Here is a 228096-nt window from a genome sequence, read left to right as displayed (position 1 = left end):
TCCCTCCGCTTTTTCAGTCATCGTAGCCAAGACGGTATTCCATCGATTCCTCAGCATAATCGAGCTCATCTTCCAGATGCTCTATCTGGCGTTCTACCTCTTTGTAGTCCGTCCGGCTCAACGCGCCCTGCCTGAAATCCCATTCCGCCTGATCCTCCGCCGCGTCCATATCGCGTTCCAGCTGATTCATTTCCTGCTTGATCGTTCCGATATCCTGAAGCGTCGCAGTTCCCATTTTCGCCGTCAGTTCCGATACCCGTGTTTCAAAACCGCTGATTCCATACTCTCCAACCGTTTTTGACCCAGATTCCGCAGTTTGAGCGGGTGCCGCCGAGGCTGTCGGAGCAGGCTCAGCAGCCGGGCTCTGACTGCTTTGCGCCGCTTCCGTATTCCCCTGCTTCAGGCTGTCGAGCTCCCCGGCAATTTCATTCAGCTGACTTTGAACAGCCGCCAGCTCGGGCGAGGATGAAGCGCACCCCACCGCAATGCTTCCTGCCAATACGATACTGCAAATCAATACAAATACTTTCTTCATGTTTTTTCTCCTTATCTTAACCTTATAATTGCGCGGATGATTTTTGTTCCGCTCCCGATACTGCCATTTTATAGTCCAAAAATGAAACGCAGATGAAAGCCTCATAATTTTTTTGATTTTCGCATTTTCATTTTTATTTCATCTTATTATAATAGAGTAAACATTATCAAAACCGATAAAAACGGGGAAAGGAGCGGCATAGATGCGGATTCTTATTGTAGAGGATGAGCCGGACCTGAACGGCCTTTTAAAGAAGCTTTTGGAGGATGAGCATTACGCGGCAGACACTTGTTTTGACGGCGAGGAAGCGCTCGATTACGTCGAGGCGGCTGAATATGACGGGATCATTCTCGATATTATGCTGCCCTCCTTATCGGGGCTCGAGGTTCTGCGCAGGATACGCGCCGCCGGCAAGACAGTCCCGGTGCTCCTGCTGACCGCAAAGGGAAGCGTTGAAGACCGGGTACGCGGGCTTGACGCAGGCGCGGACGATTATTTGGTCAAGCCTTTCGCAGCCGAAGAGCTTCTTGCGCGCATGCGTGTACTGATGCGCGGAAAAAAGGGCGGGCAGACAACGCTCTCTCTTGCCGATCTTTCCCTTGATCCAGCCGCGCACCGCGTATTCCGTGCGGGCCGGGAGCTTTTCCTCTCTGGGCGCGAATTTGCTATCTTGGAATATTTGCTGCGCAATCAGGGAACGGTCCTCTCCCGTTCCCGAATCGAAGAACATATCTGGAGCTATGAATATGAGGGGAGCTCGAACGTGGTGGACGTATATATCCGTAAGCTCCGCAAGGCCGTCGATGCGCACGGCAGGCCGCTTATCCATACGGTCCGCGGCGTAGGATATGTCATGAGGGAAACGCCATGAGAAATTTTACCGTGCGCCAAAAGGTAGGCTTTTGGTATACGGCTATGCTCATACTCATGGCGGCCGCCGTATTCTTCATCCTGCAATTTGCAAATACCCGGCAGACAGAAGCCTATACACAGGAGGCACTTGAAAAAGCCGCAGCAGACGCACAAAGCGAAATCGATTACGACGACGGTGAAATCGAGATCGACCGTGATATCGAAAAGATCGATTCTGCGACTCTTATGGTGTACGATGCGGACGGACGCGCGCTTCTCTATGGTCCTATCCCTGATTTTGACCTTTCCCTGCAGGAGGGCCCCGTACGTCAGGTCACGGGAGATTCCGGGCGTGTATGGAGCGTTTATGACGTTTCTCTCCACCTTTCGGGTGGACCATCCGTATGGGTGCGCGCCTGTCTTACGCTCGATCCCGTTACGGCGATCGAGCAGCATGCCCTCCCGCTGTTCTGGTGGATGATCCTTCCCATTGTGCTTCTCGCCGCGCTGGGTGGGTTTTATATTACCTCGCGCGCATTCCGTCCTATGCTCCAAATCAGCCACACAGCCCGCAGCATTGCAGACGGCAGCGACCTCTCGCGCCGCATTGGCCTCTCCTCCCGCAAGGATGAATTCGGCGAGCTTTCCTCCACCTTTGACGATATGTTCGCGCGCCTGCAGGATTCTTTCGAGCGGGAAAAACAGTTTACCTCTGACGTTTCCCACGAGCTGCGAACACCGCTCAGCGTGATCCTCACCCAATGCGGCTACGCGCTTACCCACGAAAAGGAAAGCAGGAACGCCCTGCTCGCCATACAGCAACAGGCGCAGCGCATGTCCGGCTTAGTAAATCAGCTTCTCTTTCTGTCCCGCGCAGACCGCGGAACGCAGGCTTTGCATACCGAACCGGTCGATCTTTCTGAGCTTATGGAGGCAACCGCACAGGAAATGTCTGCAAAAGCCGAAAGCGCGGGGATCCGCGTTCTGACAGATATCGAACCCAGCATTTTTGTGACGGCGGACGAGCTTCTTTTGATGCGCATGCTCATCAATCTCGCTGAAAATGCGATCCGCTTCGGCCGGAGCGGCGGCTTTGTAAAATTTACGCTGCACACAGAAGATGGGCAGGTGCACGGTACGGTGGAGGATGATGGTATCGGCATCGCTCCTGCCGATCTGCCTCATATCTGGGAGCGTTTTTATCAGGCCGACCAGTCACGGCACAAGCGCCATTCTGACGGAAGCAGCGGGCTTGGACTCCCCATGGTGAAGTGGATCGTCGCGGCGCATCATGGAACCATCCATGCAGAAAGCATGCCCGGCAGAGGAAGCGTCTTTTCGTTCATCCTTCCTCTCCGCAGCGCCTAAAGACGGACATCAAAAATGCCGGAACAGCCGTTCCGGCATTTTGGGCATTTCTTTTTCAGCAAATAAATCCCCCGTCCACCGGGAGCAGTATCCCGGTGACATAATCTGATGCGCGTGAACAAAGGAACAGAAGCGCCCCCCTCAGGTCCTCCATCTCTCCAAAACGTCCGAGAGGCGTATGCGAGAGCAGCTGCCCGCCCGTTTCCGGATCGTTCATGGCAGCCGCCGTCATATCGGTCAGAATATATCCGGGGGCAAGACCGTTCACATTGATGTGATATTTGCCCCATTCCTTTGCCAACGCCCGCGTCATTTGCAGAAGCGCCGCCTTGCTTGCGCTGTACGCGGAGCTGCGCTCCCCCGCTATTACAGAACGTACAGAGCAAATATTGACGATCTTGCCGCTTCCCTGTGCTATCATTTCGCGTCCTGCAAGCTGGCATACGCGGAACGCAGATACCACATTTACCTGTATGATCTCCTCCCATTCGTCTGCGGGAAAATGCTCCGCATCGTCCCGTTTATGCAGGCCCGCCGCATTGACGAGGATATCGAGCCCGCCAAGCAGACGGACTGCTTCTCTGAAAGCGCGGCGTGTATCCCCGGCATCGAGCAGGTCGCACGGAACGGGCAGCAGCCCCTCTTCCCTCACTCTTGTCGTATGGAAGAACACCGCGACCTTTGCGCCCGCATCCCGCAGCATCCGTGCGAGCGCAAGGCCAATGCCCCGGCTCCCGCCCGTTACGAGCGCGCGTTTGCCCGCTATATCAAACAACTCCATTATGAAAGCTCCTTTACAAAATAGGCCATATCCGTAACAAGCATACCCTTTTCATAAACGGGCTCCGGATATTGGGAAAAGAAGCCTTTCACGGTATGTGTATACCGGAAGCCGAGCGTCCGGTAAAAATCCATACAGCCGCATGGAACGTCCGCCGTACCGACATGCATCCTGCAGCACGTTTTACGGTATAGGCCGCACAGATATTTCACCATTTTTCTTCCGTATCCCCGTTTGCGTACTGTTTCCGCGACCGCAAGGTTTTTCAGCTCGCATTCCTGTTCCCCGAGCATGACGACCACCGCCGCCGCCAAGAGACGCCCATCCTCTTCGAGTATAAAGAGCGCTCCGTCCGCGAGATATTGATCGATCATCTCTTCAGCCGGATCGGCTTCGAGCAAAAGCTCCATATACTCTTTTTTGTTTCTTCGTATTTTCCTGAACCGTTCCATCGTTACTCCGGCAATGCAAACAGATCGTTTAGGGCCTGCAGGCCCGCTTTGGTACGGAAAATACTTTTCCGCGCTTTCAGCACAGCCTCTTTTCCGCTTTTTTCCTCATATAGATTGACCAGAAAGTCTGCCTCTACCAAAATTTGATAATCGTCATCCTCTATGCCCTGATAGGTATGGTGCCGTCCGACCAAGAAGCATATCCTCCGAACCGCTTCCTCCGGGAATCCCAGCGCTTCAAGCAGCCTGCGCGCGACCGGAGGCCCCTCCAGCTCCTGAAACTTTCCTCCGGACGACTGATATTTTTCGAGGCTCGGACGTATCCCGCAATCATGCACGATCGCCGCCGCTTCCAATATCTCCTGCTTTTCCCGTGAAAGCCCTTCCTGCTCTCCGATAAGCTTTGCATAGGAATATACCTTTAAAAAATGATTGATCCTTCCGGCCGCACCACGTTCATATTTCATCATTTCCGCTATGAGCGGGCCCATCTTAAACTCCATTTTCCCTCCTTAAAACCGCAGTCTGCGCACACGTTCATTTTTATACCGGCCATTCGCAAACATCAGCATGACCAGAAACGTAAAGACCGCATAGCCCGCAGCGGCGATCCCCGGCCATGCGATCTGCGCAAGCCCCAGCATGACGCTTACCACAGGTATCTGTCCAAACAGCGCGACCGCCGCCATATAGCCGATATAGCCGCTCCAGCTCATCTTCCGCGTGACAACGATATACGTCGCAAGAAAGATAAAGCCGGCGCATACGATCGGGATGCCGAAATTGACCGACCAAAGCCCGCGCCCTGCATTCCAGTCGAATACGCACAGCATTACCATAACAAGAAGCGCCTGCAGAGACAGCTTCAGGCTGCCCTGCGCAGATGATTTTACCGTATGGAGCACAAGTACCCATAAATAAGCAAAGACTGCCGCGATATCAAGGCACCAATAGCCTCCTGTGCTGCCCCGCGTGGCCAGATTCACCCATGCGCAGGCGCCCACCACGCTAAGCGTCACAGCTGCCTGCCAAAATGGCAGTCTTTTGTTTTTCGCTTTCGGGGAATCCGCACTGCCGTCAGGATACATTTTTTCGGACCGCTGCGCCCGCACCTTCCTGCCGCACAGCGGACAAGCAGAGCTGCCCCGCACCGTAACGCCGCAATATTCACACTTTCCCATTCAAAATCCCCCAATCGTTTGTATAGACCGATATCTCTTCCCCTGTTTCCCGTGCAAGAAAGCGAAAGAAAAAGCGTATCGGTCCTGTTTCCTGAACCGTCCGGATAAATGACACCGTCATTTTCCCGCCTGCAGAACACAGGCAGCAGTTAATAGGACTGCGTTCCGTCGGATAGACGACCGATTCTGCGTGGTCTATATAAGGCAGCATGCCTTTCGGGAGATCGAACGCGCCTACGTTCGATATCGTCATTGTTTTCACATCCTCGCTGAAAAACGCAAAGACGAACCGCAGGCCCGCGTCTCTCATAAACTGCGGGACCGCGCGGACCACCGGATGCTCCATCGCTCCGCAGCTCTCCCTAAGCGCTTCCCGCAGCTTTTCCGGCCGTGTTTTTCCCCTCAATTCGCGTCTTACCGCATCGAGCGCCGCACGAAGCGAGCCCGCCTGTTCTGCGGATACCGTTATATTGACGATACTGAAAAAATTCCGGACCGTACAGGACGGAAAGACAGCGCGCAGATTGACGGGAATAGAAAGCACGATCGGCTCATCGTCCAGACCGTTTACGCATTCCCGGTAGATCGCAAATGCCATCAGCGCACACAAATATTCGGTGACCGTTGCTCCCTGCCTTTTAGCGGCCCGCTTCAGGCCGTCCAACCGAAAAACTCCATGTATCACGTTGCGGCCGCCGTCCGGAAGCGGTTCTCCCTTTATCTTGAATGCCGGCGGCAGCTTATGAACAGCCGTTTTCGTACCATCATAGTACCGAAGAAAGCTGTTCTCATATTCTTCTTCCTGCGGCGTTTCATCCGGCAGAAGAATTTTGCCCTCCGGATCGATCGTGCAGCCCAGTGTTCTAAAATAACAGTGGAGAAGTGTTTTTAAGAACATGACGCCGCCCGTTCCATCGGCAAGCGCATGAAATATCTCGACGGATATACGCCGCTTATACCATAGAATACGCAGCAAAAACTCCTCTTTTTCAGGCTCAAACAAAGCGCATGGCGTTTTTTCCTCCTGCACAACAGCGAAAGGCCTGCCGGTTTCCTCTAATTCATTTTTTCTGAGGCGCACCGCCATATAGGGGTAGCGGCGGAGCGTCTCTTCCGCCGCTTTCTGAAGCGCCTCCGGCCGCACCTCTTCCGTCAGTACGACCGAGAGCCGAAACACCGACGTATTCGTGGGCCGTGAGACGGACGGAAATAATTTTGCCGCGGTATCGAGCGGGTATCGTTTTCTTTCCCGTATCATTTTTCAAACCATTTCCCTCTTCCGCACAGGGCGTCGGCCCGCGGAGGCGTATTTTCCCCACCTATATATTCATTATATCAGATATTCCGCTCCGGATTTCTTAAGTAATTATGAAGCGCCGCCCAGCGCCATATAGAGAGAACCGGAAACTGTATCTACTTTGATTTTGGTGTGCCCGTCCGCATAAGTATCCTGTTTCATGGCAAAATCGTTATTCTCAGTTCCGGACACCGTATCAAAGCTGAGCGTGAAGCCGCTTTCCTCCGGGAGCGTGACCTGAACGCTGCCCGAGACCGAATCCACCGTTATTTTTTCCAGCGTCTGCGCATGCATACACCGTATAGCCGTTTCTCCGCTTGTCGTAGCCGTATCGATCTCGCGGGCTTCTTCCGTTTCGATCCAAATGCTTCCCGACGTGCTGTCTATGTTGACCTCGCTGAAGCTGCCCTGCGCTTCGATATCCCCGGACATCGTATCCGCCCTCAGCTTTTCGGACCGGGTGTTTTTTACACCCACACTTCCCGAAACGCTGTCTATGCGCAGCTCTCTATGTGTTCCTCCGCTGACCGAGATATCGCCGGATGTCGTTCCGTAAAGGGCGGACGCCGCATTCGTTTCCCCAATCTCCATAGGCCCCGATACCGTTTCGATATCGACCGTTCCCGCAAATGACCGCGGGATCATGACCCGCACGTCTATTCCATAGCTGCCCGTCCATCCGAATACGCGTCCTACGCGTCCGCTCTGCACCACAAGCTCTCCATTCTTTGTTCCGTAGTGCATGACATCCTCGTTTTTGATCGTGCGGCTGCTCGTTTCCTCCACGCGAATCACATCCCCGTCTGTCGGAACGATCGTGATGCTCTCGTCCACGAACCGCATGGAAATGCTTTCGATCTCCTCCGCTGCTTTTTCAAAATGCTCGCCTGTCTGCGCATCGTCGGGCAGCCGATCCACGAAATCATCTACCTTGAGGTTTTTGACCGTATCTGCAAAATTTCCCCATACTGCTCCGAAGGACGCTTTTCCGGCGAGCCCCCATATCAGGATGCCTGTCAGCACTGCTGCGACGACCGCCCATATAACGATTTTTCCTGTTTTACTCATTGCTTTCACCTCTTTTGGCTTATTCCTGTTTTATCGCGAGTTTTATAATCTGGTCTACAGCAGCTCCGATAATAAAAATAATCCATGTGATCCCCCATGCCCACGTTGTGAAGCTGATGACGAAATACAGCGCCACGATGACTGGCCACACGATTCCGGCATACGTTTTTTCTTTTTCCTTTTTCCGCTTATTTTCGGCCTGCCATTCCTTAAATTCCTCCACCATGGAATCGTCCAGCTTTTCGTAGTCAGGAGCCGCCTGCAGCGAGCTGCGGTAGACCAGCAGGCCCGTTGCAACCGCGATCAGTACGAACATGAAAACGAGCCCCATGATCTCCTGATGGATGCTCCCCAACGCGATGATGAACACCGGAGACAAAATATACAGCATCACCGCGACTGCCGTGAGCCGCGCACGCTGCTTCCGCTCCTCATCGGACGGTACGCGGGCCGTATGGGCTTCATTTGCGCTGCTGATCAGCTCGTTTACGTCTCCGACGCTTCCTTTCACGATGCGATACGCTTCTTCTTCCGATGCGCCTGCGGCAATAAGGTCGTTATATTTTTCCTTCAGATTCATAAAGATCTCTTCCCGCAGCTCCACCATCTTGCTGGTCTTCGGCGCATCCGCGAAAAGCTCCTCTACATATTTCCGCAATTTTTCTTCCATCTATAGTATCCTCCGTAAAGTATTTTATATCAGGCGGTCGATGAGTTTTTTGGTATATTCCCAATCCTCTCTGTTTTTCCGGTATATCTCCCGGCCGAGAGGCGTGATGCGGTAATAGCGTCTGCGCGCACCCGTGGTCTCATCTCCCCAATAGGACTCGATCAATTCTGCATTTTCCAGCCTGCGAAACGCGGAATAGAGAGTCGCTTCCTTTAATTCATACTCCCCGTGCGTCGTCTGCTGGATCGATTTATTGATCTCATAGCCATAGCTGTCCTTTTTTAAAAGCTGCGCAAGTATGATAGTCTCCGTATGCCCGCGGATCAGATCGGAGGTCAGCGACATAAGATATCTCCCCTTTTCAATTTATCTCATTTTCTTATTTACATTTTATATTTATATACATCGCCTGTCAATGTATATTTTTTAAAATGCATGATTGCATAGTATATGCTTATTCGGTACTATGATAAAGACAGGGAAGCTTGGAGGTGCAGTATGCGCGAAAATAAATATGACGAGAAAACTTTCTTTCAAAAATACAGCCGGATGGACCGTTCCACAAAAGGCCTCGCCGGTGCAGGAGAATGGCACGTCTTCCGGCGGCTGCTGCCCGCTTTTTCCGGAAAACGTGTACTCGACTTAGGCTGCGGCTTCGGCTGGCATTGCGCCTATGCTGCAAAAAACGGCGCTGCCTGCGTTACGGGGGTAGACCTTTCGGAGCAGATGCTGGAACGCGCCCGCAGGGAAAACGCCGCCGCCAATATAAACTATCTCCATACGGCGATCGAGGATGTTTCTTTTCCGGACGGCTCTTTCGATATCGTTATCAGCTCTCTGGCACTGCATTATGTAGCTTCTTTTCAGGATATTTGTGTGAAGGTATATCGTTATTTGACGGCCGGAGGCGATTTCGTTTTTTCTGTAGAGCATCCTGTTTTTACCGCGCAGGGACCGCAGGACTGGTGCTATGACGCCTCCGGCGTTATCCGGCATTGGCCTGTTGACCATTATTTTTCGGAGGGCAGGCGGAATGCGCGGTTTCTTGGCGAACCCGTAGTGAAATATCATAGGACGCTCACCTCCTATCTGATGTCTCTTCTCGGCGTAGGTTTCAGGATCACCGGAGTGACGGAGCCGCAGCCCGACCCGTCTATGCTCGGCATTCCCGGTATGCAGGACGAGCTGCGCCGTCCGATGATGCTGATCGTATCCGCAAAGAAGGAGTGAGGGCAGGATATTGATTTTTTCCGCCGTCCGGCAGGAGGCGCTATATCCCGGACGGCATTATTTTGCTAAGATACCCTGTCTGCATCCTTCCTCCATTTTCCCGGATTCGTATCGTCCGGCAATCTTTTCTCTAATATATCCAGATAATGCTCCGCTTTTCGTTCCATATAGGCAAGACATTGCTTGGCTTCTTCAAAATTCCTGCGTGCCGTTTCCCGCTGATCTAAAATGATTTGGCAACGCTCGCCGATCGTTTTATCGCCCTCGAGGCACAGACGTACATATTCCCGTATCGTTTCAATCGACATGCCGCATTGCTTCAGGTATTTGACCCCGGTCAGCCAGTTCATAGATTCCTCATCGAACAGCCTGTTATTATTTTTATCCCGCTTTACGCTTGGCACAAGTCCCTTATCCGTATAATACCGGACCGTATGTTCCGTAAGGCCGAGGAGCGCCGCGGCCTCTTTTACCGTATACATAAAAATTTCCCCTCCATTTGAAAAAGTTTAAAAAAGCGCTTGACTTCGTGTTACTCGAAGGTAGTAACATGATTATATAACTGGTAAGAAAAACCGGCAACCCTAAAATAAAGTTTCGAAAGGAGAATTTATACATGGAGTATACAGAACTGAACAACGGAGTAAAAATTCCGCTCCTCGGTTATGGCGTTTATCAGATCCCCGACCATGCTGAATGCGAGCGGTGTGTTCTCGACGCGCTTGATCTTGGCTACCGTTTGATCGACACGGCGCAGGCATATGGAAATGAAGAAGCGGTCGGCAGGGCCATTCACAGATCCGGTATCCCGCGCGAAACGCTCTTTATCACGACAAAGGTATGGATCACGAACGCCGGTCAGGATAAGGCCGCCGCCTCTATCGACCAGTCTTTAGAGAAGCTTGAAACGGACTATATCGACCTGCTTTTGATCCACCAGCCCTTCAGCGACTATTACGGCACCTACCGCGCCATGGAGGAAGCATATCGTGCAGGAAAGGTCCGCGCAATCGGAGTGAGCAACTTTTATCCGGACCGTCTTGTCGATCTATGCCTATTTGCAGACATTGTTCCCGCCGTCAATCAAGTGGAGACTCATATTTTCAACCAACAGGTGAACGCGCGTAAAACGATGGCTCAATATGGCGTAAAGGCGGAGGCTTGGGGGCCGTTCGCGGAAGGGAAAAACGGCTTCTTTACAAACCCCGTCCTTACCGGTATCGGCGGCAAATATGGAAAGACCGCCGCACAGGCCGCCCTTCGCTTTCTGGTCCAGCAGGGAGTAATCGTGATACCTAAATCCACACACAGGAGCAGAATGAAAGAAAACTTCGATATATTTGATTTCTCGCTGTCTTCCGAGGATATGCAGGCGCTTGCTGCACTCGATACCGGGAAAAGCTTGTTTCTCGACCATTATGAGCCCTCAACCGTTGAAATGCTCTCTCAGTTTCAACTATAATGCCCATAGAAAAAGGTATGCCCGCGGGCATACCTTTTTGCATTCTATCAGTCTTACCGGATAAAGTTCGTCATGACCTGCGCTTCATATTTCGGATTCGGTACGCCGCTTCTGCGGCCCGCCTCGATACAGCGCAGGAGCCACGCCATATTTTCGCCCAGTGTACGCATCGTCTGAAGCCCTTCCCTGTCCTGCATGACCTCTTCCGGCGTATTTCCATGCACCTGATTCCAATACTGTGATGTGACGATGGGCATACTGCTGATGTTGAAATATTTGTTCAGCCGGTCAAAGGCCGCCGTCGCCCCGCCCCTGCGGCAGGAAACGACCGCAGCGCCCGGCTTGCCTGCCATTCTGCCTTTTCCGGCATAGAACAGGCGGTCAAGAAACGCGGTGACCTGCCCGCTCGGTCCGGCGTAATAAACGGGTGAGCCAACGATCAGGGCATCGATGGTATCGAGCCTATCCAGTACCTCGTTTACCTTGTCTTGAAAAACGCAGCGCCCCGTTTCCGCACAGGCGGAGCAATCGATACAGCCTGCCACCGGCTTTTTCCCCAGACAGAGCGTCTCCGTTTCGATGCCGTAAGCATTCAGGGCCTTTTCTACCTCACGGAGCGCCGTATCGGTGCAGCCATGCGCTTTTGGACTTCCGTTTATCATCAATACTTTCATCAAAACCACCTCCCATATATTTCTTAATATACTATGCTTCGCCTCCAAAGCACCGTTCCGTTTTTATATAGAAAAAGAAGACAGACCTGCTGTCCTCTTTTTGAAATAAGAAGCCGTACACCGCGCATCGAACCCAACCCCACAAGAGGAATTTACGGCATCGGCTCAGAACAGGCGAACCTGCGGCACACACTGCAATTTGCTTACTGCTGCTTCCGTCAGGACCTGACAGGGTTCACAACGCAGTATTGCACAGGACCCATCCATCAACACCGATAGGCGTACTCCATACCCTGCCGGGAAAGCCCTCCGCGCGGGATTCAACCCCGCTATAGCGGCTTGCGGGTTACAGGACACCGCTAACTCCCCGTCTAGTACGGCAAACTGGAACACTATTTTATTTACAGGCCGCGGTAAATACACTCTTCACGGCCCGCGCCTACACCGATCATCACGGCCGGCACTCCGGTGTGCTGCTCGATAAATTCGATATAGGTCTTTGCCGCATCCGGAAGGTCTTCATACTTACGGATATGCGACAAATCGGACGGCCATCCCTCAAACTCTTTATAGACCGGCTTTGCCTTTGCAAGCGTCGTGAGAGAGGCCGGATAGGTATTTATTATTTTACCATCAATATCATAGCCGGTGCAAACATAAACTTTGTCGAAACCGCCGAGCGTATCCATGCGGGATATAGCAAATCCGGTAATACCGCTCGTTTTTACCGCAAAATCGACGATTACGAGGTCCAGCCACCCGCAACGGCGGGGGCGCCCTGTTGTCGCGCCGTATTCATGTCCTTTTTCGCGGATCGCTTCGCCCGTTGCGTCGAGCAGCTCGGTAACGAACGGCCCTTCGCCCACACGCGTCGTATAAGCCTTTACCACACCGATCACATCGGTGACCGCCTGCGGTCCCACGCCCGCGCCCGCGCATACGCCGCCCGTGTTCGGGTGGGACGACGTCACATACGGATAGGTCCCGAAATCGATATCGAGAAGCATGCCCTGTGCGCCTTCAAAGAGCAGTGTTTTGCCTGCTTCCCGGTATTCCTGTATCAGTGAGACGGTATCGCAGATGAACGGCTGGAGATATTTCGCATGTCCGCGATATTCCTCGAGCACCGCTTCATAATCGAGCGGCGTGCCGCCATATACCTTTGTGATGATCTCATTTTTATCTTCTATGCACTTTTTCAGCTTTTCCGGAAAAGTGTCTTCGTCCATAAGGTCGCACAGGCGGAGGCCGATACGCCCGACCTTGTCCATATAACAGGGACCGATGCCGTTGCCTGTGGTACCGATCTTGAAATCTCCCAGCTTTTTCTCATTCAGTGCGTCGAGCTCCCTGTGATAAGGCATGATCATATGCGCACGATCGCTTATATACAGATCATCCACCGCCACGCCGCGTTCCGCGAGATAACCGATCTCCCGCCGGAGAGCCGCAGGGTCCACGACTACGCCGTTTGCGATCACGCATGCCTTGCCTTTTGACAATATCCCCGATGGGATCAAATGAAGTTTATAGGTCACGCCGTCCGCAACGACGGTATGGCCCGCATTGTTTCCTCCTTGGTAACGCACTACCATATCTGCCTTGGAAGCCAGATAGTCTACAAATCTGCCCTTTCCCTCGTCACCCCACTGGGCGCCGAATACCACGATACCGGACATTTCGTTCACTCCTAACCTATTTCAATATTTCGGGCTTCCTATGCTCAAGCTGAACATAAAAAGCCGCGGAACATTCGCACATCCCACGGCAATATCCTATCTTATTTTAACAAATCGCGCTCCCACCGTCAACTTTTTTTCAGGATCTCTGCAGCCCAGCGCGCGGCATCCCCGACAAATTCATCTCCTAAGAGCGCCTGCACTGCCGGAAGCGCGGGCACAAAGCCCACGTTTGCAGCATAGATAGCGGCCTGCCCTAAGATGATGCGCCGCCGCCCATAGTTGGGGCCGACCAGCGCGCGTATCTCCCGGATATATTTTCCCGACAGCAGACCGATGATATCAAAGGAATACGCTTCTCCTTGTTCCGCTCTGTTTTGCGGGCATGCAAGCTGGCATCTTTCACATCCAAGCAGCTGGTAAATAAATCCCCTGTATTCTTCGGGGATATTGCGTTCATTTGAATGTGCACGGACGCAGCGTGAAACGTCCAGCCCCTCCGGCAGGATGGCGCGCGCCGGACAGGCTCCTGCACATGAACCGCACGCGGCGCATACCGTTTCCCCCTGCGCAGGAGCTTCCGTGCAAAAAACGTCCGTCTGTACGACATGTATACTTGTAAAAGACCCGTACCATTCATGATAGTACAGTGAATTTTTTCCGATAAAACCGCCGGTTCTGAGGGCAAGCTGCTTGACGCCGTTCCCTCTGAACTCCCTTGCGCGGATCCCCTTTTTTTCAAGTGCGGCGAGCAGTTTTTTCATACCCAGATATCCTTTTTGAGAGGCGATATAGTAATTGGAAAGGTTGATCTTTCCCGCCTCCGCCTGCCGTGCAGGGCGGTAGGGCTGAAACAAAAAAAACAGGGAGCCGCTTCCATCGGCACAGGCGCGGACATCCGGAAAGCCCGCCTCACGGGCGAGTTCTTTTATCGATTCCACCTTTTTCCGGTCACTCACGGTTGCAATTCTCTCCTTTTCGTACTATCATAAGAATAGTACGGCATTTCTGAAACGGATTCGGAGGTCCCATGAAAAAATTTATCGTTATTTTTTGCATGCTTCTCTGCCCTCTTATTCTTCTGTGCGCCTGCGCATCCGGAACGGTATTTCAGACGCAGGGGGCTCAGTATGAAGTGGCGGCGGTCGAAACAGGGCAGCAGATGTTGGAGCATACTGCTTCGGACGGCAATACGCTTCTTTCTATCACGCTCATGGCAGCGGACAGCAGCCTCGACGATGCGCAAGCCTCTTTCCTGCCTGTCGGCGGCGAGCCTTGTTATGTAGCAAGCAACGGCCGGCAATATCCCTGCACGGCTCTTGCATTCGAGTCAAACGGTTCTGAGGTACAGGCAGTCCTGCTGTTTGAGGTCCCCGCCGGTCTCTCCGGTGAATTTACCCTTGGCGGGAGCGCATTTTCGGCTGTTTCCCTGAAAAAATAACACGTTTTTCTGTATAGCCCGATCAAAAAAGCCCGAATGGGCTTTTTATTTTTCGCTTTTTTCCTCCTCGTAATCTATACACATGCGGTTGCACACGACCGGACGTACAAACATCTGTCCTACCCTTTTATGCTCGGGATGGATGATATAATCCGCAAGCGCCTGTGCGTCCCGAAATGCGCTTTTCAGCATAATGTCCGCATTGCAGGAGGGCAGCGGGTCTGTGACGACCTCCATTTCAAGCAAGCCGTCTATTTTCCCCATAAGCGCCTCGAGCTCACGCTTTATATTCTCTTTTGCCGTACCGGGCTCGCTTACCTCTTCCCGGATATTCCATAAAATGATATGCCGTACCATAGATCTCCTCCATTACATGTGAAACTTTTTCTGTATTTCTAATTTGATCTGCCGAAGCGCGAACCGCAGGATCCCCAGCACGGTGATCCCACTCGCAAAAGTAGACAACACAAGCGGCGCGAACGCGATCTGCACTCCGAAAAGATATAGGATGAGCGGAAGAAAGCCAAGCAAAAGCAAGAAAAACGCATAGAGCAGATTCTCCCGCCAATAGGACTTATGGTAATAGGAATAAAAATCCACATAGCCGATGCCCGCCGCCAAAAGCAGAGGCATGAGGACCTGATAGGACCAGCCGAGCCCGTTTCCGCCCACATAATCGAACGCCAAAAACATTGCGGTAAGCGTCACGACCTGCAAAAACGCCTTCAGTCCCGCCGACAGGTCTGACAAAATCGTAGCGCGGACAAGCACCCACGCATACAATACGGGGGCCGCAACGGCAAGAAACCACGGATGCCCGCTCCATGTCAGCAGGTTGACCGCAATGCACACACAGATCACAACAAACGTAGCGAAAGACAAATATTCCATTGTAAGGCTTTTTCGGTCTACAAATTTTTTCTTTGCGACATGCGGATATAGTTCATTTTCCGACGGGCTGTCTGTGAGCCGCTTCCCGCACAATGGGCAATCCTTCAGACAGCCGTCCACATATACCTTGCAGTCGCCGCAGTAGTTCATCATTGTCCGCTCCATTCATTTCCGCGTATTTCAACACGCATGCCAAGCTCTTTTGAAAAGTGTTCGAAAAAACGGCGGGGTATGCCCGTTTCACGGATGCCCCGCGCAAACGTAATGACCATTTTATCCTGATAGGAAACCACAACGCAGTTCATAGGATTCATGTCGCTTACCCCAAGCGCATAATAGACCTGTCTGATATGCGCCTGCATCGTTTTGGGAAACTGTGCGGTGCGCAGATTGGAAAGCACCATCGTATAGCCTCCCTCTCCAAAATGCTTATAGCTGCTCGACACTACGAGATTCTTTACGAACAGGGGCGTCATACGGATAAACGGATTTTTTTCAAAGCCGACGTTTTTATTGATATTCGCAGAAATACTTTCCTTGGAAAGCCCTGCCTTGAGCTGCGCGGACACATCCGCGAGAATACGGTCAAACTCTATCTTCCCCTCTATGACCGTTCCCACGTTTGCGAAAGAAATAAAATTCCGCAGCGTATGCGACGGAAACATGCCTCTGAGGTCCATCGGCACCGAAATGATGATAGGATGCTTGTCTTTTCTGTATTCAAGCCCCTGATCCTTGGCGGTGCATGCGATAAGCAGAGCCGCGATGTAGGCGGAGACAGTCACCCCTTTTTCTTTCACCTTTCCGAGGAATTCCTTCAGGCCAATCATGCCGTGCGTGAGGAAAATACCGCCGTCCGTATTGGGTGTGCCCATGATGTGAAACGCTTTCGGAACGCGCAGCTTATTCGATTCTCCTTTGGCATCATAATAGGCGTTGAAGCTGTTCTCAAGCTCTTCCGCCGGTACTTTTCCATCTGCGTCCAGCACCATGCCCTCTGCGTCCATATCATAGCCGCGCAGCTTGAAGTATTCATACAGCAGCGTTTTAAAAAACTCGATCGCGCCAGCACCGTCTGCAAGGCCGTGGAAGCATTCCATGATCACGTTCTTTTTATAATACATGATATTGAACAGAAAACCGTGATTGATAAAATCCTTCAGCCGCTTGCACGGAAAGCCGGATTCTTCCCGGACGACCGGTATCGCCGGATTCGGTTCCAAATAATACCAAAACATGCCCCGCCGCAGCGTGACCGCAAAGGTAGGGAAACGCGGCATGACCTTTACGAGCGCCTCCTGCAGGTTTTCCCTGCTGACGGGCTCGTCAAGCTCCAGCTCCAGCCGAAACGTCGTATTGTTATGCGTCTGGGAAATAGACGGATATATTTTTGCCGCCGTATCGAGGCGGTACCATTCCCGTTTATCGGGCATATCTGCTCCTTTTTATCTTTGGCTTTGTGAAAGGCGGCATATCCTATGCCGCCTTTTCTTTCCTTCATTGATCTATGACCGGAACGAATGAACGTCCGTCGAAACGCCTTTCCGGGTGGGCGCTATTTGGTGCCGAACAGTCTGTCGCCCGCGTCGCCGAGGCCCGGAACGATATAGGCATGGTCGTTGAGGCCCTCATCCACCGCCGCAACGTAAACATCGACATCCGGATGCGCCTTGCGTACCGCTTCGATCCCCTCCGGGGAAGCGATGATGTTGACCAGCTTGATATTATTGCAGCCGCGTTTTTTGATCAGCGAGATCGCATCTGCCGCGCTTCCTCCCGTCGCGAGCATCGGGTCGAGCACGATGAGCTCGCGTTCCTCTGCGTCTACGGGCAGCTTGCAGTAATATTCCACCGCCTGAAAGGTCTCCGGGTCGCGGTACAGGCCGATATGCCCCACCTTTGCGCCGGGTATCAGATTCAGCACGCCCTCCACCATTCCAAGACCTGCGCGCAGGACGGGAACGATACCTACCATTTTCCCGGCGATGACCTTCGTCCGCGCTGTCGTGATCGGCGTCTCTACCTCCACTTCTTTCAGGGGCATATCGCGCGTTACCTCATATACCATAAGCATGGCGATCTCTTTTACGAGTTCCCGGAACTCTTTCGTCCCTGTGTTTTTGTCCCGAATCATCGAGACCTTGTGCTGAAGCAGCGGGTGGTCCAGTATGTGTGCTGATGCCATTTTTCTCTCCTCCGAATTATTTTGAATATTTTTTCTCGATTGCCGTTATTTTGTCAATCCGTCTCTGGTGGCGCGCGTCTCCGGAGAAGGATGTGTTCAGGAAAGTCGCCACAATGTCGACCGCAAGTCCGGGGCCTATCGTCCTGCCCCCCAGCGCCATCATATTTGCGTCGTTATGCTCGCGCGTCGCGTGGGCGGAAAACGTATCCGACAAAAGCGCGCAGCGTATCCCCGGTACTTTGTTCGCGGCAATGGATATCCCGATGCCCGTTCCGCAGGCGATGATCCCGAAATCCGCTTCTCCTGCGCTCACGCATTCCGCAACGGGAACCCCGTAATCCGGATAATCGACCGACTTATTTTCGTCGATCCCAAAATCGATTATTTCATGTCCATTCTTCTTTAGATAGTCTATGATTTCGGCTTTCAGGACAAATCCGCCGTGGTCACAGCCAAAAGCGATCTTCATATTTCCCGGCTCCTCTTTTTTGATTGATAAAAGCGCGCAATGACAAGCGCTGTCTGAACTGCTTTTTATTATACAATATTTTCTGCATTTTTTCCATAAAAAAAGACAAAGCGTCACGCTTTGTCTTCATACTCTTTTTCAAGCCGGCGAACCAGCATCTCAACCGCATGCGCAAGCTGCTGTGCGCATTCCCGGTATTCTTCCATTCCCTCGTCGAACGGATCTATAATATCGTAGGCCGCTGTAGCCGGTTCTCCCTTTATGCCCTGCGCATATCCGAGGAGCGTATGCATCTTGCCGACTGCCTCCGGCGCGAGCACCTCCATGTGCTCAAGCTGTTCCTTTCCCATGGCCAGAATGATGTCGGCCCATTCCGCAAGCTCCGGTGTGAACTGCTGCGCGCCATGGTCCTCCAGCTCAAGGCCCATTTCTTCCATCGTGCGTACCGCCTCTTCCGTCGGATCAGCGTCCTCACAGGCAAACGTTCCTGCTGATTTCGTCTTCACTTCACCGTGAAGGATCCTACTTCGGTCTACCGCATCGTCCATCAGCGTTTCCGCCATGGGGCTTCTCGATGTGTTCCCCGTACAAACAAACAATACGTTCATAATGTTATTCTTTTTCCTCTCCGGCGGCCACGACTCTATGCCCTGCCGCCCTTATGATCCTGTTCATGACCGCAAGTCCCATTTTCTCTTCCTGCGCATGGAAATATGCGGTATCAAACCCTTGTTCGTCGATCTCACGCAGGGTACGGAACAAAGCCGCTTCCGCTTCCGCAGCGCCTGCGCCGAGCGCAAAGACCCGAAGCTGCGGATAAAACGCCGCGCACTCGTCAAGACACAGCACCGCCGCTTTTTTGCCCTGCATACTATCAATATGATACCTAAAATCGATCTGTTTCGCAACCTCTTTTTTATCGCCGGTAAATACAGTGACGGCCGCGCGCGGCGCATAGTGCTTATATTTCATGCCCGGAGATGCGCACACCTCCTCAGGCGCTGCTTCGCCCATGATCCCGTGATGTATCTTTACATCTCCCACCGCTTTCCGTATCATTTCCGGTGTGATATCGCCCGGACGCAGGATGACCGGCACTTCTCCCGTAGCGTCCACAACGGTGGATTCCACCCCCACTCTGCACGGTCCGCCGTCGATAATGAGCGGGACCTTCCCGCACAGATCCTCAAATGCGTGCCTTGCAAGCGTTGGGCTCGGTCTTCCCGATGTGTTCGCACTCGGTGCCGCGACCGGAAGCTCCGCACGCGCGATGATCTCCCGCGCCAGTTCGTTTTCCGGCATGCGCACCGCGACCGTTTCAAGCCCCGCGCTGACCGCATCCGGAATGCGGGCTGATTTCTTCACGATCACCGAAAGCGGCCCCGGCCAAAAGGTATCCATCAATATCCGCGCCGTATCGCCCACTTCTCCAGCGGCATCTGCAAGCTGCTGCATATCCGCAATATGCACGATCAGGGGATTATCCTGCGGGCGTCCCTTTGCCTCAAAAATATGCCGGACTGCTTCCGCATCGAATGCGTTCGCTCCAAGGCCGTACACCGTCTCGGTCGGGAATACGACAAGGCCGCCGCGCCTCAATTCCTCCGCCGCCTCTCGAACGGCATTTTCCCGGTCTTTCCAAGCAAATATCATCTTTGTTTTCATCATAAAAATGCCACCAAGATCCCTCCGCCTACGGCTCCCGCCGCAAGCCCGGCCCAAGTGGGCCATTCTTTTGAAAGCCCTGCCGCCTGCGGCAGCAGCTCGCTGAATGTCAGGCAGAGCATCGCCCCGCCGCCAAACGCCACGCTCCCGCCAAGCACTATAGGCGAGATATTGCCGACCAGAGCACCGGCAAGCGCTCCTGCCGCCATCGGGAGGGCCGCTAAGACCGCCGTAAGAAAAATACGGCTGTATTTCACGCCGCCCAGCTTGAGCGGGACCGCGAGTCCCATTCCCTCCGGAATATTGTGTATGAACAGCAGTACGGCAAGCCCGATGCCAAAGCCGCTTGCGGAAACGAGTCCGCTTCCAAGCGCCAGCCCCTCGGGCAGATTATGCACTGCGATGCCCACGGCAAGCAGGAGGCCCGACCGTACGAGCCGTTTTTGCTTGAGCTCCTGCACGAGCCTTTCCCCCTCCGGAGCCGCCACATCATGATGCGGCAGAAAACGGTTGACCAGAAAAAGCACCGCCGCGCCGACCAAAAACCAAATGAGAGCAAGCGGCCATCCTGCGCTCTCCACCGATTCCGGCAGCATATCGAACAGTACCACCGAAAGCATGATGCCTGCCGACAGTCCCATGAGCACGGCCGAAAGCCGTTTCCCCCGAATACGGATAAAAAAGACGATGACCGCGCCAAGCCCCGTACCGAGAGCGCCTACCGCCGCTCCCACAAGCGTTGCAAATAGAATCGAATCCATACCTTTTAACACCTTCCGCAGCTTCCGCTTTCATACGCCCTTATGCCTGTTCCTGCAGCTTTTTCTGCCGTTCGTCCAATATCAAGGCGTCGATCATTTCGTCCATTTCCCCGTCGAGGAACGCTTCCAGCTTATAGAGCGTAAGCCCGATACGGTGGTCTGTTACCCGCCCCTGCGGAAAATTGTAGGTGCGTATCCGCTCGCTTCGGTCGCCCGAACCGACTTGGCTGCGGCGGTTCTCCGACAGCTCGCTCATCGCTGCATCTTTGTAGAGGTCATAGAGCCGCGAGGCAAGCACCTTCATTGCTTTCGCCTTGTTTTTGATCTGTGATTTCTCGTCCTGACACGTTACGACCAGACCGGACGGCAAATGTGTGATACGCACGGCACTGTCCGTCGTGTTGACGCTCTGCCCGCCGTGCCCTCCGCTGCGGAACACATCGATGCGCAGGTCGTTCGGATCGATGTTCACCTCTACCTCCTCCGCTTCCGGCAACACCGCTACCGTAGCCGCCGAGGTATGGATGCGTCCCGACGATTCCGTATCCGGTACGCGCTGTACACGGTGCACGCCGCTTTCATATTTCAAGCGTGCATACGCGCCTTTGCCCGCGACCGAAACAATGATCTCCTTTACCCCGCCAAGCTCCGTCATGTTGGAGGACATCGTTTCGGCCGTATAGCCGCGGCGCTCCGCATAGCGCAGATACATGCGCAGGAGATCTCCTCCAAAAAGCGCGGCTTCCTCGCCGCCCGTACCGGCCCGTATCTCAAGGATGACATTCTTTTCATCGTTTTTATCTTTAGGGATCAAAAGCACCTTCAGTTCTTCCTCAAGCGCTTCCCGCTCCTGTTCGAGCGGAAAAAGCTCTTCCTTGGCAAGCGCGACGAGCTCCGCGTCCGTTTCTGTTTCCATCAGCTCCCGGTTCTGGGCGATATGGTCCAGAACAGTTGCATATTTATCGTAAGCTTCCACGATATCCGTGAGGGAGGCCTGCTCCTGCGCGAGCCTGCGGAACTTATCCTGATCCCGTATGATCTCCGGGTCGGAAAGCTCGCGGGACAGTGCATCATATTTATCTTTTATCGTTTTCAGTTTATCCAGCATAAATAACAAACCTTTCCTGCGGCTCAAAAGCCTGCGCTGCTGCGCGGGCTCCCTATTCGCCTTTCAGGCCCGACACCCACCGCGGTCTGCCGCCGAGGTCGCAGCCCCACCTGATTTTAACAAATCCATTTTCGTTTAGCAAGGAACACACACGGTCCGCCTGCCCGTCTCCGATCTCCAGCACGAGCGCTCCGTTTCCGCTTAAAACGCGCGGCGTTTCCCTCGCCAGCCGTTCATAAAACGCATAGCCGCCGTGATCCGCAAAAAGCGCTTCTCGCGGCTCATATTCCTTTACCTGCGGCTCGAGCGCAGCGTAATCCTCCGCGCTGATATAGGGCGGATTGCATACGAGCATATCGAACGGGCCGTCGATATTCTCTAAAAGATCGCTCTGCACAAACCGTGCCGGCTGTTCAGGCAGCAGGCGTCTCACGTTTTCCCGCGCTACTGTAAGCGCGCCGCCGGAAATATCCGCAAAGCAAAGGGTCCTGAATGCGCCCTCCGCTCCAAGCGTCGCACCAATCACGCCGCTTCCGCAGCACAGGTCGAGCGCGGTTTTATATCCATTTTCCCGTGCGAGGACGAGCGCATGCTCCACGACGCTCTCCGTATCATACCGCGGGATGAGCACCCGTTCGTCCACGCAGAACCGCCGTCCATAAAAATATTTTTCCCTCAGCACATAGGCAAGCGGTTTTCCGGACAGGCGGTCTTCCGTGATGCGCTCTACCTCCTGCTTCCTGTCGCATTCATCGAAAAAGCGCAGGCACAGCGAGGAAAAATCCCCGCCGTACACATGCGCCGTGATCACTTTCGCTTCGGCCTCCGCTTCCGGGAAACCCATCCCGGCCAGCGTACGCACCGTCTGTTTAAAAACCTCTGCCCAATTACTCATTGGCGCCCAGAACCGTTCCCTGTTCCTGCGCGGCTGCGGGACCTTCCTTTTTTTCGACGGGCGAGCCGTCTATCTTATGCCCATATCTTTCTGCGAGCGCATCTATTTCTTCATCTGTCAATTGATCCTCCGCTGCAAGGAAAGAAATGAGCGCTACCTCGAGCATCCCGTCGTCCGGCTCACGAGTCGTCAAATATTGCAGGGCCATACCCGGCTTTCTGAGGGCCATCGTTAATTTGTTATCATATTTTGCGACGAGCTTCAATATCTCATAGGAGACCCCTGCCACGACCGGCAGCATCGCAAGCCGCAGACCGATACGCACGGCCCAGCTTTCGCTCCAGCCAAGCAGCGTGAACAGCAGGATGGATATGATCATAACGATGAGCAGAAAGCTCGTTCCGCAGCGCGGGTGCAGCCGGCTGTTCTTCCGTGCATGCTCCACATCCATAGGCATGTCATGTTCGAAGCAATTGATAACCTTATGCTCCGCCCCATGATAACCGAACAGCCGCTTGATATCTTTCATATTAGAGATAGCAAACAGGTAGATGAGAAACATTCCCACACGAATCAGGCCGTCGATCAGATTCTTCCCGAACGCGGAATCCACATAGGGTGTGATCCAGCCCGTGATCAGGTTCGGGAGGATAAAGAACACCCCTACGGCGATGACTACAGCGATCACGACTGCAAAAAAAATCGCCACATCCATCGGATTCTTGCCTGTTTTTTCGGCGATTGCCGTTTCCGCTTTGGACGGCTCGAGCTCCTCGTCCTCCGGGTCATACATGCGCGCCGCATCCGTGATCGTTTTAACGCCCGAAACGAGCATCTCGACAAAGTTGACTACGCCGCGGATCACCGGTATCCCAAGTATTTTATAGCGGGCGGAAAGAGACTGCGTCGGTTGCTTCTGCGTGACGATCTCCCCGCATTCCCTCCTGACCGCGATCGCCGTCGTTTCAGGCGAGCGCATCATCACGCCCTCAAGAACGCCCTGACCGCCGATGCTTGTACGTTTCATTCAGTTCCTTTCTTCGTAAAGAAAAACAGACCGTATCTCAATAAAAGAACGGTCTGCAGCCTTTTTAACACATAGACAAGACAAGGCTTCTTATTTGAGGCCATATCTTTTCTTAAATCTATCCACACGACCGCCCGTATCAACAAGCTTCTGTCTTCCCGTGAAGAACGGATGGCACTTCGAGCAGATGTCTACCTTCATCTCGGACTTTACAGAACCAGTTTTAAAGGTCTCGCCACAGGCGCACGTTACTGTGCATTCGCCATACTTCGGATGAATTCCTTCTTTCATTGCGTTTCACCTCTTTTTCCACAAAGTAGCATTATTTATTATAGCACAAGCTTTTGAAAAAGCAACACCTTTTCCAAATTATTTTATAGTTTATTCATACATTTCTTTCCTCTGCCATTATATAATGATATAGACATGAAATATTTTAGGGCAAAACAAAAAAGGGGGATGCTTTTTCCGCTCCTATTTCTATTTCTCGCAGTCAACCTCTGCGCGTTTTTGTTCGGACAGAACGAGCTGCTGAACACTGTGGAGTTTGAGGTGCGGAGCGATAAGCTTTCTTCTCCTATAACGATCGTCCAGATCTCCGATCTGCACGAAAAATCGTTCGGGCCGGAAAACTCCGGGCTGCTGGAAGCGGTGCGCAGTGCAAAGCCGGATATGATCGCCGTTACGGGCGACATGATCTTCAATTCCTATACAGCTTCTCCAAATCTTTCCTATATAGAGGAGCTTGCGAAAGGCTGCGCGGAGATCGCGCCGACTTTTTTTGTAACAGGGAATCATGACCGCTATCATTCGCAGGCGGTGAAGAAAGCTTTTTCCCAAAACGGCGTTACGGTTTTGAGCGGCGAGACCATCCCCGTCATAATAGGCGGGAACCGGCTCATTATCGGCGGGATCGACGACCCGGATATCGATGCGGACAGTCTTGAGAGAATCGACTTTCCCGCCGGGAAAGATTTTTGCCTCCTGCTTGCGCACCGTCCCGGAGCATTTGAGCAATATGCTGCGGCGGGTGCGGAGCTTGTGCTCTGTGGCCATACGCATGGCGGACAGATACGCCTGCCGTGGACAAAGGCGATCTTTTATTCGGACGGCGGGTTTTTCCCGGAATATTCAGACGGACTTTATACGCTTGACGGTTCTTCTATGGTCATCAGTATGGGGCTCGGCTCTTCTGTCATCCCGTTCCGCCTGTTCGCGCTGCCCGAGGTCACGGTCGTCCATTTGCTGCCCGAACCAGCAGGCTAAACGGCCTTCCACTTTTTACAAACGAGGTAAACAGTATGTTTCGTACAACAGAATATACGATAGAAAGCGCAAAGGTTCTTACGCCTGTGCGAATCGTTCATATCTCCGATCTGCATGAAAAATCATACGGGAAGGGAAACGCAGAGCTGTTCGGAGCGGCGGAACGCCTACAGCCCGACCTGATCGCCATCACAGGCGATATGATCTATCATTCCCACACCAAATGTCCGAACCGCGCTTATATAGAAAATGTCGCCCGGTGGGCAGGTGCGTTTCCCTCTTTTTTTGTAACAGGAAACCACGAACGCGTCTGGACGCAATATACGAAAGATATTTTTGCAGAAAACGGTGTTACCGTGCTCAGCGGAACGACCGCTCCTTTTGCCGTCGGCAGTACGTCCTTATATATCGGCGGCGTGGACGACCCCACGATCGATGCGCACGGCGCGGATCGGCTGCGCTTTCCGGAGGGGCCGCAGTTCAATCTTTTGCTTGCGCACGACCCGCTCCCCTTTCGCGGCGGCTACGACAGAACGGGGGCGGAGCTTGTGCTCTGTGGGCATACGCACGGCGGGCAGATTCGTTTGCCGGGCGGCAAGGCGCTGATCGCACCGGGGAGCCATACCCTTTTCCCTCAATATTCGGACGGCGTTTACCGGAGCGGGAGCACCACTATGATCATCAGTATGGGGCTCGGCGTTTCTGTTATCCCGTTCCGCCTATTCGCACCCAGTGAGATATTGCTCATCCGGCTCGTTCCTATGCATGGATAGCCTGCGCGCATTTTTCCTTTTTCTGATTATTCTTTCCCCGTCTGGGTATATAAGGAGTACTCCGCCTGCCAGCTGGTCAGGCCGGGGCACATGCCTAAAGCAAAGGAAAGAAAAATGACAAATGCTTCTTCAGCCGAATATTATGCAAAGCATAAATGGTCTATTCTCGCCGTTCTGATCTTTATGCCGTTTATGGCGACGCTCGATGGCACCATCGTGAATGTTGCTCTGCCTGTTATGGTGAAGGATCTTCATACAGACATGGAGTCTATTCAGCTTGTGGTCATCGTATATCTCATCGCCGTCGTCGCGACGATACTCCTGTTTGGACGACTGGGGGATATCAAGGGAAAAGGCCGGCTTTTTCTGTTCGGTACCCTCCTGTTTACTGCCGGCTCCCTGCTGGCCGGGCTGTCTCACAGTCTTCCTGCGCTGATCGTTTCCCGCGCAGTCGAAGGGGTCGGCGGCGCCGCCGCACTGGCAAACAATCAAGGCATTATTACAGAGGTGTTTCCCGCGGGGCAGCGCGGACGTGCGCTCGGAATATCGGGGGTCGCGGTCGCGCTCGGAACGATGCTTGGCCCTCCTATCGGCGGTCTGATCGTTTCAGCACTCAACTGGAATTACATTTTCCTGATCAACGTACCGGTCGGTATAATAGGCTTTTTGCTCGGTCTGAGGCTTTTACCGCGCGGCAAAAAAATAAAGGAAGCAGTAGATTACCGGGGCGCTGCGTTTCTTGCCGCCGCAGTCATTCTGTTTTTCTATGCCCTGTTGACCGGCCAGTCCTCCGGTTATTCTCATCCCCGCGTCTTTCTTTCTTTTGCGGGAAGCGCCGTCCTGTTCCTTCTTTTTATTTTCCTCGAAAAAAGGAACCGCCAGCCGGTCGTCGAGCTATCTTTGTTCAAAAATCCTCTTTTTACGATCAGTATCGTTTGCGTACTGATCCAGTTTTTCGCCATGAGCGGTATCAGTATCATACAGCCCTTTTATATCGAAGACGTCCTGAAGATCAGCCCCGGGCAAACAGGACTCATCATGATGAGCTTTCCTATCGCAATGGGCATCATGTCTCCGTTGGCCGGATATATTTCAGATAAAGCCGGTGCCGCAAAGATCACGCTGATCGGTCTTATCATCATGACGCTCGGTCTGTATTTGCTTTCTACGATGACAGCATCGGAACCCGTCGGCAAGCTGATCCTGTTCCTGTGCATCGTAGGTCTCGGCGCGGGTATTTTCTCCGCCCCCAACACCTCGCTCATCATGTCTACCGCGCCCAAGGACAAGCTGGGGATCACCGGGAGCATCAATGCGTTTACACGCAATTTCGGGAGTGTGACCGGTATATCGCTTCTTACGACGCTTCTGTATGCACTGATGAGTTCTAAAGCCGGTTTCCAAGTGAAAGGCTTTGTGGCCGGAAGACCCGACCTGTTCGTATATGGTATGCAGAACGTTTACAGGCTCGGCACAGCCGTGCTTTGCATCAGCGTGGTCCTGACCGCCATCCGTCTGTTTCAGGACCGCAGGGAACGCGTTCTGAAAATACAAAAATAGCGCCGGAAGCCTTCAGGCTCGTGCATTCCTCATTCCCCTGCTTCAGGATATCTCTATTCATAATTTTGTTACTTTTCTTTCAAATATTGTTCAAACCCGGTTCAAGAATTCGTCACTTTCTCCGCTTATGATTAATTTGTGAAAACAAACAGGCGCTTGTTTTTAGGACTATTATTTGGAATCATAGATTTTGAGGAGGTATACAGAATATGAACGATAACAGATTTTACGGCAATGAAAGCAACGGGCCGTCAGATGTGCAGGGCGGCACGTTTTATGAAAACAACGGGTATCCTCACTCCCCGGCGGGCGGGCAGAACCGGATGGACAGCGAAAGCTTTTATTCCGGCGGACAGCAGACTCCTCCCGAACAAAACGGAGGAAAGAAGCCCAAAAAAGAAAGATCTCCCTTTCTTACAAAACGGGCAGCGGCAGTCGTTCTTGCAGTTTGCGTCGGCGCTGCCGCGATCGGCGGCTTCGGCGCAGGCAGGATGACCGCTCCGGCGTCTACGGCGGCAGAGGTTTCCGTACAGAACGATACCGGTACGATCCAGACCTCAGCGGATACGGCATCCGGCGATCTCTCGATCGCGGATATCGCGGCAAAAACACAGGATTCCGTCGTTGCGATCACGACTGAAGTTGTACAGGAGAGCCTGTTCGGTCAGGAAACGGTCGGCGAGGGAGCCGGAAGCGGCGTGATCATTTCGGAAGACGGCTATATCGTGACCAACAATCATGTTGTAGAGGGCGGCTCGAGCTATCAGGTGACGCTGAATAACGGCGACGTGTATGACGCGACGCTCGTCGGCAGAGACCCCGACACCGACCTCGCTGTTTTGAAAATCGAAGCGACTGGACTTTCACCCGCCGCGTTCGGTGATTCAGACGCCCTTGCAGTCGGCGATACGACAGTCGCCATCGGGAACCCGCTGGGTAAGCTGGGCGGTACGGTAACGGACGGTATTGTCAGCGCGACGAACCGCGAGATCAATCTTGGAAACGGTACGATGAACCTGATCCAGACGAACGCAGCCGTTAACCCCGGCAATTCAGGCGGCGGGCTGTTCAACGGGCAGGGTGAGCTGATCGGCATCGTCGTCGCAAAATCCGGCGGTACGAACGTAGAGGGACTTGGATATGCCATCCCGATCAACGGTGCGCAGGAAATCATAAATGAACTGATCGACAACGGTTATGTGACAGGCCGTATTTCCATCGGTATTTCGATCATCGACGTTGCCGACCTGCAGACCGCAATGAGTTACGGCCTGTCCGGCACGGGTGTTTATGTGGCGCAGGTGACGGAGGGCTCGACTGCCGCCGAGATCGGTATTCAGGCCGGCGACAGGATCGTATCCTTTGATGGAAAAGAAATCACGAGCGCTTCTGAGCTTAAAGAGATCATAGACAGCCATTCCGTCGGCGATACGGTAGAGATCACCATCGAACGCGACGGAAAGACCGCATCTACCAATATCACGCTGCAGGAATATGTTCCTTCGAATTCCTGAAATGTTCATCGGGACTTCATATAAAGTTCACATAGGAGCATTATCATAGAATCAAGAAAAAGTTTAGACCTCAAGCGGGGTCTTGAATACCAGTGCAAAGGGGGCGTGCCTATGGTATAAAAAGAAAAGAGAGACATAACCCACCCAAACAGAACCTACAATTGATATATAAGTCTTACAAAGCGTCCGCTTCCCCGGCGGGCGCTTTTCTTTGCTTCATTTCCGCGCGTCCGCAGCTGCAGGAGGCACAGCCTTTCCGGGTGCTCAAAAAGCCTGCGTCCTGCGCAGGAAAACGCGCTGCAGCCTGCTCTTCTTTTCTCCTGCGAATAGGAGGCCATTAACCTGTAATCTATCTTCCTGTTTACCGTCCTCTGCAGGCGCTTATCTATTGAAGGAAACGAATTTTCATGAATCTTCATTTACTATTCACAATCTGTTCACACGGATACGGTATACTTGGATTCATGAAAGACGAAAGGAGGACAACGGATGCTTGCAGAGTGAATATAAGACCACGATCTAACCAGACACATCGAATAGAAATCTAAAAAATTTATATAATATCTTGGTGAATGATAATATACTGTCAGTCCGTCGAAGCTTTGCCCTAACCCGAAGGAGCTTCCGCATTGCACCATGATTACGGCGCCCCTGCGCCGCGCTGAATAACGGGAGCTTTTTTGAAAAAGGCGAATGCCTCTCGGCGGACACGACAGACAAGCAATCATATATATCGAATAGAAACAACAAAAGGAGCTTCAGCAAAGCTCCTTTTATATTGAGCAATCTATATCAGCATCAGCCGAAAAATTTTACGGTCTCTTCCATTGGCCGGAGATTTTTCGGTCCCGGCTGCTCTGCCGCTTTGCCGAACGGCATCTGCGCGATCAGCGTCCAGCTTGTTGGAATATTCCACTCCCGCGCCGTTTCTGCATCGATCAGAGGATTATAATGCTGCAGAGATGCGGCAAGCCCCTCGCCCGTCAGCGCAAGCCACACCGCATATTGCAGGATCGCATTATTATGCTGCGCCCACTGGCCGAATTTATCTGCGTAAAGCGGGAAGCTCTGCTTTAATTTCCCGATTTCCGCACCGTCTTCATAAAACAATATCGTTCCATTTCCGCCGCGAAAGCCCTCCAGCTTTTTTTGCGTCCGGGAGAATGCGTCTTCCGCCGTCACCCCGCGCAGCGTGTTTTCCACGATATCCCAAAATTTCTGATTCTCTTTTTGCAGCAGGATCACGAGTCTGCTGGTTTGGGCGTTATATGCGCTCGGCGCCTGACGCGCAAGCGCAACGGCCCGTTCGATCTGTTCCCGTGTGACTCCGTCTGCTTGTTCCAGTCTGCGGACAGACCGTCTTTCCCGCATGACGTCCTCTAATGCCTTTTTCATTTTATTTATTCCTCATAGACCGCGTCTTCCCCGATCTCTTTCCATGCGCGGCATTGGCCGATCCGCAGGCCGCCGTCGCCGTAATCCTTATCCTTGGCAAATTTCACCAATTTTCTGCACGGAAAAGCATTGCATAGGCCGCAATGCTTCAGCTTCTTTTCTTCACAGCAGCTTTTGATGGGGCAGCGCGCCGCCCATACCGGTTTTTCCCGGTTTACACAGCCGCCGCATTTTTCAAAATAACCGCAGTTTGAGCATAGCCTTCCGCACCTTGCTTCTATCATATTATTACCCCTCTCAAGACCATTTATAGCACTTTTTTATCATTTTTAAAGCCATTCTTTTTGTCCGCGCTTCCAGAGCGCCGACGCATTTCCGTATCCGTTTCGTTCGATCGAACGCAGCGCTGCCCGGATATAGCCGTTTACGTCCTTTTCCTCATAGGGCAGATGATAGGCGATGATCCGCTTTGGGTTCAGTTCTCCGATCATTTTCCTGCCCCGCATGACCGTGACAAAAGGAAAATTATAGAGCGCAAGATCCGCACCTGCAAACAGAGGCGGAATGTTCTCCGGTCCGCTGTCTCCGAGCACAGTCACATGGAAGCCTTTGATGTCAAACCGGTAGCCATAGTTGGCAACATCCCGGTATTGCTCCCCTTCGTGGACAAGCTTCGCGCATTTTATGCCGATCCCATTCAGGAAATGTTCTTCCAACGGCTCCCGAAGAACCGTGATGCGTTCTCCCGAAAAATCGCTGATTGGCGAAATCATGCGGGTGTTCAGGTGGTTTTTCAGAAATTCCTCCGTCCATTCCCTGCTGTAATGGTCCGGATGGTCGTGCGTAAAGACGAGCAGGTCTATTTCCCTGAATTCGTCTTCCCCGTGTGCGATCTTGTAAAGCAGATCGTCCGGAACGCTGGAAAACACTTCCGTATATCGGTTATGCAATGCGTCGACTAAAATTTTCTTACCGCGTATTTGAATGAGCACTCCTGCATTTGCAATGAGCTGTATAAAATCTTCCGCCATGGTTCTCCCTTACCTACCGTCTTATTATAATGCATGGGCCGCCTGTTTTCAAACCCGTTTTCGCGCTGCAAACGCCGCGAGGATGAGGCCTCCTGCCGCAGCTGCGAGCCACCAGTCTCCTATCAGGACATAACCCGTTTGTCCCTGCAGAAGCTCCGCCGTTCCATACAGCACACCGTCTGCGTTCGCCTCAAGCGAGGCCGTGACTGTTCCATCCGGCGCGACGATCGCCGTCATTCCCGTATTCCCGGCCTGCACGAGCCATCGCCCCGTTTCCTGCGCGCGCAAAACCGACTGCGCTAAATGCCGTTTCAGCGGGAGCTCGCTTTTGAACCACGAATCGTTCGTAACGACGACAAGCAGTTCAGCTCCCTGTGCTGCCGTTTCCCGGGCGATATCTGAAAACAGGCTCTCAAAACAGATCATGACGCCAAGCTTTCCGTATTCTGTTTGGAGCACGCCGCGTTCTTTTCCGTCTTCCAGACTAAACTCCCTTTCATACCCATTCTCGAACAAAGGAACGAGCCGCTGCTTGTGATAAACGTCCTCAAGCTCGTTTTCGGGTGTTGTCAGAAATACCGAATTTCTGAACTGATAACCGTGCATGCCATATACGCCTGTGAGGATACAGCTTCCCGATGTTCGCGCCAACCGGAAGATGGGGCCGCTGATCGTGCTTTCGTCCGCAAAGGAACCGCCGGCTGAATTTTCAGGCAGCACAATGACGTCCGGCTTTTCCTCCGCAGCTCTTTCCGCCATGCCGAGCGCTTTTTCAAAGCGCCCCTCCCCGCCGTTTTGCCAGAAAGGAACATTCGGCTGTATGGCAGCGACCGAAACAGTCTTACCCGTTTCCCGTTCGGAAAGTGCAAGTATGCCTCCTGCAAAATTGATCAAAAAAACGATGCCCGCAACGGCAAAACAGCGCAGCCTCCGGTAAAGCGCCCCCTGCGCGAGCAGGGCGTTTGTCAGCAGCAGCAAAAAGCTGATGAATAAAACGCCAAGCAGTGATGAAGCCTGCGTCACGGGCAAAAGCTGCCATTGTGTGAGTCCAAGCCGCACGAAAGGGAGTCCAAGCACACCTGCGCCGATCAGCCATTCCGCTCCGGTAAAAAGAAGTGCTGTAAGCGGTGCGCGAAGCGCCTCCGGGCATCTCACCAGCATGCCTGCGGAGAGCGCCGCCCCGAATACTGTACCGTGCAGCAGCGAGAGCGCAAACCATGCAAGCACAAGCAGCGCCTGCGCGTCTTCGCCTGCGCGCGCAGTGATATCCAAGGATAAGACCGGCGCATAATAAAGAAAGCAGAGCGCATACGAAAAGGCGAGCGCGTAAAGCACCGTACACTTCCGGCCATCCGCCCGGCTTTTCATCAGAATAAAAAAAGCAGGAGAAAGCGCTGCCCATAAAAAGGGCGCAAGCGCCGCCACATCAAAGCAGGCCGCACAAAAGAACCCGCAGGCCGCGCAGATAAAGCAAAGCATCCATGAAAAACGTCGTTTCATTCCCTATTACCGATGAATCAAAAACAGAATGAGCCGCCCTCCTGCGCGATACGCAATAACGGAACGGCCCATTCCCTGTATGCTCCCACCTTTTCTTTTACGGAACGATGCTCCCGACGCCGTCCAAAACATATTTGGGGCGGTAGGGATATTCTTCGATCGTCGCCCGCGTACTGACGCCGGACAATACCAATACCGTGTCGAGGCCCGATTCAAGCCCCGCAACGACATCCGTATCCATTCGGTCCCCGACCATAGCGGCTTCCTGCGCATGCAGTCCCAGCAGCTTGATGCCCGTGCGCATCATGAGCGGGTTGGGCTTGCCAATGAAATAGGCCTTTCGCCCTGTTGCGACCTCGATCGGCGAGATCATCGCTCCGCAGGCGGGGAATATCCCGTTTTCTCCCGGCCCGGTGATATCCGGATTGGTTCCGATGAGCTTGGCGCCTGCGAGCACCAGCTGCACTGCTTTCGCGATATTGTCGAAATTATAATTGTGCGTTTCTCCGACGACCACATATTCCGGGTCCACATCGTTCATCGTGATGCCCGCTTCGTACAGCGCGTTGATGAGCCCCGCTTCTCCGATCACAAAGGCGCTTCTCCGGCGCGACTGCATCTTCAAAAATTTTGCAGTCGCAAGCGCGCTGGTATAAAAGTGGCTCTCGTCGATATCCAGCCCGAGCCGTTCCAGCTTTTGCTGAAGCTCACGCGGCGAACGTTCGCTGGAGTTTGTCAGAAACAGAAACGGCTTCTTTTCCCGGTACAGCCAGTCTACAAACTCCTTTACTCCGGGCAGCAGCCTGTTTCCGTGATAGATCACGCCGTCCATATCGCATATAAAGCCTTTTTTCTCGTGCAGTTCCTTTAAATCCATGTCGGTCTCTCCTTATCTGCTCTTATCATTATTATAAAGGCAACGTCTGTTCTCTGCAAATTTTTCTTATCTCTTCATACTTTCCGTCCGCTTGGGAGTTTACTTTGCGCAAAGTTGCGGTATAATAAAACCAAAGAGAAGAGGGAGGCTACGCTTCATGGCTAACATTATAGAAGACAGCATCAATTTCGGGATGGGACTGTTCGCTTATTCCCGTGAGAAGATCGAAGAGCTCGTAGAAAAAATGGTTGCGAAAGGCGAGGTCCAGCGCAAAGACGCGCAGAGCTTCGCGGCAGACCTGATCAAAAAGGGCGAAATACAGCGCGAGGAGCTGTCGCGCATGGTGAAGGACGAGGTTCGCAGAACGCTTCAGGACATTGGCCTTACGCAGGATGCACGGCTCACAAAGGATGATATCCGCGCGGTCATCCGGGAAGAACTCGCCGCAAAAAAGGACGCGGAATAACCCTTTTTGTTTTTAAGACCGGGCGGCCCGCGCGGCTGCTATAGTTTGTTTTGCTCAAGAGGAGGTAATTTACCATCGCTTCCAGAAATCTACAACGGTACCGCGAGATCTTGTCCGCCTTTAACCGGAACGGGCTTGGTTTTCTTTTTGTCAAATCCACGCTGTCCGGGAAACCGCAAAAGATTTTCGAGCAGGAGCAAAGACGCAATATGCCCTCCGTGGGTGAACGCATTCGCACGATGTGCGAAGAGCTTGGTCCTACTTTCGTAAAGTTAGGGCAGATCCTTTCCACCCGGACGGATATCGTAACAGAAAATGTGGCGCAGCAGCTTCAGAAGCTACAGGATTCCGTACAGCCGTTTTCCTATGAAGAGGCGCGCAGCGTGATAGAAAGCGAGCTCGGCGATTCCATTGAGCGTTTGTTCGAGCGCTTTGACCCCGTTCCGGTCGCTTCTGCATCGGTATCTCAGGTGTACCGGGCCAAAATGTTTTCCGGGCCGGACATTGCCGTCAAGGTACAGCGGCCTCATATTCGCGAAAACATCGAGACCGACCTCGGCATTCTGGAGAAGCTTGCACGTCTTGTAGATAAATATTCCAAATATGGCCAGTTATATGATTTTTCGGGAATGGTCGCCGAATTCCGCCGGGTGATGGAGCAGGAGATCGATTTTACCAAAGAGGGTGAAAATACAGACCTTTTCCGCGAGAGCATCGCAAAACAGCGCAATATCCGTGTTCCGAAGATACACTGGGTATATACGACGAAAAAGATTTTGACGATGGATTATGTGGACGGCGTGAAGATCAATGATATTCCCGCGCTGACAGCGCAGGGCGCAGATACCACGCAGCTTGCCTATGACTTCACCAATTCCCTTATCACCCAGATCCTTCAAAACGGTGTTTTCCATGCGGATCCGCACCCGGGCAACGTATTTGTTGCGGACGGACGTTATGTGGAATTTATCGATCTTGGCATGGTGGGCACGATCAACAGCCGCTTTCGCCGCTGTCTGAACGATTTTGTGCTCGGGATCGCCACGCGCAATACACAGAAAATCGCCCAAAGCATCACGGAGATGGACGCCGCGGATGCGGACGTCAATATGGACTCCTTTGGGAAGTCTCTCGAGGTGTTGCTGGACGAATATTTATATGTGCCCCTCCGCGACGTAAATATTGCAAAGGTGTTTTCCAGCGTGTTTTCCCTCGCCGGAAAATATAAGATGAAGATCCCCCGCGAATTTACCCTCGTCGCTAAATGTCTCGGTACTGCACAGGGTATCATAGAGGAGCTCGATCCCTCCACGAATATTTTAGGAATCGCGGAAAAAATGGTGCGAAGCATTCTTGCAAACCGCTATAAAACGGATGAATTCAAGAACGAGATGCAGTCTTATGCGCTCGACTGGCTTGAGGTTGGAAAAAAGGCTCCCTCCGCGCTTCTTGCACTTCTGCATAAGCTGAAAAAAAACGATTATGCCGTTGAACTGAAGATACATGATCTGCATCGCGTGGAAAAGAATATCGAACGCATGTTCAACCGCATCTCATTCGCAGTCGTTCTGCTCGCGGTATGCATCGTGATGGCGGGCGTTATTATCAGCGCCGGATATTCCAACTTCGGGAGGCCGGAGGCTGAGGTCATGAACCTGAGCACGGTAGCGATCGTAGCGGGCCTCCTCATTTCCGCCGTTATCGTGATCGGCATTTTGGTATCTATGGTGCGCTCCGGGCGCGAAAAGAAAAAATAGTATTCCGTATATTCAAAGCCGTCCGGGCTTCGGACGGCTTTTTATTGTTATTTTGCATTTTCCCTATAAAAAAGTATCCGCACAGGAGGCGGATACTTTTTTTATCGTATAAACCATGGAAAGGCTTAGGCTTTTGCTTTGCTCCATTTCTTTTTGCCGAGCATGATGACGACCATCGTAAGCACAAGGGCAACCACCAGCATGACTGCCGCGAGCAGCATGACCGCATTGTAGCCGAGCGCATCGGCCATGATGCCGTTGACCGCAGAAGCAAGCGAATTTGCGATCAGGCCGATCGTCAGTATCCAGCTTAAAATCTTTGCATATTCTTTCGGCCCCATCGTCTGGTCGACCAACAGCGGGGTGCCGATAGACATCAATGCGAAGCATCCGCCGAACAGGAAAGCTCCGATATAGACCTGAACGGGCGTAGTCTGGGAAGCCGTCAGGAACAGTGCGAATGCTACAACACCTACGACGATGCCGTAGATATAAGTCGCTTTTACGCCGAATTTATCATTCAGCGCGCCAAGAACCAGTTTTCCGACAATCAGACCGATCATAATCATGGAGGACATCAGCGCTGCATCTTCAATACTGAATCCGAGGCCCTGCTTTGCATAGGTGGTAAAGATCGTCTGGAACTGCGCAGCGAAATATACGAGGAACATCGCGACAGCAGCGATCCAGAAAATCGGGGATTTGACTGCCTGCTTCAGCGTGAAGCCATACTTCTGGGATTCGTCTATCTTTACGTCCGCTTTTGCGTTCCCTTCATAGCCGTAAGGCAGAAGCCCCTTATCCGCAGGTTCCTTGCGGATCACGAACAGCGCGAAAGGCAGTGAAATGACGAGCGCGATGATCGCCATGATCCACGCCGTACTCGCAACACCCATGCTGCCGAGCAGCTGGCCCGCTACTGCGCTCCATACCGCACCGCCCACTCCTGTGAAAGCGGAAGCGATCCCCATCATGGTTCCGGTCTTTTTCCGGAACCAGTTTGCGATCACGATAGAAATCAGCAGATAGCAGATGAACGAGTAAGAAATACCATAGAGCACGGGGGTGATATAAATCAGCGGAACCGTGTTCAATACGGAAAGAAGCGCAAGCCCGACACAGGCAAGAACAACGGAAATGCTGATGCACGCGCGGTAGTTCATTTTTGCGCCGATGATCTGAGCGATCGGGGTAAATACGACCATCACAATGTTTTGGATCGAAAAGAATAATTGCGACTGTGCGGTGGTGAAGCCGTACTCCGCCACAAACTGGGCCGTAAAGATACTCGTGCTGTTTGCAATGAGACCCATAGTACCGAACATGATCGCTGCGCACGCAACGACCTGCATCCAGTGCCATTTGGTATTCGTTTTTTGCTTGATACTACTGTCCAAAATGATACCTCCCTTTTTTAGGACGCATGGGCCCCTTTCCGCGGGGCCCGCTGCTTCCAATGAAATCGTTTCGTTAGTTCGCAAGACGTGCGTAGTGGTAGCCTTCGCTGACTGCCGTGATGATCTTACGGGGTGCGACTGCATCGCCGATCATACGGACGTCTTTTACCTTGCCCCAGAGCTGATCTTCCAGAGCATTGTTCGGACGGAATCCAGAAGCGATGACGATGTGATCCGCTTCAATAAAGTTCGTCTTTCCGTCTTTTTCATATTCAAGGCCTTTATCGGTGATCTTCGTTACTTTCGCGCTGCAGGTAACCTGCGCGCCGCATTCCGCCATCATCCTGCGGAGCGCCTGATCACAGTTGAAGAGGTGGTCTGCCGTCGCAAGGATATCATCCATCATTTCAACGACATATACCTTGTCTGCACTCTCCGTCGCATAAACGGCGGCTTCGCAGCCAACGAGGCCCGCGCCTACCACAACGACCCTGCCCTTCAGCGGAGCGCCTGTGAGCGCGTCGTTCGCCGTCATGACGATCGGGCTTTCCTTAACGCCCGGGATCGGCGGGATAAACGGACGGGAACCCGTCGCGATCACAACATAGTCATAGTTGCCGTCTATGATCTCCTGTGCTTCGCCCTCTTTCCCGAGGCGTACCGTCGCACCTGATTCATACAGCGCATGCTTCAGGTATTCCATTGATTTCTTAACGTCATGCTTGAAATCGGGGCCGCCGGCAGCGCGGAGATTACCGCCCAGCTCTTCCTCTTTCTCCCACAGCTCTACCTTGATGCCCTTATTGGCAGCTTCGATCGCCGCAGCCATTCCGCCCGGGCCGCCGCCTACCACGAGCATAGTCTTTTCGCCCTCGACCGGAACTTCGGGATAGTCGATCTCGTTCCCGCTGATCGGATTCATCGCACATGGCTTAAAACGTCCTTTTACGGCGCCGTACAGACATTCATTGCAGCCGCAGCAATATTTGATTTCGTCGATGCGGCCCTCGATGACCTTATGAGGCCATTCCGGATCGGCCAGCATCTGATGTCCGAGCGCTACGATGTCGAGGCAGCCGTCTTCAATGGCTTTTTCCGCGACCGCCGGATCGTTCAGCTTGCCGTGTCCGATGACCGGGATATGCACTGCATCTTTGACCGCCTTGTCCGCATACAGCTGGAAACCCGGCTTTTCATAAACAGTGGAGACCTGCAGATTGTAGCGTTCATAGCAGCCGGTATCTACGTGGATCGCATCTACGCCGCCCATCTGATCGAGTATCTTCGCGATCTCTACGCCTTCTTCCAGTCTTCTCATACCTTCCACTTCAGGCAGGCAGTGGTCCGCTGTGATTTTGACGACGCACAGGAAGTTCGGTCCACAGACCTTTTTTACTTCTTCGATGGAATCGAGCAGGAATTTCATTCTGCCCTTAAGGTCTCCGCCGTACTCATCCGTACGCTTGTTCCAGATCGGCGTCAGGAACTGGTCGAAAATATATCCGCCGTAAGCGTGGATCTCCACGCCGTCCGCACCCGCGTTTTTGGCAAGCATTGCGCCGCGTCCCATGCACTTTACGAGGTGCTCGATCTGCGCTTTCTCAAACGGCTTGCACATGAGGTCCGGGAAATTTTTGCATGGGACCGCACTCGCCGAATACGGCGGGTTCTCCGGGTCGGAATAGCCGACGCGTCCGAGGCCCGGTCCGATCTGAACCAACACCTTTGAGCCGTACTGATGGCACTTATCTACAAGCAGGCTCAAACGGTTGACATGATGGAAGCCCTCCAGCACGTTCGCCGCACGCGTTTCATATTCCGTGCACACCATGTTGAGGCCGGTGATGATGAGGCCTGCCCCGCCCTTTGCGCGCAGTCCGAAATATTCGATGCTTCTGTCGTCAAAACCGCCGTCCGGATCGGTTTTGCAACCCATCGGCGCCATCGCGATACGGTTGTTGATCGTGACGTTGCCGATCTTTACTCTCTCAAATAACTTCGTGTAGCTCATTTTAAATACCCCTCCAAATATTGATGACCCCTATAGGAATCGTTCAAGTTAATTCAGTGCGGAAGTAAGTCCGCCGTCCACCATGATGTTCTGGCCTGTCGTAAACGTATTTTCATCCGAAAGGAAATAGATAACGGCGCCGCTGAGTTCGCCGAAATCTCCTGCGCGCTTCAGCGGGCAACGGCCTTTCTTGTGCGTATCCGGATTGGACGCCACTTTAGAGCGGGAGGTCATTCCGCCATTGAGGAACGTTCCCGGGCCAACACCATTTACCAGAACGCCATATTTCGCATATTCAACCGCCTGTCCCTTGATGAGGCCAAGCACGCCGCCCTTTGCCGCGTGATAGCTTGGGCATCCGGCATCTGTGCCGAACATGCCTGCAACAGAGGAAATATTCACGATACGTCCGCCGCCGTTTTTCATCATGGACTGCTTTACCACTTCCTTGCTGACCAGCCACGGGCCCGTGAGGTCCGTATCGATGACCTGCATCCACTGCTCTTTCGAATAGGATTCGATCGGGCCGTACGTCAGGCGGCCTGCATTATTGACCAGCTTATCGATCTTGCCGAACTCCGCCACGACCTCCGAGACCATCTGTGCGACCTGCTCTTCGTCCGTGACGTCGCAGTGCCAGTATTTGATCTTCTTTCCCGTTTTTTCCGCAAGCTCTTTTTCCGTAGCCTTGCCTTTTTCATCCTGCACATCGCAGAAAGCAACGTCTGCGCCCTGCTCTGCCAGCGTCTGTACGAATTCTTTTCCAAGGCCTTCCGCCCCGCCCGTCACCAATGCGACTTTTCCTGTGAAATCAAACTTGAACATCGTTTCTCAACCTCTTTTTCTTTGTTTTTTGATTTCCTAACATTTGGAATGTCACTTTTGATGTTATTTTCACAAAGCGACACCCTCTCAAAACCCGTGTCAAATGAACCCCCACGGGAAGATTGTGATTATTTTAGCATACTCGCCCCTTTGTTCCCATCACCCGAAAGTATCATTTTAAAAGATAAAAAGAATAGCACTTTGGGGTGATAGGAAAATGCGGCAAATGCGGTTAGTATAGAAACAAGATTGTTACAAATTTCACGTAGCAAGGTCCATACTGATAAAATAGAGAAAGAGGGGTACATACAAAATGAAACATGTTGTGGACGGTAAGCTGTATACGATGAAAGACGCGCCGGCAACGACACTCGAGGAACGCATTCAGCGCCTCGAGGATATCGAAGCGATCAAATCCATTATGTATAACTACACGCGCTGCACCGATAACCTTGATGCGGAAGGGATCGCTGCGATGTTTACGGAAACGGGAACTTTCTGCAGCCCGGCTCTTGGGAATCCTACCGGAAGAAAGGCGATCGCAGAGCTGTATTCGAAGCTCCTCCCCGGAACGAAATCCAGTACGCATCTTATTGCTAACCAGCAGATTTGGTTCAAAACCAATGATAACGCGGTCATGCACTGCTATCTGCATGCATGGCAGACCTTTGAGGATTATCCGAAAAAGCCCGACTGCTTCACCTACGGCCGGTATGAGGTAGAGGTCGTTCGGGAGGGCGACGGCGAATGGCGCGTCCAGAATTTCAAGATCGTAATGGCCGGACAGCTCGGCGGCGGCAAATGCTGCGACCACTTTGCCCGTCCGTGGCCTCCGGCACCGGATCAGGAATCTTAAATGATATCGGTAGGGTGCGGACGGACAGGGCCGTCCGTATCCTGCTGCTTTGACTGAAGCAGCGTTATATGTACTCTTCCGGACATCTTCGGATATCAGCGGGGCTAAAACCATTTGATCGGTTTTCTTCAGTCCTGAGTTCATCTGCGTTTTGCTTCTTACCCAAAACAAATATCAGGAAAAAGAGGTAAGGGTCTTGAAAAAACAATCGGCATTCCGCATCGCTTTTCCGGTCTCTGCAGTCTGGTTTGGCGCGATCGTGGGACCTTCTATGATATCGGGGGTCTATGAGAGCGTTTATTTCGCTCCTTACGGCGCGTGGGGCATCATTCTCCCTATGATCGCCATGGGCATTGCGGCGGTCGTGATCGGCATGGGCGCAAATGTCGCACGGCGTTTCCGCGTATATGATTACAACAGCTACTCCAAAAAGCTATACGGTAAATTCTCTAAAATTCTAACGCCTGTTTTGGAGATTTATATGGTCATCGCCATGATCGTGGGCGGCAGCGCCGTGATCGCTATGAGCTCCACATTTTTAAACGACCTTTTAGGCATTCCTCAACTCGGCGGCGCACTTATCATGGCTGTGATCTGTATCGTTCTTGTGCTTTGGGGCGCGGGGCTGGTGCGTTCCGCTTCTTCGCTGATGTCTGTCGTTATGATTGCGGGGCTTGTCATTTTGGCTGTCCTCATTATTTCCGAACGCAGCAAGGAGCTGGGGACCATCATTTCCACATGGTATGCGCCCGAAAAAAACAGCTTCTGGATCGGGCTTCCCGGCGCAGTGGCGCTCGGCCTTTCCAATTGCTGCAACGCGCTCACCCTAAGCGCTGTAGAACAAAAGGTCAGCCGGACAAGGGACTGTGCGGCGATCGGTATCATAAGTTTCGTTATGAACAGCACCGCATTCATCGTCACGACCCTGATGCTGCTTCCCTACTGTCCGGAAGTCCTAACGAATACGATCCCGATCCTCAGTATTATCCATCAGCATCTGCTCACGGACGTTCCGTGGCTTCCGACAGTCTATACGGTCGTTATGCTGCTCGCGCTCGTCTCAAGCGGCGTTCCTCAGCTCCACGCGGTCGCTTCGCGCCTGCGGGCCGTTTATCCTGCGCGTATCAAGAGCCCGATCGTAAAAAATACGATCTCCGGTATCATTTATTTTACCGCATGTATCCTTATTTCATTTTTGGGGCTTTCCAATATCGTCAGTACGGGCTATTCCATTCTGGGCTATGCCGCGATCCCGCTTCTTGCCATTCCGATCTGCATCGTATGGCCGGCCATTTGGCACCGCCGTAAAAAGAAAGGACTTCCGCCCGAAGCCGGAAGCGTGGAACCTTAAGCATTTGAAATACAGTTTTGCTTCCGCCTGTGCGGAGGCAATGATCCTACATCCCCATGAAAGACCAGCGGACGAGTTCCGCTGGTTTTTACATGTTCCTCCCGCATTCGCCGTGTTTTTCTCTTTTCAGTCAAATTGTATCTTTTTGTCTGATATGTTAGAATAAGTTAAATTCGCTCATTTCTATCGGGCTTTCTTTAATAAAAATGAGGGTTAAAATGAAACATGAACATGCAAGGATACTGAGCCGCAGCAGGCTGAATGAAAAATTGGAGGATATCCTGCAATATCCTCTGACAGTCGTTACCGCCCCGATGGGTTTTGGGAAGACCACTGCCGTCCGTTCTTTCATCGACGAACGGACACTTCCCCACATCTGGCTCACCATGACGGAATCCGTCAAGATCGCGGCAAGCGAATATTTCTGGTTCTTATTGGAAAAAGGAGTGCGCGCAAAGGCACCGCGGCTCGCTCAGGCGCTGAGAGAAAGCGGCTTTCCGAGCGACAGCGTCCAAATTTCAAGAATGATCGACACATTGGAACAAAATTCATCCCTGCCCGAGACTGTCGTCATTATTGACGATTATTATCTGATTGAAAACTCTGAGATCAATGCGCTGATGAAACGGCTCGTATACGCACAGATCCCATGGCTTCACATCGTTATCATCAGCCGGAAAGTTCCCGCAATCGGAGTTGACGAGCTGATTGTAAAGGGATTTTGCCATACGATCGATACAGGAGATCTTTCTTTTACGGAGGAGGAGCTCGAAAGCTATCTCGATATGGTTTCCTTTCATGGCAGCGAAGAAAGCAGGCAGAAGATACGTTCCTATGCCGGCGGTTGGATCACCGCCATCTATTTGATGACGCTTGGTCTTTCCCAAAATAAAAATCTTGAATTTTACCGTTCTATCAACGCGATGCTGAAATCCTCCTTTTTCGACCGGTATCCCCCGGAGATCAAGGATTTCCTGTTCCGTCTTTCTTTCTTCGATATGCTGACGGCGGATCAGGCAGTTTATTTATTTGACGACCCGGTCGCTGCGCAAAGACTTGAACGGCTTTACGAGGACAATGCATTCATCACTCTCGATAGGGAGGGCCGCTATAGATTCCATCAGATCTTTCTTGATTTCCTGCGTGAAGAGCGTAAGGGGTGCAGCCTCGATAGGCGCAGTCTCATGCAGCGTGCGGGAGAGTGGTATTCCATGCAGGAGGACCACGCCCTCGCCTTTAAATACTGGATGGCTGCCGGAAATTATGAGGCGATCCTCGATGAACTGGAAAAAACCGATATCCGCAACATCAATTCGATCGACCGCAAGCTCATCTTTCAGGTGTTCAGCAATGTCCGCGACGAGCAGAAATATAAATATCCGATCGCTACGCTGCGGTATATTTGGCTGGTCATCTGCTTTATCGATAAGGACCGCGGCGCACAGATGCTGAACCGCATGGAAGCATATTTTATGCAGCATGAGCACAAAACCTATTCCCGTAACCAGATCCTCGCCGAAATCGCCATGGTCTCTACCACGCTCGCGTTCAACGATGCGGAGCAATTCATCAGCTGCACAAAAAAGGCGCTTCAGCTGCTGAACGGGAAAACGACGATCATACGCAACCGGAAAAGTGTTTTGCCATACGGCGTACCTCATTTCACATACGATTACTACCGCACGCCCGGGGAATACCGCAAGACCGTAGATATTCTGGTGAATGGCTTCAAGAGCCATATCGAGGCGACCGGAGGATGCGGCATGGGATGCATCAATCTTGCACGGGCAGAGTACGGGCTTGAGACCGGCGCCTTTGAAAATGTGGAGCTTGCCGCCCAGAAAGCCATTTATAAAGCAAGGATGCGGGAGCAGTCGACCGTCGAGGCCGGTGCATATATGACGCTCGCCCGGCTGTACTTATATCAAAACCGGACCGGAGAGCTTTGGCAGGTTTTAGACCATATCGATGAAATGGCGCATGCCGAACGGGATACGATCGTGCTCAATACGCTGGATAACTGCCGCGGATATATCAACGCATGTATGGGACGGCTCGAGGCCATCCCAAAATGGCTTCGTCAAGGCGATATGACCGTGTATACCTCTCAATATCAGGGCTCTGCGTTCAATTATATCATCTACGGAAAATCCATTCTGCTTTCCGAGGATTATATCAAACTGGAGGTCATGACAGAAGCATTCGAGGAATATTTTGCCGCATTTCACAATCAGCTCGGCTACATCCACAACTATATTCACAGTGCGGTCGCAAAATACCATATTTACGGAATGTTCGAGGGAGCCAAAACACTTCAGAAAGCTTTTGACATCGCACAGCAGGACGGCGTCGTCATGCCGTTTGCAGAAAATGCCGAATTCATTCTTCCCATGCTCAAAAGCAAGCTTTTGGAAGCAGATAAAACGTTTATGAAAAAGGTCCTCCAGCTATGCGAAAAAAATACGGACACCGGCAGCACCTCTATACTCTCTCCGCGGGAGATCGAGGTCATCATTCTGATGGAGGCCGGAAAAAGCCAAAAAGAGATCGCGGATTCCCTTTGTATTTCCCCCAACACAGTAAAACGGCATGTCCAGAACATTTATCAGAAGCTGGATACCAATAATAAAACGCTGGCAATCAAGCGGTTTCGTACCGCCTGCAGTTCTCAGCCCGCTGAAAAAAATCCATCGGATTTTTGATGATTAAAAACGGCGTCCCCGAAAGAAACGCCGTTTTTTCCGTTTTTATGAAAAGGCGCCCATAAAACCTGCAAACGGCTTGATGATATCTGTAAGCGCCTGAATGCTTTCATTGAGCACATCGAACCGTATGGAGGCGAGTCCTTCTACCACTTCATTGAGCGCGGCGATGTCAAACTCGTCCAGCCGCCCGATCTCTACCGCAGCGGTATCCGCAAGCCCCGATATCGACTCCAGCGCCGCCGGAAGCCCTGCTGCCGCCTGTGAAAGCGTAGCGCCGACTACACCTATCCCGATGGCAAGGAGCACCGCGAACAAAATCAAAAGGACCGTATGGATCCGGGAAGAATGCAGCGTTTTTCGCCCTATCTCGACCTGCTGTTCCAGCAGAGCTTCTATACGTTCCAGCCTGTCCGTCTCGTTCTTTCCTCCGTCCATAATACTCTGCTCCTCCCAAGCTTTGGCGCCGCGCCGCTAAGTCCGCAGAGCCTGATCGTTCCAATTTCAAATGGAAAAGATATAAAGAATTACAGGGTTATTGTATCATAAATTTCAGGCTTTGCAATGTTTTTCCTTTCCGCAAAAAAAGCAGCGGCCCTTTCCGCTGCCTTTTCCTGTTTTGTCCGCTCACTTCTACTTCTGCCCGGGCGCATCCCCGATATTCGCCACATGCGCGCACAGCGCGGCATATTTCATATAATCCGCGTCGCGTATGATCATTTCGAGCTCGTTGTCGCCAAACGACGTCGTTCGCCCTTCTGCGTATTGGCGGTCTACTTCGTCTTTTATTTTCTGGACGAGGCCGGATTTTTTATCGATCTTCTGCGCACCCTCAAGTTTAAAATGCGCATTGACCCAGTGCGCGATGCCTGCGAGGCCGGAATGCTCCCCGATCACGACCGTGACCGGGCGCCCCAATATCTTTTCCGTATTGAATATGTTATAGATTTGCTCGTCCTTCAGAAGTCCATCCGCATGGATACCCGCGCGGGTGGAATTGAAGTTCCGGCCTACGAACGGCGTCCGCGGATTGATGTCATATTTCAGCTCCTTTTCAAAGTAATCTGCAATCTCCGTGATGGCGCGCAGGTCCATACCGTCCTGCGTTCCTTTGAGCTGCACATATTCGATCGCCATCGCTTCGATCGGGCAATTTCCCGTGCGCTCTCCGATGCCCAGCATAGAGCAGTTGACAGAAGACGCGCCATACAGCCATGCCGTTGCCGCATTGCATACGACTTTATAGAAATCGTTGTGCCCGTGCCATTCCAGCAATCTTGACGGAACGTTCGCATAGAACCGCAGCCCATAAACGATGCCCTGCACGCTCCGCGGCAGGGATGCGCCCGGATAGGTCACACCATAACCAAGCGTATCGCACATGCGTATCTTGATCGGTATCCCGCTCTCCTCACGCAGCTTCATCAATTCGCGCGCAAACGGAACGACAAAGCCGTAAAAATCGGCGCGGGTGATATCTTCAAAATGACAGCGGGGAACGATACCCATATCGAGAGCGTCCTTTACGACGCCGAGATATTTATCGAGCGCCTGCCCGCGCGTCATTCCCATCTTATTGAAAATATGGTAGTCCGAGCAGGATACGAGGATACCCGTTTCCCGAATGCCCATATCTTTCGCAAGAGCAAAATCCTTTTTATTCGCGCGGATCCACGTTGTGATCTCCGGGAACTCGTAGCCGAGCGCCATACATTCCTCAAGCGCCCTGCGGTCCTTTTCCGTATAGACAAAAAATTCACTCTGCCGGATGATGCCTTTCGGTCCTGAGAGTTTATGCAGGAGCTTATAGAGGTCTACGACCTCCTTGACCGAAAAGGGGATACGCGCCTGCTGGCCGTCTCGGAACGTGGTATCTGTGATCCATATTTCGTCCGGGAAATGCATGGGCACCGTTCTGTGGTTAAAGGTGATCTTCGGGATCTGGTCATAATCAAACATATCCTCGAACAGATTCGCCTGTTCCACATCCTGCAGCGTATAATTGTAATCGTTTTCCTGCAGCAGGTTCGTCCTGCCGTATCTTTCGTTTGCCGAAGCCATAGCTTCCTCCATCTGATCAGCCGAGCATCTTCACAAATTCCGCGATGCGTCCGATCCCTTTTTCAATGTTTTCACGCGAGATGGCGTAGGACAGCCGTACAAAGTCATCCGCGCCGAAGGCTGCCCCCGGTATCACCGCCGTCAGTTTTTTCTCCAAAAGCTTTTCCGCGAAATCGACCGAGCCTTTGATCTCTTCTCCATCCAGTCTGCGTCCTTTGAGCTTGGAGATATTCATCATGACATAGAACGCCCCCATTGGCGTGACGCAGGAGACCCCGTCTATCTCATTGACGAGCTTTACCATCAGCTTGCGGCGTTCGTTGAATTCCTCGCGCATCTTTTCGATCTCGTCCTGCGGACCGGTAAGCGCTTCCACACCAGCGAACTGTGCGACGGAACAGGGATTCGAGGTCGCATGGCTCTGATAGCTCCCCATGACCTTTGCGATCTCCGCCGTGCTTGCCGTATAGCCGATACGCCAGCCTGTCATGGCATAGGTCTTGGAAAGCCCGTTTACCAAAATCGTGCGCGTATATGCGTCATCCGAAAGATTCGCAATGGAAAGATGCTTTTTCCCGTCATATACGAGCTCGCCATAGATTTCGTCGGAAACAATGAAGAAATCATGCCTTTTTGCGATCTCTGCGATATTCTCAAGCGTTTTCTGCGAATACATGCAGCCGCACGGATTAGACGGATTGTTGACGATGATCGCCTTGGTCCGCTCTGTCACGGCCGCCTCGATGTCCTCCGCAAGCGGTTCAAAATTATTGCTTTCTTTCGCTTCTACGAAAACAGGGATGCCGCCCGCCATTTTGACCAGCTCCGGATAGGTCAGCCAATAGGGCGATATGATAAGCACCTCGTCGCCCGGGTTTACGATTGCCTGGAACGCGTTGAACAGCGAATGCTTTGCGCCGTTGGAGATGACGATCTGATCCGGCCCATAGGAAAGGTCGTGATTCTTTTTCAGGTTTGCGCACACTGCCTTTTTCAGTTCGAGCGTACCCGACGCCGGCGTGTATTTCGTCATGCCGATACGAATCGCCTCTACGGCAGCGTCTTTGATGTGCTGCGGCGTATCGAAATCCGGTTCTCCGGCGCCGAAGCCGACTACATCGAGCCCGCGCGCCTTCATATCCTTCGCCATTGCCGTGATTTTCAAGGTCAGCGACGGCGAAATTGCAAGTGCTTTTTCGGAAAGTTGCATTTTCTACCTCCAACAAATCCCTCTTAAAATTTTATACGACCATGTGTTTTCACATGCATATCCCATCGTTAGCATATCTATTCTAATACAAACAAAGTGGAAACGCAAGACTTCCGCGCCTTACAAATGCAAATTCTTAAAAATAATTTTTCGTTTTACAGTGCCTTCGCTTTTTTTGCTCCCGTCTTGCTTTTTTGAGGCGTAAACGATATACTATAAATAGTTGTGTGTGCCCGTACAATACGTATTTCAGCGGGACGCAACCCGTTTTTCAGAGCCCCGTTTCCACGGGGCGGCCGGACACCAACACAATAAAATGATTGGAGAGTAATGTGATGGCTGATTATGTGCTTACCTGTAGTTCCACCGCCGATCTTCCGACTGCATTTGTAAAGGAGCGCGGCATTCCGGTTCTGTTCTACCAGTTCTTTATGGACGGTCATGAATATTATGACGATCAGGGAATATCCATCCCCACACACGATTTTTACGAAAAGGTCCGGGCTGGTTCCATGCCCACTACGTCTATGGTAAATACGGAGCGTTATACGGAATTTTTCACGCCTATCCTTGAGGAGGGCAAGGATATCCTGCATCTGGAGTTTTCTTCCGGATTGTCCGGTTCTTACAACAATGCGCTCATGACTGCTGAACAGCTGATGCAGAAATATCCGGACCGGAAGATCGTAATTGTGGATTCCCTTTCCGCTTCGCGCGGATACGGCCTGTTCGTGCATCTCGTCGATAACAAAAAACAGGAAGGCGCATCGATCGAAGAAGCGCGCGATTACGCAGAGCAGCTGAAATGGAAGATCACGCATTGGTTCGCCGTAGAAAGTCTCGAGCACCTGCGGCGGGGCGGGCGCGTATCCCGTGCGAGCGCATTTCTCGGAACGATGCTCAACATCAAGCCAGTGCTTGCCTTTAATAATGAGGGAAAGATCATTCCTGTCGAAAAGATCCGCGGGAGGAAAAAATCTCTGATTGCGCTCGTCGATAAAATGGAAGAGGACGTCGACAATCCGGACGGACAGATCGTATATGTCGGCCACGGCGACGCGCTCGAGGATGCGGAATATGTCGCAGGACTCATCAAGGAACGGTTCCCTGCCGTAAAGGAGACTCTGATCAATTATACAGGTCCGGTCATCGGCGCACATTCCGGCCCGGGTACTGTGAATATACATTATGTAGGAAAACAGCGCGTCGATACGAAGTTTAAATAAACGGAAGCCGTTTTCTCCCGCCGGGAAACCCGGCGGGCGGTTTTTTGCGGCTGTTTTACAGGAATTTAAGAAAGTCTTTATTTTTCCTACATGATATTTTACTTTCTTTCTGTTATACTGGAAACCGAGATCGAAATTTGGAGGAATTTGCCTTAGATGCTTTCGGAGGTATCTGCGGCCGCTGTGATACTGGCCGCGATCATATGTGTTGTTCTGGTGCTGGACCGCGTGATGACAAAGGCGGCCCCGCCGGCTGAAAAAACATGGCTGACTGATTACCAATATGCGCACAGGGGGCTGCACAACGAGCATTACCCCGAAAATTCGCTTCCTGCATTTGCAAACGCAATGAAAAATGGGTTTGGGATCGAATTGGACGTACACCGTACGTCCGACGGTGTGATCGTTGTGTTTCACGATTCCAATTTAAAGCGTATGACCGGGGTGGACGGCAAAATCAAGGACTATACGTTTGCGCAGCTGCGTAAGCTCCGCCTTGCCGGCACGGAATATACAATCCCGACTCTGCGCGAGACGCTTGCCCTGATTGGCGGGCGCGTTCCTCTTTTGATCGAGATCAAACGCAAGGGATTTGCAGGCGATCTGGAGCGCGAGCTTTATGATATGATGCAAGAATATGGCGGAAAATATGCCGTCCAATCCTTTTCACCCTTTTCGGTACGTTGGTTCAAAAAGCATGCGCCGGACGTATACCGCGGACAGCTTTCCTGTAATTTTTCTCTGTGCAAGGAAAATTTCCCCGCCGGTATGGACTGCGTTCTGCGGTTTATCCTTTCTAAACTGCTGATCGTCGTGCAGCGCTTGGGCGTCAATTTCATCTGCCGCCCGAATTTTATCAGCTACGAGTTCCGAAGGGTGGATTCGCGCCTGATACGCCGTCTGCGCCGGAGCGGTGCTCCCATTTTTGCATGGACGGTACGCAGCAGGGAGGATTACGAACGCGCAAAGCAATATACGGATTCCATTATTTTTGAAAACTTCACACCAAAAAAGCGGCCTGTTTTTTGGAATCAGCATAAAGCAAGCTAAAAGCAAAAAGAAAGAGTCTCCTTTTAAAAGGGAGGCCTTTTTTATCTTTCTGTGAGGACCGGCCAGACCACAATGAGATACATGAGCAGAAAGAAAGCCGTATGGCACAGCACGAAAACCATCAGTTCTTTTCCTTTGCCCGGCTGTCTGAAATGTTGTTTTAAGAGGCTGATAAAATGTTTTGGCTTCAGAATATCCCAGCTGTTGAAACGCAGATACCGCCCGATATAGATACCGAAGCTGATCAGCAGAAAGACCGCGGATATCATCAGCCAAAAAATCCGGTTATTGACTGCACCTAAATCAAACGCGTCGGCGGGATGAACGAATACGCCATAGATCAGCTGGAGCAGCATCACATTGAGCAGAGTATTCATGACGCCGGACATAGATAGGGCCAATACGGCAATGATGTCATACCACATAGGTACTTCCTTTTTATCCGCAGTCCTGTGATTCAAATTGAGTTCTGTGACCAGATAGCCGGCGTTCGGAAGAAGCAGCAGCCAGAGGACGACGCCGGCAAGCCCAATCGCAAGCCCTGCCGCCGGAGCGATACAGATCATAACGAGGAACATGAAAAGTATTGCTGCTGTCAATACAAAAAGCGGGAGCAGCGAAAGTCCCATATTTTTCAGCATCGGTTTATAAAGCTTCGTTCCGAAAAGCTTAGGGCGCAGTAGGATCAAAACGGCCGCGAACAGGTTCATTGCGGCAATTCCTAAAATCAATGTAAGCATCCCCGTCTTCCTTTCTCTTATACTATCATCATAAACGCATACCGTCTTTTTAAACGGTCATATCGTGCCGCGGGCCCCTGCCGCTTCGTATATCCGTTCTTTTGCAGCTTATTCAGCCGCTCCATATATAGCAAGGTATAGCAATATTCATTCATAAGATTTTTGATAGTTCTGATTTTTTATATTGACAAATCGGGAATAATCCACTAAAATTATTAGTGCTATCAATCAGATGGCCCCATGGTCAAGCGGTCAAGACGTAGCCCTCTCACGGCTGAAACTCGGGTTCGATTCCCGGTGGGGTCACCACGTCGGAGCAAAGTTCGCTTTGCTCCATTTTTCTTTTTCAAAGAAAAACATTCGCCCGCTCCCTTGCTCCTCCTCTTCCGCAAGAAAGCCCGCTCGGCTCACCTGCTCGGTTGTAAACGCCCTCGCGACGGTTCACTGTCGCTACCACTTTCCTGCGGGTATGCGCCTGCGGCGCGCTTGTTGCAAGTTGGAGTTCATATTTGGTAGGTGTACCCACATCGCGGCAAACTGTGCCGCACCTGAAAGCCCTGTTTTTTAGCGGTGCTTTTGTATATCGTTGCCACTTTGTTTTCCCATACCGCGCGGTATTGTTTTTTCGATTTTTGACCTGCCTCTATTCTATATTGTAGGCCCGCATATAAAGTCCGCGGAATATTCCGTCTTTTACATTTTCTCTTTTCTGCCCCTCTCCTGCAAAAATCACACCCGCCGCCTCACGATTCACGTTCTTTCACAGCTTGCCCTCTGCTGTCAGCTTTTAAAGTCTTAAGCGAGGTTTTGGCGACGGCTCTCTGTACTATCGCCGCACATCCCGTTCCTGTTTTTTGTACGCCCGGTTATCGTTCCATTTTTTCCTGCGCGTCTGAGCGAGCTTTCAAAAAAATATGCCGCTTTGCAAATGCAAGGCGGCATATTAGATTTTTTTAATATTTCGTCAGATAATGCTTCAGCTCCCATTCATGCACACGGGTGGAATAATCCGCCCATTCATGTTTTTTGCCCTTGAGGTATTTCTCGTAGGCGCCCTCGCCCAGCACTTCCTTCATCAAACCGTCCTCTTCAAAATCGCCGATCGCATCGAACAGATTCTGGGGAACACGCCGGATCATGTGCTTTTTCTTTTCCTCCTCAGACAGCGTATAAATATTTTTATTGACAGGCGGAGGCGGCGTCATTCCCTTCCGTATGCCCTCCAGTCCCGCCGCGAGCGCTCCCGCGTATGCGAGATACGGATTTGCCGTCGGGTCTGGATTGCGCATCTCTATCCGCGTCGCAGCGCCGCGTGCAAACGGTACGCGGATGAGCGGGCTCCTGTTTTTTGCCGACCATGCGATATAGCACGGCGCTTCAAAGCCGGGAACCAAACGTTTATAGGAATTGATAATCGGATTCGTCAGCAGGGAAAGACCGCGCGCGTGCTTCAATATCCCCGCCATAAAGCCGTAAGCTTCCTTAGACAGTCCAAGCTCGTCGGATTTATCGCAGAACGCGTTCCCCTGCTCAGTACAAAGCGACATATTGATATGCATCCCGCTTCCGGCGATCCCATAGATGGGCTTCGGCATGAACGTAGCATGGCGGTGATGATCCTGTGCGATGCGCTTTACTACGATCTTGAACGTCATGACGTCGTCGGCCATTTTCAGAGCATCCCCATACTTAAAATCGATTTCATGCTGCCCTGCCGCACATTCGTGATGAGAGGCTTCGATCTCAAAGCCCATCTCTTCGAGCGCAAGACAGATATCGCGCCGGGCAGAACCGCCCATATCGAGCGGAGCAAGGTCAAAATAACCGCCGTCATCGTTGGTCTCGATCGTCGCCTTATTATGCTCATCCTTATGGAACAGGAAAAATTCGCATTCGGGTCCGACGTTCATCGTGTAGCCCATTTCCTTTGCTTTCGCAAGCTGCCGCTTCAGAATATGGCGCGGGCAGCCGTCGTACGGCGTTCCGTCCGGCATATAGACGTCGCATATAAAACGTGCGGTGCGGCCTTTGGGGTTTGACCATGGAAATATTTCAAACGTATCCAGATCCGGTATGAGCATCATATCGGATTCTTCTATCCGTGCGAATCCGTCTATGGACGAACCGTCGAACATACATCCCTGCTCGATCACACTATCGAGCTTTGAGGTCGTTACCGTGATATTTTTCAATATCCCGAAAATATCCGTAAATTGCAGGCGCAGAAACTTAATATCATTTTCGTCGATAATTTTATGCAGTTCCGCCTTCGTATATTTGGGCATTCTTTTTTCCTCCCTATTCATACAATACTCTTATTATATATGAACCGCCGTCCTTTATGCAACAGACAAAAAAGGCTTTCCATTACAGCCGGAAAGCCTTTTTTCTTCACTTTCTTATTCCTGCTCTGCGGATAGCCTAAAGGTATCTTTCAGATCGTAATACAGCTTATCGTATATCTTCTTTACTTTTTGATATTTTTCGTGATTGCCCGGTATCGGCTCCACGACCTCGCTTACGGAATGAACCTTTTCCGCGTCCTCAAGGTTTTGATAGATGCCTTCGCCCACACCTGCGACGATCGCGCCGCCATATGCGCCACCCTCCGCCGCGCCCGCGAGGATTTTAACCGGCAGGTTGAAGATGTCCGCGACGATCTGCTTCCACAGTGCAGATTTCGCGCCGCCGCCCGAAAGGACGACTTCCTTGAACTTCAGATTGGGATTGGTATTCATGATGAGCTCATACATCTGATAGAGGCCGAACGTGACGCCTTCCATGACCGCGCGTGCCATATCCCCCTTATTCGAGAGCAGAGATAGCCCATAGAACACACCGCGTGCATCCGGATCGGGATACGGACAGCGTTCGCCCGAAAGATAAGGCAGGAACACGATCCCGTTTGCCCCTATACCGGACGCTTCCGCCCCCTCATTGATGTCCTTGAACGGCTCTGCGCTGTCCGCATAGAAAGTATTTTTATACCACTCCATCGAGCCTGCGCACGAGAGCTGGCAGCCGAACGCCATATATTTTCCGGCCGCGTTATTGCAGAAAAACTGCAGCTTGCCGCCTTCATTTTTTCCGAAGCTGTTCATCGCCGTCGCAACGACCCCGGACGTGCCCATAACGACGCCGAGCGTGCCCTCTTTTACAATGCCCATGCCCGTATTCTGGATGACCGCGTCCCCGCCGCCTCCGTAAACAGGCGTACCCTCCGGGAGGCCTGTTTCCGCTGCAGCCTGCGCCGAAATATGCCCCGTTATCTCGTCAGATTCGTATACTTTCGGGAAAATGGAGCGGTCAAAGCCAAGTTTTTCGATCAGCCCGTCTGCCCATTTGCGGTTTTTTACGTCGAAAAGCCCTGTACCCGACGCTTCCGAAGCGTCCGTCGCGATATCGCCCGTTAGGCAATAGCGGACGTAATCCTTAGGCATCACGAATTTTGCGATACGCGCATAGTTTTCCGGCTCGTTTTTCTTCACCCACAAGAGTTTCCCTCCCGTGAAGCCCGTGAGCATCGTGTTGTTCGTATAGCCGACGAGCCCGTCGATGCCGCCCGCCGCTTCGATGATCTCCTCGCATTCCTTTCCCGTGCGCTGGTCGTTCCAAAGAATCGCGTTGCGTATGACCTTATTGTCCTTATCGAGCGCTACAAGACCATGCATCTGTCCTGAAAAACCGACCGCCGCAATACAGTCCTTTTCAATGCCGTCCAGCATTTCGCGCAGCGCCGCCTTCGTTTCGTTCCACCAATCCGCCGGATCCTGCTCCGACCATGCCGGCTTCGGCGTATACAGCGGATAAGTCTTCGTAACAGACCGTACGACCTTTCCGTCCTCATCTATGATCAGGCACTTGACCCCGCTGGTTCCCGGGTCTATCCCTACTAAATACTTCATATCTGTTTCCTCCTTATTATTTGATTGCCGTATAGATATCATATACACTGTCTAAAATATAATCCGGCGCAACGTCGCCCTCTTCGATATCCTGATAGGATATTTCTCCGGAGAGCACCGCGATGCCGACGATCCCTCCGTTGACTGCGGTTTTCACGTCTGTATACAGGCGGTCGCCCACCATTGCCGTTTTCTCCCGCGGGGAGCCGGTTTTGGCCAAAATATAATCTACCGTTTCCTTGAACGGCTTCCCGACAAATTTCGGCTCTATCCCCGTCGCGTGTGTGATCATGCAGGCCATCGAGCCGCAGTCCGGGCAAAATTTTCCGTCCTCGAGCGGACAGACGCGGTCTATATTCGTCGCAAGGAAGGGAACTCCTGCCGTGATGAGGCGCGAGATCGTGTCCGCCTTTTCGAAATTGAACGTTTTATCGAACCCCAGCACCGCAAAATCAGCCGTTTGCGTATCGTGCGGCAAAAGCGTAAACCCCGCCTCCTGAAACTGCGCTTCCAGCTCCGGCGTGCCTGCAAGATAAATGCGCTGCCCCCCATGCGTCCTGAGATAATGGATCATCACATCGCCGGAAGTCATGATATTCCCACGTGTCATACCTGAAAATCCCAGCCGCTCCAGCTTTTTCACATAATCCTCCGGCGCTTTGGAGGAATTGTTTGTGAAAAAATAAAACGAAATGCCGTTTTTCTGCATATATTCGATATACTCTTTCGCGCCGGGGATCAGGTTCTCTCCCAGATTGATCGTGCCGTCCATATCGAGCACAAAGCATTCGATTTCCCGAAGCTCCGCTGCGGCGCGGTTCACCTTGCCGCGCTTTTCACTGCCTGTCATCTATGCCTCCGTAAACCGCATCGTAAATTTTTTTCAAATAAGCGTCGTCATAGGGGATCTCATCGAGGATCGTATACCTGTTTTTGCGCGTCGTGCGCGCCGTGCGCATGACCTGTGCGTAATCCTCATAGGTAAGCCCGATCTCCGCAAATGTCGTAGGAATCCCTACACTCTTCAGATAATTCCGTATGAAGCAATAATTTCCGCCATAGAGGTATTCCACAAGTATGCTCGCCATCGCAGTCTGTATCCCATGCAGCGTTCCTTTTCCTGTCGCGTCGATCGCATGGCTGATGAGGTGCTCCGCTCCGCTCGACGGCCGGGTATTGCCTGTGATGTTCATAGCAAGCCCGGACAGCACGACAGATTCCGCAAGCTGCGTCAAAAACGCGGTGTTTTTGATATCCGGCTTCGTATACTGAAGGATCGCGCGTACCGCGGTCCCCGAAATGATATAGGCAAAATCGTCCATTTTCGCCTTCCCTGCGTGCACCGCTTTTTCCCAGTCCCGCAGGGCTGTGATATTAGAGATAAGGTCTCCAAGGCCCGCAAGGATCAGGCGGTCCGGCGCCGTTTTGATGATATCAAGGTCCATGATGATATAGGATGGTATCTTGCAGTCGAGGCTGCGCACCGAATTGTGGTCGCACTTTAAGACCGCGATCGGCGATGCTACGCCGTCGTGTGAAATAGATGTCGGAATACTGATAAAAGGTCGCTTTGACATAGACGATGCATATTTGCCCACGTCAAGAACCTTGCCGCCGCCCATCGCGATCACTGCGTCAAAATCACGGTTGACGATGTAGTAGGATTTCAAAAACGCCTCGCGCAGGGAGCCTGCATGGACGAATTCGCGTTTTACCTCCCGGCAATGTCCCTCCAGAAACGTATAGACGTTCCGTCCGTAAAGCTCATCCACGATTTTATCTACGATCAGCATGACTCGGTCCGTGGGCCTGATAAATTCCCTCAGCCGCGGATACAGGATACCGCAGCCGATCTTCACGCTTTCCGGTACTGCAAACGTATTGATGGTCATCCACTCCTTCGATCAGATTCCTATTTTCCGGGCGCTTTCTCGGCTATAAAAAGCTCGAATAGTCAAAAAAGGCTTTCAACAAGCCTTTTTGATCCTTTCGCTGCATGCTTCGCTTACATATTTTCCGACATGATCTTAAATTCATCGTATAGGTCTTTCCGGAAAATCAGCTCCTTGCTGAGCGCTTCGTCGATATCCTCATCGATGATCTTATTGTCCCGGATGCCGACCACACGGTTTCCGATGCCCTTTTCAAGCAGCTGCACCGCACGCACGCCCATGCTCGTCGCGCGCATTCTGTCTGCCGCGGACGGCGTTCCGCCGCGCTGGATATAGCCAAGCACGATCGCTTTTGCGTCGAGCTTCGCCTTTGCCCTCATATAGTTTGCGACCGCTTCGCCCTTGCCCGCTCCTTCGGCAATCAGCACGATGCTTGTCATATTCCCCTTAATGCGGTTGCTGACGATCTTATCGCAGATAGAATCGATGTCGAATTCGACCTCAGGAATGATGATATGCTCCGCTCCGCCCGCGATGCCCGCGTAAAGCGCGATATCCCCGCATTTATTCCCCATGACTTCAATGACGCCCACGCGCTCATGGGAATTCATCGTATCGCGGATACGCGACATTTCCCCGATGACGCCGTTGACCGCCGTGTCGAAACCAATGGTGAAATCCGTATAGGCGAGGTCGTTGTCGATGGTTCCGGGAATGCCGATCGTCGGAACGCCGAGATGTGAAAGGACCTTCGCTCCCTGAAAAGAACCGTCCCCGCCGATGACGACGATACCGGAAATATCGAATGCCTTGATGACCTGAAGCGCCTTTTGCTGCCCTTCCGTCGTCTTGAATTCCTCGCAGCGCGCCGTTTTCAGGATCGTGCCGCCCTTTTCAACAATGCCCGCAACGTCTTCCGTTTTGATGCGGTCCACACGGCCTTCAATAAGCCCCGCATAGCCCTTTGTGATACCCATTACGGAGAAGCCTGCCGCATCGGCCGCCATGACGACCGACCGGATCCCTGCGTTCATACCCGGCGTATCTCCGCCGCTTGTAAGTATTCCGATTCTTTTTTTCATAGCACACTCACCATTTATTTAAACTTTCTTTTATAATATTTCCCGTTTTCGTGTGCGCGGGCACACGCCGATTTCCGCCCCGCCGCGGCGAAGCTTTGTCTGGGCGAAGCGCAGGAGCGTTCTTTTTTAGATACGATATCCGCGATTCATACGTATTCTAACAAAAAAATTCGGAAAAAACAATATGAAACGACCGAAAATACAAAATGTTACATTGGTTTTTTGTCCGTTTTTTTAAAAGAAAAGGTATGGGAGGCTTTTCTGCTCCCATACCCTCATACTACACAACCTCTATTCGAACATCTGCAGTTTTGAAAACACCTCTTTTTGCCCGTCATAGGCCAGTTCAAACAAAGCGCCCAGCCTCTCATAAAAATCTGTATACTTTATGTTCGGACACGTCTTCTCTGCCCGTGCATTAAACCGTTCTGCTGCTTCAAACCCCGATAGCTCACCCGTTCCAACACCCGCGATAACGGCTGCCCCGATCGATGTGGCCTCTTCGAGATGCCTCAGGCGTATAATATCCATTCCATAAATATCCGACAGAATCTTACGCTGGATCTTGCCCTGCGCAAAACCGCCGATCACTATCATTTCATCAATATCCACCGCATTTTTGAGAATGTCGAGAATCAGCTTCAGGTTCATGGCAATGCCTTCTACTACGCTGCGCATCATATCCCCAACGGTATGCTCCATCTTCAGCCCGACAAACGCCCCCCTCGCTTCACTGTTCCATCTCGGGCAGCGTTCTCCCAACAGGTAGGGCAGGAACAAAAGGGCGTTTGCACCCGGCACCGACCGTTCTATCATTCGGTTGAGTTCCTGATAGGAGATATCCGCACCGCACAGGCGTTCCTTAGCCCACGCAAAGGCTGCTCCCGCAGTCTGCATCGTTCCGGACGGGATCAACAGGCCCGGAACCACATGCGCCCATGTAACCGTCCGCATTTCTTCATCATAGCAGGCCTTTCGGGAACAAGTAGATATCCACGAAGAGGAACCGAGACAGTTATAGGTGATCCCTTCCGCAATAGACCCGGCCCCCACCGAGGCGCAGCTTCCATCTCCGCCGCCCAAAACGACTTTCGTGCCCGGCGCAAGCCCACATTCTGCACTGACCCGCTCCGTCACTGTTCCGGCGATCTCTGTAGACGGATACAATGCAGGCAAGATGCTTTTATCGATCCCCGCGGCATCCAATATCTCATCCGACCATTTCAGCGTATCCAGTTCCAGAGCATTTGTTCCCGATGCATCCGAATAATCTGTCATATATTCACCGGTCAGCTTAAATACGATATAATCTTTCGCATTCAGCATTTTATAGGTCTTTTCATAAATCTCCGGCCGGTTATCGCGGACCCACATCAATTTTTCCAGACTGTAAGAACGGCTGAGGCGATGTCCTGCCAGACGGTAAAGCCTTTTGGGATCGATATGCTCAGCCAGTTCCGCCTCCTGTTTCTCTGCGCGCATATCCGCCCATATAATAGAGTCCATCAGCGGTATTCCGTTCTTGTCTACGCACAGGCACCCCATCATTTGGCCCGAAAAGGAAACCGCTGTTACTGCTTCGGGGTCGATTCCGCTGAGCAATCTTCGTGTTGCTCCACAAACAGCCTTCCACCATTCATGCGGACTTTGTTCTGCCCAGCTGCCGTTGAAAAAATGAGCTTCATATCCTGCTACTTCGCTCTTTACGATATCGCCTTCCAGTGTAAACAGGGTCGCTTTATTTCCTGACGTTCCAAGGTCGTGCGCGATCACATATCTTTCCATCATTTTATACCGTTTCTTTATAGTATTTTCCGACCGCATTTCCCGCTTTTACAATATCGACGACCATGTCTTCCGTTACATGGAACGGCTGTGCCGACCAGAAAGAATTCAGCGATGCTTTTGCGATAACGCGGAGATTCTCTTCCGTTTCTTCAACAAACAGATCCTCCAGTGTGACCGGAAGCCCGACCCGCAGGCAGAAAGTTACGACCTCTTCTATCAGCTCTTCCGGCGCGTTTTCCGCGACCAGCTGGCAGATTACGCCGAACGCCACCTTTTCCCCGTGCAGGGTTTTCGCGCCTTCCGGCAGGGCTGTGATGCCGTCTCCTACGGAATGCGCGCCCGCGCATCCGGTGTTTTCAAACCCGAGCCCGCTCATGAGCGTGTTGGCCTCGATGACGTCTTCCAGCGCTTCCGTTACGATCCCTTTTTCCGCCGCCATTTTCGCGAGGAAGCCTTTTTCGATCACCGTTTCGTAGCACAGTTCTGACACTGCGAGCGCCGACTTACACCTGCGGAAACCGCCGTGGGTAAACCAGATATAGTTCGCCGTATCGGACGCTTGATTCGCGCGCGCCTCAAATACCGTCGAAAGAGCGTCGCCCATGCCGGACACGAGAAACCTGATCGGCGCTTTCGCGATGATCGCGCTGTCTACCAATACGAATTCCGGATTTTTATCATAAAATATCGCATGACTGTGCTCTCCGTTATCTTTATAAATAACGGACAGCGCAGAGGTCGGCGCGTCGGTAGAAGCGGAAGTCGGCACGATGGCCATGACTGCGTTCGCCCCCGCCGCCACCGCTTTTGCGGTATCCAGCGTTTTCCCGCCGCCGATCCCGATCACGACGTCCGGCGAAAGGCTGCGGCCTTTTTCCGCTATTTCCGCGATGTTCTTTTCCGTTACCTCCCCCGCAAACATAAGCGTTTCGATTTCCGCGCCGTTTTCCTCATACTGCCTTTTCAGTTTTGCGGAAAGGTCGTCAAAGAAAAACGGATCTATGACCGCCAGCGCTTTTTTCCCGTAAAGCGACGTATATTTCGCAAGGTTATCGATTTCTCCCGGCCCTTGGATATATCTGCTCGGCGATCCCCAGCCTCTTGTTGTTTTCATTACATAGCTCATTTTTCAATCCTCCTTTAATGATTCCCGTTTTCCGTGTGCCGTGTACGGACATGCTTAATATTTGATCACGATCTTTTTGACCGGTATTTTCTTTTCTACCATGTCAAATGCGTCCAGTATGTTTTCAAACGGTATGATGTGGGAGACGTAATCTTCCAGATTCAGGACTCCCATCCGCACCCACGTTATGATCTGATCGTGCGCCGCCGCTTCCTGTGCTTTTACAGGAAATTGCAGGAATTTGACGCTCCAGTTATAGGGCGCCGCAGCCCAAGCAAGGTTCATTTCAAGCTTCGGCGATATCCCGTAAACACAAATCTGCCCGTTATCTTTCACAAGATACATCGCCGTATTGATGAGGTCGTTGACGCCAACCGCATCCAGAACAAAGTCTGCGCCGTTCGGCAGAATATCCCGCACCGCTTCTACTACATCGTCTTTGCTGCTGTTTACAAAGTAGTCTGCACCCGCTTTTTCTGCCTCCGCGCGTTTTTCTTCCATAATGTCTACGGATACGACATTGGAAACGCCGAGCAGTTTGGCAAATTTTACAAACGTAAGCCCGACCGGCCCCGCCCCGAAAACGACCATGTCATGGCCTGTTCCAAATCCAAAATTTTTGCATGCTGCCAGCACTTCACGAAAGGTGTTCACCATCGCGCCATAGACCGGATCGATATCCACCGGCAGTACCTTTTGCGTATAATATCCGTCCCAGAAGCCCGGTGTGCCCGGTCCGCAGCCCATTTCAGCCATCGCCTGCCAGTCGCGGGCAACAGTATATTCCGAGTAGGCGCTCCACGCAGAATAATATTCCGTACCCGGATATTTTCCGTCTGCACCCATCTCAAGATAGGGAAGCGTGATCCTGTCGCCTACCCGCCATTGCTTTACTTTTTTTCCAACCTCTACCACTTCGCCGATCGCTTCATGTCCGAGCAGACACGGGTAGGTATCCAGCCCTTTAAATGAACCGTGCAGTATTTTTGTATCCGTTCCGTTGCACACACCGCAGCTCAGCGTTTTTGTCAATACACAGTCGTCCGCGATCTTTGGCATCGGCACCTCTACGACTTCCAGCTTATGCTTTGTTGTTACCGCTAATGTTTTCATTCCTCATATCTCCTTTTCCATCATTTACCACGTCACACTTTTTACCGCTTCCAGCATGGCCCGAATATTTTCTACCGGGATATCCGGCGTGACTGCGTGCGTCGGCGAAAACAGATAGCCTCCGCCTTCTCCAAGTATTTTGACTGTTTCCACAGATTTTTCATATACTTCTTCCGCCGTTTTATAGGGAAGAAACTGCTGCGTACTGACAGCGCCCCAGAAGACTATGTTTTTTCCATATTCCCGCTTGATCTTTCGGAGATCGTATATTTCCGGCTGAACGGTATTGTATACGTCTACCCCGATCTCGATCAGATCCGGAAAAATATCTTCGATATCGCCGCAGCTATGCAGCAGGACATACTTCCCTTTTTCCTTTACTTTGCGGAAAATTTCGGCGGCAAATGGCTTAATGAATTTCCGCCACATTTCCGGCCCCATGATGAGCCCCTTTTGCCTGCCATAGTCGTCCCCAAAATAAACGCCTTCAAATTCTTCCCCGAGAACTTCATCCAGCAGCCCCATTTGGTATTCGGCAATCCGTTCGAACAGCCGCATGACCTTCTTTTCTTCAAGCGCCATATTGACAAGCAATTCTTCCATGCCCATCAGCGCCCATGCACGCTCGTACAGGAAATAGGTCATACGAAACATGCGGAAGCGTTCCGTATCTTCGCGCATCGCATCCAGACCTTCCCTGAGGAGCGCCGTATCGACCGGCGGAAACGCGTAGTCTTCTATCCCGTCGATCCCAACCGGGGCGTTCACCGGAATCCCGATATCTCCCCCGTCGTTCCCGAGCTGCCACCGCACGCCGAAAGCATCTTCATAAAGCGTGGGTGTGAGCCACTTTATCTTTTTATATTTGCCGAACATGATATGCGAACCGAGGTCCTGTTCGACGTCCGCGCAAGGATATTTTTCCTTGTAGAGCCGTGCGAAATCCGAGGTGATTTCAAATGCCCACGGCGTATGCTCCGTCTCTTTATGTTTGATCGCTTCGATCACATTTTCCCTGTATGTCATCCTATCCTCCTGTTGTTATACCCGGCCGCGGTAGAATTCCGGCACCTTTACGCCCTCCGCACGATACCATTCCGGCGCGTCGATCGCCGGATAGAGCGTGATCGATCCGTAGGGCTGAAAAGAGCCTGTCCTTATGACCGCCTTTGCGCGTTCTGCGATTTCCCCTGCAAGTTTTTCGTGAGGAACAAACGTTTCCTGAACCTTCAGCCCCGCATATACTTCCCTATATTTCCGGAGCATGACCGGGTTGACTTCCCGTATTTCATCCGCAAGTGCATAGCGCTCGATGATCAGTTCTTCCCGCAAGAGCTCCAGAATGCGCAGTACCGTCGGGCAGTCTTTTTCAACCGCCAGTTCGATCCTTTTCGTTCCTTTTGGGATGGCGAACCCCGCGTCGCACACGACGATCACATCTCCGTGGCCAAGCTCTGCAATCAGCGCGCACAAATCTTTATGCAATATTCCCTTTTTCTTCATATCAGGCTCCTCATTCGTATCCGCCGCCGCGCGCAACGTCGAGCATGACCGCAATGACGAGTACGATGCCTTTTGCAATCGTCTGCCAAAAAGACATTACGTTCAGCAGCGTCAATCCATTTTGCAGGATCGCGAAGATCAGAACTCCCAACAGCGTGCCTACGATGCTTCCTTTGCCGCCGCTCATACTCGCGCCGCCCAAAACGACCGCGCCGATTACATCCATCTCAAGGCCTTCTCCAGCAGACGGGATCGCCGTTCCCGTCTGGGACGCCGTAACGATACCGGAAAGTCCTGCGAACAGGCCGCACAGCACATAGATGACAAACCGCACGCCTTTTACATTCATTCCCGCAAGGCGGCTTGCTTCTGGATTCCCGCCGATCGAATAGGTTTTCCTGCCGAAGGGCGTATTTTTCAAAACATAGCCGATGATGATAAACATCGCGATCATGATGATGACACAGTAGGGAACCACATCCAGCAGATAACCCCTGCCCAGCCATTTGAACGCGTCTGCCGATACGATCTGCGACTGTCCATTTGTCGTCAGCATTGCCATGCCCCTAAAAATAGACATCGTCGCCAGCGTTGCAATGATCGGTACGATCTTGAAGCGTGTTACCAGCAGTCCATTGAGCGCTCCGCAGCCCGCGCCTGTGAGCAGGGCAAGAAAGATACCAAGCGCAACGTTTCCCGTTCCCGCAATCACGAGGCCCGCCACCATGCCCGTCAGCCCTACGACCGAGCCGACTGAGATATCAAGCCCGCCCGAGATGATAACGAGCGTCATCCCCGTTGCACAAATACCCGTTACCGCCGAATACAGGAAAACGTTCATAACATTACTGAACGTAAGGAAATTCGGGGCGATCACCGAAAAAATGATGAATAGTCCGACGCATGCGACCAGCACCGTCATTTCCGTTGAAAGATCAATTCTTTTTTGCTTTTTTACCGCTTCCATTGTTTTAAACCTCCCCGATTGCGCCGTGCATCAATTTCTCCTGACTCATTTCACCGCGCGCAAATTCCGCCGTTACTTTTCCCTCACACATCACCATTACCTGATCTGCAAGCTGCAGGATCTCGGGCAGCTCCGATGAGATCATGACGACACCCAGCCCTCTTTCACAAAAATCTTCCATCAATTTATAGATCTCCGTTTTCGCGCCGACATCGATACCCCGAGTCGGTTCATTGAGGATCAGCACTTTTGGATCTGTCGCCAACCATTTCGCGAGTACGACCTTTTGCTGGTTGCCGCCGGAAAGCCCATTCACGACCGTATTGAGAGCCGGCGTTTTGATCGCAAATTTTTCCTTCCATTTCGCAGCGATCTCTTTTTCCTTTTTGTGATCGATTCTGAGCGGAGTTGAATATTTGTCCACGGATGCTGTCATGATGTTATCCCTTACGGACTGTATCAGAATCAGGCCGTCTTTTTTGCGCTCGGCCGTCACATAGGCGATGCCGCTTGCGATCGCATCCGCCGGCTTGCGCATTTTTTTCGGCGTTCCATCCACATAGATTTCTCCGCTGTGTATTTTATGCGTTCCAAAGATACATTGCGCCATTTCGGTCCGTCCTGAACCCATCAGTCCGAATATGCCGAGTATCTCCCCCGCTTTTACTTCAAAGGAAATATCTTTTAAATAATCGGTCGTAAGGCCCTTTACCTTAAGCACTGTCTGCTTTTTTTCGACTTCCCGCTTAGGGTAAAACATATTTACTTCACGTCCGACCATCATACGGATCAGTTCTTCGCGCTGTGCCTCTTTCATTTTTACAACGCCGATGCGTTCCCCGTCGCGCATGACCATGACCCGATCCGCAATTTGAAACAATTCATCAAGCCGATGGGATATGAAAATGATCCCTATTCCCTGATCTCTCAGTTTTGCCACCAGTTTCATCAGCTTTTCCGCTTCCTTTTCCGACAGTGCGGAAGTCGGCTCATCCATGACCAGTATTTTCATTTTTTGGGAAAGCGCCTTTGCAATCTCTACAAGCTGCTTTTCAGCTACTGAAAGATCGCGCATATATGCCCCCGTCGGAATATCCACTTCGAGCGTATCCAATATTTCCCGCGCGGCGTTCCTCAAGCCTTTCCAATCGACCCGCCCGCTTTTGCTCCGCGGCCACCGGTTCAAAAAAATATTTTCGGCGACCGTAAGATCGTTCAGGTAATTCAATTCCTGATAGATGATACTTACGCCCTGATCGTTCGCTTCACGCGGCGTATGATAGCTCTGCACTTCTCCATCAATCAGAATCTCTCCTTCATCTGCATTGTATGCACCGGAAAGAATCTTGATCAGCGTCGATTTTCCCGCGCCGTTTTCCCCCAACAGAGCCAGCACCTCGCCCGCATGCAGCTCGAGGTCTACACTGTTTAAGGCGAGAACGCCCGGAAAGCGTTTGGTCACACCCTTCATTTGCAACAAATATTTGTTACCTTCCATACCATTCTCCTCTGCTTGATTTGCGGCGCCCCGGACGGGCGCCGCAATGTAACCTCTATCTTATTCAGGATAGTATTCCCTGATATTTTCCTGAGTCAGGAAATAGTGCGTGACAAACGATTCTGCCGGCACTTCTTCTCCTTTGGCAAGAGAAATCGCGATCGGTACTGCAAGCGGGCCGTACTGCTCGGGTGAGAAGCTCGCGCTTCCGATCCAGAAGTTTGCTTCATCTTTATACAGATTGTCGAACGTACTGTTGAACGGTCCGTTTCCGGCCAGAATGACATGATCCTGACGGTTCGCAATCTCGACCGCCGCGAAGGCGCCTTGTGTTTCATCATCCTGCATACAGCCGATCAAAATATGCTCCGCGTCCTGATTTGCCGTAAGCGCATCTGTTACGACTTTTTGTGCCTGCGCCGTGGAGTCCTCCCCGTCGAGGATAACTACTTTATCGTCCGGCAGTTCTACTTTCGAACGGATCCCGTCCAGTATTCCGCCCATACGCTGTTCATTCGTTTCTCCCGTGGAAAGCGTTCCAACAGATAGGAACAGATCTACCTCACCGTTCCACTGGTCGATCGCGGCCTGTCCGAGGTTTTCTCCGCATATGAAGCCTGCTTCATAATTGTCGCCGCCTACATAGGGCGCGGCTCCTGCGTCGTTCGCTACCGGAATATCGATCGCCACGCTCGGGATCCCTGCTTCATCCAATATATCTTTGATTTGCGTATTGACGGTCGAATCGTTATAATATTCGATCACGCAGTCCACTCCGGCACTAATCAGGGTATCGATATTCTGCACTGCTGTCGCGCCGTCTCCCTGATTATCCACACAGATGATCTCAACTCCTGCTTCCGCTGCCGCTTCTTCCATTCCGCGTTTTACCCATGCAAAATAATCGCCGGAATCCGTTAGGTTCGCAAAGCCGATCTTGATCGCGTCATCCGAAGCCGCCTCCCCGCTTTCCTCCGCAGGCGCAGCCGTTTCCGGCGAGTCCGGCGCTTCGGAAACCGCCGGACTTTCAGCCGGCTGTGCTGAACAGCCTGCGAAAGCTGCCACCATCGATACTACTAATACCATTACTACGATCGTTCTTTTTAACATTCTTTTTCCTCCCACTTTCTTTTTTGTAACGTCTTTTCGACGTTAAAATATTTTATGTAAGCGCTTACAATTTTGTATGACAGATATATTGCAGGCAAAATATATACTCTTGCCATGTTTCAATGCCCTTTCCGATCGAAATCTGTTATGGAGAAAACAATTTCTGATAAGCCTTTTGTAAGCGCTTACACAATGTGCTGTATCAATAAAAATTGATTCTCATTTTATTTACATGAAAACGAATCCCGAAAAATATTCTAGAGAAATTTAACCACGCAAAATATACCCGCGCAGGCGCATAAGAACGATTGTATAACGGCGGTCATGAAAGTGGCTATAAAAGTCTACTTTCATCTCCACCCCTGTGTGACTGTTCATGCTATTGCAGGTATCTTCATGATTCAAATCGATTCAGGTGGAAAATCACAAGCACTTTTGTAAGCGCTTTCTTGTTTCTTTTATATTTATATATATCACAATCAATAATTTATGTCAATATATTTATTGCTATTATTTCATAAATTTGCTATAATTTGGGTAAATTATAGTAATATGAGGGAATTTATGGCAATTACAATCAACGATATCGCAAAAAAAGCGGGGGTTTCTTTGGCAACGGTTTCACGAGTGCTCAATAAATCTCCTCATGTCAGCGATACCGCGAGGCGGAAAGTCGAACAAGCCATACGGGAATTCAATTATATCCCAAGTGCATACGCCCGGGGATTATCCAGAAACCAGAGCAATATCATCGGCGTTATCGTTCCCGAAATCACAAATCCTTTTTTCAGTGAAGTGATCACCGGTATTACCGAAATCGGCGACAAGCACAATTTAAACGCCCTGTTTTTCAATACCGATGAAAGCATTGACAAGGAGCGGCGTGCGCTGCGTATTTTGCAGGAATATAGGGTCCGGGGGCTGATCATCACTCCCGTTACCGGAGAAAACCGCTATGACCGGGAATACATCCAACTGTTCGAAAACCTCAATATTCCTATTGTTCTCGTTGACCGCGATATCCGGAACAGCGATTTTACAGGCGTTTATTTTGATGATTATGCCGCCCTGTTCAAGCCGACCTCTCTACTGATCGAAAACGGGCACAAGGACATTGTCCTGTTTACCGGCAATCCAGACCATATCGTATCCAAGCGGCGGCTCGAGGGATACTGCGATGCATTTTCCGCCCACCAGATGGCTTACAATCCCAAAAATCTCATTCCCTGCGATTTTTCGATGGAAAGCTCCTATAATCTCACGCGGAAGCTGATACTCGACCACAATCTTCCTACTGCGTTTATCGGGATGACAAACATGCTTAGTCTCGGGTGCCTGAAAGCCCTGTATGAATTCGGGATCTCCATTCCCGACGAGGTCGCGTTCGTGGGTTATGACCGTCTGGACGTTCAGGACGTTTTCAACATGCACCTTACTCTTGTCGAAAAAGACGCAAAAGAGATGGGCCGCAAAGCCACTGAATTGCTGTATGACAAAATTATGGGGAAGAAAACTTCTACCCGTACGATCCTGACTCCTCAAATGTTTATACGGGGATCAGAGCGGTTCCCGTCTTCTGATCCGAATTTGCGTATTTTTTGACTGCGTATCAGAAAAGGCTGTCGGTTGACAGCCTTTTTTTATTTTACGACCACATTTTCCGGCCCGAGATACTGCTCCAGCTCGCTGATGAGCTCTGCCTGATAGGCCACGCTGCGCGCGCCGCACAGTTTATATTTCTGTCCGGTTTTTTCCACATAGACCACCGCGCTGCTTCCGCCCGGATAGCGCTTCATGATACGCATCAGTCCGTCGATATCGCAGTTTTTATCCTGCGCAAGCTTTACATACAGCTGTTTGCCCGCAAAAAACGCATCGTCGGGCACATACCGCGCAATGCGGCCTGCAAGAAGCTCAACACCGTTTTGCCCCACCGTCACCCTGCCGCTCACAGTTACGATCGCGTCCGTCTTCAGAAATGCCTCTGCGTCAGAATATACGTTTGGAAACGCGATCATGTTCATCTGCGCATACAGATCCTCCAGCACGAAATTCGCCATCATTTTTTTCTGCCGCGTCGGGCGCGTACGCACCGACGTCACGATCCCCAGCAATTCCACTTCTTTGCCGTCATATTCGTACATCGTCATCTCGTCGCCTGCCGTCTGCATGATATCTGCGATGGATACCGGCCGGTTTTTCAGCACGTCCGCAAATTCGTCGAGCGGGTGCCCGCTGATATAAAGACCGGTCATTTCCTTTTCATAGGACAGCTTTTCCGCTTCCCCATATTCCGGAATATCGGGCAGTTCCACTGCGAGCGGAGCGAAATCCCCCTCCATGTTGTCGAACAGAGACATCTGGCCCGTCGCCTGCCTTTTTTTGAGCTGCGCCGCATCGGCAAGGACCTGCTCATATACCGCCATGAGCTGAGAACGCTTCGCTCCGAAGCAATCAAAGCAGCCGGAAAGGATCATACTCTCAAGACGCTTTTTATTGAGCACATCCGTATTCTTTTCCACGAAATCGGTAAAATCCTGATAGCCCCTGCCGCGCCGCGTAATGACCTCGCCGACCGCCTCGCCCACATAGGAGATCGCAGAAAGCCCAAAACGGATGCATTCGTTTTCAGTCGTAAAATGCATGCCCGACTGATTGACATCCGGCGGCAGTATTTTGATCCCCTCGTTTTTGATCGTCTGGATATACTCGCCCAGCTTTTGTTTGTTTGCAATAAAGCTGTTGAGGAGCGCCGTCATGAACTCTACGGGATAATAGCACTTCAAATAGGCCGTCTGATAGGCGACGACCGCGTATGCGCAGGCATGAGATTTATTAAACGCATAATTGGCGAACGCCATCATCTGGTCGAACAGCTCGTTTGCCGTCTTTTCGTCCATTCCCCGGCGCACCGCGCCCTCTACCGTGATTTTACCGTCCTTTTCTTCCCCATGAATGAATATTTTCCGCTCCTTTTCCAGTACGCTCTGCTGCTTCTTGCTCATGGCGCGGCGCACGAGGTCGCTCCTTGCCATAGAATAGCCGGCCACGTCGCGCACGATACGCATGATCTGCTCCTGATAGACCATGCAGCCGTAGGTATCCCGCAGAATCGGCTCGAGCATCGGGTGCAGATAATGCACGCTTTTGGGATCGTGCTTGCTGCGCACATAGTCGGGGATGCTTTCCATCGGGCCCGGCCGAAACAACGCGTTCGCCGCCATGATATCGTCGAGGCATTCCGGCCGCAGGTCCTGCAAAAGCCGCCGCATGCCGCCGCTTTCAAACTGGAAGATACCCAGTGTGTTGCCGGAGGACATCAGCTCATAAACCTTTTTGTCGTTAAGATCGAGCCTTTCGATGTCAAGCTTCACTCCGTGGTTTTCTTCGATCATACGGACCGCGTCGCGAATGACCGTCAGCGTGCGAAGCCCGAGAAAGTCCATTTTTAAAAGCCCCATACTTTCGAGCTTCTTCATGGTATACTGCGTCATGACGCTTTCGTCCTTGGGGTTCTTTTGCAGGGGCACATAATCTGTGATCGGAGCGTCCGCAATGACGACGCCCGCCGCATGGGTGGACGCGTGCCGCGCCATGCCCTCCAGCCTGCGCGCAACGTCGATCACATTTTTTACGTCCGGATTATTTTCGTATTCCGCTTTCAGCTTAGGATTCCTGTCGAGCGCCTTATCAATGGTCATTTTCAGCTCGAACGGCACCATTTTGGCAATACGGTCCGCATCCGCGATGCTCATATTCATCACCCGCGCGACGTCCCGTATCACGAGCCGCGCGCCCATCGTACCGAACGTGATGATCTGCGCCACATGATCGCTCCCATATTTTTGCGTCACATAATCGATGACCTCCTGCCGGCGTTCGTAACAGAAATCGATATCGATATCCGGCATGCTGATGCGCTCGGGATTTAGGAACCGCTCAAAGAGCAGATTATATTGGATCGGATCGATGCTGGTGATACCGAGACTGTATGCAACGATACTCCCCGCTGCGCTTCCCCGCCCCGGGCCGACCATAATGCCGTTTTTCTTTGCAAAGCTGACAAAATCCCAAACGATGAGAAAATAGTCCGTAAAGCCCATGTTGTCGATGGTCGAAAGCTCATAGTCAAAGCGCTCCTGTATTTCGTCTGAAAGATCGGGATAGCGCTCCCGCAGGCCCGCTTCCGCAATGTGCCTCAGATATTCCCGGTTCGTGTAGCCCTCCGGCACTTTGAATTCAGGCAAATGATTGTTGCCGAACTCAAATTCCAGATTGCATTTTTCTGCGACCTCACGCGTATTGCTGACCGCCTCCGGCACATAGGAAAAAAGCCTGCTCATTTCTTTGGGGGATTTCAGATAGAATTCCTCCGTTTCGAATGCCATTTTGCTGGGCTGGTCGATGGTGGTGACGGTCTGGATGCACATCAGCACCTTTTGTGCGTATGCATCTTCCCTGTTTACATAATGTACGTCATTCGTTGCGACCGGTTTGACATCAAGCTCGTCCGCCAGCTTTAAAATGAGCGGATTGATGCGCTGCTGCTCCGGTATGCCGTGGTCTTGCAGCTCAAGGTAGAAATCCGGGCCAAACATATCCTTCAGGCGCTGCGCCATACGCTTTGCGCCTACATAATCGTTCTGCATAAGCAGCCGCTGCACATCTCCCGCAAGGCAGGCCGACAGGCATACGAGCCCCTCCGTATGCTGTTCAAGCAGTTCGTAATCAATACGCGGCTTATAGTAAAATCCCTCCAAAGAGCCTGCCGAAACGAGCTTCATCAGGTTCTTATAGCCTGTCATATCCTTACACAGCAGCACGAGATGCGCATATTCGCGCGAAAGCGAGTTTTTTTCAAACCGGCTGCCCGGAGCCACATAGACCTCGCAGCCGATGATGGGCTTGATCCCCTCTTTTTTCGCTGCCTCATAAAAATCGAGCGCGCCGTACATCACGCCGTGGTCCGTAATCGCAAGCGCGTCCATACCTTGTTTTTTTGCCCGCGCCACCAGATCGCCGATCCGCCCCGCGCCGTCGAGCAGGCTGTATTCCGTATGCACATGCAAATGCGTGAAATCCGTCATTTCCGTTTTTCCTCCGTCCTCAGGCTGCCGTTTCTTTCAGTATAGCATGCCCGCCCGCCGATTTGTGTAAATTTTTCTTGTTTCTTTTCTTTGGCGCGCAGCCGGCTCTGCATCTCTCCCCGGTATTTTACGCTTTCCAATCCTCCGCGGTTATTGTATAATGATACTGAATTATACAGCATGATTTTACTGGAGAAGGAAGGCAGAATTTTATGGCTTATAAGCTGATCGCACTGGACCTTGACGACACGCTGCTCGACTGCAGCAAAAATATTTCCCAGCGGAACAGGGATGCCATCGCAGCCGCCCGCGCGAAGGGCGTGCATGTGATACTCGCGTCCGGACGCGCTTATCCGGGCGTATGCGGATTCAATGAGCTGCTGTGCAACAGGGATTACACGATCGTATGCGGAGGCGGCCAAGTCGCCGACCCGGACGGAAAGGTGATCTATTCCGCGTATCTTTCCCCTCTTGCCACCAAGCAGGTGATGCGCTGGGCCGTGACGCATGGGGTATATTTTCAGGTCTATACGGACGACGGCTATTATTTTCTCCGCAGGACCGATTACTCCGATTATTATGAAAAGCTGTGCGGCTACGGCGGCATCGAGGCTCCGGACCTGATGGAAACGGAGATGATACTTGCGGCAAAGATACTGCTCATCGATACGCCGGAAAAGCTGGAGGAATACCGCAGCGAGCTGTCCGCAATGTTTCCGGAGCTGATCATCAAAAAATCACAGAGCGATTTTCTTGAGATCATGGACCCGGAAGCGACCAAAGGAAACGCACTTGCCTATTTAGCCAAGAAATTAGGACTCGACCGCCGGCAGGTCATCGCCATGGGCGACAGCGAGATCGACGAAAGCATGATCCGCTGGGCCGGTATGGGCATCGCTATGGAAAACGCATGCGAAGCCTGCAAAGAGGCGGCAAACGACGTGACCGGCCCGCATGATGCGGACGGCGTCGCCCAGTCGATCGAAAAATATATTCTGGGGGTGGATACGGAATGAAACGCACGATCAAGATCACGGACCTCGCGAAAGCGATCAGCTTGAATATCGTCTATATGGGAACACGCGATACGGCGGAGATCGATTCAAGCGACCTAAACCGTCCCGGGCTCCAGATGAGCGGGTTTTTTGAATATTTTGCGGTCAACCGCATCCAACTGTTCGGTATGGTGGAAATGACCTATCTCCAGACGCTCGACCCGCAGACGCGGATGGAACGGCTCGACCGGTTCTTTTCCCATCCGATCCCCTGCGTTCTCATCGGCCGCAATCTGACGCCGCCGGACGAGTTTCTCGAATGCGCGCGCAAATATGACATTCCTGTCCTGATGTCCGGCCTGACGACGACAAAGCTTTCCCATAAGACGGCGATCTATCTCGACGCGCTGCTCGCGCCCGTCATCTCGCGCCACGGCGGCCTGATGGATGTCTACGGCGTGGGAATGTATATCACCGGCGACAGCGGCGTCGGCAAAAGCGAGACTGCTCTTGAGCTCGTAAAACGGGGACACCGTTTCGTCGCTGACGACGTGGTGGAGATCCACAAGCTGTCTGACGACACGCTGATCGGTCAATCGCCGGATATCATTCGTCACATGATGGAAATACGCGGCCTCGGCATCATCGACGTTTCCGTCCTATATGGCATGGGCTCCATACGGAGGGAAAAATCGATCGAACTGGCGATCCACCTTGAGCCGGGCGATGTGCGGGATATCGACCGCCTCGGCACGGCGGACAACCATATCACGCTTCTTGGCGTGAAGATACCGCAGATCACGCTTCCGGTACGGCCGGGGCGCAACCTTGCCATCGTTATGGAGGTCGCGGCCATGAACTTCCGTCTGAAGAGCATCGGGCAGGGCGGCGGCGACTGGCTCGCCCAAAATATTATGGATGTGATCTCACAGGCATGAACCTAAAACACCTTACCGCCCGCCTTATCTCTTTACTCGGAGAAGCGGGCGTTCGTGAAAATGAATCCATGGCTGCCCATACGACGTTCAAAACGGGGGGGCCGGCCGATCTGATGCTTCTTCCGCATACGGAAGACGGTCTTATTTCCGTTCTGCGCGTCCTGCGTGAGGAAAGCGTTCCGTTTTCCGTCATCGGGCGCGGCTCTAATCTGCTCGTTTCCGACGAAGGGCTGCATGGCGCGGTCGTAAAGCTCGCGGAGCGGATGGATGGAATTTCCGTACGGGAAAACAGAGTAACCGCCCAAGCGGGCGCTTCCCTGCGCCCCATTTGTCTCGAGGCGATACGCGCCGGACTATCCGGTCTCGAATTCGCGGGCGGTATCCCCGGTTCCCTCGGCGGCGCGGTCGCGATGAACGCAGGGGCTTACGGCGGCGAGATCGGCGATTTTATCACCTCCGTACGCGTATTGGACCGCCGTTTTGAAACGCTCTGTCTTTCTGCAGCGGAGCTTGATTTTTCCTACCGGCGCAGCGCCGTGGCAGAGCAGGAATATATCGTACTCGATGCGGAATTCACGCTGCCCGAGGGGGATCCGCAGGCGTCTATGGATAAAATGAACGAGCTGAATGCACGCCGCAGGGACAAGCAGCCGCTCAATTATCCGAGCGCGGGCAGCACGTTCAAGCGTCCGGCAGGGCATTTTGCCGGTGCTTTGATCGAGCAGTGCGGTCTCAAAGGGTTTTCTATCGGCGGCGCGCAGGTTTCAGAGAAGCACGCCGGGTTTATTATTAATATGGGAGATGCTTTCTCCCGGGATATTTATGAGTTGATCCTTCATGTTCAGGATACCGTTCTGAAAGAGACGGGCGTATTCCTCGAACCGGAAGTAAAAATGCTTGGAGAATTCTGATGCTTAAAATCATTGCAGACACACACACCCACACCGTCCATAGCCATGGCACAGGTACGGTGGAGGACAATATAAAGGCAGCTGTTTCCCTCGGCCTGAAGCGTATCACGATCAGCGATCACGGCCCGCTCCACATGTGCTACAACATCAAGGATGTGGAGGCTTATCTGCGCGATATCGAGGAGATGCGGGAAAAATATGCAGGGAAAATAGAAGTGCTTGCGGGTGTGGAGATGAACCTGCTCTCTTCCGAGGGCGACGTGGATTTTCCGGAAAAATGGGCGGACCGCTTCGACGTGTTCCTCATGGGCTATCATAAGCTCGTCCGCTATAAAACGTTTGCCGACCGTCTGAATATGATGCTTGTAAAACGCGGCACGGAAAAGGCCGTCGCACGCAACACCAACGCCTACCGGAAAGCGCTTGAGCGCTATCCCATCGACATCATCGTGCATCCCGGCTATGGTCTGCCCGTCGATCTTTTAAGCCTTGCGGGATATGCCGCGGAAAAAGGAGCCGTCATGGAGATCAACGCAAAGCACCCGGAGTTCACGGCAGAAGAGCTGCGGGCCTGTGCGGAAACGGGCGTAAAATTTTCTATCGGCAGCGACGCGCATTCCCCCGGACGCGTGGGCGATTTCCTGCCCGCCTTGAAAAAGGCGGAGGAAGCAGGCATCACCGCCGGACAGATCATCAACGCGGAATAAGGAGAAATCATGAAATTTACGATCGTAACAGGACTTTCGGGCGCGGGACGTTCTTCCGCATTGAAGCGGCTTGAGGACCTCGGTTATTATTGTGTGGATAACCTGATGCCGGAGCTGATCCCCCAGTTTGCAAGATTATGCATGGAAAGCACGCACATACGCGATAAGGTCGCCGTCACGGTCGATACGCGCATGGGAGATTTTTTCGATTCTATTTATGCGACCATCGACGAGCTGAAAACGATGGACCTTGACCTCGATATCCTGTTTCTCGACGCTTCCGACGCCGTTTTGGTCAAACGCTTCAAGGAAGTACGCCGGAGCCACCCTGTTTCGGGCAGCGGCGAGATCCTTTCCGGCATCCACATGGAGCGCCGCAAGCTCCAGCAGCTGAAGGACATGGCAAACCATGTTGTGGACACCTCTTCCTACAACGTGATGAAGCTGAAAAAAATGATCGATACCATGTATTCGGGAGACCATGATACCCGTTTGCTGATCTCCATCATTTCGTTTGGATATAAGCGCGGGATCCCGCTCGATGCGGATATGGTCTTTGATATGCGCTTTATTGAGAATCCTTATTATATAGAGGGAATGCGCAGGCATTCCGGCCTTGACGAGGACGTGCGGGAGTTCGTCCTTTCATTCGACCAGACGCAATTTTTCCTCACGGAGCTGGTCAGGATCGTTGAAACGCTGTCCCCCTGCTTTGTCAGCGAGGATAAAAACCAGCTTGTGATCGGCATTGGCTGCACGGGCGGCATGCACCGGAGCGTTGCGGTCGCAGAAGAGCTGTATAAGCGGTTCTCGGAAAAAGGGATGCGCGTGACGCTTGAGCACAGGGATCTTACTTTGGAAAAAAACTGCTGACGGAGGGCATTATGTCGTTTGCAACAGCTGCCAAGGATGAAATTTGCTCACAGGCGGAGGAACGGGACTGCTGTATCATGGCGGAGCTTTGCGCCGTCACCCTGATATGCGGCAATCTTTCCATTTCCCGCGGCGGCGTACGCATCAAATATCATACGGAAAGCATGGCGGTCGCCAAACGCATTTATGATACGGTCACACGTATTTTAAAGCTCGATTCCGAGGTGGAGATCAAGGATAACCTCCTCAAAAAAAAGCACAGCTATACGATTGCGGTAGACGACGCGGCGCTGCTGCTCTCCATTCTTGGTCTTGAGGGAAATCTGCTGACGAACGCTACGCCTCCGCGCGAGCTTTTGGAAAAGGAGTGCTGCCGTTCCGCGATTCTGCGCGGCGCGTTCCTTGGCGGGGGAACGGTCTCTGATCCGAAAAAAAATTATCACGCGGAATTTGTGACGCATTCCGAGGCATTTGCAGGTATTTTGCTGGAGCTTCTCCAAAAAAATGAAATTCATGCAAAAATTATTCACCGCAGGCAGAATTTTGTGGTATACTTGAATGAAGGAGACGGGATCGCTGCTTTGCTTACGCTGATTGGCGCTTATTCTTCTATTCTGAATCTTGAAAATGTGCGCGTTTTAAAAGAAATGCGCAATAACGTCAACCGGGCTGTCAACTGCGAGACGGCCAATATCAATAAAACCGTTAATGCCGCTATGACGCAGGTTATGAATATCCATAAAATAGAACGCACCGTCGGGCTTGGCAGCCTGAGCGTTCCATTGCGTGAAGCGGCCGAATTAAGGCTCGCCAATCCGGAAGCGACTCTTACTGAATTGTGTGAGCTTGGCGGTACGACAAAATCGGGGATGAACCACCGGCTCCGTAAGATCAATGCCATTGCACAGGAGCTTCCCGGCACATCATCTCCGCGGCCAACCGACACTAAGCATTAAAAGGGAGGATTTGAAATGATCTACAAAGAACTCATCATCAAAAACAATGACGGTCTGAAAGCAAAGGCAGCCGCCAGCTTCGTGCAGGTTGCCAATCAGTTTGACTCGCAGATCCTGATCGAGTTTTCCAACAAGAAGATCAACGCGAAAAGTATTATGGGGCTTTTGTCTCTTGGTGTGAAAAAGGGTGAATCCATTTATGTATTTGCCAACGGCGGCGATGAAAAAGACGCCGTCGCCGCATTGGCGGAGCTTGTCGATCATAATTTTGGGGAGTGATCCTGCTATATAAAAAGCCGGCTTTGCCGGCTTTTTTTGTCATTTCGTTTTTTCGGGATGGAAATAGGCAAATACCGCCTCTGCAACACCTGCAGGAACGCCTTTTGCCGCTTTGAGCTCATCAAGCGGGGCCGCTTCTATATTCTTTACGCTGCCGAACGCTTTGAGAAGCGCGCGCTTGCGCACCTGCCCGACGCCTTCGATCTTATCGAGCTCTCCCGTATGATGCCGCTTTTCGCGCAGAGTCCGATGATAAGAGATCGCAAAGTGATGGGCTTCATCACGTATCCCCGTCACCAACCGAAATTCCGGACTCCCCACCGTAAGCAGAATGCTTTCATCCCGACCGGGCACGAATATCTCCTCTTGCTTTTTTGCGAGGCTCACGATCGGTATTTCCTCACACCCCAGTGAAAACAGCGCATCGCGCGCCGCGTTGAGCTGCCCCTTTCCGCCGTCGATAATAATAAGGTCCGGCATGGGCAGGAAGCTTTCGTCTCCCCTAAGGCCGCGCAGCAGCCGCCGCGTGAGCGCCTCATTCAGGGAAGCAAAATCATCCGCACCCTCAAAGGATTTGATTTTAAAATGACGATTCTTTTTGCGGTCCGGCTTTCCATCCGTGAATACTACCATGGATGCAACGTTATCCGTTCCCTGTGTGTTGGAGATATCATAGCATTCGATGCGGTGCAGGTCTGTATCGAGCCCCAATGCCCGCGCGAGATTCCCTGCCGCGGCTTCGCGCTGCGCCTGCATGCCCTCTTTGATCTTGATCGCATCTCCCGCATTTTTCTTTGCAAGCTCCGCGAGCTTTCTATTATCTCCGCGTGCCGCTTCCTTGATCTCCACCTTAGAACCGCGTTTCTTGCTGAGCCACTGCATAAGCAGTTCCGCATCATCCGGCCGCGGCAGCGTATAGATGTGTTTTGGTACACCGCTTTTTTCCGCGTAATACTGCTGCAGAAATTCGCTCATGATCTCGGACAGCGGTTCTCCCTCGTAGTCAAAATAATATTTCTGCGCGTAATTGAGCTTCCCGTCGCGGAACAGGAAAGCCTGCACCACCGCCGTCCTGACTCCTTTTTCTACGGCGAATACATCTTTATCGTCAAGATTCGGGAAACCTGCCCGCTGCTTCTCGCGAATGCGGTCTATGAGCGCGATCCGGTCACGCAAAAGAGCAGCCTGTTCATAGTTCAGAGCCTCGGCGGCTTCGTTCATCTTGCGCACGAGCTCTTTGCGCACCGCGAGGTTGCCTCCCGACACCACGCTGATCACTTCCTTCACCAGTTCGCCGTATTCCTCCCGGCTGACCTTTCCCGTACACGGCCCGATGCACCGCCCCATTTCATAATTGAGACACGGGCGTTCCCCCCGCGCGATCATACGGGAAATATCATTTTTACAGCTCCGCAGCGGATAGAGACGGTATACCTGATCGAGCACGTCTCGAATGACGTGCGCGGCGATAAACGGCCCGTAATATTTTGCGCCGTCGTCCTTTACCCGGCGCACCACCGTTACGCGCGGAAATTCTTCGTTCAGGTCCACGCGCACATAGGGAAAGTGCTTATCGTCCTTTAAAAGGATATTATAATATGGGCGGTATTTCTTGATGAGGTTGCATTCGAGTATCAGCGCCTCAAGCTCTGTATCTGTAATGATATACTCAAAATCCGCAATGTGGCTGACCATAGCCGCCACTTTCGCGTATTTCTGCGCTTCCTTGCGGAAATACTGGCTGACGCGGTTTTTCAAGACCCGCGCCTTGCCGACATATATGACCGTGCCGTCTGCCCCGCGCATGATATACACACCCGGGCTTTGAGGCAGGTTTTTGATTTTCTTTTTCAGGGTTTCCGTAAGCTCCATAGCTTTATTATACCTCAAAAATTTTTCAGGTAAAAGAAAAAGGAACCTGTGCGTTCCTTTTCTGTTTTCCGGTATCGTCCGCCGCGTCTTGACCCATAGCGGTCCGTGCGTCCCGCCGTTTGCAGGGACCGGAGCCTATAAACCGCTTTCCGTCAAAAGCATGGCAGGCCGGATGCTCTTCCTGCCCGCTCAGTATCCCATATCGATGGCATGCTCTAAGATCTTCCCTGCAAGCGGCGCGGCATACGCGGAGCCAAAGCCCTCGCCCTCGCCGATGACTGCGATGGCAAGCGGATGCGCCGCGTCCTGTACATAACCGACAAACCAAGAATGGTTCTTCGTTTCGCCGTCCTCCACATATTCCGCCGTGCCCGTCTTGCCGCATACGGTCGCGTTGCCGATATTTGCGCTCGTTGCCGTTCCGCTTTCCACCGTATTGCGCATATATCCTGCAATCTGCGCCGCCACGTCCTGCGGCATGATGCTCCGAAACGCCGTCGGCGTATAGGTATAGGAGCTTACTCCGCCGTACCGCACGTCCTTGAGGGTATTCGGCTGCATGACCGTTCCGCCGTTCGCAACGCCTGCCGCGATCAGCATATTGTGCATAGGCGTTACGAGGTCATTATACTGGCCGATGCCCGCCCATGCGAGGTCCCCCATATTGCCCGATACCTCGAACTGGCTGTTATACAGCGTGAGATTCGGAAATTGGAAATTATAATTATAGGCGAATTCATTCGCCGTTTCGAGCATGATATCATCTCCCAATTCCGCGGCCAGCCGTCCGAAATAGATATTACAGGATTTCTCAAACGCAGTTTCAAGGCCGACACGGCCGTGCACGGAGGTGCAGGTCACCCTTTGGCCCTCGATGATATCCTCGCCCGTGCATTCGAACTCCATATCCGTCACTCCGTTTTCGATCGCCGCCGCCGTGGTGAGTATCTTCATGGTGGAGCCGGGCGGATAGAGTCCCTGTGTGACGCGGTTGACGAATTTTGCGCCCGATTCTTCCGTATCGTCCTTCGCCGTGTTCGGATCAAACGTCGGCTTGGATACGCTGGCGAGTATCTCGCCCGTTTCGTAATTCATCAGCACGACCGCACCCGGGCCCACGCTCATATTGTCGTAAATATATTCGGACAGGTCCGAGTCGATGGTGAGATATACGTCCCCGCCCTTCTGCCCGCTTTGCGCGCTGTTGAACTTATCCACAACGTTCTGGTCGTAGCCGTACAGGTATTTGGCATACAGCGTTTCCGCTCCCAGCGATTTCCCATAGATATCGCCTACGATATGGCTGACCGCGCGGCGGACGTCCTCGCTTTCTGCGTATTTGCGCTCTCCGTTTTCCGTATAGGCAAGCGCGACGCCGTTCCTGTCGTAGATCGTTCCCGCGTTCTCGATATTTTTCGAGGCCGAGATGCGGGGGTTATACGGCGTCGTGAACCACTGATCGCCATATACTACCGTCGAATAGAGCAGATAGGTCCCGAGCAGGACGAACAGGCAGCAGAAAACGCCGAGCATCACGCGCATATTCTTTTTGAGGTTCGGTTTCTTCTTCATGCTACGCCGCCTCCCATCTCTTCCAGCTCCGCTTCTTCATATTCTCCGTTTTTAAGCGCCACACCCTCGATGATGCCAAGCTGCATCATCGCCGACAGCATCGAGCTCCCGCCCGAGCTGACAAAGGGCATCGTGATTCCCGTGAGCGGGATCAGCTTGATGACCCCGCCGATGATGATGAAGCTTTGCAGAGACAGCATTGCCGTTGCGCCGAACACGAGCAGCTTATCAAATTTTGTGCGGGCGTCCATTGCGATCAGGATACCCCGGATGATGAACACAAGATAAAGTGCGATAATGCCGATCGCCACGATGATACCGAATTCCTCGGCGATCGCCGCAAAGATATAATCGGATGTTCCTACCGGTATCACCTCCGGCATGCCGAGCCCGAGGCCCGTGCCAAGCAGCCCGCCGCTCGCGATCGCAAGGAGCCCCTGCACGATTTGATAGCCCTTGTCGTTATAAGTCGCCCAAGGGTCCTGCCACACCTCCACGCGCGTCCGCACATGGTCGAACATCTTATAGGAAAGAAGCGCGCCGCCCGCGAAAGCCGCCGTCGCGCCGAGCGTGATGCCCACGCTGCCCGTGCCCACATAGAACACGATAAGGAAGGTGCCCGCAAAAAGGAGCGCGGCGCCGAGGTCCCGCGAAAGCACAAGCAGGCCCACACATGCAATGGTAAACAAAAAATATGGCCACATATCCCGCTTTCTCTCCCGCGAGGACAGGAAATAGGCCGTTACGATCAGAAACAATATTTTAGCAAATTCGCTCGGCTGAAAAGAAAACGGGCCGATATTGATCCAGTTCTTCGCCCCGCCGATCCTGCTTGCAAAAAGCAGCGTCATACCGAGCATGCCGACCGCAAGGATCATAAAAAACCAGTTCGCTTTTCCGAAATCATGCGTCCTTTTGATCACCAGCATGGCGACGATCATGCATACGTTGCCGATCAGGATCCAAATCAGCTGTTTCTGCGCCGTTTCCGGATCGATCCGGTAGAGGATCACGATACTGATGACGCACAAAAAATCGGCAATCAGAAGCGCGAACCGCTCGAGATGCTTAAAAATGCTTTTCAGCACATTATACTGCACGATGAGAAACACAGCGAAAATAACGCCGAGCAATGCCGCTTCCATATTGAACGCCCCGCCCGCAAAGGAAAGCAGGAGCATTCCGGATAAAAGAAACAATATCATAAACGCAAGGACTATGCCTGCGCCAAACCGTTTAATGATCATTTTCTATCCTCGTCCTTTTAAAATACACGCGCATCTCTACGTCTCCGAAAGAAACGGCGTCTCCTGTTTTCAGCCTGTGGGCCGTCGTCGCGCGGCGGCCGTTGATCTTTGTAGGCGCTTTTTGCCCGGGCTGCAGATAGTAATCGTCTCCGTCTTGAAAAATAACTGCATGGTTCCGTTTTACCGTCCTGTCCGGCAGGACGATATCGCAGTCCGGTGCGCTGCCGATCGTATTATTTTCGCGCAATCCAAAGCGGTCGCCGACAAATTCCCTCGGCCCGCCGATGATCTTCATATAGCCCCCGAATTGGCTGATCTCCGTCATGACAAACTTTTTCTGCTGATATTCCTTATAGGAGATGTAAATCACCGCGATGAGCACAACGAGCACAGCCGCAATGAACCAGTAGCGCAGCGCATAGGCCGCGACTTCATAAGCCGATCCCATAAAAACCTCCTCTGTTTTTCGCCCGCAGCGAAAAGCAATGAAGCGCCGGGCGTAAATAAAGCCGCCTTACAGCGGTTTCCGCGAACGCATCTATGCCGCGTTCCTTTGTTTCAGAACTCGCCCGTATTCAGCAGCACATTACGCAGGCCGCCGTAATACCATTGGGTGATCTTCGTAAAGAGCCAATCATAGAATAGAAACACGAGCTCCCCTGCAATCACAAGGCCCCACCACGGAACCGCAAACGGGAGCTGCTCCGTCATGAAGCCGCCCGTCTGGAAATAAATCAATGCTGCGCCAATATTGAAATAGACCAGCTTTTTTACCAGAGCGGAGCCGCTTCCCCGCTGTGCGTCTGTAAAATATTTGAATATCCCGTAATGCCCGAAGAAAAAAAGATAGGGCAGCATGCCTGTTTTGACCGGAACGATCAAAAATCCGAGAAACAGCACGCACACAAAAGAAATGACGGCCGCCGCTGTCATACGTTCCACCATAATGCCCATAATGAACAGCGACGAAACGAAATACAGTGTGATGCGAAGTACGGGCAGTATGTTTGCAAGATAGAGCGTAAACAGCGTAAGCGCGGCAAACATGACGACCAAGCTTCCCCTGTTTGTTCTTTTCCCATAGTTTCTTACCATTCCATGCTCCTTAAATGCAGCAGAAAACCGGCCAGCGGAAGCACATTCCGCCCGCTACGCAGCCAAGGCACAGGCAGGTCGAGCAGATACTCCACATTTTACGGGAGCCGCTGTTTTCACCGCCATCCCCAAAATCCATATACATACCGGTCGCCTGTGTCATCGTGCGCATCGCCTGTTCGTATTCCGCGTTCCCCGGCTCCATCTGATAGGCGATGTTAAAATGCTCTGCGGCGCCGTCATACCAGCCCCGCCGGAACAAAATAACTCCCATCAGGTAGTGCCATTCCGCAGGGCGCTCGGACATACGGTTGAGCATCGCCTCCGCTCCGGCAAGATCGCCCCGCTGGATCGACATACGCACCGCAGCAAACTGCGGCGAGCCGCCTGCCTGCGTATAATTTCCCTGTTTCATTTTGGTGATCATATCGTAAGCCGCGTTGACCTGCTTCAGCTTTTCGCTGGCAGCCGCCTGCTTTTCCGGATCGTTTGCAAAACGGTCCGGGTGATATTTCTTGACCAGTCTACGGTAAGCCGCCTTGATCTCTTCATCTGTGGCGTTCTGCGAAACGCCGAGCACTTCGTATGGGTTCATTCCGCTCCTGTTACTATCCCTTACGGAATTTCAGATTGAAAGCATGCCCCGCGTGCAGGCATCTTTCATTCCGTATTCTTTCTTCAAATTCTTTTTTCCACGGGCACTGTGATCCGTTTACCCGTCTCTAAAACCGTCCTTGTCTGCTCCCTGCAGCCCAGATAGACGATATTTTCCAATAAATCCCTGTTTTGCTTCAGCTCCAGGCGTGAAAGCGCCTGTCCGGCCTGAGACAGCGTATAGTAGAGGCTCCGCCCGATTTTCTCGCGCGTGTTTACATCCGGCTGCCCATATTTGCAGGCGTAAACATTATAATCGCCCCGCTTCAGGTCTTCTTCCCAATCCTCCGCCGCATCAATGAGGTAGATCCACCGTCCGAGGCTATAGCCGATATCATACAGGATATGCGACTGCAATATATCCGCATCCATCATGACCGTTCCAAGCAGACGCGCGTAGGAATCCGCCGCGGCATCTGTATTCGGCGATTTTTCGCGTTCCAGCCGAATCAGCTCGGCGATCGTTTCGTCCGCCACCCGCACAACACTTTCGTGCCGTGCTTTTGCTTTGGAAAACGCCTTTTTCAGAAACGTCCGCGCAAGGCGCATGCCCGGCTTCCCATCGCGCACATGGTCTTCCGCGCTGTAGTAGGCCATCAGAATATTGATATCCGCCGCGAAACGCGCAGCCGGCGTTACCACTGCCGGACGCTTTTTCATTGGATTCACTGCGCACCGCACCGGCTCCGCCTCTCCGGCCTCTCCGCGCAGGCCGTCCGCAAGCAGGTATAAAAAAACGCTGTCGAAATTGAGCACCGCCGTTTTCCTGTACTCGCTCTTCAGCGCACGGCACAGTCCGCAGTAATACGCACGGTACACATTCAGCTCACGCACTTTCATCTCTCCGGTGAGAGGAACGACATATCCAAACATAGAGTTATTATATCATCAAAAAAATCTTGTTTCCATGATTCCGCGAAAAAATGCGCCTGAAATCCCCTTTTTTTTAGAATTTGTTCACAAATTTGCTTATGCCGCCTAATCACAGATTATTCCGCGTCTCTATACATTAACGATACATAGCATCCGGTATTTTTCTGTGTTATAATGATAAAAAGCGGAAAGGAACAGCGCATGGCACAAAATATTTTGGGTTCTTTTCACCCCATCGATAAAAGCACATGGAGCCGCGCGGCTTATTTTGATCACTACCAGAACGATACGGTGTGCACCTACAGCATTACAGCAAACCTCCAAATCACTCGTCTGCTTGATTTGCTGAAGCAAAGGGGCAAAAAGCTGTTTCCGGCGCTCATCTATATGACAGCAAAAGTATTTAATGCGCACCGCGAATTCAAAATGCACATGCTTTCGGACGGCACGGTCGGATATTTTGATGCGATCCACCCCTATTTTACGTATTTCCATAAGGACGACGAAACATTTTCCGATATTTGGCTTGCGTACTGCGAGGATTTTTCCGCCTTTCACGACGCTTATCTGCATGCTGTCTGCGAATACGGAAACAAAAAAGGCTTGTATTCCAAAGAAAACAAGCCTGTCAATTCTTTTCTGGTCTCCTGCCTGCCGTGGCTTTCCTTTACCAGCGTTGACCTCCAGATGACTTATCCGAAAAAAATCAATTTACTTCCACTCACTGTGTTTGGCAAATATTTTGCACAAGCCGGGGAAATCCTGATCCCGCTCTCCGTCCATGTGCACCACAGCGTATGCGACGGCTTCCATACAAGCCGTTTCTTCTGTGAAATGCAGCGGCTTGCGGATGAGCTTTCCTTTTAGTCCGGCTCACAGCCTCCGAGGCGCAAGGCCGATCTTGCGCTGCACCTTGGAAAGCGTTTTACGCGCAGCATAGGCCGCCTTTTCCGCATTTTCCGTCATGATCTTTTCCAAAAACGCCTTATCGCCGCGCACCTCATGGTAACGCTTTTGGAGCGGCTCAAGCTCTGCGATCACAGCGTCCGTCACGCCCTGCTTCAGCACGCCGTAGCCCTGCCCTGCAAATTCCTTTTCGCATTCGGGCATTGCTTTGCCCGTAATGGCCGAATAGATGGTGAGAAGATTGGAGACGCCCGGCTTTTCCTCCGCAAAGCGGATCTCGCCATCCGAATCCGTCACCGCCCGTTTCAGCTTCCGCGCGATCACATCCGGCGGGTCAAGAAGCGCAATAAACGCGTTTGTATTCTCGTCCGACTTCGACATCTTTTTTTCCGGCTCCTGCAGGCTCATGATTTTCGCACCTGCCCTCGGAATATACGGCTCCGGCACAGTAAACACGTCTCCATAGATATTATTAAAACGGATCGCGATATCCCGTGTGAGCTCAAGATGCTGCTTCTGGTCTACGCCCACAGGAACGAGATCCGCCTGATAAAGCAGGATATCCGCCGCCATCAGCACGGGGTAGGTGAACAGGCCCGCATTGATGTTGTCTCCCGCTTTCGCGCTCTTTTCCTTGAACTGCGTCATGCGGGAAAGCTCGCCCATATAGGTAAAGCAATTGAGGAGCCATGCCAACTCCGCGTGCGCGCTCACATGCGACTGCATATAGAGTACGTTCGCTTCCGGGTCGATACCGGAGGCAATGAGAATAGACATAACGTCCAGCGTGCGTTTCCGAAGCGCTGCCGGGTCCTGCCGCACTGTGATCGCGTGCAGGTCGACCACGCAGTAATAGCACTGATATTCATCTTGGAGCGCCGCCCAGTTTTTGACTGCGCCGAGATAGTTTCCGAGCGTCAGGTCTCCCGACGGCTGTATCCCGCTGAATATCGTCTTTTTCTGTTCTGTTTCCATCTGTCTTATTCTCCCATTCGTTCGATAAATACTTCTACCGCGCTCTTGAGCTCCGTGCGCCCTACGACGTCGGGGTGGAGCACCGGTTTTTCCTGAAGGTCCGCGATCTGCGGCGGGATCTCCGTTCCCGTCGCCTGCGCAAGCAGCTGCGCAGCGCGGAATGCATCGTCTTCATCCTGCCCGGATATGCAGCGCAGCACATCCTGCGTAAATTTATAGGGGTTCGCCGTAGACACGACGACGCATACCGCATCGTCTCCCGTTTCCCGCCTGTATTTTTCTTCTACGCACTTGGCGACAGCCGTGTGCGGATCGATCAGATAGCCGTGCGTTCCGAACGTTTCACGGATCGTCTGCGCGGTTTCCTCCTCGCTCGCAAAATCCGCCCAGAACGTTCCCTTAAGCTGCGCCTGCGTTTCCTGCGGTATCTCATATTTCCCGCTCGTCTTCAGCGCCTCCATCCACGCGCGTACCTGCGCGTCGTCTCGGCCTGTGACCTCAAACAGCAGCCGCTCAAGGTTGCTGGAGATGAGAATATCCATGGACGGCGACATCGTTTTGTGGAACGGACGGTTCGCGTCGTAAACGCTCTTGTTGAAAAAGTCCGTCAGCACGTTGTTTCCGTTCGAGGCGCATATCAGCTTTTTCACCGGGAGCCCCATGCGCTTTGCATAATAGCCGGCGAGAATGTTTCCGAAGTTCCCCGTCGGCACGACAAAATTGATCTCTTCCCCGTCCGCTATCTTTCCGTCCGCCGCAAGCTTGGCGTACGCATAGATATAATATGCCACCTGCGGAATGAGCCGCCCGAAGTTGATCGAATTCGCGGATGAGAACGTATAGCCCGCTTTTTTCAGGAATGCCTTCAACGTTTCATCTGCAAACAGCGCCTTTACGCCCGTCTGCGCATCGTCAAAATTCCCCTGTACGCCGCACACCGCGACATTGCCTCCCTCCTGCGTGACCATTTGCAGCTTTTGCATCGTTGCCACGCCGTCCGCCGGATAGAAAACCTCGATCGCCGTCCGCGGCACGTCCCGGAAGCCTTCGAGGGCCGCTTTTCCCGTATCTCCGGAGGTCGCAGTCAAAATCAGCACATTCTCCTCTTGTTTATGGATATCGAGCGCCCTGCGGATAAGCCGCGGCAGCACCTGAAGCGCCATATCTTTAAACGCAAGCGTAGGCCCGTGCGTCAGTTCCATCACGTATTCCGCCGGGGAAAGCTCCTTTATGGGAACGACCCGGGAATCGTCGAACGTTCCGTAAGCCTGCTGGGTGATTTCCGCAAGCGCGGCCTCATCCATATCAAAAAAATATTGAAGCACCCGTGCCGCAAGGATATCATACTCATGCGCCGCGTATGCCTTCATCTCCTCGAGGTCGATCTCGGGAAACGTTTCGGGAACGAAAAGCCCTCCATCTGCGGCGATGCCCTGAAGCACCGCCTGTGTGGCGGGAATGGCGTTCATTTTTCCGCGTGTGCTCAAAACCTGCATTTTTTCTTGTTCTCCTCCATAATAAAACGTGAAAAGCGGACAGCCGCAAGTCCATACGAAGCCTGTTTGCAGGCGGTGTGCCTGCAAGCCGCATTTACTCGGTACTGTCCGCCTTAAGCCTTGCGGCTTAACGCAATTCTCTCCTGTCAGCGCCGGGCGCGGCAAGCGCCCGCATCAAAAAACGCGTTTCCTCAGATGATGTACTCTTTGAGGAAGTCCGGGGCCTGCGCCGGATCCGCGCTGATGATAATGACCGCTTTGAAATCATTCTTTTCGGTCAGCGCCTGAATTTTTTCGATCAGGTCTTTCAGCTCCGTAACGTCCTTTTTTACGATCTTCAGAAATGCGTCGATGAATACCGCCTCTATGTCATAGTTTTGGGAAACCATACCGCACAGCATGCCGTAAAGGGCGTCTCCGGAATCGATCCCAAAATCCTTTACATCCACAAAACGCGCCTGATGCGCCACGTCATACATATAACGCTTGTCGTCATCGATAAAAACGACGTCTCCCTTTGTGGAATTCAGCTCCGCGTTCGCAAGATCGATCAGTCTTTTTGTTTTCCCACTGCCCTTTTTTGCATAAATCAATTGTATCATGGTAAAGACCCCCTTGTTTTTTGATAGGTTACGCTTAAACTCATTATAATATATATATCCGCTTTTATCCACAACAAAAAATTATTTTTGGCAAGAAAAACCGCGCCGAACGGATTTTTTCGTCCGGTGCGGGGGCTTCGTCTGTCATTCATATAGAAAGTGCCATTCCTGCACTTTTCGTATCACACAACCGAATCTATTTTGACAAAATCAAAAAAGCTGCCCCGGCAAATACCGGGGCAGCCTTCCGTTTACTTTTCAAGCAGGCTTTTTCCTTCCATCTCAACAGGCTGAGGAAGCCCCATCAGGTCGAGCATCGTCGGCGCAAGGTCCGCAAGAATGCCGCCCTGCCGCAGTTTAGCAAGCTGATGCTGCTTCGACACCAAAATGCAGGGAACCGGGTTCGTGCTGTGCGCCGTGAACGGGCCCCCTGTTTCCGGGTCTACCATGATCTCTGCGTTGCCATGGTCGGCCGTGATGAGCACCTCGCCGCCCACCTTAAGGACCGCATCAACGACCTTTCCGACGCATTCGTCCACTGCTTTTACTGCTTTCACTGCCGCTTCGAACACGCCCGTATGTCCCACCATATCGCAGTTCGCAAAATTGAGGATCATAACGTCGTATTTCTGCAATTCGATCAGCTCCACCGCCTTTGCGCATACCTCCGGCGCGCTCATTTCCGGCTGGAGGTCGTACGTTGCGACCTTCGGCGACGGGATGAGCACTCTGTCCTCTCCCTCGTTCGGCTGTTCTACGCCGCCGTTAAAAAAGAAGGTCACATGCGCATACTTCTCTGTTTCCGCGATGCGGAACTGCTTTTTGCCCTTTTTCGCAAGATATTCCCCCAACGTATTCCGGAGCACCTGCGGCTTATAGGCCACATGCACGTTCTCGAACGTCTTATCGTACTGTGTCATACATACGAAAAAGGTGGGGAAATAGGTGTGCGCAAAGCCGTCGAAATCCGTCTGTGTGATGCTGCGCGTCAGTTCGCGCGCACGGTCCGGGCGGAAATTAAAAAAGATGACCGAATCGTTTGCCTTAAGCTTTGCGACCGGTTCGCCGTTTTCCGTGATGACTACGGGCTTTACGAACTCGTCGTACTCCTTTTTGTCGTAGGAGGCCTGCATTGCCTCGGCTGCGTCCGCCGCGTTCACGCCCTCTCCTTTTACGATCGCGTCATAGGCAAGCTCCACACGCTCCCAGCGGTTATCCCGGTCCATTGCATAGTAACGGCCCATGACCGTCGCGATCCTGCCCACACCGATCTCTTTGATTTTTGCCTCGAGCTGTTCAATGAAACACTTTCCGCTGTCCGGCGGTACGTCGCGGCCATCCATCAGGCAATGTATGTATGTCCTGTCCCCGACGCCGTTTTCTTTCGCCAGCTTCAGGAGCGCATATAAATGCTCCTGATGGCTGTGCACGCCGCCGTCCGAGATCAGCCCGATGAGGTGAAGCGCGCTGCCGTTTTTCTTTACGTTCCCGACTGCATCCAGAAACTCCTGCTTGCTGAAGAAGTCTCCGTCTGCAATCGACTTTGTGATGCGGGTAAGCTCCTGATAGACGATGCGCCCCGCGCCGATATTGAGATGTCCGACTTCAGAATTGCCCATTTGTCCGTCGGGAAGACCCACGGACATACCGCTCGCGCCGAGCTGCGTGCTCGGATATTCCTCCGTCAGCCTTTTGATATTCGGTATTCCCTCTGCATAGATGGCGTTCCCCTCCGTTTGTGCGGTGAGGCCGAAGCCGTCCATAATAATCAGTGCTGTAAATGCCATTTTTTATCCACCTTACCATTTCCGCCGCTCTCCGCTGTCTGCGGCGCGGCCGCCACACACGGGGCTACGGCCCCGTATATCAATAATTTACTACTTTGGAAAAATCTTCCGCTTTGAGGGAAGCGCCGCCGATGAGTCCGCCGTCGATATCGCTCATGGCCATAAGCTCAGACGCATTTTTAGGGTTCATGCTTCCGCCATACTGTATTCTTACCTCGTCCGCGGCTCCTCCAAACACTTCTCTGATCGCCGCGCGGATCTCTTTGATCGTATCGTTTGCATCGTCCGCCGTCGCGGTCTTGCCCGTACCGATTGCCCAGATCGGTTCGTATGCGATGACGACCTTGGCTACTTCACTTTCCGCTAAGCCGAGGAGCGCCAGCTTCGTCTGCTTGCGTACGACCTCCGCCGTTACGCCGCTTTCGCGTTCTTCAAGCTTCTCGCCCACGCACACGATTGGGATAAGGCCCTTTTCCAGCGCCTTTTTCACTTTCAGATTCACAGTTTCGTCCGTTTCCGCATAATATTCACGGCGCTCGGAATGCCCGATGATGACATACTGTACGCCGAGGTCGAGCAGCATATCCGCCGAGACCTCACCTGTAAACGCACCGGAATCGTGATAATCAAGATTTTGCGCGCCGAGGCCGATATTCGAGCCCTTCAGTGCCTGTGCAGCAGCGGCAAGGTCCGCCGCGGGCGGGCAGACGACAACGTCCGCGTCCGCGTCCGCAACGAGCGGCTTTAGCTCGTTTATCAGGCTGACTGCCTCGCTTGCCGTTTTATTCATTTTCCAATTTCCCGCGATGATCGGTTTTCTCATAATATAAAATCGCTCCTTTTAAATTATTGATCTTTTTGAAAAGGACGGAGAGCCTCCGTCCTTTCACCATCGTTCTTCCCAGTACGCGCAGGGAATGCGGCGCAGAAATCTGCCGCGTCCGCACGCGCCTTATTTGTCGTTCAGAGCCGCTACGCCCGGCAGTTCTTTGCCCTCCAAAAATTCCAGAGACGCGCCGCCGCCCGTAGAAATGTGGGACATCTTGTCTGCAAAGCCAAGCTTTTTTACCGCCGCCGCGCTGTCGCCGCCGCCAATGATCGTGATTGCCGATGAGTCTGCCAGCGCTTCCGCGATGGCTTTCGTGCCGCCTGCGAACGCGGACATTTCCGCAACGCCCATCGGCCCGTTCCAAATGACCGTCTTGGCGCGTTTGATCTCATTTGCAAAGATGATACGCGTGGACGGCCCGATATCGAGCGCCATCGCATCCGCCGGGATATTCTCCGCCGCTACGATCTGCGTTTCCGCGTCCGCCTTGAACTCCTTTGCCACGACGAAATCGGATGGAAGCATGATTTTGATGCCTTTCTTCTTTGCCTGATCCATCAAGTCGCGCGCAAGGTCGAGCCTTTCGTCATCCACAAGGGATTTGCCCATTTCATAGCCCTGCGCCTTAACGAACGTATTCGCCATGCCGCCGCCGATAATCAGGCAGTCCACCTTTTTCAGCAGGTTCTCGATCACGCCGATCTTATCCGAAACCTTTGCGCCGCCGAGAATTGCGATAAACGGCCGCGCCGGGTCTTCAAGCGCTTTGCCCATGACGGAAAGCTCTTTTCCGATGAGGAAGCCTGCGACAGCCGGAAGATAATCCGCTACGCCCGCCGTAGAAGCGTGCGCGCGGTGAGCCGTTCCGAACGCATCCAGAACAAAAATATCGCCGAGGCTTGCAAGCTGTTTCGCAAACTCTGCGTCGTTTGCCGTTTCTTCCTTATGGAACCGGAGGTTCTCAAGCAGAACGACCTGCCCTGCCTCCATAGAGTCTACTGCTTCCTGCGCTTCTTTGCCTACGCAGTCCTTCGCAAAAATGACCTTGGTATCCAAAAGCTCGCCCAAACGCTTTGCGACGGGAGCGAGGGAAAACTCCGGCTTGACCTCGCCCTTCGGACGTCCGAGGTGAGACATCAGTATTACCTTAGCGCCGTTGTCGAGCAGGTACTGGATCGTCGGGAGAGCCGCCTGAATGCGCGTCTCGTCTGTGATCTCCCCGTTTTCATTCAGCGGCACGTTGAAATCAACGCGCACAAGCACCTTTTTTCCCTGTACGTCAATATCTTCAATCGTTTTTTTCATGACCTTTACTCCTTTTTCAATCGTTATTCACATACCCTTTTATTTTAATCAATAAAACGCCAATAATCAAGCCCGGAATCCGCCGGGCCGCATGCGCCGGCAGAGCGCTACTGAAGCTCTCCGCGCAGATAGATCTGCGCAATATTCGCCACATGGTCGGCAACGCGCTCGCACATGGTTATCACATCCGTAAAAACGGTGCTGGCCTGCGCGCTGCATTCTCCTTTCTTAAGGCGCTTGACATGGTTCTTTTTGATCTTCATTTCATAGCGGTCTACCTCGTCTTCGATCTCGATCACCCGCTGGGCGCTCTCGAGCTTTCCTTCCTTGAGCGCTTCGCGCAGGAGGCGGAACGATTCGGCGATCTTATCCGCCATGAACTGTATCTCGACGGCGCCCTTTTTGGATATCTTGATTTTCTTATCCAGACGGATCGCCGCGATATCTGCGATATTCTGTGCAATATCCGAAATACGCTCGATGTCCATAATCGCATGCAGAAGCCCTGTTACCGTGCGGGAATCCGTTTCTGAAAGTCCCGCCTGGCTGGCGTTCGCGAGCGCGTCTGTGATCTCATGGTTCAGATAATTAACGACCTTTTCGTTTTCCCCTACCTGATCGATCATCTTTTCGTCCCGCTCAAGAAAGCTTTTGACCGCCAATTCGAAGTTTTCGCCGGAAAGCCGCTCCATCCGCGCCACTTCTGCGATCGACTGCCCGACTACGACCGGTGCGCTGTCCGCATTTTTATCGATATACTTCAGTTTCTTTCCTTCCAGCTGCTTATCCTCGCCCCGCACAAAGAAGCAGGCTATTTTCGTCAATATCTGCGGGAAACCGATGAAGAGGAACGCGCATACCACATTAAAGAAGGTATGGAAGTTTGCCATCTGCTTGACCGGCTCGCCCGGCGTCCACGATTTCACCCAATCCACAAGAGGCGTGAACTGCATGACCGCCATAAAGATGAACGCGCCGATAATGTTGAAGAACAGCAGAGCGATCGCCGTACGCTTTGCCGTCTTGGTTCCGGAGATGCTTGCGAGGATCGCTGTGACGCACGTTCCGATGTTGAGGCCGAGAATGACATAGACCGCCGCATCGAGCCCCATGATCCCCTGCATGGCAAAGGCCTGAATGATCCCCATCGTGGCGGACGAGCTTTGGATGACAGCCGTCACCGCAAGCCCTGCGAGAAGCCCGAGCCACGGGTTTTGGAAAGAGGCCAGCATATCGACGAAAGGCTGGTAATCCCTCAGGGGGGCGACTGCCTCCGACATCAGCTCCATGCCGAACAGCAGTATCCCGAGCCCCCCGATGATCTCCCCGATTCTCCGGACCGAGCGTTTTTTGACAAACAGCATGATGAGGACGCCGGCAAAGAGCACAATCGGCGCAAATTCCGTGATCTTGAGCGCAACGATCTGCGCCGTTACCGTCGTTCCGATATTGGCGCCGATCCCCACATTGATCGCCTGTGTAAGCGACATAAGGCCCGCATTCACGAACCCGACGACCATGACTGTTGTCGCAGACGAGCTTTGAATGACAGCCGTCACGCCCGTTCCGAGCCCCAGCGCGGCAAAACGGTTCTTGGTCATAAGTTCAAGCCCGGTCCGCAGCTTATCGCCCGCAGCTGCTTCAAGACCGTCCGACATCAGCTTCATTCCATACAGGAACAGCCCGAGCCCCCCGACCAGCATCAAAATACTCGCTAAATCCATATAAAGTTCCCCCATTGAGAAATTTTCATTTCAAAGAAAAATAATCGTTCTGCCGGAGCGCCTCATATACGCCCACGCATACCGCGTTGGAAAGGTTCAGGCACCTCTGCCCGCCGCGCATCGGGATGCGCACGGAGCGGCTCTCATTTTGTTCGAGCAGCTCTTTTGGCAGGCCGGCCGTTTCTTTTCCAAAAACCAGAAAACAATCTCTTGAATAATCTGCTTCATGGAAGCTTCTGGGCACCTTAGAAGAAAAATACCAAAAATCCCCATTCGGGTATTTTTGGTATAGTTCTTCTATGCATTCGTATGTATATAAAGTAAGATCTTTCCAATAATCAAGCCCGGCCCGGCGGACATGCTTTTCATCGAGCGAAAAGCCCATCGGGCCAACGATATGAAGCACGCTCCCCGTGACGACACAAGTGCGCGCTATATTCCCCGTATTCTGCGGGATCTCGGGTTCCACCAAAACAACTTGAATCGCCATTTTAACCCAGCCTTCTCCATAAGCTCAAAATCAATCCATGATAATTATAAAGTAAAACGCAGGTGGGCGCAATGTAAAAATCCCGTAAAATAAAAATTTAAGTTTTTCGCTTGGCAATGCCATTTTTCGCCTCTTTTCCGCAGTTTTCCAAAGTATTTTTACTTTTCTGTTGACATTCTCTCTTATATGATTATACTTATAATCATAAGCTTGCTTTTATAGTCACAGGACTGTGTTTTGACTACTTTCATTTAAAAAAGGAGAATAAGCAGATGACGGAAACTTTGACTTACAGTGAATGGATGGTAATGAACGCACTTTGGGGCAAAGATCCGCAGCCTCTTTCCGGCGTGATCGAGGCTATGGGAGAAACGGTAGATTGGAGTTACCGTACCTATGCCTCCTATCTGAAAAAATTATGCGATAAGGGCTTCGTCGGGTTCGAGGCAAAGGGACGCGATAAATTCTATTATCCGCTCGTGCCCCGCGAAGACTGTATCCGCGCGGAAAGCCGCAGCCTTCTGAAAAAGGTCAGCGCCCGCAGCAAAAAAGACCTGCTCGTATGTATGATCGAAGAGAGCGGCCTCTCAAGCTCCGACCAGGCCGAGCTGCGGTCTCTGATCGAGCATCTGGGGGATTCAAAATGAACATCTTTTCCGCTTTGCTTGAAGTCACCGTTTATTCAGCCGTTTTATTCGCGCTGGTCCTTCTTTTGAAGCGTATATTCCAAAAACGGTTTTCCCCTTCTCTGCAATATTTCGTATGGTTCCTGCTCCTTGCGCGGCCGGCGGTTCCTTTTACCGTGGAAAGCGGGATAGGCTTTTTTACGCTTCCGCAAAGCACTTTCTCCGCGGCGGCTGCATCCGCCTCCGGCGATGAGCTTTCCGGCTCCACCGCCTCCGCGAGGCCCGAAAGGATGGAAAGTATGCAGGCGCCGCAGACTGAAACAATCTCGCACACCGCCCCGGCTTCCGCTGCAGCTGCGGCGACTGAGTCCGCAGACGCGGGCGAGCCGAGCGGCGATGCCGAAGCGCCGTCAACACAGACGGCACCCAGTTCGGCGGCGGCCCCCCCGGTTCGGCCCGGCGTCATTCTGTTTACCGTATGGCTGTCCGGCATCGCCGTACTCACTATAAAAACGGTAAAGGATCATATTTCCCTCTCCCTCCGGCTGAAGCATGCTTCCGTACTGCCGCCGCCCGAGGTGAGGCGTATGGTCGATCAGGTGCGGCGTGAGCTTGGCATCAAGCGCAGGCTTCGTGTTTTGATGCAGGACTCCTTTCCCTCTCCAGCGCTTACCACATCACTGAATCCGACGCTCCTTTTGCCGCTTTCTCTTCTAAACGCTCCTGCACAGATGTATTTTTCCATACGGCATGAGCTGGTCCATTTCAAGCGCTGCGACTATCTCGTATGCTTGCTGATGCTTGTCCTGCGCGCCGTTTATTGGTTCAATCCGGTCGTCTGGCTGATGCAGCGGCCCATAAAAACAGATATGGAGGCCGCCTGCGACAATATCGCGACCGCCGCGCTTTCACAGGAAAAAAAGAAAGCCTATGCGCATACCATACTCAAAATGTTTGCCGGGCATGACCGTCCTCAGCCCGTACTTGGAATGTCTGTTCCCGCCAACCGTAAAACCGCCGAGAGGAGGATCCGCAGCATTTTCGCCGGGCGGAGGACCGGACGGGGCAGTAAGGTCTTATGTATCGCTGCCGCCGTTCTGTTTGCCGCCGTATGCTTCACGACCGCCTGCCAGCCTGCGGCAGAGGTCTATCCCGGCATCACAGACAGAGACCGCTTTGCAGAAGGGACACTCGTCGCCGGCGTGAACGTAGGGGGTATGACGTTTGATGAGGGTAAAAATGCCGTTCATCCCGTCGCCGAAGGGCTGCTTGAGCATAACATCGAGTATACCGTAAAAGGGATCGATACCCCTTATACGCATTCTCTTGCCAGCCTCGGCGTTTCTCTCGATCTTGACAGCGCGCTTGCACACGCGATGAAAAACGGAGGGGATGGCAGAAACTTTCCTATAGAGACATCTGTAGACGACGGTATGCTGGAGGCTGCGGTCGCACGCGACAGCGCCGGCTGGAATCAGCCTGAAGCTTCTTACTCCGTCGAAACCGCGCGCAGCGAGGAGGCGCTCACAACTTCCGGAAAGATCGTCGCCAATACACCGGAAACTTTTTTCCGTGTGGATCAGGAGGCGCTCGTTGAACAGATCAGAAAACAGATAGAACGCGGAGCGTATGAACCGTTTTCTGCACCCGGGAGGACGCAGCAGGCCGCCCCCGCAGCAGGGCAGGAGCCTGTATTGATGGGAACATTCAGCACGGCTTACCGTTCATCAGATTACGGCAGGCGGTATAATATCTGGAAGATGGCGGATATCATCAACGGTGTAGAGATTTTGCCGGGTGAAACGTGGTCCATCAATGAAGAGGCAGGCCCGCGCACCTACAGCCGCGGCTGGAAAGGTGCGCCGGGCATTTCGAACGGCGAATATAAGGAGGAAGCGGGCGGCGGTATTTGTCAGGTATCCTCTACCTTATACGGTGCGGTGCTGCGCAGTGAAATAGAAGTTGTGGACCGTTCGCATCATTCATGGCCGCTCGAATATGTACCGGGCGGACTCGATGCGACGATCTCAACTGATGCACCTGATTTTATCATCCGCAACAATTATGACGTACCCGTTTATATCGTCGCGACCTGTGACGGGCAAAACGAGGCTACGATACAGGTAGATATTTATGGTCCCGGATTTGAGGACGGCCTGCGGCGGGAGTTTACCTCCGAGCTGATCGGTACGTTCGGGGGCGGCAAGGTGCAGTATATCGACGATCCGAGCCTGCCCGCCGGAACGGAGCAGATGATCATCAAGGAGCATACCGGGAAAAAGTACCAGACCTATGAGCACTATTATGATGCGGAGGGGAATCTCGTCAAAACGGAGAAATTCAGCATAGAGACGTACGACAACAAGCCCGCGAAGATCAGGCGGGGAACGGGAGCCGCAGCGCCGACGCCTGCCCCAACGCCCGAAATGCCGATGACTCCTGAGCCAACGCCCGCCCCGTCCGCTACTCACGGAACACAAGCTTCTGAAGAGCAGACCCCCGTTCCCGCACCCGTCCTGCCTCCTTCTCCGTCTGTTTCCGAATAAAAAACGGAGCCTTCTAAAATTTTTGCATACACCGGATAAAAAAGGGTATATAATGGATAGAAGAACGATTGGGAGGTGGTTTCGATGGCAACGGAAAACAAAGTGATCTGCAACTGCAAACAGGTAACGCTTGCAGATATCGAAAGCGCTCTGCGCAGCTCAAAAAGCATGACGGACGTTACTTCCGCTTTCGACGATGTCCAGCGGGTGACGCATTGTTCTACCGGCTGCGGCCAGTGTCATGATAAGATCATGGACATCATTTCGGATATGATGTATACCATTATCTAAAGCGAAGCAATCAAAAAAAGCATCCCGCAATGGATGCTTTTTTTGATTGTCTATTTTCCAAAAACGAACCTGTCTATCGCCTGTGCGACGCCGCAATCCGCAGCGCTGCCGGTCATATAGTCCGCAGCCTCTTTTGCTTCTTCCATCGCGTTTGCCATTGCCACTCCAATTCCTGCACACCGCAGCATTTCCACGTCGTTTCCGCCGTCTCCTATGGCCATCGTCTGCTCCATCGGTATATGAAGGAGCTCCGCCAGCCGCTTGAGCCCCGAGCCCTTGGAAACGCCGAGCTTATTGAATTCCACGTTGCGCGCCTCGCCGCGCACAACGTTATAGCTTCCGGAAAAGCCCTGCGCGATTTGATTCAGCTCCGGCGCAAGCTCGCCGCGCGGCGCCCATACCAGCACTTTTTCCGCATATTCCGGCATGGCCGCGTACATTTCTTCTTCCGTATCGCAGATCACGACGGGAAAATGTCCTTCCTCGCCCTGCTCCCATTTATCGAACAGCATTTGATAGTAATCGTCTTTCGTACAATAAATTTGATTATCGCTGAAAATATAACGTTTTTGTTCTGTTCCATAGTAGGCAGCCATGATTTTTTTCGCTTCTTCCTTTGGCATGCTGTCCCTGAACCACGATTTTTCGCCGTCCCGGATATCCGCGCCATTGCATAAAATGACCGGGCCGTCGATCGAGAGCGTATGGACCCACCGCCGGGCCGTCTCGAAAATACGGCCTGTCGCGATCGTGACATATACGCCCGCCTGCTGCGCGCGCTCGATGGCATCCTTATCGCGCGGAGAGACCGGAAGCCCCAAATCTGCGATCAGCGTTCCGTCGATATCAAGTGTCAATAATTTTATTTCCTGCATTCGTCTATAAACTCCGCGATCCTTTTCAATGCTTCTTTCAGATTTTCCATAGAGGAGGCATACGAGCAGCGCATGAAGCCCTCTCCCGCTTCGCCGAACGCCGTTCCCGGCACGCATGCCACATGCTTTTCGTCGATCAGTCTATAGCAAAATTCTTCGGACGTCATGCCCATTCCTGAAATATTGGGAAACACATAGAACGCGCCCCGCGGCTCGAAGCACGAGAGCCCCATCTTTTTAAAGGAATTATAGACGAATGTGCGGCGGCGGTTATAGTCCGATACCATCTTATTCACCTGTGCAAAGCCCGTATCGAGTTCGTGCCGCAGCGCTTCCTCTCCTGCATGCTGGCTGGCCGTCGGCGCACACAGCATAAAATATTGGTGTATTTTGAGCATTGCCGCAATGACGTCCTCCGGGCCGGCCGCATATCCGAGTCGGAAGCCCGTCATGGCGAATGCCTTGGAAAAGCCGTTGATAACGACTGTCCGCGGATACATCCCGGGAAAAGATGCGATCGAGCAATGGTTCCCGCCGTAGGTCAGCTCCGAATAAATTTCATCTGAAATCACAAACAGGTCATATTTTTCAATCACGGGGGCAATCGCCGCGAGCTGGCTCTGCGTCATGACCGCGCCCGTCGGGTTATTGGGATACGGCAGGATCAGCGCCTTTGTTTTGGATGTTATCGCCGCTTCAAGCGCTTCCGGCGTAACGGTGAAGTCGTCGCACTCTTTCGTTTCGATCGGCACAGCCGTACCGCCTGCAAACGCGACGCCCGGCATATAGGAAACATAGGACGGCGCAGGCACAAGGATGTCGTCCCCCGGCTCGATCACCGCGCGGAATGCAAGGTCGAGCGCCTCGCTGGCTCCGACTGTCACGAGGATCTGCGTTTTCCAGTCATACTCTGTTTGATACCGTTCCCTTAGGTAACGCGTGATTAGCCTGCGCAGAGACGGATTGCCGTGATTGGACGTATAGTGCGTATATCCGCGCTCGATAGACGCGATCGCAGCTTCCCGCACGTTCCATGGCGTTACGAAATCCGGCTCGCCCACCGAAAGGGAGATGATATCCTTCATCTCGCTCGCAATATCGAAAAACTTCCGTATTCCCGAGGGCGGCATATTTGCTACTGTTTTGGTAATAAAGCTTCTCACGGGGTGACCACCAATCTTTCATCTGTTTCTTCGCCGACCAGTACCACGCCCTGTTCTTTATATTTGCGCATGATGAATACCGTTACCGTGTTCGTGACTCCGTCGATGACTGCGAGCTTTTCAAACACAAATTTTGAGATATCCTTCATGCTGCGGCTCTTGATGCGCACACACAGGTCGTACGTTCCCGCCATAAGGTAAACCGCCCGCACCTCCTCAAAGCGGTAAATACACTTTGCAAGGTCGTCGTAGCCGTAATCGCGCTGCGGCGTGATCTGCACCTCGATCAGCGCTTCCGCGTCGCCGTCTTCGTCGATGACCTCACGGTTCACGAGCGCGCTGTATTTGATGATCGCCTTTTCATCCTCCAGCTCTTTTACCGTTTTTTCGATCGTTCCGGCATCCACATTCAGCATGAGCGACATTTCCTCCGGCGTTGTTTTGGCGTTGTCTTCCAATATATCGAGAATCTCCAGCTTTAAACTTTTTTCCATAACAGCCTCCTGTCAGCGTTCGCGCCCGTGCGCGTATTCTTCCACAATTAAATGTCATTATAGCATGTTTCTGCGGCTTTCTTCAACCTTACCGCGAAGAAATATCTCTTCTCTGCATAGAAAAACAGACGCTTTCACGCCTGTCTTTCATCAGCTTTTGGATATGCAGCCTCTTTCAGCGACACCGCTGTCATTTTCTGCCGTCTTGACCGCCCGTTTCCATGCCGACCTGTTTGATAAATTCTGCCGTCGCACGGGCAAGCTGCTCCTGCGCGTCACACGCCGCCCGAAGCGGACCGCCGATGAGCGCGTCCATATCGAGGCCGTCGAACTGGCCGCCTATTGCGCCACCCGCCGCTTTGTCAAGCTCCGCATTGGTCAGCTCTTTCCGTACCTCCTTATTTTCTTCCATGAAACGTCCCTCCTGTTTTTTCCTGTTATTCCTAAATACGAATGGCCCGGCAAAACATCTCATATTTTTCAGAACAAACAACGTTCAAATACGTTTTTGTATCCATGCGAACAAATCGTCAAAAATTTCATTTCGGCCGATTTCGTTCAGAAGCTCATGCCGCGCACCGGCGTAAAGCTTCAGTTCCACATCGAGTCCTGCCTTTTCCATCCATTCGTATACCTCTTTTACGCCCGCTCCGTAATTTCCCACCGGGTCCATATCCCCGGAAACGAGCAGATAGGGCTTTCCCTTAGGCAGACGCGCCGCCCACCGTGCGCCCGACACCTCGTCTACAAGGTTTGCAAAATCGTAGGCCGCGCGGTCGGTAAACAAAAAGGTGCATCGCGGGTCTGCATCATATTTTGCCACACGCTCCCTGTCGCGCGTGAGCCAGTCGTTTTTGGAACGCACGTCGTCATACCGGTCGTTATATTTTGAGAACGCAAGATGGGAAAGCAGCTTCGCGGGTTTTTTCGCCCGTCCAAACAGCATGCCTATATTGGCAAGAAAACGGATCATGCCCGTAAGCTTATTTGCTCCCGACGTACCCATGAAAACGGCACACACAGGCTCTTCCCCGTGCTTTGCCATATAGCTCCGCGCCGCCATGCTTCCCATGCTGTGCCCCATCAGCACGACCGGAAGCCCCGGCCAGCGCGCGCCCGCCAGCTTCGTCAGGGAATAGGCGTCTTCTACGATCAATTTCTCCCCGTCTTTCTCCGCGAAATAGCCGTAAACGCCGTCCGCATTTTGTTCCTTGGTACGCCCGTGCCCCAAATGGTCGTTGCCGCACACGACGCCCCCATGCGTGCAGATATATTCCGCAAATTCCGCATAGCGGTCGATATATTCGCACATTCCATGGCAGATCTGCAGGATAAACGCCGGCCGAACCGTATCGTCTTGCCATACGCGCGCAAACACTTCGCTTTTTCCGTCCGCAGACGGATAAGTCAGCTCCTCACTTAAAAAAGCCATACCTTCCTCCTTACCGAAGCGCCGAAAACTGCGTTCCGTCTGTCTTTTATTCCCCGACGCTTTTCGTCGCAATAAAATCTACGCCCGTGCCGAGTATGTTTTTTACGATTACTGCTCCGCTTTCCACGGGCGCCTGCACCGTCACATCATTGAGCAGCTCCGCTGCCCGCAGCATCATTTCTTTTGGGATAGGCGCGCTCGTCTTGACGGGCAGCCGCGGAAGCTGTGAGCCAGCGAGCCGCACCGTTGATGTGACCATGCGGGTCGGATTCTCCATTTCCGACCGGACATACTCGAGGCCGCGGCCGCAGCCCGCTCCTGTGAGCGTATCTCCGTCCGCAAAAATGCGGCAGCCCTTCGGGCATACGATGCACGTAAATTCTTTCATTCCCGGTCGCCTCCTTTCAGGGAAACCTCTATTTCATTCCCGGTCAGCAGCTTTTTGGGTATCCGTATTTTCTCCATTTCCCCCGGGGCCGCATAGTCGCGCCGGAAACGCGCGATCTCTCCTCCGTTCGACTTCACGACGATACTGACGTCCTCGTAAATATCATTTACACGGAAAAATACGTCCAGAAAATCCCCGATGCGGTTCATACGTGCGCGCTGAGGCAGGATATATCCCAGTCCTTTACTTGCAAACAGCTCAAAACAGGGCGACGGCTCCTCCCCATGCGCCGCGTATTCCGCGGCCGCTTTCCCGGCCCGTATGCTTTCCATCGTTACAAAATCCACAAGATCGTGCACCTGCGCTACATTGCCGCATGCGAAAATTCCCGGTACGCTCGTTTCCATGTTTTCATAGACCACCGGCCCTTTGGTGCGCATATCGAGCTCTATGCCCGCGTTTTTGGACAGCTCGTTTTCGGGTATCAGGCCGACCGACAGCAGAACCGTATCGCATTCGATCTCCTTTTCCGTGCCCGGTATGGGCTTTCTGTCCTTGTCCACCTGCGAGATCACTACGCTTTCCACGCGGCGGCGGCCCCGAATCTCCGTGATCGTGCTGGAAAGATAGAGCGGGATATCGAAATCATCGAGGCACTGCACGATATTGCGCCGCAGCCCCGCCGAATAGGGCATCAGCTCCACACAAGCCATGACCTGCGCTCCCTCGAGCACCATACGCCGCGCCATGATAAGGCCGATATCGCCGGAACCGAGGATCACGACCTTTTTTCCCACCATACAGCCCTCCATATTCACATAGCGCTGCGCCGTACCCGCCGTAAAAATACCCGCCGGGCGCGTGCCCGGAATGCCGAGCGAGCCGCGCGGACGTTCACGGCAGCCCATCGCAAGGATGACCGCACCCGCGTCGATGCCGAGCACGCCCTCCTGCGGATTGACCGCTATGATATGCCTGTTCTGCGAAACGCTGAGCACCATCGTATTGAGCTTCAGCTCGATATCCGTTTCCCGCAGCTCCCGGATAAAGCGCTCCGCATATTCAGGCCCCGTCAGCTCTTCCTTGAAATAATGCAGTCCAAAGCCGTTGTGGATACATTGGTTCAATATCCCGCCTGCTTCAAAGTCACGTTCCAGAACTGCGACCCGTTCCGCACCGTTTTTTCTTGCCTCGAGCGCCGCCGCAAGCCCTGCCGGGCCCGCACCGATCACCGCTACATCGTACTCATATTTTTTCATCGTTTCCTCCAGCCCGAAAAACGCCGGCCGCGCTTTCCGCTCAGTCCTCCTTTGTTTCTCCGGTCACAATATAGCTCCCCTCCGTATCCTGCAGGATATCTTTCATGGGAACGCCGAGCTCCCGCGCCATGATGTCGTGGATACGCGGCTCACAGAAGCCTCCCTGACACCGCCCCATTCCGGCGGCACAGCGCCGCTTGATACCGTCTATGCTGCGCGGTACGACCGGACGGTGCAGTATATCGATGATCTCTCCCTCCGTGATCGTCTGGCAGCGGCACACGACGCGCCCGTACGACGGGTTCTCCCGAATCAGCGCATCCTGTTCTTCAAAGGATATTTCGTTCATGCGCAGCACCCTGCGTTCACCCCGAAATGTTTCCTTTCGGCGCAGGGCAAGCCCGCACCTTCCGAGTATCTGCACGATATCCTCCGCGATCGCCGGCGCAGAAGAAAGCCCGGGAGATTTAATGCCCGCGGCATTGATAAAATTTTCGACCGCCGATTCCCCGACGACGAAATCCTCCCCCGCTACGGCGCGCAGCCCCGCGAAATTGCGGATATTCTGGGAAAAATCGATCGTCGGAACAGACTTCACGGCCATTTCCCGGATATATTCGAGCTCGTTCCTGTGTGTAGACGTATCGTCCCGCGCGTCCGCCGTTTTGCTGTCCGGCCCCGCGTACAGATTCCCATGCACTGTGGGAGCGACAACGACACCCTTGCCGAGCTTCGTCGGGCATTGGAACACAACGGTGGAAACAAGGCCGCCCATCGTTTTATCGAACAGAAAATACTCTCCGCGCACCGGCGTGATATGCAGGCCCTGTCCGCCCGCCATTTCATATACTTTGTCCGCATACAGGCCCGCCGCGTTTACGATATATTTCGCGCGGTATTTTTCGCCGCCCGCAGTTACCTCAAACAGGCCGTCCTGCCGGTTGATCCGTTTGACCGGGCTCATAAGCCGGCATTCCACACTGTTGCGTACCGCCGTTTCGATCAGTGCCGCTGCAAATTCCCACGGGCTGATGATGGCTCCCGTCGGCGCCCAAAGAGCGCACTTTACCTGTTTGGAAATATTCGGCTCGCGCCGCAGGACCTCTGCGCCCGGAATGATCTCCACCGGCACTCCGTTCCGTACGCCGTTTTCAAACAGCCGGCGCACCTCCCGCACCTCTTCCTCTGAAAATGCCAGCACGAGCGACCCTGTCTCCCGGAATGGGATATCCAGCTTTTTTGCCAGCCGGTGCGCGAGTTCGTTTCCGCGCGCATTATATTTTGCCATCAGCGTTCCCGGCTCCGGATCGTAGCCTGCGTGTATGATCGCGCTGTTCGCTTTGGTGCTTCCGCAGGCAATGTCGTTCTCCTTTTCCAAAAGCACCGTTTTAAAATCGTATTTGGAGCATTCGTAAGCTGCCGCGCAGCCTGTGATGCCTCCGCCAATGATGATCACGTCGTAAGCCTGTTTCATACGTTCCCTTTCCTGCCTTTATTCAGCGTCCTGCCAGCCCTTTGCCCGTCCTACGGCTTTATACCAATTCCCGATCAGATGTTCCCGCTTTTCCGGCGGCATTGCGGGAGTAAAGCGCCTGTCCAGCGTCCATTTTTCGGCGATCTCCTCCGTGCTTTCCCATACGCCGGTCGCAAGCCCTGCAAGGTAAGCCGCGCCGAGCGCTGTCGTCTCGCGCACCTGCGGCCGCATGACGGGCGTATCCGTGATATCCGCCTGAAACTGCATCAGAAAATCATTTGCCGACGCGCCGCCGTCCACCTTCAGCCGTCCGAGCCTCATTTTTGTATCCGCCTGCATCGCGTCCAGCACGTCCTTTGTTTGGTAGGCGATCGACTCGAGCGCCGCGCGGATGATGTGCTCCGCCCGGGCGCCGCGCGTCAGCCCGATGATCGTGCCGCGCGCATACATATCCCAGTAGGGCGCTCCCAGCCCGGTGAACGCAGGAACCAGATAGACGCCCCCATTGTCCGGAACCTTCTGCGCGAAATATTCGCTGTCTGCGCTGCTCGGCAAAAGGCGCATCTCGTCCCGCAGCCACTGGATGACCGCGCCGCCCATAAATACGCTTCCTTCGATCGCATAGTGCACCGTTCCTTTGGGTGCGGCGGCGATCGTCGTGAGGAGCCCGTTTTTGCTGCAGCATAGCTTTTCGCCTGTGTTCATCAGCATAAAGCAGCCTGTTCCGTAGGTATTCTTCGCCTGTCCTGCTCCAAAGCAGGCCTGCCCGAACAGGGCGGACTGCTGGTCTCCGGCGATGCCTGCAACAGGTATCCTCTTCCCGTAGACCTCCGCATAGCCGTAAAGCTCGCTCGAGCTTTTCACCTCGGGCAGCATTTGGCGCGGAATTTCGAGCGCCTTTAAAATCGTCTCGTCCCACTCCAGCGTTTTGATATTGAACATCATGGTGCGCGATGCGTTGGTATAATCCGTCACGTGGACCTTTCCTTTTGTAAGGTTCCAAAGCAGCCACGTATCCACCGTTCCGAACAGCAATTCTCCTTTTTCCGCCCGCTCACGCGCACCCTCCACATGGTCGAGGATCCATTTCACCTTTGTCGCGGAAAAATAGGCGTCTATCACCAGACCCGTCGTTTCCCTCACATAGCTCTCGAGCCCGTCCTTCTTGAGCTGCTCGCAGATCGCCGCCGTTCTCCGGCATTGCCAGACAATGGCGTTGTATATGGGTTTTCCCGTTTCCTTTTCCCAAACGACCGTTGTTTCCCGCTGATTCGTGATGCCGATCCCCGCCGCGTCATCAAGGGATATCCCCGCCGCGTCCACTGCTTCTTCAAGCACGCCCAGCTGGGAGGATACGATCTCCATCGGATCGTGCTCCACCCAGCCGTCACGCGGGAAATGCTGCGCAAACTCACGCTGTTTTACACATATAATGTTGCATTCCTGGTCAAAAATGATACACCGGGAACTGGTCGTTCCCTGGTCAAGGGCAATCACATAACGTTTCATATCCGTACACCCTCCCGATTATACACTTTATTGTATTCGCTTCCCCCCCGCCTGACAATACAAAGCCTGCAAAGCGGCAAATTTTTTTTTGGACCGCGTTATGCTCGCCACCTTCTACGGAAGAGTGCAAATACCCCTGTCTGTATTTAAAAGATGTTCTCAAATGGTTTTTGTAATATATCGTGCAATTCCAAAAAATTACAATACTTTTCCGCAAGCTGTTCCGTTTGATCCTTTCTCGGAAGATATTCCTTGCTCACCTGCATAACGAACTCTGCCGCTTCACTAAGATTTCCGAACAGACCTGCTTCTACACTTCCCAAAAGGGCTGCGCCCATAGCCTCGCATTCTTCTTCCTTCAATGTATATACCGGTCTATTGTAAATATCTGCGCGAATCTGGTTCCATATGTCGCTTTTAGCTCCGCCACAAATTGCATAGATACTCTCCACCTCATAACCCTGTCCGGTAAAAATATCAAGTATGCGCTTATTATCAAATACTTGTCCTTCCATCACCGCGCGCAGCATTTGCCCCGGGGTCGTTGTCAGAGTCATCCCAATAAAGCAGCCTTTTCCTTTGGAGCTTCCCATCGTTCGTTCTCCCAAAAGATAAGGAAGAAAGAAAAGTTTATCGTTCCCTGCTGTTTTCTGTTCCGCAAGCATATTTACTTTCTTATATTCTAATGCCCCTGTTCCGCAGGCCGTCAGAATATTTCCCAGCCAGCGCAGCGCGATTCCGGATGAATCATTTTCTCCGAAAGAAACCCATCCCGGCATAATACTGCGCAAATTCATAACACGTTGATCCAAAACCGGCTTTGCATTAAATGCACACAGAACTGATCCAGTTCCTGTAGATTCAACTGCTCTCTTTTTCTTGCTTAATCCTGATACATAGAGGGCGCATAGCATATCACCAGCGCCACACAAGACCTTTGCCTTTCTTCCGATCCCCGTTTCTGCCGCAGCTTTAGGATGAATCGTCCCGAGTACTTCTGCCGACTGCCGAATAGGTGGAAGTTTCTCCTTTTCAATTCCTAGCGCTCCTATCAATTCTTCAGACCATTCATCTTTTGTGCTATCCATTAAAAAAGATCCTGATGCATCCGAAGGGTCTATCGAGTATTCGCCGGTCAGTAAGTATGCTAAATAGCCGCTTGGTGTTAAAAAACATTCTGTTTTATCGTAAATCTCCGGTTGGTTTTCTTTGATCCACTTTATTTTTATTCCAAACCAATTGGGTACCGGAATATTTCCGGCAATTTTGTACCACCTTTCTGCATCCGGCGCACGGCGAAGTGTATCCGCGATATTCATCGTTCGCTTATCACTATATATTTGTATATCTTTCTGCAGCAAATTTCCTTCTCGTCCGATCGGCACTACTCCATGCATATGTGCAGCGCATCCTACCGAAAAAACATCTTCTCCCGAAATGCCTGCCTTATACAGTAGTTCCTTAATGCTTTTTTTGACAATCGGCCACCATGCGGATGCATTTTGTGTTGCCCACAATGGTTGGGGGGAATCTATTTTTTGGGAAACAGATATCCCCCCCACATTCTTGAATCGTTCATCATATAACTGCACCCGTATACTTTGCGATCCTATATTGACTCCTAATAAATACTTCATTATCCTTCCTGCCTTCTTAGTTGATTCCCGAAAAAAGTATTCCTGTCGCTCCTGCCGCCAGTAATCTTTCTGCGGTATTCCCGCATAAATCCTTGCATACCGCAATGATTTCAAGCGCTCCTTTACAGCATTCGGCCACTTTACGCACCGTTTCGGGGGTAGCTTCCGGAAGATCATATTTGTCAAAGCCGCTTTCCACAACAATTCCTTGCACTTGATTCTCCATAGCAAATTTATAATACTGCTCAATTTGTTCCGTTGTAAGACTGGCTGCTTCCAGCATAAGGTATAACTTTTTCCCTTGCGCTGCTTCTGAGAGCATTTTAATCTCTTTACCGCACTCTTCAACTTTTCCGCTTAAATAATACCCCATGGCCGGAACAACATAGAAAGCATCGATCCATGGAAACCGTTCTATTATCGTTTTTATCTCATATACCTTATTTTTCGGATAGCAAGCGCCTGCCGGATAGGAGATCGCAACTCCCGTCCTTCCCGGATATACTTCCAGAGGTTCTTCTGCTGTACAAAGCGATGCCGGTGATAATATGATTTCCGGTATCCCCTTAATTTTGGCCTCATAAATCAATCGTTTGCAGTCTCCGTCTGAAACTCTATAATCCATGATATTCGTATATATGATTTTTGTATAGTCTTTCATGTCAGTTTTAACCTCATATATCTCTGATATGTTTTTCTTATGTAAGCATCCAATATTTCCAGCGCCTTAATGGAATGTACAACATGACATCCAAGTTCAAAAAAGCGCTCCGCTTCAGCGAGTGTACGAATGCCTCCTGCCGGATGAACATCGAATCTGTCCGGAAAATTACGCTGTATCAGTGCAACCTCTTCATAAGAAACATGCAGATTAACGCCCGGATTTACTTTGATGGATTGTACTCCAGCATCATCCAACGCTTCACAGGTGTTTAAGATTGATTTTGTCCCCATCAATGATGCCGGAATCACCAATGCAAATTTATGAAATTTGTTTCCATAATCCTGCATCAAAACATCCGCTTCTTTGCGTATATCTTCGTAACGCTCAGAGAAGATGGCCTGCCAGTCTAAACATACACATACGTCCTGGACTCCCATTTCATACAGGGTATCGATATCATACTGCTTTTGCTGCAGTAGCATCCTTCCCATGGGATAAGATACCGCTACATGGATATCAATTCTATTTCCCAATATTTTTTTTACAAACGGGACATGCACCATCTCCACATCAAATGTCATTGAATCATAACCTGTTTCAAATAACTGATTCATCGTCTCTACTACTTGTTCTTGGGTACTGAGCGGTCCTTGGATCCCCCAGTGCAATTTCTTCATAAAACGCCGGGCTTCCCGCTGCACCTTTTCGATCAGAGCTGGTTCTGTCCCTTCCGGAAATTTGAACATAAGCTTTCTCCTCTTCTAGTTGGCTTGTTTTTTGTTGCGGAATTGATCCAGTACAACAGCAATTGTAATCAATACCCCCGAGCTTATTTCCATAATAAACGGATCAATTCCGATTTGTATTCCACCGTTATCTACCAGCATCATAAGCACAGTACCAAGTACCGTTCCCCAGACAGATCCCTTAGCTCCGGAAAGGCTCGCCCCTCCGATAACAGTTGCCGCGATTGCATTCATTTCATACCCTTCCCCTGCCGTTGGGACCGAGCTGTTTGATCTCGACGTGAGAAGCACGCCAGCAAGCCCGCATAATAGTCCGGCAACTATATAAACTGCATACGTATTTGATCTTAAGTTAATACCACTGAGGCGCGCCACTTCCTGTCCGCTTCCAATCACATAAAGATTTCTTCCGAACCTCGTAAATTTTAAAATAAAAAAGCCAAGGATAATTACTGCGACCCACACCCATGTAAGGTTTGGGATTCCCAAAAACGAAGAACTGGAAAAATCCGAAAATTCTTCCGGAAGTCCGGCAATTGTTTTGGCTTCACTGATTACTTTAATCAATCCTCTTATGATCGTCATGCTGCCAAGAGTTGCAATAAACGGCGGAACTTTAAATTCATGAATAATAAAACCATTATATAGTCCGCAAACGCCTCCAACTAAAATCGCTAGTATAGCAGCCATCGGGATGGAAAACTCAAATTGTGTCATACATAATGCAGCAGTCAGTGAGCTCATCCCTACGACAGAACCACAGCTTAAATCTATTCCACCCGTTATAATGACAAAGGTCGCGCATATTGCAATAACACCAATGATCGAGCACTGTTTTAGAAGATTCATCATGTTATATTCCGTTAGAAATGAATCTGAAAAAGCTGCAAATATAATAAACAGCGCAATGATAATCAATATTAAAGAAAACTCAGTATGCTTTGTAATACGCGTCCCTCTAAGTCCTTTCTCTTTCATCTTTCTCCTCCTTAACTGGCCGCAACGGCCATAACATCTTTTTCTGTCGCCTGCTTCAGCTCTTCGTTATCCATTTCTCCAACAATCTTGCCTTCAGACATGATTATGAGTCGGTCTGACAGGCCCATTACCTCGGGAAGATAGGAAGAAATCAATATAACGGCTTTTCCGTTCCGGGTGAGCTTTTCAATGATAGCGTAAATTTCCTGTTTTGCACCGACGTCTACTCCAACTGTTGGCTCGTCAAATATGAAAATTTCCGGGTCGCGGCACAATAGCTTACTGACGACAACTTTTTGTTGGTTGCCCCCTGATAAATTTTTTACAAGCTGCCCGACACTCGGTGTCTTGACCCCTACTCGTTTCACGAAATCGTTTGCCCTCTCCGTCTCTTTTGCAATATTGATAATTCCGGCCCGGCTGATCATGTCATATGACGACATATTGATGTTCATTTTGACCGAGAGTTCCAAGGCCAATCCTTCAACCTGTCTGTCTTCCGGTATTAATCCAATCCGATTTTTCATTGCATCCTTTGGCGACTTAATTACCGTTTCTTTCCCGTCAACATATATCTTTCCGCTATCCGGCAACTCGATTCCAAAAAGACATTTCATCACTTCGGATCGTCCCGCTCCGATCAACCCGAAAAAGCCCAATATTTCTCCTTCCCGCACATGAAAGGAAATGTCCTGAAACTCCTTTTTCCTAGTCAATCCTTCAATGCGAATCAGCTCTTTTCCCGGCTCGAAATGTTTGATATTGTATATATTTTCTACCGTTCTTCCAACCATCATCTCTACCAGAGAATTTTTATCAACTTCTTCGATTCGCTTTGTTCCTACAAATTTTCCGTCTTTTAATACAGTGACACTATCGCATATCTCAAATATCTCTTCTAGCCTATGGGAGATATAGATAATACTTACATTCTGTTTTTTCAGTTCACGTATATATTGATAAAGAATCTCTACTTTATCATTTTCAAGCAGCGCTGTTGGTTCATCAAAGATAACAACGCGAATATTATCATTCAAAGAGATTTTGCTGATTGTAACCATTTCTTGCAAAGCAGCAGGAAGACTGCGAATCGGTTGCCTTGGGTCGATCTCGTCAATCTCAAATTTTTCAAGTACTTTTTCTGAGTCGGAATATACCTTCTTCCAGTCAATCACCCCTGCCTTATTCTTGGGTAATTTTCCCATGAAATAGTTTTCCGCCACGCTTAGCTCACGCGCAATGTTGACATGCTGATAATTGGCATACAGTCCCAACTCTTTTGCATCTATTGCATTTTTGGGCTGTTTCCATTCTCCTGTGCCGCTGTTTACTAAAATTTCGCCTTCGTCTGCCTTTTCTACCCCCATCACACATTTGATCAAGGTGGATTTTCCCGCTCCGTTTTCTCCCAGCAGCGCTCTGACTTCCCCTCTTTTTAATTCTATATTGATACGATCCAGTGCCTTTACCCCCGGATATATCTTCGATACATTCTGAATTTTCAGTACTATATTATTATCCATATTCGTTTCTCCTAAAATTATCTAATCAGGGCTTTCGGCTTAATGCCGAAAGCCCCGGAGAAATTTAGCTTCGTTCATTCAGCAGCGGATTCAGCAGCGCTTTGATGGCATCTTCCTCCATGTTTTCTTTGGTGACGATTGTGCAAGGAATATTGACCACTTTCTGCATCTCTTTTCCTTCTATCAGAACATTGTAAACATCCATTGTAGCATCATATGCTGTTTTATATGGATCTTGGACAATAATTGCATCTAAATTCCCAAGTTCAAGCGCTTCAATTTCCAAATCGTCGGAATCAATTGCAGCCGACACAATCCGCTCTGATATATTTGCATTTTTAACTGCAAGTGCAATACCATCACCCGAAATATTGTTTGCGCCGTAGAATCCTATTATTTCATCGCCGTAAGTTGATATTTGATTTTCAACATTTGCCTGTGCGTTATTTGCGTCATTTTCGTTATATAAGGTATCTAAGCATTCAATTTCCGGAGCATTTTCTGCCAAATAATTTTTGAATGCTTCAATGCGCAGCTCAAGCGATGGGGTGACAACCGACATGTGTATACCGATCTTTCCTTTTGGCTCAATTCCTTTTTCTTCCATCTTTGCAAGCATGGCTTCTGCAGCACTTTCTCCAAGCGCACTCTGGTCTGACCGGAAATCTGTCCCGTAGTATTCCTGATAAGCATCATCTACCGCCATACCCAGGAAATTTACAAGTATCCCTTGATTAAAGGCTTCCTCAACTAACGGTACTGTTGCATCCGGAGTTGTCGTTGCAGTAATAATCGCATCGGGCTGCTTTGCGATAACGTTTTCAAACGCTTTTATATAAGCATCCGTTTCGGATTCCTGCGCTGGTCCTGCTGTTGAAAAATTGATCGTGATTCCGTATTCATCTTGAATATCCTGTACGGCATTTTCTACGCCGATCAATGTATATTCTCCCCAGTATTGGGACTCAGTAGAGGGCATAAGATATACAACATCCAGCGCTTCCGCCGCAGCTTCACTGCTTTGCTCACTGCTTTCCGCTTGTTCCGGCGCAGCTGATTCCGTCCCACTTGATGATCCTCCGTCCTCTGCGGGTGCACATGCTGTAAACGTAAATGCCAATAACAATACCGCTGCTAGGACGAATAAGAGCCTTGTTTTTTTCATTTCATAAAACCTCCTGATATATTTCTTCTTGACATACAGTTATGCCAAATTTTTGATCCTATTATAGATTCTATGTAGTTATGTTATTATGTTACTATATATAGTGATAAAAAAATATCTGCATATTTAGATATGCAATTCGACAGTAAAGATATTTCGATCGCCACGGAAACGAACGATCGCATACTCAATTGGAATTCCAAATTGATTATAACTGATCGATTTTGACAGTTGAATAGGTTCTCCTATCTTCATGTTCAAAAGTTTTGCATCTTCCTCATTGGCTGCTACCGCGCTGAGTGTGCGCACGGATTTTGTAATACGCGTCTTATCATCACGATCCAAAAATTCAAATAGTCCGCACTTTTCCATATCAACATCTAATATTTTTTTTGCAAAAATAGAAAGATAGTTCTCTGTGTAGAGAATCGGCTCTTCATTTGCAAAGCGCAGGCGCATCATTTTCACAATCGGTGAACCTGTCTCGATTTTCAGTTCTTCCGCAACTTCCTCATCCGCCGTATCCTCATGAAGCTCAAGAATCTTTGTCCTCGGTACCATATTTTGCTGCCGAATATGCTCATGCGAGGCTCTGACGCTCCTGATATATTCCTGCCGGATCGGCGGCCTTTGAACAAACGTTCCTTTGCTCTTTACACGGGTAAGATACCCCTCCATGACCAATTCTGTAATTGCCTGCCGTATCGTCGTTCTGCTGATATCGAATATCTGCGCCAATTCCATCTCCGTAGGGATCGAGTCACCGGGTTTTAAATTCCCCTCATTGATATATTTTAAAATGATATTTTTTAATTGAAAGTATAGTGGAATCGGAGTTCCCTTATCTATTTTTTCTTTTTCAAACATTTTTTAGACCTTTATCGTTATGTAGTAACATAGTGACTTTATTTAAAAATATCACACTGCTGCTTCTTTGTCAAGCCACCTTCTGCAATTTTTTTAGATTACGTGCAAAATTTTCCACGGCACAAAAAAAGACGGATCCCTTCCGCCTTTTTTCCTGATGTTTCAGATCCGCGCGAACGCCGCTTCCATGTCCTCTAAAATATCGTCTATGTGCTCAAGCCCAATGGAAAGCCGTACCTGATCGGGCGTCACACCCGCCGCGCGCTGCTGCTCGGGGGAAAGCTGCTGATGCGTGGAGGATGCCGGATGTACGACGAGCGATTTTGCATCCGCTACGTTGGCAAGATTGGAGAACAGCTCCAGACGGTCGATAAACTGCCTTGCCTTTTCTGCGCCGCCTTTGACGCCGAATGTAAAAATGGAACCCGCACCCTTTGGAAAATATTTCCGGGCCAGCGCGTGATACCGGTCGCCTGCGAGCGACGGATAATGGACCCACGCTACCTTTTCATGCCCGCTCAGGTATTCCGCTGCGCGTTTTGCATTTTCAACATGCCGCTCCACGCGCAGGGAAAGCGTTTCCAGCCCCTGCAGGAACAGGAAGGAATTGAACGGAGACAGGCACGCGCCGGTGTCACGCATGAGCTGCACGCGTATTTTGGTCACAAACGCCGCCGCTCCAAGGTCCGCAAACCGTATACCGTGGTAGCTTTCGTCCGGCTGTGTGAACCACGGAAATTTTCCGCCCGCCCAGTCGAAGGTTCCTCCGTCGACGATCACGCCGCCGATCGACGTTCCGTGCCCGCCGATGAACTTGGTTGCAGAGTGCACGACGACGTCTGCACCAAACTCAAAGGGGCGGATAAGATAGGGAGTCCCGAACGTATTATCTACGATAAGCGGTAACTTATTTTCGTGTGCGATCTCCGCTACCCGTTCTATATCGATCACGTTGATACCCGGGTTCCCGAGGGATTCGATATAGAGCGCCTTTGTGTTTTCACGGACTGCCGCTGCAAAATTTTCGGGATCATCCGGCTGTACGAACGTCGTTTCGATGCCAAAACGCGGCAGCGTCGTATGCAGAAGATTATAGGTCCCTCCGTAAAGTGTGGCCGCAGCGACGATGTGGTCGCCCGCGCCCGCAATATTCAGAATGGAATATGTGATCGCCGCCGACCCGGACGACGTTGCCAGAGCGGCAGAGCCTCCCTCAAGCGCCGCCATGCGCTGTTCAAAGACATCGCTCGTCGGGTTCATCAGCCGGGTATAAATATTGCCCGGTTTTCTGAGGGCAAAAAGGTCTTCCCCCTCCTGTGTGTCGTCAAACACGTACGACGTCGTCTGATAGATGGGAACTGCACGCGATTTTGTCGTAGGGTCCACAGTCTGTCCTGCGTGAAGCTGTTTTGTTTCGAACCTGAATTCCCTCGTCATCTCTGCTATCTCCTTACTTATAATTTATAATTCCTATTTGTTTAATAATCTTTATGGCGGAAGTATAGCATTAAAATATTAGTAAGTCAATAGGAAAAATAATCTTTTATTGATTTTTTGGCAAAAAAACCTTACAATAAAATTATTATAGAAAGGATTTTATTCTATGAAGCTTTCGACAAAAAGCAGGTATGCGCTTGAGGCGCTGCTTTATATGGCTCTGTATTCCGGCGGCCGGCCGATGCGTATCGCGGAGATCGCTGCGGGAACCGGAATATCGGAGGGATATTTGGAACAGATCTTTTTCCGTCTGCGCAAAGCCGGACTGCTGTCGGCCGTCCGCGGGAAAGGCGGCGGTTTCCTGTTTTCCTCTCCTGAAAAAACCAGTGTGGGAAGTCTTGTGCGTACGCTCGAGGGAACGCTTGTTCCCGTCGCCTGCGCGGAAGACCTTTCTGCCTGCAAAAGTCCGATGCGCGACCGGTGCGTGTCGCGGGCCCTGTGGGTCCGTCTTTCTCATGAGATCGGCGGTGTTCTGGATGGTATCACACTGGCCTCCCTTGCGGAGGCATTTCGGGCCAAGGAGGGAACGTCATGAAAATATCGACCCGCGGAAGATATGGCCTGCGTGCCATGATAGATCTTTGTATGCATGCGCAGGGGGAATATATTTCCCTGCGCAGCATCGCAAAGCGTCAATACCTGTCTTCCGGTTATTTGGAGGGGATTTTTGCGGCGCTCAAAAAAGCTGGTCTCGTTCACGGTTCGGCAGGCTCCTGCGGCGGTTATCTTCCTGCTCTTCCGGCCGACCAGATCACGATACGTATGATCCTCGAACCGCTCGAGAGCAGTATGTCGCTTCTCGACGGGCCGGAAAACGGCGCCTCTTCCCTGCGTTCTTTTCTGAACCGGGAGGTTTGGAGCAAGGTAGACCGGGCTGTTGCCTGCCTTTTGGATGCAACCACCGTCGCGGATCTGATGCGGGAATTTGAGAACCGCGACCATGCAGTGGATTCAAGCAGTCTTTAATGTTCTGTGATTTATGTTATAATAGTTATAATAGATTCATTTTATAAAAGAACAGGGATCAATTTATGGAAAACGAAACAGATAAAAGAATTGCTGTCCTGATCGACGCGGACAACGTATCGGACAAATATATCTCATTTATTTTCGATGAGATTTCCAACTATGGTACGCCCACCTATAAGCGTATCTACGGCGACTGGACAACGACGCACAACACCGCATGGAAAAAGGTGCTGCTCAATTATTCGATCGCTCCGATCCAGCAATACAGTTATACCAAAGGAAAAAACGCGACGGATTCCGCTCTTATCATCGACGCGATGGATATCCTCTATTCCGGAAATGTGGACGGATTCTGTATCGTATCTTCGGACAGCGACTTCACCCGGCTGGCCGCGCGTCTGCGGGAGGCCGGAATGTTTGTGATCGGCATGGGTGAGCAAAAAACGCCTGCTCCGTTTATCGCAGCCTGCGAGAAATTCAAATATCTTGAGGTGCTCGCTTCCAGTACGGAGAACGTTCAGGAGCCTTCCTCCGAGTCCGCTCCCGAAGAAAAAACGGGACGCAGGACCTCGATGGCGACCCGTTTTCAGGTGACACGCGCCATCAAGGCAATCGTGAACGATATCTCGGACGACGACGGCTGGGCCTTTCTCGGCGCCGTCGGCAATGTGCTCAACAAACGTTATCCGGATTTTGATTCCCGCAACTACGGATATTCCAAGCTGTCTCAGTTCATCGGCTCACTGAATCAGTTCGACATCGACATCAGGCCGTCCGGAAATCCGCACGTCAAGCATACCTACATTCGTCTGCGGGCCGGCCGGAAAAAATAATGGCCGGAAGCGATCGGTATTACATCGGCAGCAGAATATGCGGCGGCCCGCGTTGCCGATTTTAAACATGACACCGGTCCGCATGATTTTCTCCGATTCTCAGCAGACTTGACAATGTGAATAGGAAAGCACCGGGAAAATCATCTTCCCCGGTGCTTTTCTTTTTTCTTCTGCCGATGCAGATAAAACCTGCGTTCCTTTTCCTGCGCCGTCCGCTGCATACGTTTGGGATTCCGTGCTGCCCGCCGCGGATATCTTTCCATTTCCACCAGTGGGCTGAAAGCAAGCCCGTTCCAATGCGCAAGCCATACCGCGTATACCTCGCAGTCTTTCGGTTCCGCCCCAAACGTGAGCTTACATACGGACATTCCGTCCGCACAGCGCCGCTCAAACACGCCTACCCTACCCAAAACTGCGCCTCAAAAAACACCGTCAGGCTGAACGCCACGCCATCCATAACGGTTCCCCTCTTTCCAGTTTGCTGCGCAAAGAAAGAAGAACCAAGGAGGCAGGTTACTGACGGCCTATACCGCGCCCGGACTACCGGCCGGGACTGTGTTTTTATCTCTGCCTTTTCATTACAGGCATGCGGCGCAGACGTGTCAATCCCGTTCTTCCCGCTTTTTTCTGTCCTCTAAATAGGGCACCAGATAGCCATAGCCTTGCTTTTTCAGCTCCTGCTGTGGAATAAAACGCAAGGCAGCGCCGTTGATGCAATATCGTTTTCCGCCCGTTTCCGCCGGTCCATCCTCGAATACGTGTCCAAGATGAAAATCCCCCTCCGTGCTCCGCACTTCCGTGCGGACCATGCCGTTGGAATCGTCCCGCCGCATTATGATGTGCTCCTTGCACAGCGGCTTAGAAAAGCTGGGCCATCCTCAGGAGGATACCAGCTTATCGCGCGAGGAAAAAAGCGGTTCTCCCGTTATGGCATCTACATAGACTCCCTCGCCGCCGAAATCCCAGTATTTGTTCGAAAATGGATATTCCGTTCCGTTTTCTACCATAATATGATAACGCTCCGGTGCAAGCTCCCGCTTCAGCGTATCGTTATCCGGCCGCTTATACCGGTGTATACGTCCCTGCATATTGAAAGTCCTCCTTTTTGATGTGGCAATATCCTCCCGGGTTCTTTTCCAGATAATGCTGGTGATATGCTTCGGCGGTATAGTAATTCCTGAGGCGTTCGATCTCCGTGACGATCTTTCGGGGATAGTTCGGCTGTATCGCCGCAATATAGCTCCGTATTTTGAATTCGTCCGCAGGGTCAACATAGTAGATGCCTGTCCGGTATTGTGTTCCTACGTCGTTTCCCTGACGATCGCGCGCCGTAGGGTCGATGATGCGAAAAAACAACGTAAGTATGTCTTCAAGGCTTATCTTATTTTCATCATAACGCACCCATACCGTTTCGGCAAAATCCGAATCTCCGCGGCACACATCTTCATAGGTCGGGCCAACGGTCCTCCCATTGGCATAGCCGACCTGCGTACCGATCACGCCGGCAATCTGATCATAATACCTTTGCACGCCCCAGAAGCAGCCGCCTGCCAGAAAAATTTCTTTCATTCTTTTCCTCCTATTCCTGCGGGCGGGGCATATCCGCCCTTTACCGGGTTACTGTTCCGGTCATATATTTACCCTGTTTTTTATGCCGTATAATCACTTTTTTATATATTTCCTGCATATTATTAACTTTTTTGAAACGTTTCCGCAAACGATTGACACTTTTTTGGATTCCCGTTAGAATATTATGTATTAGTTAGGAGAGTTTTATGAAGAAATTTGTTATTTTTCTGATCGTCATAGTACTTACGCTCGCATTTGCGTCGCCTGCGTTTGCCTATACGGTCACAGTCACCGCAGAACCAGCTGACGGCGGCGACGTGACTGTCAACGATATGCCCGGAGGCGGCGATATTTCCGAGGGTACGAATGCGGTCGTGAAAGCAGTTCCAAAAGACGGCTATATCTTTGCCGGTTGGTTCCGCGAGGATGGAAGCGCCGTCGATGAATCCGGTTCTGAATTCACCTACACGCTTGAAGAAGACCGGACTTATGTGGCAAGATTCGAAAAAAAATATACGTTTGCGCTCAATGCTTCCCCGCAGGAGGGCGGCACCGTTTCACAGAGCGGTACAGAATATATGCTGAACGACAACGTTACCGTAACGGCGGCTCCGGCGGAAAACTATAATTTTATCGGCTGGTTTGCGGATCCGTCTTCGGAGGAGCCTATTAGTACGGAGCTTGAGTATACGTTCACCGTTTCTGCCGATACGCCTGCCACGCTGACGGCTAAATTCGCCGCGACCTATCAGCTTGACGTTTCAGTCAGCCCTGAGGGAACGGGAACGGTTGTGGGAACAGGTGCATATCCGGGCGGAAGCGTAGTGACAGTCGGCGCTTCTCCGGCTCAGGACTGGCGTTTCTCCGGCTGGTATGATGCAGATCTTCCGGGCAAGATCATCAGTTCCGATCCGGAATACAGTTTCAATCTTGATGAAAACCGGGCGTTAGTAGCTCTTTTCGAGCGGAGCTATACTTACATTTTGATGTGGGTTCTCATCTGGATCGGAATATGCTTCGCAGTATTTGTCGTCGTCATGCGAACGATACGTCATTTCCGAATCGTCCGCCGCAGGCGCAGGAGACGGCCGAGAAGATATTGATCGATAGAAGTTAACAGAGCAAGCCAGTATTTTCGAATGCTGGCTTTTCTTTTTGTTCCTTTCCGCCATTCCGCAGCCAGCGCGAACCCGTTCAAAAGCCAAGCGCGGATATCATTGTACCGTGTCTGTACCTGCCGCAAAAAAAGCATTCCGCAGGGGAATGCTTTTCGCTCCATGAATGCTATATCATCTGCCGGATCATATACGGCAAGGCTTTTAGTCCGTACCGACACGGTAAATGACCGCGCGGCTGTCCTCATAAACCAGCGTCAGCGTTCCTGCAAAGTGCTCCGTTGGAATATCGGTTTCCGGCGATGTGCAGATGTAGTCTACGCCCAAAGTAAACAAATCGTTGGGATTCAGCCTCAATGTAAACGTATCTACAGCCGCTCCGCTTTCAAACGCCGTCTCTTCCTCCGTGAAGGATAGGACAATGTGGGCATAGCGGTTATAGATCTCTTCGCTTTTTCCGTCGGGGTCAAGCAGCTCCCACCGCTCGAGCGCAGGGAAGATATTCGTTGAAGTAATGGTAGGCGCGCCATTTGCGATCAGAAAATTGGAGTATTGATCTGTTGCGATCCATGTTCCCGGCTCTTCCTGTTGGAGCTCCTGCACCGCTTCGGCCAGCGGTTTATCGTAGATCGCATCTGCCGTCCGCATGATCGGATTGACGAATGCACCGGACAAAAAGGCGAGAGCACAGACACAGATAATAAACAGCTTCTTCAGCAGCCCTTTTCTATGCAGGAAGAAATAGGCCATGAACGCACTCATGATCGCGGCAAATCCGATCCAATAGGCTTTTGGCACCCCGTGCTCCGGAAGCAAGATCGGGTCGATGCTGCGCGCGGCCGCCCACACGGCGAAACAGGAAAGCAATATCCCGAGCACGATGAATACCGCTCTGCTCCATTTTTTCGCTGCCAATGGCTCGTCGGTCGCCGACAATATTTTTAGATATAGGATGATCTCGATCAAACAGATGATGGGAAGGATCCGTGCAGTCGTATTCGAGAGCAGCGTAGCCTTTGCCAGCCATTCCGGTGCGCCGAATATTGCAAATGCCAGAAATGCGGCATCCAGCAGAAGCAGCAGAACGACTAACAGGTCTTTCCCCTTCTTTTTGATCAGATAGGTCAGTGCAATGATTTCCGTCAACGGGAAAAAGCCATACATCATGGCCCCTTCGCACGGATTGGGTGTGCTGAGGTATGGCGTGATAAGGTTGCTCGTATAGGCAAACAGCATTCCGCGCACATCGCCGCCCGTATAGACGCGTTTTCCCGGATATGCCGTGTTCATGGTGAGTGCAAATGCCTCTTCCGACCGCAGATACCAGAAGCCCGCGATACCGCCGATCAGAAGCAATGCGCCGATCACATAGAACCATTCCGCCTTTCTCCGTTTTCCGTTTTTGAAGTTCGAGGCTATTACCCATATTGCGAGAACGGCGAACACATAGAGAAGCGGTATCATCCAAGCCGGATACAGCGCAAAAATATAAGCCAATCCGCACAGCGCGAACACAAATGCGTAAATCGCTTTTTTCAGCAAATGATCTGTATTCATAAAATGATAGATCATCAAAATCGCAAGCTGCCCTGCCACCAGCATCTCCACAAAAAAATTGATGGCAAACCACCATTGCACGACCGGCGCGAATGCGATCAGGAAAGCCGCCATAACGGAATATCCTTTTTTCCCTTTGGTCAGCAGCATAAACAGCTCAAAGGTGACGAGGAACAGCGCGATCAGCCGGCCTGCCCAAAACCATGACAGCCCGTACGACGGGCCGAGCAAAAGATAGCCCCAGTAAAAGGGCTTTGCGATCAGCGTGATATCCCACACCGGCTGATTATAGATCGTCAGCATATCCGTCGGCCATGCGCGGGATATCGGGTTCATGATCCCATAGTCATTGAACTCCTGCGACAGAGCAAGAGGCGTAAATACATTCCATTCATCCGAACGGATCCCCCGGTATCTCCCGAAAATAGGCTCCTGAAAACGGCTCGGCTCGTCGCCGGGCTCCAGATAGACATTCCATACGCTCATAGACGAGCCATGGAACTGCATCGCCACGCAAAACACGAAAACCGCGAGTGCGAGCGCGAAACGGTATCGGTAAATAAATTGATAAATGCGTTCCGGCCTGATAACAAAATGCAGAAAGATAAAATAGGCAAACGCAAAAAAACCGGCAATGCGCTCCGGGCTCTGTGCCGGTTGTCCGGATATCAGCTTTTCCCATAATATTTTATAGCCGGCTTCTATCCCAAACGCAGCCAATGCGCAGACCCCGAGCCCAAGGAGCAGCCATAAAGCGGGCCGCGATACCCGATAGGGCTTGTTCAGCATAACATCCATAGTTTCCGTCCTTTTATGTTCTGAATGAGCGCGCCCCATGAAGCGCGGCTTTTCTACAGTGTGATCAGCAAAGCGCCGATCAAGATCCCAACCGTTCCGATTATTTTTTTTGCGGTGATCTTCTCCTTTAAAATAAGATAGGATAATATCATCGTCCAAATATAGGTAATCGAGGTAAGCGGCAATACCACAGAATAATCGAGGAACCGCAAAATATAAATATTGAGCAAGGCTGCAGCAAGATAAAGCACGCCGCCAATGTAAAGATTCCGGTTGCACAGAAGCTCTCTGAGGTTCTGAAAGGACGAAGCCTTTTTCAGAAACAGCGCGGCGACCGAGCCCAATATCGTCATAATGAGCAGAATCAGAATATACAGCGGGTTAACGGTCTCCACCTCCAATCAATACGACGCTCACCGTAATGACCAGAATCCCGGCAAGCTTAGTTGGTGTGATGACCTCGCCCAATACAAAAGCGGCAAGAAAAATCGTAAAAATATAGTTTAAGCTCAGCATGGGCTGAAGTACAGAAAGGCTTCCGTACTTATAGGCGACAAGCATAATAAGAGCGCCCAGCGCATAAAAAACAAAGCCGACTATCATGAAAGAGAGTCCTTCCGTTGCGGAAAGCTTCCAGAAAAGCTGCCCGATACAGACACATACGGAGGACAATATCATTAAAAGGATACCCTTTCTGTTTTTTGCAAAGGAGGACTCCATGCTCACTGTTCCTTTTCCTTTCCAAACCGTGCCTGCATATCATTCAGGCGCATTTCGAAATCGTGCCGGTCCTTTTGGCGCAAAACATCGAGGGTCAGCCCAACGAATACCGATTGGAGCGCCGCAAGCACAAAGAACCCGCTTGCAATGAAGGAAGGGAACTGCGGAACAAGTCCTGTTTCAATATAGGTGGCCAGAACAGGCAGGAAAAAGCATACGCCTATTACAAACAAAATGAGCCCAATAATGGAGAAAAACGCCAGCGGCTTATAATTCTTATAGAACTTGAAGATCGTTTTGAGTACCTTGAGGCCGTCTGAATAGGTATTGAGCTTTGATTCGCTTCCCTCCGGCCGGTCCCGGTAATCGATGATCACGTTTGTAACGCGCATATTTTTATCTACTGCATGTATCGTCATTTCTGTTTCTATCTCGAAACCCTTTGACAGCACGGGAAAGGTTTTCACAAACAGATAACTGAATGCGCGGTAGCCTGTCATGACATCCTTGATATCACTTTTAAAAAGTGCATTGATCGATTTGCGCACCAATGAATTCCCCATATTGTGGAACGGGCGCTTATTTTCCGTGAAATAGGTGGAGGAAAGCCTGTCGCCCACCACCATATCGGCCTGCTTTTCAAGCACCTCCGTCACCATCTGCCGCGCATATTCCGCCGGATAGGTATCGTCTCCGTCTATCATCAGGTAACATTCCGCTTCAATTTCGCGGAACATTCTTCTGATCACATTCCCCTTACCCTGCTGCCGCTCATACCGGACGACTGCGCCTGCCTCCCGCGCGATCTCGTCCGTATGGTCAACAGAATTATTGTCATAAACATAAATCGTTGCCTCCGGCAAGGCCGCTTTGTAGTCACTGACTACCTTACCGATCGTTCTGCTTTCGTTATAGCATGGGATCAATACTGCAATTTTATCCATTGGTTTTCCTTCCATATATGCTATGCTTCGGCAGCGGAAAGTCCAGTATGCCCGTCATTCTCCGGACAGGGCCCATCTGCTTCCCACAAGCTGCCTACACCTCGACTCTTAAAAGTTTAGCATATCTGCATGCCCCGGTCAATGCAGACAAAAGAAAGACAGGCTGAGCAAAAAACAGAAAAGTAAAAAGCCCTTAAGCACTTGGCAAAAGGACCCTCTACATAGGATATTGAAAATAGAATCCGGCAGCTACCTATCCTCCCGGGCCGTCTCCAGCCAAGTACTTTGGGCGTATAAGGGCTTAACTTCTGTGTTCGGAATGGGAACAGGTGGATCCCCTTAGCTATCGCCACCGGAAATTTCAAAACTATTTAATTATTGGAAGTATTCTATCTTCCGTTTTCATCAGTGAAACACACTGAAAACTGAATAGTAGTAAGGAAAGAGATAAGTCTTAAAGTTGTTAGTTAGACTGTTGAATCAACTTTCGTTGATCAAGCCCTCGACCTATTAGTACTGGTCAGCTGAATACATTGCTGTACTTACACCTCCAGCCTATCAACCTTGTAGTCTTCAAGGGGTCTTACTCCATAAAGGATGGGAAGTCTTATCTTGTGGGGGGCTTCACGCTTAGATGCCTTCAGCGTTTATCCCGTCCGTACGTAGCTACCCAGCCATGCCGTTGGCACGACAACTGGTGCACCATTGGTACGTCCATCCCGGTCCTCTCGTACTAAGGACAGCTCCACTCAAACTTCCTGCGCCCACGATGGATAGGGACCGAACTGTCTCACGACGTTCTGAACCCAGCTCGCGTGCCGCTTTAATTGGCGAACAGCCAAACCCTTGGGACCTGCTTCAGCCCCAGGATGCGACGAGCCGACATCGAGGTGCCAAACCTCCCCGTCGATGTGGACTCTTGGGGGAGATAAGCCTGTTATCCCCGAGGTAGCTTTTATCCGTTGAGCGACGGCAATTCCACTCTCATACCGCCGGATCACTAATCCCGACTTTCGTCCCTGCTCGAGATGTCTCTCTCGCAGTCAAGCTCCCTTATGCATTTGCACTCTAATGAATGATTTCCGACCATTCTGAGGAAACCTTTGGGCGCCTCCGTTACTCTTTCGGAGGCGACCGCCCCAGTCAAACTGCCCACCTGGTACTGTCCATGAGCCGGATCACGGCCTCATGTTAGAACCCTAGTATTAGAAGGGTGGTATCCCAACAGCGGCTCTGCGTCAACTGGCGTCAACGCTTCTCAGCCTCCCACCTATCCTGTACATCCAATACCAAAATCCAATGCCAAGTTGCAGTAAAGCTCTACGGGGTCTTTCCGTCCTATCGCGGGTAATGAGCATCTTCACTCATACTACAATTTCGCCGGGTACATTGTTGAGACAGTGCCCAAGTCGTTACGCCATTCGTGCGGGTCGGAACTTACCCGACAAGGAATTTCGCTACCTTAGGACCGTTATAGTTACGGCCGCCGTTCACTGGGGCTTAAGTTCCCTGCTTCGCTTGCGCTAACAGTTCCCCTTAACCTTCCAGCACTGGGCAGGCGTCAGCCCGTATACTTCATCTCTCGATTTCGCACAGACCTGTGTTTTTGCTAAACAGTCGCTTGGGCCTATTCACTGCGACCTATTGCTAGGCACTCCTTATCCCGAAGTTACGGAGTCATTTTGCCGAGTTCCTTAACAATGCTTCTCCCGATCGTCTTAGGATTCTCTCCTCGCCTACCTGTGTCGGTTTGCGGTACGGGTACCTGTCATTCTCCTTAGCAGCTTTTCTCGCCAGTGTGGATTCACAGACTTCCATACTTATTTTCTGTCCCCATCACACCTCAGGCTTTATGGAAACCGTACTTCACTAATTTCCACCCTCAGTGCTTAGACGCCCTCTACCATCAAGGCGCTTCTGCTATCCTCCTGTGTCACTGCTTCAGTCAAACGAATGACCGGTAGTACAGGAATATCAACCTGTTGTCCATCGCCTACGACTATACTGTCCTCGGCTTAGGTCCCGACTTACCCTGGGCGGACGAGCCTTCCCCAGGAAACCTTAGGCTTTCGACGGTGAGGATTCTCACCTCACTCTCGCTACTTATGCCAGCATTCTCTCTCGTATCCGGTCCACCACTCCTCTCGGTATGGCTTCGATCCAAATACGATGCTCCTCTACCGCGCAACGTTTTCAACAATACCGCCTGATTCTTCAGGTTCTATCCTGTTGGATTTGACGCAAACCTCCTTTTTCCCGGTTTGCTACGTGTCCTTTTCCCGACACCTTCTTCAGCATTGTTGAAAACGCTGCACCCATAACTTCGGTGGTAAGTTTTAGCCCCGGACATTTTCGGCGCACAATCACTCGACTAGTGAGCTGTTACGCACTCTTTAAATGAGTGGCTGCTTCTGAGCCAACATCCTAGTTGTCTCTGCAATTCCACATCCTTTTCCACTTAACTTACACTTTGGGACCTTAGTTGATGATCTGGGCTCTTTCCCTTTTGACAATGAAACTTATCTCACACTGTCTGACTCCCAAGCAGGTAATATATGGTATTCGGAGTTTGATAAGATTCGGTAAGCCGTGAAGCCCCCTAGTCCATTCAGTGCTCTACCCCCATATATCTTCACTTGAGGCTAGCCCTAAAGCTATTTCGAGGAGAACCAGCTATCTCCGAGCTCGATTGGAATTTCTCCGCTACCCACAAGTCATCCCCGCATTTTTCAACATACGTGTGGTTCGGTCCTCCACGGTGTTTTACCACCGCTTCAACCTGCTCATGGGTAGGTCGCCCGGTTTCGGGTCTACAGCATGCAACTTAACGCCCTATTCAGACTCGGTCTCCCTTCGGCTCCGTGACTCCAGTCACTTAACCTCGCTACATACCGTAACTCGCTGGCCCGTTCTACAAAAAGTACATGGTCACACTTTCTAATAGTGCCCCCACTGCTTGTAAGCACAAGGTTTCAGGTTCTCTTTCACTCCCCTCCCGGGGTGCTTTTCACCTTTCCCTCACGGTACTATTTCTCTATCGGTCATCAAGGAATATTTAGGCTTGGAAGGTGGTCCTCCCGGCTTCCCACTGGGTTTCACGTGCCCCGTGGTACTCTGGTGCCCATCTCGCTGACTCGTATTTCGCTTACGGGGCTTTTACCCTCTTTGGCTGCACTTTCCAATGCTATTCAGCTATATTCGTCAGATCGATTATATGGGTCCGCAACCCCGGATGTCCGAAGACTTCCGGTTTGGCCTCTTCCCATTTCGCTCGCCGCTACTTTGAGAATCACGGTTGTTTTCCTTTCCTCCGGCTACTTAGATGTTTCAGTTCACCGGGTTCCCCCCATATACCTATGGATTCAGTATATGGTAACACACTATTACATGTGCTGAGTTCCCTCATTCGGATATCTGCGGATCAATGTTTGCTTGCAACTCCCCGCAGCTTTTCGCAGCTTGACACGTCCTTCTTCGGTTCTTGATGCCAAGGCATTCACCCTGTGCTCTTCATAGCTTGATCTTTTCGTCTACTTCTCTCTCCCTAAGACTTTCGCAAAATTATATCTTACCCTTTTTCATCTTTGCAGATTAGTTCTTTCTAGATATCGTTTCGCTTTTCTCTTTCGGTTTACTATTCAGTTTTCAATGTGCTTCGGCACTCTGCTCTAACGCATTTGCCATGGTGGGCTTTAGTGGACTCGAACCACCGACCTCACGCTTATCAGGCGTGTGCTCTAACCTGCTGAGCTAAAAGCCCATCTTCAGTTAGCTGCTTCGGTGTCTCCCGCTTTCCCCCACTTGGTGGAGATGAGCGGAATCGAACCGCTGACCCCCTGCTTGCAAGGCAGGTGCTCTCCCAGCTGAGCTACACCCCCATTTTAAATCACATACATCCCTGTATGTGCTCTAAAAGGCTTCCTATGCAGTTTGCTGCTCTTCAATCTCTACAGTACCGAAAAGAAAATCCTCTACTCGCTTCTCCTTAGTCTTCTCTTTTCTACACCCTAGAAAGGAGGTGATCCAGCCGCACCTTCCGATACGGCTACCTTGTTACGACTTCACCCCAGTCATTGATCTCACCTTCGACAGCTCTCTCCTTGCGGTTAAGCCACTGGCTTCGGGTGCTCCCAACTTCCGTGGTGTGACGGGCGGTGTGTACAAGGCCCGGGAACGCATTCACCGCGACATGCTGATTCGCGATTACTAGCAACTCCGACTTCATGTGGGCGGGTTGCAGCCCACAATCCGAACTGGGACCGGCTTTTTGAGATTCGCTCTGCCTTACGACGTCGCTGCCCTTTGTACCGGCCATTGTAGCACGTGTGTAGCCCAAGACATAAGGGGCATGATGATTTGACGTCGTCCCCACCTTCCTCCGAGTTGTCCCCGGCAGTCTCACTAGAGTTCCCACCATGACGTGCTGGCAACTAGCAATAAGGGTTGCGCTCGTTGCGGGACTTAACCCAACATCTCACGACACGAGCTGACGACAACCATGCACCACCTGTCTCTCTGCCCCGAAGGGAAGCTGTATCTCTACAGCCGTCAGAGGATGTCAAGCCTTGGTAAGGTTCTTCGCGTTGCTTCGAATTAAACCACATGCTCCGCTGCTTGTGCGGGCCCCCGTCAATTCCTTTGAGTTTCAACCTTGCGATCGTACTCCCCAGGCGGGATACTTAATGCGTTTGCTTCGGCACGGAACCCTATCGGGCCCCACACCTAGTATCCATCGTTTACGGCGTGGACTACCAGGGTATCTAATCCTGTTTGCTCCCCACGCTTTCGTGCCTCAGTGTCAGTTGCAGTCCAGAAAGTCGCCTTCGCCACTGGTGTTCCTCCTAATATCTACGCATTTCACCGCTACACTAGGAATTCCACTTCCCTCTCCTGTACTCAAGTCAAACAGTTTCAAATGCAATCCCGGGGTTAAGCCCCGGTCTTTCACATCTGACTTACTTGACCACCTACGCACCCTTTACGCCCAGTAATTCCGGACAACGCTCGCTCCCTACGTATTACCGCGGCTGCTGGCACGTAGTTAGCCGGAGCTTCCTCCTATGGTACCGTCACTTTCTTCGTCCCATAGGACAAAGGTTTACAATCCGAAGACCTTCTTCCCTCACGCGGCGTTGCTGGGTCAGGGTTTCCCCCATTGCCCAATATTCCCCACTGCTGCCTCCCGTAGGAGTCTGGACCGTGTCTCAGTTCCAGTGTGGCCGATCACCCTCTCAGGTCGGCTACCCATCGTTGACTTGGTGGGCCGTTACCTCACCAACTATCTAATGGGACGCGAGCCCATCCTGCATCGAATAAATCCTTTTACCTCAAAACCATGCGGTTTCGTGGTCTTATGCGGTATTAGCAGTCGTTTCCAACTGTTGTCCCCCTTTGCAGGGCAGGTTGCTCACGCGTTACTCACCCGTCCGCCACTAAGTATATCCAATCTTCCACCCGAAGGCTTCTGTCTGGATAACTTCGTTCGACTTGCATGTGTTAAGCACGCCGCCAGCGTTCGTCCTGAGCCAGGATCAAACTCTTAATTAAAATCTTAACATCTTCTCAGATGTCTTTAACTAATCTCTTGACCTAGGCTCCGCTTTCAAGCATTTCCTTTTCGTTCTTGGTACTGTATTGATTTTTCAAGGTCCGCCGCTTTTTTTGCGGCTCATTTATAATACCAAACTCCATTCCCCATGTCAACTACTTTTTTTACTTTTTTTCTCTTTTTTTCGCAGACCCCTTAATTGCGCCAAAAATGCGCTGTTTATATACAAAAACGGGCGCTCTCCTGTGAAGGGAAACGCCCTTTCATTATAAAAAATCTATACCTATTCCTGATTTTCTGTCCGGAAGCTTTTTGCGAGCCGCGTTACGATCTCTTTCATTTCACCGGTATCCTTTTTATGGGAAGATACCGTAAAGGTATAATTATAATCGTCCGCCATAAAAAATGCCTGTACGGAATCTGTCATTTCCGCGGAACCCTCTTCCTGCAGACGAACCTCAAGCAGTGCATTATCATAGGAGAGCCCTTCAATGCTGCCGCTTTCCGTAACGATATTCCCCTGCTCTTCCAGCGTTTTTTCATAAACAGGAAGCGCCTCATCGAGCGTGATGTCCTGCCCGCTCAAATTGATGCGCGTTATATTCAGCACGCAGTCTCCATCCGGAAGCAGAAAGGATTTCAGTGTCTCCGTATCAGTGAGGATCTCTGTCTCCTCCGGATAGCGGAAAGAATATCCGTCCCCTTCGTACCTCTCGCTGTAAATAAGAGGTTTTGCTTCTTCCGGCTGAGCAGAGGGGGCCGCTATTTCCATTTCGCCTGTCGCAGCCGTACTGTCCGCCTCCGCATTCCCGCTCTTTTCAGTTTTTGTTTCAAGGACCGCAGATGGCTCCGCCGCACTTTCCCGCACAGTATTTTCCGCCGCCGCAGACATCACCGCAGACGTACCGTTGGTATCCGCCGCACACCCCCAAAAAGCAAATGCCGCGGCAAGGATGCATGCCAGACAGCACAATTTCCGTTTCATAGAACGCTTCTCCTTTTGCGCGCACCGGCCGTTCCGTGCGCTGTTTTTCCGGCAATCCCGTTTCTTTTCATATATGCGTTATCATACCGTTCCGGCCGCTGTGTGTCAAGCTTTCCCGCCGCGCCTTCCTGTGCTTTCGCCCACCTGTATCGTTTTTTCTATTGCCGCGGAGCGAACAAAAAAAGGCTGGCTCCAAACGGCGGCCAGCCTTTTCTGATGCTCTATGCTCTGATTATTCTTTTTCGAAAGCGGATTTATCCGCACCGCAGAGGGGGCATACCCACTCTTCCGAAACATCTTCCCATTTCGTGCCCGGTGCGATCCCGTTATCCGGATCGCCCGCTTCCGGGTCATAAACATAACCGCAAATCGTGCATACGTACTTTTCCATTCCCTTTACTCCTTTGTTTGTAATATCGAGCGGAATCGTTCCGCCGTTTTTTTATTTTGCTTCCAGATAGGCGTTCAGCTTTGCTTCCAGCGCATCTGCGTCGATCCCGTGTACTGCGCAGGCTTGCTCCAGATTCTCAAAATGCGCCGCTGCGCATCCAAGGCAGCCCATGCCTGCTTCCATAAAGATCGGTGCAAGCCCTTCATCGATCTGCAGAATGTCCATGATATTCATGTCCTTTGAAACTTTCTGTGCCATTACTTTTACCTCTTTTCCCTCAATCATTTATCCATAATAGAAGATAGCTACTGTCTATCATGATATTCTTCCTATAAATAACCACAATTTCCGGCGAATAAACTGTTTTTTATGCGCCGAATGTAACGATTAGCTCCGGCGAACCGTTTTCTTTATAATATTGTATAAAATCTCCCGCGCTTTCTATGCCGTCCGGCAACATCACGCCGCCCCGTCCGATATCCTCCTCGCCGTGCGCGTCGCTGCCGCCGATGACCCACAGGCCATGCTCCGTCGCAAATTTCGCCGCTAAAGCATTGTGCGACAAATGCCGCGGATGCGTATTGACCATCTCTATCCCATCATAACAGATGGGTTCGACCGGATGGAGGCCATAGCGGTAGGGATGCGCCTGAAACACTAAGAAGCCATTCTCGTGCATCTTCTGATAAAAATCCTGATAACCAAGCCTATACAGATAGGGCTCGCTTTTCAAAAATTCCTTGCTTGCCCCGTAAATAAGGAAGTCATCGCCCAAGCCGTTCGGCTGGATATTGAGCGCGACCTCCATTGCAGGCAGGACGAGCAGCCCGCTGCCCTCCGCCGCCTTGCGTGCCGCTTCATAGCCGCTCCAGAAAAAATCGATGCGTTCCTCCCATGTTTTGCCGTCCAGCGACGGGTGCTCCAGCACCACAGGATGATAGTGATCGGTCACAAACATATAACGGTAGCCTGCATCTAAATATCCCTCTACCAGATAGTGTGCCGGGATACGCGAACACGGGCTTACCTCGCTTGTATGACAATGCGTCTCCGCCTGATAACATTTCACGCTGTTTTCCGTCCTTTCTTTCTTATCATAATATAAAGCCGGGCCGGACGCAACGGCAAGCTTGCGCGATATTCACTTTTTTTCTATAATTATATTATAGGGAACAAAAAAAGGAGAGCTTTATGCAAAACAAGCAATATTTTTATGTATCGGACAGCAACGACCCGCACCGCACACTTGCCGTAGAGGAATATATCCTTTCGCACATCAAGCCGGAGGAGGTCGTACTTTATTTATATACGCATTCCGACTCCGTCATTATCGGGAAAAACCAAAATGCTTGGGGAGAATGCAGGCATGAAAAGCTGGAGCGGGACGGCGGGAAGCTTTCGCGGCGCATTTCGGGCGGCGGCGCTGTCTTTCACGATCTTGGGAATCTCAATTTTTCATTCATCGCTTCTAAGGAACGCTATGACCTTCACCGCCAGCTGAAGGTGATGCTGGATGCTGCGCGTATGTTCGGTATAGACGCCGCATTTTCCGGCAGGAATGATATTCTGGCGGATGGGCGGAAATTTTCGGGCAACGCATTCTGCATGCGCAAAAACGGCGCGTTCCACCATGGAACCATCCTGATCGATTCCGATATGGGAAAGCTTTCGGGATATCTTGCCGTACCTAAGGACAAAATAGAATCCAAGGGCATCGCATCTGTCCGCTCCCGGGTGGTGAATCTTGCGGAGCTGAATCCGGAGATCACACCCGCCAAAATGACGGAGGCCCTGAAAAAAGCCTTTTCCGCCGAATACGGACAAACGCAGGATTATCCGTTTACACAGGAGGCATGGAGCGAGATCGCGGCCATCGAAAAACGCAACGCAAGCTGGGAATGGATCTTTGGGGAATCCCCGAAATTTGACATCACGATCAAAACGCGTTTCCCGTGGGGGGGCGTCGAACTGCTTCTCTCTACAAAGGACGGCAGGATCACGGACGCAAAGCTCTATTCCGATGCGATGGATGCGGACTTCATCGCAGAGATCGCTCCTGCACTCCCGGGCTGTATATTCCGCAGCGCAGAGCTTGCAGAGCGGCTGCGTACACTGCCGCAAACAGAAGAGCATCAAAAAATAATCGAAGATATCGCACAATATATCGAACAGCAGGGATATTGACGGCAGACTATCATCTAAAAAAAGAGGCGGCTGCCTCTTTTTTTATTCCGTTTCGTCCGGCCCCAGCAATTCCCCGAGCATACGCTGCGGCTGGTCTAAAAAACGTTTGGTGATAAAATAGTGTTCCGTTTGCTCATAGGGCGTTTTATGGACGCCCGATCCGTCGAACACGAAAATGTCCGCATTCGGGTAGGCCATCAAAATCGGCGAATGTGTCGCGATGATGAACTGAGAATTTTGCCGTACCAGACTGTGGAGCAGGGAAAGCAGAGCCATCTGGCGCGCGGGCGAAAGCGCCGCCTCCGGCTCGTCGAGGAGGTAAAGGCCGTTTCCCCGAAACCGGTTTTGTATAAGCGCAATAAAGCTTTCCCCGTGCGACTGGGCGTGGAGGGAAGCGCCGCCATAGGAAGCATAGAGCGAAGACCGGCAGATGCGATTCTCTTCCGCCTCTTCCATTTTATCCACATTGGAGGCAACGTTATAAAAGCTCTCCGCGCGCAGGAAAAAACCATCTTTTGCAAAGGGGATCCCCCGTGCGATGCGCAGATATTCGTGCAGCTTCGAATGCGTATCGCGCGACGAAAAATTGAAGTTTTTCGAGCCGCCCTCCGCATTGAAGCCGCTCGCCACCGCCACTCCTTCCAGAAACGTTGATTTTCCGGAGCCGTTTTCTCCTACCAGGAAAGTGACCGGCTTTGACAATTCGATCGTTTTTAATCTGCGGATCGCCGGGATAGACCACAGGTAGGAGCGCTTTATTTCTTCTTTTTTATCTGCGCGCAGTGAGACCTGCCTGATGTACGCCGTCATAGTCTCATGAACGCTACAATAACAGTCAATGCCCATGAGGCGGCAGAAAGCACGATGGCAATGATCCCAAGAATAAACCCTGCCGTTGCCATGCCGCCTGCCGGAGAACACCTCCCTTTCATTCCGCTCAGAATCGCGATCACACCGCATACGATGCCGGCGATCGGAATCAATAACCCCAGCAAGCCGACGAGGCCCATAACCAGCGCCAGTACAGCGCTTCCCTGCGTACTATGCACGATGACCGGAACCGGCTGCTGCGGCTCCGGGCCTGCCGCCTGTATCTTGCCGCAGGAGGGAGCGGCCTGTTCTCCGCATGACATCTGCGGCTGCATGTGCGGAGGCTGCTGCGTACCGTTTACCATTTGCGGCTGCTGAAGCAGACCGATAAGCTGCTGTACCGTTCCGCGGAACAGCTCTTTTACCGCAAAGCCCCATGCGCCCGTAAGGTCCATCTCTTTGCCATATACGCCCGGCAGCCAAACGGTCCGCAGCCATGCTTCGAGATGGACCCTTCCGTCTTTGAATTCCAGCTTCATGAACCGCGGAGCTGCAAGCGCGCCCATTCCTTTTCTCCAGACATTTTCTCCTTTAAAGCTTACATATTGAAAGCCTTCCTTTTGAAAGAAATCCTGTGCTACAAAAGCAATAAACCGGTCCGCATCCGGACGCGTCACTATAAAATCCGCTGTAAATCTCGCCATTTGCTTTTTCCTCATTCCATTGTGCCGATCATACCTTTACGCATTCCTGCATACGCAGAAAATACAAATATCTTTCTTTGACGGGTATCCCCGTTATTTCAGCAAGAGCGCGCGCATAGAGCGCAAGCTGTACTGCATAACCCTGTGCAGTCTGTGCCAGCGTCTCCTTTGTCACACGGTCTGTTTTATAGTCCACGAGCACCCACCCGTCTTCCAAAAACGCCAGATCTAAAATCCCCTGTACCAGCATCGTTCCGCTGCCCTCATAGCCGATACTGTCCGCCTCTACCTCCAAATTGAAGGGCTGCTCGCGCAGCACCCGCTTTGCATTCCGCAGGCGGGCATACAACGGCGTTTTCAGAAAGCCGTCGATCCATTCCCTGTTTTTGAGCACAGCGCTGTGCTCCTGCTTTGTAAGAAGCTTGTTCCCAAGCATGCGTTCCGCCGCCTGCACGGCGTCTCCTCCGGTACAGACAACGTGCTCCATCACGCTGTGTATGAGCGTACCGAGGCGTGCACCTGTGATCTCCTCCCCATCGTCCGGAAGCACGGGCCGCAAAAAGCGCCGTATGTTTTGCGCCTGCTTTACCGCACTCACCGATACCTTTGCCGGAACGGCAGCCGTCTTTTCCGCGCTCAAAAGCTCCGCACGGGCGGACAGCCCGCGCAGCCGTTCAAGCTCTTTTTGCATATCGGGCAGAACCTGCTCTTCCGTCTGCTCCGTTCCTCCGCATACTTTCACCGGTATCAGCCCGTCCTGATTGGCGGCGGCGATCCAATCCAGCATCGACCGTGCCTCCTCATAATTTCCCACATCGTGTATCAGCTGCCACCGCGCACGCGCACGCTCCAGATCGCTTACACTGCCTGCAAGGACCAGCTTTTCCCGCGCGCGCGTCATTGCCACATAGAGGACACGCAGCTCCTCGGACAGATATTCACGCCGGATCTGCCGTTTTGCAAGTTCCAGCTCCGCAGTCTCTTTCCGCACGAATGCTTCTTCGTCGATATATTGCGTGACCAAGCCAAAATCTGCATGGATGAGCATCCTGTTCCGGAAATCCTGCACGGTAAGCGCGCGTTCCAGCCCCGCGATATAAACGATTGGATATTCCAGCCCCTTCGACGCGTGTATCGTCGTGATATGCACGCAGTCCGCATCGCCCGTGTGCACCGCTGCTTTCAGATATGCGCCGTTTTTCCGTTTGATCTCCCGCAGCGCCTGCAGCAACAGGTACAGGCTGTTTTCCTGTGCCGCGAGCTCCGACGCCATTGCGATAAATTGTGCGAATACGCCCTGCTTCATGCCTCCGCCCGGCACACAGGCAAGATAGGTCTCAAAATCCGTCTCCTGTACGGCCCGCGCAAGAAATTCCGGCAGAGAAAGCGCCACCGCGCAGGTGCGCAGGAATTTCATTTTCGCATAGAACGTACGCAGCCTGCGCGCCGTTTCGTCCTTTTCCTCTCTGGCGTAACGGTCCGCGCTTCGATAGAACGGTTCCCTTTCCTTGCCGCACGCGATCCGTATCCGTGCGAAATCTTCTTCGTCCATCCCTCCGATGTATGAACGCAGAACCGAAAGCAGGGGAACATCCTGACAGGGATTATCCGTCAGACGAAGCACATTCATAAAAAGCTCTATCTCCCGGATATCCCGCGCCTGTTCCACATCCACCGCGCAGGGGATCCCCCTCTGGTCGAGCTCGGATTTCAGCTGGTAAATAAGCTCGCTGCGCGAGCGGAGCAGCACCGCGATATCGCCGCAGGCCACGGCCCTTTGTTTGCCCGTTTGTTTATCTGCGACCGTTCCGGAAAGCTCGCGTGCAATTTCCGCAGCAAGTATCCCTGCCTGTTTGCTATGCCGGTTCCCGGCACGTTCTCCGTCTGTTCCCGCGCACAGCAAAAGACGCGCCTCCCCGCCTGCCGTACTGCCGCGCAGACGCTCGTTCTCATCGTAGCAGACCTCGCCAAGCTCCTCGCACATGACCCGCTCCATAATGCCGTTTACCGCGTCGATCACGCCCCTCCGGCTGCGGAAATTATCGTTCATCAGGATAAGCTCGCCGCTCGCCGCGCCCGTACGGAATTCCTGCGCCTTTTCCCGGAAGATCATAGGATCGGCCAGACGGAATTTATAGATGCTCTGCTTGATATCTCCCACCATGAACAGACTGCCGCCGCCTGAAACAGCGCGCACGATCTCTTCCTGAACGGGATTCGTGTCCTGATATTCGTCTACAAAAACATGCCGGTAGGTATCCGTATACATGCCCCGTACCGCGCCGTCGGAAAGCGCGCGGAGGGCAAAATGCTCCATATCAGCATAATCAAGCACATTCGTTTCCTCTTTATTCCGTGCATACCGTTCGTGGAACGCACGAACGAGCCTCATCATGGCGCGTACGTCCGGCTGCGTATGCGTGAGCTCCTGCTCTGCCCGCTGCAAAAACGGCTGCCGCGCTTTTTCGAGGGCCTCCTTCAGCTTTTTTCGCGCTTCCTTATACATGCCTTGAATGCGTTCTTTTCGTTCCTCCGCCATTCCCCGCACGATATTCGGCAGCTTGGCATCTCCGTAGCGCGCAAAAAAATCCTGCGCGCCGCATCGCCTTGCATATTCCCGCATTTCCCGCAGCATAGCGGCGCATGCCTCGTCCTGTGCAAACTGTTTTTCTTCCGTGCCGCGCGAGACTGCCGCTGCGGCCGCGATCCACCGTTCAGCCTGAGCGATACAGTCCGTTATGCTTTCCTTGTGTCTTTCTTCCAGCCATGCAATATAGGCCGGGCCATTCTTGTTCTCGGACCATTCCGCCCATCCGAACGGATCCGGCCTGCTCATCAGATAATCATAGATGCGGAACAGATAATCTGCAAGGGTCCGGTCGTCGCTCCTTCGCGTATACCGCGCGAGCAGCCGCAGAAAATCTGCATTTTCTTCTTCATACAGGTCGTCAAACAGTGCGCGGGCGGCCTCAGACTTCATGCGGTTCATCCCGCCCTCATCCAGAATGCGCATACCCGGCGAAAGGCCGAGAAGCGCATAATTCTGCCGCACCACCTTTCCGCAGAAGCTGTGGAATGTGGAAATATCCGCCGCCGCGACGAATTCCGCCTGCATGTAAAGCCGTCCGTTCCCTGTCCTGACGGCTTTTCCCCGCAGCTCCCGCGCGATGCGCTGGCGCATCTCCGCCGCTGCCGCATTCGTAAAAGTCATGACGAGCATCGCCCGTATGTCTTCTCCGCTTTCAACAAGGCGCGCCACGCGCTTTGCCAGAACGCTCGTTTTTCCGCTTCCCGCCGCAGCGGACACCAATACGTTCTCCGTTTGCGTCTCAACGGCCCGCGCCTGTGTTTCCGTCAGCTTCAAGAGCTCCTGCCCTCCTTTCTCTTTCTGAAACGGACCCGTCCGTTTTTTCTGTCTGCGGACACCGCGTTTCGCCATTCAACAGCTCTTCCCGCTCTACCGGCTCTATCCCGCGCGGACGGTTCCCCGGATACGCTTCATCAAACATGCATATCCCCGAAAACTCGCAGTAGTCACAGCCGGTCTTTCCGTCCAGACGGTAGGGGCTGATCTGCGTATTGCCCGCTTTCATCTCCTGCACGGCCTCCTCGGCCAGCCGTTCCGAAAACGCGAGAAGCTTTTCTATTTCCTCCTGTGAGAACATCCTGTCCTTGCCCGCTCCCTTGATGCCGCCGTCTTTTTTTCTGGCGAGTGCGATCGTAAGCACGACGTCTCCCGAGCCGCCGTACAGCTTCTGTGCGGTCTCAAAATCCACGCCGCATACGCCCTCCATTTCGAAATCCTCCTCCGGCGTTTTTTCCGCTTCTTCAAAAGCCGGAAGATGAATCCTGAAATAATTGGCTCCGGCGAACTCCGCGTCTGCGCCGAACAGCTCTGCCGCCGCCATGATATAGACCATCAGCTGCAGAGACAGGCCGCCGGCAAGCTCCCGCATGGAGAAATGAGGCGTTCCCGTTTTATAATCCACGATCTCGTAATATGTCTTGCCATCGAGCTGTGCCGTATCGATCCGGTCGATCTTCCCGGTGAGCGTAAGCCCGTCCGAAAGCTTCTTTTCGAATCTGCATTCCGTTTCGTACGGCTGCAGGGCAGACCGGCCCGCCTGCAGGCGGATCGCCCGCGCAGCGAGGCGCGTCTCCCGCTCGATCGCGCGGAGCACATTTTCGTTATGCTTGTTCAGCGTATACTTCTCCTGCTCTGCGCGCGCCTGCTTTGTGCTCTGTACGATATATTCCTCAAATCGTTCCTCCGGGAGCTCGTTCCAGCGCTTTCCGCTCTCTTTGATCCTGTTTGTCAAAAGCTCAAGCAGCCTGTGCGCGTAATTTCCTACGTCAAGCGGATCGATCGTATATTCCCGCGGCGGCGTCACTCCGAGCCCATAGCCGATAAAATGCTTATATGGGCATTCGTAATACTGCTCCAGCCTGCTGGCGCTTCCTTTGATCTCGCGGTACAGCGCAGACGCCGTTTCCGGCGAAAGCCGTTTCGCAGCGTTCGCGTTCTGGGTTCCCCAAAGGATCGCGCGCAGCCGCGCGGGGAATTCTTTGTCGTTCAATACCGTGGAAACCGTTTCTTCCGGGCAGGAAAGCCCCTGCCCGCTTCCGAGGGAGCGCAGGGCCTGCGCCGTTTTAAGATAAGCATTCTGCTTCAGCCGCAGCGCCCATCGGCCCGCTTCCGTCTCGCCTATTTCCGCAAACAGACTGTGCAGTTTATCTACGAGCGGCGATGGTTTTTCTTTTCCGTCGTCTACATAGCTTAAAAAAAGCTTCTCCTCCGGGCGGGTAAAAATTTTCAAAACTGCCAGCTTCTGTTTCTCCACATTGCCTGTAAACAGGAGCCCCGCAGTCTGCGACAGCAAAAGCTCGCGTTCATGGTCCGCAAGGATATCCGAGCTTTGCCCGTAGTCCGGCAGAATGCCGTCGTTAAGACCGAGGACAAATACGGCCTTGACGTCCCCCAGCCGGATATAGGAGACCTCCCCTGCCGCGATCTCGTCCGCACCCGGCGGGATCACGCCGATCCTCCGCGCTTTGAGCCCCGTTCTGATCAGTCCTAAAAGCTGCGTTTTTTTCATGGGGCGTTCCCCCAATATTTCTTTTGCCTGTGCAAGAATGCGCAGCGTTTTTTCCAGCACCTGCGCGCTGTATTCCGCACTTTCCGAAAGCCCCGCAGCCTCCGCGGCCCTTATCTGCTGCGTCAGCTTTTCCGCCGTGTTCCGTTCTTCCATGTAGGCAAGCAGGCAGTCGATCATGCCGCCCGCTGTTTCTTCCCTCCGCGCGGCCTCCCTCATTCTCAGAATAGGCTCCATCAGCACGGCGCGTGCGCGCTCCGCGGCCTCATCCCGGAATGGGAATGTGAACGCAAAGCCGTCCCGCACATTGGAAAATACATAATTTTCAAGAGCGTACATTTCTCGCTCCGCAATGCCGCACAGCCCGGTCTTGGCGTGGGCGAGCAGCGTGTCTTTTTTCAGCCTGCCCTGCATGAGCTCGATCGCCGTCAGAAGAAAGGTGCTCATCGCGCATTGGTCGAGCGTCCTCCTTTCCCCGGCAAAGCAGGGAATCCCCGCCTGACCGAACACTCGTGCCACCGCAGACCTGTAACGCTCCGCGCTTCCATATACGACCGCCATATCACGGTAATCATAACCGCATTTTTGTTTCAGCCATACCGCCTGTGCGCATACCGCGCGCACCTCCTCTTCTATGCCCGGGGCGCGCATCAGGCGCACATCTTTTGCCCGTCCTCTTTTTTCGGCCGGATAGGCGTAAAGATTCTTTTCGATGTGCAGGATATCCGGCGATGCCGCTTTGTCCTCCGTCACGATTTCTGTTTCAAGCCCCAGCTTCATCGCATCCACAAGAAATTTTTCCCGGTTTTCCGTGCAGATATCATACACCTCGCCGTCCGGGCCGCTGGGCGCATAGTAAAAAGACATGACCGTATCCTGCGCCGTGTGCATCAGCGCCTTCATGAACCGCACGGTCTGCGCATTATAGATATCAAAGCCGTGTATCACAAGATGCGCGCGCCGGATGAAATCCGCCTGCGGGATATGGCCGATCACAAGGTCTATCTTATCCTCCGTATCGAAAAGCCCGGCTGCCGCCGCATTGAAGCGTTCATACAAATGTGCGATATCCTGCATCTTTTCCCGCGTGCCCCGATATTCCGTCTCGATGCCGCGCAGCATCTCCGGCGTGATATCGAGCGTCTTTAATTCTGCAATCAGCTCCGCAAGCTGCATGGGAAAATCACTCTTGCCCGCACACCGCGAAAGCGCCGACAGATCGGCCGCCTCCTCATCCAATATCGCGCGCAGCAGCATGCTTTTGCCCGCTGAATCGATCGAAGGCACCGTTCTTCCATACACGCTTTCGAGGACGCGGTCGCAGAGCTTCGCCGGGCTTTGGACACATACGCCCATCAGCCCCTTGACCCCAAGCGCTTTCATCAGCTGCTTTTCCGCAATATAGGTAGCCTGCGGCGGCACGACGACAAGCACCTCCGCAAGCGGGTCATTCCCCGCAATATCTTTTATTCTTTCCATCACCCGTTCGTCCCGCCGCGATGCGGTCCGTCCGAGAATAAAGGTCACGCTCATAAACGGTTTCCCCTGCCGCTGTCTTTTTTCTTTATTATATCATGCGTCTGCCCCAAATTTTGTATGAATCCGAAAAATTCAGGCAACAAAAAAGGCTACCGCCTTTTGAGGCAATAGCCTTGATGTTTCGTAAGGGGGTTAACCTCTTACCAGATAGTTCAGCAAGAGATTAAGATCCTCGGGCTCAGATACGATCAGATCCAGTTCGTCGATCTGCGCATCCTTGAACATCTGCGTCAGCGCAATATACTGGCACAGCGTCGATTTCAGGTTCAGCCTGTCGCCTTCCGACGTAACGAGCTCTACCTTGCCCTTGCAGTCCTTGAGAAGCTCAAAGAATTTCTGCGGTTCACTGATGTTTTTGATTTTCACTCCGTTTGTCCTCCTGACACATTTTATTTGTGGGTAACGGGGAGTTTTGGAGCTCACCCTATGTGTTCATATTAACACACAGCCCTACACACTGTCAATATAACCACATGCGGGGCGTGCGAAACATTTTTATAAAAATTTTTTTGTTTTTTACAGAAAAAAGCGGAACAAAAGAAGCAGCGCCACCGTTACGCCGCCAAAAACAGCGGTGAGCGCAAGCGCCGCGCGCATACCTGAACGGAGCTTTTTCTGTTCCTCCGCCCGTTTCTTTTCAAACCGCTCCCAAAATGCGTTCCGCTCGCTCTGCTCTTTGCGGACGGCTTCTTCCTGTCCGCGCGCCGCAGAGTCGAGCCGCCGGACGGTCTCTTCCGAATAGAGGTCGAGCCTCTTTTTCAGTTCGCCTGTTTTTTCAAGCAGAGAATAGCGCATCTGCATCTGCTCCCGCTGCATGGATTCCAGCACAACGACCATGCCGTTTATCAGACGCGCAGCGTTTTTCACCGTATCGCGCATCCTGTTCTCCGCCTCCGCCATGTTGACTCCCTGCTGCTCAAGGTCTTTTAAGAGCGCGGGAAGCGCCTCCAGCTTTTCCGTCTGGCGCCGGAGCTCTTCCAGTTTCCATTCAAAATTTCGTTCTTCCATTGCTTTCCACCCAATCATAATTCCGTTACAGTCCCCATTTTTGTGCCAGCGCAAGCGTAGTCCCATCCGCTTCAAACTGGTCGATCACACGGTTGAATTCCGTTTCCACCGCCCCCTGCCCTGTTGGGAGCATGATGCTATAGCCTATTTCCCATGCGGGCTCTGCAAGGATCCGGTAGCCTGCGTCTTCGAACTGCCGGGAAAGCGCGCGCGGCATCGCGACTGCAGAAACACGTCCCGCATCGAGGTCAAGCGTCGCACTTTCATAATCCGAATAACGCAGCACCTCGAACGTGAGCCCCATGCTTTCCAAATGATCCGCAAAGCCGGAGGATGGAACGGCGGTCGAAAGCAGGCCGATCTCTTCACTTTCGACATCGGCGAGCCCCTGCGCACGGGAATCCGCCCGTGTCACCACGACTACGTCGTCCACATAATAGGGCTTTGTGAGCGTAAAGCCCTTTGTTTTATCCGTTCCCTCCGTGAGAAGCCCAAGCGCGATATCCACCGTTCCATATTTGATGGCGCCGCCCGCGTCCTGTGAGGTGAGCGGATAATATTCATAGATCTTTGTCTGCCCGCCAAGAAGCTCGGTGAGGATCGCGTCGATGTAATCCCGGTCAAAGCCCACGAGGTTTCCTTCCTCGTCCACGCTGCCAAAGCCTGCCACATCCGTACGCAGGCCGACCTTGACCGTATCCCGCGTCATAAGAAAACTCGATTCAAAGCCCTGCCGCGTTGCAAGGCCCATAAAAATCACAGCCGCAGCGATCACGCATGCCGCGGCGATAAAAAGCGCCGTAAGCTTCTTTTTATGCTTCCGTATGAAGCTGCGCGCCGGCGTATCCCGGCGTTTTTCTTTGCTGTATTTTCTCAAACTAACTCTCCCGTTTTGCGTACCGGACAGAATGCGTATGCATGCCTTATGGAATGATTATAATGATTTCCCGTCTTTTTTTCAACAAATGCGCGTCCGGGAAATTTTAAATTCTTTTTGAACATTCCCGTTTTACAGGGATTTTTTACAGGTTTTCCCTTGTAAAAATATTTTTAAAATGATACATTTTGATTAGCAGAAACCGATAAACGGCAGGTAAACAGTATGAATCAGAAATTTGTTCAATCAATTCTCGTGATAGGCGATTCGGTCGCTAAGGGCGTCGTATTCCAGCCTGAGAAGAAGCGGTATGTTTTTTCTAAAGACGGATTTATCCGAAAGCTGAAATCCATCATCCGCCCGAGCGTGCACGACTGCTCCAAATTCGGAACAACCTCCGCGCACGGAAGGCAGCTCCTTGCAGAAAAGCTGACCGACGTCAATCCCGATCTCGTCCTCATCGAATACGGCGGGAACGATTGCGACTATAAATGGGACGAGGTGGCGCAGAACCCGACTGCGGTCCATTTGCCCAATACGCCCGTTTCGGCGTTTGAGACCAACATGCTGCGTATGGTGGAAGCGTTAAAAAAGCTCGGTAAGATACCTGTGCTGATGAACTTGCCGCCGCTCAACGCGCCCGCCTATTTCCGTTGGTTCACAAAAAACGACCCGCAGCGCGCCCACAATATTTTAAAGTGGCTGCACGACGTATCCAAAATTTATTGGTGGCAGGAAAAATATTCCTATACCATCGAAAAGGTCGCGCAGTTCGCGGACGCACACCTTATCAACGTGCGCGGCGCATTCCTGCGCCGGCCGGAATACCGCTCTCTCATCTGCGAGGACGGCATTCACCCGAACGAAGCGGGACAGGCGCTGATAGAACGCACCTTTGTTGAATATATCGAAAAGTATGCTTCCTATATGATGGCGTAAGCGCGTGATACACACAAGCCAAAAGGGTGCGGCTGAAGAAGCCGCGCCCTTTTTGATCATTTCAGCGGCAATATGGCATACTGCCCCTGCCGTATGGGCTTTCCGAATGTATGCGGCACGGGCGTCTCATACAGCGGGCCGTCCGAAACGAACGTGTGGTATTCCCCGTTTTCCCCGCAGATGTCCGCACCCTCCGCGCGGATTGCCTCCGCTACCTCCCGTGTGAGCTTTTCTCCCAAGAAGCGCCCGCTCAGCCGTTCCCTATCGATCACTGTGATGTGTGCAGTAAAGCCGCTGTCGATAAATTCATATACGAGCGATTCCCGCGTTTCCTGCCACAGGGGAAAAACACCTTCTATCCCTGCGTTTTCGCAGCGCTCCGTGCACCATGCAAGATGCTCTGCAAGATCGATATCCCCAAAAACGCATGCTGCGGCACCCTCCGCCCTTTGCAGGCGCAGCTCTTCCTCCAGCCGCTCCGCATACCGCTCCCCCGGCGTACGCAATATCCTCACCGGAATGCCAAGCGCCTGCTGCGCCCGGCGCACAACATCCTCCGGCACGCCGTGGAACCATGTGCGCCCCGCGTCCTCATTATAGGTCATAAAAACTGCCTGCGGCTCCCCTCCCGCAAGCACCGCGCGGTAAAGCGCGAGGGTACTGTCTTTGCCGCCGCTGTACGAACAGATGAACCGTTTCCCCGCCAACGCCGCGCGCGTCCGCTCCATATTTTCTTCCCGTTTGTTCATTCCGTCTCCTCCATGGATGCCCTGTCCGTATCGGCCGCCCGCGCACAGAACGGATATCGTTCCGCAAACGCTGCGAACGCCTTTGCCTCTTTTTCCGCATCGGAGAACACGGCAAATACACAGCTTCCGCTTCCCGTCATCATGGAAAAATCCGCGCCGTATGCTTTCATTTCCCGCAGGATAGCTCCCACCTGCGGACAAAGAGCCTTTCCGGCGGGCAGCAGCGAATTCCCGGCAGCCGCAAAATAGGCCGCGCGGTCGCCGCGCGCAAGGGCCTTTGCGGCCTTGCCGACATCGGGCATGATGGCCGGGAGCTCATGATATTTCGCGTATGCCGGGCCTGTGGGGACCCCGCCCTCCGGCTTCACAAGCAGATAGGAGAATTTGCATTCATTTTGCACCGGGGCAAGGCGTTCGCCGATCCCCTGTGCGCGCATACACCCGCCGTGCAGGAAAAAGGGCACGTCCGCGCCGATTCGCACGGCAAGCGCCGTCATCGTTTCCATGGAAAGAGGCATGCCGTACAGCCTGTTGAGCGCGGAAAGCACCGCGCCTGCGTCGCTGCTCCCGCCGCCGAGCCCCGCCTGCGCGGGGATATGCTTTTTCAGCGTGATCTCTGCGCCTCCCTTGCGCCCCGCCGCTTCAAAGAACAGCCGCGCGGCGCGCAGCGCCGTATTGCTCTCGTCCGCCGCCATTCCGCCGCAGCGGAGAACCGTCCGCTCCGCCGGCCGGATGGTGAGCTCGTCCGCAAGGGAGATGCTCTGCATCAGCATATCGAGCTCGTGCATGCCGTCCGGTCTCGTTCCAGTGATCGCAAGGGACAGGTTCAGCTTTGCGTATGCTTTCAGTTTCATGGCTTCCTCCGGTCGTTATTTTCGTTCCTCCCATTATAGCATACGGGATAGTATCCGCACCTCTGTTTGTGGTAAAATGATAGAGATAAAAAGAGAAACGGAGTAGGAAGCATGTTTTTGACAGACGGCTGGCAGGACTATACCATACTCGACGCCGGGGATGGCATGAAGCTCGAAAAATGGGGAGACGTTATCCTCTCCCGCCCCGATCCGCAGGTCATCTGGGCCAAGCAGGCTCCGGCCCTGTGGAATACGGCGCACGCGGAATATCTGCGCAGCGACCGCGGCGGCGGTTCGTGGAAATTTTTCAAACAGCTTCCCGAACGCTGGACCGTCTCTTACGGCGGCCTGAAGTTTTATGTGCGGCCTACCGGCTTCAAGCACACCGGATTATTCCCCGAGCAGGCGGCGAACTGGGATTTTATGGCGGACATGATCCGCAGGGCCTCTTTCAAGCCGCGCGTTCTGAACCTGTTTGCCTACACGGGAGGCGCGACGCTTGCCTGTGCGCAGGCGGGCGCGCAGGTCACGCATATCGACGCGGCGCGCAGTATGAACGGTTGGGCGAAAGAAAACCTGACGCTCTCCGGCCTTGCGGACCGTCCGGTGCGCATCCTTGCGGACGACTGCCTGAAATTCGTCCTGCGCGAGCAGCGGCGGGGAAACCGCTACGACGGCATCGTCATGGACCCGCCGAGCTACGGCCGGGGCGCGGACGGAAAAGTGTTCCGTACGGAGGACGACCTCTTTCATCTGGTCGGCGAGACGGCGAAGCTCCTGTCGGATACGCCGCTTTTCTTCCTCGTCAACTCCTATACCACCGGCCTTTCCTCCGTCGTATGCCAAAATCTTCTTAGAATATGCCTCGCGGGGCGGGGCGGAACGATCGATGCGGGGGACCTGTGCCTGCCCGTTCAGGGGCAGGAGGTGCTCCTTCCCTGCGGCACGACGACGAGGTGGCATACATGACGCCGGATATCCTGTATGAGGATAATCATATCCTCGTTGCGGTGAAGCCGCAGAACATGCCTTCACAGGCGGATTCATCGCGCGATTTGGATTTTCTCACCCTTTTGAAGGCGTATATCAAGGAAAAATATCAAAAGCCCGGAGCCGTCTATCTGGGCCTTGTGCACCGCCTCGACCGTCCGGCGGGCGGCGTGATGGTGTTCGCACGCACCTCCAAGGCGGCTGCACGGCTGTCCGCGCAGGTACAGGACCGTTCCCTTTCCAAGCGGTATTACGCTGTGACCGCGGGCAGTCTCCCGGACAGCGGCGTGCTTGCGGACGAGCTTCTGAAGGACGGCAGGACGAATATCTCGTGCGTCGTTCCCGCGGGAACGCCCGGCGCGAAGCATGCGGAGCTTTCCTACCGCGTCGCCGGCCGCTGCGGTGGGTTTTCCCTCGCTGATATTTCCCTGAAAACGGGACGGCCGCACCAGATCCGCGTACAGCTTGCCCACGCGGGCGCTCCTCTTGCGGGCGACGTCAAATACGGCGGTGCGCAATCCCCCCGGCTGTGCCTGTGGGCATACGGCCTTTCCTTTCTTCACCCAACAAAAAAAGAGCGGCTGACGTTTACTTGTCCTCCGCCCCAATGCTTCCCGTGGAGCTTATTTGAAATTCCTGCCGAATAACGTTTTCCGCTCATTCAAAATTCACGAGCGGAAAATCGATATCCTCCGTTTCTATGGTTTTCCCGTTCAGGTATTCGAGCATATTGTTCACGCCCGTGTTGAACCGGATCCTGTTCGCCCATAGCGCCTGATATTTGATACCCAGCTTTTTATTGGCCCGTGCGTCTCCGTACAGGCGGTCGCCGAGGATCGGATAACCGGCCGCTTCCATATGCGCGCGCTCCTGATTTAGGTACTGCGTCACCGGCTCTATTTCCACGACGCTGAATATCCCGTTGCTTTCGAGTACCCGGTAGCGCGTGTAGATCGGCACGCTGCCCCGCATCTTTTTTGCGGACACCCGGTATTTGTCGTCCCCGTCCTTCACATAAAAATGCTGGAACTCGCCCCGCTCATATTCCGGACAGCCCTTGACGATGGCCCGAAACGTCCGCGCGAGCCTGCGCTGGCGCACGGCCTCCCGCAGCGCCTCGAAATATTCCGCGTTTTTGGCGAACAGCACAAGCCCGCCCGTATAAACGTCAAGCTTAAAGCAGGCGAACGGGATACAGCCCGATTCTTCGGAATATTCCCCCGCATCGCGCATATAGTTGATGACCATCGACATCAGCTCAGGCGTATTGCGGTCCACCCGTCCTACCACCACCGTTCCCGGCTGCTTGTTGAGCACAATGAGGTTTTTATCCTCATACACGATATCGAGCAACGGAAAACGCTGAAATTCTATGGGCACATAGACCTCGATGATATCCCCCGGCTCTACTTCAAAATCTTTTTTGATCAGGCAGCCGTTCAGCTTGATGTCCCCTGCCTTGATCATCTTTTTCAAATTCAGGGATTGAAGCTCCGGCAAAAACTCCGACACGCACTGTGTGATGCGAAGCCCCTGATGTTCCTGCGTGATTTCAAGCTTGATCATGATCGGTTCCCCTTATACTCCTTGTAGTGGAGCATTCTTCTTTTCTACTACATATTGTATTATAGCCTCCCGGTTTAAAATTTGCAAATCGTGCCTATATAAGATATAGTAAAATTATTCTATCAATTTTGAGCAGGAAGAGGAGGCTGATCGAATGGAACGATTGACTTGTGTTTTAGGGCGCAGGAGCGTCCGGAAATATACGGACGAGCCCGTGTCGAAAGAGCAGGAGGAGCTGCTCTTATCAGCAGGGTTCAGCGCCCCCAGCGCCCGGAATGCCCGGCCGTGGGAATTTATCGTCGTGCGTGACCGCGGGCGCCTTGCGGAGCTTTCCACCGTCCGGCAATATTGGGGCATGCTGAAAAACGCCGCTCTTTCCATTGTCGTATGCGCGAACCTCCGGGATTATCCCGGTACGCATAAGGACTTTTTTATTCAGGACTGCGCGGCGGCGACCCAGAACATTCTTGTCGCTGCCGAGGGAATAGGGCTCGGTGCGGTATGGCTCGGCTGCTATCCTACCGAGGAGGGGCCGGCGGGCGTTCGCCGTATCCTCGGTGTTCCGGAGGATATCATCCCGTTCAGCGTGATCTCGATAGGGCATCCTGCCGAGCATGCGAAGCCGCATCCCGAGATCGCAGTGGACCGCGTTCATCACGAACAATACTGATCGCCTGAAAGCGCTTGACATACCTTGGATATCTATGTATAATTCAAGCATAGATATCCAAGGTATTTTTTTGTACAAGTCACGGAAAGAAATGATATTCGATGAAATTTGATAAAAGTATGACCTCAGTGGGTACATCCCTTCTGATCCTGCATCTGCTGGAAGTCCGGGATATGTATGGATATCAGATCATCAGCGAGCTTTCGGCCCAGTCGTGCAATGTATTCGAATTTCAGGAGGGCACCCTCTATCCGGTGCTGCATTCCATGCAGAAGGACGGCTATATCGATTCCTATGCTGTCAAGGCGGAAAACGGCCGCATGCGCAAATATTATAAGATCACGGAGCGCGGCAAAAGGCAGCTGCACACGAAAAAAAAGGAATGGCGGGCCTTTTCCGCGGCAATGGAACAGATGATAGGAGGCAGGGCGTGATGAAGCTGCAAAAGACCGCCTGCGATTACATCGACTCCGTATGCCGGAATATCCGTTCCCGGCGGGAACGCGAGCTGTTCCGCGCGGAGCTTTCGGATCACATCGAACAAAAAACGGCGGAGCTTATGCGCGGCGGGCGGGCGCAGGAGGAAGCTGAACGCGCGGCCGTCGAGAGCCTCGGCCCGGCGAAAACGATCTCGAAGGGCATGAATGCAGTCTACCGGCCGGCAGCGGTAAAGTATATCTTTCTTGCGACCACTCTGTTTCTCGCCTTTCTGAACGCCGCCCCGTGGCTTGCCTTTCTGTTCAATATCCCGAATATGCCGCTCGCGGTTTTTCCCGCTGAAGGCGATACTGCGGTCATCGGCGGTGCGGACGGCCCAACGCGGATTTTCGTTTCCTCCGGAAGCTGGAGCATGATCTCTTTTATTCTTCCGCTCCTACTCGCCGTTTTCGCCTGCATCACAGTCTGGCTTTTCCTTCGTCCAAAATTCGGCGGCAAAAACAACGATATGCATCCGCGCACCTGACGGAAAGAAAAAAACGATCATATGAAAAAATTTCTTTTTCTACTTTGCTGTATCATTTGCGCCGTATTTCTTACAGCCGGCTGCGCGCCGTCTGTTTCCGCGACGCAGGCTTTGCCCGATATCACGCGGGAGACAATCGGCGCATGGCCGGAAAACGAATATACGGAAAGTATTCCCCGGCCCGAGTACGGTACGCCTGATTTTATTCTTTCCGGGGAGTCGGACGGCTGCGATTACTATTCCGTTTTTCTTTCCGGTATCACGCGGGAACAGGGAGAGCAGTATGTCAGCGCGCTCAAAGAGGCCGGGTTCCGCGAGATCGCGGCAGACAGCAATCCCGCTTCGGCCGGTATTGTCTTGCGCAGGGATAACCTCCAGCTCGGCGTATCCATATCAGACGGAACGCTTGGACTTTATTTCGCATTCACATCCTGAAGTTTTATGCATGCCGGCATCGGCAAGAATGATGACGGTTAAAAAAACCGGGCGCTTCTCTGAACCGTCCGGTTTTTCATTCTTTCTTGTCCGCTTCCGAACTATTTTATCCCTTTTCCGGGAATATTTCCTTGAAATGCATTTCTTTTCCGCAGCCGCTTTTAAAAACGAGCGTCTCCTTTGTGACGCACATGGGGATATGCGGCACGCCATGATCGTCCGTCCGTTCCCCATCCTGCCGGAAACCAAAATTTTCATAGAACGCTTTGGCCTGCTCCTGTGCGTCGATACGCACCTGTGACGGCTCGAATTCGAACGCCTTGACGAGCAGGACGCGCATCATGAGGTCGCCTATCCCCTGTTTCCGTTCTTCTTTCAGCACACAGATGCGGCCGATGCGGAACGTCTTTCCGTCGTGATACACGCGCCCCGTTCCGACGGGCTTTTCCCCGTCGTAGATGACGACGTGCATCGATTGACTGTCGAATACGTCAAATTCGTCCTCCGGCGGAAATCCCTGTTCCTCCACGAACACCTTTTCGCGTATCGTTTTTGCATCGTCCGAAAGCCCGCAAAACCATTGGTTGGTGATCAATATTCCGGCGCCTCCTCTTCGTCGTGGACATAATCCACTTCCATATATTTCGTGTATTCACCCTGCCACTGCATAGAGATCGCCCCCGTTGGACCGCTTCTCTGCTTGGCGATGATGATACGCGCTTTCCCCATATTTTCCGGTATCTTGTCCTCCGGATAATAGTCCTCCCGGTGGAGGAAGATGACCACATCGGCATCCTGTTCGATCGCACCCGATTCACGCAGGTCGGAAAGCATCGGATAGCGCGACTTTTTATCCCGCTTTTCCGAGGCACGGGAAAGCTGGGACAGCAGCAAAATCGGAACATTGAGCTCCTTTGCCATGATCTTGAGCGTCCGCGTGATCTGCGCGACCTCCTGCTGACGGCTTTCCGCGCGTCCGCCTGCCTGCATCAGCTGCAGATAGTCGATCGCAATGAGGCCGAGCCCTTTGCTCTTCTTGAGGCTCTGCGCCTTGGCGAGCATTTCCGTCGGCGTGATGGACGCGGAATCGTCGATATAGATCTCCGTTCCCGAAAGCTCCTTCATTGCCTCCGCAAATTTATTGATCTCTACAGTACCGATCTTTCCGGTGCGCGCGTCCTGACTATCCACCCGCGCCTGCGAGCAAAGCATACGCGTTGCGAGCTGATCAGCCGACATTTCGAGTGAGAACACAAGACAAACCGCCTTTTGCGTAAGGCCGATATACTCCACCATATTCATGGCAAAGCTCGTTTTTCCCATGCCCGGGCGTCCGGCGATCACGATGAGCTGCCCGCCCTGCAGACCGGACAGCATCTTATCCATCAGCGGGAAGCCCGCGGGCAGGCCCATGAGGCCGTCCTTGTTTTTCATCGCCTCGCTGATGATGACATAGCTTTGCTGCAGCGCCGCGGAAAGATGCTGCAGCGAACTGCGCTCATCCTGAAGTGCGAGCCGCAGGATCGCCGTCGCAGCCGCGTTGGCGATCTCCCGCGCGTCCTGCTCTCCCCGGTAACAATCGTCCGTGATCTTCATGCACACGTCGATCATCTCCCGGAGCGACGCCTTTTCCTTTACGATACGAATGTAATGCTTGAGGTTAGCGACCGACGGAACGGTCATCGTGAGCCCGGAAAGATATTCCATGCCGCCCATCGGCATATTGCCCTCCTGCTCAAGCTTTTGGCTGACCGTGACCATATCCACAGAAACGCCCGCGCGAACCAGTTCGTCCATTGCGCGGAAGATATTCCGGTGCTGCTGCTGGTAAAAATCCGTTTCGCGCAGGCTCTCCATTGCCTCAAACACGCACTTTTCGTTCAGGAGCATGCTGCCGAGGATCGACTGCTCTGCTTCCAGATTATTCGGCGCGATCCGCCCCTGCGGGACGCGCGCGGCTCCGTCAGCCATCTACTACCTCTACCTTGAATGCGGTGCTCACCTCCGCATAGACCTTGACGCTCACATCATATTCTCCCAGCTCCTTGATGTTCGGAACAGAGAATTTCTTTTTATCGATCATAACGCCCAGCTTTTTTTCCATTTCGGCGGCGATCTCTTTTGCGGTGATCGCCCCGAACAGCTTACCGTTTTCCCCATGCTTGGCGGGGATCACGAGCGTCATGCCCGAAATGCGGTCGGCAAGCTCCCGCGCGTCCTGCTTTTCCACATCTTTCCTGTGTTTTTCCGCCGCATGTGCGATCGTCGCAGCGTTCAGATTCTGCGCATTGGCCTGTTTCGCCAGTTTTTTCGGAAACAGGAAATTGCGCGCATATCCATCGCTCACGTTTACGATATCTCCCGCTTTTCCTTTGCCCTTTACGTCTTCCGTCAAAATTACTTTCATCTGCTTTAGCTCTCCTTCTTATATTCTTCAATGGCCCGCCGCAGCTCTTTTTCCGCGGCGTCCCCGTCTATTCCTTTCAGCTGTGCTCCCGCGATCGTCGCGTGTCCGCCGCCGCCGAGCTTTTCCAGAATACGCTGGACGTTGATGCCGCCGATCGACCGGCCGGACACGATCACCGTATCTCCCTGCCGGCACAGCACGAACGAGGCCTTTATCCCCCGTATCCCGATCAGCGAATCGGCTGCCTGCGCCGCCAAAAGCTGCGGATTCTTCGCCCCCTCCGGACACCACGAGACCGCGACGCCGTCCTGTACCTTTGCATTCTGTACGACGCTTGCACGGGTCGAAAACGTCTCAAGATCATCCTGAAACAAATGCCGGATCGTCGTTGTATCCGCACCCAGCTTACGCAGGTAGGAGGCCGCTTCAAAGGTACGCACCCCCGTTTTGAACGAGAAGCCCTTGGTGTCGATCGTGATTCCTGCAAGAAGCGCCTCGACCTCAAGCGGCTTGATATAAATCTTATCCGAAAAATATTCGATGATCTCCGTTACCATTTCGGCCGTGGAGGACGCATACGGCTCATACAGTGAGAGCGTCGGGGATTCAATGTGCGTCGTTCCCCGCACATGATGGTCGATCACCACCAGCGTGCCCGCCTGCCCCACGAGCTGCGGCGCGATGGTATAATCCTCCATCTGCGTATCCACGACCACCAGCATCGACTGGCCCTCCAGCAGATGCTCTGCCTCGGCAGGCGTCACCAGAACGTCCCTGTAGTCCGGATCCCGCTTCATCTCGTCGACGAGGCCCTGAACGGCCGCATTCGGCTTATCGAGGACGATATAGCTCCGCTTGCCCGCCTGCCGGGCGCATGCGTGGATGCCGAGCGCCGCCCCCATACAGTCGAGGTCCGGAACCGAATGCCCCATAGTCACCACCGTATCGCATTGTTCCATCAGGTTTTTCATCGCGTGCGAGAACATTCTCGCCTTAACGCGCGTGCGCTTCTCGATCGCCTGCTGGCCGCCGCCGTAAAATTTATAGCCGCCCTCGTCCTTTAAGACCGCCTGATCGCCGCCGCGGCCAAGCGCCAGCTCCAGCGCCGCGACCGCATTGCGGTTCGCCTCCTCCGGATTGTTCCCTACACCCGCGCCGATACTGAGCGTCGGAACAAACGCGGCGTTTCCCGTCTCGATCCCCTTTACATCGTTCAATATGGAAAATTTGCTCTGCATCAGCGAGGACAGATATCGCCGTTCAAAGAACATCAGGTATTTATCCCGGTCATATTTCTGATAAACGCCCCGCACATTCGCCGTTTGCCTTGCAATGATACGGTCGACCTCTGCGTCGAGCTTAGCGTGCCCCTCCTGCGCCGTTCCGCGCAGGAGATCGCCGTATGCGTCCACCTGAATATGACAGACCGCCGCTGTTACGATACGGTACAGGTCGGACGCTTCGTAGGTGTTATTGACGTCGATCAGCCGGTAAATGGTATATTCTTTGCCGCCGAACCGTGCCGGGATCACCTCCTTGACATAGGTGACGTTGCCGATACGTACCTTGCGGTCTTTCGCCGGTTTATGCAGCTCCGGAAAAATGCGGAAAATATTCCTGCCCTCACAGCGCATGCCAGCCAGCATGGAAAAAGCAGGATTATGCCAGCCGATCACGCCGTTCTTTTTCGTAATAGCGGTGGGCATCGTCACCGCGTTCACATATTTGTCGATCTCATCCGAGCAATCTGTAAGGATCTGCCCCGCGATTGCAAACCACCGCTCCTTGCGCAGCGTGGATACGATAAAATAAATCACGACGACTACAAAGATCGCGCTGATCATCACCGTGCGTATTTCATGGGGCTCCATCAGCATCGTGATCAGGACCGCCGCTGCAAGAAGCACCAGAATAAGGACCAATTCTGTCGAAATATAAATGCTGCGTTTTTTCTTGTCCATTTTCCTTACCGGGGCCGCTGCGCGGCGCTATTCTCCCATAATAAATCTTCTATTTTACCATCTTATAGCTTTTCCCCGGTTTCGTCAACTTTTCCATCTGAAAAAATAAAACGGAAACGCTGGCCGTTTTGGCGGATGCGCCCCGCATAAAAAAGGCATTCCCTCAGGAATGCCTTTTTTGCATCTTGATTCAGTTCGCGTAAACGCTGACCTGTTTTTTGTCTCTGCCCTTGCGCTCAAACTTTACGATGCCGCTTTCAAGAGCGAACAGCGTATCGTCGCCGCCGCGGCCGACATTGACGCCGGGATGGATCTTCGTACCCCTCTGGCGAACCAGAATGTTGCCTGCGAGTACATATTGTCCGTCCGAACGCTTGATGCCGAGGCGTTTGGATTCAGAATCGCGTCCGTTTCTCGAACTGCCTACACCTTTCTTATGTGCCATAGAAATAACACCTCGCTTCTACATAAATTCCGGGATCACTCTGCCGGTTTCTCAGCAGGCTTTTCAGCTGTTTTCTTTGCAGCGGGCTTCTTTTCCGCAGCAGGCTTTTCAGCTGTTTTCTTTGCAGCGGGCTTCTTCTCCGCAGCAGGCTTTTCAGCCGTCTTTTTTGCAGCGGGCTTCTTCTCCGCAGCAGGCTTTTCAGCCGTCTTTTTTGCAGCGGGCTTCTTTTCCGCAGCAGATTTTTCAGCCGTCTTTGCAGCGCTGTCTTTTTTCGCAGCGGCCGGCTTTGCTTTCGCAGTCTCTGTGCCGACCTGTACGATCTCTATTTTTGTATACGGCTGTCTGTGTCCCTGCTTCTTGCGGTAATCCTTCTTCGGCTTATACTTGAACACGATGACTTTCTTTGCCTTATCCTGTGCAAGCACTTTGCCCTTGACGACCAATTCCGCAAGAACCGGGTCTCCGATCTGGACCGTTTTTCCGTCCGACGCCATCAGCGCTTCAAACGTGACCTCAGAGCCTACCTCCGCGTCCAGCTTTTCAACCTTGACTACCGTTCCGGGCTCCACTTTATACTGCTTACCGCCGGATCTGATGATTGCATACATGACCTTTACCTCCCTTACCCAGTCTCGCCGCAGTCGGCCCGCACCGCTGTGGTGCGCGTTCATGCCTATGCGAGCGGCTCAGTTAATTATGATACCATAACGGGGGGCTGCTGTCAACAGAAAACCTGTGTGTCGGAAAGAGCATTCTTATCCGTTACCCGCGTAATGATAATCTGTTCAGGATGCGCATTCCGCGTGCTCCTGATGAAAAAATGCGCGTTTTCAAAATGCGGCAGGATCGCCTGATTTTGGTTGTTGCGTGAAATGATATAATCTGCAAGCGTATCCGATACATCCACGATGAACATACCCTGTTCGTCCGGCTCGACCGACCGGATGATCTCCCGCCGGACGCGCATCGCCATATTTTCAAGGTTATACACACGCCCCGAACCGTTGCAGCACGGGCATACCGCCTGCGTGAGGGCCGAAAGCTTGCGCCGCGTCTTTTTGCGCGTCATCTCCACAAGGCCGAGCTCGGTCATGCCCAGCACATTGGATTTGGTGCGGTCGTTTTTCAGCGCCTCTTTGAGCGCGTCTACCACCTTGTGCTTATTTTCGTCGGATTCCATATCGATGAAATCGATGACGATGATCCCGCTTATATCCCGCAGGCGAAGCTGCCGCGCGATCTCCTGCGCCGCTTCGATGTTCGCGTTCAGGATCGTATCCTGAAGATTGTCCTCGCCGATATACTTTCCGGTGTTCACATCCACGACCGTCAGCGCTTCCGTCTCATCGATCACAAGATAGCAGCCGTTTTTCATCCATACCTTGCGCTGGAGCGCCTTGCCGATCTTATCCTCGATCTCGTAGTAATCGAAAATATTACCCTCGTGCTCAAATAGCTTCAGCCGCTTTTCCATCCCCGGCGAAACGATACTCACGACAGCAAGCACTTTTTCATAATAGTCCTTATCGTTGATGATAAATTCGTCCACATCCGGCGTGAACATATCGCGCACGGTACGGAACAAAAGCGTTTCTTCCGCATGGATCAGGCGCGGCGCAGTCACAAAGTCGGCTTTCTCCTGCACCTTCTGCCACAGGCGCACAAGGAACTTCAGCTCCGCTTCGATCTCTTCGTCCGTTGCCTGCTCTGCAAGCGTACGGACGATCACACCCATATTCTTCGGCTTCAGGCGCGTCAAAAGCTCTTTCAGCTCTTCCCGCTTCTTCTCGTCCTCTATCCTGCGGGAAACGCCCACATGATCTACCGTCGGCATCAGAACGAGCAGCCTGTTCGGCAGGGTGATGTGCGTTGTGACGCGCGCCCCCTTCGTTCCGCCCGGCTGCTTTAAGACCTGCACCATGATCTCCTGATTCGGCTTCAATAGCTCTTTGATATTGGGAACTTCCAGTTTCTTTTTGATGTGCGCTTCATCTGCGCCCGCTTCAAAAACAAAATCCGACTCGTCGCACAGGATATCCCCGGCATATAAAAATGCGTTTTTATCGAGGCCTACATCAATGAAAGCGGCCTGCATCCCCGGAAGGATATTGGCTACCCTCCCTTTGTAAATGTTGCCGACAAGACGCTCTTTTCCGCGCGTTTCGACCTGTATTTCCACCAGTTCCCTGCCCTCCATAAGGGCTACGCGGGCTTCATGCGCATTGGCGTCGGCGATGATCCTTTTTAACATCGTTGGCTCCTTCAATTTTTAAAAAACATATTCATAAAACGGGATCCGCTTCCCGTTCTCCATCGTGTAGCATTCCGTGCGGCATACGCTCCAGCCGGCCTGCAAGCCCGCCTCCTGCAAAAGCGCTTCTGCCACGACCGCCGGATTGAGCGCCGCGCCGCTTGCATTTTTCAAAAGCAGACGCACCTCATCCTCCTGCACCTCCGCTTCGAGAAGCAGCGGGCGAATATCGATCTCCCTGTTTTTCCTATCCCGGGCAATATATCGCTCTGCTGCACAAAGCCGCCCCGCCGCCTCTTTTATTTTATCACAATCCTCATCGTTTTGAAAATGAAATTTCACCCTGTAGGCGGCGCTTTCGCTTTGCGCCATCAGTTTTTTGGTCCCGGACACGGCATGCACATGAAGCACCCGAAGCTCAGTTGGCAATACGGCGTTCAGCGCCCGCTTCACCTCTTCCGGCCTCATATCCTGTGCAAGAGACAGCTCGAGATAGTCTCCCTCCGTCTCGTAGCCTACCGACAGCGGCGCGGCGAACGACATCACGATGTGGGGATTGAAGCCATGAGAATATTCCGCGGGCAGGTTTGCCCTGCGCACCGCTCGTCCGAATGCGCGCTGCATATCGAGATGGGATATGTATTTGACTGCTCCGTGGCGGCTGTATTTGATAATTACTTTCATAGTTCTCTTTTCTTTCGTTTTTAGAGGATGTTCTTTTTCGGTCCCGCTCCGCTTCACCTGCAAAAGAACCGCTGAACTATCTCTCTTTGCCTGTCGCTTGCGCTCCGTCAAATCGGATATTTCATGCGTGCTCCGTGGCGGTTGTATTTGATAATTACTTTCATAGTTCTCTTTTCTTTCGTTTTTAGAGGTTGTTCTTTTTCGGTCCCGCTCCGCTTCACCTGCAAAAGAACCGCTGAACTATCTCTCTTTGCCTGTCGCTTGTGCTCCGTCAAATCGGATATTTCATGCGTGCTCCGTGGCGGCTGTATTTGATAATTACTTTCATCTCTCTCTTTTCTTTCGTGTTCCTCATGCGTCCACATGCCGCTTTTGCTTTGCGAGGGCGCAATATTTCTGTATCCCGCACGCATGGCACTGCTTCCGGCACTCCTGCGTCGTGACGCCTTCATAGGCTTTTTCGCGTTCCTGCCATAAAAACGCTTTGCTGATCCGGCAGTCAAGATGCTCGAACGGCATGACCTCATCTGCGTTCCTCTCCCGGTTCGCATAAAACGCCGGGTCGATCCCGCAGGCGCGGAATGCTTCCATATAGCGCTCCAAAGAGAAAAATTCGTACCACGCGTCCATGACCGCTCCGCTCCGGTAGGCCGCAAGCAGCGCGGGCGCAAGCCGCCGGTCGCCGCGCGCGAGCACCGCCTCCAGAAAAGAAGTCGACGCGTCGTGATAATTGAATTTTACGCCCTTCATTTTCAGCTTCCCGCACAGATACTGCTGCTTCTGCGCCAGCATTTCAACCGTATCCTGCGCCTCCCACATAAACGGCGTGCACGCCTTGGGTACAAAGCAGGACGCAGACACCGTGATATTCAGAAAACCGTTCCGTCTGTCTTTGGGCACGCTGTAAAACGCCTCGCGGATACTCTTCACCATATCCGCGATACCGTCAAGGTCCTCGGTAGTCTCGGTCGGCAGCCCAATCATAAAATATAACTTAACGGTGGAAACACCGCTTTCAAAGGCCCGTGTGACCGCGCCGATGATCTCCTCCTGCGTGATATTTTTATTGATGACATCGCGCAGACGCTGTGTACCTGCTTCCGGCGCAAAGGTAAGCCCTGTTTTCCGCACCTGCTGAAGCCCGGAGGCCAGATCCGCCTCAAAGCTGTCGATGCGCAGGGAGGGCAGAGAGACCGAAACGCGCTTTTCCCGGAATTCCTCCACCAAACCGTTTACCAGACCGTCAATTTCAGAATAGTCTCCGGAGGAAAGCGAGGAAAGGGATATTTCGTCATAGCCGGTCGCAGCTATCACACTGCGCGCTGTCTCGCGTACTGTTTCCGCCCGGCGTTCGCGCACCGGGCGCATGGCGAACCCCGCCTGACAAAAGCGGCAGCCGCGCGGACAGCCGCGCATGATCTCGAGCGTGCAGCGGTCGTGCACCGTGCCGATATAAGGCAGAACAGGCTTTCTGACCGTTTGCTCCGCATCAAAATTTTCCACAATACGTTTTTTGACGACGGCAGGCGCGCCGTTCTGCTTCACCGCGATCTCCCGTATCGTTCCGTTTTCATGATAGACCGGCTCATAAAAGGCGGGAACATAGACTCCCTCCAGCCCTGCCGCATCCCGCAGGAACGCGGCGCGCGAAAACCCCTCTTTTTTATGCCGCGCATACAGCGCGCAAAGCTCACGAGAGACCTCTTCCCCTTCGCCCAGCACAAAAAGGTCGAAAAACGCCGCGACCGGCTCCGGATTTACAGTGCACGCACCTCCGCCGACCACGACCGGATCACCGTCGCCCCTGTCTTCAGCAAGCATCGGAAGCTTCCCCATATCCAGCATGGCAAGCACATTGGAATAGCACATTTCATAGGAAAGGTTGATGCCCACAAGATCAAAATCGCAGAGCGGCATACCGCCCTCAAGTGAACGGAGCGGCTCTCCGCACATGCGCAGCGCCTCCAGCATATCCGTCCACGGGCAGAACACGCGCTGCGCCCATACGTTTGGAAGCGCATTGAGCACTTCATATAAAATATTGATGCCGAGATGGCTCATGCCTACTTCATAAACGTCTGCAAAACAAAGCGCAAAATTGACCTCTGCTTCCCCCGGCTCTTTTATGACGCTGTTCAGTTCTCCGCCGACATACCGCGCCGGCTTCTCCACGTTTTTCAGCAAGCGCTCAAAACCGGCAGCGCCGCACAACGTTCTGCTCTCTTCCATCGATTCTCCATATCCCTCACCGTGCCCGCAGGCACCGAATATCTATAACGCTGCTCATTATAACATATCTTCCCGCATGGCTCAATATGGCAGGAGCGGGCCGGGCACTATGCGAAAACAGATACGGCGCCGTTTGCAAGCGGCGCCGTATCTTCAGCTTTCTTTTGTATTTTAAGCCCTCCGGCCGTTATTGGCCCTGCCAGCGCTGGCGGCGCATATCCACGCTGATCACCATGCCCATGGCGATACAGTTCATCACCATACTCGAACCGCCGGCCGAAAAAAACGGAAGCGGTATGCCTGTTACGGGCAATATCCCGACATTCATGCCAATATTCTCTACGACATGGAACAGGATCATGGCTGCCACGCCGATGATGATGTATGCGCCGAAATCATCCCGTGCACGCAGAGAAAGCATGAACGTACGCCCGATCAGCAGGAAATAAAGAATGATCAGGATAATGCCGCCTAAAAAGCCGAATGCCTCCACTGTAACGGCAAAAATAAAGTCGTTCTGACTCTCCGGCACATAGCCGAGCTGCGAAAGGGCGCCCGGCGTAAAGAGGCCTTTCCCGAAAAACTGGCCGGAGCCGATCGCCATCTTTGCCTGATCCATCTGCATGGTCGCGTCCGCCTCCTGCACGACCTCCGCCTCGGGATTGAAAAAGGCAAGGACGCGCCGCCAGACGTAATTGTTCTCCTGCGCGCTGTAAATCAGGTAGGCCGCAATGATGACGCCTACGATCGCGAGCAGGCAGAGCACTACCTTGAGGCTCGGCTTTGCCATGAACAGTATCACGACAAAAATGACGATGTATACGGTCGCTGTTCCGAGATCCGGCTGCGCAGCGATGAGCACGACAGGAATCAGGATGCGCCACAGCAGAGGGAACAGGTCTCCGAGCGTCTGTATGCCGTCCTCATTGCCCTCTGTTTTATCCGCAAACGTTTTTGCCAATACGATAATGATCAGTATCTTGCACAGCTCTCCCGGCTGAAAGCCCCTGTTCCCGATCATGAACCAGCCCGACGTTCCGTTTTGGGTGCTTCCGAAAAACAGCACCGCCACCAAAAGAGCGATGGATATCCAGTATATCCAGTCCGTAAAGTGAGCCAAGCTGTGATAATCGATCAGCATGACGACAAACATGCAGCCAAGACCAATGAGGAAAAAAATGAATTGCATGCCTACCGTCGAAAGGTCGAGATTTGCGATAAATTCCGCAAATGTCGTTTCGTCTCCCGTAAACGGGCTCGCCGTGGCGTTCAGTATGGAAAGCAGACTGTAGCCCACCAAGATCACGATGATCACGACGAGGAACCAGTCCACATACTTCCACATATTCCGATTGATGAGTTTTCCCTTCATATACGCTCCATTCTTACTGATGAAAAAACCATGCGCGCAAGGCTGCCCGTCCCGCCGTATGGACGCGCAGCACAGCGGACACGCCGCCGTTTCCCCTGTTAGGCATGGTTTATTTCTGTTCCGGTTCCGGTCATTTACGCAGACAGAGCGGGCTTAAGCTGCAGACAGACGGCCGCCGCGGGTCACCGACCCGCATTTTTCACCATCTGCTTGATCTTCTTGATCGGAATGTTCATCGCGATCTGGGAGGAAACGCCCTCTTCCTCCTGATTCTGCACATTTTTGAAGTCGATCTCAAATTCCGATTCGTCGATCTCTACGTACTTTGAAATGACCGCCATGATATCTTTTTTGATCATATTGATCATATCATCGTTGGACGTCGTTCCCGCGCGGTCGTAGATCAGTACGAGCTTCAGCCGGTCTTTTGCCACCTGACTGCTCTTCTTCCTGTTAAAAAACCATCCCATGTCAATTCCCCCCGCTTATTTTGAAAACAGCCGCTTGATGCGCCCAAAGAAGCCCGTTTTCTGCTCAAGGTCAAGCATGGGAACGTCTTCTCCCATAATGCGCCTCGTAACGTTCCGGTAGGCCTCTCCTGCAAGGGAAGCCTTATCCGTCACGGCCGGTTCTCCCAAATTCGATGAGCGGAAGATCATCTCGTCCTCCGGAATGACGCCGATGAGGTCTATCCCAAGGATCTCCAGCGTATCGTCGATCGCAAGCATATCCCCTTTACGAACGAGGTCCGGACGCAGGCGATTGATGAGGAGCCGCACATCCTCGATGCCGCTTGCCGACAGCAGGCCGATGATGCGGTCCGCGTCGCGCACAGACGATACCTCAGGAACCGTCACGACGATTGCAGATTTCGCACCCGCCACCGCGTTTTTAAAGCCGCGTTCAATGCCGGCCGGGCAGTCTATCAGCACGTAATCAAATTCCTGCTCCAGCTCTGCGATCAGCTCTTTCATCTGCTCCGGCGCGACTGCCATTTTATTTCTCGTCTGTGCTGCGGGAAGCAGATACAGTCCCTCATAGCGTTTATCCTTGATGAGCGCCTGCTTTAATTTACAGGTGCCCTCCACTACGTCTACAAGGTCGTAAACGATGCGGTTTTCAAGCCCAAGCACTACATCCAAATTGCGCAGTCCGATATCCGTATCGACCAGCACGACCTTTTTGCCCTGCATGGCAAGGCCTGTTCCGAGGTTCGCCGTAGAAGTCGTTTTGCCGACCCCGCCTTTTCCGGATGTGATCACAATTACATTTTCCATATACTCTTCCTCTCACCTATATAAATTACTTCCGCTGCCGGCGCCGCGCAAAATATACGGACGCCGTATCTTTATTTCACGCTGACCGGCCGTATCACGACTTTTCCGTCCCGCATCTCCGCGACCTCCGGTCCGCCGGTCTCTTCCCGGTCCGGGAACGTCACTACCCGGCCCGAAAGGCGCAGCTGCTTCGGGCACATATTGACCGCCGCGACGCACACGTCCTTCCGGCCCGAGCAGCCCGCGTGTGCAAGGCCGCGCAGCCGGCCGAACACCGCGATGCTGCCTCCGGCGATGACTTCACCGCCCGGATTGACGTCGCCGAGGACGACGATATCCCCCTCGCACTCGATGCGCTGCCCGCTGCGCACCGTATGGTTTATAAAAATCGACTGCGCGTCGAAATACGCACCCGACACAAGCTCTACCTCTTCCCTGTACTCATCGGGCTCCGGCTTTTTGACCGGCGGCTTTTCGATCTTCAGCTCTGCCTCGCGCATGAGGTCCGCTTCGTCTCCATAAATAACGTCGCGGATGCCGAAATCCATAGAAAACACCCGCCGCAGCTCTTTTCGCTGGGCTTCCGAAAGCTTTTTCCCGCGAATCACCACCCGCGTATCGCTGTCGCGGAAAAAATCCTGATTCTTTTTCAGCTTTTCCATCAATTCTTCACGCAGGACGGGATAAGTAGACCGCTCATCCAAATAGATCTCCAGTCCCTTTTCTTTTCCCTTGAACGTAATGATGCCTTGCATGATAAACCCTCCTGCATGTTCCTTTTCCGTGCGCAAAACTGCATACGGCCACAAAATACATTATACAGGATTCCGTGGCCGTACGCAAATTCCAATTTACCGCTCCCCTACGGGATTAGCGTATTTGTGGACGGAAGCTCCGTTCCCGTTTCTTCCGTTTTTCCGTCGAGATAATATTCGATGATGTCCTTTGCCGCCGGGATGGCGTGCGAGCCGCCGATCCCGTTCGGGATATAAATGACCACTGCGATCTCCGGATCATCCTTCGGCGCGCAGGCTACGAACCACGCGTTGTTTTCAAGGTCGATCGCCGAGACGGTGCCCGTGCCGGTTTTCCCGATGATCTCATCCTGATATTTCCAACCGTCGAATGCCGTGCTCGCCGTGCTCGCTTCCTCCGCGACCACCTTGGTCATGCCCTCCTTGATCGCGTCGAAATATTCCTGCGGCGCGTCTATGTGGTTGAACACCACCGGTTCCTGCTGTTCGATGATGTTTCCGTCGTTATCCACGATGCTGTCCACGATGTGCGTTTCATAGACGTCTCCGCCGTTCACCAGCGCCGCGATATAGCGGGCTACCGCAATGGGGGTGACTGCCGTCGTGCCCGAGCCGATACCCGTTTCCACCGTACGGCGGGTGTTCCACCGCAGCTCGGAAAGGCGGCTGTTGATATCGATGACCCAACCGTTCCTGTCGGCTACCGCGCTTGTGATCTGAAGCTCTTCATATAGGATATCTCTTATCTCCGGGCCGATCTCATAGTCCGTCAGGTCCTTGCCCGCCGCCTCGATGAGCCGCTCCGCCGTTTTCCTCAGCTGCTCGTCCGTATATTCGATATTCATAGACTGCCCATAGCCGCGCAGGTCATTCATCAGGGTATTGCGCACGAGCAAAGGCAGAGACGTTTTCTGCGCCGTGACCTCCACGCCCTCTGAATTGGTCGTAGAAATAGGCAGGGTCGGGTCGTACAGCACACTCTGGTTCCCGACCTGACCGATCACCTCGCCCGTCAGCTCGATGCCCGTAGAGGTGGTGAGACCGAACTGCTCGCCCCACTTGGAAAGCGTATCCGTGCTGCCCGTCGTCTGCACAAGCCTGTTCGCCACTTCATAGAAGAAATAGTTGCAGCTGTTCTCGAGGCCTTCCACGATCGTCTGATCCACGTGGGTCTGCCAGCCGCCGTCCGGGTAGGCCCAGCAGGCCGGGATATGCCCGACGATCTGCTCGCCCTCCCGCTTTTTCTCGTCCAGCGGATATTCGCCCTCGTCGTCGATCGTCGTTCCAGTCGTGATCGCCCCTTCCTCAAGGCCCGCCATGCCCGTGACCATTTTGAAGATGGAGCCGGGGATCGCCTTGGAGGAGATGGCGTTGTTGAAGAGCGGCCGGGCGGGGTCATCGTTCAGCTTCTGCATATTTTCCTCCGATATGCCGCCCGTAAAAATGTTCGCGTCATAGGACGGATAGCTCGCCATCGCGAGCACCCGGCCCGTATCCACATCGAGCACCACCGCCGCGCCGGATTTCGCAAGGTTCATTTTCTCCAGCGTAGAATTCCCTTCGCGGCTCTCGAGCACAGCCTGTACGTCCTCGTTTTGGTCGTAGTCCTCCGGCTTTGCGGTATTATATTGCTCCACCTGCTCCTGATAGACCTGATCGATATTATTTTTGAGCGCTTCCTCCGCGATCTGCTGAAGCTGCAGATCGATCGTAAGGCGCACGTTGTAGCCGTCCGTCGGTTCCGTATACGACCGCTCGCTGATGACCTTGCCGCTGCTGTTGACCTCCACCACCCGCTGGCCCTGCTTTTCCGTGGAGTTGCCCGTGAGGTACTGCTCCATCGTGCTCTCGATGCCGGCTGCGCCGATCAGGTCATCCCGCGAATAGCCCTTGTCTTCATACTCTTCCAGCGTATCTTCATCGGTCATCTTGCCGAGATAACCGACGATATGCGCCGCCACGTCGTCCTTGGGATAGACGCGCACAGAGCTTTCTCCCACCTGTATACCGTCGAGCGTATCCGACTGGCCCTCGATGAGCGCGACCGTATCCATACTCACATCCTCGCTGATTGTGACCGGAACATAGGCAAGATAGGAGGAAAGCTGCACCTCCTGCCAGATGGAAAGGAGCTTGCGTGCCTGCTCGTAGGTATATTCCTCGGGAATACGGTAACGCGTGCGCAGATCGCGGTACAACACATCCGGCGGCGAAGTCGCGGACACATACATATTCTTGCGCCAGTTTTCCTCGCGCGCTTTGACTGCCTCCGGATCTGTCACGCCAAAGTCAAACGAAAACGTTCCGTCCTCGTTGCGCACGATATTAAAGGTATCGATGGTCGTGCCGCCGCTCTCCTCGATGAGCGCGATCGCCCGGGAGAGCACCTCCGTATAATGCGCTTTATCCGTCGTGCTGTTGCGCGACGGATCGCGCAGAAATTCAATATCATAGCTGCTCTCGTCGTACGCCAGCGGTATCCCCGTCACGTCGGTGATCTGTCCGCGCGTTCCCTTGAGCGTCAGCTCTCTTACCTTTCTGTCTTCAGACAGCGTGGAAAGCTCGCCGCCCTGCGTCAGCGTAAGGTTTCCAAGCCCCGCTCCAAGCGCGATAAAGGCGACGAGCACGACCGCCATCAAAACAAAAAATCTGTTTTTTAACTTTTTAAACATCCTGTCTTTTCCTCATTCAAAGCTCGTCCATAAAATGAGCCGCTGCGCGCGGACGCATCCACGCGTTCCGATATAGAAGCGAAATCAGTAAATAGACTAAAAGAAGCAGGGCGCCGCATACCGCAGCCGACGGCAGCGTATCTTTCAGGAGGATCGTCCCCATCTCAAACTGCCGCGCCCCCTGTGCGAACACGATCAGCGCCATCATGAGCTCTTTCACAATATATCCACCCATGCCCACTGCAAAGATATGCAGAAAATTGAATTTTTCAAGCCGGTGCACCGCCACGCTTGCCGCCGCCGCTGCGACCGTATAGGAAAGCGCATAGATCCCGAGCGTCGTAGAAAACAGGATATCCATCAGCAGCCCGGTGAGCGCGGCAAAAACGATAGGCGCGATATTCTTTTCTACCAGAACGAGCCCGAGCGTAAAGAGCATAACAAGGTCGATCTGTATGCCGAGCCCCGCGACGTCAAAGGACGTACTGAATGCCGTGCCGGACAAAAGCGCGCTCAATATCCCCATTACGATCAAAACGACATATCTCATGGCCTACTCCTGCGTCCCGGCGGGCTGCGAGGACGGCGACGGCTGCGCCGCCTCTCCTACCGTAGCGGAATCCCCGATCACTTCGTTTGCCGCGGATACCGTTCCCGTTTCCTCTCCGCCGACGGATTTGACTACAAACACTTCCTCCAGCCTGCGGAAATCGACCGCCGGTTCGATCTGGACATTCTTTCCCTCCGTCTCCGTATTGGAAGATTCTGCGACCTCCCCGATCAGGAAGCCTTTGGGATAGATACCGTCGTACCCGGAGGTGATGATCTTATCTCCCACCGTGATATCTGCGTTGAGCGGCAGGAAAGAGATATACAGGGAATCGTCCAGTGAATTGCTGGAAACGGCTCCCTTTACGACCGCTTCCTCCCGGGACCGCTCCATGATGGACGAAACGCTGCTGCGCGAATCAATGATCGCCATGACCTTCGAGGAATAAAGCCCTACCTCTTCGATGCGACCCACGAGGCCGTCCGCCGTAATGACGGGCATATTTTCCTTGATCCCGTCCGCACGGCCGAGATCGATGGTAAACACATCGAACCAGTTCCCCGGATTTTTTCCGGTAATACGCGCAAGGGCGAGCTCTTGATCTGTATTTTCCTGTTTATACTCCAGAAGCTCTGCAAGCCGTTCATTTTCTTTTTTCAGTTCTTCATATTCACGGGATTTGCTTTTGAACACTTCCAGCTCGTTCTGGAGCTCCTCATTCTCCTGCGCCCGCTCATCCTGATTTACGAGCCCATCGAAAAAGCCGCCGATGTTCGACGATATCTGATAGAAAAAATTCTGCACCGGCGCAAAAACAGTGCCTGCCTGTCCTGCGCTCTGCGAAAGCGTTCCGCTGCCGTTTCCCGCTACGAGCAGGAAAATAAGGACGATGATGATGACGACCGTTACGATCAGCGGTTTGTTCCTGAATATGTTCACGACCAGTCTGCCTTTCTCGCTGCCGGGCGCGGCCGCGATTCCGCCGCAGACGCGTCCGCACACAGATAATTTGTTCAATTATATCATAGATCTGGCCTGTTTGTCATATTGGCAGGTAAACTTTTTGTAACAATTCCGAAATATAAGTGCGCGCCGTTCAACGCTCCTCCCCGCTTTGCCGCGCCCATTTAAAAAAGGTGTTGTGCGTAACGCCCAGACGCCGTGCGGCTTCCCTGCCGCTGATCTTTTCTTTTCGCCACAGCATGAATACTTCTCCAAAGCCCTCCGGTATCGCCTTGCTCGGCCGTCCGAACCGTACGCCGCGCAGCTTTGCAGCCGCGATCCCCTCCGCCTGCCGCTGATGGATGTTCTCACGCTCTTTTTGCGCAACATAGGAAAGAAGCTGCAGGACGATATCCGCGATCAGCGTTCCGGTGAGGTCCCGTCCCTGCCGCGTATCGAGAAGCGGCATATCCAGCACAACGACCTGCGCCTTTTTTTCCTTGGTGATGATGCGCCATTGAGCGATGATCTCATCATAATTCCTGCCCAGCCTGTCGATCGAATGGACGACCAGCAGGTCGCCCTCTTTCAGCCTGCGCAGCATCCGTCTGTATTGCGGGCGATTGAAATCCTTGCCGCTCAGTTTGTCGAGAAAGATGTTCTTCCTTGCCACCGGGAAACCGGAAAGCGCGATCAGCTGCCTGTCTTCATTCTGCTCGCGCGTCGATACCCGCGCGTATCCATACGTTTTCATAAACAACCTCCTGTAAGAACTTTTATCTTTGCAGGATATCATTTTTCGGTAAAAAAAGTCATCAAAAGTACAGGCCGGGCCTCGTTCCTGAAAAGAAAAAAGCCGCAGAGCTGTATACACTGCGGCTTTGCCGTTCTCTTATTTTTTTGACTGCCATTCGCTTTTTCGGCGGCCCGACAAAAACAGGCTGACAGGAAACGCCTGTGCGCAGCATGCGAACAGACGTTCTATTTCCACTCTTATACTATCCTTCAAGCTCCTGCAGCATTCCATACAGGCCCGATACGGGCAGACCGACCACGTTGAAAAAGCAGCCGTCTATCCCCTCCACAAATTTTGCAGCAGGGCCTTGGATCGCATACGCGCCCGCCTTGTCCGTCACGTCTTCCTGCTTCAGGTACAAATCGATCTCCCCGTCCGCAAGCTTCCGGAACCGGACCTTTGTCGTAAACGTTTTTGCAAGGTGCTTTTCCCCGCGCACGACGCACACGCCCGTATGTACAAAATGTGTGCAGCCTGACAGCCTGCCGAGCATCCGCCGGGCGTCCGCTTCGTCCTTTGGCTTGCCGAACACTTCTCCGTCCGCTTCCACGACCGTATCCGCACCGATCACTGTTTCTCCGGGATATTTCTCTGCAACGCTGTACGCCTTCCTTTCCGCAAGAAGGCGCACCAGACTGCGCGGGTCCTTTACAGCACATGTTTCGTCCGTGCCCGATATCACGACCCGAAAATCCGCAGTGATCAGCGAAAGCAGCTCTTTCCGGCGCGGTGAAGCTGAGGCGAGTATCATGACTTCGGCACCATCGTGATGGCGCCCAGCTTGCAGGCTTCCTCGCAAAGGCCGCAGCCCCGGCAGATATCTGTGATTTTATGCGTCATCTTGAGTTCGCCCTCAATTGCCCCGAACGGACATGCCTTTGCGCACAGATGACACCCGACGCATTTCTGCGGGTTGATTTTTGCCCGCATATCGGATTTTGTCGTCAGGATACATTTCCGCGGGCATTGCTCCACGCACAGCCAACAGCTGCGGCATTTTTCAGGATCGATCACCGGGAGATTGTTTTCCATCGTGATCGCGCCAAACGGGCAGAGATTCGCACATTTTCCGCACCCGATGCAGCCCGCGCTGCAGTTTTCCATTACTTCCCGGCCGCGCCCCGTATTGGTACAGCCCACATATACATCCACGTTTTTGGGCAGCACGGCAATAGAGCTTTGCGGACATTGCTCCACACACCGCCCGCAGCCCGTGCATTTATTTTCGTCGATGAAGGCGATGCCGTCCGGCCCCATCGTGATCGCATCGAATTTACATACCTTCGCGCAGGTGCCGAGCCCGAGGCAGGCAAACTTACAGGCGCGGAAGCCGCCCGCGATCGCGTAGGCTGCGCGGCAGTCAAGCGCGCCGTCGTATTCAAATTTATTTTTACAGTGCCCCTCGCTTCCAAGGCACATGATGCGCGCTACCTTGGGAACGAGCTCTCCTACCGATATCCCAAGGATCTCGCCGATCTTTTTCGCATTTTCCTGCGATACGACCGCGCAGGCAGACACCTCCGCTTTTCCCGCCACGAGTGCGTCTGCAAGCCCGTCGCAGCCGGGATATCCACAGCCGCCGCAGTTCGCACCCGGAAGATTCTCCCGTACCGCGACCGCGCGTTCATCCTTTTTGACTGCAAATTTTTTGGCCGCTACGCCCAGCATGACGCCAAACGCCGCTCCAAGACCTCCTAATACGATAACAGACCAGATAATTGGTTCAAACATAATAGATTTTCCTCTTGATCTTTTATTAGCGCCGCCGCTGCCTCCGCGCCCGGATACGTCCATACGGCGCACGCAGAGCTCCAAGCCGTTTTACGGCATTCTATATCCTTACACCAGCCCGGAAAAGCCCATGAACGCTACGCTCATCAGCGATGCTGTTATAAGAGCGATCGGGAAGCCCTGAAAGGGCTTTGGGATGGCTGAGAGCTCAAGCCGTTCACGTATGCCCGCAAACAGCACGATGGCGAGCGTAAAGCCGAGCGCACCGCCTACACCGTTCACGAGGGATTCCACAAGGTTATATTGCTCCGTGATGTTCAGAATGGCAACGCCGAGCACCGCGCAGTTTGTGGTGATAAGGGGCAGATAAACGCCAAGGCTCTGATACAGCCCGGGGCTCGTCTTTTGCAGCATCATTTCCACAAGCTGCACGAGCGCTGCAATCACAAGGATAAAAGCGATCGTCTGCATATATTCCACGCCCAGCGGCACCAGAATAAAATACTGTACCAGCCATGTGATAAGCGATGCCATCGCCATGACAAACGTGACCGCCATGCCCATGCCGACGGCCGTTTCCACCTTTTTGGAAACACCGAGGAACGGACAGATGCCGAGTATCCGGGAAAGTACGAAGTTATTGACCAGAATCGAGCTCAGCAGAATCGTGAGGATGCGAATAAAAGTATCCATTATTCATGCACCTCCTCTGCCTGTACAGGCTCTTTTCTGGCTTTTTCCTCTTTATTCTTTTCCCGCTGCAGCACTATCTTATTGATGAGCGCAAGCAGGAGCGCAAGCACAAGAAAGCCGCCCGGCGCCAGAATGAACATAAGGGCCGGCGGATAATCCGCGCCAAACACCGGAAGTCCGAACAGTGTACCGTTCCCAAGCAGCTCGCGGACAACAGCGATCATCGTGAGCGCCGCCGTGAAACCGACGCCGATGCCTATGCCGTCCATCATGGAGGGAAGCACGCTGTTTTTCGCGGCAAACGCCTCCGCGCGCGCTAAAATGATGCAGTTCACAACGATCAACGGAAGGAACAATCCCAATGATTCATAGAGGGACGGTATGAACGCCTGAAGCACCATCTGCACCACCGTTACGAACATTGCGATCACTACGACATAGCACGGTATCCTCACCTTGTCCGGAATAAAATTCCGCAGCAGGGAAATGAGCACATTCGAGCAGGTCAGCACAAAAATGACCGCCGCGCCCATGCCGACCGCATTCGTAGCCGAAGTCGTGACCGCGATCGTCGGGCACATGCCGAGCACCAGCCGGAACGTTGGGTTTTCGTTAAAGACGCCGTTCAAAAACACGCCTTTCATCATCTTCTTATCCATTCCCGTCACGCTCCTTCCCCAAGATATTGTTCGCCGAACGAACGCGCCAGATTCACCGCGTTCGTCACAGCGCGGCTCGTAATCGTCGCGCCGGTCAGGGCCTGTATTTCATTTTCCGCCCCGGCAGACGATTTGGACACCGTCAGTTCCCCTGTCGTTCCTGCAAACTGGCTCAGCCACTCCGGATCGTCCGCATTCGCGCCGAGCCCCGGCGTTTCATCGTGCGCGGTGATCTCCACGCCCGTTACGCTGCCATCCGTCGCGATGCCGATCGTGAGCGTAAGCCCAGCCTTATATCCCTTTGTAACGACGGAATAGGTGTACCCTACCGCTTGTCCGCCGGCGGTCCCTTCATAGACCTCCTGAATATCCGCATATTTTTCACGGTCGTAATCGATGCCGTCGAGCGCTACCTGCGTAAACTCCTCCGCAGCTGCAAGAACGCCCTGCCGCGCCTCCGTCGCTTTTGCGGCTTCATTTTCTTCGATTGGCCCTTTTGTGACCGCATAGACCACACCGAGAATCAGCCCCGCACATACGGTGATGATCGCAAGGCGCAGCACAAGATTCAGTATGCTGTCCTGATTTACCTTATTCATGGGCCTGCTTCACCTCCCCAAACACTTTCGGGCGAAGCGCCTTATCCAGCAGAGGCGTCAACAGATTCATGAAAAGGATCGAGAACGATACGCCCTCCGGATAGCCGCCCCATAGGCGTACGACCATCGTGACTACGCCGCAGCCGATGCCAAACACCAGCTGCGCCTTTGGCGCGGATGGTGAAGAAACATAATCCGTCGCCATGAAAAACGCGCCGAGCATCAGCCCGCCCGCAAAAAGCTCAAACAAAATCATACCCGGCTGTCCCGTGAGGAGCGTGATAAGCGCGACCGTTCCAAGATACGCGCACGGGATACGCCACGAGATTACCCGGCGTATGAGCAGATAGGCTCCGCCGATCAAAAGTGCAAGCACGCTCGTTTCCCCTATACTGCCTCCCACATTGCCGATAAACATGTCCCACAGGCCGGGGAGCGCGTCGCCCCCCTCTTTTAAAACGCCGAGCGGTGTCGCCGACGCGACCGCGTCCACGCCCGCGAACGGCGCGACAAACGTCGTCATGGCCACCGGCCATGAAATGAGCAAAAAACACCGCCCTGCAAGCGCCGGATTCATGAAATTGTGCCCGAGGCCTCCGAAGCACTGCTTGACGATAATAATAGCGAACGCACTGCCGCACACCGGAAGATACCACGGTACGTTCGGCGGAAGGTTGAGCGCAAGCAGCAGGCCCGTCACCACGGCGGACAGATCGCTTACCGTAACTTCTTTTTTTGTGAAAAACTGCACCGCAGCTTCACAGCCGACCGCGCTTCCGATGCACAGCGCGATCGTCATGAGGCAGCCCGCGCCGAAAAAATATACAGCGGCAATACACGCGGGGATCAGTGCGATGATGACATCGAGCATGATGCGCGAGGTGCTTTGCTGTGATTTTATGTGCGGCGACCCGGACAGAATCAACTCTCGTTGCATAAGCCTTTCCTCTCTATTCTTCCTTCTTTTGTTCCGCTTCCCTTGCGGCCTGCGCCGCCCGTTCGGCCATTCTCTTTGCCGCGATCATATCCTTTGCGAATTTGATATTCTGGGCAATCGGCTTCTTGGCCGGACAGATATAACTGCAGCAGCCGCAGCTCATGCAGTCCATGGCATGATATTCCTGTGCGCGTTCAAAATCCTCATGTGCAGCCGATGCCGATATCATCATCGGCATCAGATGCATGGGACACACCTCCGCGCATTTTCCGCATTTGATGCAATTGGTCTCCTTTTGCTTCTTCGTATACTCGCCGTCCAGAACAATGAGGCCGGAAAAGCCTTTGGTTACCACGCATTCCAGCGTCGGAAGGGGCAGCCCCATCATCGGTCCGCCGGATATGATCTTAAGAGGCTCTGTCGAAAAGCCTCCCACATAATCGAGCACCTCCTGTGCGCTTACGCCAAAGCGGACGAGTAGGTTTTTGGGCTGCGCTACCGCGCCCGAAACAGTAACAACACGCCGGATCAGCGGCTCTCCCGCAAAGAATGCGTCGGCGATCGCCTTAGCGGACGCAATGTTCACCACGACCACGCCCGCATCCATCGGCAGGCCGCCTGCGGGAACGACGCGCCCTGTGATCGCGTTGATGAGCTGTTTTTCCGAACCCTGCGGATATTTCGTCTGCACCGGCACTACACGTATGGCATGCGTATCGATCGCTGCCGTCATCTTTTCGATCGCCTCCGGCTTGTTATCCTCAATGCCGATGATCGCTTTTTTTACGTCCAGCGCACGCATGAGCAGCTTGACGCCCGCAAGCACACGCTTGGGGCATTCGACCATCAGCCGATAATCGGACGTTAAAAACGGTTCGCATTCCGCGCCGTTCAGGAGCAGCAAATTGATATTTTTTCCCTCCGGCGGCGAAAGCTTCACATGCGTCGGGAATGTTGCGCCGCCCATGCCTACGTTGCCCGCGTCCCGGATGCATTCGATGATCTCCTCCCGCGAAAGCGCTTCGATATTCTGAGGCGCTTCATAGGCGCTCTCGTCTTTCCCGTCATTCTCGATCACCACCGCCTGCACCGGATGTCCGCTTATGCCCGGTATTTCAGTGATCGCCGTGACCACACCAGATACGCTCGCATGTACGGGAACGCTCACAAAACCCTGTGCTTCCGCGATCTTCTGCCCCATGAGCACACGGTCCCCCGTTTTTACGATCGGCTTCGCGGGTGCACCGATATGCTGCGAAAGCGGGATCTTCACGACATGCCCTGCCGGCATTTCCTCGATCGCACATTTTTCCGTCAGTTTTTTTCCTTCATATAAATGGCGGAGCGGGTGGATCCCGCCCGCAAATGTCAGGCTCATAGCTTACCCTCCGAATGCCCTGATACGCGGTTTTTTCCGCGTTTTACCAACAAGCTTTATTATAGCACAATGATTTTTTCTGCAAAAGCATAAATATTTTTTTCACAAAATTACACATCTGCCGGTCAAAAACGCCGCTTCTTAACATTTTATTACGTTTCATCTGCTGATTTGCATTTGTTCTGTTCCACGTCTATAATTATAATAATGAGAAAAAATCCTGTAAGGAGAGCGTTATGTCCGGAATCATTCCCATCATCATACTTCTTGTTATGCTCATATTGGGTATCCTGTATTGCTTCTGGGGCTATAAATATCTGAAAGTCATCTTATTTTTGTATGCATTCTTCATGGGCGCATATTATTCCTATACCTATCTCGGCACCTACGTTCCTGCAGTCGCGGACTGGCTGTGGCTCGTGAGCCTCATTATCGGCATCGTATTTGCGCTGCTCGCGTTCTTCTTCGTAAAGTTTGCGATCTTTATCGTGGGCGGCCTCATCGGCCTGATGATCTTCGATTTTCTCAAGGCGGCGTCCCCGGCTACCTTTGCCGGCATGGAGCCCGTTACTCTGTTTATCATCGGTCTCGGCCTGTTCGTCGTGCTCGGCGTGATCACGCTCGCGTCCCGCAGGCATTTCATCATTATTTTTTCCGCGATTTACGGCGCATACACCCTTGTGAGCACGGTCGGCATCATCATCGGGCTGCTTTCCAACAGCAGCGTACTTTCCATTGTGACGCTCGGTAATTATAAACAGACACTTGATTCAGCGAGCGTATTCCATCAGACTCCGGCATGGGTCATGATCCTGCCCGTAGTCGTCTTTGCGATCGCAGGCATGATCGCACAGTATAAATTCACCGCACCGGGAACACGGCGGGGAAAGCATACGGCATAAAAAACAGCAGCAGGCTGCTCCTGAAACCGGAGCAGCTTTTTATTTTACAGACAAAGAGGCCCCGGCAGCATGATCAAAAAAAGCCGCCCCGGGTACTCCCGGCGGCAGCTCTTTAAATTCTGCAGTTCGCGTCGCGCATGTCCGCTTCCTCTTTTGGCCGCTCTTTCCTGTGCACGAGAGGCGCTTTTTTATACAGCCGCTTGAAAGGCTTGCGCTCCTCCTGCGGCACGATGGCCTTTCCATGAAAGGAAACGTTATAAAATTCGCTCTGAAGCTGAGTGATATCCGCGCGGCCTTCGAAAAAAGCCTCCACGAGCTCGATGCGGCGCACCGCCCATTCCACCGCCGTATCGATGAGGCCGAAATAAAAATCGTAATCGTAAAGCCCCTCATAGGTTTCGATCGGCTGATACAGCATTGTTTTGAGCTTCAGCTGGGAAATCACGTTGAGCAGCCTGAGCTTCCAAAGCTCCGCCCGTCCCGGCTGCGACACAAGGCCGTTATAATATACATAATAGTTTGCCGCCTTGGTATACGGCGCGTCGTCCACCTTAAGGCCGGGGAACAGGTAAGACATCTTTTTATAGAAAACATCTATTTCCCCGCCGGGTACGACCGTATCGCGCGCAAAGCCCTGCTTATCGAACGTGTAAGCGTCGAGCCCGTTTTTCTTTGCGTAAAGGATATCGAGCGCGCACTCAAGCGTATTATGACTGGACATTGGCTTTGTTTCCGCGTTGATGTGCGGATGCAGGAACATATCGAGGCAATAGTGCGTGATATAGCCGTAAAAATAGCTTTTCAGCGTATCGCTCCCCTGTTCCTTGATATATTCCGCGCCCTCGCAGAAAAAGCGCTGCGGCCGCGTATAGTGCAAAGCCCAGCCGAGCATCTTCATTTTCGCGCCGCACAGGAAGAAATAGAATTTATAGAGCAGAAAAATATCCCCGCCCTGCGAGCCAGAATAGTACGCGGGCAGGTTTTCCGTAATGATCTTTTTTGCCTGCGGATCCGTGAGCTTTTCAAGGATATTGTCCGCGGCGATCTTGTGCGTCAGCGTTGTAGGCATATTTTAGCTATCCTTCCAGAGGCGAGGTATATAAAAAACACCCCGGCTCGTGCGCTTCCAGTATTCCGACGCTCTGCATAAAGGCCTCCGTCATCGTAGGGCCTACAAAGACGTAGCCGTAGCTTTTGAGTGACCGGAGCAATGCTTCCGGTTTTTTGAAGGAATAAATATATTTAAAGAAGCTTCCAAATTCTTCTATTACCCGCAGCGTTGCTTTCGCGTTTTCCCGCACCGCGAAAATCTTCCTGCGGTTGCGGATGATCCGCTCGTCGTTCATAAGGGTTTCGAGATACGCATCCTCAAGCGCCGCGCATTGTTCAATATCAAAGCCGGAAAACGCTTCGCGGAAAGCCTCCCGCTTCGCAAGCACCGTGCGCCACGATAAACCGGCCTGAAAGCTTTCGAGGCACAGCTTTTCAAACAGAGCGGCGTCATCTGTTTTCAGCCTGCCGTATTCATTATCATGATAATCCTGCAGCAGCCGATCCACTGCCCAGCTGCACCGTCTTTTTTCCTCTTCAACGCTTGTTCGTTTTTCCATAGAACATATATTAACACATTTTGCGGCGGTTATGGTAGAATTATATTGAATTTACATAAATTTAAGAAAAGGTCGTTTTGCAATGAAAGAATTTTGGAGTAAAAAGGCGAAGAGCCTTACGCCCTATACTGCGGGCGAGCAGCCGAAAGAGCGGCTCGTCAAGCTGAACACGAACGAGAACGCTTATCCGCCGAGCCCGGCGGTGGCTGCGGCCGTCTCGCAGGCCGCCGGACGTCTGCGCCTGTATCCGGATCCGGACGCTTCCCGCCTGTGTGAGGCGATCGCGGAGTATCACGGCGTTCGGCCGCAGCAGGTATTCTGTGCGAACGGGTCCGACGAGGCGCTTGCGCTTTGCTTCTCCGCATTTTTCCAAAACGGAGCGGAGGAGGCAGGAAGCTGGTTCCCGGGCGTTTCCGCTTCCCGCAGGGTAAAGACGCCGGATGTGGGCTACAGCTTTTATCCCGTATGGGCGGAGCTTTTCGACGTTCCGCTCGAGATGGTCCCGCTGAAAGAGGATTATTCTGTGGATGCAGAAAAAATGTGCGGCGGAAGCGGCGCCGTTTTTGCGAACCCCAATGCTCCCACCGGGATCGCGCTGCCCCTTTCCGGCGTTGAAGAAATCATCCGGGAAACAAACGGCGTCACCGTGGTCGACGAGGCATACGCCGCTTTCGGGAATGTGACCGCCATCCCTCTTGTGGACCGGTATCCTAACCTTGCGGTCGTGCGGACGTTTTCCAAATCCCACAGTCTTGCGGGTCTGCGCGTGGGCTATGTGATCGCAGACGAAAACCTGACCGCCGCGCTGCGGACGGTAAAGGACAGCTTCAACTCCTATCCGCTCGACGCGCTTGCACAGGCAGGCGCCGCTGCGGCGATCCGCGACGTGGAATATTGCCGCGAGGTGACCGGAAAAATCATAGAAACGCGCGCCTATACGGCGGACAAGCTGCAAAAGCTCGGCGTCGCCGTGCTGCCCTCCTCCGCGAATTTCCTCTTTGCGCGGTTTGATTCCCCCTCTGCTGAAGATGTCTTCGCGGCCTTGCGCAAACGCGGCGTGCTCGTCCGCTGGTTCTCCGGGAAGCGCACCCGTGATTTTCTGCGTATCACCATCGGCACACGGGAAGAAATGGATACGCTTCTTTCTGCTTTGGAGGATATTTTATGAAGATCGGCATCGCGGGCCTTGGGCTCATCGGCGGTTCTCTCGCCCGGTCCATTAAAAAATATACGGCGCACTCCGTTTGCGGCATGGACCGCAATCAGGAAGTCCTTGCGGCGGCATACGCCGCAGGCGCCATCGACAGCGACACCGACGTTTCGGACTGCGATGTCGTTTTCGTATGTCTTTATCCGCGGGATTGCGTCTCCTTCATGCTGAATACGGATTTTAAGAGCCATGCAGTGATCGCGGATATTTCGGGCGTCAAGCGTTTCATCGCACGCAAGGTCTCCGCGCCCCTTAAGGAACGCGGACTGCGCTATGTGGGAACGCACCCCATGGCCGGAAAGGAAACGAGCGGCTTTTCGAGCAGCGACGCCGATCTTTTCTGCGGCGCGAGCTTCATTATCACGGAGGACGAGACGACGGATATGGACGCCGTGCGCCTGCTGTCCGGGCTCGCAAAGGAGCTTGGGTTTGCGCGCGTCACCCGGTGCAGCGCAAAGAAGCACGACGAGGTGATCGCCTATACGTCGCAGCTTGCCCACGTAGTTTCCAACGCATACGTCAAAAGCGAAGCTTCCCAGAATTTCAGCGGATTTTCAGCCGGGAGCTTTATGGACCTTACGCGCGTGGCGAGGCTCGACGCCAACATGTGGGCGGAGCTTTTCGTCCTCAACGGCGACGAGCTCGTAAAGGAGATCGACGAGCTTCAGCGCAACATCGGCGCGCTGCGGGAGGCGATCGCAGCAAAAGACGAAGCCGCTTTGCGCAGTCTGCTGCGGGAGGGCAGCGAGAAAAAGAAACGGCTGAACCGTGAATATCATTCAGGGAGCGACAAAAATGAAAAATAAAAAATGGCTGGCCGCGGTGCTCGCGGCCGTTTTCTGCCTGTCGGGCTGCGGCGCAGCCGTCCATTTCGACGAGCAGGCCCTAATGGAAAAAAGCGAGGCTTATACGCAGGCGCTCATAGACGGCGACTATGCCTCGGCAGCGTCCGGCATTTCCCCCTCTGTGGCTTCCGTGCTGAATGCCGACGTTCTGAAGCAGGGCTGGGAAAGCACCGCGCCTTCGCTCGGCGCATTTGAAAGCATGGAAGCGTCTTCCTTTTCGGCAAGCGGCGCCGCTGCCCTCGTGGACGTTTCGTGTAGCTTTGAGAACAGGGGGCTTCTCCTGCGCTATACCTATAATGGAAAAAATGAGCTGACCGGGTTATGGATGACGTATGTTCCCAAAAAAGCACAGCCCCAGAATACGGACGCTTATGAGGAGCGCGTCGTATCGGTCGGCAGTGAGGACGCTCCTCTCGAAGGGATCCTAACGCTGCCCAAAGGTGCGGAAAAATCACCTGCCGTCCTTCTCATCGCGGGCTCCGGGCAGCAGGATATGGACGAAACGACAGGAGCAGCCGCAAACAAGCCGCTTGCGGACATCGCGCGCGGCCTTGCACAGCAGGGTGTCGCTTCCCTGCGCTATAACAAACGGACGGCGCAGTACCCGGACCAGCCCGCCGACCTTGCGCAGCTTACCATACAATACGAGGTGCTGGATGACGCTGCTGCTGCGGCAGAGCTTTTGAAGCAAACAGCGGAGATCGATACGGAGCATATCTATGTGCTTGGACACAGTCTCGGCGGTATGCTTGCTCCTAAGATCGTACAGGATTCCGGCCTTGCCGGGCTGATTTCACTCGCAGGCTCGCCGCGCAGCCTCGAAGACATCATGCTCGATCAAAACAAGGCGGCTCTCGCTTCTCTTGACGGCGTATCGGAAGAGGATAAGCAGGCTTCCCTTGAAAACGTTGAAAAGCTGATCGATCAGGCGCGCAGCGCAAAAGAGGGCGGAACGGATATCGTGCTCAATGCGACGGAAAATTATTGGTATACACTGAACCAGATCGACACGCCCGGTATCGCTCAGGCTCTTGATGTTCCTATGCTTTTCCTGCAGGGAGAAGAGGATTTTCAGGTGTTCCCGGAGAAGGACTTCACAGCATGGCGGGAGCTGCTGGGCGGACGTGAAAACGTACAGTTCAAGCTCTATCCCGGCCTGAACCATCTGTTTATGCCGGCAGGCGGAACGGGTACGGCCGGGGACTATGACGCGCCCGCTTCCGTAGACTCTCAGGTGATCGGCGATATCGCCTCTTGGATCCACGGGCAGGCGCACGCTTAACCGCTTGCGGTGGAAAACGTAATTTGGAAAAGGAGGTTTTGTGATGACGGAAAAATCAACGATGGAGAAATTCGGAGGATTTCTCGGCAAGGCCAAGGACAGCATCGTGTCTTTCGGCGAAACGGTGGCGTCGAAATCAAAGGAAATGGTGGATGTGACCAAATTGAGCGCGAAGAGGACGCAGGTCAGCAATGAGCTTGACGGATATTACCGCGAGCTGGGTATGGTCATATATCAAAAGCGCGCGATCGACGCAGATATAGAAGCGCTGTTTGCCCGTATCGCGGAAGCGCAGCAAACGGTGCGTGAGCTTGCGGAACAGATCGAAGCCGCAAAAGCGGAAAAGCCGGAGCACGAATAACGCACAGCGGCAACGGGCCGTGCCTCAGGAGGGCGCGGCCCGTTTTTTTATACGGTCTGACACAGCTTCACGAGCTTCTCGTGAATGCGGAAGGAATCCTCTTCATTGCACAGTACGATCAGGAGATCGCCCGGGCGAACCCGTACCGTCCCCTTGGGGATGATCTCCCGGTTGCCCCGGCGCACCGCTACGATCAGGCTTCTTTCCGGCCACTCGATCTGACTGATCTTCTTCATGCAGATCGGCGTACCGAAATGGACCGGTATCTCGAGCAATATTTTCGTATCCGTCTCCGCTGTTTCCTCTTGTTTCCTGCCCGCGGTCATCCGTTCCAAAAGCTGTTCATAGACCGGCTTCGATCTCATAAGGTCCGCAACGACATAGGCGGTCAGCGAAACGAGCGTAAGCGATAAAAACTGTGTGAAGGAGCCCGTCATCTCGCAGATGAGAATGATACCCGTGACCGGAGCGCGGACGATCGCCGCAAAAAAACCCGCCATTGCCAAAACGATAAAATTCTGCAAAAGCGCCTGCGGTACGCCGAGCCCCTGCACAAGCAGCGTGCCCACCGCGCCGCCGAGCAGCGCGCCCAGCACTAAGAGCGGCAGGAAGATGCCTCCCGGCGCGCCCGAACCAAAGCTCACCATGGAAAAAACAAATTTGAGCGCGAATACTGCCGCGATCATTGCGAGTGCAAATTCACCGCCCGCAAGCATGGGGATCAGCTTATGCCCGCCGCCGAGCACAGACGGGAATGTAAAACCTAAAAAACCGGCGCACAGAAACGGTATCAGCAGACGAACCTCTTTCCGCCTGACCTTTCCATACAATTCCTGTGACTTTCTGATGCAAAAATTATAAAACACGCCCGCTGCACCGAGTATGAGTCCGAGCAGGAGCACCGCCCAATACAGCTCGAGCGGGATATTCATCGAAATATCAAAGCTGAATACCGGCGCGAGCCCGAATACATTTCGTGAAATAAAGTCCGCAGTCACAGAGGCTGCCATCGTAGACAGCAGCACCTCTACGGAAAAGTTTTTATGCAGCTCCTCCAGAGAAAACAGGACGCCCGCAAACGGCGCGTTGAACGCCGCGGCAAGCCCTGCGGATGCGCCGCAGGTCATGAGCAGCTTCTCCTCCACCTTAATACGCTTCAGGATACGGGAAAAGCCTTTTCCCGCCATAGCGCCCAGCTGTACCGAGGGGCCTTCTCTTCCGAGCGAGAGGCCCGCGCCGATGGAGAGCACGCCGCCCGCGAATTTTGCAAGCAGCACCCGCCACCATTTCTGGCTGAACACTCCGTGCAGCTCTCCCTCCACCTGCGGGATACCGCTCCCGCTGATCATAGGCTCCCATTTTACTAACCGTGCCACAAGGAGCGCGAGGACTGCAAGCGCGGCAAACCACGCTGCTTTGAAAACGGCCTGCCTGTTGCCCGCGTCCAGTATGAAAACCAAAAACTCATCCGCATACTCGATCGCAAGGCGAAACAGCACAGAGACCAGCCCCGCCGCAGCACCGACGGCCACCCCCTGCAAAATCAGGCCGTATCTGAAATTTTGAAACCGTCTGAGGACGGTATGCGTGTCGTTATGCGGCTCCATGCGCTCCCCCGTCTGTGCTGCCTCCCGGAATCGATGCGTTCTTCCTTTTTATTGTAGCAAAAAATCGCCTCCTGTCCAGTTTTCGTTCGAAGCGCTGTTTTTTTCTTGACTTGGAGTATACTCTAAGTGGTACTATGAAAGAGCCGGAAGCGTACAGCGGCAGATAGGGCTGTATGCGCTGTTTTTCGGAAATAAAATATTATGGTGAAAAGGCAAAGGAGATTTTTACGATGACGATCGCGGAAGTCAGCAAAAAATATGAAATATCCGCCGATACGCTGCGCTATTATGAACGCATCGGCCTCATTCCCAGCGTGCGCCGGAAAGAAAATGGTATTCGGGATTATTCCGATACGGACTGCGGCTGGGTGGAATTTATCAAATGCATGCGCGGCGCGGGCATACAGGTCGAGGCTCTGATCGAGTATGTTTCCCTGTTCCAGCAGGGCGACGGCACGCAGGAGGCCCGCAAGCAGATCCTCCTCGAGCAGCGCGAACAGCTCGCCGCCCGCATGGAGGACATGAAACAAACGCTCGCGCGGCTGGATAAAAAAATCGCTCATTATGACGAATGCCTGCGTTTCGCGGAAAACAAGCTGCGCGGCGGCAGGGAATAAAAGATACCTTATGAATGACGCGCTGTTTCTTCCTGTCAAATGGCGCGGCGGCAGGCCTTGGATGTATTGCGGCAGGGTACGTCCGGAGCGTTCTGTTTGTTTTGCCGTCGATTCACCGTACAAGGCCGGAAAACCAAAAGAATATCCCTCACTGCTGCATCATAAAAGACCCGCCATTATAAGCAAGCCTTTTTTTGTTCTTATAAATGATATACTGCGTGCTTTGTTTTCACATACGGCTTCAAACGCTTTACCAGCTTCCTGCTGCAGGCTGCGTTCGTTTTCCTGTCTGATAACACGATATAAGCAAGCCCGGCCGCCGCGTCTATATCTTCATAGCCGATGACCGCCCCGCGCAGCACCTGCGTTTCTATGCGTTTTCTCGGCGCCGACCCGATCACCGCCCCGGCAAGCCCAAATAATGCTCCTCCTATCAGGCCGCCCGTAAGGCTTCCCTCGCTGTATACCCGGCGGTCGATATCCTTGCTCAATTCTATACTGCGCAGCTTCGAGGCATCAAGATGATACTGCGCCCCGCCCGCGGCGATCACAAGGGTGATCCCGTCAAAAGAAGCAATGCACGACGCTCCCTCCGGAACCGGCAGGCCGCCCACCACCTTGAGCCCTCTGTATGTCTTGCGCCTGCGGCGCTTTCCCGCCTGTTCCGCCTTTTTCTTTGGCGGCATTTTTATCTTTGCCATCATCCATGCGCCCAAAGCAGCAAAAAGAACCGCCGGGAGCAGCGAATACGCGATGCTGTAATGTTCAGCGTTCCTCATCGACTCAGCTGCCATACCGGCCAGCATGACCCCTGCGAGCGCAAAGAAAACGATCCCTAAAATCAAAAATTTATTCTTTTTCATGTCAAAGCCGCCCCCGTCATGATGATTTCATTCTATCAAACGGGAGCGGCTTTTTCCACCTTCTTCTATTTCCGGAGCCTTTTTATTCTGTTCTTCGCATTCGCCTCACAGCTTGTCCTGCCGGACTGCCTCAATGAGTCCGCCGGACGCAATGATGTCCTGAATGAATTCCGGAAAAGGCTGCGCCTTGAAGCTTTTTCCGGTCGTGAGATCGTGGATATCGCCCGTGGAAAAATCCACCTCGACCTCATCCCCGTTCGAGATCGCTTCCGCCGCGTCCGCGCATTCAAGGATGGGCAGGCCGATGTTGATGGCGTTGCGGTAAAAGATACGCGCAAAGCTCGACGCGATCACACAGCTGATGCCCGACGCTTTGATGGCGATGGGTGCGTGCTCGCGCGAGGAACCGCATCCAAAATTCTTCGTGCCCACCATGATGTCGCCCTTTTTCACGTTTTTGACAAACTCCGTATCGATATCCTCCATACAATGGGCCGCGAGCTCACCCGGGTCCGATGTATTGAGGTAACGCGCCGGTATGATCACATCCGTATCGATATTATCTCCGTATTTAAACACTCTGCCTTTTGCTTTCATATCCTATCCTCCTTAAATATCCATCGGCGATGCGATCTTTCCCGCGACCGCGCTTGCGGCGGCGACCTCCGGGCTTGCCAGATAGACCTCCGACTTCACATGGCCCATCCGCCCTACGAAATTCCGGTTCGTGGTTGCAACGGCGCGCTCTCCCTCCGCGAGGATCCCGCAATGTCCGCCGAGGCATGGTCCGCACGTCGGCGTGGATACCGCGCACCCCGCCTCAATGAATATTTTTAGGAGGCCCTCCTGCATGGCCTGCAGATAGACCGCCTGCGTCGCCGGGAAAATGATTGCGCGGACATTCGGCGCGACCTTGCGCCCCACAAGGATCTCCGCGGCGGCACGCAGGTCGCTGATGCGTCCGTTCGTGCACGAGCCGATCACGACCTGATCGATTTTTACATCGCCGACTTCGTCGATCGTTTTCGTATTCTCCGGGAGGTGCGGGAACGCGACCGTCGATTTGATTTCCGAAAGATCGATGTCGATGACACGTTCATAGGCCGCATCCGGGTCAGGTGCGTAAACCTGAAACTCACGCTCGGAATGGGAGCGGATATATTCTATCGTTTGGTCGTCCACCTCGAATATCCCGTTCTTTCCGCCCGCCTCGATCGCCATATTCGCAATGCACAAACGGTCGTCCATGGAAAGGGACGCGAGCCCCTCCCCGCCGAACTCCATCGACCGGTAGAGCGCGCCGTCAACACCGATCATGCCGATGATGTGCAAAATCACGTCCTTACCGCTGACATGCTTTTTCAGCTCGCCGCGCAGATTGAAGCGGATTGTTCCCGGAACCTTGAGCCATACCTTGCCCGTCGCCATAGCAGCCGCCATATCCGTCGAACCGACGCCCGTCGAGAACGCGCCGAGCGCGCCGTAGGTGCAGGTGTGGGAATCCGCGCCGATCACCGCATCGCCTGCGACAACGAGTCCTTTTTCCGGCAGCAGGGCGTGTTCGATGCCCATCTGTCCCACATCATAGAAATTCACGATGCCGTGCTTGTGTGCAAATTCGCGCACCAGCTTGCACTGCTCCGCCGCCTTGATGTCCTTATTCGGTGTAAAGTGGTCCATCACAAGGGCGATCTTGTTTTGATCGAAAACCTCTTTTCCGGTTTTGTTAAATTCCCGGATCGCGACCGGGGAGGTGATATCGTTCCCGAGCACCATGTCGAGGTTCACGGAAATGAGCTGCCCTGTCACGACGCTCGGGAGCCCCGCATGCGCCGCCAATATCTTCTGCGTCATTGTCATGCCCATAAATACTGATCTCCTTCTATAGATAAAATATTGATTTCTTTTCTATGGCCGAGAGGGTGCCTGCGCCTCATCCAGCGTGAGCTTATATTCAATGGAATCCGTAAGGGCAAGAAAGCTTGCCTCAATGATATCGGTCGATACGCCTACCGTATTCCATGTGTGCTTCCCGTCCGTGGATTCGATAAGCACGCGCACCTTTGCCGCTGTCGTCGCCGAGCTTTCAAGCACGCGCACCTTATAATCGGCGAGGCTCATGTCCTCCAGCGACGGATAGAAGCCCTTAAGGGCGTTCCGCAGCGCGAGGTCGAGCGCGTGTACCGGGCCGTCGCCCTCCGCGCCTGTGATGCGCGACTCATCACCCACCCTGACCTTAATGATGGCAGAGGACGGGTATTCCTGTGCGCGGAGCGGCTGTTCACCGATGATCTTGAAATACTCCAGCTCGAAATATTCCTTGTATTTTCCAAGCAAGCGCCGGATGACCAGCTCGAAGCTCTGCTCCGCCGCCTCGAATTGATAGCCCTCGAATTCAAGCTGCTTGAGCTTATCCACAAGCTGCCCTACCACCGGATCCTTTACCGTCACAGCAGGGTCGACCTTTTGTATTTTTTTGATCAGTGTCGCTTTCCCAGACACCTCGCTCATCAGGAACCGGCGGTCGTTCCCAACTTTATGCGGGTCCACATGCTCGAAACTCTCCCGCACCTTTTTTACGCCGTCGATATGCATGCCGCCCTTATGCGCGAACGCGCTGCCGCCGACATACGGGCTTGAGGAAGGCAGCCAAATGTTCGAAATATCGGCGATACGCCGCGCCGTTGCCGTCAGGTCTTTCAGCTTTTCCTTTCCCAGCACCTCATAGCCGCGCTTCAGCTCCAGATCAGGAATGACTGTGGAAAGATTCGCGTTCCCGCACCGCTCCCCATAGCCGATGAATGTTCCCTGCACCTGCCGCGCACCAGCATCTACCGCGAACAGCGTTTGCGCCACCGCCATGCCCGTATCATTGTGGCAATGGACGCCCACTTTTTTCCCGGGAAACTGCTGCACGGCACGCTGTGTCATTTTATGGATGTCCGTCGGATATGTTCCGCCATTCGTATCGCACAGGCAAAGCACGTCCGCACCGCCGCGTTCCGCTGCGCCAAGCGCTTCCATCGCATAATCTTCATTCGCCCGGCAGCCGTCGAAAAAGTGCTCCGCGTCGAACACGACATATTTTCCGCGCTCCTTCAGGTATGCGACCGTGCTTTCGATCATTTCCAGATTTTCCCGCAAGGTCGTTCCCAATACTTTCAGCACATGCAGGTCCCAGCATTTCCCGAAAATGGAAACGGCCGGAGTCTCTGCTTCGAGCAGGCTCTCCACATTGGCGTCCTCGTCCGGACGGATGTTTTTCCGCCGCGTGCTCCCGAATGCGCACAGCTTTGCGTGCTTTGGCTGCTCGTCGCGTATTCTTCGGAAAAATTCCAGATCCTTTGGATTCGAGGCCGGATTCCCCGCCTCAATGAAATCGATCCCAATATCATCGAGTGCACGCACGATATTCAGCTTGTCTTCCACCGAGAACGCGATACCCTCTCCCTGCATACCGTCGCGCAGGGTGGAATCGAAAATACTTATTTTCTGCTTCATAATCCTCCATTCCCGCGGCCTGCCGGGCGCGCTTCCATCAGGCTCCCAGCAGCTTATTGACTGCGTTGATATAAGCCAGCATCGAGGCCTCTATGATGTCTGTAGAAAGCCCGCGGCCCGTGACCGTCCTGTTCTCGGACGACACCTTGACCACGACCTCGCCCAGAGCGTCCTCGCCGTGCGACACTGCATTGATCTTATAGTTGTTGAGGTGCAGCGGCATCTGCACGATCTTCTCGATCGCCTGATAGGCTGCGTCGATCGGGCCGTCGCCCAGCGCGACCTGCTCCTGTGTGGCCCCGCTCATATCCTCGAGCGTAACGTTTGCCGTCGCCTGAATGGTATTGCCGCTGTTCACGACAAACTGCTTCAGCCGGAAATGCTCCACGACCTTTGCCGCTTTCTGAGCGACCAGCGCTTCCACGTCATATTCGGTCACTTCCTTCTTTTTATCGCACAATTCCTTGAACTGTGCGAATGCCGCATCAAGCTCCTCCGGCATCAGTTGATAGCCGAGCTCCTTCAGAAAATCATCGAATGCATGGCGGCCGGAATGTTTTCCGAGCACCATTTTATTCGTCGTGAGCCCAATCGATTCCGGCGTCATGATCTCGTAGGTCTCGCGCTTTGCCAGTACGCCGTGCTGATGGATGCCGCTTTCGTGCGCGAATGCATTCGCGCCGACGACCGCCTTATTCGGCGGGATCGATACGCCGATAATCTTGGACAGCAGCCTCGACGTACGGTACAGCTGCTTTGTGTTGATATTCGTATCCGCGTCCATCAGTGCCCGGCGCGTGTGGATCGCCATGACGATCTCCTCCAGCGACGCGTTGCCCGCGCGCTCGCCGATACCGTTCACCGTACATTCCACCTGCGTCGCTCCCGCGCCCACGGACGCCAGAGAATTCGCAACCGCCATACCGAGGTCGTTATGGCAATGGACGGAGATATCTACATTTTCGATCCCGTCCACATGCTGCCGGACGTATTCGATCATAGCCTGCATCTCCTGCGGCAGTACATAGCCGACCGTATCGGGCAGGTTGATGGTCCCGGCCCCTGCATCCACCGCTGTCTGCACCGCCCGTGCGAGGAATGCGTAGTCGCTTCTCGACGCATCCTCCGCGGAAAATTCCACATCGGGTACCAAGCTCCGCGCGTATGCTACCGATTCCCTGATGTGCTCCAGAACCTGCTCTTCCGTCATTTTCAGTTTATACTGCATGTGCAGCGGCGAGGTCGCCAAAAACACATGGATACGCGGCGCGGCTGCCTGCCGGAGCGCCTCGTAGGAAGCGTCGATGTCTTTTTTCACCGACCGGGAAAGGGAAGCGACACTGCAGTCCTTGATTGCCTTTGCAATCGTCTCCACGCTCTTGAAATCTCCGGGGGAGGAAACGGCAAAGCCCGCCTCGATCACGTCCACCTTCAGCAGTTCCAGCTGCTTTGCGACCTCGATTTTTTCCGATAAATTCATACTGCACCCGGGAGACTGCTCTCCGTCGCGCAGCGTCGTATCAAATATTTTGATGGTTTTCATAGCAAATGCTCCTTTTCGTCTCAACATTCTTTTCACAGGGCTCCGCCGGGGCGGGGCCTGCGGGGCATGCCGCCCGCTTACTTCAGCACAGCGCCCGTATCTGCGCTCTGCACCATTCTTGCATATCTCGCAAGCCATCCCGTCTGTACCTTCGGCGGCATAAGCTGCGAGCCCGTAAGTCGTCTGTTAAGTTCATTCTCATCTACTTTGAGATGGATGGAGTATTTGTCGATGTCTATCTCGATGATATCGCCGTCCTGAACATAGGCGATCGGTCCGCCCGCCGCCGCTTCAGGGGAGACATGCCCTACCGCTGCCCCGCGTGACGCGCCCGAAAAACGTCCGTCTGTAATCAGCGCGACTTCCTTATCCAGCCCCATTCCGGCCAGATTGGAGGTCGGCGCCAGCATCTCGCGCATGCCCGGACCGCCCTTCGGGCCCTCGTAGCGAATGACGACGACGTCCCCTTTTTTAATCTTTCCGCCGAGGATCGCGTCGTTCGCCTCTTCCTCGCTGTTGAATACCCGGGCAGTACATGTGCTCTTCATCATTTCCGGCGCGACTGCCGCACGTTTTACCACGCAGCCATCCGGCGCAAGGTTCCCATACAGGACTGCAATACCGCCGGTTTTGGAATATGGATCGTCTATCGGCCGTATCACATCGCCTGTGCGTTTGGCGTTCCGTATTCTGTCCATGACCGTTCCGTCTATAGTCCTGTTGTCTTCGAGCAGTCCTTTTTTGCTGAGCTCCGCCATGACCGCCGGAATCCCGCCGCATTCGTTCAGTTCTTCAATATAGTGCCGTCCCGCCGGAGCCAAATGGCAGAGATTCGGCGTTCTTTCGCTGATTCGATTGACCTCGTGCAGATCGATCCTGATGCCGCGCTCGTGTGCGATTGCCGGAAGATGCAGCATGCTGTTTGTGCTGCAGCCGAGCGCCATATCCATCGTGATCGCATTGCGGAACGCCTTTTCGTTCATGATATCACGCGGGCGGATGTTTTCCTCCACCAGCTTCATGACCTGCATGCCCGCATGCTTCGCAAGCGCCGTCCGTGCCGAATAGACCGCCGGGATCGTTCCGTTCCCGGGAAGCGCCATGCCCAGCACCTCCGCAAGACAATTCATGGAATTCGCCGTATACATACCGGAGCAGCTTCCGCAGCCCGGACATGCCTTTTGCTCGAAAGTCTCCAGCTCCTCATCCGTCATCGTTCCTTTTGCATGCTGTCCGACCGCCTCAAACAGGCTCGACAGGCTCGTCCGTTTCTCATGGAACCGCCCTGCCAGCATGGGGCCGCCCGAGCATACGACCGCCGGGATATCCACCCGCGCCGCTGCCATCAGCATGCCGGGAACGATCTTATCGCAGTTCGGCACCAGTACCGCTCCGTCGAACGCATGCGCGATCAGCAGCGTTTCCACGCTGTCTGCGATCAGCTCGCGCGAGGGCAAGGAATAATGCATGCCCGTGTGGTTCATTGCGATGCCGTCGCAAACGCCGATAGCCGGTACCTTGATGGGCGTTCCGCCCGCCATGCGCACGCCGTCGCATACAGCCTGCGCCACCTTGTCGAGATGCAGATGGCCCGGTATCACTTCGCTTTGCGCGCTTACCACCGCGATCAGCGGGCGTTCCAATTCTTCCTTCGTCAGCCCCAGCGCGTAAAGCAGGGAACGGTGCGGCGCGCGCTGCGCGCCCTTTTTGATATTATCACTGTTCACTTCTGTGCCCTTTCCTGTTCCAATGTCTTATCCTACCTGCGCGGACAGACGCCGGAGCCTGTTCCGCTCCGGCGCCGATGCCGTTTCGCGCACCCATCTTATTTTTCCTTGTGCCAGCTCATTTTTCCTCTGAGCTCCGCACCCGTCTTTTCCAGCTGAGATTCTTTTCCGATATTCCGCATAGCGATAAAGTGCGGCCGCTTTACCTGATTTTCAAGCATCCAGTCGCGCGCGAACGTTCCGTCCTGTATTTCAGACAGGACCTGCTTCATCTCCTTGCGGGTATCCTCCGTGATGATGCGCTTGCCCGTTACATAATCGCCATATTCCGCCGTATCGGAAATGGAGTAGCGCATTCTGGAAAGTCCGCCCTCGTTGATCAGGTCGACGATCAGCTTCATTTCATGGCAGCATTCGAAATAGGCCATCTCCGGCGCGTACCCTGCTTCTACCAGCGTGTCGAACCCAGCCTTGATCAGCTCGGAGACGCCGCCGCACAATACTGCCTGCTCGCCGAACAAATCCGTTTCCGTTTCTTCGCGAAAGCTCGTTTCAAAGATGCCCGCACGGCCGCCGCCGATCCCGCTCGCATACGCAAGCGCAAGGTCGCGCGCTTTTCCGGTCGCGTCCTGATGGATCGCAATCAGGCAGGGAACGCCTTTGCCCTCCAAAAACTGGCTTCTTACCGTGTGGCCCGGCCCTTTCGGAGCGACCATCCAAACGTCGACGTCCTTCGGCGGAACGATCTGTCCAAAGTGGATATTGAAGCCATGTGCGAACACGAGGGATTTCCCCTCCGTCATATAGGGCGCGATACCCTCATAGATCTTGCCCTGCTTTTCGTCCGGTACCAGAATCATGACGATATCCGCGGCCTTTGCAGCCTCCTCCGCCGTCATGACGCGAAGGCCTGCTTCCTCGGCGGACTTCCACGACCGGCTTCCCTCATACAGCCCAACAACTACGTCTACGCCGCTGTCTTTGAGGTTCTGGGCATGTGCGTGTCCCTGACTTCCATAGCCGATGACCGCAACAGTCTTGCCCTTTAAAAGAGAGAGGTTGCAATCCCTGTCGTAATACATCTTCATTTTCATTTGATTTGCCTCCAAATTCATATAGAATATTTTCAGGCGCCAAAGGCGTCACTTTTCACACGTATCTTCGTGGATCGATACCGCGCCCCGCTGCAGGGCTGTGATACCCGTGCGGGACAGCTCGATGATCCCATACTCGTCGAGCAGCTTTAAAAGCGCGTCGTTTTTTTCAGGCGTGCCTGCCATTTCTATGATCATCGATTCCGCGCAGATATCTACGATCTTCGTGCGGAAGATATCACACAGCTCTATGATACTGGCGCGTTTTTTTGCGTTCGATTTCACTTTCACGAGCACAAGCTCTTTATAGACCGAGCTTTTGGAGCGCAGGCCCGTGATCTTGATTACTTCGATCAGCTTGCCGAGCTGCTTTTGGATCTGCTCTAAAACCGCCTCGTCGCCCACCAGCTCGATCGTGATGCGGGAAATCTTCGGGTCGTGCGTTTCCCCCACGGACAGGGAACGGATATTATATCCTCTCCGGGAAAACAGTCCTGTTACTTTGGAAAGGACGCCGGATGTATTTTTGACCAGTATGGACAGTACATATCTTCTAATCATCGCTTTTTCTCCTTCGCTCCTGTTTCCCGCCTGCATGATAAAGCGGCGTTGTTTTCAGGATCATTTTTCGAGGTCCAGTATAATATCGTCAAGCGGTTTCCCGCCCGGCACCATCGGGAGCACCGTCTCGTCCTCGTGGATATCGCATTTCACGATCACCGGCCCTTTGTGGGCGAATGCTTTTTTAAAGGCTGCGCGCAGATCCCGTTCGTTTGAGATATCCATCCCATACGCACCGAACGCCTCCGCGAGCTTCACATAATCCGTCGGATTGTTGAGCGTCGTTTGGGAATACCGCTTATCATAAAACAGCTTCTGCCATTGACGTACCATGCCGAGCACATTATTGTTCAGAACCAGTATCATGACGGGCAGCTTATGCTTGACCGCCGTTACGATCTCCTGCAGGTTCATGTGGAAGCTGCCGTCGCCCGCGATATTGACGACCTGCTTTCCGGTACCGACCGCCGCGCCGATCGCCGCGCCCATGCCGAACCCCATCGTGCCGAGACCGCCCGAAGAAATGAACTGGCGGGGATGCTCGATACGCAGGAACTGCGCGGACCACATCTGGTGCTGCCCTACCTCCGTCGTAAACACAGTTCCCTCCGGCGCTTCCTCCTGCATCGCCTGAAGCACCTTCTTCGGGAAGCGCGCGTTCCGCGTTGCCCGGTCGAGCGGATAGCTGCGCTTCCAATGCCTGATCTGTTCCATCCATTCGCCGCTTTCTTTCCGCTTGATGCCGGGCAGCATCGCTTTCAGGACATCCTTTGCATTTCCCATCACCTCGTGGTCCGCACGGATGTTTTTATTGATCTCCGCAGGATCGACGTCGATATGCAGCACCTTTGCCTGCTTCGCGAACTGGGTCCTGTCTGACGTCACGCGTTCTGAAAAGCGTGCGCCTACCGCGATCAGCAAATCACAGTGGCTTGTGCACAGGGCGGAAGTCTTCGTTCCGTGCATACCGATCATACCCGTATAGCGCTCCTCGCTTGCCGGAAACGCCCCGAGCCCCATCAGCGTCATGGTGACGGGCGCGTTCAGCTTGCCCGCCAGCTCGCGCAGTTCCTTTTCCGCTCCTGCCGCGATCACGCCGCCGCCCGCAACAATAAAGGGCTTTTTACTTTCGTTGACCGCGCGGACCGCTGCGGCGATCTCGTCTTTCCCGAACGCATTTTTATGCGCGATCTCCCGCGGTTTCTGAGGCTCGTAATCCCACTCCATCATGGTGATATCTTTCGGCACGTCCACCAGCACCGGGCCCGGGCGGCCGCTCTGTGCGATATAGAATGCGTCGCGCACCGCATCTGCCAGCTCGGATATTTCTTTTACGATCACATTGTGCTTCGTGATCGGGATCGTTACGCCGGTGATGTCGATTTCCTGAAAGCTGTCTTTCCCGAGATTTTTCTTTTCCACGTTTCCGGTGATCGCTACCATCGGTATCGAGTCCATATACGCCGTCGCAATCCCCGTCACAAGATTCGTCGCGCCCGGGCCGCTCGTCGCAAATACGACGCCCGGTTTTCCCGTCGCCCGTGCGTAGCCGTCCGCCGCATGTGCGGCGTGCTGCTCGTGGCAGGTCAGGACATGGTTGATTTCGGGGTAATCATAAAGCGCGTTGTAAAGAGCGATGACCGTTCCGCCCGGAAATCCGAATACGGTGTCGACATCCTGCTCCTTGAGGCACTCCATGATGATCTGCGCTCCTGTTAATTTCACTGTTTTTTCCCTCTTTCTTCCAGCTTTTCCCCGTTCCCTAACAAAAAAGGCCTGCGCTTATCGCGCAGGCCCTCAAATCACTTCCTGATCTCAAGTCCTTATCATGCCCTTTCGGCACAACCGCAATAAGCCTTATTCGCTTCGCCAATAATGACTAGGCTAATAAGGTTAATAAGGACTACGATAAAGTTGTGGGAATACTGCTTGCTCATCTTTTCCGTTTCCTTCACTTTACTGGTATTTATCATAATGCCATTTTTCTGCGATGTCAATCTTTTTTTAAAAAATTTTCGCGGCATTTTATCCTCGGCGGAGCTCTCCCGGTCTGTAAGAACGTCTTATTTCATTCCTGCTGCACAGCGCTGTGCGGGATTTTCCATGCGAACAGGCTGTTGGCCGTGAGCATAAAACGGCCCAAAGCCTTTTGGTAAATGTGCATTGGTACCATTTGGAATTTGAGCGAATGTTTTTGTCTTTCCAATACGCCGCGCAGCGGCATAAACCCGCAAAAAGCCAGCGACCGAATCAGCGTTGAGAGGATACTGCAAGCCTTTAACCGATGGAAGCGTGTTTTTTTGCAGAAGAGGAACGAATTTCAAAGCCTTCGGCAAAATGCCGGGGGCTTTGCTTTGTGCTCAGACGTGTTTACCATTGACGATATAGATATATTCGCTTGCTGCGGCGTGGTGAAGTCTGCCAAAATGAATATTTATTTGCGGGCAATAAAAATATCGCAACCCGCCAAGGTGAATTGCGATATCGAGTGCGGCAACTTGCCGCTGGCGTTCCCGGCGCGATTCGAACGCGCGGCCTTTCGCTTAGGAGGCGAACGCTCTATCCTGCTGAGCTACGGGAACATGCACAATATTGACCGAGCGCCTATTCAAGATAGAGTGGGCGCCGTACGGCTGCGCCGCCCTCCTGTACGATAGGCGCATCATGCATTTTATTCTAATATAAACGCCCCTGTTTTGCAATTACTTTTATGAGAAAACCAAAAATTTCCGGAACGGATATCCTCACTCTTTCTGCCGTTTTGCGCCTTACCGCGCTTATTCAGGGCAGATACCGCGCCATCACAGCCCGTATTTCATTGAGATCGACCGGCTTTGCGATGTGTTCGTTCATTCCTGCGTCTTTCGCACGCCCGACATCCTCAGCGAATGCGTTCGCCGTCATCGCGACGATCGGCATATCCCTGACGTCTTTCCGTTCGAGCTTTCTTATTTCTCTTGCAGCGTCATAACCATTCAGAACCGGCATCTGGATATCCATAAAGACCATATCGTAGTATCCCTCCGGCGAATCTTCCACCATACGGACAGCCTCTTTTCCGTTCCCGGCCCATTCCGTCCGTACGCCCTCCATGCGCAGAAGCTCACACGCTATTTCCGCATTCAAATCATTGTCTTCCACCAGCAAAACACGTTTGTCGGAATAATCCGGCGGGTCTGCCGGTCCGGCTGCTTCTTTTTCCCGTTCCGTTCTGCGCATAATCTCCCGGAGGCACTGGACGAGCCTGCTTTTTGGCAGCGGCTTTGCAATAAAATATTCTATGTCGAGAGCGCGCGCTTCCTCTTCGATCTTAGACCAATCATAAGCCGATACGATGATGACAGGAAGGTCCTTTCCAAGCTGTCTGCACATTTCCTTTGCTGCAGCAGGCCCGCTGATCCCCGGCATTTTCCAGTTCAAAACAGCGGCAAAATAGCTGTCCCCTGCCCTGCTGCATGCTTTCACGCGCTCCACCGCCTGCTCTCCGGATACACAGAATTCCGTTGACAGTCCGATCTCTTCCAGCATAGCGCAGGTCTTTTTTCCTGCGGCAATATCATCGTCCGCCACCAATACACGCTTCCCTTTCAGCTCATCGATCTTTTCTCCCTGCCCGCCGGGCAGCTTCAGATGGATCGTTACCGTAAACCGTGAGCCCTTATTGATACTGGAATCCACTCTGATCTCTCCGTCCATCATCCGAATCAAATTGCGGGTGATCGTCATTCCAAGGCCTGTGCCGTTGATTTTTGCGACCCTGCTGTCCTCTGCCCGCGCGAACGGCTCGAACAATTCCTTTTGGAACTCTTTCGTCATGCCGATCCCATTATCTTCAAATATAAATTCGTATTCTCCATATCCCGGGTTCTTCAGTGCTCTCTCCCTGATGCGGATACTGATCTTCCCGCCATCCGGCGTATATTTTGCCGCGTTACTGACCAAATTGACAAAAGCCTGCTGAATGCGGAGTCTGTCTCCTATGGCCCGTTCATGCTGTAATTCTCCGATTTGGACTTCAAAACAGTGCCGCCGCTGGCTCATTTGCGGCTGCACCATTGCTACCATATCGTCGATCAGGCCTGAAAGGTTGAACTCTTCCTCCTGCAGTTCCATTTTTCCCGATTCGATCTTGCTCATATCCAGTACCTCGTTGATGAGAGAAAGCAGATGTTCTGAGGCCGTCGTTATCTTCGCGAGACATTTTTTTACTTGCTCATGGTCTTCTATATTTGCTTCAGCAATTGCGGTAAATCCAACGATCGCATTCATCGGCGTACGGATGTCGTGGCTCATGCGGGATAAAAACTCTGATTTTGCTGTGTTTGCCGCTTCCGCATAATTATAAGCCTCCTGCATGGCCTGCTGCTGCATCAGCTTTTCCACTTTGATCTTATCGATATCGAGCTGATACATGATCGCCTTCGACGGTCTTTCGCCGATGCGCTCAGCTACCTGATAGACCGTTCGCCGCCATCTGTTGTTCAGACTGTTTGTACGATATTCCAGCTCGATCCGCCGCTCCTCCGCGAGTACCCGGCGCAGACGCTCTATATCCGTAAACTCCCGGAACATCCCGATATATTCCGGCGCTGTCAGCTGCTTTGCCACCATCTCCATCACTTCACTATAGCATCCGCTTTCCGGAATATCCGGGACGAACGCCTTTTTGTCATAGGAAAGTACGGAATAGGCATCTTTTTCCAGATCTATCTCGAAAATACCGATATATTCATCTTTCAGGCTCTGCAAAATATGCTCCAGCTTGCGGTGGGACAGCTCCTGCTGCTTGATATCCGTGATATCCGCTACCGTTCCCGCCACGCTCTTTTGCCCATCCCCGCAGCATACGACGGCCCCTGTAACGGCATACCACCGCTTTTTCCCCGTTTTCACACCATATAGCTGCACCTGAACAGGTTTTTTCGCACCATTCTGCAGCAGGTCCTGCAAAATGGGGATATCGCTTTCCGGGCAGATCTTCCCCGACTGCAGTTTTTGAGTATACTCCTCAATAAGATACCCTTTTTCTCCGCCCTTAGCGGCATTATAATGGGCGGGGAAAACCGTCAGGCTGTCTTTTCCTCCATCGTATTGGAACGTATACCGTTCTGATGAATAAATGATCTGCCGGTAACGTTCATGCTCCATATCCTTTAGATAGCGTTCTGTAATATCACGGTACACCCCGACGGCAGTTCCTGTAGAATCTCCCTCTTCGTTCAGGATGGCACGGAATTTCAAATCATAAACGATCTCTTTTCCCACGGCAGGAATGAGCTTCACGATCCCGCCTGCGTCCTTCGCGCCGTTTATCATGGCTTCGTGTATCCGGATATATTCCTCCTGCGTATCTTCCGATATGATACCGCGCCGTGCCATTTCATACGGAACGCCGGTCTGGACCGTTTCAACTCCAAAGGCCTCCGCGGTTTTTTCATCCACAAGGATCATCTGTTTTTTGGTATCGTAGGAAAAAACAAGACTTCCGCATTCTTCCGCGGCGATCTGGAACGCTTTCATGCTGTTGTACAGTTTTTCATTCGATTCACGCAGAAGCGCATAGGCTTTGCGCAGCTCTCCGATGTCTTTTCCATCCATGCTCATTTTTCCTTTCCCTTATCCGTTTCGGACTGCTCCAATATGTCTGCGAGCCTTTCAATGCTGATCGGCTTGGCAATATGATCATCCATACCGGAATCGAGCGCCGCCTTGATATCTTCTGCAAATGCGTTCGCCGTCATCGCGACGATGATCACAGCCTTCGCATCCGCACGTTCCAAAGCCCGAAGCGCCTTCGTTGCCTCATATCCGTTCATCACCGGCATCATGACGTCCATAAAGACAGCGTCGAAATATCCTTCCCGGTGCGCCGCAAACAACTCTACCGCCTTTTGTCCATTATTTACCCGCACGGCTTCCGCGCCCCGCATTTTCAGCAGCTCCATCATGATCTCTGCATTGATATCATTATCTTCTGCCAAAAGATATCGTTTCCCTCCGAAATTGTAGCCCGAACTGTCTTTGCTCTTTTCGCTTTTTTCTTCTCTGCTGTGATCGATACGAAACTCCAGTATAACGGTGAAGGTGCTTCCTTCTCCCTGACGGCTGTCTGTTGAGATCGTTCCTCCCATCGCGTCGACTAGTGCCTTGACGATCGACATACCGAGGCCTGTTCCCTGTATTTTGGACAGCTCCGCTTTCTCGCTGCGTGAAAACGGCTCAAACAGCCTCCCCATAAATTCAGGGGGTATGCCCATTCCGTTGTCTTCCACCTTGAACTGCATCTTGGCATAGTTTGCATTGCTCTGCTCAAGCTCTTCCACAGAGAAACGAACCTTCCCGCCCTCCTGCGTATATTTCACGGCATTGGAAAGCAGATTGATGAGTATTTTATTGATGCGCAATTCGTCGCATGTAAACAAACGGTGTGAAATATTCAAAAGCTCTACCTGAAGCTCCTGCGCTTTGGCGCTGGCCTGCGGCTGGATGACTGTTACGACCTCGTCGACGATCTGGCCGATCTCGCAGTTGCTCTCCTGCAGGGAAACGACACCGCTCTCGATCTTGGACATATCCAATACATCATTGACCAATCCCAGCAATTGCTTAGACGAGACCAGCACTTTGTCGAGGCAATCTTCCACCTTTTCCGGCTCTGATGTATGCCGCTTCGCGATCTCTGTCATGCCGATGACCGCGCTGATTGGGGTACGTATGTCGTGAGACATATGAGCCAGAAAACTGCTTTTCGCTTCGTTGGACGATTCCGCAATGCTCATGGCATGCTGAAGCACACGGTGTGCGTGTCTTTCCTCCGTGCGGTCTGCCATTACTAAAATAAATTTATCGGTATTTTCTATCGATACGTGATATAAGGTCTCCTGATACCACCGCCGTTCGCCCGTTTTCTGATGAAGGCGTTCCCTTTCCTGCCGTCTGAATTCGCCCAGCCTGATCCCGCGCAGATCCGCCGCAGTTATTTCATGCTCCGGATCGAGTGCCGTCGTTCCCAGAGCACGGATATTATTTTTCATATTTGCCTGCGTGATCCCTAACAGCCGCTCGATATTGGGACTTACATACTCTACAGTGTAATCCTGCGGTGCAAACATAATAAAAATATCGTCTACATTGCTCGCAAGCACTCCGAACAGCTGTTCCCGGTATTTGATCTCAATATCCTTGCTGCGTATATTGGCTTTGTGCCATTTCCGGAAAAATAAAAGCCCTGCTATGCCGATCACGGTGCATGCGGCTAAAAATATCGTAACTATGGGGATCCGCCTTCCTGCAATGGACGCGTAAGAGGCCTCCGTACGTTTCGGAGCGGCCGTTAACAGCCGTTCCCGGCTGCCGGCCGGGCGCGAGAACAGCAGATCGTCTATTTTTCCGATCTGATATCGTTTCTCTTCATTCAAAAAAGCATTTATGGTTTCCGCACAAAAAGAATGAGCCTTTCCGCTGCCTGCATTTCCGGCACCATTATGCTCCGCAGAGATTTCGGTCGATCCTATCCTGCCGCTTTGCAGAGCAGCGTCTTTCTGCGTAGCCAAAATTGTTCCGCAGCCGCTCCCCACCAAAACTAAGAAAAGGACGCCGGCAAGCATTGCGCAAATCTTTCTCATATCCTATTCTCCGCTGTTTCCTGTATCCCCACGTGCCGCATGGTGTATGCCGCGTTTTGTGCAGACATCGCATAGTATATCTATTTTATTATTGTAAACATTTTATATTATTTATACACTATTTTTTGAAAAAATGAAATAGACATTGTGTATATTCTTTATTCCGATTTTAGTCACCCGGTATTTTTGTGCCTCTCTTGTGCGTAAATAGGTCTTCCGGCTTTCCCGATCTAAAGGACTTCCATTGCCGCGCGGCACTTTTCAGAACCTCTCATGCGAGCCTTGACCTTGCACCATTTAATAGTCTGCAACGGAATACCGGAAAACATCGCATGCTCCGGCTATCAGACGATCCGGAGCTGCTTTTCGCCTCAAATGCATCTTTAGATATAAAAAAACCCGCCAACCATACGGTTTGCGGGTTTTTAAGTGCTTTTCTTTTAACGCTTGGAGAACTGCGGCGCTCTTCTTGCTGCCTTGAGGCCGTATTTCTTTCTTTCCTTCATTCTCGGGTCGCGCGTCAGGAACCCTGCGGATTTCAGCGCCGGACGAAGCTCCGGTTCTGCCTTGATGAGCGCGCGGGCGATGCCGTGGCGAATCGCGCCTGCCTGACCGGTATAGCCGCCGCCCTTTACAGATACGAACACATCATATTTCCCTGTGGTCTCTGTTACGACAAAGGGAGAACGCACGAGCATCTTCAGCGTTTCATAGCCAAAAAATTCTTCTACGTCTCTCTTATTGACTGTGATATTGCCGGTGCCCGCCATAATGCGCACCCGTGCAATGGATTTTTTTCTTCTGCCTGTTCCAAGGAACTGTTCTTTCTTTGCCATTTAAACCTTCCCTCCCTTTTACAGCTCTATTGCTTCGGGCTTCTGGGCCGCGTGGTCGTGCTCCGCGCCTCTGTATATGCGCAGCTTCTTGAGCATCTTGCGCCCCAGCTTGTTTTTAGGAAGCATTCTTCTGACTGCTTCATACAGGGCAAATTCCGGCTTGTTTTCCATCAGGTCCCTGTATTTCGTCATCTTCAGGCCGCCCGGATATCCCGAGTGTCTGTAATGGATCTTCTGATCCAATTTTTTCCCCGTAAAAACGAGCTTTTCCGCATTGATCACAATGACATAATCTCCGGTATCTACATGCGGCGTATATTCCGGCTTATTTTTTCCGTGAAGAATGTTGGCTACCTTGCTTGCCAGACGTCCGAACACCTGTCCGTCCGCATCGACAACATACCATTTCTTCTCCACTTCGCCGGGTTTCGCCATATATGTTTTCATTAGGCTTTCCTCCCTATGCTATCTTCGATTTTTATGTTCCGTGCGCAGCGTTTTTCTTTCCCGGGAGGTCCCAATTCCCAGTGCGGAAGCCCGCCGCTTTCGCGCGTGCACAGGGCTAATTGTGCATACAGGCGCATGGAATAGTTTACTGAAAATCCGCACGGTTGTCAAGCTTTTTCATGAAAAAAGCAGCGGCCGCCCGGTGTTTGCGTTTCTTACAGGTCTTGTATATTCATTTTATCTATTTCGTCCTGCTTTCTCTTCTTCCGGTAAATGACGATGGAAGTGATGAACTGGATCGCCGCGCCAATGAGAAATACAATATTGAGAAATGCCAGAGCACAGGATACAATGGGTATCACAAGCCCCCACAGTCCGAATTTACGCGTGATAAAGCCCTCCGCCACACACATGGCGGCAATGACAGCCACAAATATAGTCAGAAAAAGCACCATCGAACCTACCATTGTCATTTCTTTTCACCTCTTTTGCTTTTTTTATATTCCGAGATCAGAATTTTTGCCGTATCGAAGTCAAGCCTGTCGTTTACCGCCATCCGTTTTATGAGTGCCACATAAGGCTCCTCCGCATAGTCATCGCTGATATTGATCTTCTGTATCAGCTTATCCAACCGCAGGCGTACCGTCGGATAGGTAACGCCGTAGTGCTTTGCCATTTCCTTTAAGGAGCCGGATGCAAGAACAAAATTTTTGATAAAGGATATGTCTTCTTCCTCGAGTGCCGCCATCCATTCCGGGATAATTTCGATTGCCATGATTTTTCCTCCTTTAATAATATTAAATATATCATTTAATATTATTAAAGTCAATATGCAAATTATTCTTTTATATTATTTGAAATAAGTATAGAAAAAGCCGCAGGACCATTCCATTTTAAACAATTGATATATGGCGCCGCACGGCAAATGGAAAACAAGAAATAAAGATCATATTTCAGGGATGAACAGCTACAGCTTGGGCGTTTGCAAAAATACAGCGGCAAGATGTAAAGCCTGCCTCTCGGACACTTCGGTATGAATTGATAAAAAACAAAAGTTGCGAGGCGCTTGTCTGAAAACTGCCGTTTGGGTACGCAAATTGCGAAAGATGAAAAAGCATTTTAGCCCGTCAAAATAAAAAGCCTCCCCCGTAGGAAGCTTTTTTTCTTTACAGATCGCTGTAATACAGCAGAATATCTTTATATTCACCATTTTTGGCCTGAAAGCCCTCGCACACCCGTCCGATCTGATGGAAGCCTATCTTTTCATACAGATGGATGGCGCCGATATTATCTTCCACGACCGCATTGAACTGCAGGATGCGGAATCCAAGCTCCCGCGCCTGCTCCATGCAGTCTCGCACAAGCTTTTCGCCGATCCCCTGCCCGCGGCAATCTGCCCGTACCGCAAACGATGCGTTCGCGATATGCCCGCAGCGTCCGACATTGTTTGGATGCAGGATATAGAGCCCTACCTCTTTTCCGTTCTCATCCTCCGCTACGCCGCAGTAGGATTGCGCATCAAAGAAACCTTGCGCTTCTGCCTCGCTCAGCATATCCGCCTGCGGGAATGCCTCTCCCTCGTCTACCACTGCGTTCCATATCTCCGTCATGACCGGGATATCTTCCTGTGTATACTTTCTGACCGTAACGCCCATTTTCCGTTTCCTCGCTCTTCGGCTCATTTTTTAACGGGATTGTTTTTTCCCGTACCGTATCATCATACAATACTTTGCACTCTGTTTTCAACATAAATTGATAAAAATTTATCAATAATATACTTCCATCAGAAAAAGCCCCTGCGCCTGTGCCGTCGCTCCGGCAAGGGTGCGGTCTTTCGCCTCGATCGCGGCGCGTACAGCCTCCGGCGCGAGCTTTCCTTTTCCCACGGCGATAAGCGTGCCCGCAATGATACGGACCATATTATACAAAAAACCGTTTCCTTTTACGTCTATCGTGATATAGCCGCCCTCTTTTACGGCATCCACAGAGTATACCGTGCGCACCGTCGTTCCCTTGAGGTCCGAGCCTGCCGCGCAGAATGCCGCAAAATCGTGTTCCCCCTCGATATATGCCGCTGCTTCCCGTATTTTTCCGATATCGAGCGGCACCGGCACGAACATGGTGTACAGCCGGTCTACCGCGCCCTTTTCCCGCGTATTTCGTATCCGGTACTGATAGTGCTTTCCCTTTGCGGAAAACCGTGCGTGGAAGCCCTCAGGCGCCGCAAAAGACCTTTTGATGCGAATATCATCCGGCAGCAGCGTATTCAGCACATAAAAGAATTTATCCGGCGGGATATCGGTATCCGCATCGAAATGCGCAACTTGCCCGAGCGCATGCACACGCGCATCCGTACGTCCTGCGCCCACGACCGGTGTTTTCACCTTAAGCGCTTTTTCAAGCGCTTCCTCCAGCCTTTGCTGTACACTGATACCGTTTTTTTGTATCTGCCATCCGCAGTAATTCGTTCCGTCATATTCCACAATGAGCGCGATCCTATCCATATCCCTTTTCCTCCCGCTCACAGGAACACCATGAACAAAACGCTGGCCGCGATCATAAGGACCAGCGCCCAAACATCCATTCTTTTCAGCCGCAGCACTTTCATGCGCGTCCTGCCCTCGTCTCCGTGATAGCAGCGGCTTTCCATCGCGAGGGCAAGCTCGTCCGCCCGCTTGAATGCGCCTACGAAAAGCGGCACGAGGAGCGGGATCATATTTTTCGCTTTCTTGAGCAGGTTCCCGCTGTCAAACTCTGCACCGCGGGCGGTCTGCGCTTTCATGATGCGATCCGTTTCTTCGATCAGCGTCGGGATGAACCGCATGGCGATGCTCATCATCATGGACATCTCGTGCACCGGAAATTTGATTTTCTTCAGCGGCGAGAGAAGGCTTTCCAGCCCGTCTGTAAGCTGCATGGGCGAGGTCGTGAGCGTAAGCAGGCTCGTCGCCACGATGAGGAGCACAAGGCGGATCGCGATAAAGACCGCTTTTTCGATCCCTTCTTTGGAAATCGTTAAAAAGCCCCACTGCCAATAAACCGTCTGACCGCTGTAAAACAGGATATTGAGGATAAATGTAAATATGATAATAAACAGAAGCGGCCGGATACTCCGCAGGATCGTGACCGGCCCGAGCTTTGCAAGCGCGATAATAACGGCAAACAGCACGGTAAGGGCAAGGAAGCCCCACATCGTGCGGACGACAAAAACAGCGACCAAAAAAAGAAGCGCCACTAATATTTTGATGCGCGGGTCCAGTCTGTGGATGACCGTATCACCCGGAAAGTACTGGCCCAATGTGATGTTTTTCAGCATGTACCGTCCTCATTCCTTTTCAGGATCGCCGCAACGAGCTCATCCTTTTTGATGATATCGTCCGGGATGTTCCAGCCGCGTTCCCGGAGCATCGCGGCAGCCTCCCGCGATTCGCTTGCCCCCAGCCCGGCCCGTTTCAGCTTGGGAAGGTCTGCGAATACTTCCTTCGGTGTTCCGTCCATATAGACCGTACCGTGGTCCATCGCGACGATCCGTGAAGCATGATCTGCAAGACCGTCCATATTATGTGAGATCATGATGATCGTGACGCCGCAGTCGTTGAGCTTTTTCACAAGCTGCATAAACTGCTCCCGCCCCAGCGGATCAAGCCCCGCGATCGGCTCGTCGAGGATCAATATCTGCGGGTCCATGGCAAGTACGCCTGCAATCGCGACCTTACGCTTCTGTCCGCCGGACAGGTCGAACGGTGAAAGCTGCTTGATCTTCGCAGGCTCGAAACCTACGAGCTCAAGCGCAGTATCCACGTTTTTTTCCGCCTCCTGCTCTGTCATGCCCGCTTTGACCGGGCCGAACGCGACGTCTTTTCCTACTGTTTCCTCAAAAAGCTGATATTCCGGATATTGGAATACCACGCCTACCGTCCGGCGCAGGCGCCTGCGGTCATAGCCGGAGGCATTGATGTCCTCCCCGTTCACAAGGACCGTGCCGGAGGCAGGCTTCAGCAGTCCTGCCATCAGTTGGATCAGCGTCGATTTCCCACAGCCCGTATGTCCGATAATACCCACGAATTCTCCATCCTCAATCGTAAGGCAGACATCCTTTAGGGCCTGCACCTCAAAGGGCGTTCCCGTCATATAGAAATAATTCAGGTCATTTACGCTCAGCGGCATAGTTCGTCCACCAGCTCCTTCAGTGTTACGGGGCATTTGCCGAGAACAAGCCCTTTTTCCTTGAGGTCATAATAGACCTGTGTTGCGAGCGGGGGCATCAGGCCTGCCTCTTCCAGCTTTTCCTTATGGGAAAACACTTCCCGCGGCGTTCCCTCGTCCGTCACAACACCGTCCGACATCACAAACACGCGGTCCGCTTCCGCGGCTTCCTCCATATAATGCGTAATGAGCACGATGGTTTTACCCGCCTCCTTGTTTAGATAGCGGATCGTCTCCATGACCTCCGCGCGGCCCTTTGGGTCGAGCATGGCGGTCGGCTCGTCAAATACGATGATATCCGGGTGCATGGCAAGAACCCCCGCAATAGCAATACGCTGCTTCTGCCCGCCGGAGAGCATGTGCGGCGCCCGTTTCTCAAAGCCCTCCATACCGACGGCCCGAAGCGCTTCCGTAACGCGGCCCCGCAGCTGCTCCTGCGGTACGCCGAGATTCTCCGGGCCGAATGCCACGTCTTCCTCTACTACTGTGGAAACGAGCTGATTATCCGGATTCTGGAACACCATTCCCGCGTGGCTGCGGATCGTCCACAAATTGGCCTCATCCGCCGTATCAAGCCCTACCACCGTAAGCGTTCCCTCCTGTGCGCGCAAAAGCACATTGATGTGCTTGGCAAAGGTCGACTTCCCGCTTCCGTTATGTCCCAACACGGCGACAAATTCGCCTTTTTCCACCTGAAGCGTCACGCCGCGCAGCGCAAGCTCCGGTTCCGCGTCCTCAAGTGTCGGATAAGCATATTTTATTTTTTGTGCGTCGATCACATATTCCATAAGACTCCCCTTCTTTTTTCTTTAGAAAAAAGAAGCAAAAAAGAAGCCGGTCTTTATTACCGTATCTCCACAGTGTGCAGCCGCCCTTCCAGCTTATAACCGATTCCCGCTTCTTCCTGCAAAAAGAAAGAAGAAAATTTCTATTGCCGCACGTATAGCCGGCAGCTTGCAGACAGTTCATGCCGCCGCGCTCAAAAGCTTTCCAATGCCCCCGGTCGGAAAAACAGATCAAACGAAGCCGTCTTGCTCTGCTCCGCCGTTAGAGCAGCCCGCTCTCCTCCGAGAACCGAAACGTACTGCATTTCGCGGTCACGCAGCGTCTTTCCTATGAGCAAAAGGAGGAAACTTAAACCGATATTAAGTTTCCTCCCCAGATTCAATATAATGTTTCTCTCCTGTCTTATACCAGTTCGAGAATTACGACCTCTGCTGCATCGCCGCGGCGCGGTCCTTTCTTGATGATGCGGGAATATCCGCCGCCCTGTCCTTTGTCTTTCGCGCGCTGCGCATATTTCGGCGCGATATCGCGGAACAGTTTTTCCACAACGGGCATGTTGACGTCGCCCGTGCGCTTTTTATAGTCGTATTTGCTTTCCTTTTCCAGCTTTGCTTCCGGAACGTTATACAAATAGGAAATGATCATGCGGCGCGCAGCAAGCTTTGCTGGCGAATCATTCGTGACTTTCGTCTTGGTCCCGTCGATCGTTTTTTCGACCTCGACCGTATTATCATACTGCTTGATTGCCTTTGTGATGAGCTTTTCCGCAATTTTCTGCGTCTCTTTCGCGCGCATCATCGTCGTTTCTATTTTGCCGTTCCAGAGCAGCGACGTCACGAGGCCGCGAAGCATCGCTTTTCTCTGGTCGGAAGGCCTGCCTAATTTTCTCATAGCGTTTCTCCTCCGTACTTTCCGTTACTGCAATCAGTCGTCCTTACGCAGCGAAAGCCCCAGCGCTTCCAGTTTCTGCTGGACTTCTTCGAGCGACTTTTTGCCCAAGTTGCGCACCTTCATCATTTCTTCTTCGTCGCGCATGATGAGCTCTTCTACTGTGTTGATCCCCGCGCGCTTCAGGCAGTTGTACGAACGCACCGAAAGATCCAGCTCCTCGATCGTGATTTCCAGTATCTTCTCTTTTTTATCCTCTTCTTTTTCGACCATGATCTCAACGTCGCTTACGTGGTCCGTCAGGTTGATGAACTGCGCAAGGTATTCGCTCATGATCTTGGCGGCAAGCGAGGTCGCCTCGTCGGCGTTTACGCTGCCGTTTGTCCACACTTCAAGCGTCAGCTTATCAAAGTCCGTAATCTGGCCGACACGGGTGTTTTCCACCGCAAAGTTGACTTTTGTTACGGGAGTGAACAGCGAATCCATCGGGATCACGCCGATCGGCATGTTCGGATCCTTGTTTTTATCCGCAAGCACATAGCCTCTGCCCTTTTCGAGCATGATCTCCATATAGAGATTCGCGTCTTTATTGAGCGTTGCGATGTGCAGGTCCGGATTGATGATCTCAACTTCCGAATCCGTCTCGATATCCGCCGCCGTTACATCCTTAGGCCCTTTGGCGCTTATGATAAGCTTCTTCGGCTCGTCCGTATGCATCTTTGCGCACAAGCCTTTCAGATTCAGCACGATGTTGGTCACGTCCTCATGAACGCCTTCGATGGTTGAAAATTCGTGCAGAACGCCGTCGATCTTTACGCTTGTTACTGCCACGCCGGGCAGGGAAGACATCAGTATCCGCCTGAGCGAATTGCCGAGCGTCGTGCCAAAGCCGCGCTCAAGCGGCTCCATGACGAACTTGGCATATTTCTTATCTTCGCTCATGCTGACACATTCTATATTCGGTCTTTCGATTTCAAGCATATTTAACCTCCCTTATGGTAATGTTTACGCACATGCCGTATGCATACGCGCAACTGAAGGAGTCCTTATTATTTGGAATACAACTCGACGATGAGGTGCTCCTCGATCGTAAGGTCGATATCGTCCCTCTCAGGAAGCGCGGCGACCTTGCCCGTAAGCTCGGCAACATCGAATTCCAGCCATTTCGGAATGCCTTTCCCGCCTTCTTCCTTAAGCGTTTTGAAGTATTCCTGAGAAGCGGAGCGCTGCGCGACCGTGATCACGTCGCCTGCATTCACAATATAGGAAGGAATATCGACCTTGTGGCCGTTCACCAGAACGTGACCGTGCATCACGAGCTGGCGCGCCTGCGCGCGGCTGTCGCCGATGCCGAGGCGGAAGCACACGTTGTCAAGACGCCGTTCCAAAAGCTGGAGCAGGTTCTCACCCGCTTTACCCTTCATTTTTTCAGCAATATCAAAGTATTTTCTGAACTGGCTTTCCAGAATACCATATGCGCGTTTTACTTTCTGTTTCTCACGGAGCTGCGTGCCGTATTCAGACATCTTTCCGTGACGGCCTGCTCCATGCTGCCCCGGAGCGTTGGGGCGCAGCGTGAAAGCACACTTCTGAGAATAGCAGCGGTCGCCCTTCAAAAAGAGCTTCGCGCCTTCCCGGCGGCACAAGCGGCAAACCGGTCCTGTATATCTTGCCATAATTTACGTACCTCCTTATACCCTTCTGCGTTTCGGCGGACGGCATCCGTTGTGCGGGATGGGCGTCACATCCTTGATGAGCGTTACTTCAAGACCTGCGGTCTGCAGCGCGCGGATCGCGGCTTCCCGTCCGGAGCCGGGGCCTTTTACAAATACTTCCACATATTTGAGGCCATGTTCCATTGCTGCCCGCGCAGCCGTTTCAGAAGCAACCTGCGCAGCAAAGGGCGTGCTCTTCCGCGAGCCGCGGAAGCCCATTGCTCCGGAGCTCGATTGGGAAAGAGCGTTTCCCTGCATATCGGTCATCGTTACGATCGTATTGTTGAAGGAAGAACGAATATGCGCTTGGCCTTTTTCAATGTTCTTCTTTTCTCTGCGTCTTCTGGACACTTTTTTCTTAGGTGCAGCCATTATTTATTCCTCCTTATTTCTTTTTACCCGCAACAGTCCGCTTCGGGCCTTTGCGCGTACGCGCATTCTGTTTTGTGCTCTGCCCGCGGACAGGCAGTCCTTTTCTATGACGGATGCCGCGATAGCAGCCGATCTCCATCAGGCGCTTGATATTGAGGGATACTTCCCGTCTTTTATCACCCTCTACCTGAAGATTTTTGTCGATATAATCCCTGATCTTGGAAAGGTCGTTTTCGTCGAGGTCTTTCACTCTGATGTCAGGGTTCACATTTGTCGCGGACAAAATTTGCTGAGACGTCTTAAGGCCAATACCGTAAATGTAGGTGAGCCCGATCTCAACGCGTTTGTCTCTTGGCAAGTCTACGCCAGCAATACGTGCCATACTTCTCTTTCCACCTCCGTGAATTTTAAGCGGTGTCTCCGCCGGTATCTTTGTTCCCAAAAGGATGACATTCTGTTTATTATACCATATCATCCGCATTATATAAAGCTTATACGTAATATTTGCGCTCCCCGCAGGGCAGGCGCAAACCAGCCGCCCGTATAAACGTTATTTTCTCAGCCCTGTTTCTGCTTATGCTTTACATTGGGGCAGATTACCATTACTTTCCCTTTTCTTTTAATGATCTTGCATTTTTCGCAAATGGGTTTTACCGATGGTCTTACTTTCATCTTAAAAGCCTCCTCTTATTCGTTCGTATCTATCGCCGCACGTCACGCTTTGCCGCGCCACGTGATCCTGCCTCTGGTGAGGTCGTAGGGTGAGAGTTCCACCGTCACCTTATCACCGGGCAGTATGCGGATATAGTGCATGCGCAGCTTGCCGGAGATATGGGCCAGTACCTTGTGTCCGTTTTCAAGCTCTACCTCAAATGAAGCGTTCGGGTACGTTTCCGTGACCGTTCCTTCCACTTCGATTACGTCGCTCTTAGACAAATCTACTCCTCCTTTGCCTGCATCGTGTTCTTAAGCGCGCTCCGCAGCTCCGCATCGAACACCTTTGTTCCCTCTGTGAGCTTATCCCGAATGCCATATAAAACAGTCTCCTGAAGCTCCAGATGTTTCACCTTTTTCCTTTTCGGCTTTGAAAGCCGGCGGAGCGCCCCGTCCGCGATCAGCACATAGGGCTCTTCCAGCACTTCTACGATCAGGAACGTACGTCCCTTATCTCGTCCGGATCTGCTGACGCAGACCCTGCCTTTTTCTATGGGGTAATTCTTCAATGTCTTTTCCCCTTTATGGCGCCGTCAGTATCTCCGGCCCGTTTTCCGTGATCGCCACGGTATTCTCGTAGTGGGCCGCTGCGCTTCCATCCGCCGTTTTGACGAGCCAGCCGTCTTCCATCCAGCGTACCGCATCTCCTCCGAGCGTCACCATTGGCTCGATGGCAAGGACCATCCCAACATCGAGCCGCGGATTCGGACCGCGGAATGTAAAGTTCGGTATCTCCGGAGACTCGTGCATCTCCCGTCCGATCCCATGGCCGACAAGCTCGCGCACAATGCCCATATCATTACGAAGGATCACTTCCTCGATCGCCCGGCTGATATCCTTTAAGCGGTTGCCCTCGCGCGCCTCACGCATTCCTGCGAAAAAGCTTTCGCGGGTCACGTCTATGAGAAGCTGCTCTGTCGGCGTGATATCCCCTACCGGAACAGTACGCGCCATATCGGACTGCCATCCGTTCAGGATCGCGCCCATATCGATACTGAGGATATCTCCGTCCCGCAGGACCTTGCGCTCGGAGGGTATCCCGTGCACCACACCGTCGTTTACAGAGGTGCAGATACTGCCCGGGAAGCCATTATAGCCCTTGAACGACGGGACCGCACCCGCGTCTCCCAAATATTGCTCGACGATACGGTCGAGCTGCATCGTCGTCACACCCGGTTTTACGTGAGTGAGGACCTCCTGCATGCAATTGTATAGCAGCCGTCCCGATTCGCGCATCAGCCCGATCTCATGCGGCGTTTTGATATTGATCATACCTTTTTCAGCACTTCCACAATGTAAGCGGCTTCTTCCTCGATCGGCATCGTACCATCTACATTTTCGACAAGGCCGCGCTTCGAATAGAATTCGATCAGCGGAGCTGTCTGTTCCTCATAGACGCGGAAGCGTTCGCGCACGGTCTCCTCGTTGTCGTCTGCCCGCGTAATGAGGCTGCCTCCGCACTTTCCGCACTGATCCCCCGAATGTGTCTTTGTGCTGTGCACCTCGCCGCACTCTTCGCACACACGGCGTGCGAGCACACGGTCAACGATAACCTGCACATCCACTTCGAGATTGATGACTGCGTCGATCGAAGCGATCGCATCGAGCGCTTCCGCCTGCGCGACCGTCCGCGGAAAACCGTCGAGCAGTACGCCGCCCTTTGCGTCATCCGCTTTCATCCGTTCCCCCATCATGTCGATGATGACCTGATCCGGAACGAGTGCTCCTTTATCGATATAGGATTTGGCCAGTTTCCCCAGTTCGCTGCCCGCTTTCATTTCCGCACGCAGCATATCGCCTGTGGAGATATGTGCCAGATTCATTTCTTTTCCCACCCTGACTGCCATCGTGCCTTTGCCTGAGCCGGGAGGGCCTAAAAAAATCACGTTCATTTCATTCCTCCATCTATGGAATGTCGTGGAAGAGCGGCCGTGAAAGATTTACAAGCGCCCCGCTGCCGGGAAGCGCCGGTCCTCACAGCCGGCTCTCATATCTTAATTCAAGAATCCCTTATAGTGCCTCATCATCATCTGCGCTTCCAGCTGCTTCGTCGTTTCGAGCGCTACGCTGACCATAATGAGCAGGCTCGTCGCGCCGAACACGCTCGTGACGCCCGTCACATATGTGAAGAACGTCGGCACCGCCGCAACGATCGCGAGGAACAATGCTCCGAACAGCGTGATCCGCGAGAGGATCTTCGCGAGATAATCGGAAGTGGGCTTGCCCGGCCGAATACCCGGGATAAATCCGCCGTTCTGCTGCAGGTTCTTCGATACGTCGATCGGATTGAATGCAATCTGCGAATAGAAGTATGAGAAGAACAGGATGAGCAGCGCATAGATAATAACATAGAGCGCCGTACCCGGTCCGGCATACTGCTGGTACCAGATATAGAAACCGCTCTCCGGCCAGAATTGTCCGATCATGCCCGGAAGCATGAGGATCGTGATCGCAAAAATCAGAGGCATAACGCCGCTCTGATTGACCTTCATCGGGATATGCGTGGACTGGCCACCGTACATCTTGCGGCCGACAACGCGCTTTGCGTACTGCACCGGGATCCTCCGCTCACCGAGGTCTACGAAAGTGATGCCGAGGATAATGATGAACGCGAGGCCTGCCACGATGACGACAGACCAGAAGCTCGTCGTTCCGGCCTCTACTGCCTGACCGATGCTCCGCAGCATTCCCGGAACACCGGAAATGATCGAGATGAAGATCAGCAGGGAGATGCCGTTGCCGATGCCCTTTTCCGTGATGCGTTCGCCGATCCACATGATGAGCGCCGTACCTGCCGTGAGACATACGATGATCGTAACATAGTCGAACGGATTATCCGGATTCTGCACCGCCTGCGAACCGAGGCCGAACAGGATGCCGATCGCCTGCACAAGACCGAGGATGACACCGAGATATCTTGTGATGGAAGCGATCTTTTTCCGGCCATCATCTCCCTCCTTTGCCATGCGCTCCAGCTTCGGGATCGCAACGGTAAGCAGGTTCATGATGATGGAAGCGTTGATATACGGTACGATACCAAGCGCAAAAATCGTCATATTGCCGAGTGCGCCGCCGGAAAACAGGTTCATAAACTCGAGAACATCATAGTTTGCGACCTGCTGCTGGATAAAATCGATATTTGTGCCTGGAACCGGAATGAACGCACCGATGCGGTAAATGAGGAGCATCAGCAGCGTGAACAGGATCTTTTGCCTGATATCCGGTATCTTCCACGCGTTCGCAATGGTCTTAAACATTATACCACCTCAATGCTGCCGCCGGCGGCTGTGATCTTCTCCTCCGCCGTTTTGGTGAATTTCGCAGCTTTTACAGTCACTTTCTTCTTGAGTTCGCCGTTTCCGAGGACTTTCAGGCCGTCCATCGCTTTTTTGATGACGCCCGCGTCGATCAACGACTGAATGTCGATGCTTGCGCCGTCTTCAAACTGCTCGAGCGCGGAAACATTGACCGTTGCATACTGTTTTGCAAATATATTGGTAAATCCCCTTTTCGGCAGACGCCGTGCAAGCGGCATCTGACCGCCTTCGAAGCCGGGGCGGACGCCGCCGCCGCTGCGGGACTTCTGACCTTTCTGGCCTCTTGCGGAAGTTTTACCTACGCCGGAGCCGCACCCTCTGCCTACGCGTTTCGACGTTTGCTTCGCGCCCTCCGCAGGACCAAGTTCATGAAGTTTCATAAGCTCTCTCCTTTATTTCGTCTCTTCAACCGATACCAGATGTTTTACTTTGAAAACCATCCCACGGATCGCCGGATTGTCCGGCCGTTTCACTACCTGACCGATCTTGCGCAGGCCGAGTGCCTTTACGGTGTCTTTCTGATCCTGCGCGTAACCAATGGGGCTTTTGACAAGTTTGATATTCAGTTCCATGAGCCTCAAGCCTCCCTTTATTGTAATTGGTCTACGCTGATCCCGCGCAGGCGTGCCACCTGCTCCGCGCTCCGCAGCTCGCGGAGGCCTTCGAGCGTAGCCTTTACGCAGTTGATCGGGTTGTTGGACCCCTGCGATTTTGTCCTGATATCTTTGATGCCCGCGAGCTCAAGGACCGCACGCGCCGGGCCGCCGGCAATCACGCCGGTACCTTCTGCTGCAGGAAGCAGCAGCACTCTGCCGCGTCCGAATTTACCAATGACCTCATGCGGAATGGACGTTCCCTTCAGCGCTACCGTTACGATATCGTGCTTGGCAGCCTGCACCGCCTTGCGGATCGCCTCCGGAATTTCGGCAGCCTTGCCCATGCCGACGCCCACATGGCCGTTTTCATCTCCTACTACGACAAGCGCCGAAAAACGCATATTGCGGCCGCCCTTTACGGTTTTCGCAACACGGTTGATCGAAACGAGTTTTTCCTTGTATTCAACTCCGCCTGCATCATTTGCTCTATCTCTCTGCACTGTCTCCGTACCTCCTTATCAAATCTTGAGGCCGGCAGCTCTGGCGCCTTCCGCAACCTGTGCTACTCTGCCCGTATAGAGATAACCACCGCGGTCAAAAACGGCTTCGCTGATACCGGCCTTTGCCGCGCGCTGCGCAGCAAGCTCGCCGACCATTTTGGCAGCCTCCGTTTTTGTTGCCTCCTCGCATTTCGCTTTGATCTCAGCATCCATAGAGGAAGCGCAGCAAAGCGTATTTCCCGCAACGTCATCGATAAACTGAACGTAGATGTTGTTGAGGCTCCGATAGACATTCATCCGCGGACGGCTCGCCGTTCCGGAGATCTTATTGCGGATCCTCTGATGACGCTTTTTTCTGATCTCATTTCTGTCTTTTCTGTTAATCATAAATAACGTCCTCCATTACATGCCGGTCTTGCCGACTTTACGGCGGATATATTCGCCCTCATACTTGATGCCCTTGCCCTTATAGGGTTCCGGCGGACGGAGGGAACGAATGTTGGCCGCACACTGGCCGACTGCCTGCTTGTCGATGCCCTTGATGATCACGCTGTTCGGGTTCGGAGACTCAAACGTGATGCCTTCCGGCGGCTCGACCTCGACCGGATGGGAATATCCGAGGCTGAATACCAGCTTCTTGCCCTGAAGCTGTACCCTGTAACCGACGCCGACGATCTCCAGATTCTTCTGGAAGCCTTCCGAAACGCCCTGCACCATGTTGGCGAGGAGCGCGCGCGTAAGGCCGTGCAGCGCCCTTGATTCCTTTTGTTCGCTGTCACGCGTAAGGATGAGCTGCTCGCCTTCCTGCGTGATCGTGATCTTATCGCTGAACTTTGATTTCAGTTCACCGTTCTTGCCCTTTACCGTTACGATGCCGCCATCCTGCGTAACTGTCACGCCGGAGGGTAAATCGATGGGCAGTTTTCCAATTCTCGACATAATATTTAACCTCCAACTACCAGATATAGGCGAGCACTTCTCCACCCACGCCGTCGCGGCGCGCCTGTGCATCGGTCACGATGCCCTTGGACGTGGAGATGATCGCGATGCCAAGGCCATTGAGAACGCGGGGCAGCTTATCGTGCCGTGCGTATACCCGCAGGCCGGGCTTCGAGATCTTCTTGAGACCCGAAATAACTTTTTCGCCGTTCGGACCATATTTCAGCTTGATCCTCAGCGTGCCCTGCACGCCGTCATCTATAAATTCGCAGCCTTTGATATAGCCCTCTTGGAGCAATATCTGACCAATTGCCTTTTTCATGTTGGACGCAGGTACTTCCACAACTTCATGCTTTGCAGTAAGACCGTTGCGGATGCGTGTCAGCATATCTGCGACAGAATCTGTAACCGGCATATTGTTTCCTCCTTGTTTTATCCTTATGGTGAGACGCCGCGGTTCGGAATGCTCCGCCTTCCGGCGCCCGCCCCTGTCCGTTCCGTCCGCGCGGGCGGTGGTCACAAGGGCTTGCTTCTGTATTACCAGCTTGCTTTTCTGACACCCGGTATCTGCCCGCGATACGCGAGTTCCCGGAAGCAAACGCGGCAGATCCCATATTTTCTAAGGACGGCGTGCGGCCTTCCGCAAATACGGCAGCGCGTATAATTGCGGGTAGAAAATTTGGAGCCTCTCTGCTGCTTTATGATCATGCTTTTCTTTGCCATTGTTCTCCTCCTTAGTGTGCGAACGGCATACCCATCTGGGTCAGGAGCTCTCTTGCCTCTTCATCGGTCTGCGCCGTAGTGACGACGATGATGTCCATCCCGCGTATCGCGTCGACCTTATCATACTCGATCTCCGGGAACACGAGCTGCTCCTTAAAGCCCATAGCAAAGTTGCCTCTGCCGTCAAACGACTTCGGGGAAAGTCCGCGGAAGTCGCGCACACGCGGGATCGCGATGCTGATCATCTTATCGATGAATTCATACATCCTGTCTCCGCGAAGCGTTACCTTCGCGCCTATTTTCATTCCCTCACGCACTTTGAAGTTCGCAACGGATTTTTTCGCTGTCGTTACGACCGGCTTTTGTCCTGCGATGACCGTGAGGTCCTCCACTGCGGAGTCAAGGGCCTTCGGGTTATCTTTCGCTTCTCCAAGACCCATATTGATCACGATCTTTTCGAGCCTCGGAACCTGATTAATGTTCTTATAGGAGAACTTCTGCATCATCGCCGGAACGATTTCCGTCTTGTATGTATCTTTTAATCTCGGCATATCAGATAATTACCTCCCTTCACTCACAGCGCCGCGCCGCATTTTTTGCAGATGCGGGACTTTTCGCCGTTTTCGATTTTATGTCCGACCCTCGTGGCCTTATTGCATTTGGGACAAACCACCATGACATTGGAGGCATCGAGCGCGCCTTCCTGCTTGATGATCCCGCCCGGGGTCGTCTGGTTCTTCGGTTTTTTATGCTTTGTGAGCATGTTCGTGCCCTCGAGCACTACTTTGTTCTTCGCAGGCTCTACGCGGAGCACCTTTGCCTGTTTTCCTTTTTCTTTACCGGAGATCACTACTGCAGTATCGCCTTTTTTGATATTGAGTGTATTCATATCCGTGCCTCCTCCTTAAAGAACTTCAGGGGCGAGCGACACGATCTTCATATAATCACGGTCGCGGAGCTCCCTTGCAACAGGCCCGAAAATACGGGTGCCTCTCGGCTGTTTATTGTTATCAATAATCACTGCTGCGTTTTCATCAAATTTAATGTGCGAGCCGTCGGGCCGCCGCACTCCGGAAACGGAGCGTACGACAACGGCTTTCACCACGTCTTTTTTCTTCACTACGCCGCCGGGCGTCGCCGTCTTCACGGACGCAATAATCACATCGCCGATGTTCGCCGTCTTTTTGACGCTGCCGCCCATCACGCGGATACACTGGATCACTTTAGCGCCTGAATTGTCTGCAACCTTGAGGCGTGTTTCTGGCTGTATCATCCTGACTCCTCCTTTACGCATAGGCCCTTATGCAAGGCCTGTGCATCATCTTATCGTCCTTATTTCGCCTTTTCGACGATCTCGACCAGTCTCCATCTTTTATCCTTGGAGAGGGGCCGCGTTTCCATCAACCGTACCGTATCTCCCACGCCTGCTTCGTTGTTCTCGTCATGCGCTTTCAGCTTGTTGGTATAGTTGATCGTCTTTCCGTACAAGGGATGCGTCTTTCTGCTTTTGATCGCAACGACGATCGTCTTGTCCATTTTATCGCTTACTACCGTTCCGACTCTCTCTTTCCGGTAACCTCTTGCCTGTTCACTCATTCGAAGACGTCCTCCTTATCCTTACTCGGCAACCTTCTGGCCTAGTTCCATTTCCCTTAAAATCGTCTTCACCCGTGCAATATCCTTTTTCACGTTTTTGATGCTGGAAGGATTATTGAGCTGGCCTGTTGCGAGCTGAAAACGCAGGTTGAAAAACTCGGTCTTGAGATCGCCCAGCTTGGCGACCAATTCGTCTTTGGAAAGTTCACGTATTTCTTTAGCCTTCATCCTGCTCACCACCTGCTTCGTTATTTTGCTCTTTGATCGCAAATTTGCATTTGATCGGCAATTTATGCGCTGCACGCGTGAGGGCCGCCCTCGCGACTTCCTCAGATACGCCCGCAAGCTCGAACATCACTCTGCCCGGCTTGACGACCGCTACCCAGTATTCCGGCGAGCCCTTACCGGAACCCATGCGGGTCTCGGCCGGCTTCTCCGTTACCGGCTTGTGGGGGAAGATCTTGATCCAAACCTTACCGCCCCTTTTGATATATCTCGTCATGGCAACACGGGCCGCCTCGATCTGGTTCGATTTGATCCAGCCGGGCTCCGTTGCCACAAGACCGTAATCGCCGTAGCTGATCGTGTTTCCGCGAAGCGCTTTGCCCTTCATACGGCCCCTGAATTGTCTTCTGCGCTTAACCCTTTTTGGCATTAACATTTTTTCTGCCTCCTTCCACAGCTGAAGGTTTTGCTCTTTCCGCTAAAGGATTTCCGAGGATCTCGCCTTTATAGATCCAAACCTTGACCCCGATCTTTCCATATGTCGTGTTCGCTTCCGCAAAACCATAGTCGATATCCGCACGAATCGTCTGCAGCGGGATCGAGCCTTCATGATACTGCTCGACCCGCGCGATCTCCGCGCCGCCGAGACGCCCGGAACACATGATCTTGATTCCCTTGGCGCCCGCTTTCATCGTCCTGCCGATAGACTGCTTCATCGCCCGGCGGAACGAGATACGCTTTTCAAGCTGCTGCGCGACGTTTTCCGCAACGAGCTGTGCGTCTACGTCCACGCGCTTCACTTCGATGATGTTGACGGCTACCGCGGCGCCCGTAAGCTTCGCAAGGTCTTTTTTCAGGAGCTCTACGCCCGTGCCGCCCTTGCCAATAACGATACCCGGCTTGCCGGTAAAGATATTGACGGAAATCTTCTGCGCCGCACGCTCGATCTCGATTTTCGAAATGCCCGCGGCAAAGAGTTTCTTCTTCAAAAATTTTCTGATCTTATCGTCTTCAACGATGTAATCGGCAAATTTGGACTTTTTAGCTGTCCACCTGGCATCCCAGTCTTTGATGACTCCAACCCGAAAACCATGCGGATGTACTTTCTGACCCATCGTATTCCTCCTTACTTAACCTGATCCAAGATAATTGTAATGTGGCTCGTACGCTTACGGATGCGGGACGCCCTGCCCTGCGCGCGCGGCCGGAACCGCTTGAGCGTGGGGCCCTGATCCGCAAATACTTCAGCGACGAACAGCGTATCCGCCGAAAGGTTCATGTTGTTCTCCGCATTCGCGATCGCAGAATCGAGAACCTTGGAAACAGGCTCTGTCGCGCCGTTCGGCGTATTCATCAGGACCGCCTTGGCGTCCTGTACCCGAAGACCCCTGATGAGGTCGATGACAGCCTTTACCTTGCGGGAGGAAATGCGAACATATTTCGCGATGGCTTTCGGTCTTTTATCTCTTTCTTCCTGACGCTTCGCAGCTTTTTCTCTTTCTCTTGTAGCCATTTAACTTGCCCTCCTTTCAGGTTATTTGGACGACTTTTCGCCCGCGTGGCCGCGGAACGTTCTCGTCGGGGCGAATTCGCCCAGCTTGTGCCCGACCATATCTTCTGTGATATAGACCGGAACGAATTTTCTGCCGTCGTGCACGCCGATCGTGTGACCAACCATATCCGGGAAGATCGTCGACGGACGCGACCATGTCTTCAGCACTTTCTTTTCGTTCTTCTCATTCATCTCCTGAACGCGTGCCAGAAGCTTTTCATTTATAAATGGTCCCTTTTTTACTGACCTACTCATATCTGCAAATTCACTCCTTCGATTATTTAGCGTTTCTGCGTTTTACGATAAATTTATCCGTCGGGTTCTTCTTCTTGCGCGTCTTATAGCCAAGAGCAGGCTTGCCCCACGGGGTGACAGGACCCGGGCGTCCAACAGGAGACTTGCCCTCGCCGCCGCCGTGCGGATGGTCGTTCGGGTTCATGACCGAACCGCGCACCGTCGGGCGGATCCCCATGTGGCGCTTGCGGCCCGCTTTGCCGATGTTGATGTTTTCCTGATCGACATTGCCCACCTGCCCGATCGTCGCTTTCGCGCCGATGAGGATCATTCTCACTTCACCGGAGGGGAGACGCACCTGCGCGTACCGGCCCTCTTTTGCCATCAGCTGCGCCGCATTGCCTGCGCTTCTGACGAGCTGAGCGCCCTTGCCCGGCTTCACTTCCACGTTGTGGATCATCGTACCAACCGGAATAGAGGCCAGCGGAAGCGCGTTTCCGGGCTTGATGTCTGCTTCCGGCCCGGAGACGACCTCGTCTCCTACCTTAAGCCCCAAAGGAGCGATGATATATCTCTTTTCGCCGTCTGCATAATGGAGCAGAGCGATATTCGCACTGCGGTTCGGATCATATTCGACCGTCGCCACCTTAGCCGGCACACCGTCTTTGTCGCGCTTGAAATCGATGATCCTGTATTTTCTCTTTGCGCCGCCGCCGATGTGACGCACCGTGATGCGGCCGTGCACATTGCGCCCGCCGGATTTCTTCAGCGAGACGAGCAGCGATTTTTCGGGCGATTTTGTCGTGACCTCTTCAAAAGCCGAAACCGACATGAACCTTCTGCCCGGAGAAGTCGGGTTATATTTTTTGATTGCCATAGCTTAAAGAACCTCCCTTACGCGCTTACTGTGCCATGCTCTCGAAGAATTCGATCGCCTTAGATTCTTCGGTGAGCGTCACATAAGCCTTTTTCGTTTCGGACCGTCTGCCCTCCGTGCGTCCCTGTCTTTTCAGCTTGCCCTCCCTGCGGGAAGTGGTGACCTGCTTTACTTTCACCTCAAAGATCTCTTCCACCGCAGCCTTGATCTGCGTTTTGTTGGCGCCTTTGTCCACTAAAAACGTGTAGGTCTTTTTGGGGATCAGGTCGTAGCTTTTTTCTGAAAGAATGGGCTTTATGATGATATCATGTATATCTTTCATTATGCGTAAACCTCCTCGATTGCTTTTACGGCGTCCTTCGTTACGATGAACTTATCGTATTTCAGGATGTCATATACGGAGAGCGTTGCAGCCGGCGTCGTCTTGACTCCCTGAATGTTCGCGGCGGCACGGACAACATCCTCGTCTTTGCCGTTCGTAACGATCAGCGCTTTTTCCGCTTTCAGGTTTTTCAGGATCGCAGCCATCTCTTTCGTTTTAGGAGCCGTCATTTTGAGGTCCTCCATTACGATGAGGCTTTCATCCTGTACTTTCTGGGAAAGCGCGGAGCACATCGCGAGGGCGCGCACTTTCTTATTGAGCTTCATGGAATAATCCCGCGGCTTAGGCGCGAACACGATGCCGCCGTGCGTCATCTGAGGAGCACGGATCGTGCCCTGACGTGCCCGGCCCGTTCCTTTCTGCCGGAAAGGCTTGATGCCGCCGCCGCGCACTTCGCTGCGCGTGAGCGCGGACTGCGTTCCCTGACGTTTTGCCGCCAGATGTGCGACGATTGCGTCGTGCATTGCCGATTTGTTTATCTCTACACCGAAGACTTCATCTTTCAGCTCGATCGTGCCTGCCGTTTTGCCGTCGGTCTTATATACTGATACGTTTGGCATAATTACTTCCTCCTTTTCAAGCGGTCTTACAGCGACTTAACGCTTTTTTTGATGGTCACAAGGCCGCCCTTGGCACCGGGAACCGCGCCTTTGATGAGAAGCAGGTTCTTGTCGGTGTCAACCTTGACAACTTCGAGATTCTGTACGGTCACTTTATCGAAACCGCCGCGTCCCGGGAGGCGTTTGCCTTTCATGACTTTCGCCGGCGATGCGCAAGCGCCCATCGAGCCGGGGCGTCTGTGGTAACGCGAGCCGTGGCTCATCGGCCCTCTGTGCTGGCCCCAGCGCGCGATCACGCCGAGGAAGCCTTTTCCCTTGGAGATGCCTGAAACATCGACTTTTTCACCCGCTTCAAACACATCCACCTTGACTTCCGCTCCCGCCTCGAGCTCTGCCGCTTCATCCGTACGGAACTCGCGCAGGTAACGCGCCGGTGCTGCCTTCACTTTTGCAAAGTGGCCCTTTTTCGGCTTGTTCACGTTCTTTTCCTTGATCGTTCCGAAGCCCAGCTGCACCGCGTTATATCCGTCGGTCTCCACCGTTTTCTTCTGAACGATAACGCAAGGCCCGGCTTTTACTACTGTTACGGGAACGACTCTGCCGTCTTCTGCGAAGATCTGAGTCATACCGATCTTTTCACCCAGTATAGCTTTCATGTTCTCTCCTCCGTCTTATCGTTATGTTTACAGTTTGATCTCAATATCCACGCCGGCGGGCAGATCGAGGCGCATAAGAGCGTCCGTCGTCTTTGCGTTCGCTTCGAGGATATCGATCAAGCGTTTGTGCGTTTTGATCTCAAATTGTTCTCTGGAATCCTTATACTTATGTGTCGCGCGCAGGATAGTCACGACCTCCTTGCTCGTCGGGAGCGGAACCGGGCCGGAAATCTTCGCGCCCGTGCGCTTTGCCGTGTCCACAATCCTCTGAGCGCTCTGGTCGATCAGATTGTGGTCATAAGCTTTCAATTTGATCCTGATTCTTTGGCTTGCCATTTGTTTTTCCTCCTTCAAGTCTCGCTTTCGCCGACACACATAGCCGGGTGTGTCGCTTTGCTTTTTTTGGACAGAACACTTTCGTCCTGCCCTTTTGGAGCCGTCCGGATCGCTGTCCGGACCTTTGTCGGCGGGAACTATCCGCTGGCCAACGGTAACCTCTCGCCTCATCCCAAAATACGCATATAGCGCAACGTATTAAATTATACATGACGAAACCCGCAATTTCAAGGTCTTTTTTTGAACTTTTTCGTGCTTTTTCCAAAAAAACAAAAATAGTAGCTCCGCAAAAAAATGCCACAATATATTGTGCTTCATTTTTTTATAAATGGTATGTCGTTTTGGGATGTCGCAAGAATTATTGACATATTCCCAAAATATTATTGACATATTCCAATAATGTGATATATTTGGAGATAGAGGAACCGTGCAATGCGTTCCCAAACCATGATCAAAGGAGAGTTGCGATATGAAAATTGCAGTTGCAAGCGAAGGGGCATACGTATCCGGCCATTTCGGCCATTGCTCAGATTTCAACATTTTTACGGCGGAGGACGGGAAGATCACAGAGGAAGAGAGGCTGGTAAGCCCCGGGCACGATCATAACCTCATCGAATTTTTGAATGACCGCGGCGTGAACGTCATCATTTCCGGCGGTATGGGCGCGGGTGCGCGGGAAAAATTTGATGCGAAGGGCATCCGCATCATAACGGGCGCGGAGGGGCTTGCAAAGGACGCTGCTCTCGGCTGCCTCGACGGTTCCCTCGTTTCCGACGATACTGTGTGCTGCAGACACGAACATGCCGGAGAATGCCATTGATCTATCATCAGCGAAAAAGCCGCCTCGTACTTTTCGTACCGCGGCTTTTTTTGTTTCTTATTGTATAGATGGCAGGGGAATGTTAAAATATTTGCAAGACAAAGTTCCGCGGGCCCGCTCCAAGCAGGCGGCTCTGCACTATTTTTCCGCGTGCCGTGTTTCCCGCGGTGCAGAATGGCTTATTAACAGAATAAAATTATTTTTAGAGGAGCACCCGTTATGAATCCGATTTTGCTTGCCCTTGCAGGCTCCGGCATGATGTTTGCCGCAACCTCACTGGGCTCCGCATCCGTTTTCTTTTTCCGCGGCGCGGTCAATCCTAAGATACAGCGCATTTTTCTCGGCTTTGCGGCCGGGATCATGATCGCGGCTTCCGTGTGGTCCCTGCTGATCCCGGCCATCGAGATGGCGGAAGAGCAGGGTGTGACCGGTTGGATCCCCGCTGCCGGCGGCTTTGCACTCGGCGGCCTGTTTCTATTTCTGCTCGACCATCTTCTTCCTCATCAGCATGTCGGCAGCGACAAGCCTGAGGGCATCCGCGCGCATCTTGGAAAAAGCACGATGCTGGTGTTCGCGGTGACGCTCCACAATATCCCGGAGGGGCTTGCGGTCGGGCTTTCGTTCGCCGTTGCGGCAAATTCCGGCGGCGACACGGTAACGCTCGCTTCCGCATTTGCGCTCGCCCTCGGTATGGCGCTGCAGAATGTTCCGGAGGGCGCTGCGATCTCCCTGCCCTTAAAGCAGGAGGGACTGCGCAACGGAAAGGCATTTCTGTGGGGCGCGATGTCCGGCGCGGTAGAGCCCGTCGCGGCCGTGGCCGGCGTATTGCTCATCGGTTCGATCACCGGCCTGATGCCGTGGCTGCTTGCCTTTGCCGCAGGCGCGATGATCTACGTCGTCGTGGAGGAGCTGATCCCGGAAGCGCACCTCGGCGAGCATTCTCATTCCGGCACGGCGGGCGTGATGGCCGGGTTTATTCTTATGATGATCCTCGACGTTGCGCTCGGATAAACAAGGAGGAGGAATCTATGCCCGAAAACACGCCTACACTCAAAACGGAGCGTCTCATTTTAAGGAAGTTCTCCGAAGCGGATCTGCCCGCCCTTTTCGATTTGCTCTGCGATGCGGAAGTCAATACCTTTCTTCCTTGGTTTCCCATGCGCTCCTTAAAAGAAACAGAGGCGTTTTTCAGAGAGCGTTATCTTTCCGTTTACACGCGGCCGCGTGGTTATCAATACGCGGTCTGTCTGAAAAAGGATGATATTCCCATCGGTTATATCCATGCGGCCACGGGAGAAAGCCACGATTTCGGGTATGCCCTCGCCAAAAGCCATTGGCATCAGGACATCACGACAGAAGCGGGGCATGCACTGATCGGACAGCTCCGCCATGACGGGGTTCCTTATATCACAGCTACACATGACAAAAGCAATCCCCGCAGCGGTATGGTCATGCAGCGTCTTGGCATGCGGTATGAATATACCTACGAAGAGCTGTGGCAGCCCAAAAATAAGCGTGTATTTTTCCGTATGTATCAGCTCAATCTTGACAGACAGAAAAAACGTGTCTACCGGGGCTATTGGAACGCGTCAGCCGTTCGTTTTGTGGAGACGGAGCTTTCATATCAGCCGCTGGCCGTTCGTTCATGATCCGAACGTAAAAAAGGGAGCGCGGTGCGCTCCCTTTTTTCTGTTCAGCTCTTTTCTGCCGGTCCTCTTAGTCCTCAATGATCCCCGTTACGACGCCGGATCCTACCGTGCGGCCGCCTTCACGAATCGCGAACCGAAGTCCTTCCTCGATCGCGATCGGCGTGATCAGCTTGATCTCCATCTCTACGTTATCTCCCGGCATTACCATTTCCGTTCCCGTCGGAAGCTCGATCACTCCCGTTACGTCCGTCGTACGGAAATAGAACTGCGGACGGTATCCGTTGAAGAACGGCGTGTGTCTCCCGCCCTCTTCCTTCTTCAGCACGTATACGCTGCTGTTGAAGTGCGTGTGCGGATGGATCGAGCCCGGCTTCGCCAGTACCTGGCCTCTTTCGATCTCGTCTCTCTGTACCCCTCTCAGAAGCACTCCGATGTTATCTCCCGTGATCGCCTCGTCAAGCAGCTTCCGGAACATCTCCACGCCCGTTACCACGACGCTTCTCTTCTCCTCCGTCAGCCCTACGATCTCTACCGTATCCTGTACTTTGACCGTTCCTCTCTCCACTCGGCCCGTCGCTACCGTCCCGCGCCCTGTGATCGAGAATACGTCCTCTACCGGCATCAGGAACGGCTTGTCTACGTCTCTCTGCGGCTCCGGAATATAGCTGTCTACTGCATCCATCAGTTCGAAGATGCTCTGGCAGTCCGGATTGTCCGCGATGTCGTCCGACGCCTGCGCCGCTTCCAGCGCCTTCAGCGCGCTTCCCTTGATGATCGGCGTGTCGTCGCCCGGGAAGTCGTATTCCGAAAGCAGCTCCCGGATCTCCATCTCGACCAGCTCCAGAAGCTCCGGGTCGTCTACCTGGTCCGTCTTGTTCATATATACGATGATGTACGGTACTCCTACCTGTCTCGCCAGCAGGATGTGCTCTCTCGTCTGCGGCATCGGGCCGTCTGCCGCCGATACCACAAGGATCGCTCCGTCCATCTGCGCCGCCCCCGTGATCATGTTCTTTACATAGTCCGCGTGCCCCGGGCAGTCTACGTGCGCGTAGTGTCTCTTTTCCGTCTCATACTCTACGTGCGCCGTGTTGATCGTGATCCCGCGCTCTTTTTCCTCCGGCGCCTTATCGATCTCGTCATATTTCGTCGCTTCCGCCTGGCCCTTCTTTGCCAGCACCATCGTGATCGCCGCTGTCAGCGTCGTTTTCCCGTGGTCTACGTGCCCGATCGTTCCGATGTTTACATGCGGCTTCGTTCTTTCAAACTTACCCTTTGCCATTGCTCTTTTCTCCTCCCGAAAAATCTTTTTGTTGAATGAAGTTTCCACTTCAAATTAGATTTCTGCTTATCTAATACGCTATATTACACTATTTTAAGGGCTTACGGGGCGTTTGTCAAGCAGTTTGGCCCGTTCTGTACGGGGTTTACCCTGCCTGCACATCGCCGCCCGCATTTTCGGCCGGGGCAGTCGTCTCCGCCGGCGGGGATGGAGATGAACTGGGCTGCGCGTTGGGGTCCTGCGATGGCTGCGGGTCCTGCGACGGCTGCGGATTGTTTGCCGCTTCCTCCGCTGCCTTGAGCTCCGCCGCCTGCGCCTGCACCTCTTCAAGCGGCGTCCCATCCGCCGGAATGGGTATCCCGCTCCCAAGCTCTACGACCGGAGCGATCGCGCGGTAGGTCGAGGTCGTTACCTCATACCAGTCGCCGACCGGCTCGTCCGTCTCTTTATCAACCTTACGTGCATAAATCGTATATTGCGTACCCTCTTGTCCTACTTTCGTTTTTTCAATCCCGTATTTATCGAGCTCCGGGTTCGTCTTATATTCGATCGCCGGCAGCGGCTCCTCGCTTGTGAGCTTCTGGTCGAACTCCAGATAATAATCCCGGTCCTCCGGTCCCCAAATCTCCACCGTTATTTTGGAATCCGGGATATTGCATTTGATGATCATGACCATATCGGATTCATACGGATTTCTTACCTTGAAATCCGGCCCGCCCGTGGAGATCGTCGCGTCCATTCCGTCCGGCACATAGTGCGCCATGATGGTATGCGGGATACGCGCCACGATATCCATTTCCGCTTTGAGCGCCGCGTTATACATGGTGGACGATACCTGACA

At 52.8% G+C, this 228096-nt stretch carries 232 protein-coding genes, 4 tRNA genes, 3 rRNA genes, 1 other RNA gene and 3 pseudogenes (1 of these 243 cut by a window edge); 50 read left to right on the top strand and 193 right to left on the bottom strand.

Features of this window, described 5'->3' with window-relative positions:
* Nucleotides 1-13 precede the first annotated feature (13 nt).
* Nucleotides 14-535, bottom strand: coding sequence for a hypothetical protein (locus PUP29_RS10995; RefSeq protein ID WP_079545807.1), 522 nt, complete (start codon nt 533-535; stop codon nt 14-16).
* A 202-nt stretch (nt 536-737) separates the two neighbouring features.
* Between PUP29_RS10995 and PUP29_RS10990 the strand changes: the two genes are divergently transcribed.
* The gene (locus PUP29_RS10990) at nt 738-1406 is read left to right on the top strand and encodes a response regulator transcription factor (RefSeq protein WP_079545808.1); all 669 of its coding nucleotides are present in this window, start codon (nt 738-740) and stop codon (nt 1404-1406) included.
* Entirely contained in the window at nt 1403-2755 is a 1353-nt protein-coding gene (locus PUP29_RS10985; RefSeq protein WP_079545810.1) for a sensor histidine kinase, read from the top strand. The genes PUP29_RS10990 and PUP29_RS10985 overlap by 4 nt, the downstream gene beginning before the upstream one ends.
* A 55-nt stretch (nt 2756-2810) precedes the next feature.
* On the opposite strand, the gene PUP29_RS10980 is transcribed toward PUP29_RS10985, so the two are convergent.
* The 8 genes from PUP29_RS10980 to PUP29_RS10945 form a co-directional block, all read right to left on the bottom strand.
* Entirely contained in the window at nt 2811-3536 is a 726-nt protein-coding gene (locus PUP29_RS10980) for an SDR family oxidoreductase (RefSeq protein WP_079545811.1), read from the bottom strand.
* Nucleotides 3536-3988 (bottom strand): GNAT family N-acetyltransferase, encoded by a 453-nt coding sequence (locus PUP29_RS10975; RefSeq protein ID WP_079545813.1) that lies wholly within the window; start codon nt 3986-3988, stop codon nt 3536-3538. The genes PUP29_RS10980 and PUP29_RS10975 overlap by 1 nt, the downstream gene beginning before the upstream one ends.
* 2 nt (nt 3989-3990) lie before the next feature.
* Complete coding sequence (locus tag PUP29_RS10970) at nt 3991-4491, bottom strand: HD domain-containing protein (RefSeq protein WP_079545815.1); 501 nt, start codon at nt 4489-4491, stop codon at nt 3991-3993.
* 9 nt (nt 4492-4500) lie between these two features.
* Nucleotides 4501-5169, bottom strand: coding sequence for a DUF6320 domain-containing protein (locus PUP29_RS10965; protein WP_079545816.1), 669 nt, complete (start codon nt 5167-5169; stop codon nt 4501-4503).
* A complete protein-coding gene (locus PUP29_RS10960) occupies nt 5156-6427 on the bottom strand; it encodes an alcohol acetyltransferase (protein WP_353423326.1) in 1272 nt (423 codons plus the stop codon). Before PUP29_RS10960 ends, PUP29_RS10965 begins: the two co-directional genes overlap by 14 nt.
* Nucleotides 6428-6535: 108 nt before the next feature.
* Complete coding sequence (locus PUP29_RS10955) at nt 6536-7534, bottom strand: DUF4097 family beta strand repeat-containing protein (protein ID WP_079545820.1); 999 nt, start codon at nt 7532-7534, stop codon at nt 6536-6538.
* Between the two features lie 19 nt (nt 7535-7553).
* Nucleotides 7554-8204 carry a permease prefix domain 1-containing protein gene (locus PUP29_RS10950; protein WP_079545821.1) on the bottom strand — a complete coding sequence of 217 codons (651 nt, stop codon included), beginning with the start codon at nt 8202-8204 and terminating at the stop codon, nt 7554-7556.
* Nucleotides 8205-8228: 24 nt separating this feature from the next.
* Nucleotides 8229-8549 carry a PadR family transcriptional regulator gene (locus PUP29_RS10945; protein WP_079545823.1) on the bottom strand — a complete coding sequence of 107 codons (321 nt, stop codon included), beginning with the start codon at nt 8547-8549 and terminating at the stop codon, nt 8229-8231.
* A 153-nt stretch (nt 8550-8702) separates the two neighbouring features.
* On the opposite strand from PUP29_RS10945, the gene PUP29_RS10940 reads away from it, so the two are divergent.
* A complete protein-coding gene (locus PUP29_RS10940) occupies nt 8703-9434 on the top strand; it encodes a class I SAM-dependent methyltransferase (RefSeq protein ID WP_079545824.1) in 732 nt (243 codons plus the stop codon).
* A 65-nt stretch (nt 9435-9499) separates the two neighbouring features.
* On the opposite strand, the gene PUP29_RS10935 is transcribed toward PUP29_RS10940, so the two are convergent.
* The gene (locus tag PUP29_RS10935) at nt 9500-9916 is read right to left on the bottom strand and encodes a MerR family transcriptional regulator (protein WP_079545826.1); all 417 of its coding nucleotides are present in this window, start codon (nt 9914-9916) and stop codon (nt 9500-9502) included.
* A gap of 134 nt (nt 9917-10050) precedes the next feature.
* On the opposite strand from PUP29_RS10935, the gene PUP29_RS10930 reads away from it, so the two are divergent.
* A complete protein-coding gene (locus tag PUP29_RS10930) occupies nt 10051-10896 on the top strand; it encodes an aldo/keto reductase (RefSeq protein ID WP_079545828.1) in 846 nt (281 codons plus the stop codon).
* A gap of 53 nt (nt 10897-10949) precedes the next feature.
* On the opposite strand, the gene PUP29_RS10925 is transcribed toward PUP29_RS10930, so the two are convergent.
* From PUP29_RS10925 to PUP29_RS10910, 4 genes are all read right to left on the bottom strand, one after another.
* A complete protein-coding gene (locus PUP29_RS10925; protein WP_353423323.1) occupies nt 10950-11570 on the bottom strand; it encodes a flavodoxin family protein in 621 nt (206 codons plus the stop codon).
* A gap of 113 nt (nt 11571-11683) precedes the next feature.
* Nucleotides 11684-11950, bottom strand: an RNA gene (gene ffs / locus PUP29_RS10920) — signal recognition particle sRNA large type.
* A gap of 21 nt (nt 11951-11971) precedes the next feature.
* A complete protein-coding gene (locus tag PUP29_RS10915) occupies nt 11972-13249 on the bottom strand; it encodes an adenylosuccinate synthase (protein ID WP_079545831.1) in 1278 nt (425 codons plus the stop codon).
* A 128-nt stretch (nt 13250-13377) separates the two neighbouring features.
* Nucleotides 13378-14208: a 4Fe-4S double cluster binding domain-containing protein gene (locus PUP29_RS10910; RefSeq protein ID WP_079545832.1), complete on the bottom strand. Its 831-nt coding sequence runs from the start codon at nt 14206-14208 to the stop codon at nt 13378-13380.
* A 71-nt stretch (nt 14209-14279) separates the two neighbouring features.
* Between PUP29_RS10910 and PUP29_RS10905 the strand changes: the two genes are divergently transcribed.
* Complete coding sequence (locus PUP29_RS10905) at nt 14280-14690, top strand: hypothetical protein (protein ID WP_079545834.1); 411 nt, start codon at nt 14280-14282, stop codon at nt 14688-14690.
* Between the two features lie 45 nt (nt 14691-14735).
* Here PUP29_RS10905 and PUP29_RS10900 read toward each other — a convergent pair whose 3' ends face one another.
* The 12 genes from PUP29_RS10900 to rpmE form a co-directional block, all read right to left on the bottom strand.
* Nucleotides 14736-15047: a Dabb family protein gene (locus PUP29_RS10900; RefSeq protein WP_079545836.1), complete on the bottom strand. Its 312-nt coding sequence runs from the start codon at nt 15045-15047 to the stop codon at nt 14736-14738.
* A 12-nt stretch (nt 15048-15059) separates the two neighbouring features.
* On the bottom strand, nt 15060-15746 hold the full coding sequence (locus tag PUP29_RS10895) for a DUF6320 domain-containing protein (RefSeq protein WP_353423321.1): 687 nt from the start codon (nt 15744-15746) through the stop codon (nt 15060-15062).
* Nucleotides 15731-17014 carry a hypothetical protein gene (locus PUP29_RS10890; RefSeq protein ID WP_079545839.1) on the bottom strand — a complete coding sequence of 428 codons (1284 nt, stop codon included), beginning with the start codon at nt 17012-17014 and terminating at the stop codon, nt 15731-15733. The genes PUP29_RS10895 and PUP29_RS10890 overlap by 16 nt, the downstream gene beginning before the upstream one ends.
* Before the next feature lie 122 nt (nt 17015-17136).
* A complete protein-coding gene (gene upp, locus PUP29_RS10885) occupies nt 17137-17766 on the bottom strand; it encodes a uracil phosphoribosyltransferase (RefSeq protein WP_079545841.1) in 630 nt (209 codons plus the stop codon).
* 16 nt (nt 17767-17782) lie between these two features.
* Nucleotides 17783-18235, bottom strand: a complete 453-nt coding sequence (gene rpiB / locus PUP29_RS10880; protein ID WP_079547778.1) for a ribose 5-phosphate isomerase B — start codon at nt 18233-18235, stop codon at nt 17783-17785.
* A 113-nt stretch (nt 18236-18348) separates the two neighbouring features.
* Nucleotides 18349-18843, bottom strand: coding sequence for a hypothetical protein (locus PUP29_RS10875; protein ID WP_079545843.1), 495 nt, complete (start codon nt 18841-18843; stop codon nt 18349-18351).
* A gap of 4 nt (nt 18844-18847) precedes the next feature.
* Complete coding sequence (locus tag PUP29_RS10870; RefSeq protein ID WP_353423320.1) at nt 18848-19903, bottom strand: L-threonylcarbamoyladenylate synthase; 1056 nt, start codon at nt 19901-19903, stop codon at nt 18848-18850.
* Nucleotides 19900-20661 carry a ZIP family metal transporter gene (locus tag PUP29_RS10865; protein WP_079545844.1) on the bottom strand — a complete coding sequence of 254 codons (762 nt, stop codon included), beginning with the start codon at nt 20659-20661 and terminating at the stop codon, nt 19900-19902. The genes PUP29_RS10870 and PUP29_RS10865 overlap by 4 nt, the downstream gene beginning before the upstream one ends.
* A 40-nt stretch (nt 20662-20701) precedes the next feature.
* Complete coding sequence (gene prfA, locus PUP29_RS10860; RefSeq protein ID WP_079545846.1) at nt 20702-21769, bottom strand: peptide chain release factor 1; 1068 nt, start codon at nt 21767-21769, stop codon at nt 20702-20704.
* 52 nt (nt 21770-21821) lie between these two features.
* The gene (gene prmC / locus PUP29_RS10855; RefSeq protein WP_353423318.1) at nt 21822-22664 is read right to left on the bottom strand and encodes a peptide chain release factor N(5)-glutamine methyltransferase; all 843 of its coding nucleotides are present in this window, start codon (nt 22662-22664) and stop codon (nt 21822-21824) included.
* Nucleotides 22657-23691, bottom strand: coding sequence for a DUF1385 domain-containing protein (locus tag PUP29_RS10850; RefSeq protein ID WP_079545849.1), 1035 nt, complete (start codon nt 23689-23691; stop codon nt 22657-22659). Before PUP29_RS10850 ends, prmC begins: the two co-directional genes overlap by 8 nt.
* Nucleotides 23692-23781: 90 nt before the next feature.
* The gene (gene rpmE, locus PUP29_RS10845; RefSeq protein ID WP_079545851.1) at nt 23782-23982 is read right to left on the bottom strand and encodes a 50S ribosomal protein L31; all 201 of its coding nucleotides are present in this window, start codon (nt 23980-23982) and stop codon (nt 23782-23784) included.
* Between the two features lie 168 nt (nt 23983-24150).
* Here rpmE and PUP29_RS10840 point away from each other — a divergent pair, with 168 nt between their 5' ends.
* From PUP29_RS10840 to PUP29_RS10825, 4 genes are all read left to right on the top strand, one after another.
* The gene (locus PUP29_RS10840) at nt 24151-24957 is read left to right on the top strand and encodes a metallophosphoesterase (RefSeq protein ID WP_353423315.1); all 807 of its coding nucleotides are present in this window, start codon (nt 24151-24153) and stop codon (nt 24955-24957) included.
* A gap of 35 nt (nt 24958-24992) precedes the next feature.
* Nucleotides 24993-25730, top strand: a complete 738-nt coding sequence (locus tag PUP29_RS10835) for a metallophosphoesterase (RefSeq protein ID WP_079545854.1) — start codon at nt 24993-24995, stop codon at nt 25728-25730.
* Between the two features lie 114 nt (nt 25731-25844).
* Nucleotides 25845-27290 (top strand): MFS transporter, encoded by a 1446-nt coding sequence (locus PUP29_RS10830; RefSeq protein ID WP_353423314.1) that lies wholly within the window; start codon nt 25845-25847, stop codon nt 27288-27290.
* 209 nt (nt 27291-27499) lie between these two features.
* The gene (locus tag PUP29_RS10825) at nt 27500-28804 is read left to right on the top strand and encodes a S1C family serine protease (RefSeq protein ID WP_353423313.1); all 1305 of its coding nucleotides are present in this window, start codon (nt 27500-27502) and stop codon (nt 28802-28804) included.
* 798 nt (nt 28805-29602) lie between these two features.
* Here the strand turns inward: PUP29_RS10825 and PUP29_RS10820 are convergent.
* From PUP29_RS10820 to PUP29_RS10800, 5 genes are all read right to left on the bottom strand, one after another.
* The gene (locus PUP29_RS10820; RefSeq protein ID WP_353423311.1) at nt 29603-30199 is read right to left on the bottom strand and encodes a nitroreductase family protein; all 597 of its coding nucleotides are present in this window, start codon (nt 30197-30199) and stop codon (nt 29603-29605) included.
* A gap of 5 nt (nt 30200-30204) precedes the next feature.
* A complete protein-coding gene (locus PUP29_RS10815) occupies nt 30205-30483 on the bottom strand; it encodes a DUF3795 domain-containing protein (RefSeq protein WP_079545859.1) in 279 nt (92 codons plus the stop codon).
* A 45-nt stretch (nt 30484-30528) separates the two neighbouring features.
* A complete protein-coding gene (locus PUP29_RS10810; protein WP_353423310.1) occupies nt 30529-31230 on the bottom strand; it encodes an MBL fold metallo-hydrolase in 702 nt (233 codons plus the stop codon).
* Between the two features lie 48 nt (nt 31231-31278).
* Complete coding sequence (gene lnt, locus PUP29_RS10805; protein WP_353423308.1) at nt 31279-32730, bottom strand: apolipoprotein N-acyltransferase; 1452 nt, start codon at nt 32728-32730, stop codon at nt 31279-31281.
* Between the two features lie 97 nt (nt 32731-32827).
* Nucleotides 32828-33607, bottom strand: coding sequence for an HAD-IIA family hydrolase (locus tag PUP29_RS10800; RefSeq protein WP_353423306.1), 780 nt, complete (start codon nt 33605-33607; stop codon nt 32828-32830).
* 157 nt (nt 33608-33764) lie between these two features.
* On the opposite strand from PUP29_RS10800, the gene PUP29_RS10795 reads away from it, so the two are divergent.
* The gene (locus PUP29_RS10795; protein ID WP_353423305.1) at nt 33765-34073 is read left to right on the top strand and encodes a phasin family protein; all 309 of its coding nucleotides are present in this window, start codon (nt 33765-33767) and stop codon (nt 34071-34073) included.
* Nucleotides 34074-34282: 209 nt separating this feature from the next.
* On the top strand, nt 34283-35830 hold the full coding sequence (locus tag PUP29_RS10790) for an ABC1 kinase family protein (protein WP_079545868.1): 1548 nt from the start codon (nt 34283-34285) through the stop codon (nt 35828-35830).
* A gap of 125 nt (nt 35831-35955) precedes the next feature.
* Here the strand turns inward: PUP29_RS10790 and PUP29_RS10785 are convergent, their stop codons facing one another.
* The 3 genes from PUP29_RS10785 to PUP29_RS10775 all read right to left on the bottom strand — a co-directional run bounded on the left by PUP29_RS10785 (nt 35956) and on the right by PUP29_RS10775 (nt 40063).
* Nucleotides 35956-37227 (bottom strand): MFS transporter, encoded by a 1272-nt coding sequence (locus PUP29_RS10785; protein ID WP_353423303.1) that lies wholly within the window; start codon nt 37225-37227, stop codon nt 35956-35958.
* 73 nt (nt 37228-37300) lie between these two features.
* On the bottom strand, nt 37301-39238 hold the full coding sequence (locus PUP29_RS10780; RefSeq protein WP_079545871.1) for an FAD-dependent oxidoreductase: 1938 nt from the start codon (nt 39236-39238) through the stop codon (nt 37301-37303).
* Between the two features lie 48 nt (nt 39239-39286).
* Nucleotides 39287-40063: an SDR family NAD(P)-dependent oxidoreductase gene (locus PUP29_RS10775; RefSeq protein ID WP_353423301.1), complete on the bottom strand. Its 777-nt coding sequence runs from the start codon at nt 40061-40063 to the stop codon at nt 39287-39289.
* Between the two features lie 313 nt (nt 40064-40376).
* Between PUP29_RS10775 and PUP29_RS10770 the strand changes: the two genes are divergently transcribed.
* The 3 genes from PUP29_RS10770 (at nt 40377) to PUP29_RS10760 (ending at nt 44972) form a co-directional block, all read left to right on the top strand.
* The gene (locus PUP29_RS10770; protein WP_353423299.1) at nt 40377-40919 is read left to right on the top strand and encodes a nuclear transport factor 2 family protein; all 543 of its coding nucleotides are present in this window, start codon (nt 40377-40379) and stop codon (nt 40917-40919) included.
* Nucleotides 40920-41115: 196 nt separating this feature from the next.
* Nucleotides 41116-42270 (top strand): YkvI family membrane protein, encoded by a 1155-nt coding sequence (locus tag PUP29_RS10765; protein ID WP_079545874.1) that lies wholly within the window; start codon nt 41116-41118, stop codon nt 42268-42270.
* A 218-nt stretch (nt 42271-42488) separates the two neighbouring features.
* Nucleotides 42489-44972 carry a LuxR C-terminal-related transcriptional regulator gene (locus tag PUP29_RS10760; RefSeq protein ID WP_353423297.1) on the top strand — a complete coding sequence of 828 codons (2484 nt, stop codon included), beginning with the start codon at nt 42489-42491 and terminating at the stop codon, nt 44970-44972.
* A 45-nt stretch (nt 44973-45017) separates the two neighbouring features.
* Here PUP29_RS10760 and PUP29_RS10755 read toward each other — a convergent pair whose 3' ends face one another.
* The 3 genes from PUP29_RS10755 to PUP29_RS10745 all read right to left on the bottom strand — a co-directional run bounded on the left by PUP29_RS10755 (nt 45018) and on the right by PUP29_RS10745 (nt 48243).
* Nucleotides 45018-45410 (bottom strand): hypothetical protein, encoded by a 393-nt coding sequence (locus tag PUP29_RS10755; RefSeq protein ID WP_353423296.1) that lies wholly within the window; start codon nt 45408-45410, stop codon nt 45018-45020.
* A 195-nt stretch (nt 45411-45605) separates the two neighbouring features.
* A complete protein-coding gene (locus PUP29_RS10750) occupies nt 45606-47033 on the bottom strand; it encodes a 2-isopropylmalate synthase (RefSeq protein WP_079545880.1) in 1428 nt (475 codons plus the stop codon).
* A 16-nt stretch (nt 47034-47049) separates the two neighbouring features.
* Complete coding sequence (locus tag PUP29_RS10745) at nt 47050-48243, bottom strand: pyridoxal phosphate-dependent aminotransferase (protein ID WP_079545882.1); 1194 nt, start codon at nt 48241-48243, stop codon at nt 47050-47052.
* Nucleotides 48244-48578: 335 nt separating this feature from the next.
* Here PUP29_RS10745 and PUP29_RS10740 point away from each other — a divergent pair, with 335 nt between their 5' ends.
* Both PUP29_RS10740 and PUP29_RS10735 read left to right on the top strand, forming a co-directional pair.
* Nucleotides 48579-49469, top strand: a complete 891-nt coding sequence (locus PUP29_RS10740) for a DegV family protein (protein ID WP_353423293.1) — start codon at nt 48579-48581, stop codon at nt 49467-49469.
* A 156-nt stretch (nt 49470-49625) separates the two neighbouring features.
* Nucleotides 49626-50519 carry a glycerophosphodiester phosphodiesterase family protein gene (locus PUP29_RS10735; RefSeq protein ID WP_353423291.1) on the top strand — a complete coding sequence of 298 codons (894 nt, stop codon included), beginning with the start codon at nt 49626-49628 and terminating at the stop codon, nt 50517-50519.
* 41 nt (nt 50520-50560) lie between these two features.
* Here the strand turns inward: PUP29_RS10735 and PUP29_RS10730 are convergent, their stop codons facing one another.
* Nucleotides 50561-51259 (bottom strand): DUF1361 domain-containing protein, encoded by a 699-nt coding sequence (locus PUP29_RS10730; protein ID WP_353423289.1) that lies wholly within the window; start codon nt 51257-51259, stop codon nt 50561-50563.
* A 234-nt stretch (nt 51260-51493) separates the two neighbouring features.
* Between PUP29_RS10730 and PUP29_RS10725 the strand changes: the two genes are divergently transcribed.
* A tRNA-Glu gene (locus PUP29_RS10725) sits at nt 51494-51568 on the top strand.
* A gap of 644 nt (nt 51569-52212) precedes the next feature.
* Here PUP29_RS10725 and glnA read toward each other — a convergent pair.
* The 13 genes from glnA to PUP29_RS10660 all read right to left on the bottom strand — a co-directional run bounded on the left by glnA (nt 52213) and on the right by PUP29_RS10660 (nt 67243).
* Nucleotides 52213-53544, bottom strand: a complete 1332-nt coding sequence (gene glnA / locus PUP29_RS10720; RefSeq protein WP_079545889.1) for a type I glutamate--ammonia ligase — start codon at nt 53542-53544, stop codon at nt 52213-52215.
* Nucleotides 53545-53658: 114 nt separating this feature from the next.
* Nucleotides 53659-55164, bottom strand: coding sequence for a xylulokinase (xylB, locus tag PUP29_RS10715; protein WP_353423287.1), 1506 nt, complete (start codon nt 55162-55164; stop codon nt 53659-53661).
* Between the two features lie 16 nt (nt 55165-55180).
* Nucleotides 55181-56014, bottom strand: a complete 834-nt coding sequence (locus PUP29_RS10710) for an HAD-IIA family hydrolase (RefSeq protein WP_079545892.1) — start codon at nt 56012-56014, stop codon at nt 55181-55183.
* A complete protein-coding gene (locus PUP29_RS10705) occupies nt 56001-57056 on the bottom strand; it encodes an iron-containing alcohol dehydrogenase family protein (protein ID WP_079545894.1) in 1056 nt (351 codons plus the stop codon). Before PUP29_RS10705 ends, PUP29_RS10710 begins: the two co-directional genes overlap by 14 nt.
* 113 nt (nt 57057-57169) lie before the next feature.
* A complete protein-coding gene (gene pfkA / locus PUP29_RS10700) occupies nt 57170-58138 on the bottom strand; it encodes a 6-phosphofructokinase (RefSeq protein ID WP_079545896.1) in 969 nt (322 codons plus the stop codon).
* A 291-nt stretch (nt 58139-58429) separates the two neighbouring features.
* Complete coding sequence (locus tag PUP29_RS10695) at nt 58430-59926, bottom strand: xylulokinase (RefSeq protein ID WP_353423284.1); 1497 nt, start codon at nt 59924-59926, stop codon at nt 58430-58432.
* Nucleotide 59927: 1 nt separating this feature from the next.
* Nucleotides 59928-61052 (bottom strand): glycerol dehydrogenase, encoded by a 1125-nt coding sequence (locus PUP29_RS10690; RefSeq protein ID WP_353423282.1) that lies wholly within the window; start codon nt 61050-61052, stop codon nt 59928-59930.
* Between the two features lie 54 nt (nt 61053-61106).
* The gene (locus tag PUP29_RS10685) at nt 61107-62165 is read right to left on the bottom strand and encodes a zinc-dependent alcohol dehydrogenase (RefSeq protein WP_353423280.1); all 1059 of its coding nucleotides are present in this window, start codon (nt 62163-62165) and stop codon (nt 61107-61109) included.
* A gap of 24 nt (nt 62166-62189) precedes the next feature.
* The gene (locus tag PUP29_RS10680; RefSeq protein ID WP_353423278.1) at nt 62190-63191 is read right to left on the bottom strand and encodes a uroporphyrinogen decarboxylase family protein; all 1002 of its coding nucleotides are present in this window, start codon (nt 63189-63191) and stop codon (nt 62190-62192) included.
* A gap of 15 nt (nt 63192-63206) precedes the next feature.
* Nucleotides 63207-63668, bottom strand: a complete 462-nt coding sequence (gene rbsD / locus PUP29_RS10675; RefSeq protein WP_353423276.1) for a D-ribose pyranase — start codon at nt 63666-63668, stop codon at nt 63207-63209.
* Nucleotides 63669-63678: 10 nt separating this feature from the next.
* Nucleotides 63679-64635: an ABC transporter permease gene (locus PUP29_RS10670; protein WP_353423274.1), complete on the bottom strand. Its 957-nt coding sequence runs from the start codon at nt 64633-64635 to the stop codon at nt 63679-63681.
* Nucleotides 64636-64639: 4 nt separating this feature from the next.
* Entirely contained in the window at nt 64640-66133 is a 1494-nt protein-coding gene (locus PUP29_RS10665; protein WP_353423273.1) for a sugar ABC transporter ATP-binding protein, read from the bottom strand.
* Between the two features lie 60 nt (nt 66134-66193).
* On the bottom strand, nt 66194-67243 hold the full coding sequence (locus PUP29_RS10660) for a sugar ABC transporter substrate-binding protein (protein ID WP_353423271.1): 1050 nt from the start codon (nt 67241-67243) through the stop codon (nt 66194-66196).
* 564 nt (nt 67244-67807) lie between these two features.
* On the opposite strand from PUP29_RS10660, the gene PUP29_RS10655 reads away from it, so the two are divergent.
* Nucleotides 67808-68845: a LacI family DNA-binding transcriptional regulator gene (locus PUP29_RS10655; RefSeq protein ID WP_353423269.1), complete on the top strand. Its 1038-nt coding sequence runs from the start codon at nt 67808-67810 to the stop codon at nt 68843-68845.
* 38 nt (nt 68846-68883) lie between these two features.
* Here PUP29_RS10655 and PUP29_RS10650 read toward each other — a convergent pair whose 3' ends face one another.
* Entirely contained in the window at nt 68884-72330 is a 3447-nt protein-coding gene (locus tag PUP29_RS10650; protein ID WP_353423267.1) for a DNA polymerase III subunit alpha, read from the bottom strand.
* A 212-nt stretch (nt 72331-72542) separates the two neighbouring features.
* Here PUP29_RS10650 and PUP29_RS10645 point away from each other — a divergent pair, with 212 nt between their 5' ends.
* The 7 genes from PUP29_RS10645 to PUP29_RS10615 are packed head-to-tail and all read left to right on the top strand — an operon-like array spanning nt 72543 to nt 77989.
* Nucleotides 72543-73346: a Cof-type HAD-IIB family hydrolase gene (locus tag PUP29_RS10645; RefSeq protein WP_353423265.1), complete on the top strand. Its 804-nt coding sequence runs from the start codon at nt 72543-72545 to the stop codon at nt 73344-73346.
* Entirely contained in the window at nt 73343-74263 is a 921-nt protein-coding gene (gene hprK / locus PUP29_RS10640; protein WP_079545902.1) for an HPr(Ser) kinase/phosphatase, read from the top strand. The genes PUP29_RS10645 and hprK overlap by 4 nt, the downstream gene beginning before the upstream one ends.
* Nucleotides 74260-75174: a UDP-N-acetylmuramate dehydrogenase gene (gene murB, locus PUP29_RS10635; protein WP_079545903.1), complete on the top strand. Its 915-nt coding sequence runs from the start codon at nt 74260-74262 to the stop codon at nt 75172-75174. Before hprK ends, murB begins: the two co-directional genes overlap by 4 nt.
* Nucleotides 75174-75881 carry a PHP domain-containing protein gene (locus tag PUP29_RS10630; protein WP_079545905.1) on the top strand — a complete coding sequence of 236 codons (708 nt, stop codon included), beginning with the start codon at nt 75174-75176 and terminating at the stop codon, nt 75879-75881. The genes murB and PUP29_RS10630 overlap by 1 nt, the downstream gene beginning before the upstream one ends.
* A gap of 9 nt (nt 75882-75890) precedes the next feature.
* Entirely contained in the window at nt 75891-76754 is an 864-nt protein-coding gene (gene rapZ / locus PUP29_RS10625) for an RNase adapter RapZ (RefSeq protein ID WP_079545907.1), read from the top strand.
* A gap of 11 nt (nt 76755-76765) precedes the next feature.
* Nucleotides 76766-77710, top strand: coding sequence for a DNA-binding protein WhiA (gene whiA / locus PUP29_RS10620; RefSeq protein ID WP_079545909.1), 945 nt, complete (start codon nt 76766-76768; stop codon nt 77708-77710).
* A 15-nt stretch (nt 77711-77725) separates the two neighbouring features.
* The gene (locus PUP29_RS10615; protein WP_079545911.1) at nt 77726-77989 is read left to right on the top strand and encodes an HPr family phosphocarrier protein; all 264 of its coding nucleotides are present in this window, start codon (nt 77726-77728) and stop codon (nt 77987-77989) included.
* A 39-nt stretch (nt 77990-78028) separates the two neighbouring features.
* Here the strand turns inward: PUP29_RS10615 and uvrC are convergent, their stop codons facing one another.
* The 7 genes from uvrC to PUP29_RS10580 all read right to left on the bottom strand — a co-directional run bounded on the left by uvrC (nt 78029) and on the right by PUP29_RS10580 (nt 85302).
* On the bottom strand, nt 78029-79861 hold the full coding sequence (gene uvrC / locus PUP29_RS10610) for an excinuclease ABC subunit UvrC (protein WP_079545912.1): 1833 nt from the start codon (nt 79859-79861) through the stop codon (nt 78029-78031).
* 189 nt (nt 79862-80050) lie between these two features.
* Nucleotides 80051-81433: a penicillin-binding transpeptidase domain-containing protein gene (locus tag PUP29_RS10605; RefSeq protein ID WP_079545914.1), complete on the bottom strand. Its 1383-nt coding sequence runs from the start codon at nt 81431-81433 to the stop codon at nt 80051-80053.
* Nucleotides 81430-82680 (bottom strand): FtsW/RodA/SpoVE family cell cycle protein, encoded by a 1251-nt coding sequence (locus PUP29_RS10600; RefSeq protein ID WP_079545916.1) that lies wholly within the window; start codon nt 82678-82680, stop codon nt 81430-81432. The genes PUP29_RS10605 and PUP29_RS10600 overlap by 4 nt, the downstream gene beginning before the upstream one ends.
* Nucleotides 82670-83128: an FHA domain-containing protein gene (locus PUP29_RS10595; protein WP_079545918.1), complete on the bottom strand. Its 459-nt coding sequence runs from the start codon at nt 83126-83128 to the stop codon at nt 82670-82672. The genes PUP29_RS10600 and PUP29_RS10595 overlap by 11 nt, the downstream gene beginning before the upstream one ends.
* Before the next feature lie 110 nt (nt 83129-83238).
* Nucleotides 83239-83775 carry a hypothetical protein gene (locus tag PUP29_RS10590; protein WP_353423260.1) on the bottom strand — a complete coding sequence of 179 codons (537 nt, stop codon included), beginning with the start codon at nt 83773-83775 and terminating at the stop codon, nt 83239-83241.
* A 10-nt stretch (nt 83776-83785) separates the two neighbouring features.
* Nucleotides 83786-84370, bottom strand: a complete 585-nt coding sequence (locus PUP29_RS10585; RefSeq protein ID WP_079545922.1) for a J domain-containing protein — start codon at nt 84368-84370, stop codon at nt 83786-83788.
* A gap of 83 nt (nt 84371-84453) precedes the next feature.
* Entirely contained in the window at nt 84454-85302 is an 849-nt protein-coding gene (locus PUP29_RS10580; protein WP_079545924.1) for a DUF5685 family protein, read from the bottom strand.
* A 201-nt stretch (nt 85303-85503) separates the two neighbouring features.
* Between PUP29_RS10580 and PUP29_RS10575 the strand changes: the two genes are divergently transcribed.
* A complete protein-coding gene (locus tag PUP29_RS10575) occupies nt 85504-86169 on the top strand; it encodes a CatA-like O-acetyltransferase (RefSeq protein WP_079545926.1) in 666 nt (221 codons plus the stop codon).
* A 6-nt stretch (nt 86170-86175) separates the two neighbouring features.
* On the opposite strand, the gene trpS is transcribed toward PUP29_RS10575, so the two are convergent.
* The 8 genes from trpS to PUP29_RS10535 all read right to left on the bottom strand — a co-directional run bounded on the left by trpS (nt 86176) and on the right by PUP29_RS10535 (nt 95416).
* Nucleotides 86176-87183 (bottom strand): tryptophan--tRNA ligase, encoded by a 1008-nt coding sequence (gene trpS / locus PUP29_RS10570; protein WP_079545928.1) that lies wholly within the window; start codon nt 87181-87183, stop codon nt 86176-86178.
* Nucleotides 87184-87188: 5 nt separating this feature from the next.
* Entirely contained in the window at nt 87189-88679 is a 1491-nt protein-coding gene (thrC, locus tag PUP29_RS10565; protein ID WP_079547783.1) for a threonine synthase, read from the bottom strand.
* A gap of 191 nt (nt 88680-88870) precedes the next feature.
* A complete protein-coding gene (locus PUP29_RS10560; RefSeq protein ID WP_079545930.1) occupies nt 88871-89281 on the bottom strand; it encodes a hypothetical protein in 411 nt (136 codons plus the stop codon).
* A 251-nt stretch (nt 89282-89532) separates the two neighbouring features.
* Complete coding sequence (gpmI, locus tag PUP29_RS10555) at nt 89533-91068, bottom strand: 2,3-bisphosphoglycerate-independent phosphoglycerate mutase (protein WP_079545932.1); 1536 nt, start codon at nt 91066-91068, stop codon at nt 89533-89535.
* A gap of 79 nt (nt 91069-91147) precedes the next feature.
* Nucleotides 91148-91891, bottom strand: coding sequence for a triose-phosphate isomerase (gene tpiA, locus PUP29_RS10550; protein WP_079545934.1), 744 nt, complete (start codon nt 91889-91891; stop codon nt 91148-91150).
* A gap of 129 nt (nt 91892-92020) precedes the next feature.
* Complete coding sequence (locus PUP29_RS10545; RefSeq protein WP_079545935.1) at nt 92021-93202, bottom strand: phosphoglycerate kinase; 1182 nt, start codon at nt 93200-93202, stop codon at nt 92021-92023.
* A 107-nt stretch (nt 93203-93309) separates the two neighbouring features.
* On the bottom strand, nt 93310-94926 hold the full coding sequence (locus tag PUP29_RS10540; protein WP_353423256.1) for a Na/Pi cotransporter family protein: 1617 nt from the start codon (nt 94924-94926) through the stop codon (nt 93310-93312).
* A gap of 25 nt (nt 94927-94951) precedes the next feature.
* Nucleotides 94952-95416: a tRNA (cytidine(34)-2'-O)-methyltransferase gene (locus tag PUP29_RS10535; protein WP_079545939.1), complete on the bottom strand. Its 465-nt coding sequence runs from the start codon at nt 95414-95416 to the stop codon at nt 94952-94954.
* A 272-nt stretch (nt 95417-95688) separates the two neighbouring features.
* Here PUP29_RS10535 and PUP29_RS10530 point away from each other — a divergent pair, with 272 nt between their 5' ends.
* The 3 genes from PUP29_RS10530 (at nt 95689) to PUP29_RS10520 (ending at nt 98879) form a co-directional block, all read left to right on the top strand.
* Nucleotides 95689-96063 carry a BlaI/MecI/CopY family transcriptional regulator gene (locus PUP29_RS10530; protein WP_079545941.1) on the top strand — a complete coding sequence of 125 codons (375 nt, stop codon included), beginning with the start codon at nt 95689-95691 and terminating at the stop codon, nt 96061-96063.
* Nucleotides 96060-98588, top strand: a complete 2529-nt coding sequence (locus PUP29_RS10525) for a M56 family metallopeptidase (RefSeq protein WP_353423254.1) — start codon at nt 96060-96062, stop codon at nt 98586-98588. The genes PUP29_RS10530 and PUP29_RS10525 overlap by 4 nt, the downstream gene beginning before the upstream one ends.
* A gap of 84 nt (nt 98589-98672) precedes the next feature.
* Nucleotides 98673-98879 carry a (2Fe-2S)-binding protein gene (locus tag PUP29_RS10520; RefSeq protein ID WP_079545944.1) on the top strand — a complete coding sequence of 69 codons (207 nt, stop codon included), beginning with the start codon at nt 98673-98675 and terminating at the stop codon, nt 98877-98879.
* A 50-nt stretch (nt 98880-98929) separates the two neighbouring features.
* Here PUP29_RS10520 and PUP29_RS10515 read toward each other — a convergent pair whose 3' ends face one another.
* The 17 genes and pseudogenes from PUP29_RS10515 to PUP29_RS10435 form a co-directional block, all read right to left on the bottom strand.
* A complete protein-coding gene (locus PUP29_RS10515; protein WP_079545946.1) occupies nt 98930-99754 on the bottom strand; it encodes a Cof-type HAD-IIB family hydrolase in 825 nt (274 codons plus the stop codon).
* Complete coding sequence (locus PUP29_RS10510) at nt 99742-100917, bottom strand: aminotransferase class I/II-fold pyridoxal phosphate-dependent enzyme (RefSeq protein ID WP_079545948.1); 1176 nt, start codon at nt 100915-100917, stop codon at nt 99742-99744. Before PUP29_RS10510 ends, PUP29_RS10515 begins: the two co-directional genes overlap by 13 nt.
* Nucleotides 100914-101411, bottom strand: coding sequence for an Lrp/AsnC family transcriptional regulator (locus PUP29_RS10505; protein ID WP_353423252.1), 498 nt, complete (start codon nt 101409-101411; stop codon nt 100914-100916). Before PUP29_RS10505 ends, PUP29_RS10510 begins: the two co-directional genes overlap by 4 nt.
* 202 nt (nt 101412-101613) lie before the next feature.
* Nucleotides 101614-101727, bottom strand: a pseudogene (locus PUP29_RS10500) (DUF2589 domain-containing protein); the annotation flags it as partial.
* A gap of 180 nt (nt 101728-101907) precedes the next feature.
* Nucleotides 101908-102843 carry an alpha/beta fold hydrolase gene (locus tag PUP29_RS10495; protein WP_353423250.1) on the bottom strand — a complete coding sequence of 312 codons (936 nt, stop codon included), beginning with the start codon at nt 102841-102843 and terminating at the stop codon, nt 101908-101910.
* Between the two features lie 46 nt (nt 102844-102889).
* Nucleotides 102890-103231, bottom strand: coding sequence for a DUF1667 domain-containing protein (locus PUP29_RS10490; RefSeq protein ID WP_353423248.1), 342 nt, complete (start codon nt 103229-103231; stop codon nt 102890-102892).
* Nucleotides 103228-104490: an NAD(P)/FAD-dependent oxidoreductase gene (locus PUP29_RS10485; protein WP_353423246.1), complete on the bottom strand. Its 1263-nt coding sequence runs from the start codon at nt 104488-104490 to the stop codon at nt 103228-103230. Before PUP29_RS10485 ends, PUP29_RS10490 begins: the two co-directional genes overlap by 4 nt.
* Before the next feature lie 40 nt (nt 104491-104530).
* Entirely contained in the window at nt 104531-105964 is a 1434-nt protein-coding gene (locus PUP29_RS10480) for an NAD(P)/FAD-dependent oxidoreductase (RefSeq protein WP_079545958.1), read from the bottom strand.
* A gap of 18 nt (nt 105965-105982) precedes the next feature.
* Complete coding sequence (glpK, locus tag PUP29_RS10475; RefSeq protein ID WP_079545960.1) at nt 105983-107473, bottom strand: glycerol kinase GlpK; 1491 nt, start codon at nt 107471-107473, stop codon at nt 105983-105985.
* A 146-nt stretch (nt 107474-107619) separates the two neighbouring features.
* A complete protein-coding gene (locus PUP29_RS10470; RefSeq protein ID WP_353423243.1) occupies nt 107620-109110 on the bottom strand; it encodes a xylulokinase in 1491 nt (496 codons plus the stop codon).
* A 16-nt stretch (nt 109111-109126) separates the two neighbouring features.
* Nucleotides 109127-109771: a hypothetical protein gene (locus PUP29_RS10465; protein ID WP_353423242.1), complete on the bottom strand. Its 645-nt coding sequence runs from the start codon at nt 109769-109771 to the stop codon at nt 109127-109129.
* Nucleotides 109768-110520, bottom strand: a complete 753-nt coding sequence (locus PUP29_RS10460) for a hypothetical protein (RefSeq protein WP_079545963.1) — start codon at nt 110518-110520, stop codon at nt 109768-109770. The genes PUP29_RS10465 and PUP29_RS10460 overlap by 4 nt, the downstream gene beginning before the upstream one ends.
* A 15-nt stretch (nt 110521-110535) precedes the next feature.
* Complete coding sequence (locus PUP29_RS10455; protein WP_079545965.1) at nt 110536-111498, bottom strand: ABC transporter permease; 963 nt, start codon at nt 111496-111498, stop codon at nt 110536-110538.
* An 11-nt stretch (nt 111499-111509) separates the two neighbouring features.
* On the bottom strand, nt 111510-113021 hold the full coding sequence (locus tag PUP29_RS10450; protein WP_079545967.1) for a sugar ABC transporter ATP-binding protein: 1512 nt from the start codon (nt 113019-113021) through the stop codon (nt 111510-111512).
* Between the two features lie 64 nt (nt 113022-113085).
* Nucleotides 113086-114186 carry a substrate-binding domain-containing protein gene (locus PUP29_RS10445; protein ID WP_079545968.1) on the bottom strand — a complete coding sequence of 367 codons (1101 nt, stop codon included), beginning with the start codon at nt 114184-114186 and terminating at the stop codon, nt 113086-113088.
* Nucleotides 114187-114312: 126 nt separating this feature from the next.
* Nucleotides 114313-115053, bottom strand: a complete 741-nt coding sequence (locus PUP29_RS10440; RefSeq protein ID WP_079545970.1) for a GntR family transcriptional regulator — start codon at nt 115051-115053, stop codon at nt 114313-114315.
* A 162-nt stretch (nt 115054-115215) separates the two neighbouring features.
* Nucleotides 115216-116490 carry an O-acetylhomoserine aminocarboxypropyltransferase/cysteine synthase family protein gene (locus PUP29_RS10435; RefSeq protein ID WP_079545972.1) on the bottom strand — a complete coding sequence of 425 codons (1275 nt, stop codon included), beginning with the start codon at nt 116488-116490 and terminating at the stop codon, nt 115216-115218.
* 166 nt (nt 116491-116656) lie between these two features.
* Between PUP29_RS10435 and PUP29_RS10430 the strand changes: the two genes are divergently transcribed.
* The 3 genes from PUP29_RS10430 (at nt 116657) to PUP29_RS10420 (ending at nt 118352) form a co-directional block, all read left to right on the top strand.
* Nucleotides 116657-117085 carry an RrF2 family transcriptional regulator gene (locus PUP29_RS10430; RefSeq protein WP_079545974.1) on the top strand — a complete coding sequence of 143 codons (429 nt, stop codon included), beginning with the start codon at nt 116657-116659 and terminating at the stop codon, nt 117083-117085.
* Nucleotides 117082-117516 carry an RrF2 family transcriptional regulator gene (locus tag PUP29_RS10425; protein WP_079545975.1) on the top strand — a complete coding sequence of 145 codons (435 nt, stop codon included), beginning with the start codon at nt 117082-117084 and terminating at the stop codon, nt 117514-117516. The genes PUP29_RS10430 and PUP29_RS10425 overlap by 4 nt, the downstream gene beginning before the upstream one ends.
* A gap of 65 nt (nt 117517-117581) precedes the next feature.
* Entirely contained in the window at nt 117582-118352 is a 771-nt protein-coding gene (locus tag PUP29_RS10420) for an NYN domain-containing protein (RefSeq protein ID WP_079545977.1), read from the top strand.
* Nucleotides 118353-118492: 140 nt separating this feature from the next.
* Here the strand turns inward: PUP29_RS10420 and PUP29_RS10415 are convergent.
* The 3 genes and pseudogenes from PUP29_RS10415 to msrA form a co-directional block, all read right to left on the bottom strand.
* A pseudogene (locus tag PUP29_RS10415) lies at nt 118493-118809 on the bottom strand (YjdF family protein).
* 145 nt (nt 118810-118954) lie between these two features.
* Nucleotides 118955-119440: pseudogene (gene msrB / locus PUP29_RS10410) on the bottom strand (peptide-methionine (R)-S-oxide reductase MsrB).
* Nucleotides 119415-119921: a peptide-methionine (S)-S-oxide reductase MsrA gene (msrA, locus tag PUP29_RS10405; RefSeq protein WP_079545979.1), complete on the bottom strand. Its 507-nt coding sequence runs from the start codon at nt 119919-119921 to the stop codon at nt 119415-119417. The pseudogene msrB and the gene msrA overlap by 26 nt, the downstream one beginning before the upstream one ends.
* 206 nt (nt 119922-120127) lie before the next feature.
* Here msrA and PUP29_RS10400 point away from each other — a divergent pair, with 206 nt between their 5' ends.
* Nucleotides 120128-121024, top strand: coding sequence for an InlB B-repeat-containing protein (locus PUP29_RS10400; RefSeq protein WP_079545981.1), 897 nt, complete (start codon nt 120128-120130; stop codon nt 121022-121024).
* 216 nt (nt 121025-121240) lie between these two features.
* Here the strand turns inward: PUP29_RS10400 and PUP29_RS10395 are convergent, their stop codons facing one another.
* From PUP29_RS10395 to PUP29_RS10335, 13 genes are all read right to left on the bottom strand, one after another.
* Nucleotides 121241-123391: a DUF7657 domain-containing protein gene (locus tag PUP29_RS10395; RefSeq protein ID WP_079545983.1), complete on the bottom strand. Its 2151-nt coding sequence runs from the start codon at nt 123389-123391 to the stop codon at nt 121241-121243.
* Nucleotides 123392-123444: 53 nt separating this feature from the next.
* Nucleotides 123445-123744, bottom strand: coding sequence for an EamA family transporter (locus PUP29_RS10390; RefSeq protein ID WP_079547784.1), 300 nt, complete (start codon nt 123742-123744; stop codon nt 123445-123447).
* A gap of 28 nt (nt 123745-123772) precedes the next feature.
* Complete coding sequence (locus PUP29_RS10385) at nt 123773-124111, bottom strand: EamA family transporter (RefSeq protein ID WP_079545985.1); 339 nt, start codon at nt 124109-124111, stop codon at nt 123773-123775.
* 2 nt (nt 124112-124113) lie between these two features.
* Nucleotides 124114-125055, bottom strand: coding sequence for a glycosyltransferase family 2 protein (locus PUP29_RS10380; RefSeq protein ID WP_079545987.1), 942 nt, complete (start codon nt 125053-125055; stop codon nt 124114-124116).
* 240 nt (nt 125056-125295) lie between these two features.
* A 5S ribosomal RNA gene (gene rrf, locus PUP29_RS10375) occupies nt 125296-125412 on the bottom strand.
* 133 nt (nt 125413-125545) lie between these two features.
* Nucleotides 125546-128578, bottom strand: a 23S ribosomal RNA gene (locus PUP29_RS10370).
* 160 nt (nt 128579-128738) lie between these two features.
* Nucleotides 128739-128815 (bottom strand) — tRNA-Ile (locus PUP29_RS10365).
* A gap of 42 nt (nt 128816-128857) precedes the next feature.
* Nucleotides 128858-128933 (bottom strand) — tRNA-Ala (locus PUP29_RS10360).
* Between the two features lie 133 nt (nt 128934-129066).
* Nucleotides 129067-130602 (bottom strand): 16S ribosomal RNA (locus PUP29_RS10355).
* Together the 16S, 23S and 5S rRNA genes with 2 tRNA genes alongside form the textbook arrangement of a ribosomal RNA operon.
* Nucleotides 130603-130886: 284 nt before the next feature.
* Nucleotides 130887-131588 carry a hypothetical protein gene (locus PUP29_RS10350; RefSeq protein ID WP_353423236.1) on the bottom strand — a complete coding sequence of 234 codons (702 nt, stop codon included), beginning with the start codon at nt 131586-131588 and terminating at the stop codon, nt 130887-130889.
* 232 nt (nt 131589-131820) lie between these two features.
* Nucleotides 131821-131979: a rubredoxin gene (gene rd, locus PUP29_RS10345; protein ID WP_353423234.1), complete on the bottom strand. Its 159-nt coding sequence runs from the start codon at nt 131977-131979 to the stop codon at nt 131821-131823.
* A 51-nt stretch (nt 131980-132030) separates the two neighbouring features.
* Nucleotides 132031-132237: a DUF1858 domain-containing protein gene (locus PUP29_RS10340; RefSeq protein ID WP_079545992.1), complete on the bottom strand. Its 207-nt coding sequence runs from the start codon at nt 132235-132237 to the stop codon at nt 132031-132033.
* A gap of 109 nt (nt 132238-132346) precedes the next feature.
* The gene (locus PUP29_RS10335; protein ID WP_353423231.1) at nt 132347-133048 is read right to left on the bottom strand and encodes a PHP domain-containing protein; all 702 of its coding nucleotides are present in this window, start codon (nt 133046-133048) and stop codon (nt 132347-132349) included.
* A 122-nt stretch (nt 133049-133170) separates the two neighbouring features.
* On the opposite strand from PUP29_RS10335, the gene PUP29_RS10330 reads away from it, so the two are divergent.
* Complete coding sequence (locus tag PUP29_RS10330; RefSeq protein ID WP_353423229.1) at nt 133171-134163, top strand: lipoate--protein ligase; 993 nt, start codon at nt 133171-133173, stop codon at nt 134161-134163.
* A gap of 42 nt (nt 134164-134205) precedes the next feature.
* Here the strand turns inward: PUP29_RS10330 and PUP29_RS10325 are convergent, their stop codons facing one another.
* The 7 genes from PUP29_RS10325 to PUP29_RS10295 all read right to left on the bottom strand — a co-directional run bounded on the left by PUP29_RS10325 (nt 134206) and on the right by PUP29_RS10295 (nt 144194).
* The gene (locus tag PUP29_RS10325) at nt 134206-134973 is read right to left on the bottom strand and encodes an AAA family ATPase (RefSeq protein WP_353423227.1); all 768 of its coding nucleotides are present in this window, start codon (nt 134971-134973) and stop codon (nt 134206-134208) included.
* A complete protein-coding gene (locus PUP29_RS10320; protein WP_079545998.1) occupies nt 134970-135677 on the bottom strand; it encodes a hypothetical protein in 708 nt (235 codons plus the stop codon). The genes PUP29_RS10325 and PUP29_RS10320 overlap by 4 nt, the downstream gene beginning before the upstream one ends.
* 28 nt (nt 135678-135705) lie before the next feature.
* Nucleotides 135706-139116, bottom strand: a complete 3411-nt coding sequence (locus tag PUP29_RS10315) for a UvrD-helicase domain-containing protein (RefSeq protein WP_353423225.1) — start codon at nt 139114-139116, stop codon at nt 135706-135708.
* On the bottom strand, nt 139007-142303 hold the full coding sequence (locus tag PUP29_RS10310; RefSeq protein WP_353423224.1) for a PD-(D/E)XK nuclease family protein: 3297 nt from the start codon (nt 142301-142303) through the stop codon (nt 139007-139009). Before PUP29_RS10310 ends, PUP29_RS10315 begins: the two co-directional genes overlap by 110 nt.
* A 138-nt stretch (nt 142304-142441) precedes the next feature.
* Nucleotides 142442-142675, bottom strand: a complete 234-nt coding sequence (locus tag PUP29_RS10305; protein WP_046442406.1) for a hypothetical protein — start codon at nt 142673-142675, stop codon at nt 142442-142444.
* A gap of 150 nt (nt 142676-142825) precedes the next feature.
* A complete protein-coding gene (locus tag PUP29_RS10300) occupies nt 142826-143317 on the bottom strand; it encodes a hypothetical protein (protein WP_079546002.1) in 492 nt (163 codons plus the stop codon).
* A gap of 25 nt (nt 143318-143342) precedes the next feature.
* On the bottom strand, nt 143343-144194 hold the full coding sequence (locus PUP29_RS10295; RefSeq protein ID WP_079546003.1) for a substrate-binding periplasmic protein: 852 nt from the start codon (nt 144192-144194) through the stop codon (nt 143343-143345).
* Nucleotides 144195-144419: 225 nt separating this feature from the next.
* On the opposite strand from PUP29_RS10295, the gene PUP29_RS10290 reads away from it, so the two are divergent.
* The gene (locus PUP29_RS10290; RefSeq protein ID WP_079546004.1) at nt 144420-145133 is read left to right on the top strand and encodes an SGNH/GDSL hydrolase family protein; all 714 of its coding nucleotides are present in this window, start codon (nt 144420-144422) and stop codon (nt 145131-145133) included.
* A gap of 56 nt (nt 145134-145189) precedes the next feature.
* On the opposite strand, the gene PUP29_RS10285 is transcribed toward PUP29_RS10290, so the two are convergent.
* Complete coding sequence (locus PUP29_RS10285; RefSeq protein ID WP_353423222.1) at nt 145190-145882, bottom strand: diphthine--ammonia ligase; 693 nt, start codon at nt 145880-145882, stop codon at nt 145190-145192.
* Complete coding sequence (ispE, locus tag PUP29_RS10280; protein ID WP_079546005.1) at nt 145879-146736, bottom strand: 4-(cytidine 5'-diphospho)-2-C-methyl-D-erythritol kinase; 858 nt, start codon at nt 146734-146736, stop codon at nt 145879-145881. Before ispE ends, PUP29_RS10285 begins: the two co-directional genes overlap by 4 nt.
* A 111-nt stretch (nt 146737-146847) precedes the next feature.
* On the opposite strand from ispE, the gene PUP29_RS10275 reads away from it, so the two are divergent.
* Together PUP29_RS10275 and PUP29_RS10270 are read left to right on the top strand one after the other, a co-directional pair.
* Nucleotides 146848-147705, top strand: coding sequence for a class I SAM-dependent methyltransferase (locus PUP29_RS10275; RefSeq protein ID WP_079546006.1), 858 nt, complete (start codon nt 146848-146850; stop codon nt 147703-147705).
* Nucleotides 147702-148373 (top strand): RluA family pseudouridine synthase, encoded by a 672-nt coding sequence (locus tag PUP29_RS10270; RefSeq protein WP_079546007.1) that lies wholly within the window; start codon nt 147702-147704, stop codon nt 148371-148373. The genes PUP29_RS10275 and PUP29_RS10270 overlap by 4 nt, the downstream gene beginning before the upstream one ends.
* Nucleotides 148374-148383: 10 nt before the next feature.
* On the opposite strand, the gene PUP29_RS10265 is transcribed toward PUP29_RS10270, so the two are convergent.
* Nucleotides 148384-149292, bottom strand: a complete 909-nt coding sequence (locus PUP29_RS10265; RefSeq protein WP_079546008.1) for a pseudouridine synthase — start codon at nt 149290-149292, stop codon at nt 148384-148386.
* A gap of 154 nt (nt 149293-149446) precedes the next feature.
* Between PUP29_RS10265 and PUP29_RS10260 the strand changes: the two genes are divergently transcribed.
* The 4 genes from PUP29_RS10260 (at nt 149447) to PUP29_RS10245 (ending at nt 151361) form a co-directional block, all read left to right on the top strand.
* On the top strand, nt 149447-149962 hold the full coding sequence (locus tag PUP29_RS10260; RefSeq protein WP_079546009.1) for a nitroreductase family protein: 516 nt from the start codon (nt 149447-149449) through the stop codon (nt 149960-149962).
* A gap of 101 nt (nt 149963-150063) precedes the next feature.
* On the top strand, nt 150064-150396 hold the full coding sequence (locus tag PUP29_RS10255; protein ID WP_079546010.1) for a PadR family transcriptional regulator: 333 nt from the start codon (nt 150064-150066) through the stop codon (nt 150394-150396).
* A complete protein-coding gene (locus PUP29_RS10250; protein WP_079546011.1) occupies nt 150396-150926 on the top strand; it encodes a permease prefix domain 1-containing protein in 531 nt (176 codons plus the stop codon). Before PUP29_RS10255 ends, PUP29_RS10250 begins: the two co-directional genes overlap by 1 nt.
* A gap of 21 nt (nt 150927-150947) precedes the next feature.
* Nucleotides 150948-151361 carry a hypothetical protein gene (locus PUP29_RS10245; RefSeq protein WP_079546012.1) on the top strand — a complete coding sequence of 138 codons (414 nt, stop codon included), beginning with the start codon at nt 150948-150950 and terminating at the stop codon, nt 151359-151361.
* Nucleotides 151362-151467: 106 nt separating this feature from the next.
* Here PUP29_RS10245 and PUP29_RS10240 read toward each other — a convergent pair whose 3' ends face one another.
* From PUP29_RS10240 to rsxC, 24 genes are all read right to left on the bottom strand, one after another.
* The gene (locus PUP29_RS10240; RefSeq protein WP_353423219.1) at nt 151468-151956 is read right to left on the bottom strand and encodes a GNAT family N-acetyltransferase; all 489 of its coding nucleotides are present in this window, start codon (nt 151954-151956) and stop codon (nt 151468-151470) included.
* On the bottom strand, nt 151953-153332 hold the full coding sequence (gene dnaB, locus PUP29_RS10235) for a replicative DNA helicase (RefSeq protein ID WP_079546014.1): 1380 nt from the start codon (nt 153330-153332) through the stop codon (nt 151953-151955). The genes PUP29_RS10240 and dnaB overlap by 4 nt, the downstream gene beginning before the upstream one ends.
* Nucleotides 153325-153768 carry a 50S ribosomal protein L9 gene (rplI, locus tag PUP29_RS10230; protein ID WP_079546015.1) on the bottom strand — a complete coding sequence of 148 codons (444 nt, stop codon included), beginning with the start codon at nt 153766-153768 and terminating at the stop codon, nt 153325-153327. The genes dnaB and rplI overlap by 8 nt, the downstream gene beginning before the upstream one ends.
* Before the next feature lie 5 nt (nt 153769-153773).
* Nucleotides 153774-155729 (bottom strand): DHH family phosphoesterase, encoded by a 1956-nt coding sequence (locus PUP29_RS10225; protein WP_079546016.1) that lies wholly within the window; start codon nt 155727-155729, stop codon nt 153774-153776.
* A gap of 190 nt (nt 155730-155919) precedes the next feature.
* The gene (gene rpmA / locus PUP29_RS10220) at nt 155920-156174 is read right to left on the bottom strand and encodes a 50S ribosomal protein L27 (RefSeq protein WP_079546017.1); all 255 of its coding nucleotides are present in this window, start codon (nt 156172-156174) and stop codon (nt 155920-155922) included.
* Between the two features lie 35 nt (nt 156175-156209).
* Complete coding sequence (gene rplU / locus PUP29_RS10215) at nt 156210-156782, bottom strand: 50S ribosomal protein L21 (protein ID WP_079546018.1); 573 nt, start codon at nt 156780-156782, stop codon at nt 156210-156212.
* A gap of 113 nt (nt 156783-156895) precedes the next feature.
* On the bottom strand, nt 156896-158425 hold the full coding sequence (locus tag PUP29_RS10210; protein WP_079546019.1) for an Rne/Rng family ribonuclease: 1530 nt from the start codon (nt 158423-158425) through the stop codon (nt 156896-156898).
* 18 nt (nt 158426-158443) lie between these two features.
* On the bottom strand, nt 158444-159109 hold the full coding sequence (locus PUP29_RS10205) for a TIGR03936 family radical SAM-associated protein (protein WP_353423216.1): 666 nt from the start codon (nt 159107-159109) through the stop codon (nt 158444-158446).
* A gap of 351 nt (nt 159110-159460) precedes the next feature.
* On the bottom strand, nt 159461-161338 hold the full coding sequence (locus tag PUP29_RS10200; RefSeq protein WP_353423215.1) for a TIGR03960 family B12-binding radical SAM protein: 1878 nt from the start codon (nt 161336-161338) through the stop codon (nt 159461-159463).
* Nucleotides 161339-161525: 187 nt separating this feature from the next.
* Nucleotides 161526-162710 (bottom strand): FtsW/RodA/SpoVE family cell cycle protein, encoded by a 1185-nt coding sequence (locus PUP29_RS10195; protein ID WP_079546023.1) that lies wholly within the window; start codon nt 162708-162710, stop codon nt 161526-161528.
* Between the two features lie 182 nt (nt 162711-162892).
* Nucleotides 162893-163180 (bottom strand): cell division topological specificity factor MinE, encoded by a 288-nt coding sequence (minE, locus tag PUP29_RS10190; RefSeq protein WP_079546024.1) that lies wholly within the window; start codon nt 163178-163180, stop codon nt 162893-162895.
* A gap of 15 nt (nt 163181-163195) precedes the next feature.
* Complete coding sequence (gene minD / locus PUP29_RS10185) at nt 163196-163987, bottom strand: septum site-determining protein MinD (protein ID WP_079546025.1); 792 nt, start codon at nt 163985-163987, stop codon at nt 163196-163198.
* Nucleotides 163988-164058: 71 nt separating this feature from the next.
* Nucleotides 164059-164742 (bottom strand): septum site-determining protein MinC, encoded by a 684-nt coding sequence (gene minC / locus PUP29_RS10180; RefSeq protein WP_079546026.1) that lies wholly within the window; start codon nt 164740-164742, stop codon nt 164059-164061.
* 107 nt (nt 164743-164849) lie between these two features.
* Nucleotides 164850-167414, bottom strand: a complete 2565-nt coding sequence (locus tag PUP29_RS10175; RefSeq protein ID WP_079546027.1) for a penicillin-binding transpeptidase domain-containing protein — start codon at nt 167412-167414, stop codon at nt 164850-164852.
* 16 nt (nt 167415-167430) lie between these two features.
* Nucleotides 167431-167964 carry a rod shape-determining protein MreD gene (mreD, locus tag PUP29_RS10170; protein WP_079546028.1) on the bottom strand — a complete coding sequence of 178 codons (534 nt, stop codon included), beginning with the start codon at nt 167962-167964 and terminating at the stop codon, nt 167431-167433.
* 3 nt (nt 167965-167967) lie between these two features.
* Entirely contained in the window at nt 167968-168981 is a 1014-nt protein-coding gene (gene mreC, locus PUP29_RS10165) for a rod shape-determining protein MreC (protein ID WP_079546029.1), read from the bottom strand.
* A gap of 79 nt (nt 168982-169060) precedes the next feature.
* A complete protein-coding gene (locus PUP29_RS10160; RefSeq protein ID WP_079546030.1) occupies nt 169061-169660 on the bottom strand; it encodes a recombinase family protein in 600 nt (199 codons plus the stop codon).
* Between the two features lie 244 nt (nt 169661-169904).
* Complete coding sequence (locus PUP29_RS10155) at nt 169905-170453, bottom strand: Maf family protein (RefSeq protein WP_079546032.1); 549 nt, start codon at nt 170451-170453, stop codon at nt 169905-169907.
* On the bottom strand, nt 170450-171433 hold the full coding sequence (locus PUP29_RS10150) for a 4Fe-4S binding protein (RefSeq protein WP_079547786.1): 984 nt from the start codon (nt 171431-171433) through the stop codon (nt 170450-170452). Before PUP29_RS10150 ends, PUP29_RS10155 begins: the two co-directional genes overlap by 4 nt.
* 108 nt (nt 171434-171541) lie before the next feature.
* Complete coding sequence (rsxA, locus tag PUP29_RS10145; RefSeq protein WP_079546033.1) at nt 171542-172126, bottom strand: electron transport complex subunit RsxA; 585 nt, start codon at nt 172124-172126, stop codon at nt 171542-171544.
* Nucleotides 172126-172785 (bottom strand): electron transport complex subunit E, encoded by a 660-nt coding sequence (locus tag PUP29_RS10140; protein WP_353423210.1) that lies wholly within the window; start codon nt 172783-172785, stop codon nt 172126-172128. The genes rsxA and PUP29_RS10140 overlap by 1 nt, the downstream gene beginning before the upstream one ends.
* A gap of 5 nt (nt 172786-172790) precedes the next feature.
* Complete coding sequence (locus tag PUP29_RS10135) at nt 172791-173384, bottom strand: RnfABCDGE type electron transport complex subunit G (protein WP_353423209.1); 594 nt, start codon at nt 173382-173384, stop codon at nt 172791-172793.
* Complete coding sequence (locus PUP29_RS10130) at nt 173377-174321, bottom strand: RnfABCDGE type electron transport complex subunit D (RefSeq protein ID WP_079546035.1); 945 nt, start codon at nt 174319-174321, stop codon at nt 173377-173379. The genes PUP29_RS10135 and PUP29_RS10130 overlap by 8 nt, the downstream gene beginning before the upstream one ends.
* 13 nt (nt 174322-174334) lie before the next feature.
* Entirely contained in the window at nt 174335-175699 is a 1365-nt protein-coding gene (gene rsxC, locus PUP29_RS10125; protein WP_079546036.1) for an electron transport complex subunit RsxC, read from the bottom strand.
* 236 nt (nt 175700-175935) lie between these two features.
* On the opposite strand from rsxC, the gene PUP29_RS10120 reads away from it, so the two are divergent.
* Nucleotides 175936-176601, top strand: coding sequence for a TM7S3/TM198-like domain-containing protein (locus PUP29_RS10120; RefSeq protein WP_353423207.1), 666 nt, complete (start codon nt 175936-175938; stop codon nt 176599-176601).
* 112 nt (nt 176602-176713) lie between these two features.
* Here PUP29_RS10120 and PUP29_RS10115 read toward each other — a convergent pair whose 3' ends face one another.
* Nucleotides 176714-177670 carry a zinc dependent phospholipase C family protein gene (locus tag PUP29_RS10115; RefSeq protein ID WP_079546038.1) on the bottom strand — a complete coding sequence of 319 codons (957 nt, stop codon included), beginning with the start codon at nt 177668-177670 and terminating at the stop codon, nt 176714-176716.
* 7 nt (nt 177671-177677) lie between these two features.
* Nucleotides 177678-178211 (bottom strand): DNA-3-methyladenine glycosylase I, encoded by a 534-nt coding sequence (locus PUP29_RS10110; RefSeq protein ID WP_079546039.1) that lies wholly within the window; start codon nt 178209-178211, stop codon nt 177678-177680.
* 82 nt (nt 178212-178293) lie between these two features.
* Between PUP29_RS10110 and hisC the strand changes: the two genes are divergently transcribed.
* From hisC to PUP29_RS10090, 4 genes are read left to right on the top strand one after another with little or no spacing between them, the layout of a single operon-like run.
* Entirely contained in the window at nt 178294-179379 is a 1086-nt protein-coding gene (gene hisC / locus PUP29_RS10105) for a histidinol-phosphate transaminase (protein WP_079546040.1), read from the top strand.
* The gene (locus tag PUP29_RS10100; RefSeq protein ID WP_079546041.1) at nt 179376-180227 is read left to right on the top strand and encodes a prephenate dehydrogenase; all 852 of its coding nucleotides are present in this window, start codon (nt 179376-179378) and stop codon (nt 180225-180227) included. The genes hisC and PUP29_RS10100 overlap by 4 nt, the downstream gene beginning before the upstream one ends.
* Complete coding sequence (locus PUP29_RS10095; protein ID WP_353423206.1) at nt 180217-181548, top strand: alpha/beta hydrolase; 1332 nt, start codon at nt 180217-180219, stop codon at nt 181546-181548. Before PUP29_RS10100 ends, PUP29_RS10095 begins: the two co-directional genes overlap by 11 nt.
* A 43-nt stretch (nt 181549-181591) precedes the next feature.
* Nucleotides 181592-181909, top strand: a complete 318-nt coding sequence (locus tag PUP29_RS10090; RefSeq protein WP_079546043.1) for a hypothetical protein — start codon at nt 181592-181594, stop codon at nt 181907-181909.
* Nucleotides 181910-181956: 47 nt separating this feature from the next.
* Here PUP29_RS10090 and PUP29_RS10085 read toward each other — a convergent pair whose 3' ends face one another.
* Nucleotides 181957-183516, bottom strand: coding sequence for a ClC family H(+)/Cl(-) exchange transporter (locus PUP29_RS10085; protein ID WP_079546044.1), 1560 nt, complete (start codon nt 183514-183516; stop codon nt 181957-181959).
* 230 nt (nt 183517-183746) lie between these two features.
* On the opposite strand from PUP29_RS10085, the gene PUP29_RS10080 reads away from it, so the two are divergent.
* Nucleotides 183747-184133, top strand: coding sequence for a MerR family transcriptional regulator (locus tag PUP29_RS10080; RefSeq protein ID WP_079547788.1), 387 nt, complete (start codon nt 183747-183749; stop codon nt 184131-184133).
* 200 nt (nt 184134-184333) lie between these two features.
* Here the strand turns inward: PUP29_RS10080 and PUP29_RS10075 are convergent, their stop codons facing one another.
* The 54 genes from PUP29_RS10075 to rpsJ all read right to left on the bottom strand — a co-directional run bounded on the left by PUP29_RS10075 (nt 184334) and on the right by rpsJ (nt 223504).
* The gene (locus PUP29_RS10075; protein WP_353423205.1) at nt 184334-184996 is read right to left on the bottom strand and encodes a hypothetical protein; all 663 of its coding nucleotides are present in this window, start codon (nt 184994-184996) and stop codon (nt 184334-184336) included.
* Nucleotides 184997-185101: 105 nt separating this feature from the next.
* Nucleotides 185102-185593 carry a 3-isopropylmalate dehydratase small subunit gene (gene leuD, locus PUP29_RS10070; RefSeq protein ID WP_079546046.1) on the bottom strand — a complete coding sequence of 164 codons (492 nt, stop codon included), beginning with the start codon at nt 185591-185593 and terminating at the stop codon, nt 185102-185104.
* Nucleotides 185594-185605: 12 nt separating this feature from the next.
* Nucleotides 185606-186862, bottom strand: a complete 1257-nt coding sequence (gene leuC, locus PUP29_RS10065; RefSeq protein ID WP_353423204.1) for a 3-isopropylmalate dehydratase large subunit — start codon at nt 186860-186862, stop codon at nt 185606-185608.
* A 42-nt stretch (nt 186863-186904) separates the two neighbouring features.
* Entirely contained in the window at nt 186905-188497 is a 1593-nt protein-coding gene (gene cimA, locus PUP29_RS10060; RefSeq protein WP_079546048.1) for a citramalate synthase, read from the bottom strand.
* A 37-nt stretch (nt 188498-188534) separates the two neighbouring features.
* Nucleotides 188535-190040: a 2-isopropylmalate synthase gene (locus tag PUP29_RS10055; RefSeq protein WP_353423203.1), complete on the bottom strand. Its 1506-nt coding sequence runs from the start codon at nt 190038-190040 to the stop codon at nt 188535-188537.
* Between the two features lie 77 nt (nt 190041-190117).
* Nucleotides 190118-191767 carry a dihydroxy-acid dehydratase gene (gene ilvD, locus PUP29_RS10050; RefSeq protein ID WP_353423201.1) on the bottom strand — a complete coding sequence of 550 codons (1650 nt, stop codon included), beginning with the start codon at nt 191765-191767 and terminating at the stop codon, nt 190118-190120.
* Between the two features lie 98 nt (nt 191768-191865).
* A complete protein-coding gene (gene ilvC / locus PUP29_RS10045; RefSeq protein WP_079547789.1) occupies nt 191866-192855 on the bottom strand; it encodes a ketol-acid reductoisomerase in 990 nt (329 codons plus the stop codon).
* 54 nt (nt 192856-192909) lie between these two features.
* Complete coding sequence (gene ilvN / locus PUP29_RS10040) at nt 192910-193419, bottom strand: acetolactate synthase small subunit (RefSeq protein WP_079547790.1); 510 nt, start codon at nt 193417-193419, stop codon at nt 192910-192912.
* A 63-nt stretch (nt 193420-193482) separates the two neighbouring features.
* A complete protein-coding gene (ilvB, locus tag PUP29_RS10035) occupies nt 193483-195147 on the bottom strand; it encodes a biosynthetic-type acetolactate synthase large subunit (protein ID WP_079546051.1) in 1665 nt (554 codons plus the stop codon).
* A 338-nt stretch (nt 195148-195485) separates the two neighbouring features.
* A complete protein-coding gene (locus PUP29_RS10030; protein ID WP_353423200.1) occupies nt 195486-195758 on the bottom strand; it encodes a hypothetical protein in 273 nt (90 codons plus the stop codon).
* A gap of 169 nt (nt 195759-195927) precedes the next feature.
* Nucleotides 195928-196004, bottom strand: a tRNA-Arg gene (locus tag PUP29_RS10025).
* Nucleotides 196005-196203: 199 nt separating this feature from the next.
* Nucleotides 196204-199020, bottom strand: a complete 2817-nt coding sequence (locus PUP29_RS10020) for a PAS domain-containing hybrid sensor histidine kinase/response regulator (RefSeq protein WP_353423198.1) — start codon at nt 199018-199020, stop codon at nt 196204-196206.
* 2 nt (nt 199021-199022) lie between these two features.
* The gene (locus PUP29_RS10015) at nt 199023-201047 is read right to left on the bottom strand and encodes a hybrid sensor histidine kinase/response regulator (RefSeq protein WP_353423197.1); all 2025 of its coding nucleotides are present in this window, start codon (nt 201045-201047) and stop codon (nt 199023-199025) included.
* A gap of 440 nt (nt 201048-201487) precedes the next feature.
* The gene (gene rpsI, locus PUP29_RS10010; RefSeq protein ID WP_079546055.1) at nt 201488-201883 is read right to left on the bottom strand and encodes a 30S ribosomal protein S9; all 396 of its coding nucleotides are present in this window, start codon (nt 201881-201883) and stop codon (nt 201488-201490) included.
* 18 nt (nt 201884-201901) lie between these two features.
* Nucleotides 201902-202330, bottom strand: a complete 429-nt coding sequence (gene rplM / locus PUP29_RS10005; RefSeq protein ID WP_079546056.1) for a 50S ribosomal protein L13 — start codon at nt 202328-202330, stop codon at nt 201902-201904.
* Nucleotides 202331-202545: 215 nt separating this feature from the next.
* The gene (locus PUP29_RS10000) at nt 202546-202803 is read right to left on the bottom strand and encodes a hypothetical protein (protein ID WP_353423194.1); all 258 of its coding nucleotides are present in this window, start codon (nt 202801-202803) and stop codon (nt 202546-202548) included.
* Nucleotides 202800-203105, bottom strand: a complete 306-nt coding sequence (locus tag PUP29_RS09995) for a DUF2089 family protein (protein WP_079546058.1) — start codon at nt 203103-203105, stop codon at nt 202800-202802. Before PUP29_RS09995 ends, PUP29_RS10000 begins: the two co-directional genes overlap by 4 nt.
* A 391-nt stretch (nt 203106-203496) precedes the next feature.
* Complete coding sequence (locus PUP29_RS09990) at nt 203497-203985, bottom strand: GNAT family N-acetyltransferase (protein ID WP_079546059.1); 489 nt, start codon at nt 203983-203985, stop codon at nt 203497-203499.
* A 111-nt stretch (nt 203986-204096) separates the two neighbouring features.
* Complete coding sequence (gene truA / locus PUP29_RS09985; protein WP_353423192.1) at nt 204097-204834, bottom strand: tRNA pseudouridine(38-40) synthase TruA; 738 nt, start codon at nt 204832-204834, stop codon at nt 204097-204099.
* 17 nt (nt 204835-204851) lie between these two features.
* On the bottom strand, nt 204852-205646 hold the full coding sequence (locus PUP29_RS09980) for an energy-coupling factor transporter transmembrane component T family protein (RefSeq protein WP_079546061.1): 795 nt from the start codon (nt 205644-205646) through the stop codon (nt 204852-204854).
* Nucleotides 205640-206497, bottom strand: a complete 858-nt coding sequence (locus PUP29_RS09975) for an energy-coupling factor transporter ATPase (protein ID WP_079546062.1) — start codon at nt 206495-206497, stop codon at nt 205640-205642. Before PUP29_RS09975 ends, PUP29_RS09980 begins: the two co-directional genes overlap by 7 nt.
* Complete coding sequence (locus tag PUP29_RS09970) at nt 206488-207324, bottom strand: energy-coupling factor transporter ATPase (RefSeq protein ID WP_079546063.1); 837 nt, start codon at nt 207322-207324, stop codon at nt 206488-206490. The genes PUP29_RS09975 and PUP29_RS09970 overlap by 10 nt, the downstream gene beginning before the upstream one ends.
* Nucleotides 207325-207724: 400 nt before the next feature.
* Entirely contained in the window at nt 207725-208213 is a 489-nt protein-coding gene (rplQ, locus tag PUP29_RS09965) for a 50S ribosomal protein L17 (RefSeq protein ID WP_079546065.1), read from the bottom strand.
* Nucleotides 208214-208246: 33 nt separating this feature from the next.
* Nucleotides 208247-209191, bottom strand: coding sequence for a DNA-directed RNA polymerase subunit alpha (locus tag PUP29_RS09960; RefSeq protein WP_079546066.1), 945 nt, complete (start codon nt 209189-209191; stop codon nt 208247-208249).
* Between the two features lie 68 nt (nt 209192-209259).
* Nucleotides 209260-209886, bottom strand: a complete 627-nt coding sequence (rpsD, locus tag PUP29_RS09955) for a 30S ribosomal protein S4 (protein ID WP_079546067.1) — start codon at nt 209884-209886, stop codon at nt 209260-209262.
* A gap of 15 nt (nt 209887-209901) precedes the next feature.
* Complete coding sequence (gene rpsK / locus PUP29_RS09950; protein WP_079546068.1) at nt 209902-210297, bottom strand: 30S ribosomal protein S11; 396 nt, start codon at nt 210295-210297, stop codon at nt 209902-209904.
* Nucleotides 210298-210310: 13 nt separating this feature from the next.
* Nucleotides 210311-210679 carry a 30S ribosomal protein S13 gene (gene rpsM, locus PUP29_RS09945; protein ID WP_066522685.1) on the bottom strand — a complete coding sequence of 123 codons (369 nt, stop codon included), beginning with the start codon at nt 210677-210679 and terminating at the stop codon, nt 210311-210313.
* 176 nt (nt 210680-210855) lie between these two features.
* Nucleotides 210856-210969 (bottom strand): 50S ribosomal protein L36, encoded by a 114-nt coding sequence (gene rpmJ, locus PUP29_RS09940; protein ID WP_046444730.1) that lies wholly within the window; start codon nt 210967-210969, stop codon nt 210856-210858.
* Nucleotides 210970-211011: 42 nt separating this feature from the next.
* On the bottom strand, nt 211012-211233 hold the full coding sequence (gene infA / locus PUP29_RS09935) for a translation initiation factor IF-1 (RefSeq protein ID WP_066686424.1): 222 nt from the start codon (nt 211231-211233) through the stop codon (nt 211012-211014).
* 2 nt (nt 211234-211235) lie between these two features.
* Nucleotides 211236-211520 (bottom strand): KOW domain-containing RNA-binding protein, encoded by a 285-nt coding sequence (locus tag PUP29_RS09930; protein WP_079546069.1) that lies wholly within the window; start codon nt 211518-211520, stop codon nt 211236-211238.
* A 13-nt stretch (nt 211521-211533) separates the two neighbouring features.
* Nucleotides 211534-212283, bottom strand: coding sequence for a type I methionyl aminopeptidase (map, locus tag PUP29_RS09925; RefSeq protein WP_079546070.1), 750 nt, complete (start codon nt 212281-212283; stop codon nt 211534-211536).
* Nucleotides 212280-212903 carry an adenylate kinase gene (locus tag PUP29_RS09920; protein ID WP_079546071.1) on the bottom strand — a complete coding sequence of 208 codons (624 nt, stop codon included), beginning with the start codon at nt 212901-212903 and terminating at the stop codon, nt 212280-212282. The genes map and PUP29_RS09920 overlap by 4 nt, the downstream gene beginning before the upstream one ends.
* 102 nt (nt 212904-213005) lie before the next feature.
* Nucleotides 213006-214268 carry a preprotein translocase subunit SecY gene (gene secY / locus PUP29_RS09915; RefSeq protein ID WP_079546072.1) on the bottom strand — a complete coding sequence of 421 codons (1263 nt, stop codon included), beginning with the start codon at nt 214266-214268 and terminating at the stop codon, nt 213006-213008.
* Nucleotides 214268-214708 (bottom strand): 50S ribosomal protein L15, encoded by a 441-nt coding sequence (rplO, locus tag PUP29_RS09910; RefSeq protein WP_079546073.1) that lies wholly within the window; start codon nt 214706-214708, stop codon nt 214268-214270. Before rplO ends, secY begins: the two co-directional genes overlap by 1 nt.
* A 12-nt stretch (nt 214709-214720) precedes the next feature.
* The gene (gene rpmD / locus PUP29_RS09905) at nt 214721-214900 is read right to left on the bottom strand and encodes a 50S ribosomal protein L30 (protein WP_079546074.1); all 180 of its coding nucleotides are present in this window, start codon (nt 214898-214900) and stop codon (nt 214721-214723) included.
* Nucleotides 214901-214917: 17 nt separating this feature from the next.
* On the bottom strand, nt 214918-215424 hold the full coding sequence (gene rpsE / locus PUP29_RS09900) for a 30S ribosomal protein S5 (protein WP_079546075.1): 507 nt from the start codon (nt 215422-215424) through the stop codon (nt 214918-214920).
* Nucleotides 215425-215442: 18 nt separating this feature from the next.
* Nucleotides 215443-215811 carry a 50S ribosomal protein L18 gene (gene rplR, locus PUP29_RS09895; protein ID WP_079546076.1) on the bottom strand — a complete coding sequence of 123 codons (369 nt, stop codon included), beginning with the start codon at nt 215809-215811 and terminating at the stop codon, nt 215443-215445.
* A gap of 15 nt (nt 215812-215826) precedes the next feature.
* Nucleotides 215827-216363: a 50S ribosomal protein L6 gene (gene rplF, locus PUP29_RS09890; RefSeq protein WP_079546077.1), complete on the bottom strand. Its 537-nt coding sequence runs from the start codon at nt 216361-216363 to the stop codon at nt 215827-215829.
* Between the two features lie 16 nt (nt 216364-216379).
* Nucleotides 216380-216778, bottom strand: coding sequence for a 30S ribosomal protein S8 (gene rpsH, locus PUP29_RS09885; protein WP_079546078.1), 399 nt, complete (start codon nt 216776-216778; stop codon nt 216380-216382).
* A 122-nt stretch (nt 216779-216900) separates the two neighbouring features.
* Nucleotides 216901-217086 carry a type Z 30S ribosomal protein S14 gene (locus PUP29_RS09880; protein WP_079546079.1) on the bottom strand — a complete coding sequence of 62 codons (186 nt, stop codon included), beginning with the start codon at nt 217084-217086 and terminating at the stop codon, nt 216901-216903.
* 11 nt (nt 217087-217097) lie between these two features.
* The gene (rplE, locus tag PUP29_RS09875) at nt 217098-217637 is read right to left on the bottom strand and encodes a 50S ribosomal protein L5 (protein ID WP_079546080.1); all 540 of its coding nucleotides are present in this window, start codon (nt 217635-217637) and stop codon (nt 217098-217100) included.
* A 23-nt stretch (nt 217638-217660) separates the two neighbouring features.
* On the bottom strand, nt 217661-217975 hold the full coding sequence (gene rplX, locus PUP29_RS09870; RefSeq protein WP_079546081.1) for a 50S ribosomal protein L24: 315 nt from the start codon (nt 217973-217975) through the stop codon (nt 217661-217663).
* Between the two features lie 15 nt (nt 217976-217990).
* Nucleotides 217991-218359 carry a 50S ribosomal protein L14 gene (rplN, locus tag PUP29_RS09865; protein ID WP_079546082.1) on the bottom strand — a complete coding sequence of 123 codons (369 nt, stop codon included), beginning with the start codon at nt 218357-218359 and terminating at the stop codon, nt 217991-217993.
* Between the two features lie 59 nt (nt 218360-218418).
* On the bottom strand, nt 218419-218682 hold the full coding sequence (rpsQ, locus tag PUP29_RS09860; protein WP_079546083.1) for a 30S ribosomal protein S17: 264 nt from the start codon (nt 218680-218682) through the stop codon (nt 218419-218421).
* A 21-nt stretch (nt 218683-218703) separates the two neighbouring features.
* Complete coding sequence (rpmC, locus tag PUP29_RS09855; RefSeq protein WP_079546084.1) at nt 218704-218910, bottom strand: 50S ribosomal protein L29; 207 nt, start codon at nt 218908-218910, stop codon at nt 218704-218706.
* The gene (gene rplP / locus PUP29_RS09850) at nt 218900-219343 is read right to left on the bottom strand and encodes a 50S ribosomal protein L16 (protein ID WP_079546085.1); all 444 of its coding nucleotides are present in this window, start codon (nt 219341-219343) and stop codon (nt 218900-218902) included. The genes rpmC and rplP overlap by 11 nt, the downstream gene beginning before the upstream one ends.
* A complete protein-coding gene (gene rpsC, locus PUP29_RS09845; protein WP_079546086.1) occupies nt 219321-220022 on the bottom strand; it encodes a 30S ribosomal protein S3 in 702 nt (233 codons plus the stop codon). Before rpsC ends, rplP begins: the two co-directional genes overlap by 23 nt.
* Before the next feature lie 11 nt (nt 220023-220033).
* A complete protein-coding gene (rplV, locus tag PUP29_RS09840; protein WP_079546087.1) occupies nt 220034-220420 on the bottom strand; it encodes a 50S ribosomal protein L22 in 387 nt (128 codons plus the stop codon).
* A 21-nt stretch (nt 220421-220441) separates the two neighbouring features.
* Entirely contained in the window at nt 220442-220714 is a 273-nt protein-coding gene (gene rpsS, locus PUP29_RS09835; RefSeq protein ID WP_066522712.1) for a 30S ribosomal protein S19, read from the bottom strand.
* 22 nt (nt 220715-220736) lie between these two features.
* On the bottom strand, nt 220737-221570 hold the full coding sequence (rplB, locus tag PUP29_RS09830; RefSeq protein ID WP_079546088.1) for a 50S ribosomal protein L2: 834 nt from the start codon (nt 221568-221570) through the stop codon (nt 220737-220739).
* A 25-nt stretch (nt 221571-221595) separates the two neighbouring features.
* Nucleotides 221596-221892: a 50S ribosomal protein L23 gene (rplW, locus tag PUP29_RS09825; RefSeq protein WP_079546089.1), complete on the bottom strand. Its 297-nt coding sequence runs from the start codon at nt 221890-221892 to the stop codon at nt 221596-221598.
* Nucleotides 221892-222512: a 50S ribosomal protein L4 gene (gene rplD / locus PUP29_RS09820; protein WP_079546090.1), complete on the bottom strand. Its 621-nt coding sequence runs from the start codon at nt 222510-222512 to the stop codon at nt 221892-221894. The genes rplW and rplD overlap by 1 nt, the downstream gene beginning before the upstream one ends.
* A 26-nt stretch (nt 222513-222538) precedes the next feature.
* Nucleotides 222539-223168 (bottom strand): 50S ribosomal protein L3, encoded by a 630-nt coding sequence (gene rplC, locus PUP29_RS09815; RefSeq protein ID WP_079546091.1) that lies wholly within the window; start codon nt 223166-223168, stop codon nt 222539-222541.
* 27 nt (nt 223169-223195) lie between these two features.
* Nucleotides 223196-223504, bottom strand: coding sequence for a 30S ribosomal protein S10 (gene rpsJ / locus PUP29_RS09810; RefSeq protein WP_079546092.1), 309 nt, complete (start codon nt 223502-223504; stop codon nt 223196-223198).
* Between the two features lie 469 nt (nt 223505-223973).
* On the opposite strand from rpsJ, the gene PUP29_RS09805 reads away from it, so the two are divergent.
* The 3 genes from PUP29_RS09805 (at nt 223974) to PUP29_RS09795 (ending at nt 225973) form a co-directional block, all read left to right on the top strand.
* Complete coding sequence (locus PUP29_RS09805) at nt 223974-224324, top strand: NifB/NifX family molybdenum-iron cluster-binding protein (protein ID WP_079546093.1); 351 nt, start codon at nt 223974-223976, stop codon at nt 224322-224324.
* Nucleotides 224325-224543: 219 nt separating this feature from the next.
* Nucleotides 224544-225335 (top strand): ZIP family metal transporter, encoded by a 792-nt coding sequence (locus PUP29_RS09800; RefSeq protein ID WP_079546094.1) that lies wholly within the window; start codon nt 224544-224546, stop codon nt 225333-225335.
* Between the two features lie 17 nt (nt 225336-225352).
* Entirely contained in the window at nt 225353-225973 is a 621-nt protein-coding gene (locus PUP29_RS09795; RefSeq protein WP_079546095.1) for a GNAT family N-acetyltransferase, read from the top strand.
* Between the two features lie 67 nt (nt 225974-226040).
* Here PUP29_RS09795 and tuf read toward each other — a convergent pair whose 3' ends face one another.
* Together tuf and PUP29_RS09785 are read right to left on the bottom strand one after the other, a co-directional pair.
* Nucleotides 226041-227255 carry an elongation factor Tu gene (gene tuf / locus PUP29_RS09790; protein WP_079546096.1) on the bottom strand — a complete coding sequence of 405 codons (1215 nt, stop codon included), beginning with the start codon at nt 227253-227255 and terminating at the stop codon, nt 226041-226043.
* 145 nt (nt 227256-227400) lie between these two features.
* Nucleotides 227401-228096 carry the 3' end of a VanW family protein gene (locus tag PUP29_RS09785; RefSeq protein WP_079546097.1) on the bottom strand. The gene runs 942 nt beyond the window's last position, so only the last 696 of its 1638 coding nucleotides appear in the window; the start codon falls outside the window, past its right edge — the gene reads right to left on this strand; the stop codon is at nt 227401-227403.

Source organism: Christensenella massiliensis, assembly GCF_040409835.1.
In the GTDB taxonomy this organism is placed as follows: Bacteria; Bacillota; Clostridia; order Christensenellales; family Christensenellaceae; genus Christensenella; species Christensenella massiliensis.
The sequence above is the reverse complement of the archived record's forward strand: the minus strand, read 5'-3'. Positions and strand labels throughout refer to the sequence as shown.

Excerpts from the sequence above, each read along its gene's own strand:
- PUP29_RS10820 (WP_353423311.1), bottom strand. The coding sequence starts at position 30,199 with ATGAAAAAGGCATTAGAGGACGTCATGCGGGAAAGACGGTCTGTCCGC.
- PUP29_RS10835 (WP_079545854.1), top strand. The coding sequence starts at position 24,993 with ATGTTTCGTACAACAGAATATACGATAGAAAGCGCAAAGGTTCTTACG.
- PUP29_RS10460 (WP_079545963.1), bottom strand. The coding sequence starts at position 110,520 with ATGTTCAAATTTCCGGAAGGGACAGAACCAGCTCTGATCGAAAAGGTG.
- PUP29_RS10665 (WP_353423273.1), bottom strand. The coding sequence starts at position 66,133 with ATGGAAGGTAACAAATATTTGTTGCAAATGAAGGGTGTGACCAAACGC.
- rsxA (WP_079546033.1), bottom strand. The coding sequence starts at position 172,126 with ATGGATACTTTTATTCGCATCCTCACGATTCTGCTGAGCTCGATTCTG.
- PUP29_RS10015 (WP_353423197.1), bottom strand. The coding sequence starts at position 201,047 with ATGAGAAAGATTTGCGCAATGCTTGCCGGCGTCCTTTTCTTAGTTTTG.
- PUP29_RS10935 (WP_079545826.1), bottom strand. The coding sequence starts at position 9,916 with ATGTATACGGTAAAAGAGGCCGCGGCGCTCCTCGGCCTTACGGAACAT.
- PUP29_RS10440 (WP_079545970.1), bottom strand. The coding sequence starts at position 115,053 with ATGTTTGAAAAAGAAAAAATAGATAAGGGAACTCCGATTCCACTATAC.
- PUP29_RS10395 (WP_079545983.1), bottom strand. The coding sequence starts at position 123,391 with ATGGATGTTATGCTGAACAAGCCCTATCGGGTATCGCGGCCCGCTTTA.
- PUP29_RS10645 (WP_353423265.1), top strand. The coding sequence starts at position 72,543 with ATGGCTTATAAGCTGATCGCACTGGACCTTGACGACACGCTGCTCGAC.
- PUP29_RS10840 (WP_353423315.1), top strand. The coding sequence starts at position 24,151 with ATGCTTTTTCCGCTCCTATTTCTATTTCTCGCAGTCAACCTCTGCGCG.
- PUP29_RS10490 (WP_353423248.1), bottom strand. The coding sequence starts at position 103,231 with ATGAAAGAATTTACGTGCATCGTATGCCCGAAGGGCTGCCGCATTTTT.
- rplU (WP_079546018.1), bottom strand. The coding sequence starts at position 156,782 with ATGTATGCAATCATCAGATCCGGCGGTAAGCAGTATAAAGTGGAGCCC.
- cimA (WP_079546048.1), bottom strand. The coding sequence starts at position 188,497 with ATGAAGCAGAAAATAAGTATTTTCGATTCCACCCTGCGCGACGGTATG.
- PUP29_RS10790 (WP_079545868.1), top strand. The coding sequence starts at position 34,283 with ATGCCCTCCGTGGGTGAACGCATTCGCACGATGTGCGAAGAGCTTGGT.
- truA (WP_353423192.1), bottom strand. The coding sequence starts at position 204,834 with ATGGATAGGATCGCGCTCATTGTGGAATATGACGGAACGAATTACTGC.
- rpsQ (WP_079546083.1), bottom strand. The coding sequence starts at position 218,682 with ATGAGTGAACAGGCAAGAGGTTACCGGAAAGAGAGAGTCGGAACGGTA.
- PUP29_RS10260 (WP_079546009.1), top strand. The coding sequence starts at position 149,447 with ATGGAACGATTGACTTGTGTTTTAGGGCGCAGGAGCGTCCGGAAATAT.
- rpsS (WP_066522712.1), bottom strand. The coding sequence starts at position 220,714 with ATGAGTAGGTCAGTAAAAAAGGGACCATTTATAAATGAAAAGCTTCTG.
- PUP29_RS10780 (WP_079545871.1), bottom strand. The coding sequence starts at position 39,238 with ATGAGCTACACGAAGTTATTTGAGAGAGTAAAGATCGGCAACGTCACG.
- PUP29_RS10330 (WP_353423229.1), top strand. The coding sequence starts at position 133,171 with ATGCAAAACAAGCAATATTTTTATGTATCGGACAGCAACGACCCGCAC.
- PUP29_RS10315 (WP_353423225.1), bottom strand. The coding sequence starts at position 139,116 with ATGGCGAAACGCGGTGTCCGCAGACAGAAAAAACGGACGGGTCCGTTT.
- minC (WP_079546026.1), bottom strand. The coding sequence starts at position 164,742 with ATGCAAGGCATCATTACGTTCAAGGGAAAAGAAAAGGGACTGGAGATC.
- leuC (WP_353423204.1), bottom strand. The coding sequence starts at position 186,862 with ATGGGCATGACAATGACGCAGAAGATATTGGCGGCGCATGCGGGGCTC.
- PUP29_RS09805 (WP_079546093.1), top strand. The coding sequence starts at position 223,974 with ATGAAAATTGCAGTTGCAAGCGAAGGGGCATACGTATCCGGCCATTTC.
- rpsI (WP_079546055.1), bottom strand. The coding sequence starts at position 201,883 with ATGGCAAAGAAAGAACAGTTCCTTGGAACAGGCAGAAGAAAAAAATCC.
- PUP29_RS10660 (WP_353423271.1), bottom strand. The coding sequence starts at position 67,243 with ATGTTAAAAAGAACGATCGTAGTAATGGTATTAGTAGTATCGATGGTG.
- PUP29_RS10175 (WP_079546027.1), bottom strand. The coding sequence starts at position 167,414 with ATGTTTAAAAAGTTAAAAAACAGATTTTTTGTTTTGATGGCGGTCGTG.
- PUP29_RS10950 (WP_079545821.1), bottom strand. The coding sequence starts at position 8,204 with ATGGAAGAAAAATTGCGGAAATATGTAGAGGAGCTTTTCGCGGATGCG.
- PUP29_RS10545 (WP_079545935.1), bottom strand. The coding sequence starts at position 93,202 with ATGAAAAAAACGATTGAAGATATTGACGTACAGGGAAAAAAGGTGCTT.
- PUP29_RS10300 (WP_079546002.1), bottom strand. The coding sequence starts at position 143,317 with ATGGAAGAACGAAATTTTGAATGGAAACTGGAAGAGCTCCGGCGCCAG.
- PUP29_RS10590 (WP_353423260.1), bottom strand. The coding sequence starts at position 83,775 with ATGGTAAGAAACTATGGGAAAAGAACAAACAGGGGAAGCTTGGTCGTC.
- rplR (WP_079546076.1), bottom strand. The coding sequence starts at position 215,811 with ATGATTAACAGAAAAGACAGAAATGAGATCAGAAAAAAGCGTCATCAG.
- PUP29_RS09980 (WP_079546061.1), bottom strand. The coding sequence starts at position 205,646 with ATGCTGAAAAACATCACATTGGGCCAGTACTTTCCGGGTGATACGGTC.
- rpmJ (WP_046444730.1), bottom strand. The coding sequence starts at position 210,969 with ATGAAAGTAAGACCATCGGTAAAACCCATTTGCGAAAAATGCAAGATC.
- PUP29_RS10130 (WP_079546035.1), bottom strand. The coding sequence starts at position 174,321 with ATGCAACGAGAGTTGATTCTGTCCGGGTCGCCGCACATAAAATCACAG.
- PUP29_RS10420 (WP_079545977.1), top strand. The coding sequence starts at position 117,582 with ATGGAAAACGAAACAGATAAAAGAATTGCTGTCCTGATCGACGCGGAC.
- rplI (WP_079546015.1), bottom strand. The coding sequence starts at position 153,768 with ATGAAAGTAATTTTGACGGAAGACGTAAAGGGCAAAGGAAAAGCGGGA.
- PUP29_RS10120 (WP_353423207.1), top strand. The coding sequence starts at position 175,936 with ATGTCCGGAATCATTCCCATCATCATACTTCTTGTTATGCTCATATTG.
- ilvC (WP_079547789.1), bottom strand. The coding sequence starts at position 192,855 with ATGAAGATGTATTACGACAGGGATTGCAACCTCTCTCTTTTAAAGGGC.
- PUP29_RS10580 (WP_079545924.1), bottom strand. The coding sequence starts at position 85,302 with ATGTTTGGATATGTCGTTCCTCTCACCGGAGAGATGAAAGTGCGTGAG.
- rplO (WP_079546073.1), bottom strand. The coding sequence starts at position 214,708 with ATGAAACTTCATGAACTTGGTCCTGCGGAGGGCGCGAAGCAAACGTCG.
- prmC (WP_353423318.1), bottom strand. The coding sequence starts at position 22,664 with ATGAGTAATTGGGCAGAGGTTTTTAAACAGACGGTGCGTACGCTGGCC.
- PUP29_RS10090 (WP_079546043.1), top strand. The coding sequence starts at position 181,592 with ATGACGGAAAAATCAACGATGGAGAAATTCGGAGGATTTCTCGGCAAG.
- PUP29_RS10340 (WP_079545992.1), bottom strand. The coding sequence starts at position 132,237 with ATGGCACAGAAAGTTTCAAAGGACATGAATATCATGGACATTCTGCAG.
- msrA (WP_079545979.1), bottom strand. The coding sequence starts at position 119,921 with ATGAAAGAAATTTTTCTGGCAGGCGGCTGCTTCTGGGGCGTGCAAAGG.
- PUP29_RS10160 (WP_079546030.1), bottom strand. The coding sequence starts at position 169,660 with ATGAAAACGTATGGATACGCGCGGGTATCGACGCGCGAGCAGAATGAA.
- rplF (WP_079546077.1), bottom strand. The coding sequence starts at position 216,363 with ATGTCGAGAATTGGAAAACTGCCCATCGATTTACCCTCCGGCGTGACA.
- PUP29_RS10770 (WP_353423299.1), top strand. The coding sequence starts at position 40,377 with ATGAAACATGTTGTGGACGGTAAGCTGTATACGATGAAAGACGCGCCG.
- PUP29_RS10605 (WP_079545914.1), bottom strand. The coding sequence starts at position 81,433 with ATGAAGAAGAAACCGAACCTCAAAAAGAATATGCGCGTGATGCTCGGC.
- glnA (WP_079545889.1), bottom strand. The coding sequence starts at position 53,544 with ATGCCCAAATATACGAAGGCGGAACTGCATAAAATTATCGACGAAAAT.
- PUP29_RS10000 (WP_353423194.1), bottom strand. The coding sequence starts at position 202,803 with ATGACAATGGTAGGTTCGATGGTGCTTTTTCTGACTATATTTGTGGCT.
- rplX (WP_079546081.1), bottom strand. The coding sequence starts at position 217,975 with ATGAATACACTCAATATCAAAAAAGGCGATACTGCAGTAGTGATCTCC.
- PUP29_RS10595 (WP_079545918.1), bottom strand. The coding sequence starts at position 83,128 with ATGGGATCGGCTTATGAAGTCGCGGCCTATGCGCTGCGCTACTGGTTC.
- trpS (WP_079545928.1), bottom strand. The coding sequence starts at position 87,183 with ATGGAAACAGAACAGAAAAAGACGATATTCAGCGGGATACAGCCGTCG.
- rpmD (WP_079546074.1), bottom strand. The coding sequence starts at position 214,900 with ATGGAACTGAATATCAAACTTGTCAAAAGCCCCATTGGTTACGCGCAG.
- PUP29_RS10850 (WP_079545849.1), bottom strand. The coding sequence starts at position 23,691 with ATGAAACGTACAAGCATCGGCGGTCAGGGCGTTCTTGAGGGCGTGATG.
- PUP29_RS10875 (WP_079545843.1), bottom strand. The coding sequence starts at position 18,843 with ATGAACGTATTGTTTGTTTGTACGGGGAACACATCGAGAAGCCCCATG.
- PUP29_RS09960 (WP_079546066.1), bottom strand. The coding sequence starts at position 209,191 with ATGCTTGAAATCGAAAGACCGAATATAGAATGTGTCAGCATGAGCGAA.
- rpmE (WP_079545851.1), bottom strand. The coding sequence starts at position 23,982 with ATGAAAGAAGGAATTCATCCGAAGTATGGCGAATGCACAGTAACGTGC.
- PUP29_RS10505 (WP_353423252.1), bottom strand. The coding sequence starts at position 101,411 with ATGGAAAAAAGTTTAAAGCTGGAGATTCTCGATATATTGGAAGACAAC.
- rplD (WP_079546090.1), bottom strand. The coding sequence starts at position 222,512 with ATGCCAAACGTATCAGTATATAAGACCGACGGCAAAACGGCAGGCACG.
- PUP29_RS10825 (WP_353423313.1), top strand. The coding sequence starts at position 27,500 with ATGAACGATAACAGATTTTACGGCAATGAAAGCAACGGGCCGTCAGAT.
- PUP29_RS09995 (WP_079546058.1), bottom strand. The coding sequence starts at position 203,105 with ATGGCAATCGAAATTATCCCGGAATGGATGGCGGCACTCGAGGAAGAA.
- PUP29_RS10140 (WP_353423210.1), bottom strand. The coding sequence starts at position 172,785 with ATGGATAAGAAGATGATGAAAGGCGTGTTTTTGAACGGCGTCTTTAAC.
- PUP29_RS09970 (WP_079546063.1), bottom strand. The coding sequence starts at position 207,324 with ATGGAATATGTGATCGACGCACAAAAAATAAAATATGCTTATCCGACA.
- PUP29_RS10995 (WP_079545807.1), bottom strand. The coding sequence starts at position 535 with ATGAAGAAAGTATTTGTATTGATTTGCAGTATCGTATTGGCAGGAAGC.
- PUP29_RS10320 (WP_079545998.1), bottom strand. The coding sequence starts at position 135,677 with ATGGCGAGATTTACAGCGGATTTTATAGTGACGCGTCCGGATGCGGAC.
- rd (WP_353423234.1), bottom strand. The coding sequence starts at position 131,979 with ATGGAAAAGTACGTATGCACGATTTGCGGTTATGTTTATGACCCGGAA.
- PUP29_RS10425 (WP_079545975.1), top strand. The coding sequence starts at position 117,082 with ATGAAAATATCGACCCGCGGAAGATATGGCCTGCGTGCCATGATAGAT.
- PUP29_RS10960 (WP_353423326.1), bottom strand. The coding sequence starts at position 6,427 with ATGATACGGGAAAGAAAACGATACCCGCTCGATACCGCGGCAAAATTA.
- PUP29_RS10495 (WP_353423250.1), bottom strand. The coding sequence starts at position 102,843 with ATGGCTTTTTTAAGTGAGGAGCTGACTTATCCGTCTGCGGACGGAAAA.
- PUP29_RS10205 (WP_353423216.1), bottom strand. The coding sequence starts at position 159,109 with ATGAAAGTAATTATCAAATACAGCCGCCACGGAGCAGTCAAATACATA.
- PUP29_RS10685 (WP_353423280.1), bottom strand. The coding sequence starts at position 62,165 with ATGAAAACATTAGCGGTAACAACAAAGCATAAGCTGGAAGTCGTAGAG.
- PUP29_RS10775 (WP_353423301.1), bottom strand. The coding sequence starts at position 40,063 with ATGTTCAAGTTTGATTTCACAGGAAAAGTCGCATTGGTGACGGGCGGG.
- PUP29_RS10990 (WP_079545808.1), top strand. The coding sequence starts at position 738 with ATGCGGATTCTTATTGTAGAGGATGAGCCGGACCTGAACGGCCTTTTA.
- PUP29_RS10650 (WP_353423267.1), bottom strand. The coding sequence starts at position 72,330 with ATGACGGATTTCACGCATTTGCATGTGCATACGGAATACAGCCTGCTC.
- PUP29_RS10275 (WP_079546006.1), top strand. The coding sequence starts at position 146,848 with ATGTTTTTGACAGACGGCTGGCAGGACTATACCATACTCGACGCCGGG.
- PUP29_RS10020 (WP_353423198.1), bottom strand. The coding sequence starts at position 199,020 with ATGGATGGAAAAGACATCGGAGAGCTGCGCAAAGCCTATGCGCTTCTG.
- rapZ (WP_079545907.1), top strand. The coding sequence starts at position 75,891 with ATGAAATTTACGATCGTAACAGGACTTTCGGGCGCGGGACGTTCTTCC.
- PUP29_RS10210 (WP_079546019.1), bottom strand. The coding sequence starts at position 158,425 with ATGTTAAAAAGGATCATCGCCGACGCCAATGCGCATGAAGCCCGCGTA.
- PUP29_RS10080 (WP_079547788.1), top strand. The coding sequence starts at position 183,747 with ATGACGATCGCGGAAGTCAGCAAAAAATATGAAATATCCGCCGATACG.
- PUP29_RS10435 (WP_079545972.1), bottom strand. The coding sequence starts at position 116,490 with ATGACGAGGGAATTCAGGTTCGAAACAAAACAGCTTCACGCAGGACAG.
- minE (WP_079546024.1), bottom strand. The coding sequence starts at position 163,180 with ATGGGATGGTTTTTTAACAGGAAGAAGAGCAGTCAGGTGGCAAAAGAC.
- PUP29_RS10930 (WP_079545828.1), top strand. The coding sequence starts at position 10,051 with ATGGAGTATACAGAACTGAACAACGGAGTAAAAATTCCGCTCCTCGGT.
- rpiB (WP_079547778.1), bottom strand. The coding sequence starts at position 18,235 with ATGAAGATCGCTTTTGGCTGTGACCACGGCGGATTTGTCCTGAAAGCC.
- PUP29_RS10290 (WP_079546004.1), top strand. The coding sequence starts at position 144,420 with ATGAATCAGAAATTTGTTCAATCAATTCTCGTGATAGGCGATTCGGTC.
- PUP29_RS10955 (WP_079545820.1), bottom strand. The coding sequence starts at position 7,534 with ATGAGTAAAACAGGAAAAATCGTTATATGGGCGGTCGTCGCAGCAGTG.
- PUP29_RS10450 (WP_079545967.1), bottom strand. The coding sequence starts at position 113,021 with ATGGATAATAATATAGTACTGAAAATTCAGAATGTATCGAAGATATAT.
- rplN (WP_079546082.1), bottom strand. The coding sequence starts at position 218,359 with ATGATACAGCCAGAAACACGCCTCAAGGTTGCAGACAATTCAGGCGCT.
- PUP29_RS10095 (WP_353423206.1), top strand. The coding sequence starts at position 180,217 with ATGAAAAATAAAAAATGGCTGGCCGCGGTGCTCGCGGCCGTTTTCTGC.
- PUP29_RS10895 (WP_353423321.1), bottom strand. The coding sequence starts at position 15,746 with ATGGAGCGGACAATGATGAACTACTGCGGCGACTGCAAGGTATATGTG.
- PUP29_RS10690 (WP_353423282.1), bottom strand. The coding sequence starts at position 61,052 with ATGAGCTATGTAATGAAAACAACAAGAGGCTGGGGATCGCCGAGCAGA.
- PUP29_RS10710 (WP_079545892.1), bottom strand. The coding sequence starts at position 56,014 with ATGACAGGCAGTGAAAAGCGCGGCAAGGTGAACCGCGCCGCAGCGGAG.
- rpsJ (WP_079546092.1), bottom strand. The coding sequence starts at position 223,504 with ATGGCAAGCCAAAGAATCAGGATCAAATTGAAAGCTTATGACCACAAT.
- PUP29_RS10975 (WP_079545813.1), bottom strand. The coding sequence starts at position 3,988 with ATGGAACGGTTCAGGAAAATACGAAGAAACAAAAAAGAGTATATGGAG.
- PUP29_RS10530 (WP_079545941.1), top strand. The coding sequence starts at position 95,689 with ATGACGGAAACTTTGACTTACAGTGAATGGATGGTAATGAACGCACTT.
- PUP29_RS10970 (WP_079545815.1), bottom strand. The coding sequence starts at position 4,491 with ATGGAGTTTAAGATGGGCCCGCTCATAGCGGAAATGATGAAATATGAA.
- tuf (WP_079546096.1), bottom strand. The coding sequence starts at position 227,255 with ATGGCAAAGGGTAAGTTTGAAAGAACGAAGCCGCATGTAAACATCGGA.
- PUP29_RS10655 (WP_353423269.1), top strand. The coding sequence starts at position 67,808 with ATGGCAATTACAATCAACGATATCGCAAAAAAAGCGGGGGTTTCTTTG.
- PUP29_RS10980 (WP_079545811.1), bottom strand. The coding sequence starts at position 3,536 with ATGGAGTTGTTTGATATAGCGGGCAAACGCGCGCTCGTAACGGGCGGG.
- PUP29_RS10480 (WP_079545958.1), bottom strand. The coding sequence starts at position 105,964 with ATGAAACAGGCTTACGACGTGATCATCATTGGCGGAGGCATCACAGGC.
- PUP29_RS10115 (WP_079546038.1), bottom strand. The coding sequence starts at position 177,670 with ATGCCTACAACGCTGACGCACAAGATCGCCGCGGACAATATCCTTGAA.
- PUP29_RS10815 (WP_079545859.1), bottom strand. The coding sequence starts at position 30,483 with ATGATAGAAGCAAGGTGCGGAAGGCTATGCTCAAACTGCGGTTATTTT.
- rpmC (WP_079546084.1), bottom strand. The coding sequence starts at position 218,910 with ATGAAGGCTAAAGAAATACGTGAACTTTCCAAAGACGAATTGGTCGCC.
- PUP29_RS10745 (WP_079545882.1), bottom strand. The coding sequence starts at position 48,243 with ATGCAACTTTCCGAAAAAGCACTTGCAATTTCGCCGTCGCTGACCTTG.
- PUP29_RS10705 (WP_079545894.1), bottom strand. The coding sequence starts at position 57,056 with ATGACCATCAATACGTTTGCAGTACCGGAAAGCGTGAAGATCGGCTGC.
- PUP29_RS10265 (WP_079546008.1), bottom strand. The coding sequence starts at position 149,292 with ATGATCAAGCTTGAAATCACGCAGGAACATCAGGGGCTTCGCATCACA.
- rpsH (WP_079546078.1), bottom strand. The coding sequence starts at position 216,778 with ATGCCGGTTACAGATTCTGTCGCAGATATGCTGACACGCATCCGCAAC.
- rplB (WP_079546088.1), bottom strand. The coding sequence starts at position 221,570 with ATGGCAATCAAAAAATATAACCCGACTTCTCCGGGCAGAAGGTTCATG.
- PUP29_RS10465 (WP_353423242.1), bottom strand. The coding sequence starts at position 109,771 with ATGAAAGACTATACAAAAATCATATATACGAATATCATGGATTATAGA.
- PUP29_RS10890 (WP_079545839.1), bottom strand. The coding sequence starts at position 17,014 with ATGCCCGATAAACGGGAATGGTACCGCCTCGATACGGCGGCAAAAATA.
- PUP29_RS10310 (WP_353423224.1), bottom strand. The coding sequence starts at position 142,303 with ATGAGCGTGACCTTTATTCTCGGACGGACCGCATCGCGGCGGGACGAA.
- rplC (WP_079546091.1), bottom strand. The coding sequence starts at position 223,168 with ATGAAAGCTATACTGGGTGAAAAGATCGGTATGACTCAGATCTTCGCA.
- rpsK (WP_079546068.1), bottom strand. The coding sequence starts at position 210,297 with ATGGCTGCACCTAAGAAAAAAGTGTCCAGAAGACGCAGAGAAAAGAAG.
- rpsM (WP_066522685.1), bottom strand. The coding sequence starts at position 210,679 with ATGGCACGTATTGCTGGCGTAGACTTGCCAAGAGACAAACGCGTTGAG.
- PUP29_RS10085 (WP_079546044.1), bottom strand. The coding sequence starts at position 183,516 with ATGGAGCCGCATAACGACACGCATACCGTCCTCAGACGGTTTCAAAAT.
- PUP29_RS10945 (WP_079545823.1), bottom strand. The coding sequence starts at position 8,549 with ATGTCGCTGACCTCCGATCTGATCCGCGGGCATACGGAGACTATCATA.
- minD (WP_079546025.1), bottom strand. The coding sequence starts at position 163,987 with ATGGAAAATGTAATTGTGATCACATCCGGAAAAGGCGGGGTCGGCAAA.
- PUP29_RS10200 (WP_353423215.1), bottom strand. The coding sequence starts at position 161,338 with ATGGAAGAGAGCAGAACGTTGTGCGGCGCTGCCGGTTTTGAGCGCTTG.
- PUP29_RS10695 (WP_353423284.1), bottom strand. The coding sequence starts at position 59,926 with ATGATGGAAAGATATGTGATCGCGCACGACCTTGGAACGTCAGGAAAT.
- PUP29_RS10470 (WP_353423243.1), bottom strand. The coding sequence starts at position 109,110 with ATGAAGTATTTATTAGGAGTCAATATAGGATCGCAAAGTATACGGGTG.
- PUP29_RS09880 (WP_079546079.1), bottom strand. The coding sequence starts at position 217,086 with ATGGCAAAGAAAAGCATGATCATAAAGCAGCAGAGAGGCTCCAAATTT.
- PUP29_RS10150 (WP_079547786.1), bottom strand. The coding sequence starts at position 171,433 with ATGTTTGAACCAATTATCTGGTCTGTTATCGTATTAGGAGGTCTTGGA.
- leuD (WP_079546046.1), bottom strand. The coding sequence starts at position 185,593 with ATGAAAGCAAAAGGCAGAGTGTTTAAATACGGAGATAATATCGATACG.
- rbsD (WP_353423276.1), bottom strand. The coding sequence starts at position 63,668 with ATGAAGAAAAAGGGAATATTGCATAAAGATTTGTGCGCGCTGATTGCA.
- PUP29_RS09800 (WP_079546094.1), top strand. The coding sequence starts at position 224,544 with ATGAATCCGATTTTGCTTGCCCTTGCAGGCTCCGGCATGATGTTTGCC.
- murB (WP_079545903.1), top strand. The coding sequence starts at position 74,260 with ATGAACCTAAAACACCTTACCGCCCGCCTTATCTCTTTACTCGGAGAA.
- uvrC (WP_079545912.1), bottom strand. The coding sequence starts at position 79,861 with ATGGAGCTTACGGAAACCCTGAAAAAGAAAATCAAAAACCTGCCTCAA.
- PUP29_RS10735 (WP_353423291.1), top strand. The coding sequence starts at position 49,626 with ATGCTTTCGGAGGTATCTGCGGCCGCTGTGATACTGGCCGCGATCATA.
- hprK (WP_079545902.1), top strand. The coding sequence starts at position 73,343 with ATGAAACGCACGATCAAGATCACGGACCTCGCGAAAGCGATCAGCTTG.
- PUP29_RS10915 (WP_079545831.1), bottom strand. The coding sequence starts at position 13,249 with ATGTCCGGTATCGTGGTATTCGGCGCCCAGTGGGGTGACGAGGGAAAG.
- PUP29_RS10750 (WP_079545880.1), bottom strand. The coding sequence starts at position 47,033 with ATGGCTTCGGCAAACGAAAGATACGGCAGGACGAACCTGCTGCAGGAA.
- rsxC (WP_079546036.1), bottom strand. The coding sequence starts at position 175,699 with ATGAGCCTGACATTTGCGGGCGGGATCCACCCGCTCCGCCATTTATAT.
- tpiA (WP_079545934.1), bottom strand. The coding sequence starts at position 91,891 with ATGAGAAAACCGATCATCGCGGGAAATTGGAAAATGAATAAAACGGCA.
- PUP29_RS10515 (WP_079545946.1), bottom strand. The coding sequence starts at position 99,754 with ATGCAGGAAATAAAATTATTGACACTTGATATCGACGGAACGCTGATC.
- rplV (WP_079546087.1), bottom strand. The coding sequence starts at position 220,420 with ATGGCTACAAGAGAAAGAGAAAAAGCTGCGAAGCGTCAGGAAGAAAGA.
- PUP29_RS10535 (WP_079545939.1), bottom strand. The coding sequence starts at position 95,416 with ATGGCGATTCAAGTTGTTTTGGTGGAACCCGAGATCCCGCAGAATACG.
- prfA (WP_079545846.1), bottom strand. The coding sequence starts at position 21,769 with ATGCTGGATAAACTGAAAACGATAAAAGATAAATATGATGCACTGTCC.
- PUP29_RS10455 (WP_079545965.1), bottom strand. The coding sequence starts at position 111,498 with ATGAAAGAGAAAGGACTTAGAGGGACGCGTATTACAAAGCATACTGAG.
- ispE (WP_079546005.1), bottom strand. The coding sequence starts at position 146,736 with ATGAAACTGAAAGCATACGCAAAGCTGAACCTGTCCCTTGCGATCACT.
- rpmA (WP_079546017.1), bottom strand. The coding sequence starts at position 156,174 with ATGGCACATAAGAAAGGTGTAGGCAGTTCGAGAAACGGACGCGATTCT.
- secY (WP_079546072.1), bottom strand. The coding sequence starts at position 214,268 with ATGTTTAAGACCATTGCGAACGCGTGGAAGATACCGGATATCAGGCAA.
- PUP29_RS10135 (WP_353423209.1), bottom strand. The coding sequence starts at position 173,384 with ATGAATAAGGTAAATCAGGACAGCATACTGAATCTTGTGCTGCGCCTT.
- PUP29_RS10630 (WP_079545905.1), top strand. The coding sequence starts at position 75,174 with ATGCTTAAAATCATTGCAGACACACACACCCACACCGTCCATAGCCAT.
- PUP29_RS10800 (WP_353423306.1), bottom strand. The coding sequence starts at position 33,607 with ATGGATTTAAAGGAACTGCACGAGAAAAAAGGCTTTATATGCGATATG.
- PUP29_RS10730 (WP_353423289.1), bottom strand. The coding sequence starts at position 51,259 with ATGCTTACATTGATTTTAGGAATTGCCGCAATGAACCTGTTCGCGGCC.
- PUP29_RS10985 (WP_079545810.1), top strand. The coding sequence starts at position 1,403 with ATGAGAAATTTTACCGTGCGCCAAAAGGTAGGCTTTTGGTATACGGCT.
- PUP29_RS10755 (WP_353423296.1), bottom strand. The coding sequence starts at position 45,410 with ATGGACGGAGGAAAGAACGAGACGGACAGGCTGGAACGTATAGAAGCT.
- PUP29_RS10560 (WP_079545930.1), bottom strand. The coding sequence starts at position 89,281 with ATGATACAATTGATTTATGCAAAAAAGGGCAGTGGGAAAACAAAAAGA.
- mreD (WP_079546028.1), bottom strand. The coding sequence starts at position 167,964 with ATGAGATATGTCGTTTTGATCGTAATGGGGATATTGAGCGCGCTTTTG.
- upp (WP_079545841.1), bottom strand. The coding sequence starts at position 17,766 with ATGGCATCAGCACACATACTGGACCACCCGCTGCTTCAGCACAAGGTC.
- glpK (WP_079545960.1), bottom strand. The coding sequence starts at position 107,473 with ATGAAACGTTATGTGATTGCCCTTGACCAGGGAACGACCAGTTCCCGG.
- PUP29_RS10110 (WP_079546039.1), bottom strand. The coding sequence starts at position 178,211 with ATGGAAAAACGAACAAGCGTTGAAGAGGAAAAAAGACGGTGCAGCTGG.
- thrC (WP_079547783.1), bottom strand. The coding sequence starts at position 88,679 with ATGCAGGTTTTGAGCACACGCGGAAAAATGAACGCCATTCCCGCCACA.
- PUP29_RS10075 (WP_353423205.1), bottom strand. The coding sequence starts at position 184,996 with ATGAAAAAGAATAAATTTTTGATTTTAGGGATCGTTTTCTTTGCGCTC.
- rpsC (WP_079546086.1), bottom strand. The coding sequence starts at position 220,022 with ATGGGTCAGAAAGTACATCCGCATGGTTTTCGGGTTGGAGTCATCAAA.
- PUP29_RS10195 (WP_079546023.1), bottom strand. The coding sequence starts at position 162,710 with ATGAAGGGAAAACTCATCAATCGGAATATGTGGAAGTATGTGGACTGG.
- PUP29_RS10225 (WP_079546016.1), bottom strand. The coding sequence starts at position 155,729 with ATGGACAAGAAAAAACGCAGCATTTATATTTCGACAGAATTGGTCCTT.
- PUP29_RS10670 (WP_353423274.1), bottom strand. The coding sequence starts at position 64,635 with ATGGAAGCGGTAAAAAAGCAAAAAAGAATTGATCTTTCAACGGAAATG.
- PUP29_RS10905 (WP_079545834.1), top strand. The coding sequence starts at position 14,280 with ATGAAAAAATTTATCGTTATTTTTTGCATGCTTCTCTGCCCTCTTATT.
- rplP (WP_079546085.1), bottom strand. The coding sequence starts at position 219,343 with ATGTTAATGCCAAAAAGGGTTAAGCGCAGAAGACAATTCAGGGGCCGT.
- PUP29_RS10325 (WP_353423227.1), bottom strand. The coding sequence starts at position 134,973 with ATGACGGCGTACATCAGGCAGGTCTCACTGCGCGCAGATAAAAAAGAA.
- PUP29_RS10400 (WP_079545981.1), top strand. The coding sequence starts at position 120,128 with ATGAAGAAATTTGTTATTTTTCTGATCGTCATAGTACTTACGCTCGCA.
- rplE (WP_079546080.1), bottom strand. The coding sequence starts at position 217,637 with ATGCCGAGATTAAAAGATACATACAAGACGGAAATCGTTCCGGCGATG.
- PUP29_RS10940 (WP_079545824.1), top strand. The coding sequence starts at position 8,703 with ATGCGCGAAAATAAATATGACGAGAAAACTTTCTTTCAAAAATACAGC.
- PUP29_RS10540 (WP_353423256.1), bottom strand. The coding sequence starts at position 94,926 with ATGGATTTAGCGAGTATTTTGATGCTGGTCGGGGGGCTCGGGCTGTTC.
- PUP29_RS10680 (WP_353423278.1), bottom strand. The coding sequence starts at position 63,191 with ATGACATACAGGGAAAATGTGATCGAAGCGATCAAACATAAAGAGACG.
- PUP29_RS10525 (WP_353423254.1), top strand. The coding sequence starts at position 96,060 with ATGAACATCTTTTCCGCTTTGCTTGAAGTCACCGTTTATTCAGCCGTT.
- rplW (WP_079546089.1), bottom strand. The coding sequence starts at position 221,892 with ATGAAAGATATACATGATATCATCATAAAGCCCATTCTTTCAGAAAAA.
- PUP29_RS10865 (WP_079545844.1), bottom strand. The coding sequence starts at position 20,661 with ATGGATTCGATTCTATTTGCAACGCTTGTGGGAGCGGCGGTAGGCGCT.
- PUP29_RS10965 (WP_079545816.1), bottom strand. The coding sequence starts at position 5,169 with ATGGGAAAGTGTGAATATTGCGGCGTTACGGTGCGGGGCAGCTCTGCT.
- PUP29_RS10100 (WP_079546041.1), top strand. The coding sequence starts at position 179,376 with ATGAAGATCGGCATCGCGGGCCTTGGGCTCATCGGCGGTTCTCTCGCC.
- PUP29_RS10600 (WP_079545916.1), bottom strand. The coding sequence starts at position 82,680 with ATGATCATTAAACGGTTTGGCGCAGGCATAGTCCTTGCGTTTATGATA.
- PUP29_RS10250 (WP_079546011.1), top strand. The coding sequence starts at position 150,396 with ATGAAGCTGCAAAAGACCGCCTGCGATTACATCGACTCCGTATGCCGG.
- PUP29_RS10615 (WP_079545911.1), top strand. The coding sequence starts at position 77,726 with ATGATCTACAAAGAACTCATCATCAAAAACAATGACGGTCTGAAAGCA.
- PUP29_RS09920 (WP_079546071.1), bottom strand. The coding sequence starts at position 212,903 with ATGAACGTGATTTTTTTAGGCCCTCCCGGCTCAGGCAAAGGCACGATG.
- PUP29_RS09795 (WP_079546095.1), top strand. The coding sequence starts at position 225,353 with ATGCCCGAAAACACGCCTACACTCAAAACGGAGCGTCTCATTTTAAGG.
- gpmI (WP_079545932.1), bottom strand. The coding sequence starts at position 91,068 with ATGGCATTTACAGCACTGATTATTATGGACGGCTTCGGCCTCACCGCA.
- map (WP_079546070.1), bottom strand. The coding sequence starts at position 212,283 with ATGATCAATATCAAAACGCCGCATGAGATCGGGCTGATGCGCGAATCG.
- PUP29_RS10585 (WP_079545922.1), bottom strand. The coding sequence starts at position 84,370 with ATGAACCCATACGAAGTGCTCGGCGTTTCGCAGAACGCCACAGATGAA.
- PUP29_RS10740 (WP_353423293.1), top strand. The coding sequence starts at position 48,579 with ATGGCTGATTATGTGCTTACCTGTAGTTCCACCGCCGATCTTCCGACT.
- whiA (WP_079545909.1), top strand. The coding sequence starts at position 76,766 with ATGTCGTTTGCAACAGCTGCCAAGGATGAAATTTGCTCACAGGCGGAG.
- hisC (WP_079546040.1), top strand. The coding sequence starts at position 178,294 with ATGAAAGAATTTTGGAGTAAAAAGGCGAAGAGCCTTACGCCCTATACT.
- xylB (WP_353423287.1), bottom strand. The coding sequence starts at position 55,164 with ATGAAGTATTTAGTAGGGATAGACCCGGGAACCAGCGGGGTCAAGTGC.
- PUP29_RS10760 (WP_353423297.1), top strand. The coding sequence starts at position 42,489 with ATGAAACATGAACATGCAAGGATACTGAGCCGCAGCAGGCTGAATGAA.
- PUP29_RS10385 (WP_079545985.1), bottom strand. The coding sequence starts at position 124,111 with ATGGAGTCCTCCTTTGCAAAAAACAGAAAGGGTATCCTTTTAATGATA.
- PUP29_RS10255 (WP_079546010.1), top strand. The coding sequence starts at position 150,064 with ATGAAATTTGATAAAAGTATGACCTCAGTGGGTACATCCCTTCTGATC.
- PUP29_RS10900 (WP_079545836.1), bottom strand. The coding sequence starts at position 15,047 with ATGGTACGGCATATCATTTTATGGAATATCCGGGAAGAGGTAAGCGAG.
- PUP29_RS10575 (WP_079545926.1), top strand. The coding sequence starts at position 85,504 with ATGGCACAAAATATTTTGGGTTCTTTTCACCCCATCGATAAAAGCACA.
- PUP29_RS09975 (WP_079546062.1), bottom strand. The coding sequence starts at position 206,497 with ATGCCGCTGAGCGTAAATGACCTGAATTATTTCTATATGACGGGAACG.
- PUP29_RS10810 (WP_353423310.1), bottom strand. The coding sequence starts at position 31,230 with ATGGCGGAAGATTTTATACAGCTCATTGCAAATGCAGGAGTGCTCATT.
- rpsD (WP_079546067.1), bottom strand. The coding sequence starts at position 209,886 with ATGGCAAGATATACAGGACCGGTTTGCCGCTTGTGCCGCCGGGAAGGC.
- PUP29_RS10925 (WP_353423323.1), bottom strand. The coding sequence starts at position 11,570 with ATGAAAGTATTGATGATAAACGGAAGTCCAAAAGCGCATGGCTGCACC.
- rplM (WP_079546056.1), bottom strand. The coding sequence starts at position 202,330 with ATGAAAACATATATGGCGAAACCCGGCGAAGTGGAGAAGAAATGGTAT.
- lnt (WP_353423308.1), bottom strand. The coding sequence starts at position 32,730 with ATGAAACGACGTTTTTCATGGATGCTTTGCTTTATCTGCGCGGCCTGC.
- PUP29_RS10485 (WP_353423246.1), bottom strand. The coding sequence starts at position 104,490 with ATGAAAAAATATGAGTACGATGTAGCGGTGATCGGTGCGGGCCCGGCA.
- PUP29_RS10870 (WP_353423320.1), bottom strand. The coding sequence starts at position 19,903 with ATGATGAAAACAAAGATGATATTTGCTTGGAAAGACCGGGAAAATGCC.
- PUP29_RS10055 (WP_353423203.1), bottom strand. The coding sequence starts at position 190,040 with ATGAAAACCATCAAAATATTTGATACGACGCTGCGCGACGGAGAGCAG.
- PUP29_RS09990 (WP_079546059.1), bottom strand. The coding sequence starts at position 203,985 with ATGGGCGTTACGGTCAGAAAGTATACACAGGAAGATATCCCGGTCATG.
- PUP29_RS10445 (WP_079545968.1), bottom strand. The coding sequence starts at position 114,186 with ATGAAAAAAACAAGGCTCTTATTCGTCCTAGCAGCGGTATTGTTATTG.
- pfkA (WP_079545896.1), bottom strand. The coding sequence starts at position 58,138 with ATGAAAAAAAGAATCGGAATACTTACAAGCGGCGGAGATACGCCGGGT.
- PUP29_RS10430 (WP_079545974.1), top strand. The coding sequence starts at position 116,657 with ATGAAGCTTTCGACAAAAAGCAGGTATGCGCTTGAGGCGCTGCTTTAT.
- rplQ (WP_079546065.1), bottom strand. The coding sequence starts at position 208,213 with ATGAGAAAATTAGGCAGGCCTTCCGACCAGAGAAAAGCGATGCTTCGC.
- PUP29_RS10795 (WP_353423305.1), top strand. The coding sequence starts at position 33,765 with ATGGCTAACATTATAGAAGACAGCATCAATTTCGGGATGGGACTGTTC.
- PUP29_RS10830 (WP_353423314.1), top strand. The coding sequence starts at position 25,845 with ATGACAAATGCTTCTTCAGCCGAATATTATGCAAAGCATAAATGGTCT.
- PUP29_RS10520 (WP_079545944.1), top strand. The coding sequence starts at position 98,673 with ATGGCAACGGAAAACAAAGTGATCTGCAACTGCAAACAGGTAACGCTT.
- PUP29_RS10390 (WP_079547784.1), bottom strand. The coding sequence starts at position 123,744 with ATGACGATATTGGGCTCGGTCGCCGCGCTGTTTCTGAAAAAGGCTTCG.
- PUP29_RS10155 (WP_079546032.1), bottom strand. The coding sequence starts at position 170,453 with ATGATACTCGCCTCAGCTTCACCGCGCCGGAAAGAGCTGCTTTCGCTG.
- PUP29_RS10380 (WP_079545987.1), bottom strand. The coding sequence starts at position 125,055 with ATGGATAAAATTGCAGTATTGATCCCATGCTATAACGAAAGCAGAACG.
- PUP29_RS10285 (WP_353423222.1), bottom strand. The coding sequence starts at position 145,882 with ATGAACAAACGGGAAGAAAATATGGAGCGGACGCGCGCGGCGTTGGCG.
- PUP29_RS10245 (WP_079546012.1), top strand. The coding sequence starts at position 150,948 with ATGAAAAAATTTCTTTTTCTACTTTGCTGTATCATTTGCGCCGTATTT.
- PUP29_RS10350 (WP_353423236.1), bottom strand. The coding sequence starts at position 131,588 with ATGAAACGGAAATTGTGCTGTCTGGCATGCATCCTTGCCGCGGCATTT.
- PUP29_RS10270 (WP_079546007.1), top strand. The coding sequence starts at position 147,702 with ATGACGCCGGATATCCTGTATGAGGATAATCATATCCTCGTTGCGGTG.
- dnaB (WP_079546014.1), bottom strand. The coding sequence starts at position 153,332 with ATGGCTGACGGAGCCGCGCGCGTCCCGCAGGGGCGGATCGCGCCGAAT.